Source organism: Streptomyces aureocirculatus (assembly GCF_000720475.1).
Taxonomy (GTDB): domain Bacteria; phylum Actinomycetota; class Actinomycetes; order Streptomycetales; family Streptomycetaceae; genus Streptomyces; species Streptomyces aureocirculatus.
Window position 1 is genome coordinate 1 of the sequence record NZ_JOAP01000025.1, and the last position, 195,549, is coordinate 195,549.

A 195,549-nucleotide genomic window follows, 5' to 3' on the forward strand; every position below is an offset into this window, starting at 1 on the left:
GGGGCGCCCCGTCAGGGGCGCGGGGAACTGCGCGCTCGGCCACGAAGCACTCGCACGGTTGAGACGCACCGTTGCGCGGTGGGGCAGTGCGCCGTTGCGCTGCGGCCGTACGCGGCTGCGGGTGTGATGTGGCTGGCCGCGCAGTTCCCCGCGCCCCTATCGGGGCGCCCCGTCAGGGGCGCGGGGAACTGCGCGCTCGGCCACGAAGCACTCGCACGGTTGAGACGCACCGTTGCGCGGTGGGGCAGTGCGCCGTTGCGCGTACGCGGCTGCGGGTGTGATGTGGCTGGTCGCGCAGTTCCTCGCGCCCCTATCGGGGCGCACAGTTCCCCGCGGCCTGGCAGGGCCCCCGCGGCCGTGCGGGGTGTGCGGAGGCTAGGTGGTGCGGACGAGGTCCGCTGCCTTCTCCCCGATGGCCATCACGGCGGCGTTCGTGTTCACGGACACGATCCGCGGCATCACCGACGCGTCCGCGACGCGCAGCCCCCGGGTGCCCCGCACCCGCAGCTCGGGGGTCACCACGGTCGCCGCCGCCCCGGCGGGCCCCATCGCGCAGGTGCCCGCCAGGTGGAAGTACGGGCCCGTGGCCGCCGTCAGGAACGCGCGCAGGTCCGCCGGGTCCGCCACCCGGGCGCCCGGGAGCACCTCCCGGGCGCCCCACTCCGTGAACGGACCGGCGGCCGCCACCTCCCGGGCCACCTCGATCCCGTGCAGCATGCGCCGCACATCGGAGGCGTCCCCGAGGTACCCGGGGTCGATCAGCGGGGGTGTGTCCGGGTCCGCGTCCGCCAGGCGTACCGAGCCGCGGGCGCGCGGCACCGTGGCGACGCCGAGGGTGAAGCCGTTCTCCGGGCCCGCCATCGTCGGCGGGTGGTACGGCACATGGATGAACATGAGCTGCATGTCGGGGCCGGGGAGCGAGGCGTCGCTGCGCCAGGCGAGGGAGGCCTCGGAGAGGTTGACGCGGCCCGCCGGGATCGGCCGCTCGGCCGCGTACACCAGACCGCACAGCGGGTGGTCCTGAAGGTTCCCGCCCACGCCCGGAAGATCGTGGCGCACCCCGACGCCGATCCGGCGCAGCTCGTCGGCGGGCCCGATGCCGGACAGCATGAGGAGGCGGGGCGAGTCGACCGCGCCCGCGCAGACGAGCACCTCGGCGCGGGCCCGCACCGTCCGCCGCTCGCCGTGCCGTACGAACTCCACGCCCGTGCACCGGTCCCCGTCGAAGAGGAGCCGGTGCGCGCGGGAGTCCGTGGACACCGTCAGGTTCGGGCGGCGCCCGGCGACCGGGTGCAGATAGGCGTCGGCCGCGCTCTGCCTGACCCCGTCAAGGACGGTGATGTCGTGCAGGCCCGCGCCCTCCTGGCGGTGGCCGTTGAAGTCGTCGGTGCGCGGATGCCCCGCGGCTTCCGCGGCGGCGACGAAGGCGAGGGAGAGCGGGTTGACGTCGGCGTCGGAGGCGGGCGACGGACGCAGGGGCCCGCCCTCGCCGCGCGGGCCGCCGTTCCGCCCGGAGGGCACCGCCTCCATGCGCCGGAAGTACGGCAGCAGGTCGTCGAAGCCCCAGCCGTCGCAGCCCGCCGCCGCCCACGCGTCGTAGTCCGCGCGGTGGCCGCGCAGGAACACCATGGCGTTGATCGCGCTGGAACCGCCGAGGGTCCGGCCCCGGGGGCAGGGCGGTGCGAGCCCGCCGAGGCCCAACTGCGGCACCGTCGCGTAGCCGTGGTCCACGTCGGTGCCCCACAGCGACGGCCACGTGAACGGCGTCGCCAGGTCCGCCTTCGGCTCGCGGGGGCCCGCTTCGAGGAGCAGCACGCTGGTGTCCGCGTCCTCGCTGAGCCGCGCGGCGAGCACACACCCGGCCGATCCGGCGCCGACGACGACATAGTCGGCCTCCGTCAACTCGCCTGACCCTGAAGCCACTTGACCCCTCCTGATGCCCTTGATGCCCGGTCCACCGGGTTCAGAAAATCAGGCGGGGCGCAGGGGGGTCAGCGGAACGGGAGAATCAGGCGTGACACCTTGTCCGGGCCTTAGGGGCGCAGGCCTCGGACGAGCAGGTCGAGCAGCGCCTCGAAGGCGCCCTCGGCACCCGGGCGCGACCAGTCGGGCGCGTACGCCGGGTCGTGGTAGCGGGCCGTGGCCTCGAACAGGGCGCGGGCCGCGACCTCGGGCTCGGGCGCCGCGAACTCGCCGCCCTCGACGCCTTGCCGCACGATCGCGGCGAGCTGACCGGTGAGGTCCGCGATGTGCTCGTCGACGACTTCGCTGGCCTCGCCGACCAGGACCGTGTACGTGGCGAACAGCTCGGGGTCGTCGCCCGCCTTGTGCTGCTTGGCCTCGAAGAGCCCGGCCAGCCAGCGCCGCAGCCGCTGCTCGGCGGGGCCCTCCGCGCCGACCACGCCGGACAGGGCGTCCGACGTCCGGTCCAGCCACCGCTTGGTGACCGCCTCGCGCAGCGCCGCCTTCGTACGGAAGTGGCGGTACACGCTGGCGTGGCTGACGCCGAGCGCGCGGGCCACGTCCACCACGGTCGCCTTGGCGGCGCCATGGCGGCGCAGCACCTCCTCGGTCGCGGCGAGGATGCGCTCGGCGGTCAGGGTCCCGGTCGTAGCCATGCTCAAGAAGGTACCCGCAGGCGGTTGCCCGCCTGCCGCCCGGTCATGTCAGTGCTCGCTGTCGAGGTGCGCCATCTGAGCCTCGGGGTAGCGGGCGCCCGCGACGGCACCGGCGGGGACGGCCTGCTCGACCGCGGCGAGGTCGGCGTCGTCGAGCGTGATGTCCAGGGCGCCGAGGGCCTCGGCGAGGCGGTCGCGGCGGCGGGCGCCGACCAGCGGCACGATCGCGGCACCGGACTTGGGGCCCTGGGCGAGGACCCAGGCGATCGCGGTCTGCGCGACGCTCACGCCCTTGTCGTCGGCGATGGCGCGCAGGGCGTCGACGAGGTCCAGGTTGCGCTGGAGGTTGTCGCCCTGGAAGCGGGGGCTCATACCGCGGAAGTCGCCCGCGGCGAGCTGCCGGTCCCGGGTGAAGTGGCCGGAGATCAGGCCGCGGGACAGGACGCCGTACGCGGTGACGCCGATGCCGAGCTCGGCGGCGGTGGGCAGGATCTCGGCCTCGATGGAGCGGGAGATCAGCGAGTACTCGATCTGGAGGTCGGAGATGGGGGCGACGGCAGCCGCGCGGCGCAGCGTGTCCGCGCCGACCTCGGAGAGGCCGATGTGGCGCACATGCCCCTTCTCGACGAGCTCGGCGATCGCGCCGACGGTCTCCTCGACGGGGACGTCCGGGTCGAGCCGGGCGATGCGGTAGACGTCGATGTGGTCGACGCCGAGGCGCTGCAGGGAGTACGCGGCGAAGTTCTTCACCGCGGCCGGGCGCCCGTCGTAGCCGTACCAGCCGCCGTCCGGGTCGCGGAGGGCGCCGAACTTCACGCTGGTCAGGGCCTGCTCGCGGCGGGCTGCGGGCGCCGAGCGCAGGGCTTCGCCGATGAGCAGCTCGTTGTGGCCCATCGCGTAGAAGTCGCCGGTGTCCAGGAGGGTGACGCCCGCTTCGAGGGCCGCGTGGATCGTCGCGACGGACTCCGTGCGGTCGGCTTCGCCGTACAGCGCGGACATGCCCATGCAACCGAGGCCGATGGCGGAGGTGGTGGGTCCTGTGGTGCCGAGGGTGAGAGTACGCATGGCAACCACCTTGCACCCGCGGCTGACAGATTTCAAGTTTTGTTATCTGTTTTCTGTTTGTTGTAACTTGTCAGCCAGTTCGTCGCTGAGCTGCTCCGCCGTCCGCCGCGCCGTGCCGCGCGCCCAAGCGCCGCTGCTCAGCGCCCCGAAGACGAGCACCGCGAACCCGCAGCCCGTGATCACCCACCAGGCGGGACGGCTCGCCCCCGTGAAGTCGTCCGCGTACGAAGCGGTGTGCGCGACGGCCACCCCGGAGGCCAGGACCGCGCCGATGACCGCGACCCCGAGGGTCTGGCCGATCTGGCGGCTCGTGGACGCCACGGCGGCGGCGACACCCGCCTGGGCGCGGGGCATACCGGCCACCGCCGTGTTGGTGATGGGCGCGTTCACGAAGCCGAAGCCCACGCCGAACAGGACATAGGCGAGCACCCGGCTGGGTGCCGCTTCCTCCGCCTCGAAGGCCGCGAAGAGCACCCCCGACGCCGTCATCGCCACGCCCGCGACGAGCAGCGACAGACGCGGCCCCCGGCTGCCCACGAGCCGCCCCGACAGCGGCGCGCACACCAGCGTCATCGCCGCCATCGGCAGCATCCACAGACCGGCGTGCAGGGCGTCGAGACCGCGTACGTCCTGGAGGTAGAGGGTGGTCAGGAACAGGAAGCCGCCGAGCGCGGCGAACGCGGCGATCGCGATCACGGTGGCGCCGCTGAACGGCGCCGAGCGGAAGAAGCGCAGCTCGATCAGGGGCTCCGCGCGGCGCGGCTCGTACAGGACCAGGCCCACGAGGGCCGCCACCGCGGTCGCCGCGAACGTCATGATCAGCGGGGACGTCCAGCCCGCCGCCGGCGCCTCGATGATCGCGTATGTGAGGGCGCCGAGCAGGCCGATCACCAGGAGCTGGCCCACCGGGTCGGGACGGCGCGGCTTCGGGGCGCGGGACTCGGGGACGTACCGGGCGGTGAGGAGGAGGGCCGCGAGCCCCACCGGCAGATTGACCCAGAAGATCGCCCGCCAGCCCACCGAGTCCACGAGCAGCCCGCCCACCAGTGGCCCCGCCGCCATGGAGATGCCGACGACACCGCCCCACACCCCGATGGCGCGGGCCCGCTCGCGCGGCTCGGTGAACGTGTTCGTGATGATCGACATCGCCACCGGGTTGAGCATCGACCCGCCCACGGCCTGCACCGTGCGGAACGCCACCAGGCACTCCAGGTTGGGCGCGAGCGAACACAGCACCGAGCCGAGCGTGAAGACGACGAGCCCCGCCTCGAACACCCGGCGCCGCCCGATCCGGTCCGCCGTCGAGCCCGCCGGCATGAGCAGCGAGGCGAGGACGAGGGTGTAGGCGTCGATCGTCCACTGCATGCCGGACACACTGGCCTCGAACTCCCGGCGCATCGTGGGTAGCGCCACGTTCAGGACGGTGTTGTCGAGGCTCACGATCAGCAGGCTCATACAGCAGATCGCGAGCACCAGCATCCGGCGCCGGTGACTGAGCTCGGGCATACCGCCGACCGTAACCCCAGGCACGGCCCGGCGTTTGCGGCGGGCTGTCAGCCCCCGGAGGTGTCCAGTTCGGCGTCGGCGGAGATACCCGCGCAGTCGTAGGGGTCCTTCAGCCAGCCGTCCGGCAGGACCACGCGGTTGTTGCCGGAGGTGCGGCCGCGGGGCCCGTCGGCGCCCAGCGGCCAGCCCTGGTCGAGGTCGAGCTCACCGAGGCCGTCCTCCAGCTCGGCGAGCGAGGACGTGACGGCGAGCCGCTTGCGCATCTCCGAGCCCACCGCGAACCCCTTCAGGTACCAGGCGACGTGCTTGCGGAAGTCGATGACCCCCCGCGCCTCGTCACCGATCCACTCCCCGAGCAGCGTGGCGTGCCGCAGCATCACGGCGGCGACCTCCCGCAGCGAGGGAGCCGCGGGCGCGCCGGTCCCCTCGAACGCGGCCACCAGGTCCCCGAAGAGCCACGGCCGCCCCAGGCAGCCACGCCCGACCACGACCCCGTCGCACCCGGTCTCCCGCATCATGCGCACCGCGTCCGCGGCCGACCAGATGTCGCCGTTGCCGAGCACCGGGATCTCCGGGACGTGCTCCTTCAGGCGGGCGATCGCGTCCCAGTCCGCCGTGCCGCCGTAGTGCTGCGCCGCCGTCCGCCCGTGCAGGGCGATCGCGGTCACGCCCTCCTCGACGGCGATCCGGCCCGCGTCCAGGAACGTGATGTGGTCGTCGTCGATGCCCTTGCGCATCTTCATGGTGACCGGCAGGTCCCCGGCGCCGCTCACCGCCTCCCGCAGGATGGCCCGCAGCAGATGGCGCTTGTAGGGCAGGGCGGAGCCGCCGCCCTTGCGGGTCACCTTGGGGACGGGGCAGCCGAAGTTCAGGTCGATGTGGTCGGCCAGATCCTCTTCCGCGATCATGCGGACGGCCTTGCCGACGGTCGCCGGGTCCACCCCGTAGAGCTGGATCGAGCGCGGCTTCTCGCTCGCGTCGAAGTGGATGAGCTGCATGGTCTTCTCGTTGCGCTCGACCAGCGCGCGCGTGGTGATCATCTCGCTGACGAACAGACCCTTGCCGCCGCTGAACTCCCGGCACAGCGTCCGGAACGGCGCGTTCGTGATCCCGGCCATCGGCGCGAGCACCACGGGCGGCTGGACGACGTGCGGGCCGACGGCGAGCGTGGGCGGCGGCGCGGGTCGCGCGGGCGACGACGGCTGCGGCGTCAGCGCGGGCGGCGGCGTCAGCGGCTGGGACATCGGGCGGCACTCCGGGAACGTACGGGACAGGGCAAGCTCCCATTGTCCCTCACCGGGCGCGCTCCTCTACGCCAGCTCCGCGAGCCGCCCGAGCCGCTGCTCCGTCTCCTCGTCGGCGGGCACATAGGCGACGAGGCGGTGCGCCTGCGGCTGCGGGGCCATCCACAGGTTGCGGTGCTCCAGCCTGAGCAGCCCCACCTCGGGGTGCCGGTACCGCTTGACGTGCGGTGACATCGTCGCCACCTCGTGCCGCCGCCACAGCTCGCGGAACTCCGCGGACACCCGCAGCAGCCCGTCGAGCCGCTCCTGCCACGCGGGCTCCGCCACATGCTCGGCCATGCCCGTGCGGTACTTGGCGATCAGGTCGCGCAGCATCTCGTCCCGGTCGAGGAACGACTCGCGCCAGTGCTCGCTGGTGGTGAGCAGCCACAGGCAGTTGCGTTCGCGCGGCGGCAGCTCGGTCAGCTCGCCGAAGAGCTGCGCGAAGGGCCGGTTGTGCGCGAGGACGTCGTACCGGGCGTTCTGGAGGGTGGCCGGGTAGGGCGCGATGGTGTGCATCAGGCGCAGCGCGGTCGGGGAGAACAGCGGGCACTCGTAGTCGTCGGGGCGCGGGTCGACGACACCGGCGAGCACGAAGAGGTGGCCGCGCTCGGTCGGGTCCATGAGGAGCGCGCGGGCGATGGCGTCCAGGACCTGCGCGGAGACCCGGATGGCCCGGCCCTGCTCCAGCCACGTGTACCAGGTGACCCCGACCGCGGACAACTGCGCGACCTCCTCGCGGCGCAGCCCCGGCGTGCGGCGGCGGGCGCCGCGGACCAGGCCGACCTGCTCCGGCGAGATCCGCTCGCGGCGGCTGCGCAGGAAGGCCGCGAGTTCCTGGCGCCGGGTGACGGCGTCCGTGGCGGGTGGCTCCCCGGGCGGCTGCGCGGACAACTGCGCGGCCGCCCGGGCGGGCGTGTACGCGGAAGTCCTCGGCTCGGCGACGGTGGTCACGGGCTCTGCGGTGGTGCTCACGGGCTCTGCGGTGGTGGTCACGTCCCCAGCCTTACGCACCCCGGACCTCGTTGCCAGGTGCGCCTACTACCAGGATAAAGACACTCTGGTACCCCTCTGGGCGAGCGCTCATCGTCGTATCCGTGACTGTGACGACAGACGACGGCACTCAGCCGCGTACCCGAACCGCTTCCCCGCATCCCGCGCACCCCGCGCACCCTTCGGACCCCTCGCGCCCCTCGCGTCCCCCGCACCCTCCACACCTGGAGACCGCCGCCCTCACGCCGCTCGGACTGGTCACCATCCTGCTCGGCGCCGCCCTGCCGATGGTCGACTTCTTCATCGTCAATGTGGCGCTGCCCGACATCGAGGCCGATCTGCACGCCCCCGCCGCCACCCTGGAGATGGTGGTCGCGGGCTACGCCGTCGCCTACGCCGTGCTCCTCGTGCTCGGTGGGCGGCTCGGTGACACCTACGGCCGGCGTGCGCTGTTCCTGTGGGGTGCCGCGGCCTTCGGGCTCACCTCGCTGGCCTGCGGGCTCGCCCCGACGGCCTGGTGGCTCGTGGCGGCGCGCGTGGCCCAGGGCGCGGCGTCCGCGATGATGCTGCCGCAGGTGCTCGCCACCATCCACGCGACGACCAGCGGGGAGCGGCGCGCCCGGGCCGTCTCGCTGTACGGCTCGGTCGGCGGGGTCTCCATGGTGCTCGGGCAGATACTCGGCGGCGTCCTGGTCGCGGCCGACCTCGCGGGCACCGGATGGCGCATGGTCTTCCTGGTGAACGTGCCGGTGGCCGCGCTCGCGCTCCTTCTCGCGGTCCGCTCGGTGCCGGACAGTTGGGCGGAGCGGCCCGCGCGCGGGGATCTGGCGGGCACGGTGCTGCTCGCCGTGTCCCTGACGGCGTTCCTGCTGCCCCTCACCGAGGGCAGGGCCGCGGGCTGGCCGCTCTGGTCGGTCCTCACACTGGCCGCGGCGCCGTTCCTGATCTGGGCGTTCGCGGCCGTGGAGCGACGCGCGGAGGCGGGCGGCGGCAGCCCGCTCCTGCCGCCGTCCCTGATGCGCGAACCCGGCGTCCGCCGGGGCCTTTTGATCGGCCTGCCCATCTTCATCGGGTTCAGCGGCTGGATGTTCGTGAGCGCGGTGACGCTCCAGAAGGGGCTCGACTACGGCGCCCTCAAGGCAGGGCTGACCCTGATACCGATGGGGGTCGCCCAGTTCGCCGCGTCGCTGTTCGCGCCCCGTCTCGTGCACCGGCTCGGGAGTCGGGCCCTGACCCTGTGCGCGCTCGTGCACGGCACCGGTGTGGCCGTGCTCGCCCTGACCGTGCTGTGGGCCCCGTGGTCCGCCCTCACACCACTCGCCCTGGCGCCGGGCCTCGCCCTGTGCGGCTTCGGCCAGGGCATCCAACTGCCGCTGTACTTCCGCATCCTGCTGTCCGCCGTGCCCGCGGCGCGTGCGGGCGCCGGGAGCGGGCTCGCGGCGACGGCCCAGCAGTCCTGCCTCGCGGTGGGCGTGGCCACGCTCGGCTCACTGTTCCTGGCGATGGAGTCCGGCACCGGCCTGCGCGAGGCCTTCGCGACGGTCCTCGCCCTCCAGCTCGTGGGCCTGCTCGCCCTCGCCGCGCTGAGCCTGCGGCTGCCACGGGAACTGGCCTGAGGCCCCGGGCCTGCCTCGCGGGGCCGCGACTCTCCGTACGGAACCTGGCTGGACGTCCGGGAAGACGGTGCCGTACGCCGTGGGCACAGCGAACGCGGAAGGGTCCCGGCAGGGGTGTCAGGGGGCGCCCACCGCCGTCAGCAAGGCCAGTGGGGTCGCCGATGTGCGGGACACCCGGGTGCAGGCGTGGGGGTAGGGGACGGGGGTGGGGTGGGCGGTGCGGGTGTAACCCGCGAGGACCTCGGGGAGGCGGCCTGCCGAGGCGCCGGCGGCGTCGACGAGGGCACGGGCGACGACCCGTGCCTCGTCGTGCAACCCGTACCGCGCGAGCCCGAGCGCGATGAGCGCGTTGTCGTGGGGCCACACCGACCCCCGGTGGCAGGAGAGCGGATGGTAGGCCCCCTGCCCCGCGGCCAGCGTCCGCACCCCCCACCCCGAGAAGAAGTCCGAGCCGAGCAGCCGCCGCCCCACCGCCTCCCCGTACTCCTTGTCGAGGAGCCCGGACCACAGCAGGTGCCCCGCGTCGGAGGCGAGCGCGTCCACCTGCCCGCCGTCACCGTCGAGGGCGAGTGCGGGAAACCCCTGCGCGGCCATCCAGAAGTCCCGCTGGAACCGGTCCCGCAGCCCGGCGGCGACCCGCTCCAGGCGGTCGGCGTACGCGGTGTCGTCCCACACGGCCCCGGCGAGCCACGCCGTGCGCCGCAGCGCGTCGTACGCGTACCCCTGCGCACCCGCGGCCATCACGGGCCCGGGAGCACGCGTGCCGTCGGCGCCGCAGATCGCACCGGGGGAGTCCTTCCAGTTCTGGTTGGCGGGACCGCCCTCGTCCGCGCGGTGCACGAGATAGCCGTGCGAGGAGAGCCCGCCGTGGTCCAGCATCCAGTTGACGGCGGCACGCGCGTACGGCTGTAGGCGCCGGGCCGTGGCCGTGTCACCGGTCTGCTCGGTGTACGCGCCGAGCAGCACGAGGAACAGCGGCGTGGCGTCCACCGAGCCGTAGTACCGCCGGAAGGGAACCTGCCCGAAGTGGGCGAGCTCCCCGTGCCGCACCTCGTGCACGATCTTGCCGGGCTGCGCCGCACCGCCCTCGGCGTGCTCGGTCGCCTGCGTCGCGGCGAGCGCCGACAGCGTCGCCGAGGCCAGGCACGGCAGGTACGGCAGCGCGAACAGGGACGTCAGGAGCGTGTCGCGGCCGAGCAGCGTGAGGAACCAGGGCACACCCGCCGCGGGCACGCTCACCTCCTCGCCGTCGGGTCCGCGCGCGGGCACTTGGAGCGAGGCCAGGTCGGCGACGCCGCGCGTACAGGCCGCGGACAGTTCGGGCCAGTCCGCGGGGAGCGGTACGGCGGCCAGGAACTCGCGCTTCTTCGCCGCCAGTTGCCGCAGGGCCGCGGCGGGGGAGCGCGGCGGTGCGGGCCGCGCCGGTGCGCCGTGCGGCCGGGCCGTGACCGTCAGGGCCATGTCGGCCGACCCGTGCGCCGCCAGGTCCAGGGTCCACACCAGGCGCCTGGCACCGGTCCCCGTCTCCTCGACGGCGTCCGGCGCGGGCTCGGCGGTGACGGCCGTGCGGGCCAGCCAGTCCCCGCGCCGGTAGCCGAACTCGACACCGGCGACGCTCTCGGGACGCGCCCGCCCGTACGCCCCCACGGGCCGCCGCACCCCACCACGTGCGCCGACGAGTTCCCGTACGCCGCCCCTCGGCCCGCCCGGACGGCCGTCGCCGCCGTCGGGCGCCGCGAGGACCCGGCGCGACCTGACCGCCCCCGTCTTCGTGTACGTACGGTGGTCCGCGCGCAGCTCGAACTGGTCGGCGAAGTCGGCGTCGGCGGTGAGCGCGAGCCGCAGCGTCGTCGGGACGGCGCGGTTGCTGATGATCCGCAGGGCCTCCACCAACGCGCCCTCCACGACGGCCTGTTCACGGAACAGTGTGTACCCGGGCGGCTCCTGGCGCCCGCCCCGCGGCACAAGCACGCAGCGCGCCACCTCGCCCTCCGTGCCCGCGCCGCCCCCGGCGTCCACGGTCACCGGCGTCAGCACCTCGGGGACGGCGCCGTCCACCGTGAGCTGCCAGCGGCTCAGGTGCCGTGCGTCGCGCACGAACAGACCGTCCGGCTCGGCGTTGCCCGACACGCCCCTGATGTCGCCGCCCGCGCCCACCGCGGCGAACGTCGTTCCGTGCACGAGCAGTTGGTGCTGCCTGCCGTCGTCGGTCATTTCCGTGCCCCCTTGTCGTGCGAGTCGTGCGAGTCGTGCGGGTCGTGCGGGTCGTGCGGGTCGTGCGGGGCCTGCGAGTCCTGGGAGGTCTGCGGGGCCTGCGAGTCGTGCGGATGGCGCCCAGCTCGCACGGCCACGCTCAGGTCCAGGGCGAGCGCCGCGGTCCAGCCGAAGCCGCGGGCGCCGCAGCCGGCTCCCGTGTACGGATCCACGTACTCGGCGAAGTCCGACGCCACGGCCGTGTCGAGCAGCGCGGCGCGCAGCCCGTCCGCGTGCTCCCGCTCGCCGTGCAGCCGCAGCCCGCGCTCGACGAGCCAGTTGGTGTTGAACCAGGCGGGACCGCGCCAGTAGCGCCGCGCGTCGAACGACGGGCTGAGCAGGTCGTGGCTCGGCACGAGGCGGGCCCGGCCGCCCAGCTCGAAGTGCGGGCCGCGCGCCGTGCGCACCAGGGCGGCGGCGACGGCACGCGGCAGCCCCGCCAGGACGAGCGGGACCAGGCCGGTCGTCCCGAACTCACCGATGAGGGCCCCGTCCGGGCCTCCCGCCGACAGATCGCGGCACCGGAAGATCCCCGCCACCGGGTCCCAGAGCCGCTCCACCAGGACCCGCGTCAGCCGCTCCGCACGCTCGTGCCGGGCCGTCCCGGGGACACCGAGCTCGGCGGTGATGTGGGCGAGCGCGTGCTCGGAGGCGATCAGGAGGGCGTTGAACGAGGGGTCCTCGACGGCGAACCCGGGCCGCCGTCCGGGGCCGGTCCCGTACCCGTTGTCGCGGTAGTCCGCCGCGAGCCGTACGTACCGGCCGTAGTCGAGATCCGTCGGCCGGTCCGCGGGGGAGCCGTGGTCGAGGTCGGCGCGGCGGAACGTACCGGGACGCGCGGGCGGCACGCGGCTCAGCGGGCCGTCCCAGCAGGGGCTGTTGTCCATGCCCTGCTCCCAGGGGTGGACGACCGCGGCGAGCCCCGCGCCGCCGAGGTCCCTGTGGTGCAGCAGATGGCGGTGCCAGGCGGCGAGCCGCGGCTGTAGTCGGGCGAGGAAGGAGCGCGCCCGGGAGAGGCCGGGGTCGGCCAGGTGCACAAGCCAGGCGGCGAGGGCGTGCACCGGGGGCTGCACGATGCCGGAGGTCTGCACGGCGGTGGGAGCGCCCGCCGCGCGTCCCGCGGCGGTGGAGCGCCAGAAGTCGGGGCTCGGGAAGTACGCGTCGAAGGAAACGGAGGGGTTGAACACGATGTGCGGCACCCGGCCGTCGCCCCACTGCGCGGACAGCAGCGTCTCCAGCTCCACCTGGGCGCGCAACGGCGACAGATGGCGCAGGCCGATCGCGACGAACGCGGAGTCCCAGGACCACTGGTGCGGATACAGCGCGCGGGAGGGGACGGTGGAGGTGCCGGTCCAGTTGGCCGCGAGGACCCGGGCGGCGCCCTCGCGCAGCGCGGGGGGCGCGCCGGGCCGTGCCGGACCGGCGCCGGGAAGCCGGGTTCCGGCCCTCGTCGTGGTCGTACCGTCCACGCGTCACTCCCGAAGCCGCCGGCCGGTCGTCGTGGGCCTGGTCGGGGGCCTGTCAGTTTGGTTACGGGAACCATAGAGTTACGTCTGCTCAACACGCAAAACCCATCATGTTACGCGGAGTTGACGCACACAAGACGTCGCACGGCCCGGCGCGGGGCGGGCCGGAGGGCCGGAGGAGGGGACAGGGGGCATGGGGAACGGGACCGGCGGGGCCGACAGGACCGGCGGGACCGACAGGACCGGCGGGACCGACGGGGTCCCGGCACGTCCGGTGGTCGCCCCCCAGGCGAGCGCGGGCGATCTGCTCCATCTGGTCCGCAGCGGCCGCGCCACCACGCGGGGCGCGCTGCGACAGGCAACAGGTCTCTCCCGGGCGACCGTCGGGCAGCGGCTCGACCGGCTTTTCCGCGCGGGCTGGCTGCGCGAGGGCGCGGGCGGCCCGGTGGCGTCCCCGCTCGGTGGCCGCCCCCCGGCCCGCCTGGAGTTCGACGCGGCGCACGCCGTGGTCCTCGCCGCCGACCTGGAGACCAGGCACGCCCGTACGGCGCTGCTCACCCTCACCGGCACGGTCATCGCCGAGCGGGGCCTGCCGCTGCGCGTCGACGAGGGCCCGGAGAAGGTGCTCGACCGGCTCGGCGTCGCGTTCGGGGAACTGGTGCGCGCGGGCGGCAGGGGCCCTGAGGCGGTGTGCGGGATCGGGCTCGCCGTGCCCGGTCCCGTCGACAGCGGGACCGGCCGGGTGGTGCAGCCGCCGATCATGCCCGGCTGGGACGGCTACGACATAACGGGCAGGCTGGGCCGCGCCTTCACCGACCACACCGGCGCCGCGGCCCCGGTGCCGGTGCTCGTCGACAACGACGCCAACCTCATGGCGTACGGGGAGCAGCGCACCCACCACCCGGACTGCTCGGCGTTCGTCCTCGTCAAGGTCTCCACCGGCATCGGCGCGGGTGTCGTCGTCGACGGCGGTGTCTACCGTGGCGTCGACGGCGGTGCGGGCGACATCGGGCACATCCGGGTGCCGGGCGGTGCGGAGGAGCTGTGCAAGTGCGGCTCGTACGGCTGTCTGGCCGCCGTGGCCAGCGGCCGGGCGGTGGCGGCGCGACTCAGGGCGGCCGGGGTGCGGGCCGCGTCGGGGCGGGACGTGCGGGAGCTGCTCGCCGCCGGGCACCCCGAAGCGGTGGGTCTCGCGCGGGAGGCGGGGCGGCAGGTGGGCGAGGTGCTCGCCACGGTCGTGACGCTGCTCAACCCCGGCGTACTGATGATCGCCGGAGATCTGGCCGGAACTCCCTTCCTCACCGGGGTGCGGGAGCTGCTGTACCAGCGGGCGCTGCCGCGCTCCACGGCTCACCTGGAGGTCGTCACCTCGCGGCTCGGTGAGCGCGCGGGCCTGGTCGGGGCGGGTGCACTGGTGGTGGAACACCTGTATGCCCCGGAACGGGCGGAGGCGCGGCTTGCCGCGCTCGGCGTCTGAGGGGGTGCGTGCCGAGATCCGGCGCTCTCAAACGGCGTGATTCTCGCCACCCCTGAAGGGTGTTGCGCTCAGATGAGCACCTGACGGACGGGTGAAGGGTGGCTGCACTTCTCCAAGGGGTGGCACTCAGTGCCATCGCTCGATCATTTACGAGTCGAACTCACATCTGAGTGTGTCGCGCTCATCTGAGCGAAAAAGCAACCATGCACACAGCGCCCCTTCAAGACTTGAACACGACGCGCCCGCCTTCGCTACCGCCGAGTCACTTTCGATCTAGCGGCGGACGGGTGGTTACGACCGTGTGACCCACAAGTGGACGTACCCAGACGCCTTTGATCTGGGTATGTTCCTCGCCGTCAGGGCAGCCACCGCGTCCTCGAGGAGTCGAGACCCGTGTCGGAAAACAAAGATCCCCACGTAGCTCAGGGCATGAAGTTCGTGTTCGACTTCACCGAGGGCAACAAGGACCTCAAGGACCTTCTCGGCGGGAAGGGCGCCAACCTCGCCGAGATGACCAACCTCGGCCTGCCGGTCCCGCCGGGCTTCACCATCTCCACCGAGGCCTGCAAGGTCTACCTCGACAGCGGGGACGAGCCCGCGGCACTGCGTGACGAGGTGAGCGCGCACCTCACCGCCCTTGAGAAGAAGATGGGCAAGAAGCTCGGCCAGGCCGACGACCCGCTGCTCGTCTCCGTGCGCTCGGGCGCCAAGTTCTCCATGCCCGGCATGATGGACACCGTCCTGAACATCGGGCTCTCCGACAAGTCCGTGCAGGGCCTGGCCAAGCAGGCCGGCGACGACCGCTTCGCCTGGGACTCCTACCGCCGCCTCATCCAGATGTTCGGCAAGACCGTCCTCGGCGTCGACGGCGAACTCTTCGAGGAAGCCCTGGAGAAGGCCAAGGACGCCAAGAAGGTCACGGTCGACACCGACCTGGACGCGGCCGAGCTGAAGAAGCTCGTCACCAGGTTCAAGAAGATCGTCAAGGCCGAGGCGGGCCGTGACTTCCCGCAGGACCCGCGCGAGCAGATGGACCTCGCCATCCACGCGGTCTTCGACTCCTGGAACACCGAGCGCGCCAAGCTCTACCGCCGCCAGGAGCGCATCCCGCACGACCTCGGCACCGCCGTCAACGTCTGCTCCATGGTCTTCGGCAACCTCGGCCCCGACTCCGGCACCGGCGTCGCCTTCACCCGCGACCCCGCGTCCGGGCACCAGGGCGTGTACGGCGACTACCTGCAGAACGCGCAGGGCGAGGACGTCGTCGCGGGCATCCGCAACACCGTGCCCCTCGCCGATCTGGAGCGGATCGACAAGAAGTCGTACGACCAGCTCATGCAGATCATGGAGACCCTCGAAACGCACTACAAGGACCTGTGCGACATCGAGTTCACCATCGAGCGCGGCCAGTTGTGGATGCTCCAGACCCGCGTCGGCAAGCGCACCGCGGGCGCGGCCTTCCGCATCGCCACGCAACTCGTCGACCAGGGCCTGATCGACGAGGCCGAGGCGCTCCAGCGCGTCAACGGCGCCCAGTTGGCCCAGTTGATGTTCCCCCGCTTCGACGAGGACGCCAAGGTGAAGCAGCTCGGCCGGGGCATCGCGGCCTCGCCGGGCGCCGCCGTCGGCAAGGCGGTGTTCGACTCATACACCGCCATCAAGTGGTCGCGCTCCGGCGAGAAGGTCATCCTGATCCGCCGCGAGACCAACCCCGACGACCTGGACGGCATGATCGCCGCCGAGGGCATCCTGACCTCCCGCGGCGGCAAGACGTCCCACGCCGCCGTGGTCGCCCGCGGCATGGGCAAGACCTGCGTCTGCGGCGCGGAGGACCTGGAGGTCGACACCAAGAGGCGCCGCCTCACGGTCAACGGCCACGTCGTCGAGGAGGGCGACGTCGTCTCCATCGACGGCTCCACCGGCAAGGTGTACCTGGGCGAGGTGCCCGTGGTCCCGTCGCCGGTGGTGGAGTACTTCGAGGGCCGTATGCACGCGGGCGCCGACGACGCCGACGAGCTGGTCCAGGCCGTGCACCGCATCATGGCGTTCGCCGACGGCAAGCGCCGGCTGCGGGTGCGCGCCAACGCCGACAACGCCGAGGACGCGCTGCGCGCACGGCGGTTCGGCGCCCAGGGCATCGGCCTGTGCCGCACCGAGCACATGTTCCTCGGCGAGCGCCGCGAGCTGGTCGAGCACCTGATCCTCGCGGACACCGAGGAGGAGCGCGAGAACGCCCTGAAGGAGCTCCTGCCCCTCCAGAAGCGGGACTTCGTCGAACTCTTCGAGGCCATGGACGGCCTGCCGGTGACGGTCCGCCTCCTGGACCCGCCGCTGCACGAGTTCCTGCCCGACATCACCGAGCTGTCCGTGCGCGTCGCCCTCGCCGAGTCCCGCAAGGACCACAACGAGAACGACCTGCGCCTCCTCCAGGCCGTGCACCGGCTGCACGAGCAGAACCCGATGCTTGGCCTGCGCGGTGTGCGCCTCGGCCTGGTCATCCCCGGCCTGTTCACCATGCAGGTACGGGCCATCGCGGAGGCCGCGGCCGAACGCAAGGAGGCCAAGGGCGACCCGCGTGCGGAGATCATGATTCCGCTCGTCGGCACCGTCCAGGAGCTGGAGATCGTCCGCGAGGAGGCCGAGCAGGTCATCGCCGAGGTCGAGCGGACCACCGGTGTGCACCTGAAGCTGGCCCTCGGCACGATGATCGAGCTGCCGCGCGCCGCGCTCACCGCGGGGCAGCTCGCGGAGGCCGCCGAGTTCTTCTCGTTCGGTACGAACGATCTCACCCAGACGGTGTGGGGCTTCTCCCGCGACGACGTGGAGGCCTCCTTCTTCACCGCCTACCTGGAGAAGGGCATCTTCGGCGTCTCCCCCTTCGAGACGATCGACAAGGACGGCGTCGGCAAGCTGGTCCGCGACGCGGTGGCGGCAGGACGGGCCACCCGCCCCGACCTCAAGCTCGGCGTCTGCGGCGAGCACGGCGGTGACCCGGAGTCGGTGCACTTCTTCCACGAGGTGGGCCTGGACTACGTCTCCTGCTCCCCGTTCCGCATCCCGGTCGCCCGCCTGGAGGCAGGCCGCGCGGCGTCGTCATCAACGGGCAGCGACCACCGCTAGCACCCACCGGGCAGCCCCCGCTGCCCGAGGCGTCCACCGGCAGCGCCCGCTGCCCGAGCCGCTCCCGGCAGTCCCCGCTGCCGACCGCCAGAAACCCCGGGCCCGTCGCCGTGTCCCCGACCCTCAACCGATGCGGCGATGGTCCCGGTCCTCGAAGGAGGGGCGGCACCTTGTGCGGAGGTGCCGCCCCTTCGGCGTGGGCGGAGGGAGGTAAGACGCCCCGGTACGCGTCCAACTGGTCGTACGCAGAACCGACCAGAAGGAGTGTCACGTGCAGAAATCGGTATATCGGCGGCGGCTGGTGCCGGTGCTCGCGGTGGGAGTGCTCGCCGGGCTGGCGCCGGGGCTCGGGGGCGGGGCGGCCTCCGCTGTTGACGGAGTGGCCCGTTCCGAGGGGACGGGAGCCGATCGGCTCGCGTCCTACACCCAGCAGAAGCTCACCTGGAAGCGGTGCGCCGCCGACAAGCCCGCCGCCTTTCAGTGCGCGACCCTGAAGGTGCCCCTCGACTACCGCGCGCCCGCGGGCAAGCGGATCGACGTGGCGATATCGCGCGTCAAGACGAGCGTGCCCGGTAAGCGGCGCGGTGTGCTGACCTTCAATCCGGGCGGGCCCGGCGGGCCGGGTCTCGACATCCCCCTGGAAGCATCGCAGGGTCTGCCCAAGGCCGTGCGCGACCAGTACGACCTGGTCGGCTTCGATCCGCGCGGAGTCGGCAAGAGCACTCCCGTCAAGTGCGGGCTCGGGGCCGACGAGTTGTCGTACCCCCGCGTCACCCGCTCCGCCGCCGACGTCGCCGCCAACGAGGCCTGGGCGCGGTCGGTCTCGGACAAGTGCAGGGCGGCGGCCGGCGATCGGCTGCCGCACAACAGCACCCGCAACACCGCCCGCGACATGGACGTCCTGCGCGCCGTCCTCGGCGAGAAGAACCTCAACTACTTCGGCGTCTCGTACGGCACCGCCCTCGGCGCCGTCTACATGCAGCTCTTCCCGCACCGCGCCGACCGGTTCGTGCTCGACAGCGCCGTCGATCCGGGCCGGATGTGGCGTGGCATGTTCCGCATCTGGGCACCGGAGGCCGAGCGCGCCTTCCAGCGGTGGACGAAGTGGACCGCCGGGCGGGACGCCACGTACCACCTGGGCGCGTCCCCTGCCGCCGTCGAGCGGACCTTCTGGAAGCTCGTCGCCCGCGCGGACGCCGATCCGATCGTCATCGGTGACGCCAAGCTCGACGGGCCCGCCGTACGGGACGTGCTGCGGCCCGCGTTCTCCAGTGTCCGCGAGGGGGCCGAGGCCGTGGTGCAGCTCAAGAACGCCGCCGAGGGGCGGGCCGTGCGGGATCTTCGTGTCGCCGAGCAGCCCGACGACAACGAGGTCGCCAGCCAGTTGGCCGTCGTGTGCGCCGACGCGTCCTGGCCTCGTGACCCCGACACGTATCGGCGTGACGCCTTCCGCGACGGGGCCCGCTTCCCGCTGTACGGCGACTTCGCGTCCAGCATCACCCCCTGCGCCTTTCTGCCGCGGGGGGCCGAGGCCGCCACCGAGGTGGACAACCGCGTCAAGTCGTTGATCGTGCAGAACGAGTGGGACTCGCAGACTCCGCTTGTCGGGGCGCGGGCCATGCATCGGGCCCTCAAGGGGTCGCGGATGGTCACCGTCGATGAGGGGGAGGGGCACGGGGTGGTCTTCGGCGAGGTCCGTAACTCCTGCGCGGAGAACGCCGCCATGGGGTACCTGGCCAGTGGCAAGCTCCCGTCCCGGGATGTCACCTGCCATGCTGCGCCCGGGCAGCGCCGGGCGGAGTCCGCTCCGCGGGCCTTCGCGGGGCGGTAGGCGGTACCTCGCGGGGCGCCCCAGTCCCGCCCCTTCACCGTAACCAGGGGCGCTGCGCCCCCTGGACCCCCGCTTGTCGGCGCTTCGCGCCTCGTCCTCAAACGCCGGACGGGCTGAAAAACTCAGCCGCGCCGGAAGACTCTGCCGCACCGGCGAAGGTCTGCGCCGGTCCGGCGTTTGAGGACGAGGCGCGGAGCGCCGATGAACCGCGCAGGCCACCGCACCCCGCGCTACTCCTCGATCCCCGACCGCTCCACCCCCGCCACGATCCACCGCTGGAAGAACAGGAACACCACGAGCAGCGGCACGATCGAGATGGCGGCGGCGATGAAGAGTTCGTGGAGGCGGATGACCTGGGAGGTGGAGAAGGAGGCGAGGGCCACCTGGACGGTCCAGGCGTCGCGGTCCTGGCCGATGACCAGGGGCCACAGGAAGGAGTTCCAGGCGCCGATGAAGACGATGGTGCCGACGGCGGCGAAGGCGGGGCGGGAGTTGGGGACGACGATGAGCCAGTACGTACGCCAGTAGCCGAGGCCGTCGACGCGGGCGGCGTCCTCCAGTTCGCGGGGGAAGCCGAGGAAGTACTGGCGGAAGACGAAGCAGGCGAAGGCCGAGAAGAGGGTGGGGATGATCAACCCGCGCAGGGTCGAGACCCAGCCGAGGGATGAGACCAGGACGAAGCTGGGGACGAAGGTGACGGCGGCAGGGACCATCATCGTGGCGAGGATGGCGTAGAAGACGCGGTCGGCGTGGCGGTAGGGGATGCGGGCCAGGCCGTAGCCCGCGAGGGAGGCGAGGAGGAGGGTGCCGAGGGTGGTGAGGACCGCGATCACGGCCGAGTTGACCAGCGAGCGCGCCATCGGGACCGTCGAGTCCTCGAAGAGTTCCGTGATGTTCGACCAGTGCAGGGTCGAGGGGAAGAACGTCCAGTCGGGCGCGGTGATGTCCTGCTCGGCGGCGAGGCCGTTGCGCAGCAGGAGATAGAAGGGGATCAGGAAGAGCAGGGCGAGGGCGATGAGTAGGGTCATCCGCAGGGCGCGGCCCACCTTGACCCAGGCGTCGTACACGGCGTCAGTCCTCCTTCCTGCCGAGCCCGAACCAGCGGGCCTGGCCGATGGTCACCACGGCGATGACGAGGGCGAGGAGCACCGCGCCCGCGCTGCCGAGGCCGAGGTTCTGGCCCTGGCCGAGCGCCGTGTAGTAGAGGTAGACCAGGGGTGGGCGGGCGTACGGCGGGTAGCCGCGGGAGTCCGAGAGCAGGTTGTAGAACTCGTCGAAGGCCTGGAAGGCGTTGATGACGAGGAGCAGGGCCACCGCGACGGATGTGGCACGCAGTTGGGGCAGCGTGATGTGGCGAAGCACCTGCCAGCCCGGTCGGGCGCCGTCCACGGCCGCCGCCTCGTAGAGGGTGGGCGAGATGCGTTGCAGGCCCGCCAGGAACAGGATCATGTAGAAGCCCGCCTGGAGCCAGAGGCGGACGGTGACGATCACCAGCCAGTACCAGGGCGGGTCCGTCGTCGAGAGCCAGGCCGTCTGGTCGGCGCCGAACCAGCCGAGCACGGTGTTGGCCAGGCCGAACCGCACCCCGTTGAAGAGCGACATCTTCCAGATCAGGGCCGCCACGACATAGCTGCACGCGGCGGGCAGGAAGAAGACCGAGCGGAGGAAGGCCTGGGCCCGGCGCGTGCGGTTGACCATCAGCGCCAGGGAGAGCGAGAGCACGAACGTCGTCGGCACGATGAAGGCCGTAAAGACCACGAAGGTCCACAGGCTGTCCGTGAACGCGTCGTTCCGCAGCATCGACGTGTAGTTGTCGAGGCCTACGAAGTCCGTGGGCGAGACGGTGTTGTGGGCGTCGAAGAAGCTGAGGTAGACGCTCCAGCCCAGTGGTACGTACGTGAAGACGATCAGGCCGAGCGCGAACGGGCCGACGAAGGCCCAGAACCACAGGGTGCGGTTCTGCGGCCCGGCGAGACGGCGCCACAACCGCGCGCCGGACGTGCCGGATGCGTCGGGCGTGCCGGGTGGGCCATGCGTGCCATGCGTACCGGGAGCGCCGGGCGCGGTCACGAGGACTTCTTCTGCACGCGGTCCAGCTCCGCCGACACCTTCCGTACGACGGACCTCAACTCGCTCTCCGGGTTCGCGCCGGACTTGATGATCCGGCTGAGGGCGTCCTGGTAGGCGACCCGGCTCGCCGGGGTCCAGCGCAGCGGCTCGGCGTACCCGTGCTCGGTGGAGTAGCGCACCGCGTCCGCCGCCGCGCCCTCGGTGAGCGCGTCGGCCTTCTTCGCGAGGGAGAGGCGTGCGGGGATGTGGAAGCCGTACGAGAGTGCGAAGTCCCGCTGGTACTCCGTCCTGTCGATCCACAGCCACTTCACGAAGTCCTTCGCCTCCTTCTTGTGCGCGCTGCGGGCGCTGACCGCGGCGCCGTACGCTCCCACCGGCACCGCGGGCTTCCCGCCGGGCCCGGCCGCGGGGAAGGGCAGCACCCCGAAGTCGTCGCCGAACGCCTTCTGGACGGCGGGCAGCGCCCAAAGGCCCGACCACTGCATGGCGGTCAGCTCCTGCACGAATGCCGACGGGTCCGACCAGTCGGAGGGCGCGCCGAGCAGCAGCGACTTGTCCTCGTACAGCGTGCGCAGCGCGGCGAGGGCGCGGGCGGCGGCCGGGTCGTCGAAGCCCACCTCGCCGTCGTCGGTCACCAGCGTCAGGCCCGCCGCGTACAGGGGGGTGCCGCCGAGCGCGCCCGCGCCGCCGTCGTTCCCGAGGAACAGCCCTTTGACCTTGTCGCGAGTCAACGCCTTCGCCGTGTCGACGAGTTCGTCGAGCGTCGTCGGCGGTTTGCGGCCCGCGTCGGAGAGGAGGCTCTTGCGGTAGTACAGGACCTGCATGTCGACCACCTGCGGGATCGACCAGATCCGGCCGTCGTGCGTCTTCGGGGCGAGCACGACCGGGTTGAAGTCGGCCTTCACGTCGTCGTCGAACAGATCGGTGAGGTCGACGACCTGACCGCCCCGAATCTGGTCCAGGGTCGGCCCGTTGACCTCGAAGACGTCGGGTCCCGACTTGGTGAGGAGCGCGGCGGCGGTCTGCTCGTCGTAGTTGCCGGGGCGCCACTGCACGGACACGTCCGCCTTGTCGTACGCGGCGGCGTACCGCTTCACCGCCTGTTCGGTGCCTGGTTCGCCGTACTGGTGGTACCACTGGGACAGCTTCGGGCCCTTGCCGCCCGAACCGCCGCCGTCGCGTCCCGTGTTGGACCCGCACGCCGTGAGCAGGCCGAGCGCGGCCCCGGATGCGAGCAGTGTCCTGCGGCTGATGGTCATGCCGTTTCCCCCTGTGCGCTGGTTCGTCGGGTACGTGCCGGGCCCAACGATCAACCATGGGGGAGGATTACGACAGACGGATTGCGGCCGCGTGTCGGGGTGCCCGAGGGACGCCGCCCGAGGGATGGCGCCCGAAGGGGCGCGGGGAACTGCGCGACCAGCCCCCACCAACCCGCGGACGGCGAAGAGGAGAGCGAGCCCCACGGCGGGCAGCCGTCACCGCCGAGCGCCCACCCGGAACCGCAACCGGCAGATCACCGCATCCGTCTCCCGCCGCACCGCGTGCGCAAGCACCGCCCCACGCTGGTTCTGCAGCAGCCGCTCCCACACGTGCGCGGGCTCCACCTCGGGGATCAGCACGGTGACCCGGGTGCCCGGGTGGTACCGGTACACCCGCTGCACGTACGCGGCGACGGGACGGCCCACCGTGCGGGTGGGGGACATCAGCTCCACCAGGTCCACGCCGGGGTTCCACAGCTCCCAGTCGCGGCGCAGGTTCTCCGTGGCGCGCCGGTCCTCGGGGTCGTCGTGCGAGACCGTCACGGCCCGCACCTCGTCGCCCAGCGACACCGCCGCGTTGAGGGCCTCGCAGGTCAGCCGGGAGAGACCGGAGACGGGCACGATGACCAGGGAGTGGTCGCGGTGCGGCGGCTCGGGCACCCGGCCGAGGCCGAGGTTCTCGCCGATGCGGCCGTAGGCGCGGTGCACCACCTCGAAGACGACGACGATCGCGGGCAGCGCGAGGACGATCAGCCAGGCGCCCTCGGTGAACTTCGTGGCGGTCACGACGACCGCCGCGATCCCGGTGAGGACCGCGCCGAAGCCGTTCAGAAGCGCCTTCGCGGGACGGCCCGCCGCGCGCCAGTGGACGACCATGCCGGTCTGGCAGAGCGTGAAGCCGACGAAGACGCCGATCGCGAACAGCGGCACGAGGGTGTTGGTGTCGCCGCCGGAGAAGACGAGCAGGACGGCGCCCGCGACGGCCAGGGCGAGCACGCCGTGCCGGTGCACCTGCCGGTCGGCCTTCAGGGCGAACACATGTGGCAGGTAGTTGTCCCTGGCAAGGAGGCTCATCAGGACGGGAAGGCCGCCGAAGGAGGTGTTGGCGGACAGCGCGAGCAGGATCATCGTCGCGAACTGCACGACGTAGAAAGCCCAGTTGTGGCCGAGGGAGGCGTCCGTGAGCTGGGCGAGCACGGTGACGCCCTCGACCGGTTGCAGGCCGAAGCGGGAGATGAGGACGGACAGGCCGATCAGCATCACGCCGAGCAGGGCGCCGAGCGCGACCTCCGCGTGCTGGGCGCGCCTGACGCGCGGGGCCCTGAAGGACGGCACGGCGTTGGCGATCGCCTCCACGCCGGTGAGCGCCGAGCAGCCGGACGCGAAGGCCTTGAGCAGAAGCAGCGCTCCGACCGTGGTGGCGTTGTCGGCGAGCACGGAGGCATGGCCCGCGGACGCCTCGGTGGAGACGGGCGCCGCACGGAAGAGGCCGACGGCGACCAGGGTGAGGATGGCGCCGACGAACACCGCGGTCGGGGCGATGAACACCCGCGCCGAGTCCACGATGCCGCGCAGGTTGACGCCCGTGATGACGACGAGGACGCCCAGGCACAGCCACAGCCGGTCCCCGTACAGCTCGGGGAAGGCGGAGGTGAGGGCGGCGACCCCGGCGGTCACGGCGACGGCGACGTTCAGGACGTAGTCCAGGACGAGGGAGGCGGCGGCGACGAGTCCCGCACGGCGGCCCAGGTGGGTCTTCGCCGCCGCGTAGCTGCCGCCGCCGTCCGGGAAGGCCGCGACGACCTGGCGGTAGGACGCGACGAGCACGGCGAGCAGGGCGGCGATCGCGAGGGTCACCGGCAGCGTGAAGCCGAGGCCGTGACCGCCGGCCGCGGCCAGGACGAGCACGATGGCCTCGGGGCCGTACGCGACGGACGCCATGGCGTCCAGGGACAGGGCGGCCAGGCCCTGCAGGGCGGTGAGGCGGTGCCGCTCACCCGGGTCGGGGGCGCTGGTGCCGGGGACCTCCGCGAGTGCCGGGGCGCTGGTGCCGGGGACCTCCGCGGGTGCCGGGGCGCCGGTGCCGGGGGCTGCCGCGGGTGCCGGGGCGCCGCTGCGCCGGGAAACGGTCGTCATGCTGGGCCTTTCCTCCTGGTCGGCCGGTGCGGTCGTGCCCCGGGCCGGTCCAGCGTCGGCGCCCGTGAGTGGGGGAGCGGCACCCCTTGGCGACTCCTTGACGGGCCCGGGTCACCTCTTGACGCCTTGTTGAGGGGGAACGTCAACTGCGCGTAAAGGTGTGGCATGGGTCTGTATGCAGCACGTCAACGCCGCAGACGGCGGAGCCGCCTCGGCCTACGGTGCCGCACATGGGACATGACTGGACGACTCGGGGCGCGGACCCCGCCGCGCGGGCGGTGCCGGCCGCGGACGCCGTGCTGACCGACCGCAACTGGGCGGCCGACCTGCGCGCGGCGGCCTTCTGTTCGTGCGCGCTGTTCGCCCTGATCATGCTGGTCGACTTCGGCGCGGGCACCCTGAGCGGCCTCCGCACCGGCCTGTGGGCGGGCCTCGCCGGACTGCTCTACGTGATCCTGCACCCGGCGCGGGTGACGGCGGGCCCAGGCTGGCTCGCCGTGCGCGGTCCGCTGCGCCGCCGCCATGTGTGCACCGGTCTGCTCACCGCGGTGCGGGTCAGCGAGACCGTCGGCGCCCGGCTCGTGCTGTGCGACTCGCTCGGCAACCGCGTCGAGTTCGACCCGAAGGTCCTCGCCGCGAACCCGCTCCTGCTGCACCGCCTGGACCTCGGCGCCCGCCGGTCCCTGGCCGTGGGCCTGCTGCGGTCGGGGTCCGTGGAACTGCGGCAACTGCTCACGCGCCTGGAACGCGGGCAGGCCAGGGCGGTGTTCGAGGCGTCGGGACTGCGCTAACCCGACGGCCCGACCCGCCCCGGCCCGGTCAGCGGCAGAGCGTGCGCCCCTGGTCAGGGGCTGACGCGTACCTCGTACACCGCCACCCCCGCGTCGTCATCGTCGAGGCACCGCCCCGACGCCAGGTCGAAGCGCTGCTTCAGCAGGGGCGAGGCGACGAACGGGCGGCCGTCCGCCGAGCCGATCAGTCCGCGCGCGAGCACGGCGGCACCCGAGAAGGGGTCACGGTTGTCGATGGCGTAGAGGCGCCGCCCCCGGTCCAGGAACAGGGCCACCTGGCGCCGCCCGTCGGGGAGCAGCACGGCCACGCCGCGGCCGGGGGTGAGCCGGTCGGCGGCGCACACCGTCAGCCAGGTTCCGTCCAGGCGCAGTTGCACGCTCGCGGCCGCCGGTGCGTCCGTGGTGGGCGCCGCCGGTGCCGCGGTCGCCGTCGCTGTGGCTGTCGTCATCGGGATACGGCACCTTCCAGGTCGAGGTCGTGATCCAGGGCGAGGGGGGCGGCGGCGGGCGGCCGCAGGGTCAGCAGGGGCAGGTCGGGCTTGATCTGGTCGCGCTCGGGGACGAACGCCACCAGCGGGTCCGGGGCCTCGGGGGCGTTCACGAACGAGACGAACCGCGCGAGGCGTTCGGGGTCGGCGAGGGTCTCGGCCCACTCGTCGCGGTAGTGCGTGACGTGGTCGGCCATCAGGGCCTCCAACTCGGCGCAGAGCCCCAGCGAGTCGTCCACCACCACGTCCCGTACGTGATCGAGGCCGCCGTCGATCCGCTCCAGCCACGCCGAGGTGCGCTCCAGGCGGTCCGCGGTGCGGATGTAGAACATCAGGAACCTGTCGATGAGCCGCACCAGTCCGGCGTCGTCCAGGTCCTGGGCGAGCAGGTCCGCGTGGCGCGGGGTCGCGCCGCCGTTGCCGCCCACGTACAGGTTCCAGCCGCTCGCCGTCGCGATCACACCGAAGTCCTTGGACCGGGCCTCCGCGCACTCGCGGGCACAGCCCGAAACCGCCGACTTCAGCTTGTGCGGGGCGCGCAGGCCCCGGTAGCGCAGCTCCAGGTCGATGGCCATGCGCACCGAGTCCTGCACCCCGTACCTGCACCAGGTCTGCCCCACGCACGACTTCACCGTGCGCAGCGCCTTGCCGTACGCGTGCCCGGACTCGAAGCCCGCGTCCACCAGGCGGGCCCAGATCCGGGGGAGCTGCTCCACCCGGGCGCCGAAGAGGTCGATGCGCTGACCGCCGGTGATCTTCGTGTAGAGCCCGAACTCGCGGGCCACCTCGCCGATCACGATGAGCTTGTCCGGGGTGATCTCGCCGCCCGGGATGCGCGGGACGACCGAGTAGGAGCCGTTCTTCTGGAGGTTGGCGAGGAAGTGGTCGTTGGTGTCCTGGAGGGCCGCCTGCTCGCCTTCGAGTACGTAGCCGTCGGCGCCGATCGCGGGGGCGAGGGACGCGACGACCGAGGCGACGGCGGGCTTGCAGGTCTCGCAGCCCTCACCGCCGCGCGCCCCTTCGCGGCCGTGGCGGTCCAGGAGTTCCTGGAAGGAGGCGATGCGCAGGGTGCGCACGATCTCGTACAGCTCCTGGCGGGTCTGCGCGAAACAGCCGCACAGGCCCGTGTCACCGGACTGCGGGAGGAGCTGCCCGATGAGCTTGACGCAACTCCCGCAGCCCGTACCGGCCTTCGTGCACTTCTTGACCTCCGGCAGCGTCGCGCAGGCCTGCACGGCGTCCTTGGTGACGTTGTGGCAGTTGCACACCACCGCGTCGCCCGGCAGCGCGTCGGGCCCGAGCGCCGGGGCGGCCCCCGCGCCCGCGGGCAGCACGAGCTGCTCGGCGGGCACCGGCGGCACAGACCCGGTCAGTGCGCGCAGCGTCCCGTACGCCTCCGTGTCGCCCACGAGCACCCCGCCGAGCAGCGTGCCTTCGGCGCTCACCACCAGTTTCTTGTACGTGCCGGAGCGCGAGTCGGCGTAGGCGACGTCCAGGCAGCCTTCGGCCGCGCCGTGCGCGTCGCCGAACGACGCCACGTCGACGCCGAGCAGCTTCAGCTTGGTGGACATGTCGGCGCCCGTGAAGAGCGTGTCGGAGGTGTCCGACGCGTCACCGGCGGCGATGGCGGCGGCCGCGGCCTGCGCCATCTCGTAGCCCGGCGCGACCAGACCGTACACGCGGCCGTCGGTGGCCTGCGCGCACTCGCCGATCGCGTACACCGCCGGGTCACCGGTGCGGCACCGCTCGTCGACGACGACGCCGCCGCGCTCGCCCACCGCGAGCCCGCAGTCCCTGGCCAGTCGGTCGCGGGCCCGCACGCCCGCCGAGAACACGACAAGGCCCACGTCGAGTTCCGTGCCGTCCGAGAGCCGCATCCCGCGCACCGCGCCCGCGTCGTCGGTGAGGATCTCCTGCGTGCCGGTGCCCGTGTGCACCACGAGCCCGCGCCCGGCCAGGGTGCGCAGCAGTGCGGCGCCGCCGCCCTCGTCCACCTGCGCGGGCATCAGGCGCGGCGCGAACTCCACCACGTGCGTGCCGAGCCCGAGCCCTTGCAGCGCGCCCGCCGCCTCCAGGCCGAGCAGCCCGCCGCCGACCACCGCGCCGGTCGTGGCGTTCGCGGTGGCGTACGCCTCGATGGCCAGGACGTCCTCGATGGTGCGGTACACGAAGCACCCGGTCGCGTCCTTGCCCGGCACCGGCGGCACGAACGGCGCCGATCCCGTGGCGAGTACGAGGATGTCGTACGCGAGGGTGTGCCCGGCGCGCGAGGTGACGGTGCGGGCGTCCCGGTCGACGCGCTCGACCGGGTCGCCCAGGTGCAGCTCGATGCCGTGCGCGGCCATGAACCCCGCGTCCGTGACGGAGAGTTCGTCCGGGGTGCGGCCGGAGAAGTACGAGGTGAGCTGCACGCGGTCGTAGGCCGGGCGGGGCTCCTCGGCGAACACGACGACGCGGTGCGTCGCGGTCAGGCCGCGCTCGGCCAGGGCCTCCAGGAAGCGCTGGCCGACCATGCCGTGTCCGACCAGGACGAGGGTCTTCTTGTGCGTCGGGTCCATCGGGTCAGTGCCCTCCGTCGTGAGTGAGCAGGTGCAGCAGCGGGCTGCCGTCGTCGGGCAGGGGTTCGTCGGACTCCCAGGCGCGGGCGAGGGCGCCCACGGCCGCGAGTTCGCCGAGGAGCACCCCGCCGACGAGACGGTCGTCGCGGACCACGACCTTGCGGTACGTGCCGCGGGTCGCGTCGGTGAGGCGCACGACGTCGTCGTCGGGCCTGGTCTCGGGGTCGCCGAACGCCGCGAGGTCCAGCGGGTGCTCGCCGTGCGGCAGCGTGAGGCGCGTCAGGGAGCGGGTGCCGGAGTACGGCCGTGCGGACTCCGGCGAGGTCAGCGCGGCGGCGAGGGCGTCGGCCTGGTCGAGGGCGGGCGCGGCCAGGCAGCGGGTCTGGCCCGCGTGCTCGGCGCAGTCCCCGACGGCGTACACGTGCGGGTCGCTGGTGCGCAGCCGGTCGTCGACGACGACGCCGCGCCGGACCTCCAGGCCCGCGGCGCGCGCGAGCCCGGTCCGCGGCCGGACCCCGCACGCGAGGACCGTCAGATCGGAGTCGAGCCGATAGCCGTCCGCGAGCTCCACCGCCCGCACCGCGCCGTCGTGCTGCCGCACTCCGCGCACCCGGCACTCGGTGTGCACCTCCACGCCGAGCGCGGCCAGGTGCGCGCGCACGAGCTCGGAGGCGTCCGGGTCGAGCTGGCGCTCCATGAGCCGGTCGCCCTGCTGGGCCAGGACCACCTGGGCGCCCCGGTCGGCGAGGGCCCCGGCCGCGCACACGCCGAGCAGCCCGCCGCCGACCACGACCGCGCGGGTGCCGGGCCCGGCGGCCGAGAGGGCCAGGCAGTCCGTCATCGTGCGGAACGCGTGCACCCCGCCCGGAAGGTCCCGGGCGCCCGGGGCGAACAGGCCGCGCAGCGGGGGCAGCACCGGGTTGGCGCCGGTCGCGAGGACGAGCGTGCCGTACGGGACGCGGGAGCCGTCCTCGCACAGCACCACGCGGTCGGCGAGGTCGATGCGGACGGCGCGGGTGCGCAGATAGCCGCCCCGCGCGGGCCGCGGCAGGGCGATCACCTCGGGCCCGTACCGGCCGGCGAGCACGTCGGTGAGCAGGACCCTGTTGTACGGGGCGTGCGGCTCCTCGCCGATCAGCAGCGCGTCGGGGCCGAGCCGGGCGGCGAGGTGGGCTCCCGCGAGGCCGGCGCCTAGCACCACGGTGCGGTGGTGCGGGGTCCTCTTGGTCATACCCCGCAGCGTGCGGGGCGCAGATTTCCCTGCGGGTGCCGTCCTGTTTCCCCCGCGGAACGGTGGGCTCAGCGGGCGGGGGGCGGGGCTGTGAGGCCGGCGGACCAGTTGCCCACAGGGGGAGCCGAAGCAGGGGCCGCTAGGGTCGCGATCATGCCTGACATATCCATGACCACGGTGGTCGTCCTGTGCCTGGCCGCGCTCGCGGCGGGGTGGATCGACGCCGTGGTGGGCGGCGGCGGACTCCTGCTGCTGCCCGCGCTGCTGCTCGGCCTGCCGGGGACGACCCCGGCGGCGACCGCACTGGGCACCAACAAGGCGGTGGCGATCGTCGGCACGACCGGCGCCGCCGTGACGTACGTGCGCAAGGCCCCCATCGACGTGGCCACGGCCGTGCGGATCGGCCTCGCGGCGCTCGCGGGGTCGATGGGCGGCGCGTTCTTCGCCGCCGGGATGAGCACCGACGTGCTCAAGCCCGTCATCATGGCCGTCCTGGTCGGCGTCGGCGCCTTCGTGATCTTCCGGCCCGACTTCGGCACGGCCCCCGCCGCGGGCCCGCTGCCGCCCCGCCGCGTGCTCGCCGCGATCGGCATCGCGGGCGTGGGCATCGGCTTCTACGACGGCCTCATCGGCCCCGGCACCGGTACCTTCCTGGTGCTCGCGCTGACCGCCGTCCTCCGGCTCGACCTGGTCCGTGCCTCCGCCAACGCGAAGATCGTCAACTGTTGCACCAACGCGGGCGCCCTCGTGATGTTCGCCTGGCAGGGCGCCGTGCTCTGGCGGCTCGCCCTCGTCCTCGCCCTCTTCAACCTCGTGGGCGGCACCCTCGGCGCCCGCACCGCCCTGAAGAAGGGCAGCGGCTTCGTACGGATCGTGCTCCTGACCACGGTGGTGGGGCTCGTGGCGAAGATGTCCTACGAGCAGTGGGTGGCGTAGCGGGGCGGCGCGCGACAGGCGCTACCGGGTACCGGTGCGACAGCCGTTACCGGGTGCCCGTGAGGTGGGCGAAGACCACCACGTTGCCCTGGTAGCCGGTCTGTTTGGAGTACGCGCCGCCGCAGGTGATGACCCGCAGCTCGGGGCGGGACGCGGCGCCGTACACCTTCTCGTCGGGGAAGTCCTTCGCGTCGTACACCTCGACGGCGTCGACCGTGAAGAGCGCCACGCCGCCGTCGCGCCGCTCGACCTCGATGACGCGGCCCTTGGTGAGCGCCCCGAGCCGGTAGAAGACGGCCGGGCCCTCCGCGTTGTCGACGTGCCCCGCCAGGATCGCCGTGCCGCGCTCGCCCGGCATGGTGCCCGCCTCGTACCACCCCGCGAGGTTCTTGTGGCGCGGCGGCGGCACATCGAGGCTGCCCTGACGGGTCAGGCCGAGCCCCATCAACGGGGCGTCCACGTCGATCGCCGGAATGCGGATCCGGTCGGGCGGCGACGGCGGGAGCGGGGCCGAGAGCCCTGGTCCCACCGGTCCTGTGCCCGCCACGGCGGCCTGCGCGGCGGACGGCTGCGGCGGCGCGTGGGACGCCGTGCCCTCGTACACCAGCCACCCACCGCTGCCGATGGCGAGCACGGTGGCCGCCGCTATCAGGGTGTTGCCGAACCTGCCTGGCCGCTCTGTCCGGCGCATGGCTCACCGCCTGGGATCGTCACTGGGGGAGGAGGAGTCGTCGACGGGGGAAGGGGGAGGGGGCGTCCTGCCTCCCCCTCCCGGGGGCGCCAGGGACGGGCGGCCGGGAGAGGGAGGGGAGCGGATACCCGCGGACCGCGGAGGGGGCCCGTCAGATCCTGTCGCCTCTCGCCCGGCGATGCAGGAGCCAGGTACCGCCCGCGGCGGCGACGGCGAGGACGCCCACGCCGGCCGCGGTCTTCACGGGATCGGGGCCGAGGGCACCGCCGACCCCCGTCTTCACATGCCCCTTCGGGTGCACCGGTACGGGTACGGGCTGCTCCCCGCGGGCGGGCGCCGTGGACGTCAGCGTCACCGACAGGTCGCCGGCCACCTGACGGCCGTCCGTCCCCGCGCACCGGGCGACGATCTCGTAGGTGCCAGGCTGCGCCGAAGGGGGCACGTCGAACCGCCCCGACAGCGCCTGGGCGCCCTTCCCCGGGGCCAGCGCGAAGGTGCCGGCGCCGACCGCGCTCGCGTCCCCCGTGGCACCGCCGCCGCTCCCGCCGCACGCGGCGGTGCGCACCGTGACGCTGGTGCCGGGCGTGACGGTGGCCGGTGACACCTCCAGGCCGTCGGCGGGCGCCGCGGCCGCGGGAGCCACGAAGACCCCGGCCGTGAGGACACCGGCCGAGGCGACGGCGAGCGCGGCGGAGGTCGTCAGTCGGCGGGCTGTGCGCATGGGGCGGGCTCCTGTCGATGCCTTCGTGCAGGCGTGCACCTCCGAGATAAAGGGCACTCGGCGCCGCACGCCTGCTGAGGAGCCGTCAGAATCCCCGCGGGGCCGCGCATCCGGACGTATCGACGATGACGTTCCAGCAGGTCACCCCGTGTGTCGGGGAACAAGTACCGAAGCCGTCGCACGGCGGCTGTGAATGGGTGACCCGACGCGCCGCCGCCCCCGCGGCCGGCCGGGTCCCGGGGCGGCTCAGAGCGCGTCCCACGGGACGGCCTCGTACACCTCGGACACGGTCGTCATCAGCTTCTCGTCGACGGGAAGGTCCAGGTCGTCGACGCGCCGCCCCGGACTGATGCCCCACGAGTTCATGACGAGGGCGGCCCGGTACGCGGGCAGGTCCCGCAGTTGTACCCGGCCGAGGCGCGTGGGCAGGCCCGCGTCGGCCAGGCGGGCCCGCAGGAGCTGCATGGTGATGCCGGCCAGGTGCGGGCCATCGGGCCACACCACCTCGTGCCCGTCCCAGAAGGCCACGTTCGTGATCGCGCCCTCGCTGATCGCGCCGTCGGGCCCGGTGAGCAGCGCCTCGTCATAGCCCGCGCGGCGCGCCGCCCGCCCGTGGTAGGCCTGCGCGAAGCCGCCGAGGTGCTTGACGTGCGCGACCGGCCGGACGTACGGCACGGACATCAGGGACTGCGCCCGCGCGGCCGTCGTGGCGGGCAGCTCGGTGGGCGGCCGCACGGTGACCATCAGGGACGGGGTCCCGTCGGGGGCGTGCACGTACACGCGCACCGAGGCGTCGGCGATCACCCCGGTGGCGCCCGCGCCGCCGTCGCCGGTGAGCGCGTGCCGGACGAGGTCACGGACCCGCTCGCCGTCGAGACCCTGGTCGAAGAGTTCCCGCGTCCCGGTGTCCAGGCGGCGCAGATGCAGGTCGAGGCCGCGCACCCCGCCCCCTCTGACCTGCATCGCGGTGAAGTGCCCGAAGGTGTCCAGGGCGCGCGCCCGCAGGGACTCGACGGTGCCGGGTCTGCCGTCGACCTCAAGTCGGAGCACGTCCGTGGGGGTTGATGGTGTGGTCATGGCCCCACCGTACGATCGTGGCGCCTCCGGTCGTCGAGGGGCGGCCCTCACCTCCTGTCGGAGGCGCCGCTGAGCCTGCGCGGAGGCACCGCTGAGCCTGCGCGGAGGCGCCGCTCAGTCCTCAAGGAGGCGCCGCGGGCCCGGCCCGTGCGCCGCCAGCTCGTCCCACGGGTTCGACAGGGCGCACCGGTCGAGCGAGAGGCAGCCGCAGCCGATGCAGTCCGCGAGGTTGTCGCGCAGCCGCTCCAGGGTGCGGATGCGCTGGTCCAGGTCCGCGCGCCAGCACTCCGAGATGCGGGCCCAGTCCTCGCGCGTCGGCGTGCGGTCCTCGGGCAGCAGCCGCAGCACGTCGCGGATCGTGGCCAGCGGTATGCCGAGCCGCTGCGAGGTGCGGATGAAGGCGACGCGGCGCAGCGTGTCACGGCTGTAGCGGCGCTGGTTGCCGCTGGTGCGGCGGCTGCTGATGAGCCCCTCGCGCTCGTAGAAACGCAGGGCGGAGGGAGCTACTCCGCTGCGCTCGGCCAGCTCGCCGACGGTGGCTTCCTTGGCGCCCGGGGAGAGATGCGTCGTCATGCCGCCAGATTAGTCGTGGGCACGGCTTGACCTGAACCAAGGTTCAACTAAGAAGCTCTGTGCATGAACACCACCACAGCCCAGACCGTCTCCCCGTCCACCGCCGCCGCGTTCGAGGCCGCGACCGCGACCCCGGTGAAGGTCGCCGTGATCGTCGGCAGCAACCGCGAGGGCCGCTTCGGCCCGGTCGTCGCCGAGTGGCTGCTGCGCCGGGTGCGCGACCACGAGGGATTCGATGCGGACGTCATCGATCTGGCGGAGGTGGACCTGCCCACCTCCCTGTCCTTCCGCCCGTCCGCCGACGTCGTCACCGAACTCGCCAAGGTCACCCCGAAGCTGGCCGAGGCCGACGCCTTCATCGTCCTCACGCCCGAGTACAACCACTCCTTCCCCGCGTCCCTGAAGAACGTCATCGACTGGCACCGCGCCGAGTGGGAGGCCAAGCCCGTGGGCCTCGTCTCCTATGGCGGTGTCTCCGGCGGCCTGCGCGCGGTCGAGCACCTGCGGCAGGTCTTCGCGGAGCTGCACATGGTGACCGTCCGCGACACCGTCTCCTTCCACAACGCGGGCGGCCTCTTCGACGACGACGGCAACCACAAGGACCCCGCCCTCGCGGACGCCGCGGCGAAGGGCATGCTGGACCAGTTGCACTGGTGGGCGTGGGCGCTGCGGGCGGCCAAGGGGGCGCGGGCGTACGGGAGTTGACGCCGGTGTGCGGCGCGGCGCGGGGTCGCTGCCGGGGCGTGCGGAGGTACGGGGGTCCCTCTCACGCCTGCGGCGCCCGCGGCAGGGCGCCGGTAGCCTTGAGCCGTGACCGAGCCGATGCCGACCACCGTCCTCACTGTCCTGACCACGACCGACACCCCGGGCAAGGCCGAGGCCCTCGCGCGCGGCGCGGTCGAGGCGCGGGTCGCGGCCTGCGCGCAGATCAACGGCCCCGTGACCTCGGTGTACCGCTGGGAGGGCGCCGTCGAGACGGCCCGCGAGTGGCAGGTGCTCCTGAAGACCACCGACCACCGCTACGCCGACCTGGAGTCCTGGCTGACACAGGCCCACGACTACGACACCCCGGAGATCATCGCCACTCCCGTGCCCCGGGGGAGCGCGGCGTATCTGTCCTGGGTGGCCGAGGAGGTTCAAGCCCCTCCGGTGTCCGAGGACGAGCGCGAAGCGCGATGAGCCCGGGGAGGGGGGCCCTCAGGCGCGTTCCACCCGCACCGCGCACACCTTGAACTCCGGCATCCGCGACACGGGGTCCAGGGCGGGGTGCGTGAGGATGTTGGCCCGGCCCTCGCCCGGCCAGTGGAACGGCATGAAGACGGTGTCAGGCCGGATGCCGGGCGTCACCCGCGCGGGCACCACGACGCGCCCGCGCCGCGACACCACGGCCACCGCCTCGCCGTCGGCGACCCGCAGACGGGCGGCGAGCCGTGGATGCAGCTCCACGAAAGGACCCGGCGCGGCGGCGTTCAGCTCGGCCACGCGCCGCGTCTGCGCGCCCGACTGGTACTGCGCGAGCACCCGCCCGGTGGTCAGCACCACCGGGTACCTGGCGTCGGGCTCCTCGGCGGCGTCCCGGTGCGTCACGGGCACGAACCGCGCCCGCCCGTCGTCGGTGGCGAACCGCTCCAGGAACAGCCGCTCCGTCCCCGCGTGCGCGGGTGCGCCTTCGGGGACCGCGGGGCACGGCCAGAACACCCCCTCGCCGTCGCCTTCCGCGAGCCGCTCGTACGAGATCCCCGCGTAGTCCGCGAGCCCGCCCGAGCTGGCCCTCCGCAGCTCCTCGAACACCTCCTCGGGCTCGGCGGGGAAACCCTTGCCGTGCCCGAGCCGCGCGGCCAGACCGTGCAGGACTTCAAGGTCGCTGCGTACACCGTCCGGAGGGTCCACGGCACGCCGCCGCAGCAGCACCCGCCCCTCCAGGTTGGTGACCGTGCCCGTCTCCTCGGCCCACTGCGTCACCGGCAGCACGACATCGGCCAGCAGCGCGGTCTCGGAGAGCACCACGTCGGCGACGGCGAGGAAGTCCAGGGACCTGATCCGCTGCTCCACGTGCGTGGCGTGCGGCGCCGACACCACCGGGTTGGAGCCCATCAGGAGCAGCGACCTCACCTCACCGCCGAGCGCGTCGAGCAGCTCGTACGCGGACCGCCCGGGGCCGGGCAGCGTGTCGGGGTCCACGCCCCACACCCCCGCCACGTGCGCGCGGGCCTCCGGGTCGGTGAGCTTGCGGTAGCCGGGCAACTGGTCGGCCTTCTGGCCGTGTTCACGGCCGCCCTGGCCGTTGCCCTGCCCGGTGAGGCACCCGTACCCGGACAGCGGCCTGCCCGGCCGCCCCGTGGCCAGACACAGATTGATCCACGCGGCGACGGTGTCGGTGCCCTTGGCCTGCTGCTCGGGGCCGCGCGCGGTGAGCACCATGGCGTGCTCCGCGGCGCAGAACCGCCGCGCGGCCTCCCGCAGTTGCGGCACCGGCACCCCGGTGATCCGCTCCACGTACTCGGGCCAGTGCGCCATGGCGGCGGCCCGCGCCTCCTCCCAGTTGGTGGTGCGCTCCCGGATGTACGCCTCGTCCGTGTGCCCCTCGGCGACCACGAGGTGCAGCAGGCCGAGGGCGAGGGCCAGGTCGGTGCCGGGGCGCGGGGCGAGGTGCAGGTCGGCCTGTTCGGCGGTACGGGTGCGGCGCGGGTCGACCACGATCAGCGTGCCGCCGTTGTCCTTGAGCTCCGTGAGGTACCGCAGCGCGGGCGGCATCGTCTCCGCGAGGTTGGAGCCGACGAGGATCACACAGTCCGTGCGGGCCACGTCCGCGAGCGGGAACGGCAGCCCCCGGTCGAGGCCGAAGGCCCGCGTTCCCGCCGCCGCCGCGGACGACATGCAGAACCGGCCGTTGTAGTCGATCTGCGAGGTCCTGAGCACGACCCGCGCGAACTTCCCGAGCGCGTACGCCTTCTCGTTGGTGAGCCCGCCCCCGCCGAACACCCCGCACGCGTCCGCCCCGTACGCGGTCCGGGTCCGCGCAAGGCCGTCCGCGACCCGGTCCAGGGCCTCCTCCCAGCCCGCCGGCTCCAGCTCACCCGTGACGGGGGAGCGCACCAGCGGCCCGGTCAGGCGCACCCGCGAGGAGAGCACGGCGGTCGCCGTACGCCCCTTGCCGCACAGCGCGCCCCCGTTGACGGGGAACGCGGGCCGCTCCACGACCTCGACCCCCGCGGGGCCGCGCGTCAGCCCCATGCCGCACTGGAGCGCGCAGTAGGGGCAGTGGGTGGGGGTGGCGGCCGAGGTGTTCATGTCCCCACCCTCGGGCGGGTGTGTTTCACCCCCGGACCCGGCCGGTTACACCGGCGGTACGCGGGCCTCCGTGGCCGCGGAGGCCCGCTGTGAGGGGCCCGGCCGCCCCACCGCCTCGGTGAGCTCGCGGAAAGGAGCCGTCACGGCGACGCAACGGGACGGAAATCCGGGGCGGCGATCCTCGGTCCATGACGTACCCGGACCCCGCCCTCGTAGTCGTCGCGCACGGCAGTCGCGACCCCCGTGCCCTCGCCACCGTGACGGCGCTGCTCGACGAGGTGCGGGCGCTGCGGCCAGGCCTTGACGTGCGGCTCGGGCACATCGAGCTGAACGACCCACCGCTCGCCGAGACGCTGCACGCGCTGCCCACCGCCGGGCCGGTCGCTGCCGGGCTGCTCACCGCCGGGTCGGACGCCGCCGGGCCGGACGCCGCCGGGTCGGGTGGCGACGGGCCGGTCGCTGCGGGGCTGTTCACCGCCGGGTCGGACGCTGCGGGGCTGCTCACCGCCGGGCCGGATGCTGCCGGGTCGGGTGGCGCCGGGTCGGACGTTGCCGGGTCGGGTGGCGACGGGCCGGTCGCTGCGGGGCTGCTCACCGCCGGGCCGGACGCTGCGGGGCTGTTCACCGCCGGGCCGGACGCTGCCGGGCCGGATGCCGCCGGGCCGGATGCCGCCGGGCCGGATGCCGCCGGGCCGGATGCCGCCGGGCCGGATGCCGCCGGGCCGGACGCCGCCGGGCCGGACGCCGCCAGGCCGGACGCCGAAGAGCCAGGCGGCGGCGGTGTTCTCGTACCGCTGCTGCTCAGCCGCGGTCACCACGTCAGGCACGACATCCCGGCCGCGGCCGCCGCGGCCACCCGCCCCGGCCGCCCCCTGCGCGTCGCCGCCCCGCTCGGCCCGCACCCCCTGCTCACCGAGGCCCTGCACGCCCGCCTCACCGAGGCCGGGTGGCCGGGGGGCGCGGGCGCGGGCGCGGGCCACGGAGTGGTCCTCGCCGCCGCGGGGTCCCGCGACCCCGCCGCCGCCGTCGACACCCGCCGCGCCGCCGCCCTCCTCGCCCGCCGCCTGGGCGTCCCCGTCGTCCCCGCCTACGCCGCGCCCACCGAACACACCCCGACGACACTGCCCGCCGCGCTGCGCGCCCTCGCCGCACAGGGGGCGCGGCACACCGCCGTCGCCGCCTACTTCACCGCCCCGGGACGCTTCGCCACCCAGGCCGCCGACGCCGCGCCGGGCCTCGCGGCCGCCCCGCTGGGCGCGCACCCGGCCCTCGCCGCCCTGCTGCTCCACCGCTACGACCAGGCCCGCACCACCGCACCGGTCTCCGGGGCACGCGGCCGGTTGGCGTCCGTCTGACGGGGGTCCGGGGCACAGCGGCCCGCGGCCGCCGTCTACTGTCGGGGCATGGCAGGCACCGCACCGAACGCCCCCACCGCGTCCTACGACGAGGCGGCCACCGAACGCTGGGCGGCCGAGCCCGACAAGCGGCCGGGACGCACCGCCTTCCAACGGGACCGGGCCCGCGTCCTGCACTCCGCCGCGCTGCGCCGCCTCGCGGGCAAGACCCAGGTCGTCACCCCCGGCACGAAGAGCATGGCGTGGGACGCCAGCGCCCGTACCCGGCTCACCCACTCCCTGGAGTGCGCCCAGGTCGGCCGGGAGCTCGGCGCCGCCCTCGGCTGCGACCCCGACCTGGTGGAGACCGCCTGCCTCTCCCACGACCTCGGCCACCCGCCGTTCGGGCACAACGGCGAGCAGGCGCTCAACGAAGTGGCGCAGGGCTGCGGCGGGTTCGAGGGCAACGCGCAGTCCCTGCGCCTGCTCACCCGCATCGAACCCAAGCGGTTCGTGCGCAGCGAGGCGAGCGGCGAACTCGTCAGCGTCGGCCTCAACCTCACCCGCGCGGCCCTGGACGCCGCCACCAAGTACCCCTGGCCGCGCGGCGCCCACCCCACCGACCCGGCGTCGGTGAAGTTCGGTGTCTACGAGGACGACCGGCCGGTCTTCGACTGGATCCGCAAGGAAGCGCCGGCAGGCCCCGGAGGACCGGGACACCCCGAAGGGCCGGGGTACGCCGAAGGCCGGGGCGTCTGCTTCGAGGCGCAGGTCATGGACTGGTCGGACGACGTCGCCTACTCGGTGCACGACATCGAGGACGGCCTGCACGCAGGGCACATCGACCCGAACCTGCTGCACGCCGAACCCGAACGCCAGGACGTCTTCGCCGTCGCCGTCGGCCGCTACGTACCCGCGGACACCGCCCCCGAGGAACTCGCCGCCGCCCTCGACCGGCTCCAGGACCAGGAGTGGTGGCCGCACGGCTACGACGGCTCCGCCGTCGCCCAGGCCCGCCTGAAGGACGCCACCAGCCAGCTCATCGGCCACTTCTGTCTCGCCGCGGAGTCCGCGACCCGGGAGCGGTACGGCACGGGCCCCCTCACCCGGTACGCCGCCGAACTCGTCGTACCGCGCGCGGCACGCCTGGAGTGCGCCGTCCTCAAGGCCGTCGCCGACCGCTACGTGATGCAGCGCCCCGCCCAGGAGCGGCTCCGCGCCGAGCAGCGCGTCGTCGTCGCCGAACTCGCCGCCGCCCTCACCGCCCGCGCCCCCGAAGGGCTCGACCCGCAGTTCCGGGCGCTGTACGACACGGCGCCCGACGACCGGGCCGCCCAGCGCGTCGTCATCGACCAGATCGCGTCCCTCACGGACGCCGCGGCGCGGTCCCTGCACCACCGCCTCACGCGTGGTCGTGCCGGGAGATGATCACCGCAACCAATAAATTGAGGAACCCGAACGGTGGGTAACCACCACCGCGAGAGCGGCGCCGGTTCAGGCGCAAAGGGGGACACCCCCTTCCGTCCTCACGCTCCGTGCGGGACGCTCCAGTGAGCTGACGGTTTCGAGGAGGAAACAAGTGGTCGACGCGGATCAGACGTTCGTCATCGTCGGAGGGGGCCTCGCGGGTGCGAAAGCGGCCGAGACGCTGCGCAGCGAGGGTTTCACCGGCCGGGTGATCCTCATCGGCGACGAGCGCGACCACCCCTACGAACGCCCGCCCCTGTCCAAGGGCTATCTCCTCGGCAAGGAGGAGCGCGACAGCGTCTTCGTGCACGAACCCGGCTGGTACGCGCAGGCGGACGTCGAACTGCACCTGGGCCAGACGGTCGTCGCCATAGACCGTGCGGCGCACACCGTCAGGCTCGGCGACGGCACGGTCGTCCGCTACGACAAGCTGCTCCTCGCCACCGGCGCCGAACCGCGCCGCCTCGACGTGCCGGGCACCGGCCTCGCGGGCGTGCACCATCTGCGCCGCCTCGCGCACGCCGACCGGCTGCGGCACGTCCTCGCAGCCCTCGGCCGCGACAACGGCCATCTGGTGATCGCGGGCGCGGGCTGGATCGGCCTGGAGGTCGCGGCCGCCGCCCGCGAGTACGGCGCCGAGGTCACCGTCGTCGAGCCGGAGCCCACGCCGCTGCACTCCGTGCTCGGCCCCGAGATCGGCCAGATGTTCACCGACCTGCACGCCGAGCACGGAGTGCGCTTCCACTTCGGCGCCAGGCTCACCGAGATCACCGGGCAGGACGGCATGGTCCTGGCCGCCCGCACCGACGACGGCGAGGAGCACCCGGCGCACGACGTGCTCGCCGCGATCGGCGCCGCCCCGCGCACCGCGCTCGCCGAGTCCGCGGGCCTCGCCCTCGTGGACCGCGCGGACGGCGGCGGCGTCGCCGTCGACGCGTCCCTGCGCACCTCCGACCCGGACATCTACGCCGCCGGTGACGTGGCCGCCGTCGACCACGGGCTCTACGCGACCCAACTGCGCGTCGAGCACTGGGCGAACGCCCTCAACGGCGGGCCCGCCGCGGCCCGCGCCATGCTCGGCAAGGACGTGACGTACGACCGCGTGCCGTACTTCTTCTCCGACCAATACGACCTGGGCATGGAGTACTCGGGCTGGGCGCCTCCCGGCTCGTACGACCAGGTGGTGATCCGCGGTGACGCGGGCAAGCGCGAGTTCATCGCGTTCTGGCTGCGCGAGGGGCAGGTCCTCGCCGGGATGAACGTGAATGTGTGGGATGTCACCGAGACGGTGCAGCACCTGATCCGCACCGGCGCCCGCCCCGACCCGGACGCCCTGTCCGACCCGTCCAGGCCCCTCGCGTCCCTCCTGCCCTGACAGCAGCCGCCGGGCGGGAGGTACCAGCCCGCCCGGCGTTCGAGGGCGAGGCCCGAAGGGCCGATGAGGGGAAGACGGGCGCAGCCCCATAGGGGGCCCAGGGAGACCGTAGAATCCATGCGTGGCTGGACGGATCAATGACGAGGACGTGAAGGCGGTTCGGGACGCGGTCCCGATCGACGCCGTCGTCTCCGAGTACCTCCAGTTGCGCAACGCGGGCGGCGGGAACCTCAAGGGCCTGTGCCCCTTCCACGACGAGAAGTCGCCGTCGTTCCAGGTCAGCCCCAGCAAGGGCCTGTTCCACTGCTTCGGCTGCCAGGAGGGCGGCGACACCCTCACCTTCGTGATGAAGGTCGACCACCTGACCTTCTCCGAAGCGGTGGAGCGCCTCGCCGCCAAGGCGGGCATCACGCTGCGCTACGAGGAGGGCGGGTACAACCCCTCGCACCAGCGCGGCGAACGCATCCGCCTGATCGAGGCCCACAAGGCGGCCGCCGACTTCTACACCGCCCAGTTGGAGAGCGCCGAGGCCGAGATCGGCCGCAAGTTCCTCGCCGAGCGCGGCTTCGACCAGACCGCCGCCGCCCACTTCGGCGTGGGCTACAGCCCCGCGGGCTGGGACCACCTCACCCGCTTCCTGCGCGGCAAGGGCTTCACGGACAAGGAGCTGATCCTCTCCGGGCTCTCCCAGGACGGCCGCCGCGGCCCCATCGACCGCTTCCGCGGCCGGCTGATGTGGCCGATCCGCGACATCGGCGGCGAGGTCGTCGGCTTCGGCGCGCGCAGGCTGCGCGACGACGACAACGGCCCGAAGTACCTGAACACCCCCGAGACCCCGGTCTACAAGAAGTCCCAGGTCCTGTACGGCATCGACCTCGCCAAGAAGGACATCGCCAAGTCCAGCAGGGCCGTCGTCGTCGAGGGCTACACCGACGTGATGGCCTGCCACCTCGCGGGCGTCACGACGGCCATCGCGACCTGCGGCACGGCCTTCGGCACCGAGCACATCAAGATCCTGCGGCGGCTGCTCATGGACAACGGCTCGGCCCGGGTGATCTTCACCTTCGACGGTGACGCGGCCGGCCAGAAAGCGGCCCTGCGCGCCTTCGAGGACGACCAGAAGTTCGCCGCCGAGACCTACATCGCCATCGCCCCCGACAACATGGACCCCTGCGACCTGCGCCTGGCCAAGGGCGACGAGGCGGTCGCCGACCTGGTCCGGCCGCGCACCCCGCTGTTCGAGTTCGCGCTGCGCCAGATCGTCGCCCGCTACGACCTGGAGACCCCCGGGGGCCGCGCCGCCGCCCTCGACGAGGCCGCGCCCGTCGTCGCCCGCATCAAGAACTCCGGCGCCCAGCACGAGGTCGCCGTGCAGCTCGCCGGGATGCTCGGCATCCTCGACACCCAGTTCGTCGTGAAGCGCGTCTGGCAGCTCGCCCGCTGGGCGCGCGACCGCGGCGGCGCCCCGGCCCCCTCCGGCTCCGCGCAGCGCGGACCCCAGGCACCCGCCCCCGCCGCCCGCCCGGCCCGCGGCGGTCCCGCCCTGAACCTGCGCAACCCCGTGTACGCCACCGAGCGCGAACTCCTGAAGCTCGCACTGCAGTACCCCCACCTGGTGTCCCCGGCCTTCGACGCGTACGGCGTCGACGAGTTCACCGCCGCGCCCTACGCCGCGGTGCGGCAGGCGATCCTCGACGCGGGCGGCGCCGAGGAGGGCCTGAAGGACCCGCAGGAGTATCTGGTCCGGGTCCGGGACGTGGCCCCGGACGACGCCGTCCGCGCCATGGTCACGGAGCTGGCGGTGGAGGCCATCATGCGCCGCACGGTCGACGAGGCGTACGCGGCCGAGCAACTGGTCACCGTGCGGCTGCGCGCCGTGGACCGCCGCGTACGGGACGTACAGGGCACCTTCACACGGCTCGCGGGCAGCCACGGCGATCCCAAGGAACTCGCCGCCGTGCAGAACGAGTTGTGGGTGCTCCAGCAGTACGGCAGGGCGCTGCGCGAGCGGGGCGCCGCGGCCCTTTAGGCCATATCCCGATCCATGCTCCCGTACCGGCGTAGCCCCGCCCGCAGCGGAAACCCGTCGAGTAATCGCATGGTCACGGTACGGACTCAGAAAGTCGTCGCACGCCCCTCGTGGCGGCCGTGTGTCGTACTCCACACTGGGGTGCGGTGCCTGAGTCCTCGGAGCGCGGCCGGCCCGTGAAAGCCGGCGGGTCCGACATCCCCGCGGTTCCACACATCGTGTCAGGGACGGACAGCGGCGAGGCCGCCGACCCCGGTCCCGCTGTACCGCTGCCGTCCCCCGCGGCAGCGATCACCCTGGAGGTCGCCCCCGTGCAGACCCAGACCCTCACCCAGAAGGCCACCGCGGCGCCGGCGGACGAGGCGGACGCCGACGTCATCGCGGCCGTACCGCAGCAGGGCCGCGCCGCGCTCCACCCGGAGCCGCCCCCCGACCCCGCGGGACAGGAAGGCACCGAGCCCGCGGGGCCCGCCGAAGCCACCGGTGAGAGCGACGAGCCCGGGGCGTCCGGCGCCACCGCCGACGTGGTGGAGCTGCCGACCCCGCGCAGCCGCGCCGACACCGGCAGCCCGTCGTCCGACCTCTTCCGCCAGTACCTGCGCGAGATCGGGCGCATACCTCTGCTCACCGCCGCCGAGGAAGTGGAACTCGCCCGCGGCGTCGAAGCGGGCCTGTTCGCCGAGGAGAAGCTGTCGGGCACCCCCGACCTGGACTCCCAGCTCGCCCTCGACCTCGACAAGCTCGTCGTCCTCGGCCGCATGGCCAAGCGCCGCCTCATCGAGGCCAACCTGCGCCTCGTCGTGTCCGTCGCCAAACGCTATGTGGGCCGCGGCCTGACCATGCTCGACCTCGTCCAGGAGGGCAACCTGGGCCTGATCAGGGCCGTCGAGAAGTTCGACTACGCCCGCGGCTACAAGTTCTCGACGTACGCCACCTGGTGGATCCGCCAGGCCATGTCCCGCGCCCTCGCCGACCAGGCCCGCACCATCCGCGTGCCCGTGCACGTCGTCGAACTCATCAACCGGGTCGTGCGCGTACAGCGCCGCATGCTCCAGGAGCGCGGGTACGAACCGACGCCCGAAGAGGTCGCCGCCCACCTGGACCTGCCGCACGAGCGCGTGAGCGAGGTCCTGCGCCTCGCCCAGGAGCCCGTGTCGCTGCACGCGCCCGTGGGCGAGGAGGACGACGTCGCGCTCGGCGACCTCATCGAGGACGGCGACGCCGCGAGCCCCGTGGAGTCGGCGGCGTTCCTGCTCCTGCGCGAGCACCTGGAAGCGGTGCTCTCCACGCTCGGCGAGCGCGAACGCAAGGTCGTCCAGCTCCGCTACGGCCTCGCCGACGGCCGCCCCCGCACCCTGGAGGAGATCGGCCGCATCTTCGGCGTGACCCGGGAACGCATCCGCCAGATCGAGTCGAAGACGCTCAACAAACTCCGGGACCACGCGTTCGCGGACCAGCTCAGGGGCTACTTGGAATAGGGCCCAAGGAGGCGCCCCGAAGGGGCGCGGGGAACTGCGCGACCAGCCCGAACAAACCGGCACGCGCAGATCGGCCGACCCCCCGCGGCGGTGGCGCTAATCCACCTCAGCCACAGCTTCGGCGAACTGAGCTCGGTACAGCCGCGCATATGCGCCACCCGCAGCCAGCAGCGCGTCATGCGTACCCTGCTCCACGATCGCCCCGTCCTCCATCACCAGGATGGTGTCCGCATCCCGAATCGTCGACAGACGATGCGCGATGACGAACGAAGTGCGCCCATGCGCGAGCCGAGCCATCGCCTTCTGAATGAACACCTCGGTACGGGTGTCCACAGAACTCGTCGCCTCGTCGAGCACAAGGATCACCGGATCGGACAGAAACGCCCGCGCAATGGTGATCAACTGCTTCTCGCCCGCGCTGACGCCAGTCCCCTCGTCGTCGATGACGGTGTCGTACCCGTCCGGCAGGGTACGGATGAACCGGTCGGCGTGCGCGGCCCGAGCGGCCTCCTCGACCTCCGCACGGGTGACGCCCTTCGCGGCCCCGTACGCGATGTTGTCCGCGATGGTGCCGCCGAACAGCCAGGTGTCCTGGAGCACCATGCCGATGCCGCCGCGCAGTTCGTCCCGAGTCATCCGGCTCACGTCCACGCCGTCGAGCGTGATGCGCCCGCCGGTGACCTCGTAGAACCGCATCAGCAGATTCACCAGCGTGGTCTTGCCCGCGCCCGTCGGCCCGACGATGGCGACCGTGTGCCCGGGCTCCACCACCAGGGACAGGTCCTCGATCAGCGGCTTGTCCTTCTCGTACCGGAAGGACACATGCTCCATGCCGACCCGCCCGCGCGGCTCCGCGGGCCGCTCGCCCGGCACCGGGTCGGCCTCCTGCTCCTCGGCGTCGAGCAGCTCGAAGACCCGCTCGGCCGAGGCGACGCCGGACTGCACGAGGTTCGCCATCGAGGCGACCTGCGTCAGCGGCATCGAGAACTGGCGCGAGTACTGGATGAAGGCCTGCACGTCACCGATGGACAGGGAACCGGAGGCGACGCGCAGGCCGCCCACCACCGCCACGAGCACATAGTTCAGGTTCGACATGAAGAACATCAGCGGCTGCATGAGGCCGCTGTTGAACTGTGCCTTGAACGACGCCTCGTACAGCGCGTCGTTGTGCTCCGCGAACGCCTTCGCGGACTCCTCCTGGCGGCCGAAGACCTTCACCAAGGTGTGCCCGGTGTACATCTCCTCGACGTGCGCGTTCAGCGAACCCGTCGACTTCCACTGCTGCACGAACTGCGGCTGCGACCGCTTGCCGACCTTCGTCGCCACGACGAACGACAGCGGCACCGTGACCAGGGCCACCAGGGCCAGCAGCGGCGAGATCCAGAACATCATCGCGAGCACGCCGACGATGGTCAGCAGGGAGTTGATGAGCTGGCCCATCGTCTGCTGGAGCGTCTGGTTGATGTTGTCGATGTCGTTGGTCGCCCGGCTGAGTACCTCGCCGCGCTGCCGCTTGTCGAAGTACGACAGGGGCAGTCGGGACAGCTTCGCCTGTACGTCGCCGCGCAGCCGGAACACGGTCCGGTTGATGGCCCGGTTGGAGAGCCGCGTCGCCACCGCCATCATCAGGCCCGCCACCAGGAACGCGGCGGTCGCGAACAGCAGCACGGAGCCGACCGCGCCGAAGTCGATGCCCTCGCCCGGGGTGAAGTCGAGCCCGGAGAGCATGTCGGCCATGCCGCCTTCGCCGCTCGCGCGCAGGCGGTCGAGGGCCTCGTCCTTGGACTCGCCGTCGGGCATGTTCCGCCCGACGATGCCCGCGAAGACGAGGTCCGTCGCCCGGCCGAGTATCTTCGGCCCGAGCACGGAGAGGGCGACGCTGACCACGACGGTCGCGAGCATCGCGTACATCGTGGCCCGCTCGGGACGGAACTGCCCGAGCAGCCGCTTGCCGGAGTTCTTGAAGTCCATGGACCGGGAGTCGGGACCCATCATCGGTCCACCCATGCCACCAGGCGGCATTACGCGGCCTCCGCTTCCGTGAGCTGGGAGAGCACGATCTCCCGGTACGTCTCGTTGACGGCCATGAGCTCGCGGTGGCTACCGCTGCCCACGACCCGGCCCTCGTCGAGGACCACGATGCGGTCGGCGTCACGGATGGTCGAGACCCGCTGGGCGACGATCACGACGGTCGCCTCCCTGGTCTCGTACGCGAGCGCGGCCCGCAGCGCGGCGTCGGTGGCGTAGTCGAGCGCGGAGAAGGAGTCGTCGAACAGATAGATCTCCGGCCGCCGCACCAGCGTCCGCGCGATGGACAGACGCTGCCGCTGCCCGCCGGACACGTTCGAACCGCCCTGCGCCACGGGCGCGTCGAGCCCTTCCGGCAGCCCTTCCACGAACTCCTTGGCCTGCGCCACCTCCAGGGCGTGCCACAGCTCCGCGTCCGTCGCGTCCGGATTGCCGTAGCGCAGATTGCTCGCCACGGTCCCGGCGAACAGATACGGCTTCTGCGGTACGAGCGAGACGGTGCGGGCGAGCAGCGCGGGATCGAGGGTGCGCACGTCGACGCCGCCGACCAGAACGGCACCGTCGGTGGCGTCCATCAGTCGCGGTACGAGGCTCAGGAGCGTCGACTTGCCGCTGCCCGTCGACCCGATCACGGCGGTCGTCTCACCGGGGCGCGCGACCAGGTCGATGCCCGTGAGTACGGGCTCCTCGGCGCCCGGGTAGCGGAAACCGGCGCCGCGCAGCTCCAGATGGCCGTGGCGGCGCAGCTCCCGCACGGGCTCGGCGGGCGGCACCACGCTGGTGTCGGTGTCCAGGACCTCCTGGATCCGCTCGGCGCACACCTCGGCCCGCGGGATCATCATGAACATGAACGTGGCCATCATCACGGACATGACGATCTGCATGAGATAGGCGAGGAACGCGGTGAGCGCGCCGATCTGCATATGGCCGCCGTCGATGCGGTGCGCACCGAACCAGACCACGGCGATCGACGACAGGTTCACCACCGTCATGACGATCGGGAACATCAGCGCGAGCAGCTTGCCGGTGCCGACCGACACCTCGGTCAGATCGGCGTTGGCCTCGCGGAAGCGCTCCTTCTCGTACGCGTCGCGCACGAAGGCGCGGATGACGCGGTTGCCGGTGATCTGCTCGCGCAGCACCCGGTTCACCGCGTCCAGGCGCTCCTGCATGGTGCGGAACAGCGGCCGCAGCCTGCGTACGATCATGCTGACGCTGATCCCGAGCACGGGGACGACGGCGAGCAGTACCCCGGACAGCGGGACGTCCTGGCCGAGCGCCATCACGATGCCGCCGACGCACATGATCGGCGCCGACACCATCAGCGTGAACGCCATCAGGACCAGCGTCTGCACCTGCTGGACGTCATTGGTGGTGCGGGTGATCAGGGTGGGGGCGCCGAAGCGGCCGAGCTCCCGGGCGGAGAAGGACTGCACCCGGTCGAAGACGGCGGCCCGCACATCGCGGCCGAGCGCGGCGGCGGTGCGGGCGCCGTACAGGACGGCACCGATGTTGCAGACCATCTGAGCGACGGTGACGGCCAGCATCAGGGCGCCGAACGACAGGATGTAGCCCGTGTCGCCCTTCACGACACCGTTGTCGATGATGTCGGCGTTCAGGGTGGGGAGGTAGAGCGAGGCGCAGGTCTGCAGGAACTGCAGCAGAACCAGCAGGGCGATGGGCTTTTTGTACGGATCCAGATGGGTCCGCAGAAGTCGTATGAGCACGCTCGTCTCTCGGCAGGGTCGCGGACAGAGGGGTGGCGGGCGAAGCCGCCCACCATCCTGCGCCACCGCCCCCGTACGCGTGCAACCGATTAACCCATGACCCGGTCAAAAATCAGCCCTGGTCAAGAACTGGGCACACTGAACGCTTCGACTCGCTTACGCAGTGCTGCGGAATGCCCAGTTCCGCGGAAATCCGGACGGGGCGGGGGTCGGACGGGCGAGGCCCGGGGGGCGGAGGGTGCCGGGGGGCCGGGGGGTGCCGGAGGTTCCCGGAGGGAGTGGTTCCGCTCAGGCGAAGGGGGTCCCCGAGAACGCCCCCGGGTGGGACTGCTCCCGCACCGTCAGGTACTGCTGCCGCACCGCCTGACCGACGGCCAGCTCCTCGCCGGGGTCGAAGACCTGCGAGACCGCGCCCTGCCACTGCGGCAGTTGCCCGGTGAGCGCCCAGGCGGCCTGCCGGGCGGCGCCGATCGCGGCGTAGTCGGCGGGCTGCACGACCACGACCTGGGTACCGAACAGCATCGGCGCGACCGCCCGCACCGCGGGCAGCTCGGCGGCGGCCCCGAGCAGGAACACCCGGCGCACGTCGACACCCCGCCCGCGCAGCACGTCCAGGGCGTCGCCGAGCCCGCACAGCATGCCCTCGAACGCCGCCCGCGCCAGGTGCTCGGGCTTCATGGACTCGCGGCGCAGGCCGGTCAGGGTGCCCGCGGCGTGCGGCAGGCTCGGCGTCTTCTCGCCCTCCAGATAGGGCAGAAGGACGAGGCCGTGGGCGCCGGGCGTGGACTTCAGGGCCAGGTCGGAGAGCGCTTCGAGATCGGGCAGGCCGAGCATCTCGGCGGTGCCGCGCAGCACCCGTACCGCGTTGAGGGTGTGGACGACGGGCAGATGCATGCCGGTGGCATCGGCGAGCGAGGTGATGGTGCCGCTGGGGTCGAAGAGGGCCTCGTGGTGCACCGCCATCACGGAGCCCGAGGCGCCGAGCGAGACGACGGCGTCGCCCTGCCGCACCCCGAGCCCGAAGGCGGCGGCCATGGTCTCGCCGGTACCGGCGGAGATCAGCAGCCCCTCGGGCGTCGTCCCCGCGGCGTCGGCGGGACCGATGACCTCCGGCAGCATCGCCTGATGCCCGAGGGCCAGCTCCACCAGGTCGGGACGGTAGGAGCCGGTGGCGGCCGACCAGTAGCCGGTGCCCGACGCGCCGCCCCGGTCGGTGGTGCGCCGCGCGGGCCGCCCGAGCAACTGCCACACGAGCCAGTCGTGGGCCTGCACCAGGGCCCGGGTGCGCAGGGCCGCCTCCGGCTCGTGCTTGGCCAGCCAGCGCAGCTTCGTCACGGGCATCGGGGCCTGCGGTACGCAGCCGACGGCCTGCGCCCACGCCTGCCGGCCGCCGAACCCGTCGACGAGGTCGGCGGCGGCGACCTGGCCGCGCGGGTGGTTGCCGACGAGGGCGGGCCGGACCGTGTTGCCCTGGGCGTCCAGGGGCACCAGGGCGTGCTGCTGTGCGCACACGCCGATGGCCTGTACGCCTTCGAGCAGCCCGCCGCCCGCGGCCTCGCCGAGGGAGAGCAGCCAGGCCTGCGGATCGACGTCCGTCGGCCGCCCGCCGCCCTCCGGCGTCTCCAGCGGGTGCGGGGCATAGCCCTGCCTGAGTACGGCGCCCGTGTCCGCGTCGCAGACCACGATGCGTGTGAAATCGGGCGAACTGTCCAACCCCGCGACTATCCCCATGGCAAGGATTCTGCCGCACCGCGGGGGATGCCCCGCACGGCTGTCCGTGCGGGGCACGTCGTCGCAGGTCGCCGGGTGTCACCGGCCCGGAACGCTCGGGTGCCGCCGGGTGTCACGGGCCCGGAGCGCTCGGGTGCCGCCGGGTGTCACCGGCTCGGAACGCTCGGGTGCCGCCGGGTGTCACCGGCCGCAGGCTCAGGCGCCGCCGGTGATCCGGACGGCACCCTCAGGTGTTGCTCGTACCCCAGTCGTCCGCGGTGTCGCCGCCCTGTCCGCGCTCGCGCAGCGCCCGCACGCGGTCGGCCACGGAGTCCGGCATCCGGTCACCGACGCGCTCGGAGACTGTGTTGAGGGCCTTGCCCGCCACTTCCTTGCCCTGCTGGGTCGCGGACTCGACGGTGTTGCGTACGGCGGGGTTCTGCGAGACCTCGCGGACGGACTTCTTGATCTGCTCGTAGCGCTCACGCCCTGAGCGCGTCCCGAGCACGTACCCCAGAGCCAGTCCTGCCACGAACGTGAGCCGGTAGCGCATGACGGCCACCCTTCCCTTGCCTCGACTGCCGACGTCGGTCGCCTGGGGATACCGATTGGCGGAGCACCCCCCTGCTTGCGCTAATGTATGTGTCGCAGCGAGCGCACGCCGCCCGGGGTTCCTCAGGCAGGTGACATTGTTGCAGTGACTCCTTCACCACGAGTCATTCCCCTGTAGCTCAATTGGCAGAGCAGCCGGCTGTTAACCGGCAGGTTACTGGTTCGAGTCCAGTCGGGGGAGCTCGGTCTCCTGTAGCTCAATTGGCAGAGCAGCCGGCTGTTAACCGGCAGGTTACTGGTTCGAGTCCAGTCGGGAGAGCTGTAAGAGAGGGCCCTCGGCCACCGTCATCGGTGCCCGAGGGCCCTCTCTGTTCCAGCCCAACGCTCCTGTCCGCCCCCGTGACGCCCCCCAACGCTCCCTCGTACGTGCGGGTTTCGCCCCCGATGGAACCGTGCGCGCCGCAGCGGGGTCCTCATGGTCGTGCGTAGCCGACCACTCGGAGCAGGAGATCGTATGAGCGGCTATGCTGCGGCAGACGGCGCGCACAAATGTGCGCGACGCGCCGTTAGGGGCGGTAGCTCAGCCGGTTAGAGCAGCGGACTCATAATCCGTCGGCCGTGGGTTCGAGTCCCACCCGCCCCACCCAGGCGCCAGCGCGCAGGAACGATTCCACCTGCGTCAACTGTGCGCCACGGCTGATCGTTCCGTGATGAGCGACACGCCAGAGATCGTTAGCTGGCCCCTGTCGGCCCGACAGTCCGACGATCACGAGAAGGCCCTTGCCGGGGGGTACCCGGCAGGGGCGGCGTCGCTCTCCTCGGGGTGTTGACGGCACGGACACGGGGACGGCACCACACGCGCGGCATTGTCGACCGGGCAGACCGGCGTGTGGGCCACTCCGAGGTTGGGGCCGCTGGAGTTGGTGGCCCAGACGCGGTCTTCGCAGGTTTCGCGGTCGCGGGCGGTGTGGCCGCACCTGCCGCATCGGGGTGGTGGGGTGTCGTCGCTCGACATGGGGCTTCTTCTGGCTCGCACCCGTGCGGCTCGTCGCCCGCTGTCGCGCGTGGCGCGCGGCGTCGAACCACCGCCTGTCGCCCACCTGAGGTCCGCAACGTGTGCGCCCCGGCGGTCTTCGGCGACCCCGCGGACGACCTCGGCTGTCCGGTTGAGGCCGGTGATGCCCTCGTCCAACAAGTCCCGCAGCGCGATGGCATCGTCCCCGGCGACACCATTCATTGAAGGAATCCCGACGCAGTCAGTTTTCCCTGGCGTGTGGGTAGGTGGTACAGGCGGCGGCACGCGAAACACTAGCTGCCTTATCCCGTACCCCACTCTGCTGGGGTCCGTGACGCAGTCGGGCGGTCCCCTTCATCTGACAGTTTTCGACACCCGCGGTTACTGTCGTGTCCACGATGCCGCCGGGGGTGTAAGCGCCCGCTGTCACGGATGTCGATCTATCGTTGTCGACTCAGGGGCCGTGTTTTTGCGTCTTTGTCGCCGTGCGGGGAAAAGCCGGGTGCCCGGCAGAGCGGTAACTCGAATGTGTCGTTGGTCGATAACACGCCGACTATGTCCTGGCGGCCAAGGGCAACCGGGCGGCCCTGCTCGTCCGGGTCCACGCAGCTCTGCCACCCGCGGTCCCCGAAGCGGAGGAGCGCGTCCAAACCGAGCGTTCCCACGGTCGGATCGTCCGCCGGTCGGTCTGGACCGCCAGCTACCTGTTCAACAAACTTTGACGCTGCCCTGGGGCGCATGGCCGAATCCCATAATTCGGCCGTTCATTCGGGGCGGTGGATCGCGAAGTGGAGCTGGCAGCGGGCAGCGGATTCGGTCGTCTGCGAATGTGCTGGCCGAATCGATTCTCCGAGCGGCCCTTCGGTCAAGTGCCCGCTTTCGGTGGCCCGTAAAATATCCTAAATCCCCTCACGCGAAAGAACGTTTGGCGGGAAAGGGGTGGTCATTTCCAGGTTCCTGGGCAGTGCTTTCCAGACGTAATGGCCGGATGACTATGCCACGCGCACACTCCTCATTGATGTTTCCGTGACCCCCGGCCTATTTTATTTTCCGTAACGGCACATAACGGCACAGGGGCCCCGCAGTTCCGCGGGCGCCTCACCCAACCGTGTCCACAGGCAGGGGTCACCCATGGCGCTGACGGTCGACGAACTGGTTGCACTGTTCCCGGCGGGGGGCGCCGGTACGTTCGAGCTCGACACCGGGCGGCTGGGGCTGACCGGCGGGTCCGAGTCCCTGGAGCACCTGCCCAGCGGCATTCTGACCCTCACTGAGGCGACTGCCGACAGCGCCGCTCTGACGGTGACCGGCAAAGTCACTTTGGCCGGTGCGGAGATGCCGGCCAGCGCCCGGTTCTTCGCCACCGGCACGGCGGTCGACGCGCTGCTCTTCGAGGCGAGCCCGGCGACCTGGCTGCTCCAGACCGCCGTCGCCCGCGTCGACCTGTCCGGACTGTCCGGCGGCCGCTCACTGCGGGTCCTGCTGGCCGCCGGACAGGCCGCGGCCGCGGCCGGACGGTGCCCCGGCACCGGGCCCTGGGTGGGCTTCCAGCTCGGCGGGGCGGTCGCCGACCCGCTGGAGTTCCGTGCCGAACTGCGCAAGGACTCCATCGGCACGGCCCAGCCCCTCGACGGGCCACCGCTGCTGATCACCACGCTGCTCGAAGCCCTCGGCGAGTACGGCGTCGAACTGCCCGGACCGCTGGTCGACTGGCTGGAGCGGGTCGAACTGCACCAGCACCCGATGGGCAAGACGGACAACCTGATGGTCACCGCCGAAGCGCCGGTGGACCACGGCACCGGCGCGAACCCGGTGGAATTGCTGGTGCTGCGGACCACGGCGCTCGGCCGCACCGGCCAGGACGGCAAACCCAAGGCCACCACCGTCGCCATGGTCCGGGTCCGCACGGACTGGGACGGTTCCGGGCTGCCGGTGGTCGGACCCATGATCGGCAACGGGCTGCTGTCCCTGCCCGCGCTCCAGATCATGTATGTCTCCGAGAACCTCAGCGCCGAAGACGTCATCAAGATCAACCGGGTCGTCACGGAGTACAACCTCGGCCCGCTCCAGCAGTTGCCGGTGGTGAACGCGGCGGCAGGGGTCCCGCTGGGCAAGAAGGTGAGTGCGGCGGTCTACCTGGCGGTCATGGGCAATCCGACCCCGGCACTGGTGATCACCGTCCCGCCGAAGTTCGGACCGGAACCGGAGAGCCCGGAGAAGCCGAAGCTCGAATACGAGTTCGTGATCGGCAAGCAGTTCGGGCCGGTCTACCTCTCGTCGATCGTGTTCCGCTACGACCGCAAAAAGGGTCTGCTGATCGAGCTCCAGGGCCAGGTCACGATCGGTTCTCTCACCTGGCAGGTCGCCGGACTCGGCTTCTACGTCGGCATGAGCGGCGGCTTCCCGCTGCTGCCCTTCCTGCACGGCATGAACATCGCGGCCACCGCCGCCGACGGGCTCATCGGGTTCAAGGGCGGCCTGCTCAACAAGACACCTGACGACCCCGCCCTCGACTTCGAACTCGCCGGGCTGGTCCTGGTCCAGGCGATGGCGGTCGAACTCGGCGCCCAGGCCGTGTGGGCACGCAGCGTCGAAGGCTGGCACTCAGTCTTCATCTACGGCGAGATCTCCCTCCTCGGCGGCGCCTCGGTCTTCGGCCCGCCGCCCTTCACCGTCACCGGCTTCTCCGCCGGATTCGGGATCAACAGCTCCTTCAAGAAGGTCCCCACCGGCGCCGAGATCGCCGAATTCCCCCTGGTGGCAAGGCTGGACGCGGCCCAGGCCCTGCCCGGTCTGCCGGCCCCGACGCCGTACACCCCCGAGGACGCGCTCAAGGCCCTCACCGGACCCACCGGCTGGATCCGCCCCACCGAGGGCCAGTACTGGATCGCCGCCGGAGTGAAGTTCACCAGCTTCGGCTTCATCGAGACCAAAGCCCTCGCCGTCATCGAATTCGGCGACTCCATCAAGGCCATGCTGCTCGGCCGCACCTCCGTCAGTCTGCCGCGCACCCTCAGCCCGAACGCCCGGGCCATCGCCAGGGTGAACATCGGTCTGAGCCTCGGCTTCAGCTCCGCCGAGCACTGCCTGTCCATGGACGTGGCTCTGCTGCCCGGCAGCTATGTGCTCGATCCGTCGATCGAACTCACCGGTGGCATCGCCGTCTACGTCTGGACCGGCGGAGGCCGCGCCGGGGACTTCGCCATCAGCCTCGGCGGCTACCACCCCGCCTACAACGTCCCCGCCCACTACCCCCGACCCAAGCGCCTCGGGTTCGTGTGGTCCCCGGCCAGCGACATCACCGTGCGGGCCGAGGCCTACGCCGCGATCACCCCCGCCGCGTTCATGTTCGGCGGGCGCCTGGCCGCCGTCTACGACAAGGGCATCTTCTCCGCGTGGTTCACCGCACACCTCGACGTGCTGGTCCAGTGGAAACCCTTCTACCTCGATGTCCGGCTCGGCATCAGCATCGGCGTCGCGGCCACCATCAAGGTGTGGTTCGTCCGGGTCCGCATCTCCGTCGAGGTCGGCATCGACCTCCACCTGTGGCTGCCGCCGTTCGGGGGCCGGGCCACCGTCAAACTCTGGTTCATCTCCTTCAGCTTCGGCTTCGGCTCCTCCCGCGACAGCACCCCCACCGTGGACTGGCCCGAGTTCCGCCCCCAGATCCCCGCACCCGTCCGGGTCATCCCCAACGAGGGCCTGCTCGCCGATGCCGACCAGGGTGAGATCGCCCGGCGTGCGGCTGCCAAGGAACCGACCCTCGTCTCCTCGGCCGGATTCACCTTCACCACCGAAGCCGGCATCCCCGCCTCGCACCTGTACATCAACGAACGGCTGATCAAGCAGTCCGACGAGGGGACCATCGACATCCGCCCCATGCGGAAGACCGGTGTCACCTCCGCCCACCGGGTCACCATCACCAAGGACGGCACGACCTTCCACCCCACCGACCACCACTGGGTGGTCAAGCCGGTCACCGGCACGGTCGCCCCCGGCCTGTGGGGCAGGCCCCTGGCCAAACCCGGCGATGCGCTCCACGGCGACCAACTGCTCGAAAACCGCCTCACCGGACTGAGGATCACCCTCCCCAAGCCGGACTACGGCACCGACACCGGGCCCGTCACCTCGAAGGCGCTTTCGTACGAAGGACTCCCGGACGGTCGCATGCCCCTGCGCGTGTCCGACCCCGCCGGACCCGAGCCGCGGGCCGACGACCAGAGCGTCCGGACCATCGTCGACACCGTCGCCGCCGACGCTGTCAAGGACCGCCGCACCGCCGTGCTCAGCACCCTCGCCCGGCTCGGCGCGGGACCCGGCACCGATACCGACAGTCCGCTCACCGGCTACGCCGCACTCGCCGGCCGCAGCCTGACCACCCCGCCCCTGACCACCACCGCGACGAGGTGACCGGCCGTGACCGCTGAACCGGATCTGCGCATCCACTTCCTCGACCACCTGATCCCGCGTGCCACCCCCGGCGACTACCGGGTCGTCGTCAAGAACACCCTCAGCGACTCCGGCGGCGAACTGGACGCCCAGGACAAGCTGCTCCCGTCCGAGGAGACCTTCGAGATCAAGGCCGTCCGCTTCGTGCTCAGCGAAGCGTCCGTCCACGCCCACTACCCGCCGCGTGAGAGCACCGGCGCCTACACCAGGACCCTGCCACACATCACCCTCAGCCGGTCGATCCTGCCCTGGGAACGCAACCTCGCCGGAACCCGCGCCGAGCAGCCCCCGGCCCGACCGCCCTGGCTCGCCCTGCTCGTCTTCGGCGAGAACGAACTGCCCGACGACCCCGCCGCGTCCGGGGACACCGTGCTGCGCACCGTCGAGGAGCTCCGGAACCCCGCCGAGGCGGGGGTCAAGGGCCCGAACCTGCCGCCCGGCGGCGTCGACGAGGCCGAGGCCCGGAGCAAGTGCCGGACCATCGACGTCCCGGCGGACCTCTTCAACGCGGTCGCCCCGCGCGACGACGAGATGTACTACCTCGCCCACGTCCGCAAGGTCGTCGACGCGAACCAGACCCGGGCCGACGGTGAAGTCCTCGAAGAAGGGGAGTACGCGGTCGTCAACGCCAACCGCTTCCCCCACAACGCCGGTAACTACGCCGTCCACCTCGTCTCCCTCGAAGGCTTCGAGGGCCGCCTGTCCGGCACCCTGCCCGGCTCCACCACGGCCGTCCGCCTGTGCTCGCTGCACCGCTGGAGCTTCACCAGCAGCGAAGGGCCCGCCGCCGACCCCGGAGCGCTGCTGGAGAACCTCGTCGCCCCCGGCACCGCGGACCCCGAAAAGCTCGCCCTGCGCCTGCCGGTGACCGCACCGGCCACCGACGACACCGAGGACGACTACGTCCGCGAGCGCCTTGCCCGGGGCTACACCGCCGTCCCGCAGCGAACCCTCTCCGGCGAACGCACCTTCGCCTGGTACCGCGGCCCGGCCACCCCGGTCACCGCTTTCGACGTGCCCACCGAGCACAGCCCCGGCCCGCACACCACCTCCGACCACGCGCTCATCTACGAGCCCGAGCACGGGATCTTCGACGTCAGCTATGCCGTCGCCTGGACCCTCGGTCGCACCATCGGCCTGGCCGACCCCGAATACACCACCGCCGTCAGCCGGGCCCGCCGCGAACTCGCCAACCGGGCGACGACGCTGATGGCGCTGGCCGGAGATCCGGCGCGCGCCTCGGTCGACCCGGACGCCCCGCCCGCCCTCGGCGCGCTGCGCGAACTCGCCTCCGCAGGCTTCCGCGAGCAACTCAGCACCGGGCTCAAGAGCCCCCAGCTCCCGGACGACGCCGGACGCAGGACGCCGCAGATGAGAGTGACACGTACACAGTCAAGGTCCGTGCTCGCGGAAGAACGCGTCGTCTCCCTGCTGCGGACCACCGCGGAACGCAACGCCGGGGCCATCGCCGCCTGGCAGGCCCGCCTCGGCCTGCTCCAGGGCGTGCCGTTCCACCACCTCGTGCCCGACCCGCGCATGCTGCCCCTCGAATCCCTCCGGATGTTCCGCCTCGACCAGGGCTGGCTGGACGCGCTCGTCGCCGGAGCCGCCGACGTCGGCGTGCACACCTCCGTCGACAGCCGCCTCGCCCCGGAACTCAACCGCGCCACCGCACGGTCGCGCAGCGCGAAGCGAGCCGCCGGCGGGCTGCTCATCCACTCCGAACTCATCCCCGCCTGGCCGGACATCAAGATCAACGCCTATCTCAAGGACGGCACCCTCCTCACCGAACTGCGCCGCGCCAAACCGGACAAGCGGATCCTGCTCGTTCTCTGGGACGGCGTCCCCGACAAGGTCGTCATCCGCGAACCGGGACAGGGCATCCACTACGGCATCGACTCCGGGAACCGCCTCGGCCTGCGCAGTCTGGCCGCCGACCCGCCGATCGGCACCCCGCTGGAGACCTACTACCCGGCCACCGACAGCCTCCTCGACCTCCACCTGCGCTCCGACCCGGACACCGGACCCGCGGTCTTGAAGATGTTCGGCACCGGCGGCCTGGTGCCCGCCCTGGCCCGGGAGTTCGGACTCACCGACCTGGACCCCGGACAACTGGCCCTGGAACTCGTCAACGCCCCGCTGGAACAGGAAATCCTCAGCCCCACCGGCACCGCTGCCCGGACGGAGACCGCCTGATGAGCGCCACGGACCTGATCGTCCCCGTCAAGGTGAACGCCCTTGTCGTCAACCGGCTGACCCGCACCGCCGAGACGTTCAACCGGTGGACACCGAACTTCGACGCCATGATCGAGGAGGGCGCGAGCGCGGAACCGCCCCCCGGCGTCGGCACCGAGACCATGGGTCCGGACAGCGAAGGCGTCTACGTCCACTGGCAGTTGCCCGAGGCGCTGGCCAACGGGCACTACGACCAGACGACGGGGGAGACGACCTTCCCCTTCGTCCCCAACCGCTGGCTGGTCGTGCGCTACAGCACCACAGCGGCGGCGGCGGACCGCAAAGCCGTCGGGTGGATCGTGCAGAGCGACTACCTGGAGAGCCGCCCGGTCCAGGACGCCGACGGCAACGACGTCTACGGCACCAACAAGCACCCGAACCCCGATTCACCGGAGGGTGCCCCGCTGGAGCTGACCTTCCTCGGCCGCCGCCACGACCTCACCCAGGCGCCGTGGACCGAACCGCCCGCCCAGAAGCCGCACCTGACCGCGGCCGGGCCCGGACTGCCCGGCTTCGCCGCCTACCAGCCGTACAACAAAGACGTGTTCTCCCTCCACGACACCCTTGAGGACCTCAAAGGCGACCTGGACAACTACCCGCCCGACGCGACGCTGAGCTACTTCGTCATGGGCTGGTACAGCGACGACGCACTCGACTACCTCAACCGCGCCGCGTCCGTGCCCGGCCTGCTCCCGCCGGGCGCGGACGGGACTGCCGACCTCCTCGAAGCCCTCGGCTGGGACACCCCCGAAGGCACCGCCGCCGACGCCCTGGACCGCACCCTCTACAGCGGCTCGGCGCTCGGAGTCGACTGGCAGCGCGACGGCGCCACCTACAAGTCCGACAAACCGAGCAACATCGAGCTCAGCAAGATCCTCACGCTGGGCAGCAGCAGCGCCGAAGCCCTCGGCCGACTGGCCGCCCGCCAGACCCGGTCCGCGCGCACCGGGGATCTCGTACGCTCGCTCTTCCACGGCACCCTCGAAACACTCGACACCGCCGACGGCGAAGAGGACCTCGACACCCTCACCCATCACTCCTGGTTCTCCGGCTCCGACGGCGGCCATGTGTGGAAGGTGACCGCGCGCCCCGTCGAAGGCGACGACGAGCTGCCGCCCCCGCCGCCGGAACCCGGGTGGCTGTCCGAACTCAACGATGTCCAACGGCGGTACGACGACCTCACGCCCAGGCTCCGCCGCTCTCAGCAGCGCCTGTGGAACATCTGGTGGCTGCGCCACAAGCCGGTTCCCCCATTCACCCCCGAGCACCCTGCGGGGTTCGACGCCGCAGCGGATGTCCAGCTCAACGAGAGCGATGCGACGAGTCTGGCCGGGCGGACCAAGGCTTTGCTCGACGAACAGTTCGTGCTGTTGAGGCAACTGCCCACCGGCGGCACCCCGGAGGAACTCGCGGCCGACATCGGGAAGTACGCGACCGAACGCGGACTCGACCCGCGCTACCAGATGGAGCGCACCGCCCGCGAGTCCTACTACCGCCCCGCCGACCCGGTCGTGCTCATCAAGGACACCGGTGCCAAGGAACCCCTCACCCGGGACACCCCGCTGCCCTGCCGCCATCCCGAGGCCCTGATCACCCAGATCACCGTCGGCGACAAGACCTACGAACGGCCCACCACTCCGCCCAGCCCGGGACTGGCCGGACTCCCCGACGCCTGCACCCCGCTGCTCGCCGAGTTCGCCCTCCTGGACCAGGTGGCCCGGATCCCCGGCGCTCTCGACGCGGCTCTCGACGATCCTGCCGCCGTCGCCGGGCCCGTCCCCGAGTACACCGTGCCGTGGCAGCAGCCCTGGTTGCCCATGCACCTCGAATACGAACTGAAGTACTGCCCCACGCCCTTCCAGGCCGGTGACACCACCTACTGGACCTTCAACGGCAGCCGCTACGAATGGTCCGGCCGGGGAGCCCAGCCCGGCGGCGGCGAAGCCGACCTGCGCTGGCTCACCTTCAAGAACCGGGCGTTCCTCACCCCGAGCGCGCCGTTCGTCCTGCAGAAGCAGATCGACCGCTACCTCGACACCTACTCCGGCGCTCCCAGCGAAGGCCTGCTCGCCCTGCGCAAGGAACTCGGCGACCCCGGAATGCTCTCCCAGCGCCTCGACGGCTTCCACGACTGGCTCCTCCAGCAGGACGGCACCGCAAGGACCACCGTGCACGTCCCCGAGGCCACCGCCAGGCTCGTCGGCGACATCCAGAGCGTCCCGGAAGGCGGCCCGCTCGAACCGCCCGCCGACGACCCCGGCACACCGTTCCAGCCGGTCCGTGCCGGCCAGTTCACCTTTCACGACCTGCGCATTGTCGACCGCTTCGGCCGCACCTACGACATCGTCAACAGCCGCAACTACGAACAGGTCTCCCTCACCCTCGCGGAGAGCGTTGCCCCTGACAGCGTCCTGCACGAGGACCTCATCGGCACGGCCCGCTTCGTGCAGCTCGGCCCGCGTCTCCTCCAGGGCGCCCGCGTCCGGCTGGAGACCGTACGCGCCGTGGACGGACAGCGGCTCTCGCCGATGGCCCGCGCGGCCACGACGGAAAACCCCCTGGCCGGCTGGCTGCTGCTCAACCATCTCGACCAGACCCTCGTCGTCCACGGACCCGATGGCGTCTGCCTCGGAGAACTCCGCGTCGTCAAGGACATCGACGGCGCGGACGACAGCGTGTGGCTGCCGCTCCCCGGCTCACCCCATCCCGACGTCGACGCCCAGGCGTTCGAGGACGCCATGCCGCACCTGGCCCGGTTCGTCCGCACCCTGAAGGACAAACCCGCCGCCGCACTCACCGGTCTGCTCGACACCATCGACCAGACCCTCGACACCATCCTCGACGACGCGGCCCAGGAGGACGGCTCGCCGCTGCGGCTCATCGGCCGCCCGCTCGCACTGGTGCGCGCCGATCTGGGCGTCGAGCTCGAAGGGCCGCTGCTGGGCAACCCGAGCTGGGACCAGGTGCTTGGGGAGTCGGAGGAGGAGTACGACAGCTACCGCTGGCCGGTCCGGCTCGGCAACGAGAAGCGGCTCGGCGACGGTCTCGTCGGATACTTCGCCGGGGCGACCGGGCCCGACCAGGAGACTTCGTACGAGCTCTGCCACGCGGTCATGCCGCAGGGCGGCGGGGGCTATCTGACCCCGATCGACAAGGGCCACGGCCTGGCCGTGCCCGCGCGCACCCCGGACCAGCCGGTGACGCACCACCTGACGCTGCTGATGGATCCGTACGCGGCGGTGCATGCCACCACGGACATCCTCCCGGTGACCAAGGTCCAGTTGCCCGACGACCTGGTGTCCGAGGCGATGCGGCGGATCCGGGCGTCTTTCCGGCTCGGCCCACTGCTGGCGGCAGAGCGGGTCGACCAGGCCGAGGAAGCCCGGCGGGCACGGGCGGGGGAGGAGCCGACGGAGGCAGGCGTGGTGCTGCCGCAGCCCGCGTCGTGGCACGGAGCGTGGAGCTGGGCCGAGCCGCGCGGGTCGGAGACCGAGTGGGTGGAGCTGCCGATCGTTCCTGCTGATTCCGCGGCGCACTTCGGGGATTCGCAGGCGGAGGCCCGCTATGGACACCTGCTGCTCGACGCGACCGAGACGTCCTGAACCTCCTTTCTCAGAAGGGCTGTTGCATGAGCGTTGTCATGGTGAACGCCACCAACCTGCTGCCGTACGAACCGTCGACCGACCCCAAGCCGTTGCGGGTGAGCTCCGCCGAGGAAACCGAGTACGGCTCCGTCAACATCAATGTCGGCGGCGGCATCACCACGTCGGCCTGGTGCAGCAAAATCACCGTCCGGGTGCCGGTCGGCGCGGGGGCCGAGCACCTCACCACCGAAGGCGCCGTCATCAAGACCGGTGCCAGCACCGGCTGGACGCCGTCCGCCCCCGCCGTCTCCGGCGGCTTCGCGGTCATCACCTTCACCCCGGCCCGCGCGGTGCAGTTCACCGGGCAGATCATCACCCTCACCCTGTCCAACATCGCGGTCAACCGCACGGCGGGTCAGGTCTCCATCGCGATCGTCGAGAGTTCGTCAAGGACGAACGGGAGCTTCACCAACAAGGACGCCGCGGTCGTGGTGGACAAGTTCCCGGCCGGGTTCGTGTTCCGGAATTTCGCGCCCGAGAAGATCATGGTGGAGAACGGTGAGGTCTCTGTGCTCCGCTGGGAGGGCTCGGACGCGAAGTACACGATGCACTGGGGCGACACCCCCGCCGGGGTCTCCCTCGACAAGGAACGTGTCTGGTCCACCCCGCGCGGCCTGACCACCGTCACCGGCTTCATGCTCCGCGCCGAGGTCACCGCCGGTGGCGTCACCCTCACCCACACCCTGACCACGGCGGTCACCGTACGCATCCCTGACCTCGTCGTCAGGAACCTCACCGTCCAGGGCCCGGCCACATTCGCCGACAGCGTCAGTCTCAGCAACACCGCCAAGGACCTGACGGTCGCCGGATCGGTGCGCGGCGCGGGCAGCAGCCCGCTGCGGGTCAGCCAGAACGCGGGCCTGAAGGTCGACGCGGTCCTGAACGTCACCGGGGCGAGCACCTTCAACGGCGACGTGACTGCCAACGGCTTTGTCACCGCTGTCGGGGCCGGGAAGGTCGTCCGAATCGCCGACCTCCGCGGACCTGGAGGCGAACCGCTCAAAATCAACAGTCACGTCAACGTCTTGCCCGGCAACAACGTCACCATCACCGACAATCTCACCGCCAACGGCAATATCAAGGCCGGAGGAAATCGGGTGCTCCGGGCGGGCGACACGCTCGGCTTCAAGAGCATCACGAACCGATACCTCAGCGAGGGTTACGACTACGGGGGAACCCATGAGATCGTTAATTCTTCCAGGACCCACTACAACACATCGAGCTGGCGGACCTTGCATTTTGCCTCTGCCAGCTCGTTCGTAGAGACACGCGAGCACGACCCGGAGCCGGTAGTCCCCCCGAGGCCAGACCGGACGATCGCCGCAGACCCGGAACTCTGACCCGGCCGCTGGGGCGCGCCGGCGCAGCTCACGCATTGGCCCCGGTCACGGTCAGTTCTGCTGGCGCGGGCACCATTCCTGGTCGGTGGTGTGTAACAGTGGAGGCGTTCCGCCCCCCGGCTACCGGCACTCCTGGCCACAGGGCGTGCCGGGCTACAGCAACTGGTTCCTCGCGGACGCCCCCACTGACGGAATCCTGACCGGACACGTGAGGTGTGCGAGCGGCGTCTCCGGCACCAATGCCAGTCTGATTGTCTATAGCGTGGGCCGCTACAACTACTTCACCCCTCCGGCGCTTCCCGGCATGGCATTGTTCTCGATGACGCTGAACCTGCTCTGGTTCCCGCTGGGCCAGTCCCTCGACCTCCGGGTAAGACCGGGCCTGTCCCGCAGGAACTCGTTCCGCTGAAAATGCCTGAAGACATGCCTGAGGCATGAAACTGGTAAGCCCCAAAAAGGGGCCATGGGATGATCTCGAAGCCCTGAAGGCCCGCCCGGCTGCGCATAGTGTTGCCAGATGCGCGGCGGTTCCAATATCACAGGGGAGGACGCCGCTGCCGCCCGGCAGCAAGATCAGGGGCGGCGACGTTGCCCCGGGAGCCGAGCGCCCCGTACCCCCCCGGAGGGCATCCGGGGGGCAGAAGCTGGTGTGGCGAACGCCTGACTCGATCGCGATCGAGCGGGATCGAGGCGGATGCAGCCAGATGGAAACCGACTGAAATGTCCATTCCTTATGCCTTCGCAGGTGAGACGCGTCACTGGCACGGTTCGAGTCCCACCCGCCCCACCGCGTTGGCCCAGGAAGAATCGTTCTGACCTGGGGAGACGTGTTTGCCGGGGGCGTTTTGCGTGCGGCGGACGCCTCGCGGGGGTGTGGCGAACGTGAGCCTTCGCGCATCGAAGCCGCGCTGTGAGCGGCTTTGGTCTGGGCTTTTGCGGCGATGCCTCGCGGGAGCGTCGAGGAGTGCTCGCACGTCCCCTTCAGTAGGGCCCCTGCCCCGCGCCGAACATCCGTGTCCTTGGCTTCTTTGGCGAAACAGTCCCTCCTCTTCGGGTTACGGGTATCGGGTCAGGGGTGTGGTGTCCGTGGCTTGCGGTCGCCCCTGGGTGGTCCGGTTCTGTCTGTCCCGAGCGTGATCTGCTCTATGGAGATGTTGGCGATGTACCGTTGTTATGTACATCATGGACTCTCGGTGAGGGGTGACCGGTATGTCTGTTACCCAGATCGACCTCGATGATGAGGCGCTGGCCGAGGCGATGCGGCTGATGGGTGCCTCGACGAAGAAGGAGACGGTCAACGGGGCCCTGCGGGACTACGTGGCGCGCGTCAAGCGGCTGGAGGCTGCGGAGAAGTTGGCCGCGCGGGGCGAGCGGGGCGAGTTCGAGGCGGCTGCTGCGGCGCATGCGGCTGCCAAGCGGGCCCGTCAGACGGCCTTCGAGTGATCACCTACCTCCTCGACACTTCCGCCCTGTGGCATCTCTTTCGTACGCCGGGGGCGTTGCGGCCCTGGGAAGGGCACATCGCCGCGGGCGTGTTCCATATCTGTGAGCCCACGAGGGCGGAGTTCCTCTACTCGGCCACCACCCCGGCCCACCGCGACGAGCTGGCCGAAGAGCTGGATGCCCTCTGCCACTTCTCACCGGTTCCCAAGAACGCGTGGCGCTGGGTGGAGAACGCGCAGTACAAGCTCACCCAGCAAGGGCAGCACGGGCAGCACCGTGCCGCCGGAGCCATCGATCTCCTGGTGTGTGCGACAGCGGTCCATCACGATCACACGGTGCTCCACGTGGACAACGACTTCGCCACGGTGGCGGCGGTCCTCAAGGAGGTGCAGCAGCGGGACGTACGCGCCTGACTGCCGCCGGACGCATTCGGGACCATCCCCGCACAGGCGGGGGTCGCACGGTCCAGGTCGGCGAGCTGGTCCTGGTCCAGGGGCCACCCCCGCATGCCGGAGTCGACCGGCCCGCAGCGCCAGGGACCACCCCCGCATGCGCGGGGACCACTCCCGCGCTCAGGACCCGAACGCCTGCCGGCCGGGACCACCCCCGCATGCGCGGGGACCACATGTGCCGAACCAGCAGCGCGGCGGCGGGCCCGGGACCACCCCCGCATGCGCGGGGACCACCCAGTCGCCCAACTACACTTCGGGTAGCTCCGGGGACCACCCCCGCATGCGCGGGGACCACGATTCGTCACGTGACGAAACCGGGGACGCCCCTGGGACCACCCCCGCATGCGCGGGGACCACGGAGGCCTGCGTGGAGTCGAGCTGGCGGCGCAGGACCACCCCCGCATGCGCGGGGACCACCGCCACGATCTCCGCGAAGGAGGACGCGTGAAGGGACCACCCCCGCATGCGCGGGGACCACCGTGGTGGGCTGTTCGGTGACGGTGGTGATCCGGGACCACCCCCGCATGCGCGGGGACCACGGCAGGGTGGCGAGTGCGTCGGCCGCGGTGAGGGGACCACCCCCGCATGCGCGGGGACCACCCCGGTAGCCGCGAGTTGATCAGGGCGTGCAGGGGACCACCCCCGCATGCGCGGGGACCACCGTGAGTGACCTGCATGTCTATGGGCAGGGGTGCCCGCTTTTGCTTACTATGCAAGATTTCGACATAAGGAATAAATCGGGCTTCATGTCTGTGTGGGAGGCCCAGGTGTGCTGTGGTTGTCAGCCGCCGAACCGTCGTCTCTTCGACGCCTTGCTCCATCCCGAGCGAGGTGGCGACGGCTGACTGCCATCGGAGTGAGGGGCGGCGGGGGACGGGCGGTGGATCAGGGTCAGGCCTTCGTGGTCCACCGGGTTCCAGGCGTGGTCGTGGGTCTTGAAGGCAAAGCCCTGTTCGGTGTCGGTTTGGTAGGCCAGGAGAGCGCGGCCCTGGCCGGAGTACTGGCGTACTTCTGCCCACAGGATGTCTCGTACGCGAGCTGTGGGAGCGCCCAGGAAGACGCCGGGGGAGATCTCCAGGAGCCAGCGGGTGAGGAACCCTCTGAGTCCGGAGGGGCAGTTGGCGAGCACGATGACCGTCACCAGATCGGTTCCTCTGTGCCGTAGTTGCGTCCGCCTTCGAGGTGTGTGTCGCCGTCTGACTGGACGGTCATGCGGTCCTCGTTGATGTCCGTGGCCGCGCGGGTGCCCGTGTAACCGAGCAAGTTCTTGATGTCGCGTACACAGCGATCGAGCAGGTTCGTCTGGTTGATGCGGTCGCGCAAGGACCTGCGGGTTCGGGAGGCGACGTCCTCTGCCCCTTCCGCGGCTGCATCGAACGCTGCTGGGATGGCCACGTCTGCTTTGTAGAGGTCCGCGACATCGAGTACGAAGGACCGTTCGTTGCCCGAGTGCACGAACCCGAGGGCGGGGGAGCAGCCGAGGGCGGAGATGACGGAGTGGGCGACGCCGTACATGCACTGGGCTGCCGCGGTAACCGCTTGGTTGGGCGGATCGCCGGCCGAGAGGTCCTCTCGGTGATATTCGCGTCGTCGCCACGGAACTCCGGTGCGGGCCGCCTCTCGTCCGTAGCACTCCTTGAGCCGACGTCCCTCCATGCTCAGTAGTTCTTGGCGGGAGTGTCCGGCGGGGTCGTCGTGGGGAAACCGGAGACGGTACATCGCGCGGGCCACTTCGAGCCGGGTGCGTCGGTTTGCCCAGACGGTGGCCTGGGCCTCGGCCAGTGCCGACGAGCGGCTCAGGGCCCGTCCGCCCGCGTAGAAGCGCACGCCGTGCTCGCCCACCCACGTCACGCCTGCTCCGCATTCGCCGAGCAGGGTCATCGCCTGGTGGGTGACTCGGGTGCCGGGGCCGAGGAGCAGTGTGCCGATGGTGGCGGACGGGATATGGGTCACCCCGTCCGCGTCGGTCGCCGTGATCGCGTTGTCGTCGCGGTGGATGGTGCACCGCTCCAGGTAGACGAAGGACAGTCGGTCCCCGACTCGGGTGAGTTCACGCGGTGTGGATGTCGGCCTGCGTCCGACGGTGCTCACTGAGGGGTCACCGGGGCGAGCGTCATCAGTCCGCAGCCGTACGCCTTGGCTTTGCCGAGGCCCTGGGTGAGGGTGCGGCGGAAGGCTTCGAGGTCGGTGATCTGCAGTCGCCCGTCGAAGGTCACCTTGGTGAAGCGGACGTCTTGGCGCGGCCGTTCTGCCGCAGGGCGGCGGAACTGGAGCGGTAGCTGGTCTCGCACGATCAGTTCGTGCTCGTCGCCGAACTGAGTCAATTGTTTGTCGGGGGCCTTGGGGAGTACCTCGAAGCCCGCCCTTTGCTGGCGCTCCAGCAGCCAGCGTAGCTGGTGGCGTGGTGTGCGGTGGGCGGTGCGACGGGTGCGAGCGCCTGGTTTGTCCTGGGGCAGGCGGATGTCATGGACGGGGTTGGCGGTGAGCCTGAAGCTCCAGATGTCTCCGGCGGCGAGGGCACCGAGGAAGCCGGTGTAGGCGAAGGTGGCCCATCCAGGTTCGTCCAAGGTGGGCCAACCTGCCTGTTCGACGAGGTGCGTCAGGTCGGGCTGGTGGGGACTGACGATATAGAGCTGAGTTCGTGCTTGGTGGTCGCTGTCGAGGCGCCACAGGACACGTGGGCCCTGGCCGTCCCGTGCTGGTGGTTCGGGGAATGCCATGCTCACGGCGCCGTGCATCAGGTGGGGCGAGCCGAGGAGTCGACGGGCTCCGGAGCGTGCGGTGTTGAAGCGGAAGCGGGTCAGATACATCAGTGGATCCTCGGCAGTCCGGATTCCGGTGGTGTCGTGTCCGGGGGCCAGGCGGAGGCGGACGGTCCGTCGACAGGGGGGAGCAGGCTGGTCGGGTCGTGGGGCGGGGAGGTGGGTGTGGCGCGTCGCGGGGGTGCAGGGGGCTCGGGCCGTCCTGTACGCACTCCGCGCAGACCGTACCGGCGGTGCCGGGGATCGAAGCTCAGCGGAATGTCCCGTACCGAGAAGTCGGGCACTTCGGCAGGAGGGCAGTCGATCAGTGTGTCCAGGGCCGGCCCCGAGGCAGGTGTACCGCTGCCCCCCCGGCGTGTCGCGGATTGCCTGACGTACCAGTTGGCTGCCTGCCACGGGGTCTCGCGCAGGGCCTGCTCTAGCGGAATCTCTTGTGGCGGGCCGATGGTGATGGGTCGCGACGGCGGACACGACCGACGGCCGAGGAACGGAAGGAACCGCGGCGCGAGGAGCGCCTCATAGAGTTGTTGGATCAGGCGGTTGTCGCCTTCAACCCCGGCCAGGAAGACCGCGTCCGCCAGGTAGAACCGCTCGGAAAGCGGCATGGCCCGGCCCGAGTCGAAATGGTGGGCCGTGTGGAAGTCCCGCACCCGGGTGCCTGGCTGGTCGATCCTTACGCCGAACCGCAGTGCTGCCAGGTCAGAGAGGTCCTCTTTTCGGCCTCGGCCCAGTGCTGCGGCGAGCAGGCCGAGGACGCCGCTCTTGGTCGGGGCGTTCTCGGTGCTCCGGCGGGCGAAACGGGCCGCGGACCCCCATGCCTGGAGAGGCCCGGCCAGCCGGAGCAGCAGGACGCTCATGCTGCCGACCCCGGCGCTCCCAGCCGCTCCGCGACGGCGTCCTCGACGGCCTTGGTCAGGGTGCCCAAGGTGACTTCGGTACCGAGTTCTGCGAGCGCTCGGGTTTCCTCGCCTACGCGAAAGACCCAGGTCGGCTGGTTGTCGGGGACTCCGTACTGGCGTTCCAGGTCGGGAATGTAGGCCGCGAGACGCTTGCAGCTCTCCCGGACGTAACCCCCCTCGGTGGCCTGACGCACTGGTTCCTCGAACGCGCCGACGAAGCTGATGGGCCGCTGCGAACGGAGTTTGACGATCACGGCGGCCGGCAAGGTGTGATTGCCGAAAGTGTTGATCTTTCCTGTCGGCAAGGAAGTGATGAACGCTTCGAGGAAGGCGCTCGCCGCCTTCTGTACCGGCGTCGTCGGGTGTTCGTTCTCCTGGAGTCCGGTGCCGAGATTGTGATGGAGTTCGTCGAGGTCCACGGCGGCGTACCGGTAGAGCGTCGCTGAGTTGAAGTCGATGGTGCCGATCATCCCGGCTCCGGATTCTTCGTCGGCGCTCCGGTCGTCCACGGCCGTGAAGTAGTCCGACTCGATCTCGGAGGGGTGCACCCCGATCGCGTGGGCGACCTGGGTGGCCCCTTCCACATTCAGGTCGGGCGAGTCGGCGACCATACGGCCGAACAAGGCAATGTCCACGGAGTGGCGGCTGTCGACCGCATCCCGGACACGGGCTTTGTACTCCTTGTTGTTCTTGAGCGCTTCTTTGAACGCCTTGAGGTCGCCATCGGGGCTGCCCTCCAAAGCGAGGACTGCCAGCGCATCGAGTTGACGGCCGCTGAGGAACATCAGGTACGAGGACTCGGGGCTCGGCTCGCGCTCTGCCTCTGCTTCACCCTTGCCCCGGCGCTTCGGTGAGTCGATCTTGGAGCCGGTTGCGGCGCGCATGACCTCGGTGGCCAGGTCGACACTCGCGGAGGCTTCCAACGACGGTTCCAGGTCATTGATCCGCTCGGCGAGCGCATCGGCGACCTTCTTTGTCCGCACGCCGAGTTCGGACGGGGGGAGGAGGTCGGCGAAGGCCCTCCGGGTAGCACGCTTCCACGCCTGGCTGGAGACACGGGCCCGCCGTACGCCACCGTAGATGGCAGACTTGGGAGTGCCCGTGTCGTCGCGATTCAGGTTGCTGGGCGGCACGGACTGAAGAATGTGGATGTCAAGAATGGTGCGTGTCAACGAAAGTTCTCCCTGTGAGTGCCGACACATGCAGTGACGAACGCCGGATGGTGGGTCCTGGTCGCTAGTCGCCGGCGTCGAGTAGGTCGTCGAGGCCGCCCCCGTTGCCTCTGCTGTCCAAAGGACCTGACTTGCTGCGGGAGCTTCGTTGTGAGGACAGGTAAAAGTCACGGCCCCAGGTCCGGCGGACCTCGGCTTGACGGGGGGTGTCCTGCCAGGCAGTCAATTGGTCGGCCAGCCGTGCATAGTCCAGGGGAATCCGCGCGCCACGGAGCAGCAGCACCACTTCGCGGAGCCTGGTGCCCAGCATCTCGAACGACGTCGAGGTGCCGATTCGTACGAAGCGTTTACGGAGGGGCTCATTCAACTCCTCGGTCAACTTTGTGGCAGACAACGCAGGTTGAGAGTCCTCCGTACCCGGGCGCCCCTGTGCCAGGTGCCGGACTGATCGGCCCAGGCCCCAGGCCTGCGCATGCATGTTGGCGTCGCGGATGGACTGCTGATGGAGCGCCCACAACGTGATCGTGAGGAAGACGGCCTTCTCCTCGGCGAGTTCGCGTCGCTCGCTCCAGCGGCGCTGCTCGGCAGAGAAGTACTTCGCTGACGCTCCGTCCTCCTGCTCAGCGACCATGGCGGAGTCGTGCTCAGCTCGGATGGCGGACAGCTCCTCAAGCCCGTCGTTGCCCCAGCTCTCGGGGGCTTCGTGCACGGCCTTGCCGAGTCCGCGCCGGAGGCGGGCCAGGGCCGCTACGGCGCTTGAATTGTCCTGCCGGTACAGGGCCTGCAGGCGCCCTATACAACGGTCGGTGGCGCGTCCTGGTGCTTGCAGGGACGGACGAGGCAGCCCACCTCCCGAAGACCGCCGCGGTGTGCTCTTGGGCGATGACGGCATGACGTTGGTCATTCAGTTACCTTCGTCCGGATCTTGTTGCGGTCGCGGCAATACCTGGTTCAGCCGCTGTCGGAACCACTGCTCTGCGCGTGCGTCATTGACCCAGTGGCGTCCCGAACCGGGGACGTCGGCCACCCGGCCCTCCGAAGCGGCGGACCCCGCGGAGTCGAGCAACTCCAGCCCGAGCCGCGTGACCTGCATGCGGACAGTGGCCTGCCAGAGCTCCCGAGCCGCGTGCGGGTCGGTGCTCGGACGCAAGGCGGCAAGCCATTGCCGATATGGCCCGTCCAGCGCTCCGAAACCGAGGTCGCGGGCGGCATCGCTCGTGGGATCGGGGTTCGATCCCACGGCACGTGCCAGATTCCCGGCCAGTTGGCCGAGTGCCGTCACCGCGCCCTGCGCGTCGTGCACCGCATCGACTGCTGTGGCGCCGAAGTCGGGCTTCTCCTCGTGCAGGAGGATCACCGGCAGGACCACCGCGTCATCCACGACCTCGTCCACCACGGACTGCTGTGTGCCATACACCGCGCCTACGAGCCGCACCCGGATCAACGACGTTTGATCGATGAAACCTTGCGAAGCGAGCATCGAATACCAGGAGACGATCCCGGCAGGAAGCGACTCCGGAGTGCCGCGACCGGTGTCGTCGCTGGCCGAGCGCCGCGCGGGCAGCAGCGAACCCAGCCCGCGCCAGGCCGCCCGGCTCGGATCGTGCTGGCGCGGCATGTAGACCAGCGGCCGCCCCTGCTTCTTCTCCTGTGCGGTGCTGCGCCTCCAGCTACACATGGGCTCCCGCTTCCATGGCGCATGTGGGGTCAGAGGGTCTCCGTACCCGAGAACGACACCGCTCACCTGCTCGCCGTCGACGTGCAGGCGCAGGCGCCGTGACTGCCAGGTGTACAGGTCACGCAGCCCCACCGGGCCCCGGGCGAGCCGGTCTGCGTCGGCGGCCCCCGCTGTGGACGAGGGGTGTCGCCAGGCGGGCAGATCCTCGTCTTCCTGCTCAACAATGCCCTCGTCGAAGGCAATCAGATTCAGGAGCAGGGTCTGGTGCAGGGTGACACTCTCGGCGTAGATACCGCCGAGATTGCCCAGGGAGCCGACACCGAGCGGGTACACCTTGCCGGACTTGGCCCGAGGGTCTCCCGCCATCCCGGACTTGATTCCCGAGGGGTCGTAGGCATGCGCGTGAACGAGCCAGCGCGCGGCCTCGGCGTAGGAAAGCCGGCGCACACCGGGATTGCGCATGGTGAAGAAGGGTTCCCCATTCGGCACGTCGGCGACGAGCCGGTTGAGAGAGGAAATTTCGCCCTTCGCTGTGCTCAGACCGGCCACTTGGTAGAAGGGCGCATATGAGTGGAACAGGTCGAAGCGGTTCCGATGCCGGTCGAGGTAGCCGGGGACTTCGCCGAACGGATCCGGTGACTCCCACAGCCGCGCCCAGTCGTCGAGTTCTGCCGGACCGTCGATCGCATCGTGCAAGATCGCCAGCAACAACCTCAGCAGGGCGAAATCCTGCGTCGGAAGGTCACCTGCGAGGCGACGCACGTCCCGGGCCTGGGCGAAGACCTCCATGAGTGACAGCTCGTCCATGCTTCCATCGAGGCGCTGGACCGGCAACCATGCGGATGTCACGAGGTTGAAGGAGGGAGGGCCCTGGAGAGGAGGGAGCTTCGGTGCCAAGGGGCTCAGCTCCTTACCGGTGACGAGCGTGGAGATCGCCCGGTTCGCTGCCCGCTCATCGTCGACTTCCTCCGTCGGTTCGGCCTCATGCACTGACACGGTGGGGGCACGTGATGCCTCGAAGGCGGTCTGCACCCGCAGTCCGTCGACGACGCTGTACCTGAGAGCGAAGCCTGACAGACGGGTCTGACAATCCTCGTCCAGAACGAGCATCAACTCGCCTGCCAGCAAAGGGCATTCCTTCACCTGCCAGGCCGGGACCATGAAACGCTCCAGCTCACCGATGGTCCGATCGATCGCACCGGGGTGGGAGAACAGCCGGGGCAGAGCGATCGCACTCGCAGCGACGGCCTCAGCGGCTCGCCAGTCGGGAGGGAAGTCCGTCGGCAGCCTCAGACCGCCCTGACCGCGGGGCAGCCAGGGCACCGTGGCGAGCGTGCCGTTACGCAACCGCTGCACCACCATGACCTCCAGGCTCTCCTGGCTGTCGCGCACTTGAGCTCTGCCCTCACGGGTGTCGTCGGCATCGCCGGCGTTGGCCCCGAGCCAGCCGTAGATCGGGCGTCCGGCCCGTCTGACCGGACCGAGCAGGAACGCCTCCGCCTTCTGCCGCTTGTCTGCGAGAACGCGGAACTGTTCCGCCTGCGCCGCGCTCAGTTCCCCCGCCCAACGCGGCGGACCGAACTCGGTCGCACCGTAAGCGGCCTGTACGAGCGGGCTGATGTGGTGGGGAAGCACTAGCTGTTCGCCGTCGAGATGCGGCCCGAGCACGGCCAGGCACCGAAGCAGAGCATGTCGTCCGTAGACGACCTCCGAGCCACGCACGGGCTGTGGCAGATCCGGCTCCCACGCGGCACCCGCCACAAGACAGCGGGCCGTGGCGAGCCGAGTCGGGCGCTGTCGTGGGTGTCGGTGCAGCCGCCCCATGCGCTGGAGCATCAGGTCTACCGGTGCCAGATCGGTGACCAGCAGATCGAAATCCACGTCGAGCGACTGCTCGACCACCTGGCTGGCCACCACGATGTGTGGGCCAGTAGGCCGCTCTCCGTCTGGCCCGAAGATATCCCGCAGTTCGGCGTCCCGAGCCGCTCGGTCAGCGGCAAGGAACCGGGAATGCGTGACCGTCACGTGCTGTGCACCGAACCGCTCACGTAACACATCGGCTGCATCCAGGACGCGCTGCACGGTGTTCCGCACGATCAGAGCGCAGCCGCCGTCCTGGAGCTCATGCATCAGCCGGTCGGCGAGCTGGTCAAGATCGTCGTCCAAGCGTTCCAATGTCACATCCGTATGGCGTCCCGATGCGGCAGGAGGCTGTACGGACAGGACCGGGGCGCCTGGCGCGACGGCAGTGATCAGAGGATAGGCAGCGGAGTCCGACCTCATCGCACCGTCCACGACCGCTTCTCCCGCGTAACTGACCGCCAACGCTCGCCTGCGGTCGGCAGGAAGGGTCGCCGACAGCATGATGACCGGAACGCGATACGCGGCGAGCCACTCCAGAACCCGGTCGAGATATCGGCCCATGTAGGCGTCATAGGCGTGTACTTCGTCGATGATGACCACCTTGCCTGCCACCGCCAGATGCCGCAGTGCCAGATGTCGGCTCTTGAGCCCGGCGAACAGCACCTGATCGATGGTCCCCACCACGAACGAGGCGAGCAGTGCCTTCTTCCGTCCCCGTAACCACTGATGAGCCTGTAGCCCGGCAGGTTCGGAACGAGGGGACCGCACCCCGCTCAGATGCTCTGACCGATCGGGCTCGACCGCCGCGATGGTGCGATGTCCCCGGCGCAAGAGACCCGACCAGACGTCGTTGAGCGCTGCTTTCGCATGGGCCAGGGCGACTGTCGAGGAACCGGAGTCGGGCAGGTGATCGAGCCAGTCCAACAACCGCGGGAACATGGCATCACCAGTCGCCCGAGTGGGCAACGCCACCAGACAACCACCGGCCCCGCTCCTGGCGGCCAGGATCTCCGCCGCTGCGAATGCCGCTTCGGTTTTGCCTTCCCCCATCGGGGCTTCGATCATCAGCAACCCTGGGGTGGGCATCTGACGCGCTGCTCGAACGGCCTCGACCTGTACCGGCCTGATCCGGGCCTCAACGGGGAGAGCGAAGCGCTCGGCGAACAGCGTCTCTGCGGAGCGGTCAGGTAGCTCAGGCTCCCAGGGGCCCGGGAGGTCCAGCCCCTCCCAGGCTGCCGTAAGACGGCGGGCTTCGCCGACCGGGCCGATCGGATGCCAGGAAGCCGGATCGTACGGGAACAGCTCAGCGGAGCTGGCTATCCAGTCCGACAGGATCACGATCGCCGTAAGGAGCACTTGCGCGGGCTGCGTTAGCCGCACGTCCTTCCAGCCCGACAAATGCTGGGGTATTCCGGCTAGTTCAGCACATCCATCCATCAACTCGTACTGCACGTCGCGCCACAGGTTTTCGGCGTCGCCGGGGTGGCGCAGGAGCCAGGGGCGGAGTTGGAGGTCATGAATCTGCTGGTGCTCGGGTGGCGTGCCGTGATGCCCGCCCGCCACGACAGCAAACTGTCCGGACACCCTCGTGGTCATGCCAAAGCGCACGCTGAGCCATTCCTGGAGCAGCAACTGCCCGGCGAGCCCATGCGGCGCTGTACGGCGATCGGTTCCATATTGCGCGGCGGTCGGCATCTCCAGGCCGGCAGCACGCATGCGATCGGCGAGCGAATCAACTTGGCAGGCGAAGGCGCAGGTTGCCTTGCCGACGTCATGGGCTCCCGCAAGGAACATCACGAGCCGTCGTGCACCGCTCTCACCCTCTGGAAGATCCTTGGCCACCAGGGATCTGATGTTGGCGGGGAGCCACACATCCCAGAGCTTCCCGGCCACGCTGGCGCTGTCGGCCAGGTGCCGCCACAGGGGCAGATGACCATCGGTCTTTGGATCGTGTTTCGCCCAGGTGGTGCGGGCAGCCGGGGAAAGCCGCGCGAAGGGCACGTCGCCTTCCGGGGGTTCTTGAACCACAGGTGTATGAAACACGTCCGAGCCCTCACGGAGACGGTTTTACGGAAAAACAGGTGGCTTGGGGCGGCTGGCGTAGTAAGGCGCTGGGGACGCGTCGAAGACCACGTCGGGAACGGTCGGCACCCTGCGTACCGGATGCCGACCGCGGCAGCTCCGTCAGGCCTGAGCGCTGCCCAACGTCGACTGCGCGATCACCAGGACGATGACCACGACCACGACGGCACCCCATACCCACGAGGCGTACGGAGAAGGTGCGGGCGGGCAGGCTGCTAGGAGCGCCGCGAGCACAGCGTAAAGAGCGACGAACGGGCCGGATGGGCCTTCTGAGCTGCGACTTGAACGTAATATCATGAGTGCGTTCCTACGATCGTCAGGTGGTTAGGGACAGGCCGGGCCCGGCCTCCTCGGTGAGACGGGGAGGTGCAACGGGTCCGGCCGATTTCGTGAACGGGCTCGCTGCGAGGGCTGGTTGCGGCGAGCGTACACACGGGGCGAGCGGTGAAGGGTAGCCTTTTGACGAAGTCGGCTGTAATACAGATAGATCCCCAGTTGGCACTGCCGAACAGTCTTTAAGCCGACCCTCCATGCGCGGGGGCCACACCGGCGGGATGCCGCAGCACCAGGTGTTGCTGGGACCACCCCCGCATGCGCGGGGACCACGTGCCCGTTCGTGTCTACGCCGAGGTAGATCCCGGGACCACCCCTGCATGCGCGGGGACCACAGGACCACAAGACCCACGGCGGCCAACAAGCCGGGACCACCCCCGCATGCGCCGGGGACCACATTCGTTCAGCGTGCTGACAGTGATGCTGAAAGGGACACCCCCGCATGCGCGGGGACCACGCCATCGGCTCTTCTGCGACCCCGGCGACCCGGGGACCACCCCCGCATGCGCGGGGACCACGATTTGGGGTTCGGGGGGACCCACTACCTGAGGGGACCACCCCCGCATGCGCGGGGACCACCACCCGGCAGTACTGATCTCGCTGGACTCGGTGGGACCACCCCCGCATGCGCGGGGACCACGCCAGGCCGGAGATGATGCTGGCGACGGTGTCGGGACCACCCCCGCATGCGCGGGGACCACCAGCCAGCCGCGCCAGTGCCAGGGCTGCGTCCTGGGACCACCCCCGCATGCGCGGGGACCACGGCGCCGCAGACGGGTTCATCACCGACTGCCGGGGACCACCCCCGCATGCGCGGGGACCACAAAGTAGCAGGTCAGTCGCTACAACCTTCCTCGGGACCACCCCCGCATGCGCGGGGACCACGGCTGCTCGCCGCTCGTCCCCTCCGGGCACCGGGGACCACCCCCGCATGCGCGGGGACCACACGGTCAAGTACGCGCCGAGCGTCAGCCGCGCGGGACCACCCCCGCATGCGCGGGGACCACCAGTGCCCTTGATGCAGCGCTTTTTCTCGTCGGGGACCACCCCCGCATGCGCGGGGACCACACGTCGTTCACGGTCCCCATGCGCCGAGTCCCGGGACCACCCCCGCATGCGCGGGGACCACTGAATTGTGGTCCTGGATCGCGCGAATCTTCCGGGACCACCCCCGCATGCGCGGGGACCACCCCCCGCCGGTCACGTACACGATGCGCAACCAGGGACCACCCCCGCATGCGCGGGGACCACTTGATCGCGCGCGCGTTTCCGCCGCTCTCCTGGGGACCACCCCCGCATGCGCGGGGACCACACAGCTTGACAGTTCCGGAACAGCGGAGCATGGGGACCACCCCCGCATGCGCGGGGACCACTCACGGTCGAGCAACGTGAGGTCGTACGACACGGGACCACCCCCGCATGCGCGGGGACCACATGTGGAGGGGCTCGCCGATGCCCAGGCGCACGGGACCACCCCCGCATGCGCGGGGACCACAGGGTGCAACCTGCACGTTCACGGTCTGGGGGAGTCAACTTTGCTCACTAGCATGTGAACCGACATTTAGGGCACCTGCCTTCAAATTTCATGGCCCATGAGTAGAACGTCTTGATACTGCGGTACCCAGAGTGCAGCCTAAGAACGACCTTGGAGACTTGCGAAGCGGGCGGGGGCCCAGCATCCTCTCACTCTGAAAAGAGCTGTTCCAGGCCGTAGTTGTCCGAAGGTTCGCTAGCGCCGCTCGCCGATGGATTGGCGTGCGTGTGCGATCCCCGCGTCTGCGGGGGTGGTCCCTGGGGATCTCTGGTATTTGCGTGTTCCCTGCTCCTGCGGGGCTTGAGGCGGATTCGCAGGTGCTGACCGTTCACGCCCCCAGTCGTCCGCCGAGAGGCTCGCGTGCCGAGTCTGCGTCATGCCTGCGGAGCTCGCTCAGTACCTCAAGCAAACTCGTGGTGTCTGCGCTGCACCAGCGGGAGTCATCCGTCGGCGAATCTGTCGCCTCTGCGCCGTCACGCATGCGGGAGAGGGCGGTTGAGGTAGCCCGAATGTGGGCCTATGCCAGGGCAGAGACGGTCTGTAGGAAGCTCGTTCGCTACGGAACGTGACCGAAGCAACGGGGCGTACTTGTGTGTTGTCAGCCGCTGAGCCTCATCGTGGAGCGAGGGTGTTCCTGCGGAGTGACGCAGTCTCGGGGGTGTCCCCTAGTGGCTTCCGGTTCCCTGGGGGAGGGGCGGCCGTGTGGTGAACGCCTGACCGCTCCCGGTCGAGCAGGATCCAGGAGGATGCAGCCGCATAGTAACGGGCAGGTATGTCCGTTCCTCCAGTGTTTCCGCAGGTGAGACGGGTCACTCGAATGGGTTCGAGTCCCACCCGCCCCACCCAGGCGTCAGGGCGCAGGAACGATTCCACCTGCGCCAACCGCCCAAACCTGCGGCAGCCGCCCATTCGGGTGGCGTCCGGATGATCATTGGCTCGGCCGACGCTCACCCGAAGCGCAAGCGATCACGACATGCGTCGGCCCCGGCCGGGAGACACGCACCGGCCGGGGCCTCGTCCGTCCACTCCACCAGCGTGGGGGGTGCCTGGAGCGCACGGGCGTTCGGGGGCTCAGCAGTCATCGCCTTGTGGGCGGGCGTGGCACCGTTCGAGGTGCAGCGTGCGCGGGCACCACACGCAGGCGTTACCGGAGTTCTGCTGTACGTCGAGGAGGGCCGCGCCGGGTACGACGAACATCCGTAAGGGGCCGGTCATGTCCCGCATCGGTTGCCTCCTGTGCGGTTCAGGTGGGCCCTGACGGCGGCGCCGCGTGCGGCATTCCACGCCCGGCGCAGGCGGGTCCCCTTCGGGCAGTAGTCCTCCTGTCGGCAGGGGGCGCAGGCGTTCAGGTGTCCCATGTACGTCGCGTAGACCCGCGTTGCCGCAGCGTCGAGTTCCGCCGTCGTGGCACTCATGACTCGACCGCCAGTGGTTCGGCCGTCGCCAGGAGCGCGGCGAGGTGGGCTGGGTCGCACAGTACGCCGTAGCGCTGCGGGGGCACGGCCCAGAAGGTGACGGGCGAAGCCTGGTGGCCGATGCGCGGGACGCTCAGGTACGTGCCCGGTTCGAGCCGGTCGGCGGGCCCCTCCCAGGGGGCGTCCGGGGCGATGAGGACGTAGTAGCGGCCGCTGGCTGTGCGGGTGTCGCGGATGACGGGGCCACCGTGCAGCCAGTCGCCCAGTGCCTGCTCCACCACCTGCGGGTCCTCGCTGCCGAGGGCGGCATGGATGGCCTGGCCGGGTACGCGGATGGCGTCGAAGCGGACGCCGAGCGGCAGCAGGGCGAGGCCGCGGTTACTCCACTCCGCCAGTGCCTGCGGCGGCACGGGATGGGCGTGGGCGAACCACTCGGCGATCGCACCGTGGTCCGGCGCCCACTCCCGCGCGCTGCTTTCCGTGCCGTGCCGGGGGCTCGTAGTGTCGGCCACGTCGACTCCTTCGTAGTCGGCCATGCCCCGGGGCCGGTCGCACGGCCGCCGGGGTCTTTCCCATGCCATGCAATCGCGGGTGACAGGAGCGGGAAGGAGCCCCGCGGGGGGCCAGGAGGGGGCCACACTGTCGGGGAAGGGGGCCCAAGGTGGACATGAGCGAGCGACGGCGGCACTTCGGCGTGTACCTGGCTGGTCTGCGACGGGCCCGAGGGAAGTCTCAGCGCCATCTGGCTGCACTGCTGTGCGACGCATCGGGCACCCAGTCCGTCACGCGCACCGAAATCTCCCGGTGGGAACGGGGCAGACGCGTCCCGGAGGTGTGGCTGCCGTGGCTGGCGCATCTGCTCGCGGTGCCACTCCAGGAGATGGAACAGGCTGCGGCCTACGCACGAGGCGACGAGTGGGCGAGGCTGCCAGGACCGGCGGCATCACTGTCTGCGCTGCTGCCCGAGGGTGACCCACTGCGAGCAACCGGCGCCGTGGGGCGGCGGATCGGTGCGACGGAGATCCTCGACCTGGCCAACCGGGTGCACGCCCTGCGCCTGGCCGACGACGTCCTGTCCGGTGGCGACTTGATCAACCCTACGTTCCGTGAACTGCGGTCCGCACTGGCCCTTTACCGGGAGTCGACGTTCACCGAGGACACCGGCCGCCGGCTCCTCGCCCAGATCGGCGAACTGGGCCAGATCACGGGATGGGTCGCCTCGGACGCCGGCCGCCTGGACGACGCCGAGCACGCCTACCGGATCGGCCTGGACGCGGCACGGCAGGCGGGGGACGCGCCGCTGGCAGGGAACCTCGCTGGCTCACTCGCCTACCAGTGGTCCAACAACGGGCGCGAACGCGAAGGCGCCGAGCTCGCCGAAGCCGCGCTACGGGAGTCCGGGCCCGCGGCGCCGGCGGTCGCCCGCGCCCTGTTCTCCGACCGGGCGGCGTGGGCCCACACCCGGGCCGGAACACCGGACAGCGCGCAAGCCGCGATGCGGGCCCTCGGCGAAGCCCACGCTGCCCTCGACCAGGAAACGGACGAACAGGCCCCGCCTTGGGCGTACTGGGTGTCGCGTGCAGAGCTGAAGATCATGGATGCGCGGGTCTTCACGGAACTGCGCCGCCCGCTGCGCGCGGTACCGCTGCTGACGGATGTGTTGGGTGGTTACGACATCACGCACGCCCGCGAGTTGGCGCTGTACCGGTCGTGGCTGGCGGTCGCCCTGGCGGACGCGAACGAACCCGAGCAGGCCGCGGCCGAGGCGCAGCGGGTCATCGCCCTGGCAGGGGATCTCTCATCCGATCGGACAGCGACGCGGACACGGGTCGTGCTGGAGCGACTGAAGTCGTTCGGGTCTGTGCCGGAGGTGCGCAGCGTCCTGACCGAGCATGAGCGTCTGCTGCGGACCTGACCCCGGGACCGGCATACGAAAGGCCCTTTCGGCCCGGAGGTGAAGGGGGCCTGATCATGTTCCGGTGCGCTTGTGTTCGCGTACCCGTTCGTGGGAGGCCCGACCTCCTAGCAGATCGTAGGGGAGCGCCGGGGAGGGTTTCAGTCGAGCTGGTGGGTGTCGAGGACGTGTTCGGCGGTGTGGAGCAGGGGCTGGCTGTGGCGGAAGGAGTGGGCGCGCAGGCGGGCCAGGGCGTTGTCCGGAGTGAGTCCGTATTTGGCGGCGAGGACGCCGGCGGCCATGTGGACGGTGGGCGGGTAGCCCTGCGGTCCGCGTGCGGCAGGCCGGGACGGCGCGGTGGGCAGGTGGGGGTGCTCTTGCAGGGCGAGGAGGGCGAGGATGCCGGCGTAGGCGCCGGCCCGTTCCCTTTGCATCGTGGTGAACGGGACGGGCTCGCAGCGGTAGAGATCCATGGCTCCGATGGCCAGGTCGGCGATGATCAGGGGCAGGGCCAGGACACTGCGGGCTCCCTGCTCGGCGACGATGGGCGCGTAGATGGGCCATCGATCGCTCGCCAGGCGCAGGTCGGCTGCTTCGACGGTTTCGCGGTGGGTGAAGGCGTCGGTGCACGGGCCTTCCCCGGTGACCAACTGGGCGTCTTCCGCTGCTCTGGCCTGCTCGCTGGTGGCTGCGCCCAGCAGACGCAGTTCTCCGGCGGTGACCAGGGTGGCTCCGGCGAAGTCGGCGTGCAGGTCGTCGGCGCAGACCTGGCAGACGGTGGCGAGGGTGGGGCTGGCGGTGGTGGTTGCGGCGCTGAGGCGCTGCCAGGCCGCGGCGTGGTGGTCATGGTCCATGGGGTGTCCCTACAGCCGGGTCGGCGCCTACCAGGTGGCGGGAGGGACACGTCCTTCCGCCGGGGGCCGGGGCGGAGTGATGCGTGGTCAGGAGCGCTGCAGGGCGGAGGTGTCGAGCGTGCCGTCGATGAGCTCCCGGCACACTGCGGTGAGGGCCCGCTGTTGAGCACGGGCGTGGCGGCGCAGAGCGTCGAAGGCCTCGTCGGGATGGGTGTGCCAGCGTTCGGCGAGGATGCCCTTGGCCTGTTCGATGACGATGCGGCTGGACAGGGCGGACTGCAGTTGGGCACGTTCGATGTTGCCGTGCACGATGGTGCGGTGCTGCAGGATGGCGATGGTCGCCACATCCGCGAGGGCCTGCGCCACTCGGGCGTCGCTCTCGCTGAGGTGCTGTGCGCGAGTGTCGAAGAGGTTCAGTGCGCCTACGACCTGCTGACGCAGCCGCATCGGCAGGGCGTGGGTGGTGGCGAAGCCGGCCTGACGGGCACGCTGGGCGAAGCGCGGGAACCCGGCGGTCGCCACGGGGGAGTCCAGGGAGATGTTGAGCCGGGCGGTACCGCTGCGGCGGCACTCCACACACGGGCCCTGGTCGATCTGCAGAGCGAAAAGTTCGAGGAGCCGAGTGTGCTCGTCGGAGGCAGCGATCAGTTGCAGCTTGCCGCCCGGGTCGGCGAGCAGGACACCCACGGCCGAGACGTCCAGCAACTTGTTGCAGCGGTCGCACAACTGGTGCAGGAAGTCGATGAGGTCGAAGTTGTCGACGAGGGTGTCGACGGCCTCGACCATGGCCGCCAGCAGGTGCTCTTCACGTGTCATGGCCCTTCAGTCCCTTCGCCGGCAGGAATGTCCGGCCCCTTTTCATCATCTCTGAAGCTCAACCGCCTGCTCACCACGTCCTGAGCGACCTCCGTGAGGCTCCGCCCGTGCCGAAAGGCGTGGGTCCGCAGCCGCAGCAGGGCCTGGGCCAGCGAGATATCGGCTTGTACGCTGATCATGCCGCTGGCCTGGTGGACGGCGGCCCGGTAGAAGTCCGAGCCCTCTGTCGCCACGGCAAAAGCACTCTGCTGCGGGCTGCCCTCCACGATGAGGGCGGCCAGGGCGTTGGCCAGGAGCCAGGCATCGGTCACCGTGGCGTCCGGCAGCGGGCCGGGGGCGGTCTGCTGCAGGGTCAGCGTGCCCAGGCACGCGGAGCCGACGGACAGCGGAAAGCAGAAGACCGCACCGACCCCCAGCGCCGCCGCCTCCGGCAGCAGCGCGGGCCACCGCCCAGTTGGCACCCGTGCCAGGTCCGGTACCAGTACCGGCGCACAATAAAGGGCCGTTTCATGGCCCGGCCCCTGGCCCAACTCGTACTGCAGGTCCTCAAGCCGCGTGCTGGTCCCCTCGGTGGACCACAGCAGTTCGCCAAGGCCACTGTCGGTGGTGACGGAGACGGCGATGCCGTCCACCCGCAGCGCCTGTGCGCACAGCCGCGGATCGGCGCCGATCAGGCTCGTGTCACCGGCCGCGGGGTGCAGGCTTTCCAGCACAGCAGCCAAGTCGCTGTTGGCTCCCACCGCTCACCTCCTGCCTGCACGGCCCCCCTGCGAGGAACCCCGCGTTCTCTCGCGAGAAGCCTCCTGTGACACAGGGACGGAGACCCCTACCTCCACAGTCTAGGGAACTTCCGTCCCCACCTGGGGAAGCGCCGTCCGTTGTCCGCCAAACCCGTTGCGGCGCTCGTACGAGGCGTAAGCTGGAGTTAGCTGCCCTCAACAGGTGAGGTGGGACTTCGCCAACCAACTCCTGACATTGGCTTCCGATCGGGGCAGCATCGGCGGTGAATGCCGGAGATCGGACGCCCCTCATGGGCACCCACTACACGGCCGCACGCCCGCACGCTGTACCGGACCGCAGGTGAACGGCCCCCGGCCGGAGGCCGTGGCTCTCGCTGCCCGCTACGCGGACCAGACCCGTCCGGCCCACAGCATCGGCAAGGCGTGTCACGCTGCGCTGCGCGGCTCCTACTCGGTGGGAATGACCTTGGCGGCGGACGCCGCCCTGGCGCGAAGGGTGTCGCTGTGCGCCGTCGGCCCCCTTGCCGACCGCGGCGAAGCACTGCAGATCAACCTCGGAGAAGGCCCCTGCGTACAGGCCCTGCGCCAACGCGCACCGGTCCTCGCCGAGAACCTCGACGACCCCGACACCACCCACCAGTGGCCCGTCTACGCCAAAAGGGCCACAGCACACCACATCCACGCGGCTTTCGCCCTGCCCATCCTCCACGGCACCGATCCGGCACGCCAGGCCGGTCTCGTCCTCACCCTCTACCGCGACCGCCGCGGCCCCATGACCGACGCCGACCTGCGCGCCGCCCAGGACCACGCCGACGCCGCCGAGCTCCTGCTCCTGACCGCCCCGGGATCAGCCGACGGCGACCTCGCCCACGCCTGGCTCCTGCCCACCCATGCCGTCGTCCACCAGGCCATCGGCGTGATCAGCTACCGCCACACGATCACCACCGGCCAGGCGCTGGCCCTGCTCCGGGCCCACGCCCACACCCAGGACACCGACCTGACCACGCTCGCCCACGCCATCGTCCACGACCACCTCGTACTCCCCGAGAGCCCCGAGCCGCCTCCTTCCGGCTCCACGGACTGCTGACGCAAGCAACCGAGGCCGCTGAGCCCCGGGGTGCTGTCACCCGAAGAGGTGGCACCGGGGTGAGCGAAGGGGGGCGCGGGGCAACCTAGTGGTGAGGGCCGCCGATACCCCGACCGTTCCCCCACGGCAGCAGGTGGGGCGGCCCTCGCCTGCTCACCCGGACACGGGAGCCGGGCAGCGCACCCCGAACCGACCCCTCACCGGCGCCCCGTCCAGGACTTACCGGCTCCCCGCCAGGACGCACAACCTCAGACGTGTGACGCCCTTGGCCAGACATCACCCTCTCCGGCGCCCCCTACCACAGGGATGGCACGTCTCACAGGAGTTCGTCCCGACCTGTCTCCATGTGTGCGCTGCGGCTTTTAGGGTGAGGTGCCGACCAAGACCTCGTTGGCGATCCGGTCCTTTCAGGACACATCGCGCTCCGCCAAGCGAGGGTCATGCCCATTCCGACGCCGACGGCGTCCTGTATCGCATCCGTCCACGCACACGGCACCGCCCTGGTGGTCAGCCTGCGTGGCGAGATCGACGTCGCCACCGCCCCCGCCGTCACCGCCTACCTCGACACCCTGACGCACACCCACGCCGCCGAACTGCTGATCGACCTGCGCCAAGTCGTATTCATAGACGGTGCCGGAGTGCGTCTTCTGAACCGTGCACGCACCAGCGGACAGGGGCGGCTGCGCCTGATCTGTACACGCCCGATCATCCTGCGCCTGCTGCGCCATCCGAGCCTGCATCTGCACTTCGACATCCTGGACAGTCTCCCGCCACCGCCACCGCGGACAGCGAGCTGAAGCCCAGAGGGCGAACCGGTGCCGATCCGGCTTACGGGGCTGAATCGTGGTGTTGGCCTTGTACGTCGCGACCTCTAGGCTCTCGGACAGGGCGTCGGCAAGCCGCGGAGGAGCGGGCCGGCCCGCCTGGCCCCCCAGCCCCCGGGTCCGGAGACCACAGCGCGGCAAGGGAATGCCAGGCCCCCCTCCGTGATCGCTCGCGCTCAGCGAGCCTGGTCCCTCGTCCTTTCGGCTCGCCCAGGGCGGGCGACTCCCGCGCGCTCCGCCCGGCCGCAAGGACGTCCCGGTGCGAGTCTCCCGCCGAGGGGAGAGGCTGGAGACTTGCGCCACGGGGCCGCCGTCCCCGAACACAACGGGACGGTGGCCCCCCCGCGACTTTCCACGGCACTGGAAGCGGGACCCTGGGGTGACCGCCACCTGCGGACGTACTGCCAAGGCTCCGGTGACTGGTGCCGCTCACCGGGCGGCTCCGAAGGCCTGGGGTGGGGTCAAGGTCAGGGACGTGCTGGACAACGCCGGCCGCCTCGCCGAGAAGCTCCCCTCGATGCCGCCGACGCAGACGTCGAAGCCCGCTTTCAGGGCTGGCTGGAGGTCTTGTCGGTGGGCGGGGGGAGGGTGGTGGTGCCGTCGACGATGTCGTGTGCGAGGTCGGCCAAGCGCATCTGGTGGTGCCGGGCGTGGGCGCGCAGTCGGCGGAAGGCGGTGTCGGGGTCGGTCTGGTGGCGGGCGGTGAGGAAACCTTTGGCCTGTTCGATGATGGTGCGGGTGACCAGGGCCGTTTCGAGTTGGGCGCGTACGGTGCGGTGCTGGTCGAGGGTGGTCTGCTGGAGCAGGGAGATGGCGGTGGCATCCGCCAGGGCCCGGGCCAGGTGCCGGTCGGCTTCCGGCAGCGGGCCGGGGGTGCGGCGGAAGAGGTTGAGTACGCCGATGGTCGCTTTGCGCAGCCGGATAGGCGTGGCGTGCACGGAGGAGTAGCCGGCGTGGTGGGCGCGGGGGGTGAAGCGTGGCCAGCGTGGTGAGGTTCTGTCGTCGATGGCGTGGTCGACGGGGACGGCCTCGTGGAAGGCTGTGTAGCAGGGGCCTTCGCTGGCGTCGAGTTCGAAGAGTTCGACGAGGCGGACTTGCTCGGAGGAGGAGGCGACCAGGTGCAGAGGCTGGTCGGGCAGGGCCAGCATGACGCCGGCGTCACCGATGTCGAGCAGGTCCATGCAGTGTTCGGCGACGCGGTAGAAGAACTCGGCGGGGTCGAAGTCATCGACCAGGGTGTCGGCCAGGTCGATCAGCGCGGCGGTGATCCGGGCCTCGCGCGTCAGGCCGGACGGTCCGTTCGCCGAAGGCGGTTCCGGCGAGGGCAAAGGCGTGCTGGGCATGGCGGCCTCCAGTCGTGGAAGGGTCGGCGACCGAGGCCGGAAGCACGCTACGGGGGCTGGGTGGAATACCACCCGGCGAGGGGCTGACCTGTCCGCCAAGCTACTCCCCGGCAGAACAACGAAACAGCCACACGGCGCCTTTCACATATGCCTCCCACAGGTGACACCCCGCTCAGTTCGGCTCGTGGCGCCGCCCCGAAGCGCACACAGCCTCGATCCGACCTGCCGCAGTTGTCCGTTCGGGTGGTGTTCGGGTGATCGCTCGGTGTCACGGCGCCTCGGCGTCGGTCGGGATGTCGAGCATGACGCGGTATCCGCCGTCGGGCAGCGGGCCCGCGGTGAAGGAGCCGTGCAGGAGTTCGGCGCGTTCGGCCAGGCCGATCAGGCCCTGGTGGGAGCTCGGCAGGGGCAGTGGGGGACGGCTCGGCCGGGTGTTGGTGATCACGACGCCGAACCCGGTGTCGTGCTGGAACAGGTGGACGGCCGCGGTGGCGCCGGGAGCGTGCTTGCGGACGTTGGTGAGGGCTTCCTGCACGGTGCGGTAGACGGTGCGCTGCGCGGTCGTGGCGATGTCCGCGGGGAGTCCGCCCGTCAGGGTCGCCCGGATCGCGCTGTCGGCGACCAGTTTGCGCAGGTCGGCCAGAGTGGGCTGAGGGGTGAGTTCCGTGGTGCTTCCGGTGGCGGCCCGTAGCAGCGTGACCATGTGACGCAGTTCGTCGAGGGTGTCGACGCTGAGCGAGCGGATGGTGCGCGCCGCCTCCTGGGTGTCGGGGTCCGGGCCCGCCACCTGGAGCGCTCCCGCCCGTACCGCGATCAGACTGACCTGGTGGGCGACGACGTCGTGCATCTCCCGGGCGAGCTGGGCGCGTTCACGGGCCACGACCGCCTGGGCGTGCAGCAGGCGTTCGTGTTCACGCGCCTCCTCGATCTCCGCCAGGCGCAGGGACAGGTCCCGGCGCGCCTGGATGAGCTGCCCGAGGAGGACGGGCGCGGCGGCGGTGGCGAGCAGATAGCCGAAGTACACCAGGGTCCACGTGCTGTGGGTCTCGCCATGGGTTTCGGCGAGGCTGGACAGCGGTCGGGGGACGGACGACGCGGCCGCGGAGGCGACGGCGCACGCGGCGAGCATACGGCGATTGCGGGAGCGCTCGGCCACGGTGTACAGCGCGACGACCGAGGCGGCCTGCACGTCCAGTACCAGGCTGGCCAGGATGGTGACCGCGAACACCGTCAGGGGCAGGCGACGGCGGACGAAGAGCGCCCCGCAGGCGAGGGCACCGACGGCCAGGACCAGGGCGGCGGTGTCCGCCACGCCCTGCTCCAGGTTCCACCAGACGTCGAAGGCGGCCAGTGCCACCAGCACGGTGTCGACAGCCCAGGCGGGCACCTTCTTCCCGGCGGCGGCCTTCTTCCCGGCGGCGGCCTTCCGCCAGGCGGTGTCCTTCCGCCAGGAGGCGGTCACCGGCAGTCCCCGCCGTCCTCGCCGCCCCGGTCCGCCAGCAGCCCCGCCCGCTGGGCGAGGAGCGCCGCCTGGACGCGGCTGCTCACCCGCAGCTTGGCGAGGATCGCGCTGACGTGGTCCTTGGTGGTGCCCGCGCTGAGATGGATCCGGGTGCCGATCTCCCCGTTGGACAGACCCTCGGCGATCAGGAGCAGCACCTGGCGTTCCCGGTCCGTCAGGTCCTTGATACGGGCCACGCCCTGATCGGCCGCCGCGGCCGCCGCCGGGTGGCCGCGCAGGACGGCGTGGGAGGCCTTCGGTGACATGACGACGCCGCCGGCGGCCAGTGTGCGTACGAGCTGCGCGAGGAGCGTGGGGTCGGTGTCCTTGAGCAGGAAGCCCGCGGCGCCGCGGCGCAGCGCCGTCAGGACGTACTCGTCGGTGTCGAACGTCGTCAGCATGGCCACCGCGGGCCGTTGGGGCAGCGCCCGTACGGAGCGCAGCACGGTGAGTCCGTCGACGTCCGGCATGCGGATGTCGAGCAGCAGGACATCCGGGCCCTCGCGGCGCACCGTGTCGACCGCGTCGGCGCCGTTCGCCGTGGCGACGACCTGGATGTCCTCGGCGGAATTGAGGATCATTTCGAACCCGGACCGGACGAGTGCCTCGTCGTCCACGACCACTACCCGGATCACGTGTGTTCCTCCGTACCGTGCTGGGGTCTGTCCTGCTGAGGCTATGCCTCCGCCGACGACGGAGCGCCGCGGCGGGCCCGGCGGCCAGCCGGTCCCTGGCAGCGGGCGGTCCCTGGCATCGGCCGGTCCCCGTCAGCGACCGGTCCCTGTCAGCGGAGGTCGCGGATGAGGGTGCGCAGGACGGAGTCCACCTTCGCCTCCTTGAACTCCTCCGAGCCGACCAGCAGGGTCACGGCACGCCTGCCGTCGTCGGTGACGGCGTTCCTGAGCTTGTGCCCGGTCTCCATGAAGCCGCTGTGCCCCCAGGTGACGAGGCCCGGGGTGTGCTCTGCGCGTTCGACCCCCAGGCCGTAGCGGGCGCCCCGCACGGTGGGGTCAGGAACGGTTCGCTTCATCTGCGCGAGCTGGGCAGGGGCCAGCAGCTTGCCGGACATCAGGGCGGACCAGAAGGCGGTCACGTCGGCACCGGTGGAGACCAGGGCACCCGACGCGTCGGACCCGGAGACGTTCCACTCCGTCCAGTCAAGGAGCTTCCCGGACCGCTTCACATAGCTTCGCAGGTCCGGCTTGGGGAGCGTGGTGCGGTCGCCGGGCCAGTAGGTGTGGCGCAGCCCGAGGGGCTTGACGATCCGCTGCTCGATCTCGGTGCCGATGCTGCGGCCTGTGACCTTCGTGACGATCAGGCCCGCCAGGTTGTAGTTGGTGTTGGAGTAGGAAAAGGGCTTCTCCTCGGGCGGGGGCAGGGTCAGCGCCTGCTTGACCGTCCGCAGGGGCCCGACGTGGTGCCAGCGGTGCGCGGTCTCGTTCTCCCAGAACGGCGCCTCCAGGTAGTCGGGCAGGCCACTGGTGTGCTGAAGGAGCTGCCGGATCGTGATCTTGCGGCCGTCGTAGTGCTCGGTGCGGATCAGGCCGGGCAGATGCCGGTCGACGGTGTCATCGAGCTTGAGCTTCCCTTCACCGACGAGTTGCAGCACCACTGTGGCCACCCAGGTCTTGGTGTTGCTCGCGATACGGCTGTGCTCGTTGCCGACGGCCTTGCGGCCCGTCTTCAGGTCGGCGAGGCCCACACCGCTCTTCAGAACGCCGCAGCGCGGACTCTTCACCGTCACGCTCATCCCCGACGCGCCGACACCCTTCAGGGCTTTCAGCGCCTTCTGGACGGGCTCGGTGTCACACCGAGGGGCCGCGTCGGGCGCCGCCGATGCCGCCGACGCGGCAGGAACCGTCACCAGAGAGGCCGTGAACGCCAAAGCCGCGACCACACTCGTCCTACGTCGCATGATGTCTCCTTCGCCAAGATCGATACGTCGATCCTCGGACGGAACCGTGCGACGGGGTATCCGCCGGATGTCCGGACCGCACCCGCCGATCGGCGGGCGTACGCCGTGACCGGACCGGCGGCAAGGGACACGGACGGCAAGGAGCGCGGATGGCAAGGGGTGCGGACGGCGAGGAACGCGGAAACGGGCCCGGGAGCGCGGGGTGGGTGCGCTCTCGGGCCCGCCGGGGGGCAGTGCGGCGAGGGGGGTCAGTGCAGCAGCGCGGAGCCGTTCACCTGCTGCGTTATCGCACCCTTGCCGTCGTCGGCGATGTCGTAGACGACCGTCGAGTCCGTCGACCACCAGAGGTTCTTGTCGTAGTCGGCCGCCGGTGCATCACAACGGTTCGGCGGGTTCTCGTAGTCGTCCTCGTTGCCGGTGTAGTCGACGTGCTTGTTCACGAGGTCCGTCAGGTCGCAGGTCCGGTACGTGATGACCTTGTCCTCGTCGAGCGGCGGCTGGGGCGCCTTGCGCGCTTCGATCCGCGTCTTGATGACGAAGCTGGTGAACCGCTTCTCGTCCAGGTGTCCTTGCGGGTCGACGGGGCGCCAGGAGGTGAAGCTGTGACCGGTGACCTTGCTGCCGGTGATGTCCGCGCAGTTCTTCACGTAGAAGGTCAGGTCGGGCCTCGGCCCCGGAGTCGTCACGCTGAAGTCGTTCTTGACGGGGTCGGTGCACGATTCCGCCGCGTGCGCGGGCGCCGCGAGCACGACGCCTCCGGCCAGGACGCTGACCGCGATCGCGGCACTGGAAATCGACTTACGCATGGTTGTGCGCCTTTCGGTACGGCTTGTCTGTCTTATGTGTCTTGTGTGTCTTGTGGGTCGTCTCATGCGTCTCGTACGCCAGGGGTCGCACTGTCAGTGACCGGTGGCGTCGCGGAGTCGGTGCCGCTCAGGCGCGCCGGACCTCGAAGTAGTCGACCTTGTCGTTCCAGTTGCCGCCGCCCGGGTAGCCGAGCCGCTTGAAGTTGGGGTAGCTGCTCGCCTTCGTGACGCTTCCGGCCTTGAGCCTCCTGACCCGGTCCGCCGTGGGCCAGGTGCGCGAGTCGGTGATCTTCGCGTCGCCGTAGTTGAGGGACCAGTGCATGACCCGGTAGTAGACGGAGCTCAGCTTGTTCTGCATGCCGTAGCTCTTGAGCTTCTTCGTGCCGTCCTCGGAGAACCGGAGGATCTTGCCCTTGTGGTTGGCCTTCTGATAGAGGCACCAGTAGTCGACGACGCACCGGCTCGGCAGCCTGAGCATCGCACCGGGCGCGGCGTCCGCCCGCAGGGTCGCCTGGCGGGTCGCGGCCGGGAGCTTCGGGTCGGCCAGGGCCTCTTCGTCCGTGTCGTAGCAGTGCACTTCCCCGCCGGGGAGCTCGGTGCAACTGGTGGCACCCTCCCAGGACTCGGCGAGGTTGATCTTGCGGCCCTTGTAGTCGGCGATGACCGGTCCGGCGGGCGCTTCCGCACCCGGTTCGCCCGCGGGCGGATTCCCCGACGGGCCGTCGGGCTTGTCCGTCGGGTCCTCGGACGGCTCCTCGGCGGGCTCCTCGGACGGCTCGTCCGTGGGCTCCTCGGTCGTTTCGTCCGTGGGCTCGTCCGTCGGCTCCTCGACCGACTCCTCCGGCGGCGTCGTGGTGGTGGCCGTCGGCTCGGGAGCCGGATCGGCCGCGTGTACCACCGCACCGCTGGTGAGCATCAGCGCGGCGGCCGAGGTGGTGACGACGAACAGAGAGGTCAACGGTTTGCGCATCAAGGAGTGTTCTCCGGGGGGTGTGATGGGTGTGCGGCCGCTCTTCACCGCGCCCTGCACGCGTCGAGCACCTGGACCTGGCTCCGGCAAACGCCTTCGCTCCCGCTACGGGACAGGGCGTTACCCTTGCAACTCCGAGTGGGTGGACCGCGAGCCGGTGACGGCAGCAGTGGGGGGTAATTGGACGGATTTACAGGGCGGGTGTGTCAGAGGGTCGAGAAGGTGCCGTCGAGGCTGCGCGAGATGCGTTTGCTCGACTTTGCGATCACAGTCTCAGTCTTTCGCCGCTGTGAATCTAGAGCCCTCGGGGCGGCTGGCCTGAAGTTGCCTGTGCCCGGAATGTTCCTTCTTCGGCAACTGCTGGTGGGGCGTGATGTGTGGCTGGTGTGGTGATGGCGAAACGGAAGGGTGAATGACCCTCTCCGTCCGCGGGAATGGCCGGTTTGCATGCCCTCGTCGCCACTCCAGGGTCTCCAGCAGGAACACCGCCGCGTGACAGAACCCCGGCCCCAGGCGGTCTCCCTGCCCCAGGCGGCCCCCCCCCGGCCCTAGGCAGGCTCCTTCGCCGCCCCCGCGTCCGTCCCCACGGACGCCGGTGCCGGGGCCGGGGCGCCGTTCCACTCCATGCGGGTCCAGGGCATGGCGAGATCGTCCAGGGACGACACCGTGCGGGGCGCCAGGTCGTCCAGGTCGGCGGCTTCCCGGTGGCGGGCGAAGACCGTGTCGACGTAGCGGTGGCCGGTGTCGGGCGCGATGAACACCGTGGTGCCGCCCGGCTCCCGGGCGTGTTCCCAGCGGGCCGCGGCATAGCCAGCGCCCGTGGACAGGCCCGCGAACACCGCGTGCCGCCGCAGCAGTTCGACGCTGCCGCTCAGGGCGGTGTGGAACGACAGCCAGTGGACGGTGTCGTACGCGGTGTGCGTCACGTTGCCGAACGGGATCGAGCTGCCGATCCCGGCGATGATGATCTCCGGGTCGGCCACGTGCTCGCTGCCGAAGGTGACACTGCCGAACGGCTGCACACCCGCGAGCCGCACCGGACCCGCGCCGCCCGCGCCGTCAGTGCCGTCCGCCCCGCCCGCCCCGTCCGAGCGCACCTCGCGCAGATAGCGGGCGAGCGCACCCGTCGACGCGCCCGAACCCACCCCGCCGACCAGCGTGAGCGGCGAGCCGTCCACCGGGGCCGCCGCGTGGATCCGCTCGGCGATCGCGCGGTAGCCGAGGTAGTGGACGTCGTCGTGGTACTGCCGCATCCAGTGGTACTCGGGGTGCGCCCGCAGGATCTCCCGGACCCGGGCCACCCGCCGCTTCTGGTCCAGCCTCAGGTCGGAGCTCGGCGGCATCTGCTCCAGGTGGGCGCCGAGTACCGCCAGTTGGGTGCGCAAGGTGTGGTCGACGGTGGTCGAGCCGATGATGTGGCAGCGCATTCCGTAGCGGTGGCAGGCGAGGGCGAGGGCGTACGCGTAGATGCCGCTGGAGCTGTCCAGGAGGGTGTCGCCGCGGCGTACCTTGCCCGATTCGAGCAACTGCCGGACCGCCGCGAGCGCCGACACCACCTTCATGGTCTCAAAGCGCAGGCAGATGAGCCGGTCGTCGACACGTATCAGGTCGGGGCGGCCGATCGCTTCCGTTATGTGCTCGTCCGCTTCCGCCATGTGCGTGTCCATGCAGGGGCTCCTCGCTGGTCAGTGGGTTCGGGGAGGGGTTCGGGGAGGGGATCAGGAAAGGGGGCACGGTGTGCGCCGCCGTGCCGAAGGTGTACGTGGCCGGGATGCCCGCGGCCGAGAGGGCACGGGAGCAGCGGCCGATGCGCCCGCGCAGGTCCGGTGCCGCCGGGTCGAAAAGGAGCCCTGCCACATTGCCGCTGTGCGCCACCTGCACACCGACCGCGCCGACCCGGTTCGCGATGGCCACGAGCTCCCCGAACTCCTCGTGCGCGAGGACGCGTTGGCCGCGGCGGGCGCTCTCGGTCGCGACCCGGCCGAGCAGCGTCGGGTCGGCGGTGGCGACGGCCCGCCGCAGCAGGGCGCGCAGCTTTTCGTAGGCGCGTACGTCCTCGGTGTCGTACGCGCGGGTCGAGAGGGCGAGGGTGTCCACGGGGCGGCCGCCGCCGAGCGCGCAGCCGACGACGAGCGCGGGCGGCAGCGCGGCCCCCAGCTCCTCAAGGACCCGGCCCTCGCGCTGGGCGAAGAGCAGTGGGCGGCCGTCCAGCATCAAGGGGTCCGACGCCCGCTCGGCGCGCACCGCGAGCCGTGCGACGGCCTCGGGCGCGAGGCGCACGCCGAACGCGTCGGCGACCGCGCGTACCGCCGCGATCACATCACTGCTCGACGAGCCCATGCCGAGCCCCACGGGAATGTTCCCCGAGAGCCGCAACTCGCCTCCGCGCAGGGGCATCTGACGTTGCGTCGCACACTCGGCCATGGCGTACGTGGCAGCCCGCAGGGCCTTCGTACGGTCGGCCGGGGTCACCGTGATGTCCTCGGTTCCCGGGCGGCGTACGAACTCCGCGCGGGTGCCGAGGGACGGCATCGGCAGGGTGACGAGACCGGCTCGGCGCCGCCCGTGCTCGTCGAGGAAAACGCCTTGCAGGATCTCGCCGTGGTGGCAGGCGGCCCGCCCGGTGCCGACGCCGGTCTCGGCGTCGGCGTGGGCACCGGCCTGGGCCTCGGTCGACGGCGGGGGTGTCACGATCCCCCCTTCTCGCGCGGCGTCGCCCGGTACCGGTACAGGGCCGTCGGCTCCGCGCTGAACTGCGAGAACGGGAAGGGCTCCGCGGACAGCGCGGTCACCCCCGCTCCCAGGAACGCCCGTGCCACCGCGCTGCCGGACTGCGCGTACACGATCAGCGGTACGTCACGCTCGCGGCAGCGGGCCAGGATCGTGTCGAAGGTGCCGTTGCTGAGGGTCATGCCGGTGGCGACGACGGCGTCGGCGGCGTCGAGCACTTCGTGCATGTTGCGGCTGACGGGGTCGCCCCACTGGGTCGTCCGCAGGTTGAAGTCGCACGGCAGCGGTTCGCCGCCGCGCTCCCTGATGGCCGCGACCAGCGGGTTGACGACACCTATCAGCGCGACCTTGGCCCCCTGGGGGATGTCGAGGAGACCCGCGATGGCGGTGTCCCGTGCCACCGCGCGGACCTCGGGCGGGCCCGCGGGCAGCGTCACGGGTTCGGCGTCCTCGGCGTCCCTGTGCGGTCGCGTCGCCGCCAGGTAGGCGTCGAGCGCGGCCATGGCGAGCGGGCGTGGCGCCTCCCGCAGCAGCGTGGCCAGCGGGCTGCCGGAGGCGTCCTTACATATCTCCGGGTCGATCTCGCCCGCCTCGAAGGCGCAGCCGCCGAAGGACGCGCCCACGCGGGTGAGGACGTACTGGTTGAGGTAGGTGACGTTGCCGCCCGCGAGGCGGGTGCCGTGATGGATCCAGAACACGCTGGTCGCCGTCAACTCGGCCGGGTCGGGCCCCAGTTCGCCGTCCAGCACGGCGGTAAGCAGGTCATCGACGGTCTTCATGCCAGGTCTCCTTGGGGGGTGTGGTTGCGCCCCTGCCGGGGCCAGGTTGGTTGGGGGTGTGGGCCGCGCCCCACAGGGGCGCGGGGAACTGCGCGCCCAGCCGAAGAAATGCCGCGGACGCGTCTGCCGAGTAAGCACGCAGTTGCGTCTGCGGGTTGTGGTGCGCTGGGCGCGCAGTTCCTCGCGCCCCTGTCGGGGGCGGGTTGTGTGCCCCGCGGGGGCGGGAAAAGTGCTGGGGACGCGTTTGCCGGGTAGGCGCGCAGTTGCGTCTGCGGGTTGTGGTGCGCTGGGCGCGCAGTTCCTCGCGCCCCTGTCGGGGTCGGGTTGTGTGCCCCGTGGGGGCGTGGGGAAGTGCTGCGGACGCGCCTGCCGGGTAGGCGCGCAGTTGCGTCTGCGGGTTGTGGTGTGCTGGGCGCGCAGTTCCTCGCGCCCCTGTCGGGGCGCGCCCCCGCTGCTGTCCATCAGCTCTCCTGCGGGGCAGGGACGAGGTGCCCGGGGGCGACGCCGCGATAGGTCACCGCCAGGTGGCCGAGCGCGTCGGGCCCGGTCACCGCGTCCACCTCGAAGACCTCGGCGAGCAGCCGCGGCGTCAGAACGTCCCGCGGCCCCCCCGCGGCGACCAGCCTGCCCCCGTGCAGCAGCAGCAGCCGATCGCAGTAGCGGGCGGCGAGCGACAGGTCGTGCAGGGCGATCAGGACGGTCTGGTCGGTGCTCGCGAGCAGGCCGAGCAGTTCCAACTGGTGTTTCACATCGAGGTGGTTGGTCGGCTCGTCGAGCAGGATCGCGTACGGCTGCTGGGCGAGCGCCCGCGCGATGTGGGCGCGCTGACGCTCACCGCCCGACAGCGCCTTCCAGGGGCGCTCGCGCAGCTCGGTGAGGCCGAGTCGGGCAAGCGCGGCGCCGACCACGGCCCGGTCCCGCGCGTCGAGGCCGCGCCACCGGTCGCCGAACGGGGTCCGGCCGAGGCCCACGACATCGGCGACCCTGAGGTCGCTGTCGGTGTCGGCGGCCTGCTCCACGAACGCGACGTGCCGGGCGACGCGGCGCTTGCTCCAGCCCCGGATCGGTTCACGGTCGTACGCGACGGACCCCGCCGTCGGCGTACGCAGTCCCGCGAGACAGCGCAGCAGCGACGACTTGCCGGAGCCGTTGGGGCCGATCAGCCCGACCGTCTCGCCGGGGGCGATGTCCAGGCCCACGTCGGCGACGATCCGCCGGCCCGCGACCGACCACGTCAGGCCCTCCGCGGTGATCCTCACAGCTCCCCCCTCCTACGCAGCACCAGCAGGAACAGCGGTACGCCGAGCAGCGCCGTGAACACCCCGACGGGCACCTCCTGCGGTGCGAACGCCACCCGCGCCAGGGCGTCCGTCCACACCAGGAACACCGCCCCGACCAGCGCCGACAGCGGAAGCAGCAGCCGGTGCAGCGGTCCCACAAGGAACCGCACGCCGTGCGGCACGATCAGGCCGACGAAGCCGATGGCACCCACGGACGCCACCGCCACCGCCGTCATCAGGGACGTCACCACGAGCAGCGTCCAGCGCGTGGTCCGCACGTCGACGCCGAGCGACGACGCCGTGTCCGCACCGAACGAGAAACCGTCCAGGGCGGCCGAGCTGAGCCAGAGGACCAGCAGGCCCACAGTTGTCACCACGGCCGTCACCGCCGTCGTGTCCCAGCGCGCCGGAGCCATCGAACCGAGCAGCCACTGCGTGATCGCCCGGATCGCCTCCGCGTCACCGGACGCCATCAGGACGAGCGAGGTGAGCGCCGTGAACAGTTGCGACACCACCACCCCGGTGAGGACCACCCGTACCGAGTCCAGGCCGCCCTTGCGAAGGAGCAGCATCAGCAGCGCGAACGACACCGTCGCGCCCACGAACGCGCCGCCCGTCACCCCCAGCGAGGCCGAACCGACCCCGAGCACCACGACGGTGACCGCCCCCGTGGACGCGCCCGACGAGATGCCGAGCAGATACGGATCGGCGAGGGCGTTGCGCGTGATGGCCTGGAGCGCCGCGCCGCACACCGCGAGCGAGGCGCCCACCAGGGCGGCCATCAGGACGCGCGGCACCCGCAGCTCCCAGATCAGCGAGTCCACGAGCCGCGGCAACGGCTCGACGTCGAGTCCCAGATGGAACCCGGCCGTGCGCACCACGTCCGCGTACGAGACATCGGTGGTGCCGATGCGGACGGAGGCGACGAGGGAGAGGAGGAGGACGAGGCCGGTGAGGAGGTAGAGGCCACCGGTGGAGAGCCGACGGGAGGGGTGGGGCGCGTCCCTGCCATCGGCCCCGGGCACCCCGGGCACCTCAGATACCCCGGGCGCCTCGGGCACCTCGGGCACTGTCCCCGTGGCCGGGGCCCCGCCCCGGGCCGAGGGGTGCAGCAGGTCCGCGACGGCGGCGTCGCGGACGGCGGCGGCTGCGGTGTGCGTGGCCCGGGTGGTGTCCGGGCTAGCGGACATACCCGAGGTCCTTCATCCCGGAGGTGAGCCGCGGCAGCGCGTTGACCGTGCGGACCGAGGGGTCCATCTCGGTGCCCGGGATCTCGATGAACCGCTTCTTCTCGACGGCGGCCAGCTTGGACATCACCGGGTTCGCGCGGATCGCCTTGAGCTTGTCGGCGGCGCTGTCGCCGGGCTTGCCGCGTTCGGACAGGTCACCGATGACGAGGAAGTCCGGGTCGCGCTCGGCGATCTGCTCCCAGGTCACGGTCGGCCAGTCCTCGTCGATGTCGTCGAAGGCGTTCTTCGCGCCGACGGTCCGGCTCATCTCGCTGGGGATCGCGCTCCGCCCCGCCACGTAGGGGGTGTCGCCGTACACGGAGTACAGCCAGACGACCGTCGGCTCGTCCTTGACCTTGTCCGCCGTCTTCGCCGCGGTGGCGAGAGTGGCGCGCTGGTCCTTGACGAGCTTCGCGGCGCGCTTCTCGGCGCCGAAGATCCGGCCGAGGTCGGTGTAGTCCTGGAAGAGCAGCTCGAAGGGGGACTTCGTCTTCTTCCCCGTACCGGAGCCCGCGGTGTTCTGCTTCGGGCAGTCCACGGCGCTCACGAACGACGGCAGGCCGAGGTCGGCGAGTTCCTCGCGGGTGCCCACGCGGTCCTTGGTGAAGTAGTCGGTGAAGCCGCCGATGGTGAAGTCCGGGGTGGCGGCCCGCAGTTGCTCACCGGTGAGGATCTTCGGGCTGAGCACGTCGACCTTGGCGTACGCGGTCCGGTACTCCGGCGCGATCTTCGTCTTGAGGTTGGACGTGCCGGCCATGCGGTCCTCCAGGCCGAGTTCGAGCAGTACTTCGGTGGAGGACTGGTCGAGGGCGACGGTGCGCTCGGGCGGCCCGTCGAAGCTCAGCTTCCGGCCGCAGCTCGTGACGGTCGTCTCCCGGCCACCGCCCGCCTTGTCGTCCGACGCGGAGCCGGAGCCGGAGGACGAACAGCCGACGGCCGTCAGGGCGAGGGTCAGGGCGGCTATGCCGAAGCGGGCTGGGTGACGCATGGGACCTCCGGTCTCGGGTGGGACGCGATAAGGGTACTGTAATGGCAATCATTTTCATTAATGGTTCCCGGGGTGCCCTTCGGCGGGCGGTGGCTGCGCGCAGGGCTCCGCCAACTCCCCATCGCCGGGGGCGAATTGGGTGTCCCACCGGGACCGCATAACGATTTCGAGATCCGTACGGAGCCCCTGCGGGGGCCTGTGCGGACGGCAGGAGAGGAGTACGTCACGTGGCGACTACGCCGATACGGCAGGCCGAGAGCGAGAGCGAGAGCGAGAGCCAGAGCCAGAGCCAGAGCGAGAGCAAGAGTCAGAGGGACGGCACTGGCGCGGACGCCGACGCCGCCGCGGGCGCGGGCGCGGCGGCGCAAGCGGCGCCCGCGGCGCACGGAGGGCGCAGTGTGCTGCGGGACGTCGCCTTTCTGCGGCTCTGGTCAGGGACCACCGCCTCCGGGCTCGCGACCTGGGCGCTGCCCTTCGTCCTCGGACTCGCGGTACTCGACCACACCATCGGCGCGGCGACGCTCGGCCTGCTGCTCGCCGCCCGCACCGCGGGGTTCCTGGTCGCCGTGGCCGTCGGCGGGGTGCTCGCCGACCGGTACTCGCGGCGCGGCGTCGTCCTCTGGGCGGGCCTGGCCGCCGCGGCGGCGACCCCCCTCCTCGCCCTCGGCCTCGGCCGCTCCCTCCCGCTGATGCTGGCCGCCGCGGCGGTCGCGGGCGGGGGGCAGGGCGCCTGCCGTCCCGCCTTCCAGGCGCTCACCGCCGAGGTCGTCGACGAGGACCGGCGCCAGACCGCGAACGCCGCGATGACGCTGTCCGTACGGGCCACGAGTCTCACGGGGCCCTCGCTGACCGCCCTGCTCGCCTTCGTCCTCGACACCTGGGCGCTGCTGCTCGGGATCGGGGTGCTGTGGCTGGTCGCGGCGCTGGTGCCGGGGGCAGGGGGAGCCGGTGCGGCCACCACGGCGGAGGCCGCGGGGACCGCGAACGGCGCGGTCACCGGGAACGGCGCGGTCACCGGGAACGGCGCGGTCACCGGGAACGGCGCGGTCACCGGGAACGGCGCGGTCACCGGGAACCGCCCCTCCTTCTTCGCGGAGTTCGCGGAAGGGCTGCGCGAGGCGCGCCGGCACCCCTGGTTCCTCGCCGGTCTCGGCGCGCTGACCGTCGTCATATCCACCGGCTACTCGGCCACCGGGGTCGCCCTGCCGCTGGTCAGCCGCGACAAGTACGACACCGGGGTGGTGCTCGCCGCCGCCATGACCGCGTACACGCTCGGCGCGCTCGGCGGAGCCGTCGTCGTCGCCCGCTGGCGGCCCCGCGCCCAGGGCTGGGCCGCCCTCGCGGGCCTCGGCCTTTATGGCTTCGCGCCGCTCAGCCTGCTGCTGCCCGTGCACTGGGTGTTCGTCGTGGCCGCGTACGCGGTGGCGGGGATCGGCATCGAACTGTTCAACGTGCCGTGGTTCACGGCGACACAGCGCGAGGTCGCCCCCGACAAGCTGGCCCGGGTCTCGTCCCTCGACTTCATGCTCTCCTACGGCCTCGCACCCGCGGGCCTCGCCCTGATCGCCCCCGCCATCGAGCACTTCGGCGCCAGGCCCGTACTGGCGGTGTGCGCGGCGCTGTGCTTCGCGGCCCCCGCGGTGGCGGCCCTCGTACCGAGCGCCCGCGGGTTCTCCCGGGAGGGCGCAGGACGTGGGACCCCGAGGGAGTCGGCGCATGCCTGACGGGTCGGGTCCGCCGGGCCCGGGCGGCGCGTCCGGGGCCGCGTCCGGAGCCGGGTGCGGGATCGTGCCGCCCCGCGTCGGGGCCGAACACCCCGGTGCCGCGGCCGACCTGCTCGCCGAGCACGGTGCCGTCGTCCTTTCCGGGTACGGCGCGGGCGGCGACGAACTCGCCGTCGCCGCCGCGACCGTGCTCGGAGCGCGACTGCGCGAGCTGTTCCCGCAGCGGTTGCGGGCCTCGCGGGACGGCGGCCCCGTCCACCTCCACGCCGACAGCTTCGACGTGTCCGTGGACGTGGGCGGTGTCCCGGCCAGGCGGCGGCACCCCGACGAGGACCATGTGTTCGTGCAGTGCGTGCGGCCCGCGCCGTCCGGCGGGGACTCGTTCGCGGTGGACGCGGTCCGGTACGTGGACGGGCTCGCGGCGGCCGACCCGGAGCTGTGGTCCTTCCTCACGGGGTACGACGTCGATCTGTACGGGGCGTGGGCGGGCCTGCGCGGCCTGCCCGCGACGCCGAGGGTCGGCAGGCACGTGGAGTGGACGCGCACCGGGCGCCGCGTGGTGCGGCGCACGGACGGCGCGGTGCCGCTGCACCGGGACCCCGACGCCGACCACGTGACGGCCATGCTGACCCGCTTCACCCGGGCCGTGCACGCCCTCGAACCCGGCCTGCCGCGCTTCCGCCTCGACGCGGGCGACATCCTCGTACTGGACAACTACCGCTGCTGGCACGGGCGGGACGGGCACGCGGGGGAGCGGGCGGTACGGATTCTGACGGTGCGGAGTTCCGACGCGCGGTAGGGACACGGGGGTCCCGCGCCCGGGTCCCTGGCGTTTACGCCCGGCGCGGGGGTGGCCCCTGCGTCCGGGAACACCACGTCCGAGCGAAGCGGCACGGCGGTCGGTCCCAACGCCTGCGGGGACGGCCCCTCCCGAGGCCGCCCCCCCCGCAAGCGGGGCATGACCGCGGTGCCGGGGCGCCGGACGGCGCGGTGCTGCCTACGAGACGAAGGGCCTTGTCCCGCGGTGCGGGTGGGCCGTTCCGAGAGGGCTGCCGGTTCGGGACGCCTTCCGGCGGTGCGGGGGTTCCGTTCCGGATGCCTTCGGGCGGTGCGGGCGAATTGTGCTGGGTGCCCCCGGCGGTGCGAGTGCGCCCGTCCGGGCCTTCACGGTGCGAGCGCGCCGGTTCCGGGCTCCCGGTGGTGCGAGTGTGCCCGTCCCGGGCGTCCCCCTGCGCGAGCGTGTCCGTCCCGGGTACCCCCCTGCGCGAGTGCGCGGGCCATACGCCTGCCTTGGGCGCCGACTCCCGCCCCCGGCGGTGCGTATGCCTGCCTTGGGCTCCGACTCCCGCCCCCGGCGGTGCGAGTGCGCTCGTTCGGGGCCCTCGGCGGTGCGAGTGCGCTGGTTCCGGGCTCCCGGTGGTGCGAGTGTGCCTGTCCCGGGCGTCCCCCTGCGCGAGTGTGCCCGTCCCGGGTACCCCTCGCTGCGCGAGTGCGCGGACCATGCGCCTGCCTTGGGCTCCGACCCCCGCCCCCGGCGGTGTGAGTGCGCTCGTTCGGGCCCTCGGCGGTGCGAGTGCGCTCGTCCGGGCCCCCGGCGGTGCAAGTGTGCCCGTCCCGGGCGTCCCCCTGCGCGAGCGTGTCCGTCCCGGGTACCCCCTGCGCGAGTGCGCGGGCCATACGCCTGCCTTGGGCTCCGACTCCCGCCCCCAGCGGTGCGAGTGCGCCGGTCCGGGCCCCCGGTGGTGCGAGTGTGCCCGTCCCGGGCGTCCCCCTGCGCGAGTGTGCCCGTCCCGGGTACCCCCCGCTGCGCGAGTGCGCGGGCCATACGCCTGCCTTGGGCGCCGACCCCCGCCCCCGGCGGCCCCCCGGCGGCCCCCCGGCCCCCCCGTAACCACCCGTCAGACATGCGCGCTGCCCGCGGGCCCGGCCCCCTCCGCCGGGCCTCCGCGGCCCAGCGGGCCCCCGCCGTCGGTGAGCGGTGCCTGCCATGTCGTCGTCGTGCCTGTGCTCGTGTCGTCCGTGTCGCCGTCGTCGTACACCGTCAGGCGGACCCCCGTCCTGCCGTCGGGCAGAGCGGCGTGGGCGTCGATCGTGACGTCGACGCGGGTGACGCCGGGGCGGCGGGCGGTTGTGGCGAGGGCGCGGCGCAGGGCCCGCACCAGGCGGCTCGCGGTGGGTTCCGTGACGTGGGTGTCGAGGGCGCCGGTGAAGTGCACGGACGGCTGCACGCCGAGGAGTGCCGCCGCGCCCGCCGTCTCCTTGAGCACCTTCCCGCGCAGGGTGGTCGGCGCCTCGGCGGGCGGCTGCTGGAGGGCGAAGATGGCGGTGCGCACCTCCTGGATGGTGGACTCCAGCTCGTCCACCGCCTGGTCGAGCGCGGCCTGGACAGGTGTCGAACTGGCCCTGCGCCGCGTCGACTCCAGCATCATGCCCGTCGCGAACAGCCGCTGTACGACGAGGTCGTGCAGGTCACGGGCGATGCGGTCGCGGTCCTCGAAGACCGCGAGGCGCTGCCGGGACTGCTGCGCGTCGGCCAGGACGAGAGCGAGTGCCGCCTGCGAGGCGAACTGGGTGGCGAGGAGCCGCTCCACCGCGGTGTACGCGGGGTCACCACGGCGCCGCGGCAGGGCGAGGGTGCCGATGAGGCGGCCGCCCGCCTGTAGCGGCAGCATCATGCTCGGCCCGAAGCGGGACCGTACCCGCGTCGTCATCCGGGGGTCGGTCGCCGAGTCCTCGATGAACACCGGCTCACCGCCGAGGAGTTGTTCGAGGACGGCGCTGCCGGGCTCGATGGTGGTGCCGATGAGGTCGTTCTGCGCGGCCGCGGCGGGATGCCTGCGGCGCTCGGGCGGGAACCCCGGCAGCCCGGCGGCGGCGGCGTCGTCGGCGCCGTCCGTCGCCGCCGCCACGATCGCCATGCCACCGGCGGGCGTCGGCTGCAGGACGACGCCCGCCGCGGCGGCCGCGAGCAGCCGGGCCTGCTGTGCCACCGTCATCAGCGCGTCGGCGGCGGCCTCACCGGTCAGCAGGGCCGTGGTGACCGCCGCCGCGCCCTCGATCCAGCGTTCGCGCTGGCGGGCCGTCTCGTAGAGCCGGGCGTTGCCGATCGAGATGCCCGCCTGCCCCGCGAGAATCCGCAGCAGACCGCGGTCGCCGTCCGTGAACCCACCCGCCCCGGCCGCCGCCCCTGCTCTCAGGTCCAGGGTCCCGAACCCCTCGCCGTGCACGAGGATGGGGATGCGCAGGGAGGTGGCCTCGCCGCCGGGCTCCCCGCCGGTCCCCTCGCCGCCGCCCCCGCCCGCCGTGAACACGTCCTGCCCCCCGCCGGCCGCGGACTCCGCGACCCGCAGCGTGCCGTACCGGGCCCCGGTGAGGCGTACCGCGCCGTCCACGATGTGCTGGAGCGTGGCCCGCAGTTCGAGTTCGGTGCCGACGCTCAGGACCGCGTCCAGGAGTACCGGCAGCGGCGGCCCACCGCCGTCGCCCGTGTCGGCGTCGCTCATGTCGTCGGCGCCTCTTCCCCTCTGTCTGCCCGCCAAGACGGCTCTGTCTGCCCGCCGGGACCGCTCTGTCTGCCCGCCGGGACCGCCGGGTGGGGGCGGCGGTGCGCGGCGGCGGACCGCCCGCCCCGCGCTCAGCCCGCCAGCGGGTCGAGACCCAGCGGTTGGATCTTGCCTTCGAGCATCGCACCGAGGCCGAGCACGGCACACACGTCAGGGCGCTCCGCGATGCGTACCGGCATGCCCGTCGCGTTCACCAGCATCTGGTCGAGCCCGGGGAGCAGCGCGCTGCCGCCGACCATCATGATCCCGCGGTCCGCGAGGTCGGCCACGAGATCGGGCGGGCAGTCGCGCAGGACCTTGCCGATGCCGTCGAGCACGGCGGTCAGCGGCGTGTGGATCGCGTCGCGCACGGCGGCGGTGTCCACGTGCACGGAGCGGGCGAGGCCGGTGGCGACGTCCCTGCCGTGGATCTCGGTGGACTCAGGACCCTGCGGGGTCAGACCGTTGCCGCTGAGCGCGAGCTGGAGGGGACGTACCGACTGCGAGGGGAGCATCAGCTCGTGCTGGTGCCGCAGGTGCTGCACGATCGCGTGGTCGATGGCCTCGCCCCCGACGGGAATCCGCTCGGCCGTCACGATCGAACCGAGCGAGAGCACCGCGACCTGGGTGGTGGCGGCCCCGCACACCAGGATCATGGTGGCCTCGGGCCGTTCCACGGGCAGCCCGCAGCCGACGGCCGCGGCGATGAGCGTGTCGACCAGCTCGACCCGGCGGGCGCCGAGCCCCACCATCGTCTCGACCGCGGCCCGCCGCGCGAGCGGGTCGGCGTCGTGCGGCGTGCACGCCGCCGCCCGCAGCCGCGGCTTGCGGCGCAGCGTGCGGCGCAGCTTCTCGCCGAGGAGATGGCGCAGCATCCGCTGGCACATCTCGATGTCGACGACGGTGCCGCCGGACACCGGCCGCACCACCCGGATGTATCCGGGGGTACGCCCCGTCATCTGCTCCGCGAACTGGCCCACCGCGATCAGCGCGCCGGTCCGCGTGTTCACGGCGGCGGCACTCGGCTCGTCGACGACGAGGCCCGCGCCCTTCACGAACACCCGCGTGCGCGCGGCCCCGAGGTCGACGGCGATATGGCAGCGGCGCAACTGTTCCAGGCTGACGGTCATGGCGGATCCTCCCGAGAGCACAGACCGTGCGGACCGCCGGGCGGTGGTCCGAGACAGGACCGTCGGCCGACGGTCCTGTCTCGCATCGTGCGGCCCCCGGCCGCGGGGCGCGCGCGGAGGTGGGCCGGGCGGGGCGCCGCCGTACGGGTGAACCACGCGCGACGGGACGCCGGTTAGCATCCGGTGTGACACGAGCATCAGCGGCAGACACCCCTGACGAACAGGTCGAGCCGGGCGAAGCGGACGAACCGCCGAAGGCCGCCGACCCGCCGCCCCCCGCCGCCGGGCGGCGCATATTCGCCGACCTGACGCCCCTGCGGACCTCCGTCGACTACCGGCGGCTCTGGGTCGGCAACACCGTCTCCTGGACCGGCCAGGCCATGACGGCGCTCGCGGTGTCGCTCCAGGTGTACGACATCACCGGTTCCAGCTTCGCCGTCGGCCTGGTGGGCCTGTTCACCCTCGTACCCCTGGTCGTCTTCGGTCTGTACGGGGGCGCGGTCGCCGACACCCTGGACCGCCGCAAGGTGGGCCTGTACTCGGCGGCAGGCCTGTGCGCCCTGTCGTTCGTCCTCGCCGCCGCGGCGCTCGCCGGCTTCCACCGGGTGTGGCTCCTGTACGGCGTGGTCGCGCTCCAGGCGGTGTGCGGCGCGCTCAACGGCCCCGCCCGCTCGTCGATGATCCCCCGGCTGCTGCCGCCCGAGCAGCTCCCGGCCGCGAACGCCCTGAACTCGATCACGATGACGACGGGCACCACGCTCGGCCCGATGCTCGGTGGCGTCCTCGTGGGCCTGTGGGGCTACCAGTCGGCGTACGTGATCGACGCGGTGGCGTTCACGGCGGCGCTGTACGCGATGTGGCGGCTGCCCCCGATGCGGCCGGAGGCCGAGAAGCAGCCGGACGGCGGGACCGGGGCGGGCGGCAGACGGCGGCGCGCCTCCGTCATGGACGGTCTGCGCTTCCTCGCCACCCGCCCCAATCTGCGCATGACCTTCTTCACCGACCTGTGCGCGATGGTGTTCGCGCACCCGCGTGCGCTGTTCCCCGCGGTCGCCGTGGTCTGGTACGGCGGCGACGCGAAGACCGCGGGGCTGCTCGCGGCGGCGCCCGCCGTGGGCGCGCTGCTCGGCGGGGTGTTCTCCGGCTGGCAGGGCAGGATCCGGCGGCACGGACTCGCGATCGTGCTCTCGGTGGCCGCCTGGGGCACGGCGATCGCGGTGTTCGGCCTCACCCGCAACCTGTGGCTCGGCGTCTTCTTCCTCGCCCTCGCGGGCTGCTCCGACATGATCTCGATGGTCTTCCGCAACACCATGCTCCAGGCCGCCACGCCCGACGCGATGCGGGGGCGGTTGCAGGGCGTGTTCATCGTGGTCGTCGCGGGCGGCCCCCGGCTCGGCGACTTCCTTGCCGGGACCGTGGGCCAGGCGGTGTCGCCCCGGGTGGCGATCGTCGGGGGCGGCGTCGTGTGCGTGGTGGCGGTGGGGCTGCTCGTGACGCGGTGGCGGGCGTTCCTGCGGTACGACGCCCGCGACCCCCAGGCGTGACGGCGGCGACCGCGATCCGCAGGCCCCGGCCCCCGGCCCCGCTGTCCCGACCCGCCCACCTGGCGGGAAGCCGCCCTGGCAGCTTCCCGCCAGGCCCCGGCAACTCCCCTGCCGCACCACGCGCCTGACACTTCTTCGCAGCACCCGGGTACCGCCCCCCCGCCCGGAGCCCACGAAGAGAGGCAGCGCCGATGCCGGGACCTCCGACCGACCCCCGAGGACGCCGTGGAGCCCGACGCGGGGTCCTGCGGGCCGGACTCGCCCTGAGCCTGCTTTCCGCCGGACTCACCGCGACCGCGAGCGCGTCGGCGCCCGCGTCGAATCCCGCGTCGGTGTCGGCGCCCACCGGTTCCGTCACCACCGAGCAGCCGAAGGGCCCGAGGACCGTCACCCTCTTCACCGGCGACACAGTCACCGTCACCCCGCTCGGCGGGGGCAGGCAGACCGTCACGGTGGACCGGCCGCGCGGCGCGAACGGCGCCGTGCGCACCGAGGTCACCGGCGGGCGGATCACCGTCGTACCGGACGAGGCGCGCCCCTATCTGCGGGCGGGCGTCCTCGACAAGCGATTGTTCGACGTGTCGGAGCTGCTGCGGCAGGGCGCCGCGGGGCGCGGCGCGGAGAAGGTGCGTTCGCTGCCGAGCGTGCGCGGCCTTGCGATCGAGGCGGCCGCGGGCACGGCGTTCTGGCGCTCCCTCACGGGGGCCGGGAGGGAGGGGAGTGCCGAGCGTGCCGGGCAGGGCTGGCGCGGGGGCACGCCGGACGCGGCCTCCGTGGGTGCGCACCGCGTTCGGCCTGGTCAAGGAGGAGGAGCGGTACACGCTCACCGTCAGGGTCAAGGACCGCGACGGCGCGGCCACCCCCGCGGACCTGGTCGTCAAGGCCCTGACGCGGGGCGCGGACGCCCATCCCGCCACGGTCGGCCCGTCGGGCGAACTGGAACTCCGCCTCGCGCCCGCCACGTACGCCCTGTCCACCTTCTTGGACGTACGTGGTGCGCACGGCAAGGACTCCCTCGGCCTCGGCTTCCTGGCCGCGCCGGAGGTTCGCCTGGACCGCGACCGCGAAGTGACGCTCGACGCACGCGAGTTGCGCGAGATCAAGGCCGAGGTCCCGCGCCGCAGCGAGACCCGTCAGCTCCTCATGGAGTTCGACCGCACCGCGAACGGCTCGGCCTACCAAGGTGCCGTGCAGGTGCCGGTGAAGTACGACAGCGTGTTCGCGGCACCGACCGACAAGGTGCGGGATGGCCGCTTCGAGTACCGCACGGTGTGGCGCCTCGGCAAACCCCTCGTCGACGTCGAGGGCCTGACCGCGGGCGCGGCGCTCGCGCAGCCGGGAGGCACCCTCATCGAGGGCCGCAGCCACTTGCGGCTCATCGACGCGGGAGACGGCACCCCGGCCGCGTACGAGGGCAGGAACGTCCGCGGAAAGGCGGCCGTCGTCCGCCGCACGGGCGCGGCGGACCGGCCCACCCCCGCCCAACTCGCGCGGACCGCGCAGGAAGCGGGCGCCAAGGCCCTCTACGTCACCGACGGCGTACCGGGCCGCCTCAACGCCTGGTTCGGCACGGACGCCAACGAGGACCGGCCGTTGCAGATCGCCACCGTGAACGCGGCGGACGGCGCGAAGCTGCGGGCGGCGGCGCACGCGGGCCGCTCGGTGTCGTCCACGGGCACGACGTACACCCCTTACGTGTACGACCTGGAGGACGGCCACACGGGCGCCGTCCCGCCCCGCGACCTGACGTACGCACCGCCCGCACGCGAACTGGCCGTGGTGGACACGTCCTTCCACGCCCCGACGAGCCGGACCGAACCCGCGCCCGGCGGCGAGTTCCGTTACTCCCTCACCGACACCTTCACCGTCGGCCTCGGCTTCCCGGAGAAGGTCTCCTACCCGGCGCGGCGGACGGACTACGTGGCCGCGGGCGAGGGCCGCCGCTGGCACGAGTCGCTGCGCTACGGTCCCGACGCCCTGGAACAGCGCAGCGGCCTGGTCGCCCACCGCCCGGGCGAGCGCGTCACGCTCGACTGGTTCCGGCCCGTGTGGCACCCCTGGCTCGGCACCGGGCTGAGCTGGGGCCAGCGGCGCAGCGGCAACGACCTCGCCTTCAACGTGCCCGGCTGGGGCGACTCCGGCCCCGACCACACCGGCTTCGGCGACGTCTGGAACGACGACTCCATGACCCAGACCACCGCCGTCCACGCCGACGGGCAGCTCCTCGACCGCAGGACGGGTTCCGGCGTGCACGTGTGGGACGCCGCCCCCCAGGAGCGCACGTACAAGGTCGAGACCGACACCACCCTCGACCCCGCCCGCTGGCGCCTCGCCACCAGGGCGCACTCCGAGTGGACCGTCCGCTCCGCCCGCACCCCCGCCGACCGCAAGACGTTCCTGCCGATGCTCAACCTCGGCTTCGACGTCCCCACGGACCCGCACGGCGACGTACGCGGCGGACGGACCCTGCCGGTCCGCGTCTTCGCCGAGTACGTGCGCGGCGCCCCCGACACCGGCCGCATCGGGTCCGCCGCCCTGGAGGTCTCCTACGACGACGGCAGGACCTGGCGGCACGCCCCCCTCGCCCGCACCGCCAAGTCGGCTTTCTGGCGTGTCGAGTTGAAGGTTCCGCGCGGGGCGGAGGCGATTTCCTTCCGGGCGGCGGTGCGGGACGACCGGGGCGGGTCGGTGCGGCAGGAGATCGTGCGGGGGGTGGGGGTGCGGCGGCCCGACAACAGCCCTGCACCAATTCGGGTTTGATGCGGCAGAATTCCCGTGTCTGTGGCAAGGATTTTTGTGGAAGTCCTCTAACCTGAAGTCAAGCAGCGCGCTGATCCGTGCATCGAGTCCGGCCGGTACCAGGGAGAGGGTCAGCCATGGAAGTCGACCACAGCATCCCCGCACTGGACATCCGCATCGGCGGATTTCGCATGACCCTGCAGCGCATTCCCCTACGGTTCCTCGCGGCCGTGGGAACGTGCGCGGGATCGGTACTCGCGGCGTGGTTCACCACGCGCTGACAGGGCGTTCCGGACGAGGCGTTCCGGACGGGGCTCAGCCCGCGGTCAGTGAGCGCTTCAGGACCTTACCCATGTCGTTCCGCGGCAGCGCCGCCACATAGTGGACGACCCGCGGGCGCTTGTGCGGGGCGAGGCGGGCCGTGACGTGGGCGGCGAGGTCGTCGAGGGACGGCGGGTCATTCGGGTCGGCGGGCGCGATCCAGGCGACGACGCGTTCGCCGAGGTCGGGGTCGGGTTCGCCGGTGACGGCGGCCTCGCGGACGCCGCCGAGTTCGAGGAGCGCGTTCTCGATCTCGCCGGCGCCGATCTTGTAGCCCCCGCTCTTGATGAGGTCCGTCGCCTTGCGGCCCACGATGCGTACATAGCCGTCGGTGCCCCGTACAGCCATGTCGCCGGTGCGGAACCAGCCGCCGGGGGCGAACGCGGCGGCGGTCGCTTCGGGGCGGTTGAGGTACTCGGTGAACAGGTTCGGGCCGCGGACCTGGATCTCGCCCACCGCCTCCGGGTCGTCGCCGGGGAGTTCGGTGTCCGCCTCGTCGACGAGGCGGAGTTCGACGCCGGGGAGCGGGACTCCCACCGTGCCCGCCCGCGGTTCGCCGTCCGCGCGGACGCTGGTGTTCATCAGCGTCTCCGTCATGCCGTACCGCTCCACGACACGGCGGCCCGTCGCGGACGCGATCCGCTCGTGGTCGTGGACGGGCAGCGCCGCCGAGCCGGAGACCAGGAGGCGCGCCCCTGCCAGGGCCTTCGCCAACTCCGGTCCGGCGGGCAGCGCTTCGGCGAGGCGGTGGTACATCGTCGGGACGCCGAACAGCATCGTGGCCCCGCCGCCCAGTTCACGGGCCACGCCCTCGGTGTCGAAGCGGCCCAGGTGGCGCAGTGAGCCGCCGCGGCGCAGCGGGCCGATGACGCCGAGGATCAGTCCGTGGACGTGGAAGAGGGGCAGGCCGTGGACGAGTACGTCGTTACCGGTCCACCCCCACGCGTCCGCCAGCGCGTCCAGGGTGGCGGCGAGGGCACGTCGGGGCAGGACCACGCCCTTGGGCGGTCCCGTCGTACCGGAGGTGTAGACGATCAGGGCGGGGGTCTCCGCCCCGGCGGGCCCGGGCGAGGCAGGGCGCGGCGCCTCCACGTCCAGGCGCGCAGCCGCTCGCGGTGCCTCCGTGTCCAGGCGCACTGCCGCTCGCGGTGCCTCCACGTCCAGGCGCACATCCACCCGTGGCAGCCCCGCGAGGCGCCGCGGCAACACGGCCCCCTCGGCCACGAGTACCGCCGACGGCTGGCAGTCCCGCACGATGTGGTCCAGTTCCGCATCCCCCGACTTCGGGTTGAGCGGCACCGCGGGCACCCCGGCGAGGAGGGCCGCCACCACGCCCACCGCCGTTTCGAGGGTGGGCGTCGCCCAGACCGCCACGCGGGCCGCCCCGGCCGCGCGGAGACGGGCGGCCAGTGCGCCCGCGGCGTCGGCCAGTTCGGCGTACGTGAGGGCACGATCACCGAAGCGCAGGGCGGGTGCGTCCGTCGGGGCCGTCAGGGCGGGAAGGAGGGGCTCGGGTTCCACGTGTCGTACTCCTCGTATGTACTCAGTGCCTGCACGGCGACCCGATGGGAGCGTTACGTCGCTAAAGGTGACCTTCCCCCCACGACACCCGCTGCAACAACCCCCAAGTGAACTCCGCTACGCAGCGCCGCCCCGCCCCCGTCTCCGCGTCCGGCGCGGTGAAAGTCAGGCGCCAGCGGGTCGGTGCCGTGCCCTCCAGGGGGCGGGCGGGGGCGAAGGCGCGGGCGGCCTCGTCGACCGTGCAGGACCAGGGGGTGAGGTCGGCCGTGGTGCGCAGGGGCGGGCCCGGGGTGCCGGGGGCGCGGATCAGCCACTCGTTCCACACCGCGGCCTTCGGTCCGAGGAGCACCTCGAAGCGCAGGTCGGGCCAGAGCGGCACCGGCCACAGGAGCGCCTCGCACTCCAGGTCGCCGACGCGCCGGGTCGCCGTCGACTCGGGCGGGCCGAGGACGGAGCGGTAGCGGGAGACGGCGGCGCGGCCGCCGCGGGCGCGCAGCATCGCCTGCCAGCGGCGGTTGGCCTCGCGCATGTCCGCCACGGACACCCCGAGCTGGTGCCTGGCGTCCTCGACGAGGCCCGGGTTGTGGTCGGCCATGCGGCGCAGCAGGACCAGTTGGAAGTCGAGCGGCGTGAAGGGCGCGGGCGGTCCTGATCCGGGACCGGCGGCGGAGCTAGCGGGCATGCGCTCCATGGTCCCGCACCGCGCGGTCCCCCGGGCGCCGCCCGTCCGGCAGGAAGAGCACGGAGTTCACGTACCGTGGCCGCGGGATGAGGACGCGGCGCAGCAGGCCCTGCGTGACCACGTACGAAGTGGCGCGCTGGTGGGCCTCCAGGTCGAAGGCGTCCAGGGGCACCCAGGTGTGCGAGGGCAGCACCCAGCCGCGGTAGCCGTGCCTGTCGGCGAGGTGGTCGACGACCGGCGCCACGGGCTGGATGCGGGCCTCCAGCTCGACGAAGAGCGCGGGCCGGTCCCGGTCGAGTAGGGTGCGGGCGCCGTGCAGGACGGGCAGCTCGTTGCCGTCCACGTCGATCTTGATGAAGTGCACGTCGCGCAGGCCGAGTCCGTCCAGGGTCAGGCACGGCACGTCCAGGGCCGTCGCGTGCACGTCGTCCCTGCGCACCAGCGAGGACACCCCCCGGTCGCCCCGGTCGCCGTGCGGCAGCCAGAGCCGGGCCGTTCCTTCGCGGTCGCCCGCCGCGGCCCGGATCACCCGGACGTTGGCGGGTGTGGCCGCGGCGAGCAGGGCCGCCAGATGCGGGACGGGCTCGACCGTCACGACCCGGCGCGCCTTCCCCGCGAGGCGGCGCGACCAGGGCCCGTACCAGCCGCCGACGTCCACCGCGGTGCCGCAGCCCGGCGGGCAGAGGTCGTCCAGGCGGGCCAGTTCGGGTTCGAAGCGCGGGTAGACGAAGCTGGCCGCGGCGGCCACGGCACGGGTGGGCAGCCGGGGCGCGATACGGGCGGCGAGGGTCTTGCGCGGAGCGTTCCCGCCACGGCCGCTCCCGCCACGGCCGCTCCCGCCCGGGCCGCTCCCGCGCGCACCGCCCGTCACGACGAGATCCGCTTCAGGAGGCGCTCGTGCTCGTCCTCCGGGACCTGTTCACCGGAGGAGGGCAGGAGCTGCGGTATGCCGTCCACGATCGGGTAGCGGCGGCGCAGCCGCGGGTTGTAGAGGGCCTGCTCGGGCGTGGCGGCCGCGGAAGCGGGGCCGGGGCCCGGGCCCGCCGCCGGGGTCACGTCGCGGGCCTCGCCCACGTTGTCGAGTACCTGCTCCTCGGGTTCGAGCAGGACAAGGGGGCCCTTGTCCAGTGGGCAGGCGAGGATCTTCAGAAGGGGGTCGTCGGGATTCATCAGGGGAGCAACTCCTTGGGGGCGGGGCCGGGTTCGGTGGCCGGGGCGGGCGGCGGCGGGTCGTGCTTGGGCATCACCAGGAGCACCGCCACCGCGAGCGCCGTCCCCGAGACCCGCAGCGCGAGCCGCACCGGGTCGTCGGGCAGCGCCTCACCGAACGCGAGCGTCCCGAGGACCGCGGTGAACAGCGACGTCACCGTCGTGCACACCGGCACGATCAGGGACGCGCGGCACCGCTGGAGCGCCGCCTGCGACATGATCAGGCCGAACACACCGGTGCACAGCAGAAGGTAGGGGTAGGGGGAGCGCAGCAGGTCGACGAGGGCGCCGCCGATCCCGTCGGAGGTGAGGTGGCTGGACACCCCTTTGATCGCCAGGGAGCTCACCCCGTACAGCAGGCCCACGGCGACGCCGTACTCCACGCCGGTCGTGGGCTGCCGGTGCCTGCTGCGCGTACGGCGCTCGGCGGACGCGTACAGCCACAGGCCGAGCGCGAGGGACGGCAGGCACACGGTGAGGACGAGGGGCGCGGGCGCGTCCTCGCCCACGGTGTCCGTGCCCTCCTTCAGGGAGAGCACGACCATCAGGAGCGCGAGAAGGATCGCGCCGACCGCGTACCGCTCACGCCCCGACGTCCGCTCGCCGAGCAGCACCGCGGACAGGAGCAGGAGCAGCACCAGACCGGAGACGAAGATGCCCTGGGCCGCCGCGATCGGCAGGGTCCGGTAGACGACGAGCTGCGCGCCGAAGCCCGCCGCGAGGGCGAGGGAACCGCCGATCCACAGCGGGCTTGAGATCACCTGGCGCAGCAGCCGGGCCGGTTGCCGGACGCTGACCGACGGCATCGCGGTGAGGGCCCGCTTCTCCAGGACGAATCCGGTGCTGTAGAGCAGGTTCGCGAGCAGCGCCGCGGCCACCCCCCACCACATGGCTACGCCTTTCGGGCGTGCAGCAGCAGGATGGACGCGGCGCCCGGCACGGCGCACGCGATCCTGTCCAGGGCGCGCAGCGGCCGTGGCACGCCGTGGAAGGGGGCGCCCGCGAGCTTGACGACGTCGAAGCCGGACGCGGCCACGAACTCCCGCAGCGCCCGGGCGGTGTAGAGCCGCAGATGCCCGACGACCTCACGGCCGGGGCGGCCGTGGATGCCGCGCAGACTGACCTCGGAGAACACCGGCTGCACGCCCGCGAGCAGCAGCCCCCGGTTGTACCAGGCCGCCAGGTTGGGCGTGGACAGCATCAGATGCCCGCCGGGCCGCAGGACCCGGCGCAGTTCGTCGAGCGCGCTGTCGGGGTCCACGAGGTGTTCGATGACCTCGCTGAACAGGACCGCGTCCGCCGCGCCGTCGGCGAACGGCAGCCCGCCGTCGCCGAGTTCGCCGCGTACGACGTACGGCAGATGCCCGCCCGCGCGGCGCAGCGCGTCCTGGGACCAGTCGACGCCGACGACACGGTGCCCGGCGAGCAGCGGCGCGGCGACGCGGGCCGCGCTGCCGTCGCCGCAGCCGATGTCGAGGACGACGCGGGCGCCGCGCGTCGCCGGGCCGAGCGCGTCGGCGAGCATCCGGGCCTGGCGCAGGCTGCGGGCGGCACCGGACGCGACGGGCACGTCCGGGTTCTCGTAGAAGTCCCGCAGGTGGCGCGGGCGCGCGGGCTCCTCCCGGGTGCGGGGCGCGGTGTCAATGCTTCCGGTGCTTCCGGTGCTTCCGGTGCTTCCGGTGCTTCCGGTGCTTCCGGTGGTGCCGGTAGCCCCGGTGCTTCCGGTAGCGCCGGTGGTGCCGATGCTTCCGCTGCTTCCGGTGACAGCCGTCATGAGCCGCCGCCCCCCGTGGTCGGCTGGAGGTCCTGCGTGGCGTGCAGATAGCGCTCGAAGAGGTCGCGCAGGCGGGCGCCGTCACCGTGGCTGAGCAGCGTCCTCGACCAGCGCAGGGCCAGGTGCAGGCGGCCCGCGGTGGACGCGGTCGTCACGGTCAGGCCGCGCGGCATGCGGGCGGGCGCGGAGAACCACACCGCGGTCGCGGCCCCGGCGTCCCCGAAGTCGAGGGCGTAGGGCACCCGGCCGATGTTGCTGAGCAGCGTCGTCGAGGTCCAGGGCGCGGCGGCCCTGCGCAGCCCGCGGGTGAGGGCCGCCCGCAGCGCCACCGGGACGACGGGCGCCGTGAGCAGCGCGGCGCCGTGGCCGAGCTGCGGCCGTGAGAGCGCCTTGAGGGCGCGGGTGCGGTCGGAGGTGCGGCGCAGGAGCTCCCGGATCTCAGCGGGCCGCAGGTCCTCGGGCCCAAGGACCCGCGGGCCCCGGGCCCCGCCCCGGCCGCCGCCCGCCCCCATCGGCAGCAACTCGTCCGCGGCGAACGGCACTTCGACGAGGCGGGTGCCGTTCCCCATGGGCATCGTCATGTCCCGCGGGCGGTCGTCGACGGGCATGGTGATGCGCAGCGGCTTCGGCTTCGCGCCGTGTTCCCGGTTCCAGTGCGCGATCATCAGGGCGGTCGCGACCATGAGCTGGTCGTTGACGGTGTACGGGGCTCCCTTGGGGCGGCGGGGCACCGGCAGCTCGGCGACCAGCATGCCGTTGCCCGCGGATCGTTCGGGAGTGCCGTGGGCCACCCGCGCGGGCGCCGCCCACGGCGACCCCGCACCGGCCGCCCGCGGTTCGGGCGCGCCGGTGGTGTCCGCGGCCACCGGGGCGCGGGTCGGCGGCGCCGCGGGCGCGTTGTCGCGGCCGCCGTACAGCTCGGCGGCGGTGGCGAGGACCCGCAGACAGGCGGGGCCGTCGAGGGCGGTGTGGTTGATGGTCAGGAACAGCACGCAGGAGTCGCCGTCGGCCGTCGGGTCGGCGACGACCTCCAGGCGGATCGGCGGGGACGCGGTGAGCGGCGGCGCGTCGCGCAGGGCCCGCTCCCTGGCGCGCTTCAGGGCGTCCCGCTCGGGCGCGGGGAAGCCGACCACCTCCACGTCGGGCCCGTCGGTGAGCTCCCACTCGTAGCGGCGCCGGTACCAGGAACCGCGCGCCTCCCGCACGAGGATCCGCGGATGGCGCCGCAGGGCCTCGCCGAAGGCCGCCCGCAGGCGCCCGGGGTCGGGGGTGCCCGGCAGGTGCACCTCGATGTGGACGGTCTCCGGCTCCTGCTCCTGCAGGCAGTGCCGGGACACCTCGTCGACGACGGGGAACGGCACCCGGCGCGGCGGGCGGCCGGGGCCCTCCGCACGCCGTGCCGGGTTCTCCAGGGCGGTCATGGCGCGCTGTCCTCTCCCGGGCGGGGTTCCTGTGCCGGACGGCTGCCCCGTATCCGGCGAGTGCCCTCGTCGGGGGTCTCCGACGCGGGGCCGTCGGCCCGGCCCGCGTCCGTGCCGTCAGCCGGGTGCGGGCCGTCAGCCGGGTGCGGGCCGGCGGCCTGCCCGGGCGTGTCCTTGCGCAGGGGGTCGGGGCCGCGGGCGGAGAGGGTGGGACTCGCGGCGTACGGGGGGACGTTCAGGGACGTCTCCCGCGCACCGGCACCGGGCGCGGCGCCCGGTCCGTCGTCACCTTCGTCCTCGCGCGTGCGGTGCGGCAGTGGCGGCGGCACGGGCGGGACGCCGTGCGCTCCGGGAGCACCCGGACCCGCGCTGCCGGCCGTCGCGGTCGCGGCGACCGGCTCCCGGCCGCTCACAAGGGCCGCGAACAGCGCGATGAACGCGAGGACCTGGGCCGTGTGCCCGAAGGCGCCCTCGTCCGCGGTCGTCGCCTCGCCCGCGCCCGTCGCGGCGGCGACACCCGCCGCGGCCATCGCCAGGAACGCGACCGGCACGAGGAGTGCGTGCCGCTTCCGGGCGAGGAGGGCGAGCGCGGGCACGAGGAGCGCGAACCAGCCCGCGACGACCACGCCGACCAGGGTCAGCGCCACCGTGCCGAGCACGAGTCCCGGCGCGGGCGGAGCCAGGTCGGGGCCGTCCGGGTTCGGGTGGCGGCGGCGCACGAACACCAGGCCCACCAGGGCGAGGACGCCCACACCGCCGCCGATGAGCCCGGCCTCGTACGCCGTGGACGGCTCGTAGGTCAGCTTGACGGTGCCGCCGCCGCCGGCCGGGACCAGCCAGCCCTGCTGCCAGCCGTCGAGGCGGACCGAGCGCAGCTCCTTGCCGTTCAGGGTGGCCTTCCAGCCGTCGTTGACGTTCTCGTACGTCGTCAGGTACGAGGCGGCGCCCGCCCCGACCGTCAGCTCGCGCCGGTCGCCCAGCCAGTCCTTGGTCTTCATCTCGCGGGTCGCGGTGTCGACGCTGCCCGGGGTGCCGTGGGTGAGGCTGATGTCGGTGACGGCGAGCGCGCCGCCGTCACCCGCCTCCACGCGGTGCTGCCCGGCACTGAGGTCCAGGGACGTCAGCCGCTCGTTGTCGTCGCACAGGGTGAGCTCGACGGGCCGCCGCTCCACCAGGTCACGCACGGTGCCCTTGGCGCTCGTCGCGTACAGCTTGCCGTCGACGGACACCGCGGGGCCCTCGCCGCAGTCGAGTGCGAAGGTGCGGCTCGGCTTCGGCTGCTCGGTGCGGAACTGGTCGAGCGCCGGTATGTAGGCCTCGGTGAGGCCCACGGGCAGTTGCAGCTTCTCGTCCGCGATCGGGTTGTGCAGGGTGAGCGGCGCCGTCTTCGTGATCGTGACGTCGATGCGGTCGGTGTTGATCGGCTCGAAGCGGGCGACGCCGTTCTCGTCGACCCCGGCCGTCGCGGCGCCGTCCGGCGAGCTGATCTCGATCTTCGTGGGCCGTGTCGACAGGCCGCCCGCGGGCGGCAGCACGATCTCGCCGACGGGCACCTTGCCGGGCCACCGCAGATGGACGACCGGCCGGTCACCGGCGATCCACGCGGTCGTCAGGTCGCCGTCGGTGAGGTTGCGTGCCGAGAGCCCGCCCAGGTCGGACGTGGAGTCGGCGCTCGCGATGATCTGCCGGCGCTGCTCGGGCGCCACCTTGTAGAGCAGTTCGTCCAGGGCGCCACCGGGCACCGCGACCGCGCTCGCCTTCACCTTGTGACTGCCGTCGGCCGTCGTGGTGAAGCGGCGGTGCAGGCCTGCCTCGGCGGTCACCGGGGAGAGACCGCTCCGGTCGGCGGAGCGGTGCATGGAGTACGTCGTGGCGTCGGCGTCCGCGCCGTCGGTGCCCGCGACGTCGGCGGGCATCCGCAGCAACTTGGTGACCTGCACCTTGGGGATGCTGATCTCCGCGAACCCGGCGCCGGTCAGGCCCTCGTTCGCGGCCTCGGAGTCCAGGATGGTCAGCTTCAGCCAGTCCGAGTCGCCCGCCTTGGCCTTGACGCGCTGCGTGGAGCCGTCGGCGCGCAGATAGGTGACGGCACTGCCCTGTTCGGTCTCCACGCGCACCTTCGTCGGCGCGGCCCGCACCCCGCTCTGGGGCAGCGGCGTCACCTTGAACGACGACGGGATCGCGGTCTTCCTACCGAACTCCGCCTTGATCCACTCGTCGTCCGGGCTGCCCGTGCCGCCCTCCGCCCAGGCGGTGCCGGGGTTGCCGTCGAAGGCGTTCACCGGGTCGTACTGCGGCAGGTGGAACAGCCAGTTGCCGTAGCTGGACGCCGTCACCGACCGGGCGCCGCGCAGCTCGGCCGTCGTCTGGTGCTTGACGCCCTTGGTCGGCAGGATCTGGCGCGGCTTCGCGCCGGGGTCCTGGGCCGCGTCGGGCGCGTTCTTCTCGTCCTTGGTGTACGGGTACGACGTGTTGGTGTTGACCAGGCCGAAGCGGGTGTCGGAGCGCCGCAGGCCGTCACCGACCGCCTGTAGCCCCGGCGGCGAGCCGAGCCCCGGGTGGTTGTCGCCGGTGAGCACGGCGGGCCGGTCCCGCATCTCGGGGTCGGCGGACAGCGGGAGCAGTGCCTCGGGCCCGCCGCTGACCACGGCCGTGTTGGACACCGGCTTCAGGGCGGCCTGGCCGGGGCGTTGGGCACCCTTGCCGGGCGCGTAGATCTCCACCGCGCGCTGGCGCGGGTACAGGCCCTCGACCTGTACCGGGGTGTCGTCGGCGATCCTGCCGCCGGTCTCGGTCGGGCCGAACCCGGTGACCCGCCGGAACCCGGACTGCTCCAGGGTGCGCTTGACGGTCGCGGTGGGGACGTAGCCGACCTGGTCGGGGTCGAGGTCGTTGCGGACGACGACGTAGTACAGGCCTGCCCGGGTCAGATAGTCCTGAAGTCCCGGGACCTGTCCTCCGGTCATCAGGGCCTGCTCGACGGCGTCCATGGCGCGCCGGTTGCCCTTGGTGCCGAACGGCACATAGTCGCGCTGCGCCCAGCGGGATTCCGCGAGCACGTCGAGGGGCTGGTCGATGGGGGAGCCCCAGGTGTAGATGCCGTGCGCGGTCGCGGGCACGACGAGGGCGCGCGAGTCGGGGGAGTACTTGTCCAGCCAGTCGGCCGTCGCCTCCCAGTGGTTCGGCAGCTTCTTGAACGAACCGGGTTGCAGGATCGAGCCGTTCAGATACGGCCAGGCGAGCCCGGGAAGCACCAGCACGGCCGCGATCAGGGGCGCGTACCGCCGCCCCCGCACCGGCCTGGCCCCGCGCGCCCGCGCCGCGACGCCCGCCAGGTGCGCGAGACCGAGCGCGAGGGCGAGCGCGAGGCCGGTCTGGAACTTGTAGATGTTGCGGAACGGTACGAGTCCGCCGTCCAGCCAGTCCTGCACCGTGCCGTGGAACGGGCCGCCGAACGCGCCGCCGTACCCGGCGAGGGTCAGCAGCACGACACAGAGCACCGTGAGCACGAGCCAGCGCCGCTCCGGCAGGTCACGGCGGGCGAGCCCGGCGAGGCCGAGGGCCGCCGCGAGGGCCGAGCAGACGATGGTGACCACCGCCGTCACCACGGTCCACCCCGCGGGCAGCCAGGCCTCGCCGAAGTGCAGGTACGCCACCCAGTTGCCGGCGCCGCGCAGCGTCTCGGTGGCCGACATGGTGCCCGTGGTGGTGGCCGCGTTCTCCACGTACGGCAGGAAGTTCTCGCCGTAGAAGCCGAGCAGGAGCAGCGGCACCACCCACCAGGCGGTGGCGAGGACGACGCCGGGCACCCACCAGGTGATCAGCTTGCGCTTGCGCGGCCCGTTCGGCCGCGACAGCAGGTACAGGGCCACCGGAAGCAGCGACGCCAGCGTGGACGCCGCGTTCACACCGCCCATGAACGGGATGAAGAGCGCCGAGCGGAACGCCGCGATCCGCGCGGTCACGCGGTCGTTGGTGAGCGGAAGCAGCACCCACGGCAGGAACGCGCCGGGCAGTGCCGCGGCGGACGTGGAGCCGACCACCACGGTGAACGTCGGCCACAGCGCGTACACCACCGCGCCGAGCAGCCGCGAGCTGTGGCTGCCGATCCGCAGTCGCTCCGCGAGCCGCAGCGCACCCCAGAAGGCGACCGCGACGATCAGTGACATCCACAGCCGCTCGGCCAGCCACACCGGAAGCCGCACGGCGTCCGCGAGGCCGTAGAACGGCAGCATCGGGAAGGCGTAGCCGATGTACTGGTCCTGGATGCCGCCGAAGCCGCCCCGGTCGTGCCAGAGCTGGCCGAGGTCGGAGAGGAACTGCCAGGGGTCGACGGCGACACCGAGTTTGGTGTCGAAGGTCATCCGCCCCGGTTTGACGGCGAGGAAGCATACGAGGACCACGGCCCAGAACCCGAAGAGCCAGCGCCGTGAGCGCGGCCCTCCTTCGGGCTCGGGAACGACCGCCGTCGGCTTGAGTGCCGCCGGCGGAGGGGCCTGGACCGTGCTGGTCATGGACACCGCCTGAGGATGAGGAGGAGGTTCCAGGTGGCGACTTCGCGCACACCCGGCACCTTCGTCACCGTCTCGGCCCAGAACGGCCAGTAGCGGGAGCGGGCCGTGACGACATGGACGTCGCCGCGGGCCCGCACCTGTCTGAGCGTGGATCCGACATGGTGGACGAAGAGGTTCTCGCCGAGCGTGTGCTTGGCGGTTCTTCCGGTACGGCGCTCGTAGCGGGCGCGGGCCCGCTCGGCGCCGAAGTAGTGCCAGGGCGCCCACTCGTGGCCGCCCCAGGGTGAGTACCAGTTGGTGAACGCCACATAGATCAGGCCGCCGGGGCGGGTGACGCGCACCATTTCGCTGAGGAAGGTCTGGGGGTCGTCGACGTGCTCAAGGACGTTCGAGGAGAACGTGACGTCGGCGACGCCGGACGCGAGGGGCAGCAGATAGCCGTCGGCGACCACGGCGCCCTCCGGCGGCTTCGCGCCCAGCTCCCGCGGGTCCGGTTCGAAGAGATAGGCCTGCGCGCCGCGCCTGCGGAACTCCTCGGTGAAGTATCCGCCGCCGCCGCCCACGTCGACGACCACCCGGTCCTTGACGGGCAGGTGCCGCTCGACCTGGTCGGCGGCGTCGCGGGCGAGCAGCGCGTAACACCGCTCGGGCTCCTGCTGTTCCCGCAGGAAGGCCCGGAACAGGGTCACGGAGCGGCGCAGCGAAGGGTCCTTCACGCAGACCCCTTCGTCGCCTTCACCGGCGGCTTCACCGACGGCTCGTGGGCGGCGACGGCCTCCGCGGCCACCGCGCGGAACTGGCGCACCGTGTTCGTCCAGCGGAAGGACGCGGCACGTTCCGCCGCGGCCTTGCCGAAGGACCGGCGCCGCTCGGCGCTGAGCGCGAGTGTGCACCAGGCGGCGGCGAACGCGCTCTCGCCGCCCGCGAGCAGCCCGGTCACGCCGTCCTCTATCGAGTCGCGCACGCCCGGTACGTCGAAGCCGATCGCGGGCGTCCCGCGGGCCGCGGCCTCGGTGACGACGAGCCCCCAGCCCTCGACGGCCGAGGGGTGCAGGAGCAGCCACGACTCGCACAGCAGGCGGTGCTTCTCGGCCTCGGAGACATGGCCGGTGAACTGCACACCGGGGCCCGCGAGCCGTTCGAGGCGGGCCCGCTCGGGCCCTTCGCCGACGATCACGAGGCGGCCCCCGGTGACCGGGCGGACCCGCTCCCAGAGCCGCAGCAGCAGATCGACGCGCTTGTACTCGACGAGCCTGCCCATGGCGAGGAACAAAGGCTCGTCCGACCGCTCGTGCAGCGGCCCGGGCTCCTCGACGCCGTTGTGCACGACCCGTATTCGATCGCGGTCGACGCCCAGGTCCCGCAGCGCCGTCGCGGTCGACTGCGACACGGCGACCAGCAGGTTGCCGCGCTGCGCGCCGGTGAGCGCCCAGTGCTCAAGGCGCCTGCCGAGGCGTGCGGCCGGGGCGAGAGGGCCCTGGAAGCGCATCGACCACAGCTCGGTGTGGACGTGGTTGACCAGGCACAGCGTGGGGCCGCGGTGCCACAGCGGGGCGAGGTAGGGCATACCGTTGCAGACCTCGACCAGCAGGTCGCAGTCACCGATCTGGCGGGTGAACGCCGAGCGGGCGCGCAGGTAGTGACCGAGGTCGCCGCCCGCGGACACCACCCGGTAGTCGCGGTACGCGGCCGGGCCGCCGCACAGCAGGGTGACCTGGTGGCCGTGTCCTGTCAGGCCGTCGGCCAGTCGGTCGACGAGCAGTTCGGAGCCGCCTGCGGCCGGGTTTCCCAGGTCACGGCGGGCGAGGAAGGCGATCCGGCGTGGTTGTGGGGGGAGCGCCGCAAGGGGCCGCGCGGGCCGCGGTGCGGCCGGGCGCAGCGGCGACGGCACGTGCTGGGGCATCGGTGCTCCAACTCGTCTCGGGGTGCGGAACCGTGGGGGCGAACAGGGAAGGTCGGACGGGTCCGGGGTGGGGCCCGGTGGTGCGGGGACTGTGCGGGGACTGTGCGCTGATGGTGTGGATAGTTTTCGTGTCACCGAACGGTGCGGCTACTCACCGGGGTGACAATTTCGGCCCTTCTTAGACCTGACGTCTCATCACATCGTGCTGTGTTGCAGGGCGGATGGGGACGTATCGGAATGTGGACCCTTCGGATCCGGCCCAGGACCGTCCCCGCGGGACCCGTTCGACCTTGCTTCCCGCCCCCGGGCGACGAGAATGCCGCCCACCAGCGCGAGTGCCCCGCCGGCGAAGACGGACACCAGGGGCAGCGTCGTGCCCACCAGCTTCAGGCGGGAGCTGTCGTCGTCCGCGAGGTCCACCTGTGCCCGCTGGGTCTTCTTGGTGAACCCGATCTTCTCGCTGTCGAGCAACACCGTCCGGTCCTTCTTGCCGCCGGGGGCCCGCAGCGTCTTGCGGGGGCCGATCGCGGCGTAGATGATCCGGCCGGTGCGCTTGTCGGCGACCAGCTCGATGCCGTGGTTGGCGTACCACTCCTCGGCGAGCACCTGGCCCTGCCGCAGGCCGACGAGGCGTCCTGGCACCTGCCGGGTGCCGGTCTTGGTGGGCTTCACGGTGCCGGTGAACCGGTAGCCCTCGTAGCCCTGGATCTTCTTCGGGCCGCGGTAGGTCAGCGGCACGGTGGCGCCGAGCGTGTTGTCCCACCACAGGTAGGTGCGCTTCTCGACGTCGAAGGGGAACTTCAGGTACGCCTCGCCCTCGAAATACGGCTCCTCGCCGCAGCAGTGCACCGGTCTGTTCGTCTTCCGGTCGGTGACCCAACGTTCGAGGGTCCACTGCAGAGAGTCATGAGGATCGGCCGCGGGCAGTGATTTGTCCGGGTCCACGGACGTCGAGACGTCCCAGACCGCGCGCTTCTTGCTGCTGTCCGCGACATCGCCGCGCACCTGGCGCGTGATGGTCAGGCGCTGGTCGTGCACGGTTTTGATCTTCTCGGTGTCGAAGTAGCTGCCCGTGCCGCGGAACACGGTGATCTGGTCGATGTCGATGGGGGTGCGCTTGGCGCGCGGCTCCACGTACCAGGCAAGGAGTGGGGCCAGGACGAGCAGAAAAGCACCCAGGCCGAGCAGGACCAAGGACAAGGGCGAGGCTGTGCGGCGCGGCATCCGGCGCTCCTGCCATGAGAACGAACAGGGGACGTGAGTCAACTGTGCTGAATTACTGAGGAGTTGGAGTCTGGTGAGGCACGGTCGCCGCCGGAATGTCCGAAAGGCTGCGGCGGTGTTACCACGGGGTTACTGACCCGTATGGGTCGCGAACGCTAGGCGGACCCTTGACGCAGTGTCAATGCGTTGTCGACACTGGGCACCTGCGGGCAGGGTGTGGGGACGACCTCCAGCAGAGAGGCTGACCCTCGTATGCACCGTCTGTTCGCCGCCACACTGACCGTCGTGGCCGCCGCGGCTCTCGCCGTGGGCGCCGCGCTCGGCATTGTCGCGCTCCTCAACGCCACGCCCGACCAGCCCAACCGGCCACTCGTGCACTACGAGACGCCCGAGCGGGACCAGCAGGAGCAGTGAGCGACGTGGCCTCGATCTTCGAAAGCGTCCCTGCGGGCGTCTCCGGGGAGCCGGATCCCGTCCGGGACCCCGCTCACGACGCCGCTCACGACCCGGTCCGGGACCCCGCCAGGGCCCCCGACCGGGCCGCCGCTCCCGCGCGCTCCGCCTGGCGGGACGTGCCGCCGCTCCAGGTGCGCAGATTCGCCGCGCTCGCCCTGGAGGAGGTGCCCGCGCTCGCCCATGACATTCTGCGCGAAATCCGCGCAGAATACCCCGGCCTGCCCGTCGTCCTCGACGACTCCGGCGAGCCCATGGCGCTCGTCGGCATCCGCCGCGCCCTGGAGGGCTTCGTCCAGCAGCTCGCGACCCGCGAGGGCAGACCGCGCTACCACCCGGAGGTCTTTCAGGAGTTCGGCCGCGGCGAGGGCCTGAACGGCCGCAGCCTCGACTCGCTCCAGGCCATCTACCGCCTCGGCGTCCGGCTCGCCTGGCGCCGCCTCGCCGAGATCGGCCAGCAGACCGAGATCCCGCCGCCGGCCATGTACGAGCTCGCCGAGTCCGGCTTCGAGTACCTCGACGGCCTGGTCGACCAGTCGGTACGCGGCTACGCCGAGGCCGCCGCCCGGCAGGCCGGTGAGCGCCTGCGGCTCCAGCGCAAACTCATGGAGCTGCTGCTCTCCGAGCGCCGCCCCGACAGCTCGGCCGCCTCCGCGCTCGGCGCCGAGAACGGCCTGGACGAGCGCGCCGCCCGCGTCGGCTGGCAACTGCCCGAGCGCGTCGCCGTCGGCGTGCTCCTGCGCCCCGCCCGCGAGGCCGTCGCACCCGCCGTCGGCGAGGGCGTCCTGCTCGACATGGAGGCCGAGCAGCCCCGCATGGTCGTACCGGAACCGGACGCCGCGGGCCGCCCCGAACTGCTGCGCCGCGCCATGACCGGCTGGTCCGGCGCCATCGGCCCGCCCGTGCCGCTCGCCGACGCCGCGAAGTCGCTGCGCTGGGCCGAGGCGGCGGTCGGCCTGATGGAGCGCGGACTGCTGCCCGCCGGTGAGGTCCTGTACTGCACCGAGCACACCGAGGCCCTCGTCCTGCTCCAGCCGGAGGAACTCATCGAGGATCTTGCGCGCCGCTGTCTGGCACCCCTCGACCACTGCGGCCCCGCACACGGCCGCCGCCTTGCCCAGACCCTGCTCGCCTGGCTGGAAACGCGCGGCGGCGCCCCCGAGGTGGCCGCCCGGCTCGGCGTGCACCCGCAGACGGTGCGCTACCGCTTGCGGCAGATAAGGGAACTGTGGGGCGACGAGGTCGACGACCCGGACCGCCGCTTCGAGCTGGAACTGGTACTGCGGGCCCGCAGGCTGCGGGGCGAACTGGGCCGGGCGTGACGCGCATGGCGTACGGGAGGTTCTCTTCCGCACACAACCTTCACAGCTCCCGCATCCTCCGTACCGGCGTGGCACTTAGCCTCCATGCCTCATGGACTACTGCCACGCGTGCCACAGGCACCTCAACGGCGCCCTCGCCTGCCCGGGGTGCGGCACCCCGGCCGAAGCCTGTCGCCAGTACGCGGAGGCCGTCGCCGCCCGGGAGGAACAGCCTGACGCCGTCGACGAGACGGACGACGGGCGGGCGCCCTCCGGCAGGAGCGGCGGGGCCAGAGGGCGTGGCCGCCGCAGGGAGCGGGCGCGCAAGGCGGCCCAGCACCGCCGCAGGCGCCGCACGCTGCTCCTCGTCGCCACGGGCGTCGTGCTCGCCGCGGGCGGCCTGAGCCTCGCCGAACTCGGCACCGAGTCCGCCGCGCAGGACCCCCGTACGGCATCCGGCCCGGACCGCGAGGCATCCCCGGACGGAAGCGGAAGCACCGCGGGTGCGGCGGGAGCCGGGACGACGGCGGAGCCGGTGTCCTCTTCGGGCTCGCCGTCGCCGTCGGACTCCGACGCGGGGGAGGGCGCCAAGGGCGCCGGGGGCGCCAAGGACAAGAAGGACAAGGGCAGGGACGGGGGCAGCGGCAGGGACGGCGAGGGGGCCGAGGGCGGGAAGGGCGACGGCGGGAGCGCGGGCGGCGACGGGTCTCCGGGCGGCAGCGGCTCCGCACCCGCCTCCGCCGGAAGCGGAACTTCCGGCGGCCCCGCACCCGCCCCCACATCCGCCCGCCCCACGAGCGCCCCACAAGACCCGGACCCCGACCCGCGCCCCTCCACCACAAAGCCCCCGAGCGACCCCGACCCGGACCCGACCCCGTCCGAGCCGTGCGACCGCTTCCTGTGGTGGTGCACGTAGCTGCCCCTCAGGGGCGCGGGACTGTTTCGATGTGCGGCTCCGCCGCGTGGGCGCGACCAGCCACAAAAAAGCCGCAGACGCGTCTGCGGCTCTCGCGCGCTGAGCGCGCAGTTCCCCGCGCCCCCAAAAAGCCAGACCACCCGCACTGTTCGGACCCGGTGTGGTCAGTGCTTCCGCAGGAGGTTCGGGGTTCCGGTGCAGGCCGTGACGGCGCTCTCGGCGGCTTGGAGCGCGCTGAGGATGGCGATCTCCCCGCGCATTCCGGGCGCGGCCACCATGTCCCCGGCCAGGAACACCCCGTCGCCTCGTTCGACGGCCGGACGATCCCGCCAGGTCTGGCCGGGAAGGTCGAGCGCGCCGGTGCGGCCCTTGGCCGTACCGGAACGCTGCCAGGTGACTCGTTCACGCCGGCCCGGCAGCGTCAGGTCGGCGAGCGCCTCCAGCCGTGCACGAGCCGAGGCGGTGGACTCACCCTGGCGAACAGGCATGTCCAACTGGAACAACGACTCTCCCCGCGGTGCGATAGTCGGGTCCTGCATGGAGTAGCACTCGTGGAACCCGCCCGCGTCCAGGTCGAACGTGATGAACCGGTCGCGCCGGTCGCGCCGTACCGCCAGATCCAGCAGCACGCAGTGACCGGACGTCCAGCGCAGCGAGTCGTCGCCCAGTAGCGCGCGGGCCGAGGCCAGTTCGGTCGCCACGATCACCGGCCCGCCCCGCACGTCGGCCAGATCGGTGATGCGGGAGTTCGACTCGATCCGTACGCCCAACTCGCGGGCGCGCGCCTCCAGTCGGTGCAGCACCCGCTGCCAGCCGCCGACGACCCAGCGCACGCTCGGAACCGTCGGCGCGAACACCCGGCGGAACAGCTCCCACACGAATGCCGCTGACAGCCGCCCGGTGTCGGCGTCGTAGGTGACCGCAGTGATCGCGTTCGCCGCCGCCCGCGCGGCGCTCTCCCCGTAGCGGGCCGACGCCCAGCCATGGAAGTCCTGGTCGACGGGCGCCGTACGGGGCCGGCCGGGCAGCACCATCCGGGCGAACCCGAGCGGTGGCGCCGTCCTGAGCCGCTCGTTGCGGACGAAGCCGAAACGCACGTCCCTGGCCCGGGGCACACCGACCCCCGCGACCATTCCGCGCTCGGCCAACCACGTCCACCACGGGCCGTCGCTGTAGAAGACGTGCGCGCCCTCGTGCGCGACGTACGGGACGGGTGTGCTCCGCCCGCGTCCGCCGAGCGTGGAGTGCGCCTCGTACAAGGTCACCCGGGGGCCCGCCTCGGCCGCGGAGATGGCCGAGACCAGTCCGGCCAGTCCTCCACCGATCACCGTGATCTCGCTCTTCACAACCGCTCACCACCGTTGGTCTCGGGATCTTCCTTCATCCGCCCATGGAGACGTGCCCGGTCCGAGGTTTTGTGACATGCGATGTGTGACATGCGATCGAAGCGACTGTGCAGACCAGCCAGGCTCTACGGGGCGGCGGGAGCGTCCTGCCCGAGCATCCGCCGCAAAAGCCCGCGCAGCGATATGCGCTCCGCGCGCGACAGCTCGGCCAGCGGCTCCCGGGCGAAGTCGAGGGACTCGCGCAGGCTGCGCGCGGTGACGAGGCCCTCCTCGGTCGGCGCCGCCAGCTTCACGCGGCGGTCGGCCGGGTCGGGCCGCCGCTCGACGAGCCCGCGGGCCTCAAGGCGGTCCACGATGCCGGTGACGTTCGACGGCTCGCACTTCAGCTTCTGCGCGATGCGACGCATGGGCATCGGCTCCAGGGAAAGGAGTCCGAGCACGCGCGCCTGTGCACCGGTCAGGGCGTGCTTGCCCGCGGCGATCTCGTACTCCTCGTAGTACCGCGCCACGACGGAGCCGATGAGCTCGACGACTTCGAGCGTCAGCGGATCGGTCCGGGAGGCGGCGGCCCGGGACTCGGCGGCCTGGGAGTCGGCGGCCTGGGAGTCGGGAGTGCCCGGCTTATGGGTGACCATGCCCGCCAGGATACCCAAATACTTGACAACATGAAATATCAAAGCGCATGCTTATTTCAGTACATGAAGCATCAAGCCGCATGAAGCATCACGGCTCGAAGCCTGAGGAGGACGTCCCCATGTCCGTCACCCCCGAGCAGCTCCCGGCCACCGCCCGCGCCTGGCACCTCGTGCGCCGCCCGCACGGCTGGCCGGTCCCGGAGGACTTCGCGCTCCGCGAGGCCCCCGTGGAGGCCCCGGCCGAGGGCCGCGTGCTCGTCCGGAACCTGTACTTCTCGGTCGACCCCTATATGCGCGGCCGCATGAATGACGTGAAGTCGTACGTCCCGCCATTCCAGCTCGACAAGCCCATGGAGGGCGGCGCGGTCGGCGTCGTCGTGGCCTCGAACGCGGACGGCTTCGCGGCGGGCGACCACGTCCTGCACTTCGCGGGCTGGCGCGAGTACGCCTCGGTGCCCGCGCAGCACGCCACGAAGGTGGACCCGGACGCGGCCCCGCTGTCGGCGTACCTCGGTGTGCTCGGCATGACGGGCCTCACGGCGTACGCGGGCCTGCTCGACGTCGCGTCCTTCAAGGAGGGCGACGCGGTCTTCGTCTCCGGCGCGGCCGGCGCCGTCGGCTCCGAGGTCGGCCAGATCGCCCGGCTCAAGGGCGCCTCGCGCGTCATCGGCTCGGCGGGTTCGGACGAGAAGGTCAGGCTCCTCACCGAGGAGTACGGCTTCGATGCCGCCTTCAACTACCGCGACGAGCGCCCGGTGGTCGAGCAGCTCAAGGAAGCCGCCCCCGACGGCATCGACGTCTACTTCGACAACGTCGGCGGTGACCACCTGGAGGCCGCCATCAGCCGCCTGAACCCGCACGGCCGCATCACCATCTGCGGCATGATCGCGGGCTACAACGACACCGAGCCGACGCCGGGGCCGCGCAACATGGCCCTGGTCATCGGCAAGCGGCTGCGGATTCAGGGCATGCTCGTCCAGGACCACCAGGACCTGCAGCCGCAGTTCGTGCGCGAGGTCGGCGCGTGGGTGCGGTCCGGGGAGCTCAAGTACGACGAGACCGTCGCACGCGGCGTCGAGAACGGCGTCGAGGCCTTCCTCGGGATGCTGCGCGGCGAGAACACCGGAAAGATGATCGTCGCCCTCGACGCATGAGGCACCCGGTCGGCCGGGGCCCGAAGGTCTCTTCCGTAATCCGATAAAGTAATTCCACATTGCCGGGTCGGCGGGCGCGCGGCGCGGCACATCCCAGGAGGAATCGGCAGTCATGACCATTCAGAAGATCGACGTCAAGTACACCGCCGTGGCCACCGCGGAGAACGGCCGTGACGGCCGCGTCGCCAGCGACGACGGCAAGCTCGACGTCGTCGTCAACCCGCCGAAGGAGATGGGCGGCAGCGGTGCGGGCACCAACCCCGAGCAGCTCTTCGCCGCCGGGTACAGCGCCTGCTTCCAGGGGGCGCTCGGTGTCGTCGCCCGCCGCGAGAAGGCCGACATCTCCGGGTCCACGGTGACCGCGAAGGTCGGCATCGGTTCCACCGATGCCGGTGGGTTCGGCCTTGAGGTCGAGATCACCGCGTCCATCCCGAACGTGGACGCCGCGACCGCGCAGTCCCTCGTGGAGGCGGCCCACGAGGTCTGCCCCTACTCCAACGCCACCCGCGGCAACATCAAGGTGGACCTGAAGGTCGGCTGACGCCCATCGGCGCTCCGCGCCTCGTCCTCAATCGCCGGACGGGCTGGGACTTTGCCGCTGCGGCAAGGTTTCAGCCCCTCCGGCGTTTGAGGAGCGGGGTCTGGGGCGGAGCCCCAGTTACGGGAAGGGGTGGGCTCGGGGACCCCCGTCAGGGCCTAACGCACAGCGAACAATGCCCGGCCCACCTGGGCGAACACCCCCTTCGGGTGCCCACGGAACAGCGGCTCGGTGCCGAAGAGGACCACCCGGGCCCCGCCCGCGGAAACCCCGCTCACGACGGAAGCCTCCCCGGCCGCGTCGGCCGGCCCCCCGTTCCCGGACGAGTCGGCCCGCCAGTGCCCCGACACCAGCGGCTTCCCACCGGCGTAGGCCTGCTCGACGCGGACCCCGTCCCCGAGCCCGGTGAACCACATCGGCGCGTAGACGAAGCCGTACCCGGCCCCCGATCCGGCCACGGCACCCCCGGCGTTGCGCACCCGCACCACCCCGTTGGCGTCGCCGTTGCCCCGCACGGCCGTGACGGAGAGCAGCTTCGCGGCCGAGTTCAGCGCGGCACCCTCCGCGCCGCGCCCGACGAGCCCGCCGCCCTTGGCGAGGAACGCGTCGAGCCGCTCGCGTGCCGCGGGCTTGAGGTCCGCGCGGTCGAGGCCCGACGACACGAAGAGCACATCGGCCCGGCGCCAGTCGAACCCGTCGTTGAGGGTGCCCGTGGACACGGGCACCACGTCGAAGTTCATCTCCCGCAGCGCGAACAGCTCCCCGGGCGTCACCGCCGCGGCGACGCGCGTGCGCCGTACCTTCTCCCCGCCGCGCGCCGTGGTCGCGGAGAACTCCACGTCGTACTTCTTCGCCACGTCCCGGGCGGCCCGCCGCGCCGACCCCGGCACCAGGACACCGCCGTCCTTCAGGCGCCGGACCGTGACGCCGTCCCGTACGAGGGAGTTGAGCGCGGCGACCTCACGCGGGTCGTCGAGCCGTAGCCGCAGGTCACCGCGCGGCGCCACATGTCCGGCCGCGGCCGCGGCCCGGACCGCGCGCGACGGCACCGCGGCGGGGTTCCCCTGCGGCGCGGACCGCACGGTCGCACCCCACAGCCGCCCCAGGCTCCAGCCCGAGATGTCGTACATCACGGACACCTTGTCGCTGATGTCACGGCCGTCCGCGAGCATCACGTTCGCGATGCCCCGCTTGGGCTGGCGCATGTCGACGACGTACGAGCCCTTCTCGTACCGCTCGCCGCCGATCCTGAAGTCCTCCGTTGCGCGCCGCACCCGGACGTCGTTGGCGAGGAGATGGTCCACGAGGCGGGCGGCGGCCGTACCGGAGCGCTGTCCGCGGCCCGCGGCGGGGATCACGTACGCACGCGGAAACCTGGTCGTGTAGACGTCCTCCGGGCCGATGCCCGGCACGCCCGGCACCGTCTCCTCGGAGATCTCCACCGAAGCGGCCCCCGCCGCCCCGCGCCGGAACACCTCGATCTGGTCGGCGACCAGCGCCCGCCGGTGGTCGCGCGCGTAGTCCAGGGTCGCCGTCATGGCCGCGCCCGCGATGTCCGTGTTGATGGCCGAGCGGCGGCGCAGCTCGGCGACCGGCCGGGCGTCGTACTCCTCGTTGTTCACCTGCATCGGGAACTCGATGGTGTGCGCCGCGACCGCGCCGTGGAACGGCATGTACTGCGGGGTGAAGACGGGCGGCCAGTCGTCCCAGCCCTCCTCCTGGTCGCGGAAGGGGATGACGGCAGGCCGCACGCCGTCCTTCTCCTCGGTGTAGCCGAGGCCGTTGACGGCCTTCTCCATGCCGAGGGCGTTGGCGTAGCTGTTCTTCAGGAACAGGTCGTACTCGTAGTTCTCACCGTGCGGCGGTGTCGTCGGCTCGATGAGCGTGCCGTTCACGTACCCGTGCAGGTCGATCATCATCGTGGGCTGCTTGTCGATGGCGATCCGCCGCACCGCGCGCGTCTCGGACTGGGTCCCGGTGACGAAGTCCCGGTTCAGGTCGAAGCCGTTGGCGTTCTCGCGGGTGCCCGCGATCCGGCCGTCGGGGTTCATGGTGACGTTGAAGTACAGGCGGTGGTGGGCGAGCAGGTCACGCGTCTTCGCGTCCTTGGCCCTCGCGAGCTTCTCGATGAGCTTCAGGGCCGCGTCGGTGCCCTCCCACTCGTTGCCGTGGATGTTGTTGTTGATGAACACCGGTGCCTTGTACGCGGACTTCAGCGCCTTGTCCGCGGCGGCGGCGGCGGGCTCGTTCTCGATGCGTTCGCGCATCCGCCGCTGCCGGGCGGCCTCGCGCGCCGACTCGGGCGCGGTCACCGTCACCAGATACAGGTCGTGGCCGCCGGCCGAGCGCCCCGCGATCTCCACGCTCACCCGGTCGCCGATGCCCTGGATCCCGTTCAGCTTCGGGGCGATGGCGTGGTACGGGGTCAGGCCCAGCTTGATGGACTTGTCGCCCGGGTTCCTCGGGACCGCGGCGAGGCGGCGCTCGCGCGGGTAGCCGCGCTCGGCGCCGCTGCGGGCGGGCGCGGGCGCGGACGCGTCGTCGAGCGCGCGGGCCGCGGCGCCCTCCGGCGCCCGGGCGGCCCGGTCGGGGTCGCCGAGCGGGGCCTGGTCGCGGGTCACCGGGCGCGGCGCCGGGTCGGCACTCGCGCCGCCCGGGGTGAGCACGGTGAACAACAGGGTGCCCGCGGCGGCCGACGCGGTCAGCGTCACCGCTCTCGATGGCCGGGTTATGCCCATACGTACCTCCGGAACATGGGTCGGACGCCGACCCGATAGATCAGTACGGGAGGTCTACAGGCTGAAACGGCCGACAACAAGAGGGATAGTGTGTGCCGCATGCGTGAACTGGGCCGGGGTTTCGGCTATCTGGTGAAGGGACAGCGCTGGGTCGCCCAGCACGGCAAGCGGTTCGGGTGGGGGCTCCTGCCGGGCCTGGTCACCCTGGTCCTGTACGCGGGGGCGCTCGTCGCGCTCGTGCTGTGGGGCACGGACCTGGTGTCCTGGGCGACGCCGTTCGCGGACGACTGGTCAGGGCCCTGGACCGGCCTGTTCCGCGGCTTTTTGACCGCACTGCTCTTCGCCCTGGCACTGCTCCTGTCCGTGGTGACGTTCACCGCGGTGACGCTGGTGATCGGTGAACCCTTCTACGAGTCGCTCTCCGAGCAGGTCGACATCTCCGTCGCCGGGTTCGCCCCCGAGTCGGGACTGCCGCTCTGGCGCGAGATCCTCATCTCCGTACGCGACAGTCTGCGCATCGTGGTGCGGGCCGTGCTGTGGGGCGTGCTCCTGTTCGGCCTCGGCTTCCTGCCGGTCGTCGGCCAGACCGTGATCCCCGTCATCGGCTTCCTCGTCACCGGCTTCTTCCTCGTCGAGGAGCTGACGGCGGTCGCGCTCGCACGCCGTGGCGTACGGCTGCGCGACCGCCTGGCCCTGCTGCGCGCCCGCAAGACCCTGGCGTGGGGCTTCGGCGCCCCGCTCGCGGTCTTCTTCCTGGTGCCGTTCGTCGCCGTGTTCCTGATGCCGGGCGCGGTCGCCGGGGCGACGTTGATGGCGCGGGACCTCATGGGGGAGTCCACCGACGACCCCGACGACCCCGACGACCCCGACAACTCCGCGGACCCCGCGGACCCCGAAGGCACAGCGGGCGACGGTGCGGGCGTCACGGGTGCCGCGGGCGGGGCGCCGCACCCGGCAGGCGGAGGCGCGCCTACCGGCCGCTAGCCACCACGGCCGTCACGACGATCCGCCGCACCTGCCCGATGATGTCGACGCGGTTGCGCACGAACTCCGCGTCCGTGACCTTCCCCGTCGCCGGATCGGTGTTCCCGGCGCCGAACTGGAGCACCGGTGTGTGCACATGGCCGCCGGGCAGCCGGTCGTGCAGCCCGAGGCGGTCGCGCAGGAGCGTGGCGCGGTACGCGATCTCGTTGGACAGGTAGTCCCCGCCGCCGCCCGCGCGTGCCGTCGAGCCCGGCGTCGGCCCGTCGGGACGCTCCACCGGGGTGGAGCCGCCCGCGGGGATCTCGGTCACGGCCGTGTTGTCGTACACGGGGAAGCGCCCGGTGTCCGCGGCGACGATGTCCTTGTACGGCAGTGTCGTCGTCGTCCACTGCGGCTGCGACGCGGGGTCGGACACCGGGACGGTCTCCGTCCGTGACAGGTTCTCGTTGTCCCCGAACCCGCCGCGCCAGGCCCCGTTGGTCCGCTCGATGTCGAACTTGCCGACCCGGCCCTGGCTCACGGTCGTGAACAGGTCGACGCGCGGCAACTGCCGCCGGAGCACCCGTTCCACCGTGCCCTGCTCGAAGTCCGTCCAGCGCACCGGGAACATGGCCGTCTCGATGCGTACGGGCCCCTCGGCGGTCCGTACGACGGTGCCGTCGAGGGCGAGTGCGGTGGCGCCCGAGGGGTTGCTGATGCGGGTGTCGCGGTCGAGCGTGAACGGGTCGAACCCGGTCACAAGCACTCGCTTGCCGCCCTTGCCGCCCTTGCCCTTGGGGTAACGGATGGTGTCCTGGCCGCGGGACGTCGTCTCCAGGTGTGCCAGCAGCCGCTGCCGCCGTGCGTCGTCGAGGTCGAATCCGCGCGGCTCCCAGGCGCGCAGGGCCCGCGTCATCCCGAGCCGCGCCCAGTACAGCGGCCGGTCGTCGTCCTTGCTGAGGTCGCCGGTCGCGGGACCGCGCCCCTGCGCCCGGTCCACGGCCCGCCGCCACAGCGACTGCCCCTCGTGTTCGACCAGGCGCCGGGCCTGGGCGTAGGAGCGGGCCCGTGCCAGGTCCCGCGCGAAGCCGGGCGCCACGCCGTCGAATCCGCTGCGCCGCAGGATCTCCTTCGGCGCGGCACGGTCCAGGCGCTGCTCCTCGACGGTGGGCGCGCCGGCCCGCGTGGTGTCGGCGGCCGCGGCGGGCGGGACGACGGCCCCGGCGAGCAGCACGGCGCCGAACACGCCACAGACGCCGAGCCGTCGGCCTGATATCCCGGGGGTGGGGGACGAAGCCACGTGAGTCCTTCCGTTGCAGGTGAGGTGGCGGAAGTATCCCGGGGCGGAAGCGTTCGGCGCCAGGCCTTTCGGGAGGCGTCGCAGGCGCGTCACCGTGAGGCGCCACGCGTGAGCCAGAGGTGAACACCGCAGTTCCTGCCCGATATCGGGCAGGAAAGTAGACCTTCTACGGCCCCCCGACCTAGGGTGATCGCTCATGATCACCCTGGACGCGATAGGGACTTTCGCCCTGATAGTTGGACTCCTCACGCTCACTCCCGGACTGGATACCGCACTCGTCCTGCGCACCGCGGCGCTCGGGCACCGCCGTCGCGCGTGGGGTGTGGTCCTCGGCATCCAGAGCGGCACACTGGTCTGGGGCGTGCTCACCTCGCTCGGTGTGACCACACTGCTGACCGCCTCTCACCTCGCGTACGAGACCCTTCGTTGGGCCGGGGCCGCGTACCTGGTGTGGATGGGCGGCAGGATGTTGTGGGCCACCTGGCGCCACGCGTCGAGCGAGAGCCCGCGGACAGCGGAGACCGGGGGCGAGGCCGGGACCGGGGCGGGCGCCGGCGACACCCTGCTCGGTGGCTGGCGACAAGGGTTCGTGACCAATCTCCTCAACCCGAAGATGGGCGCCTTCTACGTCGCGGTGCTCCCGCAGTTCATCCCCTCCGGTGGCTCGCGCCTTGCTCCAGGGGTGCTGCTTGCCGGAGTGCACATTCTCCTGGCCGTCATCTGGTCCTGTGCGCTGATCGCCTTCGCGCACGTGCTCCGGGACCGCCTGCAACGCCCCTCGGCCCGCCGCCACCTCGACCGCATCACCGGCACGGTCATCGCCGCCTTCGGCGTCCGGCTCGCGTTCGGACCGTAGACATGCGCGTCGGCCCGCGCCGCCCGCGGAGGGGTTCGTCACCACCGGCGCCATACGCCGCGGCCCGCCACCACCCGTCGCGGCCCGGTGTCACCCGTCGCGGCCCGGTGTCACACCGCGTCCGCGCACGCCTCCCGCAGTGCCGTCACGAACGGGGCCACCGCGGGCGGCGCCGTGCGTCCCCGTGCCGTCGCCGCGTACACCGCACGGGTGGGCGCGCCCTCGTCCCGTACCGGGACCAGGGCGATGTCCGGTCGCACTCCCTGGGCCGCGAGCGCGGGCACCAGTGTCACGCCGAGTCCCGCGGCGACGTATCCCTGCTTGGCGGTCCACTCGCGTACCACGTGGGCGACGCGCGGCCGGAAGCCGTGGAGCCGCGCCGCGTCGAGCAGGGTGCCCGCGGGCTCGGGGCTGCCGGACACCCAGTCCTCGTCGGCGAGCCGGGCCAGGCCGACGCGGGGCTCGCCCGCGAGCGCGTGACCTGCGGGCACCGCCACGTACAGCGTCTCGTCGAGGAGATGGTGCAGTTCGTAGGCCTCCTCCGGGAGCGGCCCGCCCGTCGTGGACACCACCGCCAGGTCGAGCTCGCCCGCGGTCAGGCGCGCGAGGAGCGGGCCCGTGAGGCCTTCCTCGCGGGCGAGGGTCACCCCGGGGTGGCGGGCCCGGAACAGCGCGATCGCCCGCGGCACCAGCGCCGCGTCCGCCGTCGCGAACGCCCCGAACCGCAGCCGCCCGCCCGCCACCCGGTCCAGGTCACGCAACTCCCGCCGCAGCAGCGCGAGGCGGCCGAGCGCGGCCGTGACGTGCGGGAGCGCGGCCCGGCCGTGGGCGGTGAGGCGTACGCCGCGTGGCAGCCGGTCGAACAGCGGCACACCGCCGAGGGCGGCCTCGAGCGAGGCGATCTGGCGGGACACGGCGGACTGCGTCCAGCCGAGTCGCCGCGCGGCCACGGTGAAGGAGCCGTGCGCGGCGACCTCATGGAAGGCGCGGAGCCACACCGTAGACAACTCGGGCAGCTCGGATGGCTCGGGCGGCGGCTCGGGCAGGGGGGCCTGCTCCGGCGGCGCGGTCGGCTCAGGCGGCTCGGCGCCGCCCCTTTGAGGCATCTCATGCGGAGTATGCATGCCTGCCATGCTAAGCATGCGCTTGTGGCATCGGCCGTCCGGTCCTAGCTTCGTACGCATGGCACAGAACGATCACACCGCCGCCCGGAACGACCACCCGCGGGCACGGCCCCGCATCGCGTTCCTCGGGCTCGGGCACATGGGCGCCCCGATGGCCCGCAGGCTGCTCGCGGCCGGGTATCGGCTCACCGTGTGGAACCGCACCGCGGCGAAGGCGGAACCCCTGGTCGCGGAGGGCGCACGCCTCGGATCGTGCCCCGCGGACGCCGTGCGGGACGCCGACGTCGTCGTCACCATGCTGGCGGGCCCGGACGCACTGCGCGCCGTCGCCGACGCGCTCGTGCCGGTGCTGCGGGACGGTGTGCGCTGGGTGGACATGTCGACCGTCGGGCCCGACGCCGTACGGGAGCTGGGGGGCCGGGTGCCGGACGGTGTCACGCTCGTCGACGCGCCCGTGACGGGCAGCACGGACAAGGCCGCCGCGGGGGAGCTCGGCATCCTCGCGGGGGGCGACGCCACCGAGGTCGAACCGGTCCTTGCCCACCTGGGCACGGTGACCCGCACCGGGCCCCTCGGCTCCGGCGCCGCGCTCAAGCTGGTCGTGAACACCGCCGTGCTCGGCGGCGTCGCCCTGGTGGCGGAGGCGATGGCCCTCGCCGACGCGCTCGGCCTCGACGAGGAGGTGGCTCGCGGCGCCCTGGCGCGGGGACCCCTCGCGGGCGCCGTCGCCCGCGCCTTCGCCAACGGGGTGCACTTCGGCAACGACCTCGCGGTGAAGGACGTGGCGCTGGCCACGGACACGACCCGGCTGCCCGCCCTGGAGGCGGTGCTCGCCCACTTCCGCGCCGCGGCGGCGGACCAGGACCTGGCCCACGAGGACATCGCCCGAGCCGTCCCCCACATCCGCACCCGTGCCCGCACCCACCACTCGTACCGCTCGTAACCCAGAACCGGAGTCCCGTCATGCGCGTCACGCTCGACAACCCCGCCACCGCAAACCGGCCCCTCGGCCCCTACTCCCAGGTGGCCCGGGTGGAACTGCCGGGCGGCGGCGCCCTGTTGTACCTCTCGGGGCAGATCGCCGACGGCGAGGACATCGCCGCGCAGAGCCACGGCGTCTTCGCGACCCTCGCGGCCCTGCTCGACGCCCATGGCGCGACGCTCGCCGACATCATCAACATCCGGACGTTCCTCACGGACATGGACGACCTGCCCGGCTACGCCGCCGTGCGCCGCACTTACCTCACCGGCACCCCGCCCACCAGCACCACCGTCGCCGTGCCGCGGCTCTTCAGGCCGGAGGCGCTGATCGAGGTGGATGTGGTGGCAGCCCTCCCCGCACCGTCGGCCGTGAGGTCGTCCGCGGACTCCTGGAGCGCAACCCCTTGAGACAGGCCCGAGATCCTCGCCCCGGCCCGCGAGGCGGGGGCGCGCCTGGCTGCTAGCCGCGCGGCCGGGCGGCGGTCACGCCCTGGTAGGCGATGTCCGCGAGGTGCGACTGCCCGTCCTTGCTGGGGTGGAACCAGTCCCAGTGACTCAACTGGTCCCCGTCGAAGCGGAAGTCGAACACGGCCCCGCCGTCGTACCGGCAGCGCAGGTCCTTGGCGCACACGTCCTTGAGCACCTTGTTGTACGCGACGACCCGGTCCTGCACCGACTGCCGCCGCTGGGTCGCCGAGCGGTCCATGGAGTCCGCGTCGGCCAGCATCGACGCGCAGATCCCGAGCTTCCACACCTGCTTGCCGAGCTGGTTGGTGCGCCCCTGGGACCACAGGCGCTTGAGATCCGGCACGCTGGAGACGTACACCTGCGCCTTCGGCTGGGCGCGCCGCAGGGTGCGCAGGGCGTCCTTGAAGTCGGTGCGGAAGTCCGCGACGGAGGTCATGTCGTCGGCCGACGAACGGCACGCGTCATTGGCGCCCGCCATCACCGTCACGAGTTCGGGGTCGCGGGCCGCGGCCCGGGTCATCTGCTCCGGCAGGTCCGCCATCCGCGCGCCGGTCTTGGCGTAGTTCCAACTGTGCGTCGCCGCCCGCTGCTTGCCGAGCAGCCGCTGCGCGAGGCTGCGCACCCCCTCGTCGCTGCCGGTCGCCCAGGACGCCTCAGGGCAGTCGGAGAGCACCGAGCAGGCGTCGAAGCCGCGGGTGATGGAGTCACCGACGGCGGCGAGGGAGCGGGGTGAGGTGTCCCACACCCGGGCCGGCGCGGGGGCCGCACGGTCCTGGGCCGAGGGTCCGCCCGGTACCGGGGAACCGTCGCCGGACGCGTCGCACGCGGTGAGCGCGGCGACGCCGGTGAGGGCAGCCGTCGCGAGGGCGACGGCGGCCCGTTTGCGGTGCCGTGAATTCCGCATCGTCGTCCCCTTTGTGTCGCCTCTGTCGTTCAACGTGACGTCACCCGAGCCCTCCGGGTTGCGTCCCGTCGCATGCCCTTATGTCCCCGAACCGCCCCGGGGACACCCAACCGGGGGTTCATGGGCCTCCCAGCGAGTGAAACCTGGGAGTTTCCCGGCCTGCGGACCGACCGTACGTCACACTCCTTGCCTCGCCGCACGGTAGCCTCGCCACCCAGTGGCACCCGGTTTTCTCGGTTCCGCTAAATTACATCACGTCACATCTGTCCCCTTTTCTTGACTTTCCCCGCTTTTGGGGAATATCGCTCGGCACGGGCGCGAGGCCGCTGGGGAAGGCGTACCTCGTCCCACACTGGAGGTCCCGGTGACGACACGTGGAGTTCTGTACGTGCACTCCGCGCCGCGCGCGCTGTGCCCGCACGTCGAATGGGCCGTCGCGGGCGTACTCGGCGCACGCGTCAGCCTCGACTGGATCCGACAGCCCGCGGCGCCCGGCACCTGGAGATCCGAGTTCTCCTGGAAGGGCTCGGCAGGCACCGCCTCCAAACTGGCCTCCGCACTGCGCGGCTGGGATCTGCTGCGCTTCGAGGTCACGGCCGAACCGAGCGCGGCCGCCGAGGGCGAGCGCTACAGCGCCACCCCCCAGCTCGGCATCTTCCACGCCGTCACCGGCATCCACGGCGACATCCTGATCCCGGAGGACCGGCTGCGCGCGGCCCTCGCCCGCTCCCAGCGCGGCGAGGGCGACCTGGAGGCCGAGATCGCCAAACTCCTCGGCAAGCCCTGGGACGACGAACTGGAACCCTTCCGGTACGCGGGCGAGGGCGCCCCCGTCCGCTGGCTCCACCAAGTCGTCTGAGCAAGGCATGGGACGTGGGTACGTGAAAGGCCCACCCGGCCGGACCGGGTGGGCCTTTCACGTACCTCTACGGTGTGGGTGCTCGACGGTGACTACACAGTGCGGAAGGCGAGTACCACGTTGTGGCCGCCGAAGCCGAACGAGTCGTTCAGGGCCGCGATCGTGCCCTCGGGCAGCGCGCGCGCCTCGCCGCGGATGATGTCCGCGTCCACCTCGGGGTCGAGATTCTCGATGTTGATGGTGGGCGGAGCCATGCGGTGGTGGAGCGCGAGGACCGTGGCGACGGTCTCGATGCCGCCGGCGCCGCCGAGGAGGTGACCGGTCATCGACTTCGTCGAGGCGATCGCCATGTGGTCCACGTCGTCGCCGAACGCCTGGCGCAGCGCCTTGATCTCACCGATGTCGCCCTGCGGCGTCGAGGTGGCGTGCGCGTTGATGTGCGCGACCTCGGCGGGCTTCAGACCGGTGTTGTGGACCAGGTTCTGCAGCGCCTGCGCGATGCCGTTGCCGGACGGCTCGGGCTGCGTGATGTGGTGGGCGTCCGCCGAGATGCCCTGGCCGACGGCCTCCGCGTAGACGCGGGCGCCACGGGCCTTGGCGTGCTCCTCGGACTCAAGGACGATCACGCCCGCGCCCTCGCCGAGCACGAAGCCGTTGCGCTCGACGTCCCAGGGGCGGGACGCGCCCTGCGGGTCGTCGTTGTTCTTGGACATCGCCATCATATTGCCGAACGCGGCGATCGGCAGCGGGTGGACGGCCGCCTCGGTACCGCCCGCGACCACGACGTCGGCGCGGCCGGTGCGGATCATCTCGATGGCGTAGCCGATGGCCTCCGCGCCCGACGCGCACGCGGAGACGGGGGTGTGCACCCCGGCGCGGGCGCCGAGGGTGATGCCGACGTTCGCCGCGGGCGAGTTGGGCATCAGCATGGGGACGGTGTGCGGCGAGACGCGGCGGACGCCCTTCTCCCGCAGCACGTCGTACTGGTCGAGCAGGGTGGTCACGCCGCCGATGCCGGAGGCGATGACCGCGCCGAGCCGGTCCGGCTCGACGGTGTTGCCCTCTTCGCCCGCCTTGCCGGTGAAGCCCGCGTCCTTCCAGGCCTCGTCGGCCGCGATCAGCGCGAACTGCGCGGAACGGTCGAGCTTGCGGGCCTGCGGACGCGGAATGACCTCGGTCGGTTCGACGGCGATCTGGCCGGCGATCCGGACCGGCAGGTCCGCGGCCCAGTCCTGCTCGAGAAGACTGACCCCGGAGCGCCCGGCGAGCAGGCCCTCCCAGGTAGAGGCCGCGTCGCCACCCAGCGGTGTGGTTGCGCCGATACCGGTGACGACCACGGTGCGATTGGTCGAGTTCACTGGATTTCTCTCTCCACGGTTGGTTCAGAATGCGGATGCGGCGGCGCCACCGCCGGGTGGCGGCCGGCTTGAGCCCGGTCGGCGCGAGCCCCGGTCCTCGGGCTCGAGCCGGGATCAGGCCTGGTGCTCCAGGATGTACTTGGTCGCGTCGCCGACCGTCTTGAGGTTCTTGACGTCGTCGTCCGGGATCTTCACGTCGAAGCGCTCTTCGGCGGCGACGACGACCTCGACCATGGACAGCGAGTCGACGTCCAGGTCGTCGGTGAAGGACTTGTCCATCTGGACGTCCTCGACCGGGATGCCGGCGATCTCGTTGACGATCTCGGCGAGACCGGCGACGATCTCTTCCTGAGTGGCGGCCATGTTGGCGCTCCTTCGTGTGTATCCAGAGGGTGTGACGGCATCCGCGCGGATCCGGAGATCCGCACAGGTGCCTAGGGGAGGGTAACGACCGTGGCGGCGTACACGAGACCCGCCCCGAAGCCGATGACGAGCGCGGTGTCGCCGCTCTTCGCCTCACCGGTCGCCAGAAGCCGCTCCATCGCGAGCGGAATCGAGGCGGCCGAGGTGTTGCCGGTGGTCTCCACGTCACGGGCGACCGTGACGTGCTCCGGCAGTTTCAAAGTCTTCACCATCGAGTCGATGATCCGCATGTTGGCCTGGTGCGGGATGAAGACGTCCAGGTCGTCCGCGGTGATTCCGGCCGCGTCGAGGGCCTGCTGGGCGACCTTCGCCATCTCGAACACGGCCCAGCGGAACACCGCCTGGCCTTCCTGCGTGATGGCGGGGAACTTCGCCGGGGCGACGCCGCCCTCGCGGTACGCCTCCCAGGACTCGGTCTGCTTGATGGTCTCGGACTTGTCGCCCTCCGAGCCCCAGACCGTCGGGCCGATCGCCGGCTCCTTGGCGGGGCCGACGACGACGGCACCGGCGCCGTCACCGAACAGGAAGGCCGTCGCGCGGTCCTCCAGGTCGGTCAGGTCGCTGAGCCGCTCCACGCCGATCACCAGGGCGTACTCGGCGGAGCCGTCGGTGATCATGCCCTTGGCGAGCGTGAGGCCGTAGCCGAAGCCCGCGCAGCCCGCGGAGATGTCGAACGCGGCGGGCCTGCCCGTGCCGAGCTTGTCCGCGATCTCGGTCGCCACGGCCGGGGTCTGCTTGAAGTGCGAGACGGTGGAGACGATCACGGCGCCGATCTGCTCGGGCGTGATGCCCGCGTCGGCGATCGCCTTGCCGCCGGCCTCGACGGACATCGCGGCCACGGTCTCGTCGGGGGAGGCCCAGTGCCTGGTCGCGATGCCGGAGCGGGAGCGGATCCACTCGTCGGACGAGTCGATCTTCTCCAGGATGACCTCGTTGGGCACCACGCGCGTCGGGCGGTAGCCACCGACTCCCATGATGCGCGCGTACGCGGCGCCCCGACTCGGCTTGATCTTCGCCATGCTCTCCAGCTCCTTCTCAGACATCCGCCGCGTCGGCGGTGCCGGCGGCGTCCGCGGCGGCCGTCTCGGCGATGAGCTCGCGGGCGGCGTCGAGGTCGTCGGGCGTCTTCACGGCCAGCGTCCTGACGCCCTTCAGGGCGCGCTTGGCGAGGCCGGTGAGGGTACCGCCGGGGCACACCTCGATGAGCGCCGTCACTCCGAGCTCCTGGAACGTGTCCATGCACAGGTCCCAGCGGACCGGGTTGGCGACCTGACCGACCAGGCGGGCCACGACGTCGGAGCCCTTCGTGACGGCCTTGCCGTCCCTGTTGGAGAGGTACGTCAGCTTCGGGTCGGCGACGTCCAGACCCTTGGCGGCCTCTTCGAGCGTCGCGACCGCGGGAGCCATGTGGTGCGTGTGGAACGCGCCCGCGACCTTCAGCGGTACGACCTTGCGGACGCCCTCGGGCTTGTCCTCGGCGAGCGCGGCCAGTTGCTCGGCGGTGCCCGCGGCCACGATCTGGCCCGCGCCGTTCACGTTCGCCGGGGTCAGGCCGAGCTTCTCCAGGTGCGCCAGGGTGACCTCGGGGTCGCCGCCGAGCAGCGCCGCCATGCCGGTCTCGGTGACGGCCGCGGCGTCCGCCATGGCCAGGCCGCGCTTGCGGACGAAGCCGAGCGCGGCGTCCTCGGAGAAGACTCCCGCGTACGCGGCCGCCGTGATCTCGCCGACGCTGTGCCCCGCGACGGCGCCCGGCCGGATGTCACCGAGTGCCGCGGAGGACAGCAGTCCGGCAGCGACCAGGAGCGGCTGCGCCACCGCGGTGTCGCGGATCGCGTCCGCGTCGGCCCGGGTGCCGTAGTGGGCGAGGTCGAGTCCGATGGCGTCCGACCACGCGGCGAGCCGGTCGGCGGCGCCGGGGAGGTCGAGCCAGGGGGTCAGGAAGCCGGGCGTCTGAGCGCCTTGGCCGGGAGCGACGAGTACGAGCACTCTCACACTCTCTCTTGTGGACAGTACGAACCGCCCGTGGGGACAGGGACGAAGAACCGCTGGGGGAATTGTAGAGGCCCGACAAAGAGTCAGGCCTGGTGATCTCCGTCGGCGAGACGCCCCAGGATCAGCGCGATCCTCAGCGTGAACGCGGACCGCACATCCGAAGGTGACCATCCGGTGACGTCAGTCACACGTCGAAGCCGGTAGCGCACGGTGTTGGGATGCACAAAGAGCATCCGGGCGGCGCCCTCCAGGCTGCTCGCCTGTTCGAGATAGACGCTGAGCGTCTCCAGGAGCGCGGAACCGGCCTCCTCCAGTGGTCTGTAGATCTCCTCCACCAACTGATCACGGGCCGCCGGGTCGCCCGCCATGGCGCGCTCGGGCAGAAGATCGTCCGCGAGCACCGGGCGCGGTGCGTCCTGCCAGGCGGCGCACGCCTTCAGGCCCGCGGCGGCGGCCTGCGCGGAGCGGGTGGCCGCCAGCAGGTCGGGCACGATGGGCCCGGCCACCACCGGACCCGTCGCATACGGCCCGATCAGGGCTTTCGCCACGGCCAGTGGGTTGTCGTCGCCACCCGCGATGACGACGAGACGGGTACCGAGTACACCCGTGAGGACCTGGAGCTTCGCGTGCCGGGCGGCCCGGCGGATGGCCTCGACGGTGAGTTCGCTGTCACCGTCAGGCGCGGTGCCGAGGACCACGCAGACATGGTCGGGCGAGTTCCAGCCGAGCGCGGCGGCACGGGAGACGGCACCCTCGTCGGCTTCCCCGGAGAGCACCGCGTTCACCACGAGCGACTCCAGGCGCGCGTCCCAGGCACCGCGTGCCTCGGCGGCCTGCGCGTACACCTGCGCGGTGGCGAAGGCGATCTCGCGGGCGTAGACGAGCAGCGCCTCGCGGAGGACCGACTCGTCGCCGGGCGCGGCCACCTCGTCGATGGCCGACTCCATGACCTCGATGGTGGTCCGCACCATCTCCACGGTCTGCCGCAGCGTGATCGCCCGGGTCAGTTCGCGCGGTGCCGTGCCGAAGACGTCCGTCGAGATCGCCTGCGGGGCGTCGGGGTGCCGGAACCACTCGGTGAACGCGGCGATTCCGGCCTGCGCGACCAGGCCGATCCACGAGCGGTTCTCCGGCGGCATGGCCCGGTACCAGGACAGCGTCTCGTCCATGCGCGCGATCGCCTGCGCGGCCAGGCTGCCGGACGACTTCTCCAGGCGTCGGAGCGTGGCGGCGTGCGCGTGTGCGCGGCCACCGCGAGGGGAACCGGAGCCGGCGGCCAGGTGGGCTTCGTTCGCTGAGGGTTCGGGCACGGGGACAAGACTGCCTTATCGGGACGGCGGGGTGCGGGGCCGGGTCTACCGTGGGGGGCGTGATTGATGTCCGGCGCTCCGGTGAGCGGTATCCGGGAGGCGACCCCATGGCGGGGATCGACTCCTTCCACGCCTTTTCCTTCGGGCCCTACTACGAGCCCGACAACCTGCGCTTCGGCGCGCTGCTCGCCTGCAACGAGGAGCACCTCGCGCCGGGCGCGGGCTTCGACGAACACCCGCACAGCCACACCGAGATCGTCACCTGGGTCGTCTCGGGCGAACTCACCCACCGCGACTCCGCGGGCCATGAGTCCGTCGTCCGCCCCGGCGACGTCCAGCACCTCAGCGCGGGCTCCGGGGTCCGGCACGTCGAACGCAACGCGGGCCCCGAGCCGCTGACCTTCCTCCAGATGTGGCTGGCCCCCGCGCGGCCCGGCGGCGATCCGGCGTACGACATCGTCCGCGGCATCGCCGACTCCACCCCCTACGCCGTCCCGGCCGCGGGCGCCCTCCTGCACGTACGCCGTCTCGCCCCCGGCGAACGCACGGCGATCCCACCGGCCCCGACCGTGTACGTCCACGTGATCCGCGGCGAAGTCTCCCTGGGCGGAGAGGAACTGACCCCCGGCGACGCGGCCCGCGTCACCGCGGAACCGAACCTGGACGCCATCTCGTACGCGGACCGAGCGGAACTGCTCCTCTGGGAGATGACCTGACCCCCGCCCCCGCCCTGTGGGCGGCTGGTCCGCCCAGGGGGCGGAACGGGCGGGCACAGGGCGGACCCGCCGCCGGGCAACCCAACTCGCCCGTACCCCAGCCCACCCCGCCCCACAGACTCAGAGCTCGGCGAGCACCGCATCCGTAAAGACCGGCCACGCCTCGACCGCCCACGCCCCGAAGGCCCGGTCGGTGAGAGCCACACACGCGGCCCCAACATCGGGATCGACCCACAGAAACGTCCCGGCCTGCCCGAAGTGCCCGAAGGTACGCGGAGAAGAGGAACCCCCCGTCCAGTGCGGCGACTTCCCGCCCCGGATCTCGAACCCGAGCCCCCAGTCATTGGGGTTCTGATGCCCGTACCCCGGAAGCACCCCCTTGAGCCCGGGGTACACCACGGACATCGCCTCCGCCACGGTCCGCACATCGAGCAGCCGAGGCGCCTGCACCTCCGCGGCGAACCGCACGAGATCGTCCACGGTCGACACCCCGTCCTTCGCGGGCGACCCGTCGTCGGCGAGGAACGTCGAGGTCATCCCGAGCGGTTCGAGCACGGCCTGCCGCAGATAGCCGGCGAAGGGGATGTCGGTCGCCTTGGCGATGTGGTCGCCGAGCACCTCGAAACCGGCGTTGGAGTACAGCCGCCGCGTCCCCGGCTCGGCCGTCACCTGGTGCTCGTCGAAGGCGAGACCGCTGGTGTGCGCGAGCAGGTGCCGCACGGTCGAGCCGGGCGGCCCCGCCGGCTCGTCGAGCTCGACCGCCCCCTCCTCGTACGCGACGAGCGCGGCGTACGCGGCGAGCAGCTTGGTCACCGAGGCGAGGGCGAAGCGGTGCCCGGTGGGGCCGCGCGCCCCGGCGACGGTGCCGTCCGCTCGGACGACGGCGGCGGCAGCGGTGGGTACCGGCCAGTTCTCGATCAACGCCAGGCTCTGCATGGGCACGAGCCTAAGCGCCCTACAGCTTGAGCTGCATATAGGGGTCGGGCTTGCGGACGAAGCCGAGCGAGGCGTACAGGCCTTCGGCGTCGGCCGATGTGGTGAGGCCCACCTGGCGCGCGCCGCGCTCGCGGAACCACGCGAGCAGCTCCTCCACGCAGGCGCGGGAGAAGCCGCGGCGGCGCGTCCCGGGGTCCGTGGCGACGCTGAAGACGTACCCGGTGACGCCGTGCGGGTTGCCGGAGCGGCCGATGCGGTACTCCAGGGTGCCCACGGCTATCGCCGCGAGGCCGCCGGGCCGCTCGGGGTGGTCGACGGCGAACACCGCGAAGTCCCCCTCGGGGTCGGCGAGGTGACGGCGCAGCGTGGGCAGGGACGCCGCCTGCCAGTCGGTGACGGACGCCGACGGCAGCGTACCGTCGAGCGTGCGCACGGAGTCGATCATTACCTGGCGGAGCCGGATGACTTCCTCGGCGTCCTGGGGTTCGGCACGGCGTACGAGACTCATGAGGCGCACGTTAGCCAGCGGGTCCTCGCGCCGTCCTGTGAGATTTTCCCTTGCTTCGAGTGCACTCCAAGGATCTAGCGTGGGGGCCATGACGGTGATGGAGACAACCCCCGCACCCGCCCGGGACGTGGCAGGGCCGAGCACCTGCGCGGCGCCCCCGCCTCCCCACCCGCGCCCGGACGGACGGGACCACTACACGATCAGCGAGGTCGTCGCGGTGACAGGCCTGACCGCGCACACCCTGCGCTGGTACGAGCGGATCGGCCTGATGCCGCACGTCGACCGCTCGCACACGGGCCAGCGCCGCTACCGCAACCGCGATCTGGACTGGCTGAACCTCGTCGGCAAGCTGCGCCTGACCGGCATGCCCGTCGCCGACATGGTGCGCTACGCCGAGCTGGTGCGCGAGGGCGAGCAGACCTTCGGCCGACGGCGGGAGCTGCTCGAGCGGACCCGCCGCGACGTACTGGCCCGGGTCGCGGAGCTCCAGGACACGCTCGCCGTCCTCGACCGCAAGATCGACATCTACTCCGACCACCCGGCCGCGGCCGCACGGACCGGGGCGCCGTAGGCACCGGTCCGGGGCGCCCTGAGCGCCCCGGAACCTCACAGCTCCGCGAGCAGCTCCGCCTTCTTCGTCGTGAACTCGTCGTCGGTGAGCAGGCCCGCCTGGTGCAGCTCGCCGAGGTGCCGGATGCGGTCGGCGATGTCGGCGGGGTCGCGCCGCACGGCAGGGGCGGCGACGGGGGTCACGACGGGGGCGGGGCCCGAGGCGCGGACCGCGGCGAGGACCGACGCGGCGAACGGCAGCGACTCGTGCACCGGGCCGTAGCCGAGGCCGAAGACGACGGCCGCCGGGTCCTGGTCGGCCTGCGCGAGACGGCCCGCCGCGTCGCGGGGCAGCAGCCGCAGATGGCCCTCGAAGACCTCGGGGGAGCGCCACTCGACCCCGCTCAGGTCACTGACCTGGAAACTCTGATCGCCCGCCTTCCACTTCGCCGACGAGGCTCCCGTCCAGAACCAGCGGAAGGCCACCGACTTGCCGTCGAAGGACGCCTTCCCGTCGTACGCCTTGAACTGCAGCGGCGCTTCGGGGGCGGCCACCAGATGGCGCTCCGCGGGCCCCTCGTCGGCCGCGGGGAGCACTGCGCGCAGTTCGTCCGCGTAGTACTCGGCGAGCGTCTCGCGCTCCGCGGGCAGCACAAGACGGTACGGATCGGAGCCGTCCTTGAGCTGTCCCGCCGCCGCCTCCATCAACGGGTCGGCGCCCTGCCTCGGCACGGCGTGCAGAACGGTCGTCCCGCGCTTGCCGGGTGTGAGCGTCACTCCCGCGATCGCCTCATGGGGGATACGGCGCTCACCGAGAGCATGGAACAGCTTCGGCGTACGGATCCCCCGTTCGAAGCGGATGAGCACGGAGTCGGTATCGAACTCCCAGGCGGCGTGAAATCCGGCCAGTACATCACCCATGCGGCTCATCGTATGCGGCACGAGCTTCTCCGTCTCTCCTGCGGCAGGCCGCTGTTTCATCGATTTCTACGCGCGTCAGGCCGTTGTCGTACCGGAAATACCTTCCCGGCAGGCCGCATCTCCACTGGCACACCGCACTCCGTCGTAGCCGCCCACGCCGATCTCGGCGAAATTCCTGAGGCTGTCCGTGCCGGGCTCGAAGTAACCGGTGTGGCCCCGCGCCCGGTCGGCGGACACCACGCGCGCGCCGAAGCCCGCGGAGACGGGGTCGGCGCCGTGGCCGAGCCCCCCGACTTCCATGTGCGGCACATCCTGGATCCAGTCGTCGCTGTCCCGCGCGGCCCAGATCCGCGCCCGGCTGCCGAGCCCCGACGCGCTGTCGGAGCGCATGCCGGGACTGCCGGCGACCGCGATGTCCGTGACCCGCGGCGGCAGGCGGCGGGCCGCGACTCCGCACACCACGGAGCCGTAGCTGTGGCAGTACAGCGCCACCGCGGTCCGGCCTGGCAGCGCGCGTACCAGTGAGTCGAGGCGGCCCGCCCCGTCGTCGGCGCGCATGGACGTGGCGGCGTCCACACCGAGGCCGACGGGTGTCGTGTAGTCGGCCCAGGCGATCACGGCGGTACGGGTGCCGGGGCGCGCCCTGCGCTCCGCGCCGTACAGGGCCTGCGCCATGCCGACGGGCGCCGCGTACTTGCGCTGGGTACGTTCGAAGGTGAGGACGTTGGTGTCGACACCGGGCACCACGACCGAGACCCTGCGGGCCCGGGAGAGGTCGCCGAAGACCTCGGCCATGCGCCCCGACCCCATCGGGTCGAAGGCGAGGACCTGCCGGTGCGGCCGCATCATCACACCGAAGCGCTTCATCCGGCGCTCCGCCGTCTGCTTGCCCACCGGGGAGAGCCGGTCGTCGTGCACGCGTTCGCGCTCGACTCTGCGGGCCTGTTGCAGGGCGATGCGGTTCGCGCGGTAGCGCAGCTCGACGGGAGCGCCGTTCATGTTGCCGACCGCGAGGGGATAGCGGGCGGCGAGCCGGGCGCTCTGCCGTGCGGTGAGCGAGGCGAAGAACTGCGCGAGCCGGGCGGCCGGGGCGTCGGCGGCGGGCAGGTCACGCCCGTCGATGCGGCCGCGCTCCCAGGCGGAGAGCGTGGCTTGGAGCGGCGACGCGTCGCCTCTGTGCTGGCGTACAGCCGTCCAACCGGTGGTCGCGAGCATGACGAACACCACGGTGAGCGCGAGCAGAGCGCGCCAGACGCCGAGTTGGGGGGAGGAGTCGAAGGAAGTCACTGCGGGACACCCTAGGAGAATCGTGATGCTCCCCGTGCACGGGGTGAGGCAGATCACGTTTCCAGGGGGGTGATTGTGGTGAAGCGGACACTTCTCGCGCGCCCTCGTCACGCTCTGTGTGCGGCGCGTGCGCGGGGCGGTCCGTCCGTCAGGCCTTGCGCCAGTCCTCCGCCAGTCCTCCGCCAGGGCGGGCCCCAGGTGGTCGAGACAGGACTCCGTGATCGCGCGGATCGAGTCGACGCTGATGTCCTCGCCCGCGCCCCACATCCGTCCCGTGATCCGCATGACCCCGCTGAACGCGGCGACGGCCACGCGCGGGCGCGGATCAGTGGCGAGGTCGAGGCCCTCACGCTCGGCGATCACGCCCGCGATCTGCTCCTCCATCTCGATGGAGCGGCGCAGATGCACCGCGAGCAGGGAGGGCGTCGATTCGATCATGCGGTAGGTGCGCATATGGAGCTCGACGGGTACGAGATCGGCGTGGTCGGCTTCGGCCTCGCCTCCGGAGCCATCGGCATGTCCGGCAGCGTCTCCCTGGTCATCGCCTTCCGCGTGCTCCAGGGCCTGTTCGGAGCCCTGCTGATGCCGGCCGCGCTCGGCCTGCTGCGGGCCACCTTCCCGGTCGCGAAGCTGAACATGGCCATCGGCATCTGGGGCATGGTCATCGGCGCCTCCACCGCGGGCGGCCCCATCCTCGGCGGCGTCCTCGTCGAGCACGTCAACTGGCAGTCGGTGTTCTTCATCAACGTGCCCGTCGGCGTCGTCGCGCTGGTCCTCGGCGTCCTGATCCTCAAGGACCACCGGGCGCGGAACGCGCCGCGCTCCTTCGACATACCCGGCATCGTGCTGCTCTCGGCCGCGATGTTCGCCCTGATCTGGGCGCTCATCAAGGCGGGCGACCCCTGGGGCTGGGGCAGCGGCAAGACCTGGGCGTTCCTCGGCGCGGCCGTCGTCTGCTTCGTGCTGTTCGCGTGGTGGGAGACCCGGGTCGCCGAACCGCTGATCCCGCTCGGTCTGTTCCGCTCGGTGCCGCTGTCCGCGGGCACCGCCCTGATGGTCCTGATGGCCTTCGCCTTCATGGGCGGGCTGTTCTTCGTCACCGCATGCAGGTCGGCGGCAGCCTCGGCACCGCGGTCCTCGGCGCCGTGATGTCCAACACCGTCGACTCCGGCCTGAAGGGCAACTGGCAGGACGCCGGGCTGCCGGGCACACCGCCGCCCGGCCTGGACAAGGCGACCGCCACCGGATCGGTACCCCGGCAGATCGCCCAGGCCCCGGGCGTCGACCAGGGCGCCCTCGGCAGGATCACGGACGTCATGCACGACACGTTCATGTCGGGCATGGGTGTGGCGTTCACCGTGGCGGGCGTCGTGGGCGTGATCGCGGCGGTGGTCGCGACGCTGACGAAGCGCGGGGTGAACGTGGAGGCGGGGGCGGGCGCCGCCCACATCTAGCGGTGCGCGTCCAGTGGCCCGCGTCCAGCGGCCCGTGTCCAGTGGCCCGCGGCCGGGTTTCGTCGGGTGCCCTTAGGGGCGAACCCGTGCGCCGCTCAGAGCCCTTTCAGGGGAAGCCCTCCGGGTCCGCTCGGGGGGCTTTCGCCTATCAGGGTGAGCCTGGCGGGAACCCCTTTCCGCCGCCGTCCCCCACGGTCGAGAGTGGCGGCAAGTGAGCGACACGACACGGGTGTTGCGATGACACGGGGGTTGATCCACATGCGTACGACCATGCGTTCCGCCTGGCCCGCCTGCGCGGCCGTCCTGGCTCTGACCACGGCGGCCCTGGCCGCGGCGCTCACGGCGCCCACGCACGCGGGCGCCGCGGGACCCGGGGCGGCCGGACCCGGCACCGCGGGGCCGCCACGGCTCGGCGGCTGCGGCCCGGGCGAGCTGTGCCTCTGGGAGAAGACGGGCTTCCAGGGCAAGCGGCATCTGCACGAACTGGCCGGTACGGACATCGAGAGCTGCATCCCGCTGCCCGCGGGGAGCGGCGCGCAGTCCCTCGCCAACCGCACCGGCCGACCCGTCACGACGTATCAGTCGGCCGAGTGCGAGGAGACGGCCGAGTTCAACACCTATCCGGGCGGCGGTACGTGGGTGCCGGAGTCGCCCTACCGGGTGCGGGCGGTCAAGATCTGGGAGCGCTGAGCGGGGGCTCGCCGTCGCACCTGCCGGGGTCCGCGGCGGTGGCCCGACGCGGCACGGTCGCGGCCACCAGCGTGCCGGACAGGGTGTCCACCTGCGCGCGCAGGGCCGACACCTCCGCCGTGAGGGCCTCGATCGCGGCGGTCTGGCGGCGCTCCTCGGCGTCGTCCTTCTCGAAGCGGGCTATGAACCACGCCGCGATGTTCGCCGTGACGACACCGAGGAGGGCGATGCCCGACAGCATCAGACCGACGGCGAGGACCCGGCCCAGACCGGTCGTCGGGGCGTGGTCGCCGTAGCCCACGGTCGTCATCGTCGTGAACGACCACCACACGGCGTCGCCGAGCGTCTTGATGTTGCCGTCGGGCGACTCCCGCTCCACGGAGAGCACGGCGAGCGAGCCGAACATCAGCAGGCCCACCACCGCGCCCACCACATACGTCGTCAGCTTGATCTGTGACGCCATGCGGGCCCGCTGCCCCACGAGCAGCAGCGTGGAGACGAGCCGCAGCAGCCGCAGCGGCTGGATCATCGGCAGGATCACGGCGCACAGATCGAGCCAGTGTGTGCGCACGAACCGCCCGCGGTGCCCGGTGAGCGCGAGCCGCACCAGATAGTCGACGGCGAAAGCGCCCCACACGAACCACTCCACGGCGGTGCAGGCACCCGTCACGGAGGCGCTCGCCCCGGGGCGCACGATGGGCACGGCGTAGGCGACGGCGAACGCCACGGCGAGGGCGAGCAGCGGGCGCTGGGTGCGGCTCTCCCAGCGGATCTGCGCCGGCCGCGCCGTGCCCGTCGCCTGCGTCGATCCCGGCGGCTGCCTCGATCCCGGCGGTGGGGTTGATCCCGGCGGCTGCGCCGTGCCCGGCGGTTGTGCCGTCTCATCCTTCATGAGCGCATCGTAGGAAAAGCAGTGCGGGGCGGCGGACCCAGGTGGGCCCGCCGCCCCGCGACCGGACGGAGCTGTCATGCGGCGAAGGTCAGGCGTCGCCCCCGGCGGGACCCGGGTCGGCCGCCATGACGTCCAGGAGCTGGTAGCGGTCGATCGCCTGCTTCAGGACGGACCGGTCGACCTTGCCCTCGCGGGACAGCTCGGTGAGGACCGCGACCACGATCGACTCCGCGTCGATGTGGAAGAACCGGCGGGCCGCGCCCCGGGTGTCCGCGAAGCCGAAGCCGTCCGCGCCGAGCGACTGATAGGTGCCGGGCACCCAGCGGGCGATCTGGTCGGGCACGCTCCGCATCCAGTCCGAGACGGCCACGAAGGGCCCCTCGGCGCCGGAGAGCTTGCGCGTCACATACGGCACGCGCTGCTCCTCCTCCGGGTGCAGCAGGTTGTGCCGCTCCGTATCGACGGCCTCGCGGCGCAGCTCGTTCCAGGAGGTCGCCGACCAGACGTCCGCCTTGACGTTCCACTCGGAGGCGAGGATCCGCTGGGCCTCGACGGCCCAGGGCACCGCGACGCCGGACGCCATGATCTGTGCCGGGATGGCGCCGTCCGTGCCCGGCTTGAAGCGGTGGATGCCCTTCAGGATGCCCTCGACGTCCACGTCGTCCGGCTCCGCGGGGTGCTGGATCGGCTCGTTGTAGACGGTGAGGTAGTAGAAGACGTCCTCGCCCTGCTTGCCGTCGGCGCCCTCGCCGTACATCCGGCGCAGACCGTCCTTGACGATATGGGCGATCTCGAAGCCGAAGGCCGGGTCGTAGGCGACACAGCCCGGGTTGGTGGAGGCGAGCAACTGGGAGTGGCCGTCGGCGTGCTGGAGGCCCTCACCGGTCAGGGTCGTGCGCCCGGCGGTCGCGCCCAGAACGAAACCGCGCGCGAGCTGGTCGGCCATCTGCCAGAACTGATCGCCGGTGCGCTGGAACCCGAACATCGAGTAGAAGACGTACACGGGGATCAGGGGCTCGCCGTGGGTGGCGTAGGCCGAGCCCGCCGCGATCAGGGAGGCCGTGCAGCCCGCCTCGGAGATGCCGTCGTGCAGCATCTGCCCGGTCGGGGACTCCTTGTAGGCGAGCAGCAGCTCACGGTCCACGGACTCGTACTGCTGGCCGAGCGGGTTGTAGATCTTCGCACTCGGGAAGAACGAGTCCATGCCGAAGGTGCGGTACTCATCGGGCGCGATCAGCACGAAACGCTTGCCGATCTCCTTGTCCCGCATGAGGTCCTTGAGGAGTCGCACAAACGCCATGGTGGTGGCGATGGACTGCTGACCGGAACCCTTCTTCACGGACGCGTACGTCTTGTCGTCGGGAAGCTGAAGCGGCTTGGAGCGCACGACCCGGGTCGGGACATAACCGCCGAGACCCTGGCGGCGGTCGTGCATGTACTGGATCTCCTCGGAGTCACGGCCGGGGTGGTAGTACGGCGGCGGACCGTCCTCCAACTGCTTGTCCGTGATCGGCAGGTGCAGGCGGTCGCGGAAGCCCTTGAGGTCGTCGACCGTCAGCTTCTTCATCTGGTGCGTGGCGTTGCGGCCCTCGAAGTTGGGGCCGAGCGTCCAGCCCTTGATCGTCTTGGCCAGGATGACCGTCGGCTGGCCCTTGTGCGCCTTGGCCGCCGAGAACGCCGCGAAGATCTTCCGGTGGTCGTGGCCGCCGCGGCCCAGGTGCAGGATCTGGTCGTCGGACATGTTCTCGACCATGGCGCGCAGCCGCTGGTCGTCACCGAAGAAGTGGTCGCGGATGTAGGCGCCGGTCTCGGTGGCGTACGTCTGGTACTGACCGTCGGGCGTCGTGTTCATCCTGTTGACGAGGACGCCGTCCCGGTCCTGGGCGAGCAGCGGGTCCCAACTGCGGTCCCACACCAGCTTGATGACGTTCCAGCCGGCGCCCCGGAACTGCGACTCCAGCTCCTGGATGATCTTGCCGTTGCCGCGCACCGGGCCGTCGAGGCGCTGCAGGTTGCAGTTGACGACGAAGGTGAGGTTGTCGAGCCCTTCACGCGCGGCGATGGAGAGCTGGCCGAGCGACTCCGGCTCGTCCATCTCGCCGTCGCCGAGGAACGCCCAGACGTGCGACTTGGAGGTGTCGGCGATGCCGCGCGCCTCCATGTACCGGTTCATCCGCGCCTGGAAGATCGCACCGAGCGGACCGAGGCCCATGGAGACCGTCGGGAACTCCCAGAAGTCCGGCATGCTGCGCGGGTGGGGATACGACGACAGGGCGTACGGAGCCTTGGACTTCTCCTGCCGGAACCCGTCGAGCTGCCGCTCCGAGAGCCGGTCGAGGAGGAAGGCGCGGGCGTAGATGCCGGGCGACGCGTGCCCCTGGAAGAAGATCTGGTCGCCGCCGTCGCCCTCGTCCTTGCCGCGGAAGAAGTGGTTGAACCCCACGTCGTACAGCGACGCCGAGGAGGCGAACGTGGCGATGTGGCCGCCCACGCCGATGCCCGGACGCTGGGCGCGCGAAACCATCACCGCGGCGTTCCAGCGGGTCGCGTTCAGGACCTTGCGCTCGATCTCCTCGTTGCCGGGGAAGAACGGCTCGTCCTTGGTGGCGATGGTGTTGACGTAGTCCGTGCTGCGCATCTCGGGCACGGCGACGCGCTTCTCGCGGGCGCGCTCGATCAGTCGGAGCATCAGATAGCGGGCCCGCTCGCGGCCGCGCTCGTCGACGGCGGCGTCGAGGGAGTCGAGCCATTCCTGGGTCTCTTCTGGATCGAAATCCGGGACCTGGCTGGGAAGGCCGCCAATGATGATCGGGTTGCGATCGGATCCGGAAGCCACGCTGTTCCTTCGCTGTGTTGTCGCGCGGTGCACGCGATCGGATTCGTGCTCTGCCTGGACTCTGCTCTGAACTCTGTCGGGTGCGTGTGCGGCCCGTACGGTGCCGGTACGTACCGGTCCGTACGACGTTCACCATCGTCTACCCCGGCGATGGATACGTCATCTCTACCCCGGGGTAACAGGGACGACGGCCCCCGTTCCCTGGGGTAGGCTCGACCAAATCGCAACGATACGCTCATCCCGCCCAGCGGCCTCGGCGGAGCCGCCCGGCCCGTGCCGGACGCCGCTCCGGAAGCGGCGACAGTTGCGGTGACACGGTTGGGAACGTCACCGTTTCGGCGGTCTCGACGGCCGGGTACTTGCGCGATCCGTCCCGCCCGTGTGGACTACGACCCATGCCCCGCGTACACGCGAGGCTGCCAGGCATTCCCAAGAACACGATCAGGAGGCAATCCGTGAGCGCGACCGCGGACCACGCGGAGACGAACCTTGCCGTAAGGCTGGGTTTCCAGCCCGACATGGTGGTCCAGGAGATCGGCTACGACGACGACGTCGACCAGGAGCTCCGCGAGGCCATCGAGCAGGCCACCGGCACGGAGCTCGTCGACGAGGAATACGACGACGTGGCTGATGCCGTGGTGCTCTGGTTCCGTGAGGACGACGGGGACCTGACTGATGCGCTGGTGGATGCCATCGCGTACATGGAAGAAGGCGGCTCGATCCTCCTCCTCACACCGAAGACCGGGCGCGACGGCTACGTCGAGCCCAGCGAGATCGGTGAGGCCTCCACCACGGCCGGTCTGTCCCAGACCAAGAGCATCAACGCGGGCAAGGACTGGAACGGCTCGCGGCTGATCACGCCCAAGGGCGCCGCCAAGAAGCGGTAGCCGGCCGCAGGCCTGCTGCCGCTTCCCGTGAGGCCCCCGACGGTTACGCCGTCGGGGGCCTCATGTGCGTGGGGCTGGTGTTTTGTCGCGCTTGCGCGCTCGTCCTCAAACGCCGGACGGGCTGGATACTTCGCCGGTGCAGCGCAAACCTTTCAGCCCGTGCGGTGCAGATCTTCTGGCGCGGCCGGTGAAGGAGTCTTTCAGCCCGTCCGGCGTTTGAGGACGAGGCGCGGAGCGCCGACAAGGGCGGGGGTCCAGGGGGCGCAGCGCCCCTGGTTCGGGAAGGGGCGGGCCTGGGGCGCCCCGCGAGGGCACGGGCACCCCCCGTAGGCTGAGAGCGCCCCAATGGCCCAGGCGAAGGGAAGTGGCTCACGTGGCGATCGAGGTCGGCGCCAAGGCTCCGGATTTCGAGCTGAAGGACAACCACGGCCGGACGGTGCGGCTCGCGGATTTCCGCGGGCACAAGAACGTGGTGCTGCTCTTCTACCCGTTCGCGTTCACCGGCGTCTGCACCGGCGAGCTCTGCGCCCTGCGCGACGAACTGCCGAAGTTCGAGAACGAGAACACCCAGCTCCTCGCCGTCTCGAACGACTCCATCCACACGCTGCGCGTCTTCGCCGAGCAGGAGAGCCTTGAGTACCCGCTCCTGTCGGACTTCTGGCCGCACGGCGAGACCTCACGGGCGTACGGCGTCTTCGACGAGGACAAGGGCTGCGCGGTGCGCGGCACCTTCATCATCGACAAGGACGGCGTCGTCCGCTGGACCGTCGTCAACGGCCTCCCCGACGCGCGGGACCTGAACGACTACGTGAAGGCGCTCGGGACCCTGTGACGCCCCCCTAGGGGCGACACCCCGGGATTCTTCAGGTGCGGAGCCTGTGACCGCCGGGAACCGGTCACTAGGATCCACACGTTGATCCGATGGCAAGCACGACTGGGGCTCCCCGCCCCTGGACACTATTTGGGAGGACTCGTGGGAGTCAGCCTCAGCAAGGGCGGCAACGTATCTCTGAGCAAGGAGGCGCCCGGCCTGACCGCCGTCACGGTCGGCCTCGGCTGGGACGTCCGTACGACCACAGGGACGGACTTCGACCTGGACGCCAGCGCCATCCTGACGAACGCGGAGGGCAAGGTCAGCAGTGACGCCAACTTCGTGTTCTTCAACAACCTGAAGAGCCCGGACGGCTCCGTGGAGCACACCGGCGACAACATCACCGGTGAGGGCGAGGGCGACGACGAGCAGATCAAGGTCAACCTCGCGGCCGTCCCCGCGGACATCGAGAAGATCGTCTTCCCGGTCTCGATCTACGACGCCGAGAACCGCCAGCAGTCCTTCGGCCAGGTCCGCAACGCCTTCATCCGCGTGGTGAACCAGGCGGGCGAGGCGGAGCTCGCCCGCTACGACCTCTCTGAGGACGCCTCCACGGAGACGGCCATGGTCTTCGGCGAGCTGTACCGCCACGGCGCGGAGTGGAAGTTCCGCGCCGTCGGTCAGGGGTATGCCTCGGGTCTGCGCGGTATCGCGCAGGACTTCGGCGTCAACGTCTGAGCCGGGCCGCAGCACCGCAGCACCCGAGCCGTCCGGCGCCGCACACGTCAAGTGCGGCGCCGGACGCGCGCGGCACCGCAGGACCGCCGCGCCCCGGCTCACCGCCGGGGCACGGCGCGGCCCAACGCTCCAGCACCTCGGGGAGGACCAGCATCATGGGCGTGACGCTCGCCAAGGGGGGCAACGTCTCCCTGTCCAAGGCCGCACCCGATCTCACGAAGGTGATGGTCGGCCTCGGCTGGGACGCTCGCTCCACCACCGGAGCCCCGTTCGACCTCGACGCCAGTGCCCTGCTGTGCCAGTCCGGCCGGGTCCTCGGGGACGAGTGGTTCGTGTTCTACAACAATCTGACGAGCCCGGACGGCTCGGTCGAGCACACCGGCGACAACCTCACCGGTGAGGGTGACGGCGACGACGAGTCGCTGATCCTCGACCTCACCAAGGTCCCGGCGCACTGCGACAAGATCGTCTTCCCGGTCTCCATCCATGAGGCGGACAACCGCGGACAGACATTCGGCCAAGTCAGCAATGCCTTCATCCGGGTGGTGAACCAGGCGGACGGCCAGGAACTCGCGCGCTACGACCTCAGTGAGGACGCGTCCACGGAGACCGCGATGATCTTCGGGGAGGTGTATCGCTACGGCGGAGAGTGGAAGTTCCGCGCCGTCGGGCAGGGGTACGCGTCCGGTCTGCGCGGCATCGCTCTAGACTTCGGAGTCAATGTTTCTTAAAGGACTCTCCCCGGGTTCCCCAAACGGCCGACGGGTTTGCCCGACAGTTGACTGGGAAGGCCCGGGGGCGTCCCCCGGAGGACGTATCACCGGGGACGGCGCGGGGGAGACCCGTACACATACGATTGGGTAGCCAGTGGTACTGAAAACCTTCGGCTGGTCGTTCGCAGTCACTGCGCTCGGCCTGGTCGCAGCGGTGCTCTTCGGGGGGTGGGCGGCGCTAGGACTCGTGGCGATCCTGTCCATCATGGAGATCTCGCTGTCCTTCGACAACGCGGTGGTCAACGCCGGAATCCTGAAGAAGATGAATGCCTTCTGGCAGAAAATCTTCCTCACCATCGGCATCGTCATCGCCGTCTTCGGCATGCGCCTCGTCTTCCCGGTCGTGATCGTCGCTGTCAGCGCCAAGATGGGCCCCATCGAAGCGGTCCGGCTCGCGCTCAACGACAAGGACAAGTACCAGCAGCTCGTCACCGACGCGCACCCGTCGATCGCCGCCTTCGGTGGCATGTTCCTGCTGATGATCTTCCTCGACTTCATCTTCGAGGACCGGGACATCAAGTGGCTCGGCTGGCTGGAGCGCCCCCTTGCCAAGCTCGGCAAGGTCGACATGCTCTCGGTGTGCATCGCGCTCATCGTGCTGCTCGCCTCTTCGATGACCTTCGCCAAGCACGCGCACCAGCACGGCGGCGCCCATGCCGACAAGGCGGAGACAGTCCTCATCTCAGGACTCGCGGGCCTGATCACCTATCTCGTGGTGGGCGGTCTCTCCGGCTTCTTCGAAAGCAAACTCGAGGAAGAGGAGGAGCGTGAGCACGAGGAGGAGGAGAAGGCCAAGAAGTCGGGCAAGCCCGTCTCGGCCATCGCGCTCTCGGGCCAGGCCGCGTTCTTCATGTTCCTCTATCTGGAGGTCCTGGACGCGTCCTTCTCCTTCGACGGTGTCATCGGCGCCTTCGCCATCACCAACGACATCGTCCTGATGGCGCTCGGCCTCGGCATCGGCGCGATGTACGTCCGGTCGCTCACGGTCTATCTGGTCCGCGAGGGCACCCTCGACGACTATGTCTACCTGGAGCACGGCGCGCACTACGCCATCGGCGCCCTCGCCGCGATCCTGCTCGTCACCATCCAGTACGAGATCAACGAGTTCATCACCGGCTCGATCGGCGTGCTCCTGATCGGCGCCTCCTTCTGGTCGTCCGTGCGCCGCAACAAGCGGCTCGCAGCCGAGGAAGGTACGGGCACGGACGAGAAGGCAGAGGTGCCGTCCGGAGTCTGACCGGGTCTGACCGGCCGCACCGGCCGCACCGGCCGTCGGCGGTCACCGGCCCGTCCTGCGGTCGTTGTCCGCCGGGCGTCCCGCAGGCCCGAGCGCATCGCGATGGCGGCGTCCCCCACCCGGGGGGCGCCGCCATCGGCGTACGCGCTCTGGCATACGGTGAGCCGACTTCGCCGTCCGGACGTGTGGCACCGGCCCAGGTGAGGAACGCTTTGTGCGGGGCGGCAGTTGAGGACCCGGAGGACCTGGGATCGGGCCGCCCCGTGGCGTACGCACAACTGACACGGGGCTTCTTTCTGGGGGTGGCATGTCCTTCTGGGACGGTCTGCGGCCGAGGCGTGCGATGGATTTCGCGTCGGGCAGCTCCGCGACCAACTCCATCGAACTGACCAAGCGCAATCCGGCGGTCTCGCTCACCAAACAGGGCGCGGCCACCGGCAATCTCCGCGTCACGCTGACGTGGCAGATGCGCACGTCCGACCTCATCGGCAAGAAGCGCGGCGGCGGCAGCCTGCTGCGGCACCCGCTGAAGCTGTTCCAGCCCGAACCGGTGCAGGCGCACACACAGAGCATGGTCAACGTCGACCTGGACCTCGGCTGTCTGTATGAGCTGACCGACGGCAGCAAGGGCGTGGTGCAGCCCCTCGGGCACTTCTTCGGCAGCCTCAACTCGCCGCCGTACGTCAAGGGCAGCGGTGACGACCGGTTCGGCTCGGGCTCCGGCGAGACGATCTACGTCAACCTCGACCAGCGCGAGTCGATCAAACGGCTCCTCGTGTTCGTCTACATCTACGACCAGACACCGGCCTTCGACCGCACCCACGCCAAGGTGACGCTCTACCCCAGCAACGGCCCCCGCGTCGAGATCGACCTGGAGGAGCGCGCCCCGCAGGCCCGCTCCTGCGCCGTGCTGATGCTGGAGAACGTCAAGGACGAACTGATCGTGCGCCGCGAGGTCCGGTACGTGTACGGCTTCCAGGCCGAGCTCGACCGGCTGTACGGCTGGGGCCTGCAGTGGGGCCGGGGCTACAAGAGCAAGGTGGGCGGCGGCTGAACCGCGGCCCCCGCGCGGGGGCCGCTCAGCGCGGCAGGAACTGCGGCCCCTGCGGCGGCAGCCGGAAGTTCGGGTCGGGCACGGGCGGGGGCGCCACCGGGTGCGGGTAGCCGTAGGCCGGGACCGGCGGCTGGGTGGGCGCCGGCTGCGGATAGCCGTAGGACGGCTGCGGCGCCGGGTAGCGCGGCGGCTCGGGCGGGTAGCCGTACGCGGGCTGCGGCACCGGCTGCGACATCGGCTGGGGCGCGGGCGGCGGGGCGGCGGGGTACGGCGCGGGCGGCAGGGTGTGGGCCGCCGGTGCGGGCGCGGCGGTCTCGGCCGGTGGCAGCGGCGCGGACCCGCCCGTCGTTCCCAGGTGCTGGGTCTGGGGCAGCGAGGCGTCGGGTGTCGGGTCGGTCACGGCCTCCGACTCGTCCACCAGGATCCCGAAGTCCGTGGCGAGCCCCACCAGGCCGTTGGAGTACCCCTCGCCGAGCGCCCGGAACTTCCAGCTCCCGCCGCGGCGGTACAGCTCCCCGCAGATCAGCGCGGTCTCGGCGCCGGTCTCCGGCGTGATGTCGAAGTACGCGAACGGCTCCGCACCCGCGGGAGCGGCCGGCGAGGCGTCGTACAGCAGGATCCGCAACGCGCTGACCTGCTCGAAGGGCTTGTTGTCCGCGGAGGCCACGAGCAGCACCCGGTCGACCGCCGGGTCCAGGCCCGCGAGGTCGGCCTGCACGGTGTCCGTCAGGCCCTCGGCGACCCGCTTCTTGCCGAGCCGCCAGACCTTGCCGGAGGGGTGGCGCGGCTGGTTGTAGAAGACGAAGTCCTCGTCGGAGCGCACCCGGCCGTCGGTGCCGAGCAGCAGGGCCGACGCGTCGACGTCGGGGGAGCCCTGGCGCGGCGCCCAGCGAAGGACCGCGCGGACGGCGGCGGCTTCGAGCGGGACGTTCGACCCCTTCAACATCGCGTGCGTCATGCGGTCATCCTGCCTTCCTTGTGCGGACCCGGACAACGCGGGGCCCCGGGGCCTGTCGCCGGACTTCCACCGGTTCGCGGACCGTCTCGTGGCCCGCCTCGTGGCCCGCCTCGTGGCCCTCCTGACACGGGCCCGCGCCCGGACGAAAACTTTCGGACACGTGCCCGTCCTGCCCCCGTCCTGCCCGTCTGTCGGCCTATGACACCTGCCTGTGCAGGTGTGGGGCCCGCGTGTGCGACTTGGCCGGGTTACCTGGATTTCATGCCCGCGGGGAACCCTGGACACCCGCCTCTACGTACTATTACCGGCCACATCGTTTCGGATCGCGACGACGATATGGGCGTAACGGGCGATACCAGGAGAATCTCAGAGGAACCACATGCGTCATTTCGGGCACATAACCCCAGAGGTGAGCCAGCGCCTCTTCCATCGGGAGCCGTGTGCCTTCACCGCGGACTCCCCGCCGCAGCTTCTCGCGGCCGCGCTCGGTGCCACGCTCTACAGCCCCGCCACCCGCCCGCGCCTCGCTGACGACATCCTCAAGCAGTCCGCCCGTGGCGTGATCTCGATGGTCGTCTGCCTTGAGGACTCGATCGGCGACGAGGACGTCGTGGCCGCCGAGGAGAATCTCGTCCGGCACTTCACCGATCTCGCCGGGCGCCCCGGCGCCGAGCCGCCCCTGCTCTTCATCCGGGTCCGCAGCGCCGAGCAGATCCCTGACCTGGTACGCAGGCTCGGCCCCGCGATCCGGCTCCTGTCCGGATTCGTACTGCCGAAGTTCACCGAGGAGCGGGGCGTTCCGTTCCTGGAGTCCCTCGCGGCGGCGGAGGCGGCGAGCGGGCGGCGGCTCTTCGCGATGCCGGTCCTCGAATCGCCGCAGCTCCTCTACCTGGAGAGCCGCGCCGAGACGCTCGCCGGGATCGCCCGTACCGTCGACAAGTACCGCGACCGGGTGCTCGCGCTGCGGCTCGGCGTCACCGACTTCTGCTCGGCGTACGGGCTGCGCAGACCGCCGCACATGACCGCCTACGACGTGCAGATCGTGGCGTCCGTCATCGCCGACGTGGTCAACCACCTCGGCAGGGCCGACGGCACCGGCTTCACCGTGACCGGGCCGGTGTGGGAGTACTTCCGCGTCCAGGAGCGGATGTTCAAGCCGCAACTGCGGCAGAGCCCCTTCCTCCAGGTGCGTGCCGAGGAGCTGCGCCAGGCCCTCATCGAGCACGACCTGGACGGCCTGCTGCGCGAGATCGAGCTCGACCGGGCCAACGGCCTGCTCGGCAAGACCTGCATCCACCCCTCGCACGTACTGCCCGTGCACGCCCTGTCGGTCGTCAGCCGCGAGGAGTTCAGCGACGCCCAGGACATCCTCCGGCCCGAGCAGGGCGGGGGCGGTGTGCTGCGCTCCGCGTACACGAACAAGATGAACGAGGTGAAGCCGCACCGCGCCTGGGCGGAGCGGACCCTGCGCCGCGCCGAGGTCTTCGGCGTCGCGCGGGAGGACGTCGGCTTCGTGGAACTGCTCAGCGCGGGGCTGCCCTCGTGACGGACATGAGCGCGAACGTGAGGAAGACGCAAGACGTGGTGTGGTCGGGTACGTGGGTCGCCGAGCGGCTCGGGGTCGAGCTGATCGAGAACGGGTCGGGGGGCGGCGGGGCCGCGGGCGGAGGTACGGGGGACGGCCGTGCTGGGAGCGTCGGGGGCGCTGGGGGCGCCGGGAGTGCCGGGTGCGACGGTGCCGGGAGTGGGAGTGCCGGGAGTGCTGGGAGCGCCGGTTGCGACGGTGCCGGGAGCGGGAGCGGGGGCGCCGGGAGTGCCGGGAGTGCCGGGGGCGACGGGAGTGCCGGGAGCGGCGGTGTCGGGAGTGGGCGGCTGAAGGAGTTGCTCGGGCTCGCGCTGCGGCGCAACCCCAAGCGGGCGCACCTGCTCGTGTCGAACGTCCTCGGCAAACACGTACCGCAGCACCCGTCGGTGATCTGGCGCTCCGGGTACGACCTCGGCGTCCGCGTACGCGACCTCCTCGGGGACCGCGACGCGGCCCGCGCCGTCGTCCTCGGCTACGCGGAGACCGCGACGGGGCTCGGCCACAGCGTCGCCGACGGCCTCGCCCTCGCCCCCTACCTGCACTCCACGCGCCGCCCCGTCGCCGGCGTGGAGCGCGCGGGCGGCTTCGAGGAGTCCCACTCGCACGCCACCTCCCACCTGCTGCTCCCCGAGGACCCCCGGCTGCTCGCCGGTGACGGCGCGCTGGTCCTCGTCGACGACGAGTTCTCCACCGGCAACACGGTCCTGAACACCATCCGCGCCCTGCACGCACGGTTCCCGCGGCAGCGGTACGTCATCGTCGCCCTGGTCGACATGCGCGCCCCCGAGGACCGGGACCGCCTCGACGTCTTCGCGCGCGAGCTCGGCGCCCGCGTCGACCTGGTCGCGCTCGCCTCCGGCACGGTGCGGCTGCCCGACGGCGTCCTGGAGAAGGGGCAGGCCCTGGTCGCGGAGCACGAAGCGGCGGCGGCGGAGACGGCCGGGGCGGTGGCGGCGGCCGGGGCTCCGGCGCCCGCGCCGTGCGGCGAGCTAGCACCCGTCACGCGCGTCGACCTCGGCTGGCCCGTGGGCGTGCCCGACGGCGGGCGGCACGGCTTCACCCCCGCGCACCGGGAGCGCCTCCACGCGGAGCTGCCGGGCATGGCCGAGCGGATCGCCGCCGCGCTGCCCGCGGACGCGCGCCGCGTCCTGGTCCTCGGCTTCGAGGAGCTGATGTACGCACCGCTCGCCCTCGGCACGGCCATCGAGGAGCGGCTCGGCCGCACGGGCACCGAGGTGCGGTACTCCACGACCACCCGCTCACCCGTCCTCGCCGTGGACGACCCCGGGTACGCCATCCGCACCCGCCTCGTCTTCCCTGCGCACGACGACCCGGCCGACGGGCCGGGGCCGCGCTTCGCGTACAACGTGGCGGGCGGCGGCTTCGACGCGGTCGTCGCGGTGGTCGACTCCACCGCGGACACCCCCGCGCTGCACGCGCCCGACGGCCTCCTCGCCCGGCTCGCCGCGCACACCGGGCACGTGCTGCTCGCCGTCGTGCCGTCGTACGTCCCCGCGTACGCCCTCTCCGAGGCCCCTGCCCAGGCCCTCACACCAGCCCCTTCGCAGGCCCCTCCGCACGCCCCCTCGCACGCCCCTCAAGATCAGGAAGCCTCCTTGCTGCCCGAACCCCTCCGCGGTCCCGCCTTCTCCTCGTACGCCGCCGACGACGTCGGCTGGCTGCTCCAGGACCTCTCGGACGTCACCCTTGAGGCGCCCACCGAGGAGCGCGAGGAGGCCATCCAGAGCGGCGGCGCGCACTACGCCGAGTCGCTGCCGGTGGAGTACCAGCCGAGCCCGCAGTACCAGGATCTGTTCCGGGCCGCGCTCGACACCTCCGCGGCCCGCATCGCGCAGGCGGTCGGCACGGTCACCGAGACCGTCATCGCCGAGCGGTCGCCCCGCCCGGTCCTGGTGTCCCTCGCCCGCGCGGGCACCCCCGTCGGCGTCCTGATGCGCCGCTGGGCCAAGCACCGGCACGGCCTGGACCTGCCGCACTACGCCGTGTCCATCGTGCGCGGCCGCGGCATCGACGCCAACGCGCTGCGCTGGCTGGCCGCGCACCACGACCCCGCCGACGTGGTCTTCGTCGACGGCTGGACCGGCAAGGGCGCGATCACCCGTGAACTGGCCGTGGCGGTCGAGGAGTTCGAGGCGGCGGGCGGCGCCACGGGCTTCGACCCCGAGATGGCCGTGCTCGCCGACCCCGGCTCCTGCGTCCGCACCTACGGCACCCGCGAGGACTTCCTCATCCCGTCCGCGTGCCTGAACTCCACGGTGTCCGGGCTGATCTCGCGTACGGTGCTGCGCGCCGACCTCGTCGGGCCCGACGACTTCCACGGCGCGAAGTTCTACCGCGACCTCGCGGACACCGATGTGTCCCGCGACTTCGTCGACGCCGTCGCCGCCCGCTTCGACGAGGTCGCCGACGCCGTGGCCGCGCGGGTCAAGGAGATGCTCGCCGCGGACCGCGCCCCGACCTGGGAGGGCTGGGCCGCCGTCGAGCGGATCAGCGAGGAGTACGGCATCCACGACGTGAACCTGGTCAAGCCCGGCGTCGGCGAGACCACGCGCGTGCTGCTGCGCCGCGTCCCGTGGAAGATCCTGGCCCGCGCGGGCGCGGGCGCCGACCTCGACCATGTGCGGCTGCTCGCCGAACAGCGCGGTGTGCCCGTCGAGGAGGTCGCCGAACTCCCGTACACCTGCATGGGGTTGATCCACCCCCGGTACACGCGGGGCGCCACCGGCGCGGACGGCAGGGCGGTGGCGTCCACATGACCGCCCCCCACGCCGGTGCCCCGCGCCTCCTCGTCGCCAGCGACCTGGACCGCACCCTCATCTACTCCGCCGCCGCGCTCGGCCTGACCATGCCCGACGCGCAGGCGCCGCGGCTGCTGTGCGTCGAGGTGTACGAGGGCAAGCCCCTTTCGTACGTCACGGAGACCGCCGCCGCACTGCTCACGGAACTGGCGGAGCGCGCCGTCTTCGTGCCCACGACGACCCGCACCCGCGAGCAGTACCACCGCGTCCACCTCCCGGGCCCTGTACCGCGGTACGCGATCTGCGCCAACGGCGGGCACCTGCTCGTCGACGGGGTGTCGGACCCGCGGTGGCGGGCGGACGTCGACCGCCGCCTCGCCGCCGAGTGCGCGCCCCTCGACGAGATCCGCGCCCATCTGCTGCGCACCGCCGACCCCGCCTGGCTCCTCAAGGAGCGCGTCGCCGAGGACCTCTTCGCCTACCTCGTCGTGGAGCGCGCGCTGCTGCCGTCCGGCTGGGTCAAGGAGCTGGGGGAGTGGGCCGTGGAGCGCGGCTGGACCGTCTCCTTGCAGGGGCGCAAGATCTACGCGGTGCCGCGGCCGCTGACCAAGAGCGCGGCCATGCGGGAGATCGCACGGCGTGCGGGCGCCGATGAGGTGTTCGCCGCCGGGGACTCGCTCCTCGACGCCGATCTGCTCGCCGCGGCCGACCGCTCCTGGCGGCCCTCCCACGGGGAGCTCGCCGACACGGGGTGGTCGGTGCCGGGGCTCACGGTGGTGCCGGAGCGGGGGGTCGCCGCGGGTGAGCAGATCCTACGAGGCTTCCTGGCCGCGTAGGCCTCCTCGCTCTGCCCCCGTGGGCGGCTGGCCTGCCCGTCCCTGTGGGGGCTGGCCTGCCCGCCCCTGTGGGCGGCTGGTCTGCCCAGGGGGCGAGTGGGGTCTCCCCTGCTCGAGCGGAGCCGAGAGCTTGGGGATGGGCGGGCACCGCTGCGCCGGGCAACACCTGTCCCGCTGCGGCGCCCCACGTGTGCGCCCACCCGCCAGTGCCGGGCACCGGGCCCCCGTACCCTGTCCCCATGCCCCGATACGAGTACCGCTGCCGCCCCTGCGGCACCACCTTCGAGCTGAGCCGCCCGATGGCGGATTCCGCGGCCCCGGCCACCTGCCCCTCCGGCCACGAGGACACGGTGAAGCTGCTCTCGACCGTGGCGGTCGCGGGCACAGCGGCCGCGAGCCCGGCACGCGGCGCAGCCCCAGCGGCAGGCGGCGGCGGAGGCGGCTGCTGCGGCGGAGGCTGCTGCGGCTGACGCACCCGCCCCCGGGGGGCTAGCGCAGCACAGCCCCGTCCCCCGCCCCCAGCATCCCCAACTCACCCCGAGTCGGCGCCCCCTCCCAGTCCCCACGGGAGGCCACCGCGAACGCCCCTGTCGTGACGCCGCGTTCCAGCCGACAGGCCATATCCGCCCCGTCGAGGAGCGCGGAGAGGTACCCGGCGACGAAGGCGTCCCCGGCGCCCACCGCGTCGACGGCCCGTACCGTCCGCGCGGGACGGTGGAGTTCGCCCGTACCGGTGTACGCGGTGGCCCCGCGCGCGCCGAGCTTGACGACGACCTCACGCACCCCGAGGCCGAGCAACGCCTGCGCTTGGCTCGCGATGCTGTCGGAGGCGTCATCGTGGCGGCCGGCGGGAAGGCACAGCGGCAGCTCGTCGTCGGAGGCGATCAGCACGTCGGCGTACCGGGCCCAGTCCCGCAGGACCGCCGAGGCCTCCTCCCGGCTCCACAGCCGGGAGCGGAAGTTGACGTCGACGCAGACCCGTACGGAGTGCTCCTCGGCGAGCCGCAGCGCACGCGCGCACGCCGCCCGCGCGTCGGCCCCGAGCGCCGGGGTGATCCCGGTCAGATGCAGCACCCGCGGCGGCGCGGCGCTCGCGAAGGCCCGCTCCACGGCGTCCGCGCCGAGCCGTGAACCGGCCGAGCCCGCACGGTAGTAGTGCACCCGCGTCACCTCCGGCAGCCGCGGTTCGAAGAGCAGCAGCCCCGTGGGCGCCGTCGCGTCCCGGCTCACCCCTCGTACGTCCACGCCCTCCGCCCGCAGCGTGCGCAGCACCAGCTCACCGGCCTCGTCGTCACCGACCGCGCCCGCCCAGCGAACGGTGTGGCCGAGCCGGGCGAGCCCGATCGCCACGTTCGACTCGGCGCCCGCCACGGACACCGCCATCACCCCGCCGAGCCTCAGCGGCCCGTCACCGCGCAGCGCGACCATGGTCTCGCCGAAGGTGAGGACGTCCGCACGGCCGGGGGTGCCGGTGTCCGTGCCGGACGCGGGGGCGGGGCCCGGGCTCGTGGGGCCCCCGACCCCGGCGGGCGACCCGGTCCCGGCGGGGGATCCGGTCCCGGTGGGCGACCCGGTCCCGGCGGGGGATCCGGCCCCGGTGGGGGATCCGGTCCCGGTGGGGGATCCGGTCCCGGTGGGGGATCCGGTCCCGGTGGGGGATCCGGTCCCGGACGAGTCCGCCCGCCCGTGGGCGCTCACTCGCACACCGCCACGAAGCGACCCGCCCGCTGCCGCAGCGCGTTCAGGTCGCCGCCGTCCGCCGCGTCCCCGATCAGGGGTGAACCGACGCCCACCGCGACCGCTCCGAGCTCCAGGTACTCCGCGGCGGCGGCCGCGTCCACGCCGCCGACCGGGACGAACGGGCGGCCGGGGAACGGGCCGAGCAGGGCCTTGAGATAGCCGGGGCCGCCGACGGCGGACGCCGGGAACACCTTGAGGGCGGTGGCGCCCGCCGCCTCGGCCGCGATCACGTCGGTCGGCGTGAGGACGCCCGCCAGGACGGGAAGACCCGCGGCGACGGCGTGCTCGACACCAGGGCCGAGCCCGGGCGTCACCACGAGGTTGGCGCCCGCCTCGGCCGCACGCGCCGCGTCGTCCGCCGTGCGGACCGTGCCCGCGCCGAGCCACGCGTCCGGGCCGAGCTCCGCCCGCGCCCGCCGCAGCACACCGAGCGCGTCGGCGCCGCTCAGCGACACCTCGACCAGGGGTACACCGGACTCGACGAGGGCAAGCACCGTACGGAACGACGCCTCCGCGTCCGAGCCGCGCACGATGGCCACAAGCCGTCTCGCCCGCAGGGCAGTCATGAAGTCGACCATGCCTTCAGGCTCGCACAGGCCCACGCGGGTCCTCGCGGGGCCCTCGACAAGGGGCTCAGGCCCCCTGCCCCCGTTCCTCCCGGATCTGCGCGACGACCCGCGCGACGGCCGTGCGCACCGCCTCCGTCTCGGTCAGGAAGTGCCAGTAGTCGGGGTGGCGGCCGTCCAGGGCGGTGACGGCGCGGTCCAGGCGGGCCACGGAGTCGTCGAGGGGGCGGGCGTGGCGCGGGTCGGGCTTCTGCCGGCCTGCCATGGCCAGGCGCTGGGCGTCGCGGACGGCGAACCTGGTGCGTTCGATCTCCGCCTGCGGGTCCTTCGCGACGGCGTTGAGGCGATGCAGCCGGTCACCGGCGGCGGACACGGCCTCGTCGGTGGAGTTCAGCAGGGCCCGCACCGTGGACAGGAGCGCCGTGGCGTCCGGCCAGCGCTGGTCCTCGCGGGCGCGCTGGGCCTCCTTCAGCTTGGTCTCGGCCTGCCGCACGCTCTCGTCGGCCTGCTCGGGCACCCGCTGGAGGTCCTGCCAGCAGGCGGCGGTGAAGCGCCGCCGCAACTCGCTGAGGATCGGCTGCACCTGCTCGCTGCGCGTGGTCAGGGCCTCCGCGCGCGTACGCAGCGACACGAGCCGCCGGTCGATTTCGCGGGCGCGCTCCGGCAGCCGCTCCGCCTCGGCGCGGACGGCTTCGGCGTCCCGTACGACACGGTCGGCGCGCTGGAGGGTGTCGGGGACGCCGTGCTGCCCCGCGCCCTGGTTGAGCTTGGTCAGCTCGGGCGCGAGCGCGGCGAGGCGTCCCGCCAGGTCATCGGCCTTGAGACCGGCGGTGCGGACCGCGTCCAGGGCGTTGCTCGCGGCGAGCAGGGTCTGCCGGGCGCGCTCCACGGCCGGGGCGAGGCGCGCGAGTTGGGTCTCGGCCTTGTCGAGCAGCGGCGCGAGCCCCCGCGTGAACCGGTCGAGGTCCTGCTTGGTGGTGCCGAGGGCGTCCTTGGCCTGGGTCAGCTCCGTACGGGCGCGCGCGGCGGCGGAGGCCTCCAGGCCGTCGCGGTCGAGGTCGTGGGCGTCCACGGCGGTGATGTACCGGTGGCTCACCTCGTCGATGCGCCGCCCGAACGCCTCGAAGTCGGACGCGGCCTTGCGCGCGGCGGGCGAGGAGTCCACGGCGGCGATGGTCTCGATGGAGATCCGCAGGTCGCGCTGCGCGGTGTCGAGCTCGTAGAACGCGGCGGCGGCGGCGTCCTTCGCGGCCTGCGCCTCGGCGCGCACGCTCTCACCGCGCCCACCGAACCAGCGCCGCGTGCCGCCGCCGGTGAAGGCGGCGGGGAGGGTGGCGGCGACGAGGGGGAGCAGGTGCAGGGGAAGCAGCGCGAACGCGAGAATCCCGCCTCCGGCGGCACGCCTGGACCCTCTTACGGCAGCGGCAGCATCGCATCGCACCGCACCGATACCCGCCCCGGAACCCGTACCGGTACTCGTACTCGCGTCGGCACCCGCGGCGACCACCGCCGACGACGTCAAGCTGTCCCTTGTGCGCGGCCGCGGAGGTGTCGCCGTCACTGTCCCTCTCCCGTGCTGTCGCCCTGCCCGATGTCATTCTCCCACCGGTGAAGGACGAACACACGGGCCGGTCAGTTCGCGCTGCGCACGGTGATATGCCCGTCGGTGCTCTGTACGGAGATGTGGTGCGGGCTGCGGTCGTCGCGAGGAACGGAGACGTCGGCGCCGCCGTCGACGGTCCTGGTGTCCACGCGGTACGAGACCGAGCTGCCGCTGCCGCCCTTCTCGGCCCCCGCCCCGCTGCCCGTCACCGGCAGGGCGACGGTCACGGACCCGTCCTGGCTGCGGGCCTGCACGCGGTCGGGCGCGGAGGCCAGTTCGAGCCGTACGGAGCCGTCCTGCGAGGTGGCGCTGACCCGCTTCGACGTGACGCCCACGGCGCGGACCGAGCCGTCGGCGCTGCGCAGGTCGAGCGGCCCGCGGGCGTCCTTCACGGTGACGGACCCGTCCGACGTCCGGATCCGCAGCGGCTCCCGGAAGCCGGTGGCCGTCACCTCGCCGTCGTCGTTGAGCACGGTCACGGCGACACCGCGGGGCACGACGACGCGGTGCTTGGCCGCGCAGTTGCTGATGACACCGCCGCACTTCATCCGGAACGTGAGCCGGTCGCCGTCCATCTTCCATGTGACCTCGGGGCTGCCGCCGAGGACGGTCCGCCCGTCGAACCACCGCGTCACCCGTACGTCGGCGGCGTCGGCGCGGTCGGAGACGACCAGTTCGAGGGCCGAGTCGTCCGAGTCGACGGTGAGCGTGTGCCCCGGCAGCCGGAACGAGCGCTGCTCCGGGTCGGAGTCGTCCTCGGCGCTCGCCCCGCAGGCGGCCACGAGCCCGACGACCGCCGTCGTCGTCCCTACCCCGACCAGGACACGCATCCCTCGCGTACGCGGACGCCGGCTGCGGACGGTCATGACGTTCTCCCCTGAATCGCGCTTCCCCGCGGCCCTCGCCGCGAACACACGACGACCGTACGCAGCCCACGGCTCGGGCGGGATCCGGGTCACCACCGGTTCCACGGTGGGGTTATCCCCCTGCTCCCGGGGCCCGCGGCCCACCCCGCACACGGTTTGCGGCCCCGGCCCACGGGCAGGGTAGGCTGTCGAAACATTCCGGGCGCGTAGCTCAGGGGTAGAGCGCTGCCCTTACAAGGCAGATGTCGGCGGTTCGAAACCGTCCGCGCCCACAGTGACGCCGCGCTGGCAGGCGGCATGATCGGCCCCTCGTCCTTGATCGGACGAGGGGCCGGCCGCCCTCGTCCGCCGGCGCCGGCACAACTCCCTGTGCCACACCACCGTCCGCCCACCCGCCGAGATGCTGTCCTTCGGGTACTCCGTGTACGGCTGGCCGGGCCGGATCGGCTTGTCGCAGCGCCAGCAGATCAGTGTCCCCTGGCTCATGGCTCCACTCCCGCCGGCGGGGAGAGGGCGTCGGTGACGTCGCGTGTCACGGCGCCCCCTTGTCTGCGGCACGCCGGGCAGCCCGGACGGCACTACGCAGGCGGAGGCCCTGCTGGCAGTCGGCGAGGATGCCGACGTGCCGACGGGGACAGGCGGCGAGGTGCGCCCGGTAGATGGTCTCCAGTTCGGCGGCGCGCGCCTCGGCCTGGCTGGTGGCGGTCATGCTCCTGCTCCGTTCGTGATGGCGCGATCAGTGGGGATGTGGGCGACCACCTCGTACACGCAGGGTGTGCCCGCTCGCTCGCGTAGGCCGATGCGCCAGGCGTCGAGCAGCCGGTCGTCTGCACGCGGGCGATGGACGGCACGGTGGTGATGATGGGGTGGGGCGCTGGTGCCGTCATGATCGGGTCCCCACAGCGATCGAGTCGACGCCCGCCCACGCGACGAGTGCGCGCAGCACGATCGCCAGACGGCGCTCGCCGAGCTGGCGGACGCAGTCGAGGAGGATCTGCCGGCCGAGCGCGATCGCGAGGACGATCTCCAGGAACTGCCGCTCCTCCTGGTCCTCGTCGTGGACCAGTTTGTCGAGGCACGGGGAGAGGTGCACCCAGTCCGCGTGCACGCCGTTGTCGGCCTGGACGACTGTCACGCGCTGGAAGGCGGGCCGGTCGAGGATCTCGTGCTCCTCGACCAGCATGCGTACCGCGATCGCGTCGAGCTCACTGGACTTCCAGGCGAGGAGGTCCTCGGCCGTGGTCGTGGGCTTGGTCTCGTCAGTTGAGTTCATGACTCGACCGCCTTCAGCGGCTCCGCAGTGGACAGCAGCGCGGCCAGGTGGGCCGGGTCGCACAGTTGCCCGTACCGCTGCGGGGGCACGGCCCAGAAGGTGACGGGAGATGTCTGCCTGCCGATGCGCGGGACGCTCAGGTACGTGCCCGCCTGGAGTCGCTCGGTGGCGCTGGGGCCCTCCCACTCGGCGTCCGGTGCGATGAGCACGTAGGAGCAGCCGCTGGCCGTGCGGGTGTCGTGGATGACGGGGCCGTGCAGCCAGTCGTCCAGGGCTGCGGCCACGGTCTGCGGGTCGTCGCTGCCGAGGGCGGTGTGGAGGAGCTGGCCGGGGACGCGGATGGCGTCGAAGCAGACGCCGAGGGGCAGCAGGGCGAGGCCGCGGTTGCTCCACTCTGCCAGGGCCTGCGGGGGGACGTGGTGGGCGCGGGCGAACCATTCGGCGACGGCGCCGCGGTCCAGGGCCCGCTCCCGTGCGCTGCTTTCCGGGGCTGTCGGGAGGCCCGTAGTGTCGGCCATGTCGACTCCTTGGTAGTCGGCCACGCCCCGGGGCCGGTCGGACGGTCGCCGGGGTTTAGTTTTGCGATCGTCTTGCGCACCGTCGGGACGTAGGAACCTCCTCCAACCGGCACTTCGGGACGTCCTGGTGGGGGAATAACGTCCCTACGGCTACGGAGGGGAAGCGATGGCGAACGAACGGTTACGGGCAGCCATGGCCTCTGGAGGCTGGACGCACGACAACCTCGCTCAGAAGGTCGGCCTTGATCCCAAGTCGATCGAGCGGTGGGTGAATAAGGATCGAGTCCCGCGACAGCGCACGGCACTGCTCGCCGCCGAAGTTCTCGGCGAGGACGTCCACGCGTTGTGGCCAGCCTTCAGGCAGCCCAGGAAGGCACGCACCATCAGCCCGGAACTGGTGGCGCTCTACCCGCGGCGCGCGGATCTACCCATAGCGGCCTACGCCGAGCTCTTCGCTCAAGCGCACGAACAGATCGACGTCCTGGTGTACGCCGGAGTGTTCCTGCACGAGGGCTACCCCGGCTGAACGAAATCCTCGCGGAGCGGGCCGCCGCCGGATCTGCGATCCGCATCACGGTGGGCGATGCCGACAGCCCTGAGGTTCAGAAGCGGGGTCGCGAGGAGCGGTTCGGACACGGCATCGAATCGCGCTGCCGACTCGCCCTGATGCACTACCGGCCACTCCTGTCTGTGCCCGGGGTAGGCATCCGGGTCCACAGCACAACGCTGTACAACTCGATCTACCGGGCCGATGATCAGATGCTCGTCAACGGGCATGTGTTCGGCGTCAACGCCTACGGGGCGCCCATCTGGCATCTACTCCGCGCCGAAGACGGTGGCATGTTCGATACCTATGCGGCCAGCTTCGATGCCGTATGGGCGACCGCCCGACCTGTGGAGGAATGAGTGCCCCACCGCACCGAGTACTACGACGACCCTCAGGCGCCCAAGCCCAACAGTCTGGTGGTAGCCGCGTCTGCGGTGGTCATCGACGACCGGAACCGCATCCTGCTCCAGCGCCGTCGGGACAACGACCTTTGGGCGCTGCCTGGTGGCGGTATGGAGATGTCCGACAGCCTGCCCGGTACGGCCGTGCGGGAAGTGAAAGAGGAGACCGGCTTCGACATCGAAGTCGTGGGCTTGGTCGGCACGTACACGGACCCGCGTCACGTCATCGCCTACAGCGACGGTGAGGTACGCCGCCAGTTCAACGTCTGCTTCCGCGCCCGCCTGGTCGGAGGAGAGCTGGCCATCTCCGACGAATCGACGGAACTGCGGTGGGTGGACCCGTCGGAACTGGACGACCTGCCGATGCACCACACGCAGCGGCTACGGCTGAAGCACGCCCTCGATGGGCGGTCGACGCCGTACCTGGGCTGAGAAGGGCACGTCACCGAGTCCATGGTGCCGCAGGTTGGCGGGGGTGCCGCGGCCGGTGCGGGACGGGAGCTGTTCCACGGGGGTGTCCGTGTGCTCCAGGAGCCACTGGGCCCTGCGGACCCGGGCGCGCAGGAGGTAAGGGAGGGGGAGGGGGAGGGGGGAGGGTTTGGGGTGGGGGCGTGCAGGGTCTTTGACGGGGTCGGGAGCATCAGGAACAAGTGGCGGTCGGCCTCCCGCGCCACCGGGGACCCGTGGTCCTCCTCGATCATCCGTACGCAGACGTCCTTGCCGCCGAGCACCCCCGCCGACGTGAGGAACGGGCCGTCCGCCACGGCCCAGTCGCCGAGTTCGACGTCGGCCCCGGGATACCGGCGGGCCGGCTCCGCCGCGTGTGACCGGGCCGTGGTGGCCCTGCGGCCGTCGAGGAGGCCGGCCTCGGCCAGGGCGCCCGGGGTGCCGCCGACCCGGCCCCGGACGCCGGGGCGCCCTCCGAACAGCATCGCCGGGGTGGAAAGGTGCTGCGCGGGGACCCCGCAGGCCCCGGTCCGCATGGCCGGGCACGCCCCGCGGATCGGCGCGCACACCCGCCTCCTCGGCTTCGGTACGACGGTCGACGCCTTTGACCCCAAGGACTGGAAGTTCGCCGAGCGCCTCAAGCAGATGGACACCCGGCGGGCGCCCACTGCCGCGTGCCTCGACACCAAGGGCAGCAGCGAACTGTGCACGCGGAGCCGGGTCCCCGGCGCCATGGCGTCACCGTCCGCTCACGCTCGCCGACATCGCCGCGCACGCCCGGCTCAGCGTCCGCACGCTCCACCGCAGGTTCCGCGCGCACACCGGGCTCAGCCCGCTCCAGTACCTGCTCCGCGCCCGGCTCGACCTGGCCCGGCGCCTCCTGGAGCAGGAGGACGGCGCCACCGTCGAGGACATCGCAGCCCGTGCGGGGTTCGCGTCGTCGGCGAGCTTGCGCCGGCGCTTCCGGCAAGCGGCCGGCAGCACACCCCGGGCCTACCGTGCGGCGGCCCGATGAGCCTCCGCCTGCAGATGGGCCTTCGCGTTGATCAGGGCCCGGGCGCGCAGCCTGCGCCACTCGGCGAGGTCGGCGCGGTGCCGGGTGCGGATCTCGGTCAGGGGTTCCTTGCGGAAGGACGCCTCCGGCTTGAGGTTGTTCACCACCGTGGAGACCCGGAACCAGCGGCGCTGGTCACCGTAGAGCGTGCGCTGGGCCGCGGCGAGGCAGCCGTCGGTGTGGGCGCGTACCGAGTATCCGGTGGGCAGTGTCAGCGACAGCTCCGTACGGCCCGTGCCGAACAGGGCCCGCGTCACCTGCTGCTGCCGGGCCGCGGACGACGGGCGGGCGCCGGGGCGCGGCGGGGCCAGGCCCTGCCGGGTCAGGCAGGCCTCGGTGAGGTCACGCTGCGCCGTCTTGATGACGTCGTTCGGGGGCATCGAGGTCGTCCGGGCGGGGGACGCGCAGCCCGCGACGGTCAGCACTGTCAGGGCCGTCAGGACGGCCAGGGCGGTGTGGACGGCGCGGGCGGACAGCCGGGCGAGGGCGCTCAGCGTACGCGGTCGCGGTCGCGATGACGTCAGCGGTCGGTGCGGGCAACGGTCCTTCGCCGGGCGCGGGTTGTGACTCCGCCCGGCTCGCGCCCCCGCTTCTCGTGGGGCGGCTTCGTAGCGCATGCGGACGACTCCCGGGGCTGGTGCGGTGCACGGTGCAAGCGCACACTCCCCCGGGGCCGCCCGGATAAGCCCACTGTCACCCGGAACGGTGAGAAGTCGTACCGGGCGGCGCTACTTGCGCCCCTGCGCCTTCGGATGCGTACGGCGGTACCTGCGGTCCCAGCGCTCCTGGCGGTCGCGGCGGATGCGGTAGTCGCGGTACGTGGAGGGGATGCCCGCGCCTCCCACGCCGCCGGGCTTCGCGGTGCCGGGGGCGCCGGGGCCCGCGGCCGTCGCGCCCGCCCCGGCGCCGGTGGGGCCGGTCCTGGCCGGGCCGCCGTCGAACCGGCGGACGAGGAAGTAGACGAGAGCGGCTGCGGCGAGCCACAGCAGGGGTTGGTTGAAGCCCAGGGCGATGAGAATGACGACCAGGGCGATGACAAGAACGGTCATGGGTGTACCTCCGCATGCTGGAACGCGGGGGCCGGGTTCGATGGACGGGGCCGCGCGGGCTCTGGGCGGGGCCTGGCCACCTGAGCGCGGGGCCCGGTGGGCTGGTTCGTGCACGGGCCGACGCCGTCCGACGTGGGCCGACAGCGGCCGTTGAGGGCTGGACTTTCCCTCGTAGGCGAGTCAACGCCCGCCCTCACCGCCTGTCAATGCTCCTCGGGCGAGGCGCCGGACGGGGGCTTGTGCACGTACTTGAGCATCGTCCGGGTATCCACCGCGTCGGGGCCCGAAACCTGCTTCCAGAATCGGTGACAACTCACGAAGACCGCCAACTCCCGTTCCCGGGCGCGCAGTTTCTCGACCTCGGCCTGTTCGTCCGGCGTCCAGCCGGGCGATGCGGGGCGCTCCACCTTGCGCCAGCCGTGGTCGTCGCTGAAGCCGTCGTGGGGCTCGACGGACCAGGGCAGTCGCTTCAGCAGGGCGTGCAGCTCGGATCTGACCTGGTGCAGCTCCTCCTGTCCTGCGAGGAGGTCGCTCGGGAACTCATGCTCGGGGGTTGCGGACACTCCGCGATAGTACTCCTGTTCGAATTTGATGGGCGAGAGCCGTACGGGTGACTTGTGGCCGCGGTCGTCGGCTGTGACCGGTTCCCATCGGGGGCCCGTACGCGCGAAGCTGGGGGCATGTGCCGCAGCATCAAGACCCTTCGCCCGCCCGTGCTCCCCGAGAAGGCCACCGAGGAGGAGATCCGGGCCGCCGCGCTCCAGTACGTGCGCAAGGTCTCCGGGTTCCGGGCCCCGGCCGCCCACAATCGCGAGGTCTTCGACCGCGCCGTCGACGCCGTCGCCGAGGCGACGGCGGACCTCCTCGCCCACCTGGAGGTGCGCGGGGCGGCGAGCGCCGGAGACCACGCCGCCACGTAAGCGGAAGCCCCGCGCCCCGTACCTCGCGCCCCGTACCCGTACCTCGCGCCCCGTACCCGTACCTCGTACCTCTAGGTCGGGGTACGAGGAGCAGCGGGCCTCAGCCCGCGGTCCGCTCCCGCGGTCGCCGCACCAGGAACGCCGCCCCCGCCCCCGCCGCGAACAGCGCGAACACCGAGACGCCCGTAGCCAGCCAGGTCGCGCCGAGCCACTGGCCGCCGAAGTAGCCGAGGCCCACGCTGTAGCCGGCCCAGGCCACGCCCGCGAGCGCCGACCACGGCAGGAACTCGCGCACCGTGCGGTGTGCCGCGCCCGCGCCAAGCGAGACGATCGAGCGGCCCGCGGGGGCGAAGCGGGCGATGACGAAGAGGACGCCGCCGCCGCGGGCGAGGGCAGTGCCGAGCCGTTCCTGGGCGCTGGTCAGCCGCCGGGAGCGGGCGATGGCACGGTCGAGGCGCGCACCGCCCCGCCAGGCGAGGCGGTAGGCGACGAGGTCACCGAGCACGGAGGCGGTAGCGGCGCAGAGCATCAGAAGCAGGATGTCCGGGACGTCCCGCGGCACGCGCCCGGTGCCGGAACCGGCCGCCGCGGCCGCCGTGGCCGCGGTGATGACGAGCACCCCGCTCGGCAGCAGCGGCAGGAACACGTCGAACAGGACGGAGAGCGCCACGACCGCGTAGATCCATGGGCTGCCGGTCAGCGCCCCCACACTCTCCAACACCGATAACTCCCCGTGACTCCCCGGTCGGCAACTCATTCGCCGCGATGGCGCGGGGAGCGGCGGGTGGCGGCCTGATGACAGCGGTACAGCGTACGCCGGACTGTCGTCCGTAGATCCACTGGGGGCTCAGATGTTCGCTACATCACGTTCACCCAACTGCTGTCCCTGGTGGGGCGGTCGCCCCGGATGTCCCGTACGAACGGAGCAGAAGCGCACACAACGGGCGTTCGACGGCGATACGAGGAGACTCGACGATGGTGGCAGGAATACTGACCGCGGCCGTGGCGGCCGCCGTGCTCACGGCGAGCGGCGGCGCACCGGGTGACGGCGTCGACTGTGTGCGCGCGGAAGGGCGGTTCGCGCCGTCCAAGGCGCACTCGCCCGCCCTCACCTACGACCGGAACCTCGTGCCTCCCGGTGCCCGGCTCCAGGTCACGCAGCGCCACGAGCACGGTGGCACCCGGGTCGGCCTGCGGGTCCAAGGCGTGCGGGCGGGCCATGCGTTCGGTGTGCACGTCCACCGCAAGCCGTGCGGCGTCGACCCCGAAGCGGCTGGGGGGCACTACCAGAACCACCCGGATCCGGTGCAGCCGTCGAAGGATCCGGCCTATGTGAATCCGGACAACGAGGTGTGGCTGGACTTCACCGCGCGCCGCGACGGTTCGGGGGCGGCGTCGGCGGTCCACTCCTGGAACTTCAGGCCCGGCGCGGCGGCATCGGTGGTGCTGCACCGCGAACAGGGCGGCGCGGGGAAGCGGGTGGCGTGCTTCACCGTGCCGTTCGAGCCGCGCGCCGGGAAGTGAGCGCGCGGCGCCCCCTTCCTCCGTAGCGGGAACCGCATACGGAGCAGGGGGCGCCGTCCGTGCGCCGTGCGGGTCGGGCCGGTGCGGGCCGGTGCGGGTCAGGCCGCGACCGGCGTGCGCTCCGCGTCCGCGGCCTTCGGCTCCCGCTCGCGGCGGACTGAGGCGATCACCCGGTCGAGACCGAACGCGCCGGAGCCGGTGAACACGAGCAGCAGGAGGGCCCAGCAGAACATCGCCGAGGCCTCGCCGCCGTTCTCCATCGGCCACAGCGCCTCCGGCTGGTGCACCTTGAAGTAGGCGTACGCCATCGAGCCCGACGACACGAGCGCCGCCGCGCGGGTGCCGAGGCCGAGCAGGACCAGGCTGCCGCCGACGAGCTGGATGACCGCCGCGTACCAACCGGGCCAGGTGCCGGCGTCGATGGTGCCGCCGGCGCCGTCGGCGCCGCCGAGGGCGCCGAAGAGGGAGGCGGCGCCGTGGCATGCGAAGAGCAGTCCGACGACGATGCGGAAGAGGCCGAGGGCGTAGGGCTGGGCGCTGTCCAGACGTCCAGTCATGGTGGGGGACTCCTTCGGTCTTGACCGGTTCGGGGACGGGAACCGATCGGGAGTCCCAAGATTAGGTCCGCCTAATTAGTACTTGCAACTTCAACATCTGAGTGTTTCGTGAGAATCTCCCGCCCCGGGTCGTCGCACCCGGAAGGCGACACCACCGCCCGCAGCGCGGCCCGCGCCACCGCGTCCGCGTCGGACAGCGTCACCGAGTCCACCCCCGGCCGCGCCCCCGCCGCCGTCACCCAGTGCACCCCCTCCGTCGGCACTCCGAACGCGAACCGGCGCGGGTGCGGTCGCCCCGCGCCGTCGATCAGGTGGTACGGCCGCGGCGTCACGTCGAGCCCGCCCGTCTCGTAGCCGTCCACGGTGTGCGGTCGGCACTGTCCGGCGGCGAGGAGCCCCGCGAGCAGCGCGTCCCCGGTGCGCCGCAGGTCCGGCTCGGGCAGCCGCGCCTCGATCAGGGTGGTCGCCCGCACCCCGGAGCCCGGCACGTCCGGGGAGTGCGCGAGGAACGCACCGTCCGCGCAGCGCACGTCGAGGCGCGGGCCGATGACCTCCACGACGCCCGCCTCGATCAGCGCGGTCAGCTCCTCGATGCGGCGCCGCGGCGGGCCGATCGACAGGAAGGCGTTGAGGGGCGTGTACCAGCCGTCCAACTGGGCCCGGCGCGAGGCGCCCGAAAGGCCGCCGTGGTCGACGACGAGGCGCAGTTCGTTGCGCAGGTCGCGGAGCACGTCGAGGGCCGCCTTGAGCGGGCCCGCCACATTGCCGAGCGCGGCCTGCGCGACGTCCTCGCGCAGGTGGTCGAGCAGCCAGGCGCGGTGGTCGCCCGGGGAGCGGAAGACACGCCCCCCGTGCGGCCGAGCGAGCCGCTCCCAGGACCAGCGGTCGTCGGGAGCGAACCCGGACCCGTCCAGGACGGCGGCCTCCTCGGGGCTGCCGGGCGCGGTGTCGAGGAACCGGTCGGGGAAGGCACGGGCCCGGTCCGCCGCGCCGGAGGCGTCAAGCCGCGCCGTGTAGTAGACCGTCTCGACCTCCTTGGCGATCAGCGGCCAGACCTCGGCGCGGAAGTCGGGCGCGTCCCCGCTGTCCGCGCGCTTGCGGAACCGGGCGATGGCCTCCGGGGTGAGGACCACGGGCCGGTGCCGCCCGTAGGGGCCCTTGGCGTTGTCACCGCGCGCCTGGTACGGGACACCGCGGCGCGAACCGGCGTACAGGCGCGGCTCGCTGCCCGCGGGCACATAGCGCAGGGCGCCGCTCCCGCTCCCGCCGCCGTCGCCGGGCACGAAGCGGCCGCCGCGCCCCACGGTCAGGAGCGCCATGTGGTCGAAGAAGTTCAGGCCGAGCCCGCGCAGCAGCACCGGTTCGCCGGGCGCGACCGCGCTCAGGTCGACGTCGGCGGGGTTGGCGGGCGGGAGGTGGCGCAGACCGTGCCGGGCGGCGTACGCGGACAGCTCCGCCAGGGCAGGTTCCGCGGTCGTCGGCAGGTGGCCCTGGGTGAGGACGACGGCACAGAGCCCGGACAGGGTCTTGGCGTCGTCGAGCGCGAGGGTCTGGAGGCCGTCCGGCGCCTGGGTCAGAGCGACCGCGCGGGCGGTGTGCGGGACGACGCGGACACCGCCGGGGGCCGTGGCCGCGGTGCGGGCGAAGAACCACTCCAGATAGCGGCCGTAGTCGGCGCGCGTCGGATAGTCGTCGGGGCCGAGCCCCGGCAGATGCCCGCGGGCGGCCCACTCGTACAGGCTCGGCCCCGGCCGCACCGGCCCCGCGCAGTCGACGCTCGCGTCGGTGAACAGCGTCACCTGGGAAGCGACGGTGTTCATCAGGAGCTCGGACGGCTGGGCGGTGCGCCAGACCCGCCCCGGGCCCGGGGGCGCCGGGTCGATCACGTGGACCGTGAGGCGCGCCCCCAGGGGCAGCAGTTCGGCGGCCGACGCGCACAGGCGCTCCAGGACGCTGGTGCCGCGTGGCCCCGCGCCGACGACGGCTATGGAAGGGTCAGCGGGCGGGGCAGCAGACAAGGGCGTGACTCCCGGTACGGATCGTGACTTCCGGTACGGATCGTGCCCCCGGCGGACGTGGGGACCGGGACATCATGCCGCCGGGAGCGGCATTGCCGGACCCCGCTTGGAGGATCGTCATCCGGTTGTGGCCCGAGTCACGCCCACAGAAGTGGCCCGAGTCACGCCCACGGAAAGGGCATACCGGCTCACGTGGTGAGCTGTGTCTCCGTCACGGTCTCCATCCGCTCCGCGCCGTCCTTGCCCGCCAGCGCCCGGTCGAGCCGCAGTTGGGACGACCGGCCCCGCATCGTCAGGGTCATCAGATGGTTGCCGAACCACGGGCCGCCGGTCCTGCGCCAGTCGACGGCGGCGCGGGGGAGCCTTCCGTGCCGTGCGAACCGCCGCCCGAGGGCCCGGCCGACCCGGCTCCAGCCGAAGCGGAAGCCACCCCGTATGTAGCCGGGGATGGAGTTGTGCACCGGCGAGCAGGTCAACTGGAGCACGCGGGCGTCGGGGCCGCCGTCGGGCCAGGTGGGCTCGGCGACGTACGCGTGGTGGACGTCACCGGAGAGCACGCACACCGTCGCCGGGGCGTCCGCGCCCGCACCGGCCTCGGCGATCAGGGCCGCCAGGGAGTCGAACGACGACGGGAACGCCGCCCAGTGCTCCAGGTCCGCGGCCCGGCGAAGGCGCTCACCGAAACGGGCCCAGCGGGCGCCCCGCTCGCCGCGGCACAGCGCGGCGTCCCAGCCCTCGGCGTCGTGGATGAGATGGGGCAGGAGCCACGGCAGCGACGTCCCGATGAGCAGATGGTCGCAGCCGCCCTCCAGGGCCTGCTCGCGCAGCCACTGCGCCTCCTTCGGGTCGAGCATCGCCCGCTCGTCCTCCTTCAGGACGCGCGCTGCCCGGGTGTCGACCATCAGCAGGCGGACGCGGCCGAAGTCCCTGCGGTAACTCCAGCGCGTCGACGCCGGGTCGGTGTCGGCCGCGGCGGCGAACGCGCGCAGGACGTCCGTGCCGTCGGGCGCGGCGCGCACCGCGGCGAACAGCTCGTCGCGCTCCAGTTCCTTCGGCGGGAGATTGCCGATGTGCTGGTAGACCCAGTACGACATCAGGCCGCTGAGGATGCGCTCGCGCCACCAGGGCGTGGCCCGCATCCCGGCCAGCCAGGAGGCGCTGGTGTTCCAGTCGTCGATGACGTCGTGGTCGTCGAAGATCATGCAGCTCGGCACGGTGGAGAGCAGCCAGCGCACCTGGGGGTCCAGCCAGGACTCGTAGTAGAGGTGGGTGTACTCCTCATAGTCCGCGACCTGGTCGCCCGGGGGCTCGGAGAGGTCGCGGCGGGCGGCGAGCCAGCGGCGGGTGTCGTCGGAGACCTCGTCCGCGTACACCTGGTCGCCCAGGAGCAGCAGCACGTCGGGGCGCGGCGCGGCGGGGTCGGCGGCGATGCGGGCCGCCAGCGTGTCCAGGGCGTCGGGCCCGATGGGGTCGTCCTGCTGCGGGCGCAGCCGGGAGCCGTGAGATCCGCCGTGCTCCGCCGCGGGCGGCGCGGCCCACCGGCAGGAACCGAAGGTCACCCGCACGGTCCCGCCGTCCCCGCTGCTCTCACCGCTCTCACTGCTCTCACCGCTCCTGGGCCCGCCCTCGCCGCCCGGCGTCCGGATGGTGCTCGGTGGGAACGGCGAGTCGGGCAGCGGCCACACGGGGCTTTCGTCGAGCGACACCTCGTACGCCGTGTCCGTGCCCGGGCGCAGCCCCTGGACGTGCACCAGGGCGTAGTGGTGCCCCGCGACCTGGAAGGTCCGGGACGTGCCCCTGGTGCCGTCGGCGCAGCGCACCTCGGCCGTGCAGGGGCGGTCGGCCTCCACCCAGACGGTCGCGCTCGCGCCGTCGACGTACCTCAGCAGTGGACCCAGGCGCAGCCGTGCCACAGTGATCACCTTCCTCCGTCGCCCCGTACGGTACGGAACGACGGAGGCGGGCGGGACGGTTCCGCCGAAGCGAAGTGATCAGCGGCCGATCCACGGCCGATCCACGGCCGATCGGCAGTCGCTCAGCAATCGCTCAGCAATCGCTCAGCAGTCGCTCAGGACCGAGGCGAGCTTGCTCTTCTCGGCGGAGTCGACGGTGAGGCCGTAGTGGTGCTTCACGTCCACCCACATGCGGACGTAGAAGCAGTGGTACGACGACGTCGGCGGCATCCACTCGGCCGGGTCCTTGTCGCCCTTGGCCTGATTGACGTTGTCGGTGACGGCGATGAGCTGTGGCTGGCCCAGGTCGTTGGCGAAGCCCTTGCGGCGGTCGGTGGTCCAGGCGTTGGCGCCGGACTTCCAGGCCTCGGAGAGCGGGACGACGTGGTCGATGTCGAGGTCGGAGGCCTGGGTCCAGGTGGCGTTGTCGTAGTCGGACTTCCAGGTGCCGGAGACGGCGGCACAACTGCCGTCCTGCTGTACGTTGCTGCCGTCGCGCTTGAGGACGACCTCGCGGGTGTTGCAGGTGCCGGACTGGGTCGCCCAGTGCGGGAACTTGTCGCGGCTGTAGCCGTCGGATGAGCCCTCGGCGCGCACGGTGAGCTGGCTGAGGTAGGTCCGTGCGGTGCCCGCGTCGACCGGGGTGGGCGGGGCGGCCTGGGCGGGCGAGCCGGTGAGCAGGGTGCCTGCGGTGGCCAGGGCGGTGAGGGCGCCGAGGGCGGCGGCCCGGTGACGCGCGTAGAACCTGGGCATGGGAACTCCCTTGAGGTGGGGGGATGTTGACCGGTGGGGCGGTCATGCTGGCGCGCTCGGGTGGCCCCGAGATGTGCACTGGGTGACAGGGTCGCGTCAATCACCTGTAAACATCAAGGGTTCTGGTGCCCCGTCATGAAGGCGCGTTGAGGCGGAAGTTGGTACTTCGGGGTGAAATGACCGGCGCGTGTGTGCCGGGTGGCCGCGGGTGGCGCACCTGGTGTCAGGTGTGGCGCTTCCGGCGCCCGGCGTGGCGCTCCTGTCGTCCCGTGCGGCGCTCCTGTCGTCCGGCGCGGCGGTCCTGTCGTCCGGCGCGGCGGTCCGGGCGTCCGGTGTGGCGGTCCGGGCGTCCGGTGTGGCGCGGGTCACGATCGGCTTGGGCGGGGCTAAAGTCCCTGGCCGGGGCGGTGTGCGGGTCGCGTACGATGGCCGGAGCAGAAGGGGAGTAGCTCTTCGCCGGACCGTCGACATACTGCTCAGCTCGTCTGAGCCGGCGCCCGGAGGCAGCCCACACGGTGGGCGGCCAGCGAGACCTTCGGCAAGCAGTGCCCCGCGTGCACACCCGTGTGCGCAGCCGTGCGCTGCCGTGCCGAGGTGTCGTACGCGAAGGCTGCGGAACTCTCGGCGGGGCGGCCCGACCGATTGAGGAACCTTGATCAGCATCAGTGTGACGGCGCTCGTCTTCGGCGTCGTCTTCCTCGCCGAACTGCCCGACAAGACCGCGCTCGCCGGGCTCGTCCTCGGCACCCGCTATCGCGCCTCGTACGTCTTCGCCGGAGTCGCCGCCGCCTTCGCCGTGCACGTGGTGCTCGCGGTGGCCGCGGGCAGCGTGCTCACACTCCTTCCGCAGCAATTGGTGCACGCGCTCACCGGCGTCCTCTTCCTGGGCGGCGCCGCGATGCTGCTGCTCTCCAAGGGCGACGGTGACGGCGACGAGGTAAAGGCGCCGAAGGACCAGAGCTTCTGGCGGGTCTCGGGAGCGGGCTTCATGCTCATCCTGGTCGCGGAGTTCGGCGACCTCACGCAGATCATGACGGCCAACATGGCGGCGCGGTACGACGACCCGCTGTCCGTGGGCCTGGGCGCGGTGCTCGCGCTGTGGGCGGTCGCCGGTATCGGCATCGTGGGCGGCAAGGCGCTGATGAAGCGGGTGCCGCTGTCCCTCATCACGAAGGTCGCGGCGGTCCTGATGCTGGCGCTCGGCGTGTGGAGCCTGATCGAGGCGGTGGCGTGAGCGGGCAGATTGCTTCTTCGGGGTGGTTCGGGCTGGCGTAACCGTCTGACCTGCGATGTTGGCGCATGGAGGACGAGTTTTGTACCGTGAGGGAACAAAGTGGCTCCGCCCGTACTCCCTGACCGGCGGGCGGGGCCGCCTTGCTCTTCCGGACGCCCGCGTCCGCGATTTTCTGCGTTTGCCTGCGTTTCCCTGCCTCTGCCCGCGTTTCCCTGCGGTTCTTCCCTCTGGAGTGCGCCGATGACGGCCGTGAACGAACTGACCGCCCGAGCCCTCCTGCTCGACATGGACGGCACCCTCGTCAACTCCGACGCCGTCGTGGAGCGGGTCTGGCGGCGCTGGGCCGCCCGGCACGGCCTCGACGGCGACGAGGTCCTGAAGGTCGTACACGGCCGCCAGGGCCACGCCTCGATGGCGCTGCTGCTGCCCGGGCGGCCCATGGCCGAGAACCACGCAGAGAACCGCGCGATGCTCGCCGAGGAGAGCGCCGACATGGACGGCGTCGTCCCCGTGCCCGGCGCCCCCGAGTTCCTCGCCTCGCTCACCGGCCTGCCGCACGCCCTGGTGACGTCGGCCGACGTACCGCTCTCCACCGGCCGCATGGCCGCCGCCGGGCTCCCGCTGCCCGCGGTGCGCGTGACCGCCGAAAGCGTCTCCGCCAGCAAGCCCGATCCCGAGGGCTTCCTCAAGGGCGCCGCCGAGCTGGGCTTCGACCCCGCCGACTGCGTCGTCTTCGAGGACTCCGGGGCAGGCATCGCGGCCGGTAAAGCCGCCGGGATGCGGGTGGTGGGGATCGGTCCCCGAGCCGGGGCCCACGAGCCCACGGTGTGGGTGGACGACCTCACGCGGCTCCGGGTCACCGCGGCCGCGGACGGCGCGATACGGCTCGTCTTCGGCTGAGCGCGCGGCGCGCCTCAGGGGGCGGTCGTCTCCGTTTCCAGGGCCCGGCGGGTCGCTCTGCCGTAGGTGCCCGGCGGATCGTCGGTGACGCCCCGCGCCCACTGGTAGCGGACCACCGCTTCGGCGACGGCGGGGGAGTACGTGCCGTCCCGCGGGCCCACGTACAAGGACAACTGCCCCAGTCGGTACTGGAGTTCGCTCACCGCGGGACCCGTGTCGCCCACGTGCAGGGCCCGGAACCCCTGCGGGCGCGGACCGGGGGGCAGGATCACGGTGCCGGTCACGCGGGCCGTCGTACGCGTCGGTGACGTGGCCGGTTCCCGCAGTGGCCGGGGGGAATCGTTCTTCGCCGACGCGGTCGGGGGCGAGGCCGAAGGTTCCGGTGCGGGTCTCGCCGCGCGCGGCGCGGTGCGGGTCGGCGCGGGGGCCGCGGACCGCACGGACGTCTGGAGGGCGGGCCTGTCGGCCTCCGGGGCCGGAGTGTCGGGACGGTCGGGGTCGCTCGACGCCGTGTCCGGCAGGGCGCGGTCCGTGTGCCCGTCGACCCCGCCGGCGCCGCCCCCGGCACCCGCGTACATGCCACCGGCGAAGACGGCCGCCGATGCGGCGAGCATGCCCGCGCCGGAGAACAGGGCGGCGCGGCTGCGGCGGCGCTCGCGGGCGGCGGCGACGGCTCCAGGGTCCGGCCCGGTGCCGGTCCCGGCGCCTGCACCGGCTCCGGCTCCGGTTTCGGCTTCGGTTCCGGCTCCGGTTCCAGCTTCGGTTCCGGCTTCGGTTCGGGTTCCGGCCACCGCCCCTGTCCAGGTGCCTGTCCCGGTTCCGGCCGCCGCGCCCGTCCAGGTGCCTGCTGTAGCTCCGGCTCCGGTCCCGGAGGCCGTGGCGGGCGGCTGCGCGGCCTGGTGCGGGGCCGGACCGGATGCCGGAGGCGGCAGCGGCGCCGACGGTTCCGGCAAGGTCACGTACGGGCGGATCCGCAGCGGATCGAAGTCCTCCGCTGCCGCCGCCTGGGCCGACCGCGTCTCAAGGACCGCGCGGGCCGCCGCACCGGCGCAGCCGCAGGCGGGCTCACCGCCGGGCCCCCGCGCCGCACCGCACCCCGGGCACCCGGCCCCCGGACACCCGGCCTCCGCTGCCGCCCCTGTCACGCCCGGCTCCCCGGGCCCGCCTAACCGACCCCGTGCCGCGTCTTCCGTACCCACTGCCCGCTCCCGTCCCTCGCCGACCCCACAGGGCTTCTCAGGAGTATGCAGCCGCACGACTCAACAGGCCATAACGGGAGACACGGACGACGATGGAAAGTGAGCACCCGCAGGAGGTGTCCATGACGCACGACGTGAACCCCCGCCCTGCCGGAGCGAGGCGCCGGGCAGGCTCCTCGGAACACGTGCCGGGCGGCGTCCTGGTATCCATCGGCGCACTGCTGCTCGGCATGCTCCTCGCCGCCCTCGACCAGACCATCGTCTCCACCGCCCTGCCGACCATCGTCAGCGACCTCGGCGGCCTGGAGCACCTGTCGTGGGTCGTCACCGCGTACATGCTGGCCGCGACCGCCGCGACCCCGCTCTGGGGCAAACTCGGCGACCAGTACGGCCGCAAGAAGCTCTTCCAGACCGCCATCGTCATCTTCCTGATCGGCTCCGCGCTGTGCGGCCTCGCGCAGAACATGCCGCAGCTCATCGGGTTCCGGGCCTTGCAGGGCCTCGGCGGCGGCGGGCTCATGGTCCTTTCCATGGCGATCGTCGGCGACCTGGTGTCGCCGCGCGAACGCGGCAAGTACCAGGGCCTCTTCGGCGCCGTCTTCGGCGCCACCAGTGTCCTCGGGCCGCTGCTCGGCGGCGTCTTCACCGAACACCTGAGCTGGCGCTGGGTCTTCTACATCAACCTGCCCGTCGGCGTCGTCGCGCTCGGCGTCATCGCTGCGGCCCTGCACATTCCGGCGAGCCGCGCCCGGCACACCATCGACTACCTGGGCACCTTCCTGATCGCGTCCGTCGCCGCCTGCCTCGTCCTCGTCGCCTCGCTCGGCGGCACGACCTGGGACTGGGGCTCCGCGCAGATCGTCGGGCTCGCCGTGCTCGGCGTGGTGCTCGCCGTGTGGTTCGTGGCGGTCGAGCGCAAGGCCGCGGAACCGGTGATCCCGCTGAAGCTGTTCCGCATCCGCACCTTCACCCTGTCCGCCGTCATCAGCTTCGTCGTCGGCTTCGCCATGTTCGGGGCCATGACGTACCTGCCGACGTTCCTCCAGGTCGTCCAGGGCGTCTCACCGACCATGTCCGGCGTGCACATGCTGCCGATGGTGGCCGGACTCCTGATCGCCTCGACGGTGTCCGGGCAGATCGTCAGCCGCACCGGGCGGTGGAAGGTGTTCCCCGTGGCGGGCACCGCCGTCACCACGCTCGGCCTGCTGCTGCTGCACCAGTTGAACGAGAACAGTCCCACCGGCGAGATGAGCGCCTACTTCTTCGTCTTCGGGCTCGGGCTCGGCCTCGTCATGCAGGTTCTCGTACTCATCGTGCAGAACGCCGTCGGCTACGAAGACCTCGGCGTCGCCACGTCCGGCGCCACGTTCTTCCGGTCCATCGGCGCCTCGTTCGGCGTCGCGATCTTCGGGACCGTGTTCACCGGCAGGCTCGGGGACAAGCTCACCGACGCCCTGCGCGGGCAGGAACTGCCCGCCGGGGCCGGCGTCGACTCCCTCAAGGCCGACCCGCGCGGCATCGCGGAACTGCCGCCAGGGGCCCGCGCCGGGGCGCTGCACGCGTACTCCTCCGCCATCACGGACGTCTTCCTGTACGCGGCCCCGGTCGCCCTCGTCGCCTTCGTCCTCGCCTGGTTCCTGCGCGAGGACCGGTTGCGCGGGGCGGTACGGGCGCCCGAGCCCACGCAGACGCTCGCCAGCAACCCCGTGGAGCGGTCCTCGTACGACGAGGTGGCGCGGGCGCTGTCCCTGCTCGGTACGCGGGCGGGGCGGCGGGAGGTGTATGTGCGGATCACCGAGCGGGCCGGATGCGACCTGCTGCCCGCGGCCAGTTGGCTGCTCCTTCGGATCGCCCGGCACGGGCACGTGGAACCCGGCACGCTCGCCGAGCGCAACATGGTGCCGCTCACCGTCGTCACCCAGGCCGCCCGGCAACTGGAGGAACGGCGGCTCGCCGTCCGCGAGGGGCTCGGGATGCGGCTCTCCGACTCCGGCCGGGAGGTGGCCGTCCGGCTCGCCGCCGCGCGTGAGGAGTCGCTCTCCGAGTTGCTCGGGGACTGGTGGGGGCCGGACCGGCCGACGGATCTCAGGGAGCTGGTGGCGGAGTTGGGGGCGGAGATGTGCGGCTCCAACGCGGAGCGTCCCGCCCGGCGGGCGTAGAGGTCCCACTCTTTGGCTTGGCCGTGGTGCCGTGCGGGGGTGTTTCCTTGCCGGGGGGTGTGGTGCCGTACGGGGGGTTGTCCGTGCCGCCCGGCGCGGTGGGCCTCTTCCGCCGCTGCCGCGGCGGGGTTTCCCGCCCGCCCGCCCGTGACTGGCGGTCGTGAGGTTGCCGTACGGGGGGTTGCCCTCGCCGCCCGGCGCGGTGGGCCTCTTCCGCCGCTATCGCGGCGGGGTTTCCCGCCCGCCCGCCCGTGACCGGCGGTCGTCAGGTTGCCGTACGGAGGGTTGTCCGCGGTGCCCCGCGGCGCCTGCCCACCCACCCGTGGGGTGGGTGGGCGGGGGCGCTCAGGCCGTTCGGGGGGTGAGGTCCTTGCGGTACCAGCGTTCCGCGTACGTGCCGGTGTTGTGCGGGGGCCCCTCCACGTACCCGTGGCGGACGTAGAGGGCCCGTGCCTCCACGAGGTCGTGCCGGGTGTCGAGGAGGACGCGGGTGGCGCCGAGGGCCCGGGCGGCCTCCTCCGCGGCGGTCAGGAGGACCGCCCCGCCGCCCTTGCCGCGCAGGCCGGGCAGGATGAAGACGCGGGTCAGCTCGGCCGTGCCGGGGGCGAGGAGGTGTACTCCTGCCGTGCCCGCGGGCTCGCCGTCGTGGCGGGCCAGGAGGAGGACACCGGCGGGCGGCGAGAGCTCCGCGCCGGTGTCCGCCGCGATGCCCCGCTCCAGCTCGGCGCCGTCCGTACGGCGCCCCTCACGCAGCTCGTACCAGCGGTCGCTGACCTCCGTGTAGTACGCACGCCACAGCGCGACCGCCGCCGCCGAGCCGACGGGCTCGGGGGCCACGGCCCAGGACGCGGACGATGCGGAAGGTGCGGAAGATATCGGCATGAGGGGTAGGCCTCAGGCGGTGGTGGTCGGCGGGGCCGCCTGCTGGACGACCTCGAAGGACCACACCTCGGAGCCGCTCGCCGCGGGCTTCGGGCGCTCGCCGCCGCCCTGGTGGGCCGACTTCATCGGGCCCTCCATCCACGCCTGGAAGGCGGCCTCGTCACGCCACCGCGTGTACACCAGGTACTGGTCGGTGCCCTCGACGGGGCGGAGAAGCTCGAACCACTCGAAGCCGTCCGAGTTCTCCACGGCACCCGCGCGGGACGCGAAGCGCTTTTCGAGGACCTCGCGCTGCTCGGCCGGCACGGTCAGGACGTTGATCTTCACGATGCTCATGGGCACCATCGTCGCGCACGACCGGACGCGGGCGACACACCCCCCGGCACCTGGGGCCGACAGCCACCCGCCCGGGGCGCGTCCACGCTCCGCGCGTTCAGGCCCCGTGCCGCTCCCGCCAGTCCCTGGCCACCTCGTCCACATCGAAGGGCCGCAGGCCCAGGGGCGGCCCGGGCGGCGGATTGCGCAGGGCGAGCGTCGGCGAGAGCACGGAGACTCCCTCGCGGGCCAGCTTCCGCTTGACCCACCACAGTTCGTCGTACGCCGCGCCGTCGTCGTGCGGCAGCGGCTTGCCGCGGCCGGGCAGGGCGGCGAAGTCGCCGCGCGCCTCCGCCTCCCGGATCTGCTTGTCGACCCAGGACTCGAAGTTGACTCCCGGTGGCTTCCGTTCAGTCATGCGTCCATGGTCGCAGAGGGCACACCCGGGCGCGGGTCCTGTGGTGGGGCCGTGCTACGGCGTACGGGGCTAGGATGCGCGCGGTGGTCCGGAATTCAGGGGCGGGGGGTACCCAGGTGCTTGAGCTCACCATGGCCATGGTGTCGGGGGCCGCGGACGCGGGAGCGACCGCGGGCATGCTGATGGCGGACGCGCCGAGCGATCCGGGCGCGGTCCTGCGCGTGGGGCGTGACCGCGCCGTGTGCAGGCTCTCGCCGCCGCAGGACTGGCTGTTCGTCTCGCGTACGCATCTGGAGTTCCGCTGCCGCATCGACGGCGCCTGGACGGTGACCTGGGTCCGCGGCTCGCAGCCCGACCCGGCCGCCGAGGTGCGCATCCTGACCGGCGGCTCCGCGGTGTCCCTCGCCTACGGGGCCACGACGCCGCTGCCCCGCGGCGGCACCGGCGAGGTCGTCGTACAGGACCGGTCGGGGCCGCGGAGCGTCAACGTGGGGTTCTATCACGAGAGTTGAGCACCGGCGGCGGCGCGGCGGGGCGTTCCGTCAGGGAGCGACGGGCAGTTGCCGCTTGTGCTCCGTCAGGTGGTAGCGGTCGACGATCTTTTCGTAGGCCCGCTCGTCCACCGGCTTGCCCTCCAGGAAGTCGTCGATCTCGTCGTACGTGACTCCGAGCGCCGTCTCGTCCGCCTTGCCCGGGTCGAGGGTCTCCAGGTCCGCCGTCGGGACCTTCCACACCAGCTCGGCGGGCACGCCGAGGGCGTCCGCGACGGCGCGCACCCGGCGCTTGGTCAGACCGGCGAGCGGGACCAGGTCGGCCGCGCCGTCACCGAACTTGGTGAAGAAGCCGGAGACCGCCTCCGCGGCGTGGTCGGTGCCGACGACCAGGCCGTTGTGCGCGCCCGCCACCGCGTACTGGGCGATCATGCGCTGCCGGGCCTTGATGTTGCCGTGTACGAAGTCCTGGTGGCCCTCGTCGCGGAAGGCCACATCGGCGGCGAGCGCGGCATCGAGGGCGGCGTCGCTCGCGGGCTTGATGTCCACGGTCAGGACGTGGTCGGCCTTGATGAAGGTGAGCGCGAGCTGCGCGTCGTGCTCGTCGGCCTGCACCCCGTACGGCAGCCGCATCGCGTAGAACCGCGCCTCGTGCCCGGCGGCGCGGACCCGCTCCACGGCGAGCTGGCACAGCTTGCCCGCGGTGGTGGAGTCGACGCCGCCGCTGATGCCGAGCACCAGGGAGCGCAGGCCCGTGGCCGTCAGCCGCTCGGCGAGGAAGGCCACCCGGCGCTCGATCTCCCGCTCGGCCTCGAAGGTCTCGGCGACCTGGAGTTCCCTGGCGATCTGCTGCTGCTTGGCGGTGGACGCCGGCTCGCTCACGACTGCTCCTGTTCCGGTACACGGTGTGCTGTCGCTTCCACCCTACCCAGGGGCGGTGTGGAGGTTCCGGGGCGCCCGACCGCGCCGCCGCGCTGGTCGAGCGTGCCGTCGGGTGGCGGACGGGAATGTCGGACAGGCCCTAGTCGAGGACGCGGGCCAGGGCGAAGCCGTCGTGTCCCTTCAGCCCCACCGTCTGCACCGCCGTGCCGTCCAGCTTGGGGTGGCTCGCGATGAGTTCCAGGGCTGCTCGGGTGCCCCGGACGGCCGGGTCGTCACTGTCGGCGTCGACGACTCCGCCGCCGCGTACGACGTTGTCGACGATGATCAGGCTGCCCGGGCGGGTGAGCTTCAGCGACCACTCCAGGTAGTTCCGGTTGTTGGCCTTGTCCGCGTCGATGAAGACCAGGTCGAAGGGGGCGGGGGCCTCGGCGTGCAGGGCGGCCAGGGAGTCCAGGGCCGGGCCCGTGCGGATCTCTGTGATCTTGTCGAGGCCCGCGCGGGAGAGGTTGGCGGCGGCCACGGCCGCGTGCTCCTCGCTGTATTCGAGGGTCAGGAGGTGGCCGCCCTCGGCGGGCAGGGCGCGGGCCAGCCAGATGGTGCTGTAGCCGCCCAGGGTGCCGATCTCCAGGACGCGGTGCGCGCCCTGGATCCTGGCCAGGAGGTGCAGGAGTTTGCCCTGGGTGGGGGCGACGTTGATGGGGGGCAGGCCGGAGGATTCGCTGTCGCGGAGGGTGGCGGTGAGGGCGGGGTCCGCCGGGGCGAGGAGGTCGCCGAAGTAGTCGTCGACCTCCGTCCAGCGGTCCTGGGCGTGGTCGGCGCCCGGGCTGGGGGCGGGGCTGGGGCTCGGGTTGGGGTCGGGGTTGTGGCTCGGGTTGGGGTCGGGGTTGTGGCTGGGGCTCATGGGGGTTGCTCCTCGGGGTGGGCGGGGTGACGCTGCGCTGTGCCTCCCCAGCCCCGCCCCTTCCCGAAACCAGGGGGCTGCCGCCCCCTGGACCCCCGCCCTATCGGCGCTCCGCGCCTCGTCCTCAAACGCCGGACGGGCTTGAAGCTTCGCTGGGGCGGGCTGAAATTGTCGCTGGGGTGGGTTGGGACCGTCGCCGGGAGGGGGATGGAGCTGTCGCCGGGAGGGGGTAACCGTTGCCGGGATGAGCTGGAACGTAGCCGG

The 195,549-nt window shown here is 72.0% G+C and carries 159 protein-coding genes, 4 tRNA genes, 5 pseudogenes and 2 CRISPR repeat arrays; of the genes and pseudogenes, 67 read left to right on the forward strand and 101 right to left on the reverse strand.

Annotated features, from left to right (window positions below; genetic code table 11):
* Positions 1-375: 375 nt before the first annotated feature.
* The 6 genes from IG78_RS0122940 to IG78_RS0122965 form a co-directional block, all read right to left on the reverse strand.
* Positions 376-1,923, reverse strand: a complete 1,548-nt coding sequence (locus tag IG78_RS0122940; RefSeq protein WP_030566173.1) for a GMC family oxidoreductase — start codon at positions 1,921-1,923, stop codon at positions 376-378.
* A gap of 110 nt (positions 1,924-2,033) precedes the next feature.
* A complete protein-coding gene (locus IG78_RS0122945; RefSeq protein ID WP_030566175.1) occupies positions 2,034-2,618 on the reverse strand; it encodes a TetR/AcrR family transcriptional regulator in 585 nt (194 codons plus the stop codon).
* A 48-nt stretch (positions 2,619-2,666) separates the two neighbouring features.
* Positions 2,667-3,683, reverse strand: a complete 1,017-nt coding sequence (locus IG78_RS0122950; RefSeq protein WP_030566176.1) for an aldo/keto reductase — start codon at positions 3,681-3,683, stop codon at positions 2,667-2,669.
* 42 nt (positions 3,684-3,725) lie between these two features.
* Positions 3,726-5,189, reverse strand: coding sequence for an MFS transporter (locus IG78_RS0122955; RefSeq protein ID WP_030566178.1), 1,464 nt, complete (start codon positions 5,187-5,189; stop codon positions 3,726-3,728).
* Between the two features lie 47 nt (positions 5,190-5,236).
* The gene (gene dusB, locus IG78_RS0122960) at positions 5,237-6,433 is read right to left on the reverse strand and encodes a tRNA dihydrouridine synthase DusB (RefSeq protein WP_078965343.1); all 1,197 of its coding nucleotides are present in this window, start codon (positions 6,431-6,433) and stop codon (positions 5,237-5,239) included.
* A gap of 66 nt (positions 6,434-6,499) precedes the next feature.
* Positions 6,500-7,366, reverse strand: a complete 867-nt coding sequence (locus IG78_RS0122965) for a helix-turn-helix transcriptional regulator (protein ID WP_030566183.1) — start codon at positions 7,364-7,366, stop codon at positions 6,500-6,502.
* Positions 7,367-7,569: 203 nt separating this feature from the next.
* On the opposite strand from IG78_RS0122965, the gene IG78_RS0122970 reads away from it, so the two are divergent.
* Positions 7,570-9,081 (forward strand): MFS transporter, encoded by a 1,512-nt coding sequence (locus IG78_RS0122970; RefSeq protein ID WP_030566185.1) that lies wholly within the window; start codon positions 7,570-7,572, stop codon positions 9,079-9,081.
* A 117-nt stretch (positions 9,082-9,198) separates the two neighbouring features.
* On the opposite strand, the gene IG78_RS42565 is transcribed toward IG78_RS0122970, so the two are convergent.
* A complete protein-coding gene (locus IG78_RS42565; protein ID WP_037685872.1) occupies positions 9,199-11,295 on the reverse strand; it encodes an amylo-alpha-1,6-glucosidase in 2,097 nt (698 codons plus the stop codon).
* Positions 11,292-12,803, reverse strand: coding sequence for an MGH1-like glycoside hydrolase domain-containing protein (locus tag IG78_RS0122980; protein WP_078965345.1), 1,512 nt, complete (start codon positions 12,801-12,803; stop codon positions 11,292-11,294). The genes IG78_RS42565 and IG78_RS0122980 overlap by 4 nt, the downstream gene beginning before the upstream one ends.
* Before the next feature lie 190 nt (positions 12,804-12,993).
* Here IG78_RS0122980 and IG78_RS0122985 point away from each other — a divergent pair, with 190 nt between their 5' ends.
* The 3 genes from IG78_RS0122985 (at position 12,994) to IG78_RS0122995 (ending at position 19,228) form a co-directional block, all read left to right on the forward strand.
* A complete protein-coding gene (locus IG78_RS0122985; RefSeq protein ID WP_078965348.1) occupies positions 12,994-14,277 on the forward strand; it encodes an ROK family protein in 1,284 nt (427 codons plus the stop codon).
* Between the two features lie 429 nt (positions 14,278-14,706).
* Positions 14,707-17,397: a pyruvate, phosphate dikinase gene (ppdK, locus tag IG78_RS0122990; protein WP_030566193.1), complete on the forward strand. Its 2,691-nt coding sequence runs from the start codon at positions 14,707-14,709 to the stop codon at positions 17,395-17,397.
* A gap of 271 nt (positions 17,398-17,668) precedes the next feature.
* Complete coding sequence (locus IG78_RS0122995) at positions 17,669-19,228, forward strand: alpha/beta hydrolase (protein ID WP_225882165.1); 1,560 nt, start codon at positions 17,669-17,671, stop codon at positions 19,226-19,228.
* Positions 19,229-19,458: 230 nt separating this feature from the next.
* Here the strand turns inward: IG78_RS0122995 and IG78_RS0123000 are convergent, their stop codons facing one another.
* The 4 genes from IG78_RS0123000 to IG78_RS0123015 all read right to left on the reverse strand — a co-directional run bounded on the left by IG78_RS0123000 (position 19,459) and on the right by IG78_RS0123015 (position 24,693).
* On the reverse strand, positions 19,459-20,295 hold the full coding sequence (locus IG78_RS0123000) for a carbohydrate ABC transporter permease (RefSeq protein WP_030566197.1): 837 nt from the start codon (positions 20,293-20,295) through the stop codon (positions 19,459-19,461).
* Positions 20,296-20,299: 4 nt separating this feature from the next.
* Complete coding sequence (locus IG78_RS0123005) at positions 20,300-21,214, reverse strand: carbohydrate ABC transporter permease (RefSeq protein WP_030566199.1); 915 nt, start codon at positions 21,212-21,214, stop codon at positions 20,300-20,302.
* A gap of 80 nt (positions 21,215-21,294) precedes the next feature.
* The gene (locus IG78_RS0123010; RefSeq protein WP_030566201.1) at positions 21,295-22,557 is read right to left on the reverse strand and encodes an ABC transporter substrate-binding protein; all 1,263 of its coding nucleotides are present in this window, start codon (positions 22,555-22,557) and stop codon (positions 21,295-21,297) included.
* A gap of 216 nt (positions 22,558-22,773) precedes the next feature.
* The gene (locus IG78_RS0123015; RefSeq protein ID WP_037685874.1) at positions 22,774-24,693 is read right to left on the reverse strand and encodes an APC family permease; all 1,920 of its coding nucleotides are present in this window, start codon (positions 24,691-24,693) and stop codon (positions 22,774-22,776) included.
* A 230-nt stretch (positions 24,694-24,923) separates the two neighbouring features.
* Here IG78_RS0123015 and IG78_RS0123020 point away from each other — a divergent pair, with 230 nt between their 5' ends.
* The gene (locus tag IG78_RS0123020) at positions 24,924-25,484 is read left to right on the forward strand and encodes a hypothetical protein (protein ID WP_078965350.1); all 561 of its coding nucleotides are present in this window, start codon (positions 24,924-24,926) and stop codon (positions 25,482-25,484) included.
* 53 nt (positions 25,485-25,537) lie between these two features.
* Here the strand turns inward: IG78_RS0123020 and nirD are convergent, their stop codons facing one another.
* The 3 genes from nirD to IG78_RS0123035 are packed head-to-tail and all read right to left on the reverse strand — an operon-like array spanning position 25,538 to position 29,761.
* Entirely contained in the window at positions 25,538-25,933 is a 396-nt protein-coding gene (gene nirD, locus IG78_RS0123025; protein WP_030566208.1) for a nitrite reductase small subunit NirD, read from the reverse strand.
* On the reverse strand, positions 25,930-28,530 hold the full coding sequence (gene nirB, locus IG78_RS0123030; RefSeq protein ID WP_030566209.1) for a nitrite reductase large subunit NirB: 2,601 nt from the start codon (positions 28,528-28,530) through the stop codon (positions 25,930-25,932). Before nirB ends, nirD begins: the two co-directional genes overlap by 4 nt.
* A 4-nt stretch (positions 28,531-28,534) precedes the next feature.
* On the reverse strand, positions 28,535-29,761 hold the full coding sequence (locus tag IG78_RS0123035) for an NAD(P)/FAD-dependent oxidoreductase (RefSeq protein WP_030566211.1): 1,227 nt from the start codon (positions 29,759-29,761) through the stop codon (positions 28,535-28,537).
* 153 nt (positions 29,762-29,914) lie between these two features.
* On the opposite strand from IG78_RS0123035, the gene IG78_RS0123040 reads away from it, so the two are divergent.
* Complete coding sequence (locus IG78_RS0123040) at positions 29,915-30,697, forward strand: sulfite exporter TauE/SafE family protein (RefSeq protein ID WP_030566213.1); 783 nt, start codon at positions 29,915-29,917, stop codon at positions 30,695-30,697.
* Positions 30,698-30,743: 46 nt separating this feature from the next.
* Here the strand turns inward: IG78_RS0123040 and IG78_RS0123045 are convergent, their stop codons facing one another.
* From IG78_RS0123045 to soxR, 4 genes are all read right to left on the reverse strand, one after another.
* A complete protein-coding gene (locus IG78_RS0123045) occupies positions 30,744-31,388 on the reverse strand; it encodes a class F sortase (RefSeq protein ID WP_030566215.1) in 645 nt (214 codons plus the stop codon).
* A gap of 151 nt (positions 31,389-31,539) precedes the next feature.
* Positions 31,540-32,109 carry a GVDTG sorting domain-containing protein gene (locus IG78_RS0123050; RefSeq protein ID WP_030566217.1) on the reverse strand — a complete coding sequence of 190 codons (570 nt, stop codon included), beginning with the start codon at positions 32,107-32,109 and terminating at the stop codon, positions 31,540-31,542.
* Positions 32,110-32,355: 246 nt separating this feature from the next.
* Entirely contained in the window at positions 32,356-33,186 is an 831-nt protein-coding gene (locus tag IG78_RS0123055; protein WP_030566219.1) for an aminotransferase class IV, read from the reverse strand.
* Between the two features lie 114 nt (positions 33,187-33,300).
* A complete protein-coding gene (gene soxR, locus IG78_RS0123060; RefSeq protein WP_030566221.1) occupies positions 33,301-33,759 on the reverse strand; it encodes a redox-sensitive transcriptional activator SoxR in 459 nt (152 codons plus the stop codon).
* 63 nt (positions 33,760-33,822) lie between these two features.
* Here soxR and IG78_RS0123065 point away from each other — a divergent pair, with 63 nt between their 5' ends.
* Together IG78_RS0123065 and cutA are read left to right on the forward strand one after the other, a co-directional pair.
* On the forward strand, positions 33,823-34,464 hold the full coding sequence (locus IG78_RS0123065) for an NADPH-dependent FMN reductase (protein ID WP_030566223.1): 642 nt from the start codon (positions 33,823-33,825) through the stop codon (positions 34,462-34,464).
* A 117-nt stretch (positions 34,465-34,581) separates the two neighbouring features.
* A complete protein-coding gene (gene cutA / locus IG78_RS0123070) occupies positions 34,582-34,938 on the forward strand; it encodes a divalent-cation tolerance protein CutA (protein WP_037685887.1) in 357 nt (118 codons plus the stop codon).
* Positions 34,939-34,956: 18 nt separating this feature from the next.
* Here the strand turns inward: cutA and IG78_RS0123075 are convergent, their stop codons facing one another.
* Positions 34,957-37,050, reverse strand: coding sequence for a molybdopterin oxidoreductase family protein (locus IG78_RS0123075; RefSeq protein WP_030566227.1), 2,094 nt, complete (start codon positions 37,048-37,050; stop codon positions 34,957-34,959).
* A 188-nt stretch (positions 37,051-37,238) separates the two neighbouring features.
* On the opposite strand from IG78_RS0123075, the pseudogene IG78_RS52735 reads away from it, so the two are divergent.
* From IG78_RS52735 to IG78_RS0123100, 6 genes and pseudogenes are all read left to right on the forward strand, one after another.
* Positions 37,239-37,415 (forward strand): annotated as a pseudogene (locus IG78_RS52735) (CbiX/SirB N-terminal domain-containing protein); the annotation flags it as partial.
* Between the two features lie 222 nt (positions 37,416-37,637).
* Positions 37,638-38,405 carry a sirohydrochlorin chelatase gene (locus IG78_RS0123080; RefSeq protein ID WP_430739058.1) on the forward strand — a complete coding sequence of 256 codons (768 nt, stop codon included), beginning with the start codon at positions 37,638-37,640 and terminating at the stop codon, positions 38,403-38,405.
* A gap of 48 nt (positions 38,406-38,453) precedes the next feature.
* Entirely contained in the window at positions 38,454-39,812 is a 1,359-nt protein-coding gene (locus IG78_RS0123085) for a deoxyguanosinetriphosphate triphosphohydrolase (protein ID WP_030566231.1), read from the forward strand.
* Between the two features lie 151 nt (positions 39,813-39,963).
* A complete protein-coding gene (locus IG78_RS0123090) occupies positions 39,964-41,226 on the forward strand; it encodes an NAD(P)/FAD-dependent oxidoreductase (protein ID WP_030566233.1) in 1,263 nt (420 codons plus the stop codon).
* Between the two features lie 121 nt (positions 41,227-41,347).
* Positions 41,348-43,255: a DNA primase gene (gene dnaG, locus IG78_RS0123095; protein WP_030566235.1), complete on the forward strand. Its 1,908-nt coding sequence runs from the start codon at positions 41,348-41,350 to the stop codon at positions 43,253-43,255.
* Between the two features lie 146 nt (positions 43,256-43,401).
* Positions 43,402-44,733: an RNA polymerase sigma factor gene (locus tag IG78_RS0123100; RefSeq protein ID WP_030566237.1), complete on the forward strand. Its 1,332-nt coding sequence runs from the start codon at positions 43,402-43,404 to the stop codon at positions 44,731-44,733.
* 96 nt (positions 44,734-44,829) lie between these two features.
* Here IG78_RS0123100 and IG78_RS0123105 read toward each other — a convergent pair whose 3' ends face one another.
* The 4 genes from IG78_RS0123105 to IG78_RS0123120 all read right to left on the reverse strand — a co-directional run bounded on the left by IG78_RS0123105 (position 44,830) and on the right by IG78_RS0123120 (position 50,751).
* Complete coding sequence (locus IG78_RS0123105) at positions 44,830-46,740, reverse strand: ABC transporter ATP-binding protein (RefSeq protein ID WP_030566239.1); 1,911 nt, start codon at positions 46,738-46,740, stop codon at positions 44,830-44,832.
* A 14-nt stretch (positions 46,741-46,754) separates the two neighbouring features.
* Positions 46,755-48,488 (reverse strand): ABC transporter ATP-binding protein, encoded by a 1,734-nt coding sequence (locus IG78_RS0123110; RefSeq protein ID WP_030566241.1) that lies wholly within the window; start codon positions 48,486-48,488, stop codon positions 46,755-46,757.
* A gap of 288 nt (positions 48,489-48,776) precedes the next feature.
* A complete protein-coding gene (locus IG78_RS0123115; RefSeq protein WP_030566243.1) occupies positions 48,777-50,219 on the reverse strand; it encodes an FGGY family carbohydrate kinase in 1,443 nt (480 codons plus the stop codon).
* Between the two features lie 226 nt (positions 50,220-50,445).
* A complete protein-coding gene (locus IG78_RS0123120; RefSeq protein ID WP_078965368.1) occupies positions 50,446-50,751 on the reverse strand; it encodes a YtxH domain-containing protein in 306 nt (101 codons plus the stop codon).
* 167 nt (positions 50,752-50,918) lie between these two features.
* Between IG78_RS0123120 and IG78_RS0123125 the strand changes: the two genes are divergently transcribed.
* The 10 genes from IG78_RS0123125 (at position 50,919) to IG78_RS0123170 (ending at position 65,289) form a co-directional block, all read left to right on the forward strand.
* A tRNA-Asn gene (locus IG78_RS0123125) sits at positions 50,919-50,991 on the forward strand.
* A 5-nt stretch (positions 50,992-50,996) separates the two neighbouring features.
* Positions 50,997-51,069: transfer RNA gene (locus IG78_RS0123130), tRNA-Asn, on the forward strand.
* Positions 51,070-51,319: 250 nt separating this feature from the next.
* A tRNA-Ile gene (locus IG78_RS0123135) sits at positions 51,320-51,393 on the forward strand.
* A 1,503-nt stretch (positions 51,394-52,896) separates the two neighbouring features.
* On the forward strand, positions 52,897-56,175 hold the full coding sequence (locus IG78_RS44235; protein WP_051852877.1) for a DUF6603 domain-containing protein: 3,279 nt from the start codon (positions 52,897-52,899) through the stop codon (positions 56,173-56,175).
* 6 nt (positions 56,176-56,181) lie between these two features.
* Complete coding sequence (locus IG78_RS0123145; protein ID WP_030566249.1) at positions 56,182-58,410, forward strand: hypothetical protein; 2,229 nt, start codon at positions 56,182-56,184, stop codon at positions 58,408-58,410.
* On the forward strand, positions 58,410-62,051 hold the full coding sequence (locus IG78_RS0123150) for a hypothetical protein (protein WP_030566251.1): 3,642 nt from the start codon (positions 58,410-58,412) through the stop codon (positions 62,049-62,051). The genes IG78_RS0123145 and IG78_RS0123150 overlap by 1 nt, the downstream gene beginning before the upstream one ends.
* A gap of 26 nt (positions 62,052-62,077) precedes the next feature.
* Positions 62,078-63,433 (forward strand): hypothetical protein, encoded by a 1,356-nt coding sequence (locus IG78_RS0123155; protein ID WP_157855857.1) that lies wholly within the window; start codon positions 62,078-62,080, stop codon positions 63,431-63,433.
* A gap of 88 nt (positions 63,434-63,521) precedes the next feature.
* Positions 63,522-63,842 carry a hypothetical protein gene (locus IG78_RS49375; protein WP_157855858.1) on the forward strand — a complete coding sequence of 107 codons (321 nt, stop codon included), beginning with the start codon at positions 63,522-63,524 and terminating at the stop codon, positions 63,840-63,842.
* An 800-nt stretch (positions 63,843-64,642) separates the two neighbouring features.
* Positions 64,643-64,876 (forward strand): type II toxin-antitoxin system VapB family antitoxin, encoded by a 234-nt coding sequence (locus tag IG78_RS0123165; protein WP_030566257.1) that lies wholly within the window; start codon positions 64,643-64,645, stop codon positions 64,874-64,876.
* Positions 64,873-65,289: a PIN domain nuclease gene (locus IG78_RS0123170; protein ID WP_030566259.1), complete on the forward strand. Its 417-nt coding sequence runs from the start codon at positions 64,873-64,875 to the stop codon at positions 65,287-65,289. Before IG78_RS0123165 ends, IG78_RS0123170 begins: the two co-directional genes overlap by 4 nt.
* Before the next feature lie 122 nt (positions 65,290-65,411).
* A CRISPR array of direct repeats spans positions 65,412-65,989; the repeat unit is 29 nt; unit sequence GGGACCACCCCCGCATGCGCGGGGACCAC.
* Positions 65,990-66,109: 120 nt separating this feature from the next.
* Here the strand turns inward: IG78_RS0123170 and cas2e are convergent.
* The 9 genes from cas2e to IG78_RS44240 form a co-directional block, all read right to left on the reverse strand.
* Positions 66,110-66,469, reverse strand: coding sequence for a type I-E CRISPR-associated endoribonuclease Cas2e (gene cas2e / locus IG78_RS0123175; RefSeq protein ID WP_030566261.1), 360 nt, complete (start codon positions 66,467-66,469; stop codon positions 66,110-66,112).
* Positions 66,466-67,419: a type I-E CRISPR-associated endonuclease Cas1e gene (gene cas1e / locus IG78_RS0123180; protein ID WP_030566263.1), complete on the reverse strand. Its 954-nt coding sequence runs from the start codon at positions 67,417-67,419 to the stop codon at positions 66,466-66,468. Before cas1e ends, cas2e begins: the two co-directional genes overlap by 4 nt.
* The gene (gene cas6e / locus IG78_RS0123185) at positions 67,416-68,138 is read right to left on the reverse strand and encodes a type I-E CRISPR-associated protein Cas6/Cse3/CasE (RefSeq protein ID WP_030566265.1); all 723 of its coding nucleotides are present in this window, start codon (positions 68,136-68,138) and stop codon (positions 67,416-67,418) included. The genes cas1e and cas6e overlap by 4 nt, the downstream gene beginning before the upstream one ends.
* Positions 68,138-68,947: a type I-E CRISPR-associated protein Cas5/CasD gene (gene cas5e, locus IG78_RS0123190; RefSeq protein WP_051852878.1), complete on the reverse strand. Its 810-nt coding sequence runs from the start codon at positions 68,945-68,947 to the stop codon at positions 68,138-68,140. Before cas5e ends, cas6e begins: the two co-directional genes overlap by 1 nt.
* Entirely contained in the window at positions 68,944-70,161 is a 1,218-nt protein-coding gene (cas7e, locus tag IG78_RS0123195) for a type I-E CRISPR-associated protein Cas7/Cse4/CasC (protein WP_030566269.1), read from the reverse strand. The genes cas5e and cas7e overlap by 4 nt, the downstream gene beginning before the upstream one ends.
* A 64-nt stretch (positions 70,162-70,225) precedes the next feature.
* On the reverse strand, positions 70,226-71,065 hold the full coding sequence (casB, locus tag IG78_RS0123200) for a type I-E CRISPR-associated protein Cse2/CasB (protein ID WP_078965354.1): 840 nt from the start codon (positions 71,063-71,065) through the stop codon (positions 70,226-70,228).
* Positions 71,066-75,730, reverse strand: a complete 4,665-nt coding sequence (gene casA / locus IG78_RS0123205; protein ID WP_078965356.1) for a type I-E CRISPR-associated protein Cse1/CasA — start codon at positions 75,728-75,730, stop codon at positions 71,066-71,068.
* 631 nt (positions 75,731-76,361) lie between these two features.
* Positions 76,362-77,612: direct repeats of the CRISPR family, unit length 29 nt; unit sequence GGGACCACCCCCGCATGCGCGGGGACCAC.
* 1,110 nt (positions 77,613-78,722) lie between these two features.
* A complete protein-coding gene (locus IG78_RS49380; protein WP_157855859.1) occupies positions 78,723-78,875 on the reverse strand; it encodes a hypothetical protein in 153 nt (50 codons plus the stop codon).
* A 187-nt stretch (positions 78,876-79,062) separates the two neighbouring features.
* A complete protein-coding gene (locus tag IG78_RS44240; protein ID WP_225882166.1) occupies positions 79,063-79,578 on the reverse strand; it encodes a hypothetical protein in 516 nt (171 codons plus the stop codon).
* A 155-nt stretch (positions 79,579-79,733) separates the two neighbouring features.
* On the opposite strand from IG78_RS44240, the gene IG78_RS0123220 reads away from it, so the two are divergent.
* Complete coding sequence (locus tag IG78_RS0123220) at positions 79,734-80,981, forward strand: helix-turn-helix domain-containing protein (protein WP_030566277.1); 1,248 nt, start codon at positions 79,734-79,736, stop codon at positions 80,979-80,981.
* Positions 80,982-81,121: 140 nt separating this feature from the next.
* Here the strand turns inward: IG78_RS0123220 and IG78_RS44245 are convergent, their stop codons facing one another.
* The 3 genes from IG78_RS44245 to IG78_RS0123235 all read right to left on the reverse strand — a co-directional run bounded on the left by IG78_RS44245 (position 81,122) and on the right by IG78_RS0123235 (position 83,370).
* Positions 81,122-81,814: a GAF and ANTAR domain-containing protein gene (locus IG78_RS44245; protein ID WP_051852881.1), complete on the reverse strand. Its 693-nt coding sequence runs from the start codon at positions 81,812-81,814 to the stop codon at positions 81,122-81,124.
* Positions 81,815-81,901: 87 nt separating this feature from the next.
* Positions 81,902-82,630, reverse strand: coding sequence for a GAF and ANTAR domain-containing protein (locus tag IG78_RS0123230; RefSeq protein ID WP_030566281.1), 729 nt, complete (start codon positions 82,628-82,630; stop codon positions 81,902-81,904).
* A complete protein-coding gene (locus IG78_RS0123235) occupies positions 82,627-83,370 on the reverse strand; it encodes a GAF and ANTAR domain-containing protein (RefSeq protein ID WP_030566283.1) in 744 nt (247 codons plus the stop codon). Before IG78_RS0123235 ends, IG78_RS0123230 begins: the two co-directional genes overlap by 4 nt.
* Before the next feature lie 364 nt (positions 83,371-83,734).
* On the opposite strand from IG78_RS0123235, the gene IG78_RS0123240 reads away from it, so the two are divergent.
* On the forward strand, positions 83,735-84,457 hold the full coding sequence (locus tag IG78_RS0123240; protein WP_211267711.1) for a GAF and ANTAR domain-containing protein: 723 nt from the start codon (positions 83,735-83,737) through the stop codon (positions 84,455-84,457).
* A gap of 440 nt (positions 84,458-84,897) precedes the next feature.
* Positions 84,898-85,254: an STAS domain-containing protein gene (locus IG78_RS0123245; RefSeq protein ID WP_030566287.1), complete on the forward strand. Its 357-nt coding sequence runs from the start codon at positions 84,898-84,900 to the stop codon at positions 85,252-85,254.
* Positions 85,255-85,829: 575 nt separating this feature from the next.
* On the opposite strand, the gene IG78_RS0123250 is transcribed toward IG78_RS0123245, so the two are convergent.
* From IG78_RS0123250 to IG78_RS0123305, 12 genes are all read right to left on the reverse strand, one after another.
* A complete protein-coding gene (locus tag IG78_RS0123250) occupies positions 85,830-86,624 on the reverse strand; it encodes a GAF and ANTAR domain-containing protein (protein WP_030566289.1) in 795 nt (264 codons plus the stop codon).
* 268 nt (positions 86,625-86,892) lie between these two features.
* Positions 86,893-88,011, reverse strand: coding sequence for a sensor histidine kinase (locus IG78_RS0123255; protein ID WP_030566290.1), 1,119 nt, complete (start codon positions 88,009-88,011; stop codon positions 86,893-86,895).
* Positions 88,012-88,082: 71 nt separating this feature from the next.
* Positions 88,083-88,760 carry a response regulator gene (locus IG78_RS0123260; RefSeq protein WP_037685875.1) on the reverse strand — a complete coding sequence of 226 codons (678 nt, stop codon included), beginning with the start codon at positions 88,758-88,760 and terminating at the stop codon, positions 88,083-88,085.
* A gap of 149 nt (positions 88,761-88,909) precedes the next feature.
* A complete protein-coding gene (locus tag IG78_RS0123265) occupies positions 88,910-90,040 on the reverse strand; it encodes a serine hydrolase domain-containing protein (protein WP_030566294.1) in 1,131 nt (376 codons plus the stop codon).
* A 248-nt stretch (positions 90,041-90,288) separates the two neighbouring features.
* Positions 90,289-90,846, reverse strand: coding sequence for a hypothetical protein (locus IG78_RS0123270; protein ID WP_030566295.1), 558 nt, complete (start codon positions 90,844-90,846; stop codon positions 90,289-90,291).
* A 127-nt stretch (positions 90,847-90,973) separates the two neighbouring features.
* Entirely contained in the window at positions 90,974-91,816 is an 843-nt protein-coding gene (locus tag IG78_RS52205) for a peptidase inhibitor family I36 protein (RefSeq protein ID WP_030566297.1), read from the reverse strand.
* Positions 91,817-92,364: 548 nt separating this feature from the next.
* Positions 92,365-93,483, reverse strand: a complete 1,119-nt coding sequence (locus IG78_RS0123280) for a pyridoxal-phosphate dependent enzyme (protein ID WP_225882167.1) — start codon at positions 93,481-93,483, stop codon at positions 92,365-92,367.
* Positions 93,383-94,507 carry a GHMP family kinase ATP-binding protein gene (locus tag IG78_RS0123285; RefSeq protein WP_051852882.1) on the reverse strand — a complete coding sequence of 375 codons (1,125 nt, stop codon included), beginning with the start codon at positions 94,505-94,507 and terminating at the stop codon, positions 93,383-93,385. Before IG78_RS0123285 ends, IG78_RS0123280 begins: the two co-directional genes overlap by 101 nt.
* Positions 94,504-95,325, reverse strand: coding sequence for a Rossmann-like domain-containing protein (locus IG78_RS0123290; protein WP_030566303.1), 822 nt, complete (start codon positions 95,323-95,325; stop codon positions 94,504-94,506). The genes IG78_RS0123285 and IG78_RS0123290 overlap by 4 nt, the downstream gene beginning before the upstream one ends.
* Before the next feature lie 461 nt (positions 95,326-95,786).
* Positions 95,787-96,584: an ABC transporter ATP-binding protein gene (locus IG78_RS0123295; protein ID WP_030566305.1), complete on the reverse strand. Its 798-nt coding sequence runs from the start codon at positions 96,582-96,584 to the stop codon at positions 95,787-95,789.
* Positions 96,581-97,795 (reverse strand): FecCD family ABC transporter permease, encoded by a 1,215-nt coding sequence (locus IG78_RS0123300; protein ID WP_225882168.1) that lies wholly within the window; start codon positions 97,793-97,795, stop codon positions 96,581-96,583. The genes IG78_RS0123295 and IG78_RS0123300 overlap by 4 nt, the downstream gene beginning before the upstream one ends.
* Complete coding sequence (locus IG78_RS0123305) at positions 97,785-98,822, reverse strand: ABC transporter substrate-binding protein (protein WP_030566309.1); 1,038 nt, start codon at positions 98,820-98,822, stop codon at positions 97,785-97,787. The genes IG78_RS0123300 and IG78_RS0123305 overlap by 11 nt, the downstream gene beginning before the upstream one ends.
* A 419-nt stretch (positions 98,823-99,241) precedes the next feature.
* Here IG78_RS0123305 and IG78_RS0123310 point away from each other — a divergent pair, with 419 nt between their 5' ends.
* Together IG78_RS0123310 and IG78_RS0123315 are read left to right on the forward strand one after the other, a co-directional pair.
* Entirely contained in the window at positions 99,242-100,546 is a 1,305-nt protein-coding gene (locus IG78_RS0123310; RefSeq protein WP_037702894.1) for an MFS transporter, read from the forward strand.
* On the forward strand, positions 100,539-101,345 hold the full coding sequence (locus tag IG78_RS0123315; protein ID WP_078965358.1) for a TauD/TfdA family dioxygenase: 807 nt from the start codon (positions 100,539-100,541) through the stop codon (positions 101,343-101,345). The genes IG78_RS0123310 and IG78_RS0123315 overlap by 8 nt, the downstream gene beginning before the upstream one ends.
* A 1,099-nt stretch (positions 101,346-102,444) precedes the next feature.
* On the opposite strand, the gene IG78_RS0123320 is transcribed toward IG78_RS0123315, so the two are convergent.
* Entirely contained in the window at positions 102,445-104,049 is a 1,605-nt protein-coding gene (locus IG78_RS0123320; protein ID WP_051852883.1) for a sensor histidine kinase, read from the reverse strand.
* A gap of 131 nt (positions 104,050-104,180) precedes the next feature.
* Entirely contained in the window at positions 104,181-105,218 is a 1,038-nt protein-coding gene (gene mreB, locus IG78_RS0123325; RefSeq protein WP_030566317.1) for a rod shape-determining protein, read from the reverse strand.
* A 293-nt stretch (positions 105,219-105,511) separates the two neighbouring features.
* Here mreB and IG78_RS0123330 point away from each other — a divergent pair, with 293 nt between their 5' ends.
* From IG78_RS0123330 to IG78_RS49385, 3 genes and pseudogenes are all read left to right on the forward strand, one after another.
* Positions 105,512-106,762, forward strand: coding sequence for an MFS transporter (locus IG78_RS0123330; RefSeq protein WP_037685905.1), 1,251 nt, complete (start codon positions 105,512-105,514; stop codon positions 106,760-106,762).
* Between the two features lie 771 nt (positions 106,763-107,533).
* Positions 107,534-109,522, forward strand: a pseudogene (locus IG78_RS42580) (S8 family serine peptidase); the annotation flags it as partial.
* 116 nt (positions 109,523-109,638) lie between these two features.
* Positions 109,639-109,782 carry a hypothetical protein gene (locus IG78_RS49385; RefSeq protein ID WP_157855860.1) on the forward strand — a complete coding sequence of 48 codons (144 nt, stop codon included), beginning with the start codon at positions 109,639-109,641 and terminating at the stop codon, positions 109,780-109,782.
* 34 nt (positions 109,783-109,816) lie between these two features.
* Here the strand turns inward: IG78_RS49385 and IG78_RS0123345 are convergent, their stop codons facing one another.
* From IG78_RS0123345 to pgfA, 11 genes are all read right to left on the reverse strand, one after another.
* A complete protein-coding gene (locus IG78_RS0123345) occupies positions 109,817-111,343 on the reverse strand; it encodes an acyl-CoA synthetase (protein WP_030566321.1) in 1,527 nt (508 codons plus the stop codon).
* Between the two features lie 61 nt (positions 111,344-111,404).
* Complete coding sequence (locus IG78_RS0123350; protein WP_030566323.1) at positions 111,405-112,034, reverse strand: hypothetical protein; 630 nt, start codon at positions 112,032-112,034, stop codon at positions 111,405-111,407.
* The gene (locus IG78_RS0123355) at positions 112,015-112,800 is read right to left on the reverse strand and encodes an FkbM family methyltransferase (RefSeq protein WP_030566325.1); all 786 of its coding nucleotides are present in this window, start codon (positions 112,798-112,800) and stop codon (positions 112,015-112,017) included. Before IG78_RS0123355 ends, IG78_RS0123350 begins: the two co-directional genes overlap by 20 nt.
* Before the next feature lie 92 nt (positions 112,801-112,892).
* A complete protein-coding gene (locus tag IG78_RS0123360; protein WP_030566327.1) occupies positions 112,893-113,195 on the reverse strand; it encodes a Trm112 family protein in 303 nt (100 codons plus the stop codon).
* Complete coding sequence (locus tag IG78_RS0123365) at positions 113,195-114,112, reverse strand: hypothetical protein (RefSeq protein ID WP_037685908.1); 918 nt, start codon at positions 114,110-114,112, stop codon at positions 113,195-113,197. Before IG78_RS0123365 ends, IG78_RS0123360 begins: the two co-directional genes overlap by 1 nt.
* 14 nt (positions 114,113-114,126) lie before the next feature.
* Entirely contained in the window at positions 114,127-115,008 is an 882-nt protein-coding gene (locus IG78_RS0123370) for a class I SAM-dependent methyltransferase (RefSeq protein ID WP_225882169.1), read from the reverse strand.
* Positions 115,005-116,429, reverse strand: coding sequence for a condensation protein (locus IG78_RS0123375; protein WP_030566332.1), 1,425 nt, complete (start codon positions 116,427-116,429; stop codon positions 115,005-115,007). The genes IG78_RS0123370 and IG78_RS0123375 overlap by 4 nt, the downstream gene beginning before the upstream one ends.
* Positions 116,426-120,943: an alpha-(1->3)-arabinofuranosyltransferase domain-containing protein gene (locus IG78_RS0123380; protein WP_063760791.1), complete on the reverse strand. Its 4,518-nt coding sequence runs from the start codon at positions 120,941-120,943 to the stop codon at positions 116,426-116,428. The genes IG78_RS0123375 and IG78_RS0123380 overlap by 4 nt, the downstream gene beginning before the upstream one ends.
* Positions 120,940-121,659 (reverse strand): class I SAM-dependent methyltransferase, encoded by a 720-nt coding sequence (locus tag IG78_RS0123385; protein WP_030566336.1) that lies wholly within the window; start codon positions 121,657-121,659, stop codon positions 120,940-120,942. Before IG78_RS0123385 ends, IG78_RS0123380 begins: the two co-directional genes overlap by 4 nt.
* On the reverse strand, positions 121,656-122,846 hold the full coding sequence (locus IG78_RS0123390) for a glycosyltransferase family 4 protein (protein WP_030566338.1): 1,191 nt from the start codon (positions 122,844-122,846) through the stop codon (positions 121,656-121,658). Before IG78_RS0123390 ends, IG78_RS0123385 begins: the two co-directional genes overlap by 4 nt.
* A 195-nt stretch (positions 122,847-123,041) precedes the next feature.
* Positions 123,042-124,070: a cell envelope lipid trafficking protein PgfA gene (gene pgfA / locus IG78_RS0123395; protein ID WP_030566339.1), complete on the reverse strand. Its 1,029-nt coding sequence runs from the start codon at positions 124,068-124,070 to the stop codon at positions 123,042-123,044.
* 252 nt (positions 124,071-124,322) lie between these two features.
* Between pgfA and IG78_RS50225 the strand changes: the two genes are divergently transcribed.
* The 3 genes from IG78_RS50225 to IG78_RS44250 all read left to right on the forward strand — a co-directional run bounded on the left by IG78_RS50225 (position 124,323) and on the right by IG78_RS44250 (position 126,740).
* On the forward strand, positions 124,323-124,484 hold the full coding sequence (locus tag IG78_RS50225; RefSeq protein ID WP_169749715.1) for a hypothetical protein: 162 nt from the start codon (positions 124,323-124,325) through the stop codon (positions 124,482-124,484).
* A 158-nt stretch (positions 124,485-124,642) separates the two neighbouring features.
* Positions 124,643-125,845, forward strand: coding sequence for a PucR-like N-terminal domain-containing protein (locus IG78_RS0123405; RefSeq protein ID WP_037685911.1), 1,203 nt, complete (start codon positions 124,643-124,645; stop codon positions 125,843-125,845).
* Positions 125,846-125,936: 91 nt separating this feature from the next.
* Entirely contained in the window at positions 125,937-126,740 is an 804-nt protein-coding gene (locus IG78_RS44250; RefSeq protein WP_030566343.1) for an SCO2400 family protein, read from the forward strand.
* 164 nt (positions 126,741-126,904) lie between these two features.
* On the opposite strand, the gene IG78_RS0123415 is transcribed toward IG78_RS44250, so the two are convergent.
* Entirely contained in the window at positions 126,905-128,086 is a 1,182-nt protein-coding gene (locus tag IG78_RS0123415) for an FAD-dependent oxidoreductase (RefSeq protein ID WP_030566345.1), read from the reverse strand.
* A gap of 125 nt (positions 128,087-128,211) precedes the next feature.
* Positions 128,212-128,721 carry a MarR family winged helix-turn-helix transcriptional regulator gene (locus IG78_RS0123420; RefSeq protein ID WP_225882170.1) on the reverse strand — a complete coding sequence of 170 codons (510 nt, stop codon included), beginning with the start codon at positions 128,719-128,721 and terminating at the stop codon, positions 128,212-128,214.
* Positions 128,722-128,840: 119 nt separating this feature from the next.
* Here IG78_RS0123420 and IG78_RS0123425 point away from each other — a divergent pair, with 119 nt between their 5' ends.
* Together IG78_RS0123425 and IG78_RS0123430 are read left to right on the forward strand one after the other, a co-directional pair.
* Positions 128,841-129,875 (forward strand): NADP-dependent oxidoreductase, encoded by a 1,035-nt coding sequence (locus tag IG78_RS0123425; RefSeq protein WP_030566349.1) that lies wholly within the window; start codon positions 128,841-128,843, stop codon positions 129,873-129,875.
* 112 nt (positions 129,876-129,987) lie between these two features.
* Positions 129,988-130,416, forward strand: coding sequence for an organic hydroperoxide resistance protein (locus IG78_RS0123430; RefSeq protein ID WP_030566351.1), 429 nt, complete (start codon positions 129,988-129,990; stop codon positions 130,414-130,416).
* A 155-nt stretch (positions 130,417-130,571) separates the two neighbouring features.
* Here the strand turns inward: IG78_RS0123430 and IG78_RS0123435 are convergent, their stop codons facing one another.
* Positions 130,572-133,151: a M14 family zinc carboxypeptidase gene (locus tag IG78_RS0123435; protein WP_030566353.1), complete on the reverse strand. Its 2,580-nt coding sequence runs from the start codon at positions 133,149-133,151 to the stop codon at positions 130,572-130,574.
* Between the two features lie 99 nt (positions 133,152-133,250).
* Here IG78_RS0123435 and IG78_RS0123440 point away from each other — a divergent pair, with 99 nt between their 5' ends.
* Entirely contained in the window at positions 133,251-134,135 is an 885-nt protein-coding gene (locus IG78_RS0123440) for an EI24 domain-containing protein (RefSeq protein WP_078965363.1), read from the forward strand.
* Here the strand turns inward: IG78_RS0123440 and IG78_RS0123445 are convergent.
* Positions 134,122-135,390 carry a pyroglutamyl-peptidase I gene (locus tag IG78_RS0123445; RefSeq protein ID WP_030566357.1) on the reverse strand — a complete coding sequence of 423 codons (1,269 nt, stop codon included), beginning with the start codon at positions 135,388-135,390 and terminating at the stop codon, positions 134,122-134,124. The two genes, IG78_RS0123440 and IG78_RS0123445, sit on opposite strands and share 14 nt — an antisense overlap.
* Before the next feature lie 220 nt (positions 135,391-135,610).
* On the opposite strand from IG78_RS0123445, the gene IG78_RS0123450 reads away from it, so the two are divergent.
* Positions 135,611-136,270: a LysE family translocator gene (locus IG78_RS0123450; protein ID WP_030566359.1), complete on the forward strand. Its 660-nt coding sequence runs from the start codon at positions 135,611-135,613 to the stop codon at positions 136,268-136,270.
* Between the two features lie 110 nt (positions 136,271-136,380).
* Here the strand turns inward: IG78_RS0123450 and IG78_RS0123455 are convergent, their stop codons facing one another.
* Entirely contained in the window at positions 136,381-137,277 is an 897-nt protein-coding gene (locus IG78_RS0123455) for a LysR family transcriptional regulator (RefSeq protein WP_030566361.1), read from the reverse strand.
* A gap of 175 nt (positions 137,278-137,452) precedes the next feature.
* Between IG78_RS0123455 and IG78_RS0123460 the strand changes: the two genes are divergently transcribed.
* Positions 137,453-138,337 carry an NAD(P)-dependent oxidoreductase gene (locus IG78_RS0123460; protein WP_051852885.1) on the forward strand — a complete coding sequence of 295 codons (885 nt, stop codon included), beginning with the start codon at positions 137,453-137,455 and terminating at the stop codon, positions 138,335-138,337.
* 20 nt (positions 138,338-138,357) lie between these two features.
* A complete protein-coding gene (locus IG78_RS0123465; RefSeq protein ID WP_030566373.1) occupies positions 138,358-138,783 on the forward strand; it encodes a RidA family protein in 426 nt (141 codons plus the stop codon).
* A gap of 52 nt (positions 138,784-138,835) precedes the next feature.
* Here IG78_RS0123465 and IG78_RS0123470 read toward each other — a convergent pair whose 3' ends face one another.
* Entirely contained in the window at positions 138,836-139,747 is a 912-nt protein-coding gene (locus IG78_RS0123470; protein WP_030566375.1) for an SGNH/GDSL hydrolase family protein, read from the reverse strand.
* Between the two features lie 364 nt (positions 139,748-140,111).
* Here IG78_RS0123470 and IG78_RS0123475 point away from each other — a divergent pair, with 364 nt between their 5' ends.
* Positions 140,112-140,606, forward strand: coding sequence for a DUF3145 domain-containing protein (locus tag IG78_RS0123475; RefSeq protein WP_030566377.1), 495 nt, complete (start codon positions 140,112-140,114; stop codon positions 140,604-140,606).
* 92 nt (positions 140,607-140,698) lie between these two features.
* On the opposite strand, the gene fabF is transcribed toward IG78_RS0123475, so the two are convergent.
* The 5 genes from fabF to fasR form a co-directional block, all read right to left on the reverse strand.
* Complete coding sequence (gene fabF, locus IG78_RS0123480) at positions 140,699-141,964, reverse strand: beta-ketoacyl-ACP synthase II (RefSeq protein WP_030566379.1); 1,266 nt, start codon at positions 141,962-141,964, stop codon at positions 140,699-140,701.
* Positions 141,965-142,078: 114 nt separating this feature from the next.
* On the reverse strand, positions 142,079-142,327 hold the full coding sequence (locus tag IG78_RS0123485; RefSeq protein WP_030566381.1) for an acyl carrier protein: 249 nt from the start codon (positions 142,325-142,327) through the stop codon (positions 142,079-142,081).
* 71 nt (positions 142,328-142,398) lie between these two features.
* Entirely contained in the window at positions 142,399-143,406 is a 1,008-nt protein-coding gene (locus tag IG78_RS0123490; protein ID WP_030566383.1) for a ketoacyl-ACP synthase III, read from the reverse strand.
* A 16-nt stretch (positions 143,407-143,422) separates the two neighbouring features.
* A complete protein-coding gene (locus IG78_RS0123495) occupies positions 143,423-144,373 on the reverse strand; it encodes an ACP S-malonyltransferase (protein WP_030566386.1) in 951 nt (316 codons plus the stop codon).
* An 89-nt stretch (positions 144,374-144,462) separates the two neighbouring features.
* Positions 144,463-145,659 (reverse strand): fatty acid biosynthesis transcriptional regulator FasR, encoded by a 1,197-nt coding sequence (gene fasR / locus IG78_RS0123500; RefSeq protein WP_051852895.1) that lies wholly within the window; start codon positions 145,657-145,659, stop codon positions 144,463-144,465.
* An 89-nt stretch (positions 145,660-145,748) separates the two neighbouring features.
* Between fasR and IG78_RS0123505 the strand changes: the two genes are divergently transcribed.
* Positions 145,749-146,405: a pirin family protein gene (locus tag IG78_RS0123505; RefSeq protein WP_030566390.1), complete on the forward strand. Its 657-nt coding sequence runs from the start codon at positions 145,749-145,751 to the stop codon at positions 146,403-146,405.
* Positions 146,406-146,525: 120 nt separating this feature from the next.
* Here the strand turns inward: IG78_RS0123505 and IG78_RS0123510 are convergent, their stop codons facing one another.
* Together IG78_RS0123510 and IG78_RS0123515 are read right to left on the reverse strand one after the other, a co-directional pair.
* The gene (locus tag IG78_RS0123510; protein WP_030566391.1) at positions 146,526-147,341 is read right to left on the reverse strand and encodes a serine hydrolase domain-containing protein; all 816 of its coding nucleotides are present in this window, start codon (positions 147,339-147,341) and stop codon (positions 146,526-146,528) included.
* 19 nt (positions 147,342-147,360) lie between these two features.
* On the reverse strand, positions 147,361-147,849 hold the full coding sequence (locus IG78_RS0123515; protein WP_030566393.1) for a GNAT family N-acetyltransferase: 489 nt from the start codon (positions 147,847-147,849) through the stop codon (positions 147,361-147,363).
* Positions 147,850-147,937: 88 nt separating this feature from the next.
* On the opposite strand from IG78_RS0123515, the gene IG78_RS0123520 reads away from it, so the two are divergent.
* Positions 147,938-148,420, forward strand: a complete 483-nt coding sequence (locus IG78_RS0123520; RefSeq protein WP_030566395.1) for a MerR family transcriptional regulator — start codon at positions 147,938-147,940, stop codon at positions 148,418-148,420.
* Between the two features lie 35 nt (positions 148,421-148,455).
* On the opposite strand, the gene IG78_RS0123525 is transcribed toward IG78_RS0123520, so the two are convergent.
* From IG78_RS0123525 to IG78_RS51580, 3 genes and pseudogenes are all read right to left on the reverse strand, one after another.
* Positions 148,456-149,319 carry a DUF4429 domain-containing protein gene (locus IG78_RS0123525; RefSeq protein WP_030566397.1) on the reverse strand — a complete coding sequence of 288 codons (864 nt, stop codon included), beginning with the start codon at positions 149,317-149,319 and terminating at the stop codon, positions 148,456-148,458.
* A gap of 75 nt (positions 149,320-149,394) precedes the next feature.
* Positions 149,395-150,606, reverse strand: a complete 1,212-nt coding sequence (locus IG78_RS0123530) for an alpha/beta hydrolase (protein WP_030566399.1) — start codon at positions 150,604-150,606, stop codon at positions 149,395-149,397.
* 297 nt (positions 150,607-150,903) lie between these two features.
* Positions 150,904-151,059: pseudogene (locus tag IG78_RS51580) on the reverse strand (acyl-CoA-like ligand-binding transcription factor); the annotation flags it as partial.
* On the opposite strand from IG78_RS51580, the pseudogene IG78_RS52740 reads away from it, so the two are divergent.
* The 3 genes and pseudogenes from IG78_RS52740 to IG78_RS0123540 all read left to right on the forward strand — a co-directional run.
* Positions 151,027-151,707: pseudogene (locus tag IG78_RS52740) on the forward strand (MFS transporter); the annotation flags it as partial. The pseudogenes IG78_RS51580 and IG78_RS52740 overlap by 33 nt on opposite strands.
* A gap of 2 nt (positions 151,708-151,709) precedes the next feature.
* The gene (locus tag IG78_RS52745; protein WP_051852887.1) at positions 151,710-152,060 is read left to right on the forward strand and encodes a hypothetical protein; all 351 of its coding nucleotides are present in this window, start codon (positions 151,710-151,712) and stop codon (positions 152,058-152,060) included.
* A 258-nt stretch (positions 152,061-152,318) separates the two neighbouring features.
* Positions 152,319-152,750, forward strand: a complete 432-nt coding sequence (locus IG78_RS0123540; RefSeq protein ID WP_030566401.1) for a peptidase inhibitor family I36 protein — start codon at positions 152,319-152,321, stop codon at positions 152,748-152,750.
* Here the strand turns inward: IG78_RS0123540 and IG78_RS0123545 are convergent.
* The gene (locus IG78_RS0123545; protein ID WP_225882172.1) at positions 152,731-153,642 is read right to left on the reverse strand and encodes a potassium channel family protein; all 912 of its coding nucleotides are present in this window, start codon (positions 153,640-153,642) and stop codon (positions 152,731-152,733) included. The two genes, IG78_RS0123540 and IG78_RS0123545, sit on opposite strands and share 20 nt — an antisense overlap.
* Positions 153,643-153,730: 88 nt before the next feature.
* Positions 153,731-156,478, reverse strand: coding sequence for a pyruvate dehydrogenase (acetyl-transferring), homodimeric type (gene aceE / locus IG78_RS0123550; RefSeq protein WP_030566405.1), 2,748 nt, complete (start codon positions 156,476-156,478; stop codon positions 153,731-153,733).
* 455 nt (positions 156,479-156,933) lie between these two features.
* Here aceE and IG78_RS0123555 point away from each other — a divergent pair, with 455 nt between their 5' ends.
* The 6 genes from IG78_RS0123555 to IG78_RS0123580 all read left to right on the forward strand — a co-directional run bounded on the left by IG78_RS0123555 (position 156,934) and on the right by IG78_RS0123580 (position 161,978).
* Positions 156,934-157,365, forward strand: a complete 432-nt coding sequence (locus tag IG78_RS0123555; RefSeq protein ID WP_030566407.1) for a DUF3052 domain-containing protein — start codon at positions 156,934-156,936, stop codon at positions 157,363-157,365.
* A gap of 373 nt (positions 157,366-157,738) precedes the next feature.
* The gene (locus tag IG78_RS0123560; RefSeq protein ID WP_030566409.1) at positions 157,739-158,197 is read left to right on the forward strand and encodes a peroxiredoxin; all 459 of its coding nucleotides are present in this window, start codon (positions 157,739-157,741) and stop codon (positions 158,195-158,197) included.
* Positions 158,198-158,338: 141 nt separating this feature from the next.
* Complete coding sequence (locus IG78_RS0123565) at positions 158,339-158,914, forward strand: TerD family protein (RefSeq protein ID WP_016642563.1); 576 nt, start codon at positions 158,339-158,341, stop codon at positions 158,912-158,914.
* Positions 158,915-159,069: 155 nt separating this feature from the next.
* The gene (locus IG78_RS0123570; RefSeq protein ID WP_030566412.1) at positions 159,070-159,645 is read left to right on the forward strand and encodes a TerD family protein; all 576 of its coding nucleotides are present in this window, start codon (positions 159,070-159,072) and stop codon (positions 159,643-159,645) included.
* Positions 159,646-159,781: 136 nt separating this feature from the next.
* Positions 159,782-160,924, forward strand: a complete 1,143-nt coding sequence (locus IG78_RS0123575; RefSeq protein ID WP_030566414.1) for a DUF475 domain-containing protein — start codon at positions 159,782-159,784, stop codon at positions 160,922-160,924.
* Between the two features lie 307 nt (positions 160,925-161,231).
* Complete coding sequence (locus IG78_RS0123580) at positions 161,232-161,978, forward strand: TerD family protein (protein WP_030566416.1); 747 nt, start codon at positions 161,232-161,234, stop codon at positions 161,976-161,978.
* Between the two features lie 25 nt (positions 161,979-162,003).
* Here the strand turns inward: IG78_RS0123580 and IG78_RS0123585 are convergent, their stop codons facing one another.
* The gene (locus tag IG78_RS0123585) at positions 162,004-162,936 is read right to left on the reverse strand and encodes a TerD family protein (RefSeq protein ID WP_030566418.1); all 933 of its coding nucleotides are present in this window, start codon (positions 162,934-162,936) and stop codon (positions 162,004-162,006) included.
* Positions 162,937-163,315: 379 nt separating this feature from the next.
* On the opposite strand from IG78_RS0123585, the gene IG78_RS0123590 reads away from it, so the two are divergent.
* From IG78_RS0123590 to IG78_RS46190, 4 genes are all read left to right on the forward strand, one after another.
* Complete coding sequence (locus IG78_RS0123590) at positions 163,316-164,482, forward strand: HpcH/HpaI aldolase/citrate lyase family protein (protein WP_030566420.1); 1,167 nt, start codon at positions 163,316-163,318, stop codon at positions 164,480-164,482.
* Between the two features lie 17 nt (positions 164,483-164,499).
* Positions 164,500-167,298, forward strand: a complete 2,799-nt coding sequence (locus IG78_RS0123600) for a phosphoribosyltransferase (RefSeq protein WP_225882173.1) — start codon at positions 164,500-164,502, stop codon at positions 167,296-167,298.
* Positions 167,295-168,116, forward strand: coding sequence for an HAD family hydrolase (locus IG78_RS0123605; protein WP_030566423.1), 822 nt, complete (start codon positions 167,295-167,297; stop codon positions 168,114-168,116). The genes IG78_RS0123600 and IG78_RS0123605 overlap by 4 nt, the downstream gene beginning before the upstream one ends.
* Positions 168,117-168,355: 239 nt before the next feature.
* Positions 168,356-168,586 (forward strand): FmdB family zinc ribbon protein, encoded by a 231-nt coding sequence (locus IG78_RS46190; RefSeq protein WP_030566431.1) that lies wholly within the window; start codon positions 168,356-168,358, stop codon positions 168,584-168,586.
* A 19-nt stretch (positions 168,587-168,605) separates the two neighbouring features.
* Here the strand turns inward: IG78_RS46190 and IG78_RS0123615 are convergent, their stop codons facing one another.
* From IG78_RS0123615 to IG78_RS0123630, 4 genes are all read right to left on the reverse strand, one after another.
* Entirely contained in the window at positions 168,606-169,814 is a 1,209-nt protein-coding gene (locus IG78_RS0123615; protein ID WP_263972728.1) for a sugar kinase, read from the reverse strand.
* Positions 169,811-170,434 (reverse strand): bifunctional 4-hydroxy-2-oxoglutarate aldolase/2-dehydro-3-deoxy-phosphogluconate aldolase, encoded by a 624-nt coding sequence (locus IG78_RS0123620; RefSeq protein WP_030566435.1) that lies wholly within the window; start codon positions 170,432-170,434, stop codon positions 169,811-169,813. Before IG78_RS0123620 ends, IG78_RS0123615 begins: the two co-directional genes overlap by 4 nt.
* Positions 170,435-170,489: 55 nt before the next feature.
* The gene (locus IG78_RS0123625; RefSeq protein WP_030566437.1) at positions 170,490-171,929 is read right to left on the reverse strand and encodes a hypothetical protein; all 1,440 of its coding nucleotides are present in this window, start codon (positions 171,927-171,929) and stop codon (positions 170,490-170,492) included.
* Positions 171,930-172,054: 125 nt separating this feature from the next.
* Complete coding sequence (locus tag IG78_RS0123630; protein ID WP_037685881.1) at positions 172,055-172,891, reverse strand: DUF4097 family beta strand repeat-containing protein; 837 nt, start codon at positions 172,889-172,891, stop codon at positions 172,055-172,057.
* Between the two features lie 200 nt (positions 172,892-173,091).
* Between IG78_RS0123630 and IG78_RS0123635 the strand changes: the two genes are divergently transcribed.
* Positions 173,092-173,163 (forward strand) — tRNA-Val (locus IG78_RS0123635).
* 260 nt (positions 173,164-173,423) lie between these two features.
* On the opposite strand, the gene IG78_RS50235 is transcribed toward IG78_RS0123635, so the two are convergent.
* From IG78_RS50235 to IG78_RS49390, 3 genes are all read right to left on the reverse strand, one after another.
* Entirely contained in the window at positions 173,424-173,600 is a 177-nt protein-coding gene (locus tag IG78_RS50235; RefSeq protein WP_169749717.1) for a hypothetical protein, read from the reverse strand.
* A gap of 174 nt (positions 173,601-173,774) precedes the next feature.
* Positions 173,775-174,164, reverse strand: a complete 390-nt coding sequence (locus IG78_RS0123645) for a hypothetical protein (RefSeq protein WP_030566441.1) — start codon at positions 174,162-174,164, stop codon at positions 173,775-173,777.
* Complete coding sequence (locus IG78_RS49390; RefSeq protein ID WP_051852888.1) at positions 174,161-174,682, reverse strand: hypothetical protein; 522 nt, start codon at positions 174,680-174,682, stop codon at positions 174,161-174,163. Before IG78_RS49390 ends, IG78_RS0123645 begins: the two co-directional genes overlap by 4 nt.
* 166 nt (positions 174,683-174,848) lie before the next feature.
* Here IG78_RS49390 and IG78_RS42595 point away from each other — a divergent pair.
* From IG78_RS42595 to IG78_RS51585, 3 genes and pseudogenes are all read left to right on the forward strand, one after another.
* A pseudogene (locus IG78_RS42595) lies at positions 174,849-175,588 on the forward strand (helix-turn-helix domain-containing protein).
* The gene (locus IG78_RS0123660; protein ID WP_030566445.1) at positions 175,589-176,062 is read left to right on the forward strand and encodes an NUDIX domain-containing protein; all 474 of its coding nucleotides are present in this window, start codon (positions 175,589-175,591) and stop codon (positions 176,060-176,062) included.
* Positions 176,063-176,453: 391 nt separating this feature from the next.
* On the forward strand, positions 176,454-177,092 hold the full coding sequence (locus IG78_RS51585; protein WP_225882394.1) for a helix-turn-helix domain-containing protein: 639 nt from the start codon (positions 176,454-176,456) through the stop codon (positions 177,090-177,092).
* Here the strand turns inward: IG78_RS51585 and IG78_RS0123670 are convergent.
* From IG78_RS0123670 to IG78_RS0123680, 3 genes are all read right to left on the reverse strand, one after another.
* Positions 177,071-177,748, reverse strand: a complete 678-nt coding sequence (locus IG78_RS0123670; RefSeq protein WP_225882393.1) for a hypothetical protein — start codon at positions 177,746-177,748, stop codon at positions 177,071-177,073. The two genes, IG78_RS51585 and IG78_RS0123670, sit on opposite strands and share 22 nt — an antisense overlap.
* 111 nt (positions 177,749-177,859) lie before the next feature.
* Positions 177,860-178,180, reverse strand: coding sequence for a hypothetical protein (locus IG78_RS0123675; RefSeq protein ID WP_030566449.1), 321 nt, complete (start codon positions 178,178-178,180; stop codon positions 177,860-177,862).
* Between the two features lie 203 nt (positions 178,181-178,383).
* A complete protein-coding gene (locus IG78_RS0123680; protein ID WP_030566451.1) occupies positions 178,384-178,743 on the reverse strand; it encodes a hypothetical protein in 360 nt (119 codons plus the stop codon).
* Positions 178,744-178,860: 117 nt separating this feature from the next.
* On the opposite strand from IG78_RS0123680, the gene IG78_RS0123685 reads away from it, so the two are divergent.
* Positions 178,861-179,100: a DUF2277 domain-containing protein gene (locus IG78_RS0123685; protein WP_030566453.1), complete on the forward strand. Its 240-nt coding sequence runs from the start codon at positions 178,861-178,863 to the stop codon at positions 179,098-179,100.
* Between the two features lie 100 nt (positions 179,101-179,200).
* Here the strand turns inward: IG78_RS0123685 and IG78_RS0123690 are convergent, their stop codons facing one another.
* Complete coding sequence (locus IG78_RS0123690) at positions 179,201-179,821, reverse strand: DedA family protein (protein ID WP_030566455.1); 621 nt, start codon at positions 179,819-179,821, stop codon at positions 179,201-179,203.
* Between the two features lie 254 nt (positions 179,822-180,075).
* Here IG78_RS0123690 and IG78_RS0123695 point away from each other — a divergent pair, with 254 nt between their 5' ends.
* The gene (locus IG78_RS0123695) at positions 180,076-180,624 is read left to right on the forward strand and encodes a superoxide dismutase family protein (RefSeq protein ID WP_030566457.1); all 549 of its coding nucleotides are present in this window, start codon (positions 180,076-180,078) and stop codon (positions 180,622-180,624) included.
* Positions 180,625-180,722: 98 nt separating this feature from the next.
* Here the strand turns inward: IG78_RS0123695 and IG78_RS0123700 are convergent, their stop codons facing one another.
* The 4 genes from IG78_RS0123700 to IG78_RS0123715 form a co-directional block, all read right to left on the reverse strand.
* On the reverse strand, positions 180,723-181,181 hold the full coding sequence (locus tag IG78_RS0123700; RefSeq protein WP_030566459.1) for a DoxX family protein: 459 nt from the start codon (positions 181,179-181,181) through the stop codon (positions 180,723-180,725).
* Positions 181,182-181,252: 71 nt separating this feature from the next.
* Positions 181,253-183,199, reverse strand: a complete 1,947-nt coding sequence (locus IG78_RS0123705; protein ID WP_030566462.1) for an FAD/NAD(P)-binding protein — start codon at positions 183,197-183,199, stop codon at positions 181,253-181,255.
* A gap of 188 nt (positions 183,200-183,387) precedes the next feature.
* Positions 183,388-185,112, reverse strand: coding sequence for an alkaline phosphatase D family protein (locus tag IG78_RS0123710; RefSeq protein WP_030566464.1), 1,725 nt, complete (start codon positions 185,110-185,112; stop codon positions 183,388-183,390).
* Between the two features lie 144 nt (positions 185,113-185,256).
* Entirely contained in the window at positions 185,257-185,904 is a 648-nt protein-coding gene (locus IG78_RS0123715; protein WP_030566466.1) for an HNH endonuclease family protein, read from the reverse strand.
* A 652-nt stretch (positions 185,905-186,556) separates the two neighbouring features.
* Between IG78_RS0123715 and IG78_RS0123720 the strand changes: the two genes are divergently transcribed.
* Both IG78_RS0123720 and IG78_RS0123725 read left to right on the forward strand, forming a co-directional pair.
* Complete coding sequence (locus IG78_RS0123720) at positions 186,557-187,138, forward strand: TMEM165/GDT1 family protein (protein ID WP_030566468.1); 582 nt, start codon at positions 186,557-186,559, stop codon at positions 187,136-187,138.
* Between the two features lie 240 nt (positions 187,139-187,378).
* Positions 187,379-188,038, forward strand: coding sequence for an HAD-IA family hydrolase (locus IG78_RS0123725; RefSeq protein WP_030566470.1), 660 nt, complete (start codon positions 187,379-187,381; stop codon positions 188,036-188,038).
* A gap of 14 nt (positions 188,039-188,052) precedes the next feature.
* On the opposite strand, the gene IG78_RS48300 is transcribed toward IG78_RS0123725, so the two are convergent.
* A complete protein-coding gene (locus tag IG78_RS48300; RefSeq protein WP_157855862.1) occupies positions 188,053-189,183 on the reverse strand; it encodes a peptidoglycan-binding domain-containing protein in 1,131 nt (376 codons plus the stop codon).
* Between the two features lie 176 nt (positions 189,184-189,359).
* On the opposite strand from IG78_RS48300, the gene IG78_RS0123735 reads away from it, so the two are divergent.
* On the forward strand, positions 189,360-191,396 hold the full coding sequence (locus IG78_RS0123735) for an MDR family MFS transporter (protein ID WP_030566474.1): 2,037 nt from the start codon (positions 189,360-189,362) through the stop codon (positions 191,394-191,396).
* Between the two features lie 345 nt (positions 191,397-191,741).
* Here IG78_RS0123735 and IG78_RS0123740 read toward each other — a convergent pair whose 3' ends face one another.
* The 3 genes from IG78_RS0123740 to IG78_RS0123750 form a co-directional block, all read right to left on the reverse strand.
* Entirely contained in the window at positions 191,742-192,278 is a 537-nt protein-coding gene (locus IG78_RS0123740; RefSeq protein WP_051852890.1) for a GNAT family N-acetyltransferase, read from the reverse strand.
* A gap of 12 nt (positions 192,279-192,290) precedes the next feature.
* On the reverse strand, positions 192,291-192,614 hold the full coding sequence (locus IG78_RS0123745; protein ID WP_030566478.1) for an antibiotic biosynthesis monooxygenase family protein: 324 nt from the start codon (positions 192,612-192,614) through the stop codon (positions 192,291-192,293).
* A 97-nt stretch (positions 192,615-192,711) separates the two neighbouring features.
* A complete protein-coding gene (locus IG78_RS0123750) occupies positions 192,712-193,011 on the reverse strand; it encodes a DnaJ family domain-containing protein (protein ID WP_030566480.1) in 300 nt (99 codons plus the stop codon).
* Positions 193,012-193,127: 116 nt separating this feature from the next.
* Here IG78_RS0123750 and IG78_RS0123755 point away from each other — a divergent pair, with 116 nt between their 5' ends.
* The gene (locus IG78_RS0123755; protein WP_030566482.1) at positions 193,128-193,523 is read left to right on the forward strand and encodes an FHA domain-containing protein; all 396 of its coding nucleotides are present in this window, start codon (positions 193,128-193,130) and stop codon (positions 193,521-193,523) included.
* 30 nt (positions 193,524-193,553) lie between these two features.
* Here the strand turns inward: IG78_RS0123755 and nadE are convergent, their stop codons facing one another.
* On the reverse strand, positions 193,554-194,384 hold the full coding sequence (nadE, locus tag IG78_RS0123760) for an NAD(+) synthase (protein WP_030566484.1): 831 nt from the start codon (positions 194,382-194,384) through the stop codon (positions 193,554-193,556).
* A 139-nt stretch (positions 194,385-194,523) separates the two neighbouring features.
* Positions 194,524-195,285: an O-methyltransferase gene (locus IG78_RS0123765; RefSeq protein ID WP_078965904.1), complete on the reverse strand. Its 762-nt coding sequence runs from the start codon at positions 195,283-195,285 to the stop codon at positions 194,524-194,526.
* Positions 195,286-195,549 lie beyond the last annotated feature (264 nt).

Bases quoted from the DNA above. Each gene is read 5' to 3' on its own strand.
- IG78_RS49390 (WP_051852888.1), bottom strand. From the start codon at position 174,682: ATGGCCGACACTACGGGCCTCCCGACAGCCCCGGAAAGCAGCGCACGG.
- IG78_RS0123360 (WP_030566327.1), bottom strand. From the start codon at position 113,195: ATGAATCCCGACGACCCCCTTCTGAAGATCCTCGCCTGCCCACTGGAC.
- IG78_RS0123460 (WP_051852885.1), top strand. From the start codon at position 137,453: ATGGCACAGAACGATCACACCGCCGCCCGGAACGACCACCCGCGGGCA.
- IG78_RS0123440 (WP_078965363.1), top strand. From the start codon at position 133,251: ATGCGTGAACTGGGCCGGGGTTTCGGCTATCTGGTGAAGGGACAGCGC.
- IG78_RS0123570 (WP_030566412.1), top strand. From the start codon at position 159,070: ATGGGCGTGACGCTCGCCAAGGGGGGCAACGTCTCCCTGTCCAAGGCC.
- soxR (WP_030566221.1), bottom strand. From the start codon at position 33,759: ATGACGACGCATCTCTCCCCGGGCGCCAAGGAAGCCACCGTCGGCGAG.
- IG78_RS0123515 (WP_030566393.1), bottom strand. From the start codon at position 147,849: ATGAGTCTCGTACGCCGTGCCGAACCCCAGGACGCCGAGGAAGTCATC.
- cas6e (WP_030566265.1), bottom strand. From the start codon at position 68,138: ATGTATCTGACCCGCTTCCGCTTCAACACCGCACGCTCCGGAGCCCGT.
- IG78_RS49385 (WP_157855860.1), top strand. From the start codon at position 109,639: ATGGAAGTCGACCACAGCATCCCCGCACTGGACATCCGCATCGGCGGA.
- IG78_RS0123725 (WP_030566470.1), top strand. From the start codon at position 187,379: ATGACGGCCGTGAACGAACTGACCGCCCGAGCCCTCCTGCTCGACATG.
- IG78_RS0123715 (WP_030566466.1), bottom strand. From the start codon at position 185,904: ATGCCCAGGTTCTACGCGCGTCACCGGGCCGCCGCCCTCGGCGCCCTC.
- IG78_RS0123470 (WP_030566375.1), bottom strand. From the start codon at position 139,747: ATGCGGAATTCACGGCACCGCAAACGGGCCGCCGTCGCCCTCGCGACG.
- IG78_RS0123065 (WP_030566223.1), top strand. From the start codon at position 33,823: ATGAACACCACCACAGCCCAGACCGTCTCCCCGTCCACCGCCGCCGCG.
- IG78_RS0123350 (WP_030566323.1), bottom strand. From the start codon at position 112,034: ATGGAGCGCATGCCCGCTAGCTCCGCCGCCGGTCCCGGATCAGGACCG.
- cutA (WP_037685887.1), top strand. From the start codon at position 34,582: ATGCCGACCACCGTCCTCACTGTCCTGACCACGACCGACACCCCGGGC.
- IG78_RS0123305 (WP_030566309.1), bottom strand. From the start codon at position 98,822: ATGCGTCACCCAGCCCGCTTCGGCATAGCCGCCCTGACCCTCGCCCTG.
- IG78_RS0123280 (WP_225882167.1), bottom strand. From the start codon at position 93,483: ATGGACACGCACATGGCGGAAGCGGACGAGCACATAACGGAAGCGATC.
- IG78_RS0123155 (WP_157855857.1), top strand. From the start codon at position 62,078: ATGAGCGTTGTCATGGTGAACGCCACCAACCTGCTGCCGTACGAACCG.
- IG78_RS0123645 (WP_030566441.1), bottom strand. From the start codon at position 174,164: ATGAACTCAACTGACGAGACCAAGCCCACGACCACGGCCGAGGACCTC.
- IG78_RS0123675 (WP_030566449.1), bottom strand. From the start codon at position 178,180: ATGACCGTTCTTGTCATCGCCCTGGTCGTCATTCTCATCGCCCTGGGC.
- IG78_RS0123605 (WP_030566423.1), top strand. From the start codon at position 167,295: ATGACCGCCCCCCACGCCGGTGCCCCGCGCCTCCTCGTCGCCAGCGAC.
- IG78_RS0123735 (WP_030566474.1), top strand. From the start codon at position 189,360: ATGACGCACGACGTGAACCCCCGCCCTGCCGGAGCGAGGCGCCGGGCA.
- IG78_RS0123525 (WP_030566397.1), bottom strand. From the start codon at position 149,319: ATGGGTGATGTACTGGCCGGATTTCACGCCGCCTGGGAGTTCGATACC.
- IG78_RS0123075 (WP_030566227.1), bottom strand. From the start codon at position 37,050: ATGAACACCTCGGCCGCCACCCCCACCCACTGCCCCTACTGCGCGCTC.
- IG78_RS0123740 (WP_051852890.1), bottom strand. From the start codon at position 192,278: ATGCCGATATCTTCCGCACCTTCCGCATCGTCCGCGTCCTGGGCCGTG.
- IG78_RS0123245 (WP_030566287.1), top strand. From the start codon at position 84,898: ATGCCCATTCCGACGCCGACGGCGTCCTGTATCGCATCCGTCCACGCA.
- IG78_RS0123230 (WP_030566281.1), bottom strand. From the start codon at position 82,630: ATGACACGTGAAGAGCACCTGCTGGCGGCCATGGTCGAGGCCGTCGAC.
- IG78_RS0123150 (WP_030566251.1), top strand. From the start codon at position 58,410: ATGAGCGCCACGGACCTGATCGTCCCCGTCAAGGTGAACGCCCTTGTC.
- IG78_RS0123435 (WP_030566353.1), bottom strand. From the start codon at position 133,151: ATGGGCATAACCCGGCCATCGAGAGCGGTGACGCTGACCGCGTCGGCC.
- IG78_RS0123085 (WP_030566231.1), top strand. From the start codon at position 38,454: ATGGCAGGCACCGCACCGAACGCCCCCACCGCGTCCTACGACGAGGCG.
- IG78_RS0123540 (WP_030566401.1), top strand. From the start codon at position 152,319: ATGCGTACGACCATGCGTTCCGCCTGGCCCGCCTGCGCGGCCGTCCTG.
- mreB (WP_030566317.1), bottom strand. From the start codon at position 105,218: ATGACCGTCAGCCTGGAACAGTTGCGCCGCTGCCATATCGCCGTCGAC.
- IG78_RS42565 (WP_037685872.1), bottom strand. From the start codon at position 11,295: ATGACCGACGACGGCAGGCAGCACCAACTGCTCGTGCACGGAACGACG.
- IG78_RS0122945 (WP_030566175.1), bottom strand. From the start codon at position 2,618: ATGGCTACGACCGGGACCCTGACCGCCGAGCGCATCCTCGCCGCGACC.
- IG78_RS0123700 (WP_030566459.1), bottom strand. From the start codon at position 181,181: ATGACTGGACGTCTGGACAGCGCCCAGCCCTACGCCCTCGGCCTCTTC.
- IG78_RS0123020 (WP_078965350.1), top strand. From the start codon at position 24,924: ATGGGACATGACTGGACGACTCGGGGCGCGGACCCCGCCGCGCGGGCG.
- IG78_RS0122985 (WP_078965348.1), top strand. From the start codon at position 12,994: ATGGGGAACGGGACCGGCGGGGCCGACAGGACCGGCGGGACCGACAGG.
- IG78_RS0123420 (WP_225882170.1), bottom strand. From the start codon at position 128,721: ATGGTCACCCATAAGCCGGGCACTCCCGACTCCCAGGCCGCCGACTCC.
- IG78_RS50235 (WP_169749717.1), bottom strand. From the start codon at position 173,600: ATGACCGCCACCAGCCAGGCCGAGGCGCGCGCCGCCGAACTGGAGACC.
- IG78_RS0123510 (WP_030566391.1), bottom strand. From the start codon at position 147,341: ATGCAGAGCCTGGCGTTGATCGAGAACTGGCCGGTACCCACCGCTGCC.
- IG78_RS44235 (WP_051852877.1), top strand. From the start codon at position 52,897: ATGGCGCTGACGGTCGACGAACTGGTTGCACTGTTCCCGGCGGGGGGC.
- IG78_RS0123010 (WP_030566201.1), bottom strand. From the start codon at position 22,557: ATGACCATCAGCCGCAGGACACTGCTCGCATCCGGGGCCGCGCTCGGC.
- IG78_RS0123035 (WP_030566211.1), bottom strand. From the start codon at position 29,761: ATGACCAAGAGGACCCCGCACCACCGCACCGTGGTGCTAGGCGCCGGC.
- IG78_RS0123265 (WP_030566294.1), bottom strand. From the start codon at position 90,040: ATGCGACGTAGGACGAGTGTGGTCGCGGCTTTGGCGTTCACGGCCTCT.
- IG78_RS0123165 (WP_030566257.1), top strand. From the start codon at position 64,643: ATGTCTGTTACCCAGATCGACCTCGATGATGAGGCGCTGGCCGAGGCG.
- IG78_RS0123220 (WP_030566277.1), top strand. From the start codon at position 79,734: ATGAGCGAGCGACGGCGGCACTTCGGCGTGTACCTGGCTGGTCTGCGA.
- IG78_RS0123450 (WP_030566359.1), top strand. From the start codon at position 135,611: ATGATCACCCTGGACGCGATAGGGACTTTCGCCCTGATAGTTGGACTC.
- IG78_RS0123485 (WP_030566381.1), bottom strand. From the start codon at position 142,327: ATGGCCGCCACTCAGGAAGAGATCGTCGCCGGTCTCGCCGAGATCGTC.
- IG78_RS0123545 (WP_225882172.1), bottom strand. From the start codon at position 153,642: ATGAAGGATGAGACGGCACAACCGCCGGGCACGGCGCAGCCGCCGGGA.
- IG78_RS0123630 (WP_037685881.1), bottom strand. From the start codon at position 172,891: ATGACCGTCCGCAGCCGGCGTCCGCGTACGCGAGGGATGCGTGTCCTG.
- IG78_RS0123465 (WP_030566373.1), top strand. From the start codon at position 138,358: ATGCGCGTCACGCTCGACAACCCCGCCACCGCAAACCGGCCCCTCGGC.
- IG78_RS0123045 (WP_030566215.1), bottom strand. From the start codon at position 31,388: ATGCGCCGGACAGAGCGGCCAGGCAGGTTCGGCAACACCCTGATAGCG.
- IG78_RS0123375 (WP_030566332.1), bottom strand. From the start codon at position 116,429: ATGACCGCCCTGGAGAACCCGGCACGGCGTGCGGAGGGCCCCGGCCGC.
- IG78_RS0123585 (WP_030566418.1), bottom strand. From the start codon at position 162,936: ATGACGCACGCGATGTTGAAGGGGTCGAACGTCCCGCTCGAAGCCGCC.
- IG78_RS0123425 (WP_030566349.1), top strand. From the start codon at position 128,841: ATGTCCGTCACCCCCGAGCAGCTCCCGGCCACCGCCCGCGCCTGGCAC.
- IG78_RS0123050 (WP_030566217.1), bottom strand. From the start codon at position 32,109: ATGCGCACAGCCCGCCGACTGACGACCTCCGCCGCGCTCGCCGTCGCC.
- IG78_RS52205 (WP_030566297.1), bottom strand. From the start codon at position 91,816: ATGCGCAAACCGTTGACCTCTCTGTTCGTCGTCACCACCTCGGCCGCC.
- IG78_RS0123315 (WP_078965358.1), top strand. From the start codon at position 100,539: ATGCCTGACGGGTCGGGTCCGCCGGGCCCGGGCGGCGCGTCCGGGGCC.
- IG78_RS0123685 (WP_030566453.1), top strand. From the start codon at position 178,861: ATGTGCCGCAGCATCAAGACCCTTCGCCCGCCCGTGCTCCCCGAGAAG.
- IG78_RS50225 (WP_169749715.1), top strand. From the start codon at position 124,323: ATGCACCGTCTGTTCGCCGCCACACTGACCGTCGTGGCCGCCGCGGCT.
- IG78_RS52745 (WP_051852887.1), top strand. From the start codon at position 151,710: ATGCAGGTCGGCGGCAGCCTCGGCACCGCGGTCCTCGGCGCCGTGATG.
- IG78_RS0123695 (WP_030566457.1), top strand. From the start codon at position 180,076: ATGGTGGCAGGAATACTGACCGCGGCCGTGGCGGCCGCCGTGCTCACG.
- nirD (WP_030566208.1), bottom strand. From the start codon at position 25,933: ATGACGACAGCCACAGCGACGGCGACCGCGGCACCGGCGGCGCCCACC.
- IG78_RS0123270 (WP_030566295.1), bottom strand. From the start codon at position 90,846: ATGCGTAAGTCGATTTCCAGTGCCGCGATCGCGGTCAGCGTCCTGGCC.
- IG78_RS0123620 (WP_030566435.1), bottom strand. From the start codon at position 170,434: ATGGTCGACTTCATGACTGCCCTGCGGGCGAGACGGCTTGTGGCCATC.
- IG78_RS49380 (WP_157855859.1), bottom strand. From the start codon at position 78,875: ATGCGGGACATGACCGGCCCCTTACGGATGTTCGTCGTACCCGGCGCG.
- IG78_RS0123320 (WP_051852883.1), bottom strand. From the start codon at position 104,049: ATGAGCGACGCCGACACGGGCGACGGCGGTGGGCCGCCGCTGCCGGTA.
- IG78_RS46190 (WP_030566431.1), top strand. From the start codon at position 168,356: ATGCCCCGATACGAGTACCGCTGCCGCCCCTGCGGCACCACCTTCGAG.
- IG78_RS0123370 (WP_225882169.1), bottom strand. From the start codon at position 115,008: ATGACGGCTGTCACCGGAAGCAGCGGAAGCATCGGCACCACCGGCGCT.
- IG78_RS0123055 (WP_030566219.1), bottom strand. From the start codon at position 33,186: ATGACCACACCATCAACCCCCACGGACGTGCTCCGACTTGAGGTCGAC.
- IG78_RS0123120 (WP_078965368.1), bottom strand. From the start codon at position 50,751: ATGCGCTACCGGCTCACGTTCGTGGCAGGACTGGCTCTGGGGTACGTG.
- IG78_RS0122955 (WP_030566178.1), bottom strand. From the start codon at position 5,189: ATGCCCGAGCTCAGTCACCGGCGCCGGATGCTGGTGCTCGCGATCTGC.
- IG78_RS0123750 (WP_030566480.1), bottom strand. From the start codon at position 193,011: ATGACTGAACGGAAGCCACCGGGAGTCAACTTCGAGTCCTGGGTCGAC.
- IG78_RS44250 (WP_030566343.1), top strand. From the start codon at position 125,937: ATGGACTACTGCCACGCGTGCCACAGGCACCTCAACGGCGCCCTCGCC.
- IG78_RS0123300 (WP_225882168.1), bottom strand. From the start codon at position 97,795: ATGTCCGCTAGCCCGGACACCACCCGGGCCACGCACACCGCAGCCGCC.
- IG78_RS0123430 (WP_030566351.1), top strand. From the start codon at position 129,988: ATGACCATTCAGAAGATCGACGTCAAGTACACCGCCGTGGCCACCGCG.
- IG78_RS0123015 (WP_037685874.1), bottom strand. From the start codon at position 24,693: ATGACGACCGTTTCCCGGCGCAGCGGCGCCCCGGCACCCGCGGCAGCC.
- IG78_RS0123290 (WP_030566303.1), bottom strand. From the start codon at position 95,325: ATGAAGACCGTCGATGACCTGCTTACCGCCGTGCTGGACGGCGAACTG.
- IG78_RS0123745 (WP_030566478.1), bottom strand. From the start codon at position 192,614: ATGAGCATCGTGAAGATCAACGTCCTGACCGTGCCGGCCGAGCAGCGC.
- IG78_RS0123670 (WP_225882393.1), bottom strand. From the start codon at position 177,748: ATGCGCTACGAAGCCGCCCCACGAGAAGCGGGGGCGCGAGCCGGGCGG.
- IG78_RS0123765 (WP_078965904.1), bottom strand. From the start codon at position 195,285: ATGAGCCCCAGCCACAACCCCGACCCCAACCCGAGCCACAACCCCGAC.
- IG78_RS0123040 (WP_030566213.1), top strand. From the start codon at position 29,915: ATGCCTGACATATCCATGACCACGGTGGTCGTCCTGTGCCTGGCCGCG.
- IG78_RS0123580 (WP_030566416.1), top strand. From the start codon at position 161,232: ATGTCCTTCTGGGACGGTCTGCGGCCGAGGCGTGCGATGGATTTCGCG.
- cas5e (WP_051852878.1), bottom strand. From the start codon at position 68,947: ATGAGCGTCCTGCTGCTCCGGCTGGCCGGGCCTCTCCAGGCATGGGGG.
- IG78_RS44245 (WP_051852881.1), bottom strand. From the start codon at position 81,814: ATGGACCATGACCACCACGCCGCGGCCTGGCAGCGCCTCAGCGCCGCA.
- IG78_RS0122950 (WP_030566176.1), bottom strand. From the start codon at position 3,683: ATGCGTACTCTCACCCTCGGCACCACAGGACCCACCACCTCCGCCATC.
- IG78_RS0123250 (WP_030566289.1), bottom strand. From the start codon at position 86,624: ATGCCCAGCACGCCTTTGCCCTCGCCGGAACCGCCTTCGGCGAACGGA.
- IG78_RS0123490 (WP_030566383.1), bottom strand. From the start codon at position 143,406: ATGGCGAAGATCAAGCCGAGTCGGGGCGCCGCGTACGCGCGCATCATG.
- ppdK (WP_030566193.1), top strand. From the start codon at position 14,707: ATGAAGTTCGTGTTCGACTTCACCGAGGGCAACAAGGACCTCAAGGAC.
- IG78_RS0123390 (WP_030566338.1), bottom strand. From the start codon at position 122,846: ATGCCCCAGCACGTGCCGTCGCCGCTGCGCCCGGCCGCACCGCGGCCC.
- nirB (WP_030566209.1), bottom strand. From the start codon at position 28,530: ATGGACCCGACGCACAAGAAGACCCTCGTCCTGGTCGGACACGGCATG.
- IG78_RS0123380 (WP_063760791.1), bottom strand. From the start codon at position 120,943: ATGACCAGCACGGTCCAGGCCCCTCCGCCGGCGGCACTCAAGCCGACG.
- IG78_RS0123115 (WP_030566243.1), bottom strand. From the start codon at position 50,219: ATGGGGATAGTCGCGGGGTTGGACAGTTCGCCCGATTTCACACGCATC.
- IG78_RS0123590 (WP_030566420.1), top strand. From the start codon at position 163,316: ATGCGTCATTTCGGGCACATAACCCCAGAGGTGAGCCAGCGCCTCTTC.
- pgfA (WP_030566339.1), bottom strand. From the start codon at position 124,070: ATGCCGCGCCGCACAGCCTCGCCCTTGTCCTTGGTCCTGCTCGGCCTG.
- IG78_RS0123105 (WP_030566239.1), bottom strand. From the start codon at position 46,740: ATGGGTGGACCGATGATGGGTCCCGACTCCCGGTCCATGGACTTCAAG.
- IG78_RS0123520 (WP_030566395.1), top strand. From the start codon at position 147,938: ATGACGGTGATGGAGACAACCCCCGCACCCGCCCGGGACGTGGCAGGG.
- casB (WP_078965354.1), bottom strand. From the start codon at position 71,065: ATGACCAACGTCATGCCGTCATCGCCCAAGAGCACACCGCGGCGGTCT.
- dusB (WP_078965343.1), bottom strand. From the start codon at position 6,433: ATGTCCCAGCCGCTGACGCCGCCGCCCGCGCTGACGCCGCAGCCGTCG.